This is a genomic window from Bacillus pumilus, assembly GCF_900186955.1.
GTDB lineage: Bacteria > Bacillota > Bacilli > Bacillales > Bacillaceae > Bacillus > Bacillus pumilus.
Window position 1 is genome coordinate 689109 of record NZ_LT906438.1, and the last position, 230686, is coordinate 919794.

General features: G+C 42.0%; 197 protein-coding genes, 16 tRNA genes, 3 rRNA genes, 1 pseudogene and 2 other annotated features (2 of these 219 only partly in view). Of the genes and pseudogenes, 150 read left to right on the forward strand and 67 right to left on the reverse strand.

The window, feature by feature from the left end; genetic code table 11:
* The 11 genes in view from CKW02_RS03435 to CKW02_RS03485 are tightly spaced (at most 27 nt apart) and all read left to right on the forward strand, a layout consistent with a single transcriptional unit that may run on beyond the window.
* A protein-coding gene (locus tag CKW02_RS03435; protein ID WP_003214044.1) for a thioesterase II family protein crosses the window boundary here: on the forward strand, positions 1-543 show its 3' portion. The gene continues 168 nt to the left of window position 1, outside the view; 543 of the gene's 711 nt are visible here — the last part of the coding sequence; its start codon lies off the left edge, out of view; the stop codon is at positions 541-543.
* Positions 540-1397 (forward strand): 3-hydroxyacyl-CoA dehydrogenase family protein, encoded by an 858-nt coding sequence (locus CKW02_RS03440; protein ID WP_003214220.1) that lies wholly within the window; start codon positions 540-542, stop codon positions 1395-1397. The genes CKW02_RS03435 and CKW02_RS03440 overlap by 4 nt, the downstream gene beginning before the upstream one ends.
* Positions 1398-1411: 14 nt before the next feature.
* Positions 1412-2467, forward strand: a complete 1056-nt coding sequence (locus tag CKW02_RS03445) for an HAD-IIIC family phosphatase (RefSeq protein ID WP_003213994.1) — start codon at positions 1412-1414, stop codon at positions 2465-2467.
* A 27-nt stretch (positions 2468-2494) separates the two neighbouring features.
* Positions 2495-2764 (forward strand): acyl carrier protein, encoded by a 270-nt coding sequence (locus CKW02_RS03450; RefSeq protein WP_003214412.1) that lies wholly within the window; start codon positions 2495-2497, stop codon positions 2762-2764.
* On the forward strand, positions 2751-3893 hold the full coding sequence (locus tag CKW02_RS03455; protein ID WP_003214249.1) for an acyl-CoA dehydrogenase family protein: 1143 nt from the start codon (positions 2751-2753) through the stop codon (positions 3891-3893). Before CKW02_RS03450 ends, CKW02_RS03455 begins: the two co-directional genes overlap by 14 nt.
* Positions 3894-3912: 19 nt before the next feature.
* Positions 3913-13002, forward strand: coding sequence for a hybrid non-ribosomal peptide synthetase/type I polyketide synthase (locus CKW02_RS03460; protein WP_034620200.1), 9090 nt, complete (start codon positions 3913-3915; stop codon positions 13000-13002).
* A 20-nt stretch (positions 13003-13022) separates the two neighbouring features.
* Complete coding sequence (locus CKW02_RS03465; protein ID WP_095117765.1) at positions 13023-15692, forward strand: non-ribosomal peptide synthetase; 2670 nt, start codon at positions 13023-13025, stop codon at positions 15690-15692.
* Positions 15685-20190 carry a type I polyketide synthase gene (locus CKW02_RS03470; protein ID WP_003213971.1) on the forward strand — a complete coding sequence of 1502 codons (4506 nt, stop codon included), beginning with the start codon at positions 15685-15687 and terminating at the stop codon, positions 20188-20190. The genes CKW02_RS03465 and CKW02_RS03470 overlap by 8 nt, the downstream gene beginning before the upstream one ends.
* 18 nt (positions 20191-20208) lie before the next feature.
* A complete protein-coding gene (locus CKW02_RS03475; protein WP_003214163.1) occupies positions 20209-24063 on the forward strand; it encodes a beta-ketoacyl synthase N-terminal-like domain-containing protein in 3855 nt (1284 codons plus the stop codon).
* Complete coding sequence (locus CKW02_RS03480) at positions 24056-30469, forward strand: type I polyketide synthase (RefSeq protein WP_003214255.1); 6414 nt, start codon at positions 24056-24058, stop codon at positions 30467-30469. The genes CKW02_RS03475 and CKW02_RS03480 overlap by 8 nt, the downstream gene beginning before the upstream one ends.
* The gene (locus tag CKW02_RS03485) at positions 30462-31469 is read left to right on the forward strand and encodes a phosphotransferase enzyme family protein (RefSeq protein WP_003214453.1); all 1008 of its coding nucleotides are present in this window, start codon (positions 30462-30464) and stop codon (positions 31467-31469) included. The genes CKW02_RS03480 and CKW02_RS03485 overlap by 8 nt, the downstream gene beginning before the upstream one ends.
* A 42-nt stretch (positions 31470-31511) precedes the next feature.
* Here the strand turns inward: CKW02_RS03485 and CKW02_RS03490 are convergent, their stop codons facing one another.
* The 3 genes from CKW02_RS03490 to putP form a co-directional block, all read right to left on the reverse strand.
* Positions 31512-32918 (reverse strand): alkaline phosphatase, encoded by a 1407-nt coding sequence (locus tag CKW02_RS03490; protein ID WP_003214312.1) that lies wholly within the window; start codon positions 32916-32918, stop codon positions 31512-31514.
* Between the two features lie 112 nt (positions 32919-33030).
* Positions 33031-33723 (reverse strand): MgtC/SapB family protein, encoded by a 693-nt coding sequence (locus CKW02_RS03495; protein WP_003214344.1) that lies wholly within the window; start codon positions 33721-33723, stop codon positions 33031-33033.
* A 168-nt stretch (positions 33724-33891) separates the two neighbouring features.
* The gene (putP, locus tag CKW02_RS03500) at positions 33892-35373 is read right to left on the reverse strand and encodes a sodium/proline symporter PutP (protein WP_003213984.1); all 1482 of its coding nucleotides are present in this window, start codon (positions 35371-35373) and stop codon (positions 33892-33894) included.
* Between the two features lie 423 nt (positions 35374-35796).
* On the opposite strand from putP, the gene gatC reads away from it, so the two are divergent.
* The 3 genes from gatC to gatB are packed head-to-tail and all read left to right on the forward strand — an operon-like array spanning position 35797 to position 39003.
* On the forward strand, positions 35797-36087 hold the full coding sequence (gatC, locus tag CKW02_RS03505) for an Asp-tRNA(Asn)/Glu-tRNA(Gln) amidotransferase subunit GatC (RefSeq protein ID WP_003213898.1): 291 nt from the start codon (positions 35797-35799) through the stop codon (positions 36085-36087).
* A 14-nt stretch (positions 36088-36101) separates the two neighbouring features.
* The gene (gene gatA, locus CKW02_RS03510) at positions 36102-37559 is read left to right on the forward strand and encodes an Asp-tRNA(Asn)/Glu-tRNA(Gln) amidotransferase subunit GatA (protein WP_003214455.1); all 1458 of its coding nucleotides are present in this window, start codon (positions 36102-36104) and stop codon (positions 37557-37559) included.
* Positions 37560-37572: 13 nt separating this feature from the next.
* Complete coding sequence (gene gatB, locus CKW02_RS03515; RefSeq protein ID WP_003214292.1) at positions 37573-39003, forward strand: Asp-tRNA(Asn)/Glu-tRNA(Gln) amidotransferase subunit GatB; 1431 nt, start codon at positions 37573-37575, stop codon at positions 39001-39003.
* A 188-nt stretch (positions 39004-39191) separates the two neighbouring features.
* On the opposite strand, the gene CKW02_RS03520 is transcribed toward gatB, so the two are convergent.
* Positions 39192-40037 (reverse strand): TetR/AcrR family transcriptional regulator, encoded by an 846-nt coding sequence (locus tag CKW02_RS03520; RefSeq protein WP_003214065.1) that lies wholly within the window; start codon positions 40035-40037, stop codon positions 39192-39194.
* 131 nt (positions 40038-40168) lie between these two features.
* On the opposite strand from CKW02_RS03520, the gene CKW02_RS03525 reads away from it, so the two are divergent.
* Positions 40169-43378 (forward strand): efflux RND transporter permease subunit, encoded by a 3210-nt coding sequence (locus CKW02_RS03525; protein WP_003213881.1) that lies wholly within the window; start codon positions 40169-40171, stop codon positions 43376-43378.
* A 31-nt stretch (positions 43379-43409) separates the two neighbouring features.
* On the opposite strand, the gene CKW02_RS03530 is transcribed toward CKW02_RS03525, so the two are convergent.
* Positions 43410-44363 carry a nucleoside hydrolase gene (locus CKW02_RS03530; RefSeq protein ID WP_003213902.1) on the reverse strand — a complete coding sequence of 318 codons (954 nt, stop codon included), beginning with the start codon at positions 44361-44363 and terminating at the stop codon, positions 43410-43412.
* Between the two features lie 181 nt (positions 44364-44544).
* On the opposite strand from CKW02_RS03530, the gene CKW02_RS03535 reads away from it, so the two are divergent.
* A complete protein-coding gene (locus tag CKW02_RS03535; RefSeq protein WP_003214384.1) occupies positions 44545-45453 on the forward strand; it encodes a diacylglycerol kinase in 909 nt (302 codons plus the stop codon).
* Between the two features lie 60 nt (positions 45454-45513).
* On the forward strand, positions 45514-46893 hold the full coding sequence (rlmD, locus tag CKW02_RS03540; RefSeq protein WP_034620238.1) for a 23S rRNA (uracil(1939)-C(5))-methyltransferase RlmD: 1380 nt from the start codon (positions 45514-45516) through the stop codon (positions 46891-46893).
* A gap of 165 nt (positions 46894-47058) precedes the next feature.
* Here rlmD (CKW02_RS03540) and CKW02_RS03545 read toward each other — a convergent pair whose 3' ends face one another.
* On the reverse strand, positions 47059-47631 hold the full coding sequence (locus CKW02_RS03545) for a hypothetical protein (protein WP_003214051.1): 573 nt from the start codon (positions 47629-47631) through the stop codon (positions 47059-47061).
* Positions 47632-48276: 645 nt separating this feature from the next.
* Here CKW02_RS03545 and CKW02_RS03555 point away from each other — a divergent pair.
* Together CKW02_RS03555 and CKW02_RS03560 are read left to right on the forward strand one after the other, a co-directional pair.
* A complete protein-coding gene (locus tag CKW02_RS03555) occupies positions 48277-49251 on the forward strand; it encodes a tRNA dihydrouridine synthase (RefSeq protein WP_003214152.1) in 975 nt (324 codons plus the stop codon).
* 109 nt (positions 49252-49360) lie between these two features.
* Positions 49361-50215, forward strand: coding sequence for an SMI1/KNR4 family protein (locus CKW02_RS03560; RefSeq protein ID WP_003213867.1), 855 nt, complete (start codon positions 49361-49363; stop codon positions 50213-50215).
* A gap of 54 nt (positions 50216-50269) precedes the next feature.
* Here CKW02_RS03560 and CKW02_RS03565 read toward each other — a convergent pair whose 3' ends face one another.
* The gene (locus CKW02_RS03565) at positions 50270-50641 is read right to left on the reverse strand and encodes a hypothetical protein (RefSeq protein WP_003214092.1); all 372 of its coding nucleotides are present in this window, start codon (positions 50639-50641) and stop codon (positions 50270-50272) included.
* 182 nt (positions 50642-50823) lie between these two features.
* Here CKW02_RS03565 and CKW02_RS03570 point away from each other — a divergent pair, with 182 nt between their 5' ends.
* A complete protein-coding gene (locus tag CKW02_RS03570) occupies positions 50824-51261 on the forward strand; it encodes an Rrf2 family transcriptional regulator (protein WP_003214239.1) in 438 nt (145 codons plus the stop codon).
* Between the two features lie 65 nt (positions 51262-51326).
* On the forward strand, positions 51327-52241 hold the full coding sequence (locus tag CKW02_RS03575; protein WP_003214233.1) for an NAD(P)/FAD-dependent oxidoreductase: 915 nt from the start codon (positions 51327-51329) through the stop codon (positions 52239-52241).
* Between the two features lie 10 nt (positions 52242-52251).
* Here the strand turns inward: CKW02_RS03575 and CKW02_RS03580 are convergent, their stop codons facing one another.
* Positions 52252-52452, reverse strand: coding sequence for a hypothetical protein (locus tag CKW02_RS03580; protein ID WP_003214492.1), 201 nt, complete (start codon positions 52450-52452; stop codon positions 52252-52254).
* Positions 52453-52565: 113 nt separating this feature from the next.
* Between CKW02_RS03580 and CKW02_RS03585 the strand changes: the two genes are divergently transcribed.
* Complete coding sequence (locus tag CKW02_RS03585) at positions 52566-53213, forward strand: DUF3885 domain-containing protein (protein WP_003214027.1); 648 nt, start codon at positions 52566-52568, stop codon at positions 53211-53213.
* A 32-nt stretch (positions 53214-53245) separates the two neighbouring features.
* On the opposite strand, the gene CKW02_RS03590 is transcribed toward CKW02_RS03585, so the two are convergent.
* On the reverse strand, positions 53246-54574 hold the full coding sequence (locus CKW02_RS03590; protein ID WP_003214205.1) for a 6-phospho-beta-glucosidase: 1329 nt from the start codon (positions 54572-54574) through the stop codon (positions 53246-53248).
* 199 nt (positions 54575-54773) lie between these two features.
* On the opposite strand from CKW02_RS03590, the gene CKW02_RS03595 reads away from it, so the two are divergent.
* Positions 54774-55505 carry a MurR/RpiR family transcriptional regulator gene (locus tag CKW02_RS03595; protein WP_003213997.1) on the forward strand — a complete coding sequence of 244 codons (732 nt, stop codon included), beginning with the start codon at positions 54774-54776 and terminating at the stop codon, positions 55503-55505.
* Positions 55506-55522: 17 nt separating this feature from the next.
* Here the strand turns inward: CKW02_RS03595 and CKW02_RS03600 are convergent, their stop codons facing one another.
* Positions 55523-56722 carry an MFS transporter gene (locus CKW02_RS03600; RefSeq protein ID WP_003214036.1) on the reverse strand — a complete coding sequence of 400 codons (1200 nt, stop codon included), beginning with the start codon at positions 56720-56722 and terminating at the stop codon, positions 55523-55525.
* Between the two features lie 145 nt (positions 56723-56867).
* Here CKW02_RS03600 and CKW02_RS03605 point away from each other — a divergent pair, with 145 nt between their 5' ends.
* Positions 56868-57347 (forward strand): aminoacyl-tRNA deacylase, encoded by a 480-nt coding sequence (locus tag CKW02_RS03605; RefSeq protein WP_003214204.1) that lies wholly within the window; start codon positions 56868-56870, stop codon positions 57345-57347.
* Positions 57348-57380: 33 nt separating this feature from the next.
* Here CKW02_RS03605 and CKW02_RS03610 read toward each other — a convergent pair whose 3' ends face one another.
* On the reverse strand, positions 57381-58289 hold the full coding sequence (locus CKW02_RS03610; protein WP_034620198.1) for a LysR family transcriptional regulator: 909 nt from the start codon (positions 58287-58289) through the stop codon (positions 57381-57383).
* Positions 58290-58392: 103 nt separating this feature from the next.
* Here CKW02_RS03610 and CKW02_RS03615 point away from each other — a divergent pair, with 103 nt between their 5' ends.
* Positions 58393-59592, forward strand: a complete 1200-nt coding sequence (locus CKW02_RS03615) for an MFS transporter (protein WP_003214222.1) — start codon at positions 58393-58395, stop codon at positions 59590-59592.
* A 64-nt stretch (positions 59593-59656) separates the two neighbouring features.
* Here the strand turns inward: CKW02_RS03615 and CKW02_RS03620 are convergent, their stop codons facing one another.
* Both CKW02_RS03620 and CKW02_RS03625 read right to left on the reverse strand, forming a co-directional pair.
* The gene (locus tag CKW02_RS03620; RefSeq protein ID WP_003214099.1) at positions 59657-60736 is read right to left on the reverse strand and encodes a DUF3900 domain-containing protein; all 1080 of its coding nucleotides are present in this window, start codon (positions 60734-60736) and stop codon (positions 59657-59659) included.
* 198 nt (positions 60737-60934) lie between these two features.
* On the reverse strand, positions 60935-61084 hold the full coding sequence (locus CKW02_RS03625; RefSeq protein WP_003213883.1) for a DUF1540 domain-containing protein: 150 nt from the start codon (positions 61082-61084) through the stop codon (positions 60935-60937).
* Between the two features lie 356 nt (positions 61085-61440).
* Between CKW02_RS03625 and rfbF the strand changes: the two genes are divergently transcribed.
* Genes rfbF through CKW02_RS03650 form a run of 5 tightly spaced genes read left to right on the forward strand, consistent with a single transcriptional unit; the run spans position 61441 to position 66222 of the window.
* On the forward strand, positions 61441-62205 hold the full coding sequence (rfbF, locus tag CKW02_RS03630; protein WP_003214374.1) for a glucose-1-phosphate cytidylyltransferase: 765 nt from the start codon (positions 61441-61443) through the stop codon (positions 62203-62205).
* A 4-nt stretch (positions 62206-62209) separates the two neighbouring features.
* Positions 62210-63181, forward strand: coding sequence for a GDP-mannose 4,6-dehydratase (locus CKW02_RS03635; protein WP_034620236.1), 972 nt, complete (start codon positions 62210-62212; stop codon positions 63179-63181).
* 12 nt (positions 63182-63193) lie between these two features.
* Positions 63194-64105 carry a putative nucleotide-diphospho-sugar transferase gene (locus CKW02_RS03640; RefSeq protein WP_003214380.1) on the forward strand — a complete coding sequence of 304 codons (912 nt, stop codon included), beginning with the start codon at positions 63194-63196 and terminating at the stop codon, positions 64103-64105.
* Positions 64102-65292: a glycosyltransferase family 2 protein gene (locus tag CKW02_RS03645; RefSeq protein WP_003213941.1), complete on the forward strand. Its 1191-nt coding sequence runs from the start codon at positions 64102-64104 to the stop codon at positions 65290-65292. The genes CKW02_RS03640 and CKW02_RS03645 overlap by 4 nt, the downstream gene beginning before the upstream one ends.
* On the forward strand, positions 65293-66222 hold the full coding sequence (locus CKW02_RS03650) for a putative nucleotide-diphospho-sugar transferase (RefSeq protein WP_003214097.1): 930 nt from the start codon (positions 65293-65295) through the stop codon (positions 66220-66222).
* A gap of 35 nt (positions 66223-66257) precedes the next feature.
* Here CKW02_RS03650 and CKW02_RS03655 read toward each other — a convergent pair whose 3' ends face one another.
* Together CKW02_RS03655 and pbp4 are read right to left on the reverse strand one after the other, a co-directional pair.
* Positions 66258-67496 (reverse strand): MFS transporter, encoded by a 1239-nt coding sequence (locus tag CKW02_RS03655; RefSeq protein ID WP_003214287.1) that lies wholly within the window; start codon positions 67494-67496, stop codon positions 66258-66260.
* 134 nt (positions 67497-67630) lie between these two features.
* A complete protein-coding gene (pbp4, locus tag CKW02_RS03660) occupies positions 67631-69670 on the reverse strand; it encodes a penicillin-binding protein PBP4(5) (protein WP_003214243.1) in 2040 nt (679 codons plus the stop codon).
* A gap of 573 nt (positions 69671-70243) precedes the next feature.
* Between pbp4 and CKW02_RS03665 the strand changes: the two genes are divergently transcribed.
* Positions 70244-71206, forward strand: a complete 963-nt coding sequence (locus CKW02_RS03665; RefSeq protein ID WP_003214399.1) for a helix-turn-helix transcriptional regulator — start codon at positions 70244-70246, stop codon at positions 71204-71206.
* A 74-nt stretch (positions 71207-71280) separates the two neighbouring features.
* Entirely contained in the window at positions 71281-71913 is a 633-nt protein-coding gene (locus CKW02_RS03670; protein ID WP_003213829.1) for a type 1 glutamine amidotransferase family protein, read from the forward strand.
* 131 nt (positions 71914-72044) lie between these two features.
* On the opposite strand, the gene CKW02_RS03675 is transcribed toward CKW02_RS03670, so the two are convergent.
* Positions 72045-72389 (reverse strand): hypothetical protein, encoded by a 345-nt coding sequence (locus tag CKW02_RS03675; protein WP_034620235.1) that lies wholly within the window; start codon positions 72387-72389, stop codon positions 72045-72047.
* 92 nt (positions 72390-72481) lie between these two features.
* Here CKW02_RS03675 and CKW02_RS03680 point away from each other — a divergent pair, with 92 nt between their 5' ends.
* Positions 72482-72709, forward strand: a complete 228-nt coding sequence (locus CKW02_RS03680; RefSeq protein WP_003214070.1) for a hypothetical protein — start codon at positions 72482-72484, stop codon at positions 72707-72709.
* On the opposite strand, the gene CKW02_RS03685 is transcribed toward CKW02_RS03680, so the two are convergent.
* Positions 72690-73169, reverse strand: coding sequence for an Hsp20/alpha crystallin family protein (locus CKW02_RS03685; RefSeq protein ID WP_003214269.1), 480 nt, complete (start codon positions 73167-73169; stop codon positions 72690-72692). The genes CKW02_RS03680 and CKW02_RS03685 overlap by 20 nt on opposite strands.
* A 65-nt stretch (positions 73170-73234) precedes the next feature.
* On the opposite strand from CKW02_RS03685, the gene CKW02_RS03690 reads away from it, so the two are divergent.
* On the forward strand, positions 73235-73492 hold the full coding sequence (locus CKW02_RS03690) for a hypothetical protein (protein WP_003213975.1): 258 nt from the start codon (positions 73235-73237) through the stop codon (positions 73490-73492).
* A 6-nt stretch (positions 73493-73498) separates the two neighbouring features.
* The gene (locus CKW02_RS03695) at positions 73499-73732 is read left to right on the forward strand and encodes a hypothetical protein (protein WP_003214167.1); all 234 of its coding nucleotides are present in this window, start codon (positions 73499-73501) and stop codon (positions 73730-73732) included.
* A gap of 37 nt (positions 73733-73769) precedes the next feature.
* Here the strand turns inward: CKW02_RS03695 and CKW02_RS03700 are convergent, their stop codons facing one another.
* On the reverse strand, positions 73770-75161 hold the full coding sequence (locus CKW02_RS03700; RefSeq protein ID WP_003214295.1) for a branched-chain amino acid transporter BcaP: 1392 nt from the start codon (positions 75159-75161) through the stop codon (positions 73770-73772).
* Between the two features lie 186 nt (positions 75162-75347).
* Positions 75348-76415, reverse strand: a complete 1068-nt coding sequence (locus CKW02_RS03705; protein ID WP_003214241.1) for a tetratricopeptide repeat-containing glycosyltransferase family 2 protein — start codon at positions 76413-76415, stop codon at positions 75348-75350.
* Between the two features lie 133 nt (positions 76416-76548).
* Here CKW02_RS03705 and CKW02_RS03710 point away from each other — a divergent pair, with 133 nt between their 5' ends.
* The 3 genes from CKW02_RS03710 (at position 76549) to CKW02_RS03720 (ending at position 80252) form a co-directional block, all read left to right on the forward strand.
* Complete coding sequence (locus CKW02_RS03710) at positions 76549-78432, forward strand: ABC-F family ATP-binding cassette domain-containing protein (protein ID WP_003214335.1); 1884 nt, start codon at positions 76549-76551, stop codon at positions 78430-78432.
* Between the two features lie 147 nt (positions 78433-78579).
* On the forward strand, positions 78580-79005 hold the full coding sequence (locus CKW02_RS03715; protein WP_003213966.1) for a MerR family transcriptional regulator: 426 nt from the start codon (positions 78580-78582) through the stop codon (positions 79003-79005).
* 56 nt (positions 79006-79061) lie between these two features.
* Positions 79062-80252: an MFS transporter gene (locus CKW02_RS03720; RefSeq protein ID WP_003214465.1), complete on the forward strand. Its 1191-nt coding sequence runs from the start codon at positions 79062-79064 to the stop codon at positions 80250-80252.
* 216 nt (positions 80253-80468) lie between these two features.
* Here CKW02_RS03720 and CKW02_RS03730 read toward each other — a convergent pair whose 3' ends face one another.
* Positions 80469-82022 (reverse strand): ABC-F family ATP-binding cassette domain-containing protein, encoded by a 1554-nt coding sequence (locus tag CKW02_RS03730; RefSeq protein ID WP_003214280.1) that lies wholly within the window; start codon positions 82020-82022, stop codon positions 80469-80471.
* Between the two features lie 152 nt (positions 82023-82174).
* On the opposite strand from CKW02_RS03730, the gene CKW02_RS03735 reads away from it, so the two are divergent.
* Positions 82175-83317: a DEAD/DEAH box helicase gene (locus CKW02_RS03735; RefSeq protein ID WP_003214170.1), complete on the forward strand. Its 1143-nt coding sequence runs from the start codon at positions 82175-82177 to the stop codon at positions 83315-83317.
* 35 nt (positions 83318-83352) lie between these two features.
* Here CKW02_RS03735 and CKW02_RS03740 read toward each other — a convergent pair whose 3' ends face one another.
* Both CKW02_RS03740 and CKW02_RS03745 read right to left on the reverse strand, forming a co-directional pair.
* On the reverse strand, positions 83353-84357 hold the full coding sequence (locus CKW02_RS03740; protein WP_003214060.1) for an NADP-dependent oxidoreductase: 1005 nt from the start codon (positions 84355-84357) through the stop codon (positions 83353-83355).
* A 108-nt stretch (positions 84358-84465) separates the two neighbouring features.
* Complete coding sequence (locus CKW02_RS03745) at positions 84466-84855, reverse strand: YfmB family protein (RefSeq protein ID WP_003214189.1); 390 nt, start codon at positions 84853-84855, stop codon at positions 84466-84468.
* 221 nt (positions 84856-85076) lie between these two features.
* Between CKW02_RS03745 and CKW02_RS03750 the strand changes: the two genes are divergently transcribed.
* The 12 genes from CKW02_RS03750 (at position 85077) to CKW02_RS03805 (ending at position 101452) form a co-directional block, all read left to right on the forward strand.
* Positions 85077-85424: a YflT domain-containing protein gene (locus CKW02_RS03750; protein WP_003214326.1), complete on the forward strand. Its 348-nt coding sequence runs from the start codon at positions 85077-85079 to the stop codon at positions 85422-85424.
* 950 nt (positions 85425-86374) lie between these two features.
* Positions 86375-87031: a class I SAM-dependent methyltransferase gene (locus CKW02_RS03755; protein WP_003214095.1), complete on the forward strand. Its 657-nt coding sequence runs from the start codon at positions 86375-86377 to the stop codon at positions 87029-87031.
* Between the two features lie 278 nt (positions 87032-87309).
* The gene (locus CKW02_RS03760) at positions 87310-88035 is read left to right on the forward strand and encodes a GTP cyclohydrolase II (protein WP_003213962.1); all 726 of its coding nucleotides are present in this window, start codon (positions 87310-87312) and stop codon (positions 88033-88035) included.
* A 33-nt stretch (positions 88036-88068) separates the two neighbouring features.
* The gene (locus tag CKW02_RS03765; RefSeq protein ID WP_003213871.1) at positions 88069-88872 is read left to right on the forward strand and encodes a formylglycine-generating enzyme family protein; all 804 of its coding nucleotides are present in this window, start codon (positions 88069-88071) and stop codon (positions 88870-88872) included.
* Between the two features lie 4 nt (positions 88873-88876).
* Complete coding sequence (locus CKW02_RS03770; RefSeq protein ID WP_003214289.1) at positions 88877-90634, forward strand: WD40 repeat domain-containing protein; 1758 nt, start codon at positions 88877-88879, stop codon at positions 90632-90634.
* 276 nt (positions 90635-90910) lie between these two features.
* On the forward strand, positions 90911-91996 hold the full coding sequence (gene ribD / locus CKW02_RS03775; RefSeq protein ID WP_003214330.1) for a bifunctional diaminohydroxyphosphoribosylaminopyrimidine deaminase/5-amino-6-(5-phosphoribosylamino)uracil reductase RibD: 1086 nt from the start codon (positions 90911-90913) through the stop codon (positions 91994-91996).
* Between the two features lie 111 nt (positions 91997-92107).
* The gene (locus tag CKW02_RS03780; RefSeq protein ID WP_080550310.1) at positions 92108-94729 is read left to right on the forward strand and encodes an exosporium glycoprotein BclB-related protein; all 2622 of its coding nucleotides are present in this window, start codon (positions 92108-92110) and stop codon (positions 94727-94729) included.
* Positions 94730-94871: 142 nt separating this feature from the next.
* Complete coding sequence (locus CKW02_RS03785) at positions 94872-96467, forward strand: sensor histidine kinase (RefSeq protein ID WP_034620196.1); 1596 nt, start codon at positions 94872-94874, stop codon at positions 96465-96467.
* 3 nt (positions 96468-96470) lie between these two features.
* Positions 96471-97169, forward strand: a complete 699-nt coding sequence (locus CKW02_RS03790; RefSeq protein ID WP_034620234.1) for a response regulator — start codon at positions 96471-96473, stop codon at positions 97167-97169.
* 161 nt (positions 97170-97330) lie between these two features.
* On the forward strand, positions 97331-98152 hold the full coding sequence (locus CKW02_RS03795) for a tripartite tricarboxylate transporter substrate-binding protein (protein WP_231953219.1): 822 nt from the start codon (positions 97331-97333) through the stop codon (positions 98150-98152).
* 191 nt (positions 98153-98343) lie between these two features.
* Complete coding sequence (locus CKW02_RS03800) at positions 98344-99642, forward strand: Mg(2+)/citrate complex secondary transporter CitM (protein WP_003214437.1); 1299 nt, start codon at positions 98344-98346, stop codon at positions 99640-99642.
* 178 nt (positions 99643-99820) lie between these two features.
* Positions 99821-101452 (forward strand): M14 family metallopeptidase, encoded by a 1632-nt coding sequence (locus tag CKW02_RS03805; RefSeq protein WP_003213930.1) that lies wholly within the window; start codon positions 99821-99823, stop codon positions 101450-101452.
* Positions 101453-101524: 72 nt separating this feature from the next.
* On the opposite strand, the gene CKW02_RS03810 is transcribed toward CKW02_RS03805, so the two are convergent.
* Positions 101525-102010 carry a phenolic acid decarboxylase gene (locus tag CKW02_RS03810; RefSeq protein WP_003214297.1) on the reverse strand — a complete coding sequence of 162 codons (486 nt, stop codon included), beginning with the start codon at positions 102008-102010 and terminating at the stop codon, positions 101525-101527.
* A 112-nt stretch (positions 102011-102122) separates the two neighbouring features.
* On the opposite strand from CKW02_RS03810, the gene CKW02_RS03815 reads away from it, so the two are divergent.
* On the forward strand, positions 102123-102680 hold the full coding sequence (locus CKW02_RS03815) for a PadR family transcriptional regulator (RefSeq protein ID WP_003214496.1): 558 nt from the start codon (positions 102123-102125) through the stop codon (positions 102678-102680).
* A gap of 104 nt (positions 102681-102784) precedes the next feature.
* Positions 102785-103891 carry a nitric oxide synthase oxygenase gene (locus CKW02_RS03820; RefSeq protein ID WP_003214389.1) on the forward strand — a complete coding sequence of 369 codons (1107 nt, stop codon included), beginning with the start codon at positions 102785-102787 and terminating at the stop codon, positions 103889-103891.
* 27 nt (positions 103892-103918) lie between these two features.
* Here CKW02_RS03820 and CKW02_RS03825 read toward each other — a convergent pair whose 3' ends face one another.
* Positions 103919-104191, reverse strand: coding sequence for an acylphosphatase (locus CKW02_RS03825; RefSeq protein WP_034620233.1), 273 nt, complete (start codon positions 104189-104191; stop codon positions 103919-103921).
* A gap of 122 nt (positions 104192-104313) precedes the next feature.
* On the opposite strand from CKW02_RS03825, the gene CKW02_RS03830 reads away from it, so the two are divergent.
* Entirely contained in the window at positions 104314-104964 is a 651-nt protein-coding gene (locus tag CKW02_RS03830; RefSeq protein ID WP_003214182.1) for an MOSC domain-containing protein, read from the forward strand.
* 42 nt (positions 104965-105006) lie between these two features.
* Here the strand turns inward: CKW02_RS03830 and CKW02_RS03835 are convergent, their stop codons facing one another.
* From CKW02_RS03835 to map, 3 genes are all read right to left on the reverse strand, one after another.
* On the reverse strand, positions 105007-105144 hold the full coding sequence (locus CKW02_RS03835; RefSeq protein WP_003214303.1) for a YflJ family protein: 138 nt from the start codon (positions 105142-105144) through the stop codon (positions 105007-105009).
* A gap of 134 nt (positions 105145-105278) precedes the next feature.
* Positions 105279-105440: a hypothetical protein gene (locus CKW02_RS20230; protein ID WP_003214360.1), complete on the reverse strand. Its 162-nt coding sequence runs from the start codon at positions 105438-105440 to the stop codon at positions 105279-105281.
* Positions 105441-105563: 123 nt separating this feature from the next.
* Positions 105564-106313 carry a type I methionyl aminopeptidase gene (gene map / locus CKW02_RS03845; RefSeq protein WP_003213886.1) on the reverse strand — a complete coding sequence of 250 codons (750 nt, stop codon included), beginning with the start codon at positions 106311-106313 and terminating at the stop codon, positions 105564-105566.
* A gap of 187 nt (positions 106314-106500) precedes the next feature.
* Here map and nagE point away from each other — a divergent pair, with 187 nt between their 5' ends.
* Positions 106501-107865, forward strand: coding sequence for an N-acetylglucosamine-specific PTS transporter subunit IIBC (gene nagE, locus CKW02_RS03850; protein ID WP_003213892.1), 1365 nt, complete (start codon positions 106501-106503; stop codon positions 107863-107865).
* An 18-nt stretch (positions 107866-107883) separates the two neighbouring features.
* Here the strand turns inward: nagE and CKW02_RS03855 are convergent, their stop codons facing one another.
* Positions 107884-108642 carry a DUF817 domain-containing protein gene (locus tag CKW02_RS03855; RefSeq protein ID WP_003214429.1) on the reverse strand — a complete coding sequence of 253 codons (759 nt, stop codon included), beginning with the start codon at positions 108640-108642 and terminating at the stop codon, positions 107884-107886.
* A 194-nt stretch (positions 108643-108836) separates the two neighbouring features.
* Between CKW02_RS03855 and CKW02_RS03860 the strand changes: the two genes are divergently transcribed.
* Positions 108837-109340 carry a DoxX family protein gene (locus tag CKW02_RS03860; protein WP_003214123.1) on the forward strand — a complete coding sequence of 168 codons (504 nt, stop codon included), beginning with the start codon at positions 108837-108839 and terminating at the stop codon, positions 109338-109340.
* 46 nt (positions 109341-109386) lie between these two features.
* On the opposite strand, the gene CKW02_RS03865 is transcribed toward CKW02_RS03860, so the two are convergent.
* Together CKW02_RS03865 and CKW02_RS03870 are read right to left on the reverse strand one after the other, a co-directional pair.
* Positions 109387-109974: a YjgB family protein gene (locus tag CKW02_RS03865; RefSeq protein ID WP_003214285.1), complete on the reverse strand. Its 588-nt coding sequence runs from the start codon at positions 109972-109974 to the stop codon at positions 109387-109389.
* Positions 109975-110074: 100 nt separating this feature from the next.
* Entirely contained in the window at positions 110075-112057 is a 1983-nt protein-coding gene (locus CKW02_RS03870; protein ID WP_003214451.1) for a lipoteichoic acid synthase, read from the reverse strand.
* Positions 112058-112635: 578 nt separating this feature from the next.
* On the opposite strand from CKW02_RS03870, the gene CKW02_RS03875 reads away from it, so the two are divergent.
* The 7 genes from CKW02_RS03875 to CKW02_RS03905 all read left to right on the forward strand — a co-directional run bounded on the left by CKW02_RS03875 (position 112636) and on the right by CKW02_RS03905 (position 121079).
* The gene (locus tag CKW02_RS03875; RefSeq protein WP_003213862.1) at positions 112636-114294 is read left to right on the forward strand and encodes a pyridoxal phosphate-dependent decarboxylase family protein; all 1659 of its coding nucleotides are present in this window, start codon (positions 112636-112638) and stop codon (positions 114292-114294) included.
* A 31-nt stretch (positions 114295-114325) separates the two neighbouring features.
* A complete protein-coding gene (locus CKW02_RS03880) occupies positions 114326-116050 on the forward strand; it encodes a methyl-accepting chemotaxis protein (RefSeq protein WP_003214104.1) in 1725 nt (574 codons plus the stop codon).
* Positions 116051-116128: 78 nt separating this feature from the next.
* Complete coding sequence (locus CKW02_RS03885; protein WP_003213911.1) at positions 116129-116515, forward strand: DnaJ family domain-containing protein; 387 nt, start codon at positions 116129-116131, stop codon at positions 116513-116515.
* Between the two features lie 163 nt (positions 116516-116678).
* Entirely contained in the window at positions 116679-118115 is a 1437-nt protein-coding gene (treP, locus tag CKW02_RS03890; RefSeq protein WP_003213824.1) for a PTS system trehalose-specific EIIBC component, read from the forward strand.
* A gap of 15 nt (positions 118116-118130) precedes the next feature.
* Positions 118131-119831 (forward strand): alpha,alpha-phosphotrehalase, encoded by a 1701-nt coding sequence (gene treC / locus CKW02_RS03895; RefSeq protein WP_003214327.1) that lies wholly within the window; start codon positions 118131-118133, stop codon positions 119829-119831.
* Between the two features lie 19 nt (positions 119832-119850).
* Entirely contained in the window at positions 119851-120579 is a 729-nt protein-coding gene (treR, locus tag CKW02_RS03900; RefSeq protein ID WP_003214290.1) for a trehalose operon repressor, read from the forward strand.
* Positions 120580-120698: 119 nt separating this feature from the next.
* On the forward strand, positions 120699-121079 hold the full coding sequence (locus tag CKW02_RS03905) for a hypothetical protein (protein ID WP_044139740.1): 381 nt from the start codon (positions 120699-120701) through the stop codon (positions 121077-121079).
* A gap of 250 nt (positions 121080-121329) precedes the next feature.
* Here the strand turns inward: CKW02_RS03905 and CKW02_RS03915 are convergent, their stop codons facing one another.
* Entirely contained in the window at positions 121330-125619 is a 4290-nt protein-coding gene (locus tag CKW02_RS03915) for a multifunctional 2',3'-cyclic-nucleotide 2'-phosphodiesterase/3'-nucleotidase/5'-nucleotidase (protein WP_003214062.1), read from the reverse strand.
* 254 nt (positions 125620-125873) lie between these two features.
* Between CKW02_RS03915 and CKW02_RS03920 the strand changes: the two genes are divergently transcribed.
* A complete protein-coding gene (locus tag CKW02_RS03920; RefSeq protein ID WP_003214211.1) occupies positions 125874-126392 on the forward strand; it encodes a type 1 glutamine amidotransferase domain-containing protein in 519 nt (172 codons plus the stop codon).
* Positions 126393-126506: 114 nt separating this feature from the next.
* On the opposite strand, the gene CKW02_RS03925 is transcribed toward CKW02_RS03920, so the two are convergent.
* Both CKW02_RS03925 and CKW02_RS03930 read right to left on the reverse strand, forming a co-directional pair.
* A complete protein-coding gene (locus tag CKW02_RS03925) occupies positions 126507-126722 on the reverse strand; it encodes a DUF1128 domain-containing protein (protein WP_003214000.1) in 216 nt (71 codons plus the stop codon).
* 77 nt (positions 126723-126799) lie between these two features.
* Positions 126800-128155 (reverse strand): alanine/glycine:cation symporter family protein, encoded by a 1356-nt coding sequence (locus CKW02_RS03930; RefSeq protein ID WP_003218008.1) that lies wholly within the window; start codon positions 128153-128155, stop codon positions 126800-126802.
* A 173-nt stretch (positions 128156-128328) separates the two neighbouring features.
* On the opposite strand from CKW02_RS03930, the gene CKW02_RS03935 reads away from it, so the two are divergent.
* The 3 genes from CKW02_RS03935 to CKW02_RS03945 are packed head-to-tail and all read left to right on the forward strand — an operon-like array spanning position 128329 to position 129989.
* Entirely contained in the window at positions 128329-128799 is a 471-nt protein-coding gene (locus tag CKW02_RS03935) for a low molecular weight protein-tyrosine-phosphatase (RefSeq protein WP_050944791.1), read from the forward strand.
* A 20-nt stretch (positions 128800-128819) separates the two neighbouring features.
* Positions 128820-129152, forward strand: coding sequence for a YtxH domain-containing protein (locus tag CKW02_RS03940; protein ID WP_003218013.1), 333 nt, complete (start codon positions 128820-128822; stop codon positions 129150-129152).
* Between the two features lie 18 nt (positions 129153-129170).
* Positions 129171-129989, forward strand: coding sequence for a YihY/virulence factor BrkB family protein (locus tag CKW02_RS03945; RefSeq protein WP_044139737.1), 819 nt, complete (start codon positions 129171-129173; stop codon positions 129987-129989).
* A gap of 308 nt (positions 129990-130297) precedes the next feature.
* Here the strand turns inward: CKW02_RS03945 and CKW02_RS03950 are convergent, their stop codons facing one another.
* Positions 130298-130696 (reverse strand): GNAT family N-acetyltransferase, encoded by a 399-nt coding sequence (locus CKW02_RS03950; protein WP_231953220.1) that lies wholly within the window; start codon positions 130694-130696, stop codon positions 130298-130300.
* Positions 130697-130712: 16 nt separating this feature from the next.
* The gene (locus CKW02_RS03955) at positions 130713-131876 is read right to left on the reverse strand and encodes an MFS transporter (RefSeq protein ID WP_003218010.1); all 1164 of its coding nucleotides are present in this window, start codon (positions 131874-131876) and stop codon (positions 130713-130715) included.
* 75 nt (positions 131877-131951) lie between these two features.
* Here CKW02_RS03955 and CKW02_RS03960 point away from each other — a divergent pair, with 75 nt between their 5' ends.
* The 3 genes from CKW02_RS03960 (at position 131952) to CKW02_RS03970 (ending at position 134311) form a co-directional block, all read left to right on the forward strand.
* Positions 131952-132329: an OsmC family protein gene (locus tag CKW02_RS03960; RefSeq protein ID WP_003218067.1), complete on the forward strand. Its 378-nt coding sequence runs from the start codon at positions 131952-131954 to the stop codon at positions 132327-132329.
* 64 nt (positions 132330-132393) lie between these two features.
* Positions 132394-133461 (forward strand): calcium/proton exchanger, encoded by a 1068-nt coding sequence (gene cax / locus CKW02_RS03965; protein ID WP_003218016.1) that lies wholly within the window; start codon positions 132394-132396, stop codon positions 133459-133461.
* Between the two features lie 67 nt (positions 133462-133528).
* The gene (locus tag CKW02_RS03970; protein WP_034620914.1) at positions 133529-134311 is read left to right on the forward strand and encodes a YfkD famly protein; all 783 of its coding nucleotides are present in this window, start codon (positions 133529-133531) and stop codon (positions 134309-134311) included.
* Positions 134312-134349: 38 nt separating this feature from the next.
* Here CKW02_RS03970 and CKW02_RS03975 read toward each other — a convergent pair whose 3' ends face one another.
* The 7 genes from CKW02_RS03975 to yfkAB form a co-directional block, all read right to left on the reverse strand.
* Positions 134350-134916 carry a stage II sporulation protein M gene (locus CKW02_RS03975; protein WP_003218027.1) on the reverse strand — a complete coding sequence of 189 codons (567 nt, stop codon included), beginning with the start codon at positions 134914-134916 and terminating at the stop codon, positions 134350-134352.
* Entirely contained in the window at positions 134909-135571 is a 663-nt protein-coding gene (locus CKW02_RS03980) for an ATP-binding cassette domain-containing protein (RefSeq protein WP_003218054.1), read from the reverse strand. Before CKW02_RS03980 ends, CKW02_RS03975 begins: the two co-directional genes overlap by 8 nt.
* A gap of 14 nt (positions 135572-135585) precedes the next feature.
* On the reverse strand, positions 135586-137142 hold the full coding sequence (locus CKW02_RS03985) for a hypothetical protein (RefSeq protein ID WP_003218047.1): 1557 nt from the start codon (positions 137140-137142) through the stop codon (positions 135586-135588).
* Positions 137143-137160: 18 nt separating this feature from the next.
* A complete protein-coding gene (locus tag CKW02_RS03990) occupies positions 137161-137874 on the reverse strand; it encodes a YIP1 family protein (RefSeq protein ID WP_080550351.1) in 714 nt (237 codons plus the stop codon).
* A 578-nt stretch (positions 137875-138452) separates the two neighbouring features.
* Positions 138453-139172 (reverse strand): YebC/PmpR family DNA-binding transcriptional regulator, encoded by a 720-nt coding sequence (locus CKW02_RS04000; protein WP_003218036.1) that lies wholly within the window; start codon positions 139170-139172, stop codon positions 138453-138455.
* A 260-nt stretch (positions 139173-139432) separates the two neighbouring features.
* The gene (locus tag CKW02_RS04005; protein ID WP_003218032.1) at positions 139433-140269 is read right to left on the reverse strand and encodes a mechanosensitive ion channel family protein; all 837 of its coding nucleotides are present in this window, start codon (positions 140267-140269) and stop codon (positions 139433-139435) included.
* Positions 140270-140276: 7 nt separating this feature from the next.
* Entirely contained in the window at positions 140277-141398 is a 1122-nt protein-coding gene (yfkAB, locus tag CKW02_RS04010; RefSeq protein ID WP_003218058.1) for a radical SAM/CxCxxxxC motif protein YfkAB, read from the reverse strand.
* Between the two features lie 146 nt (positions 141399-141544).
* Here yfkAB and CKW02_RS04015 point away from each other — a divergent pair, with 146 nt between their 5' ends.
* A complete protein-coding gene (locus CKW02_RS04015; protein ID WP_003218031.1) occupies positions 141545-141736 on the forward strand; it encodes an SE1561 family protein in 192 nt (63 codons plus the stop codon).
* Between the two features lie 101 nt (positions 141737-141837).
* Positions 141838-142629 (forward strand): delta-lactam-biosynthetic de-N-acetylase, encoded by a 792-nt coding sequence (gene pdaA, locus CKW02_RS04020; RefSeq protein WP_003218060.1) that lies wholly within the window; start codon positions 141838-141840, stop codon positions 142627-142629.
* A gap of 35 nt (positions 142630-142664) precedes the next feature.
* Here the strand turns inward: pdaA and CKW02_RS04025 are convergent, their stop codons facing one another.
* The 3 genes from CKW02_RS04025 to CKW02_RS04035 all read right to left on the reverse strand — a co-directional run bounded on the left by CKW02_RS04025 (position 142665) and on the right by CKW02_RS04035 (position 144794).
* The gene (locus tag CKW02_RS04025; RefSeq protein WP_003218062.1) at positions 142665-143156 is read right to left on the reverse strand and encodes a DUF2716 domain-containing protein; all 492 of its coding nucleotides are present in this window, start codon (positions 143154-143156) and stop codon (positions 142665-142667) included.
* Positions 143157-143189: 33 nt separating this feature from the next.
* The gene (corA, locus tag CKW02_RS04030) at positions 143190-144149 is read right to left on the reverse strand and encodes a magnesium/cobalt transporter CorA (protein ID WP_003218035.1); all 960 of its coding nucleotides are present in this window, start codon (positions 144147-144149) and stop codon (positions 143190-143192) included.
* A 132-nt stretch (positions 144150-144281) separates the two neighbouring features.
* Entirely contained in the window at positions 144282-144794 is a 513-nt protein-coding gene (locus tag CKW02_RS04035; RefSeq protein WP_003218040.1) for a hypothetical protein, read from the reverse strand.
* A gap of 435 nt (positions 144795-145229) precedes the next feature.
* On the opposite strand from CKW02_RS04035, the gene CKW02_RS04040 reads away from it, so the two are divergent.
* The 5 genes from CKW02_RS04040 to CKW02_RS04060 all read left to right on the forward strand — a co-directional run bounded on the left by CKW02_RS04040 (position 145230) and on the right by CKW02_RS04060 (position 150740).
* The gene (locus tag CKW02_RS04040) at positions 145230-146099 is read left to right on the forward strand and encodes a DNA-3-methyladenine glycosylase family protein (RefSeq protein ID WP_003218022.1); all 870 of its coding nucleotides are present in this window, start codon (positions 145230-145232) and stop codon (positions 146097-146099) included.
* 98 nt (positions 146100-146197) lie between these two features.
* On the forward strand, positions 146198-147583 hold the full coding sequence (rlmD, locus tag CKW02_RS04045) for a 23S rRNA (uracil(1939)-C(5))-methyltransferase RlmD (RefSeq protein ID WP_003218043.1): 1386 nt from the start codon (positions 146198-146200) through the stop codon (positions 147581-147583).
* A gap of 152 nt (positions 147584-147735) precedes the next feature.
* Complete coding sequence (locus CKW02_RS04050; RefSeq protein ID WP_034620919.1) at positions 147736-148302, forward strand: TetR/AcrR family transcriptional regulator; 567 nt, start codon at positions 147736-147738, stop codon at positions 148300-148302.
* A 58-nt stretch (positions 148303-148360) separates the two neighbouring features.
* Positions 148361-150220 carry an alpha/beta fold hydrolase gene (locus CKW02_RS04055; RefSeq protein WP_095117766.1) on the forward strand — a complete coding sequence of 620 codons (1860 nt, stop codon included), beginning with the start codon at positions 148361-148363 and terminating at the stop codon, positions 150218-150220.
* Positions 150221-150326: 106 nt separating this feature from the next.
* The gene (locus tag CKW02_RS04060) at positions 150327-150740 is read left to right on the forward strand and encodes a DUF6508 domain-containing protein (RefSeq protein ID WP_003218004.1); all 414 of its coding nucleotides are present in this window, start codon (positions 150327-150329) and stop codon (positions 150738-150740) included.
* Positions 150741-150769: 29 nt separating this feature from the next.
* Here CKW02_RS04060 and CKW02_RS04065 read toward each other — a convergent pair whose 3' ends face one another.
* Entirely contained in the window at positions 150770-151654 is an 885-nt protein-coding gene (locus CKW02_RS04065) for a LysR family transcriptional regulator (RefSeq protein WP_003218052.1), read from the reverse strand.
* 111 nt (positions 151655-151765) lie between these two features.
* On the opposite strand from CKW02_RS04065, the gene CKW02_RS04070 reads away from it, so the two are divergent.
* The 10 genes from CKW02_RS04070 to CKW02_RS04115 all read left to right on the forward strand — a co-directional run bounded on the left by CKW02_RS04070 (position 151766) and on the right by CKW02_RS04115 (position 162355).
* Entirely contained in the window at positions 151766-152155 is a 390-nt protein-coding gene (locus CKW02_RS04070) for a tautomerase family protein (protein WP_003218064.1), read from the forward strand.
* 26 nt (positions 152156-152181) lie between these two features.
* Entirely contained in the window at positions 152182-152505 is a 324-nt protein-coding gene (locus CKW02_RS04075; protein ID WP_003218056.1) for a carboxymuconolactone decarboxylase family protein, read from the forward strand.
* A gap of 138 nt (positions 152506-152643) precedes the next feature.
* Positions 152644-153471, forward strand: a complete 828-nt coding sequence (locus tag CKW02_RS04080; protein ID WP_003218038.1) for a MerR family transcriptional regulator — start codon at positions 152644-152646, stop codon at positions 153469-153471.
* Between the two features lie 26 nt (positions 153472-153497).
* Positions 153498-154685, forward strand: a complete 1188-nt coding sequence (locus CKW02_RS04085; protein WP_003218012.1) for an MFS transporter — start codon at positions 153498-153500, stop codon at positions 154683-154685.
* Positions 154686-154876: 191 nt separating this feature from the next.
* A complete protein-coding gene (locus CKW02_RS04090) occupies positions 154877-155707 on the forward strand; it encodes a DNA alkylation repair protein (protein ID WP_003218020.1) in 831 nt (276 codons plus the stop codon).
* Positions 155708-155945: 238 nt separating this feature from the next.
* The gene (locus tag CKW02_RS04095; protein ID WP_034620886.1) at positions 155946-157130 is read left to right on the forward strand and encodes a DUF1835 domain-containing protein; all 1185 of its coding nucleotides are present in this window, start codon (positions 155946-155948) and stop codon (positions 157128-157130) included.
* 74 nt (positions 157131-157204) lie between these two features.
* Positions 157205-157427 (forward strand) — a binding site (T-box leader).
* Positions 157428-157464: 37 nt separating this feature from the next.
* Positions 157465-157689 (forward strand) — a binding site (T-box leader).
* A 50-nt stretch (positions 157690-157739) separates the two neighbouring features.
* Complete coding sequence (gene thrS, locus CKW02_RS04100; protein WP_003217800.1) at positions 157740-159668, forward strand: threonine--tRNA ligase; 1929 nt, start codon at positions 157740-157742, stop codon at positions 159666-159668.
* A 177-nt stretch (positions 159669-159845) separates the two neighbouring features.
* The gene (locus CKW02_RS04105; RefSeq protein WP_003217822.1) at positions 159846-160415 is read left to right on the forward strand and encodes a hypothetical protein; all 570 of its coding nucleotides are present in this window, start codon (positions 159846-159848) and stop codon (positions 160413-160415) included.
* A 32-nt stretch (positions 160416-160447) separates the two neighbouring features.
* Complete coding sequence (locus CKW02_RS04110; RefSeq protein WP_003217831.1) at positions 160448-161728, forward strand: hypothetical protein; 1281 nt, start codon at positions 160448-160450, stop codon at positions 161726-161728.
* Positions 161729-162073: 345 nt separating this feature from the next.
* Positions 162074-162355 carry a hypothetical protein gene (locus tag CKW02_RS04115; RefSeq protein WP_003217864.1) on the forward strand — a complete coding sequence of 94 codons (282 nt, stop codon included), beginning with the start codon at positions 162074-162076 and terminating at the stop codon, positions 162353-162355.
* Positions 162356-162409: 54 nt separating this feature from the next.
* Here CKW02_RS04115 and CKW02_RS04120 read toward each other — a convergent pair whose 3' ends face one another.
* Positions 162410-163918, reverse strand: a complete 1509-nt coding sequence (locus tag CKW02_RS04120; protein WP_003217813.1) for an AcpB/EbpR/MafR family transcriptional regulator — start codon at positions 163916-163918, stop codon at positions 162410-162412.
* A 710-nt stretch (positions 163919-164628) separates the two neighbouring features.
* On the opposite strand from CKW02_RS04120, the gene CKW02_RS04125 reads away from it, so the two are divergent.
* From CKW02_RS04125 to CKW02_RS04135, 3 genes are read left to right on the forward strand one after another with little or no spacing between them, the layout of a single operon-like run.
* Positions 164629-170775 (forward strand): SpaA isopeptide-forming pilin-related protein, encoded by a 6147-nt coding sequence (locus CKW02_RS04125; protein ID WP_231953221.1) that lies wholly within the window; start codon positions 164629-164631, stop codon positions 170773-170775.
* Positions 170776-170796: 21 nt separating this feature from the next.
* Positions 170797-171399 (forward strand): class D sortase, encoded by a 603-nt coding sequence (locus CKW02_RS04130; RefSeq protein WP_034620889.1) that lies wholly within the window; start codon positions 170797-170799, stop codon positions 171397-171399.
* Positions 171392-171718 (forward strand): hypothetical protein, encoded by a 327-nt coding sequence (locus CKW02_RS04135; protein ID WP_003217869.1) that lies wholly within the window; start codon positions 171392-171394, stop codon positions 171716-171718. The genes CKW02_RS04130 and CKW02_RS04135 overlap by 8 nt, the downstream gene beginning before the upstream one ends.
* A 53-nt stretch (positions 171719-171771) precedes the next feature.
* On the opposite strand, the gene CKW02_RS04140 is transcribed toward CKW02_RS04135, so the two are convergent.
* The 3 genes from CKW02_RS04140 to CKW02_RS04155 all read right to left on the reverse strand — a co-directional run bounded on the left by CKW02_RS04140 (position 171772) and on the right by CKW02_RS04155 (position 173276).
* Positions 171772-172086: a DMT family transporter gene (locus tag CKW02_RS04140; protein ID WP_003217878.1), complete on the reverse strand. Its 315-nt coding sequence runs from the start codon at positions 172084-172086 to the stop codon at positions 171772-171774.
* Positions 172087-172431: a DMT family transporter gene (locus CKW02_RS04145; protein ID WP_003217798.1), complete on the reverse strand. Its 345-nt coding sequence runs from the start codon at positions 172429-172431 to the stop codon at positions 172087-172089. It abuts the gene before it with no gap.
* 266 nt (positions 172432-172697) lie between these two features.
* Entirely contained in the window at positions 172698-173276 is a 579-nt protein-coding gene (locus CKW02_RS04155; RefSeq protein WP_034620888.1) for a TetR/AcrR family transcriptional regulator, read from the reverse strand.
* 173 nt (positions 173277-173449) lie between these two features.
* Between CKW02_RS04155 and CKW02_RS04160 the strand changes: the two genes are divergently transcribed.
* The 7 genes from CKW02_RS04160 to CKW02_RS04190 all read left to right on the forward strand — a co-directional run bounded on the left by CKW02_RS04160 (position 173450) and on the right by CKW02_RS04190 (position 181088).
* Positions 173450-173998 carry a VanZ family protein gene (locus CKW02_RS04160; RefSeq protein WP_003217854.1) on the forward strand — a complete coding sequence of 183 codons (549 nt, stop codon included), beginning with the start codon at positions 173450-173452 and terminating at the stop codon, positions 173996-173998.
* Positions 173995-174459, forward strand: coding sequence for a DUF6884 domain-containing protein (locus CKW02_RS04165; protein ID WP_003217866.1), 465 nt, complete (start codon positions 173995-173997; stop codon positions 174457-174459). The genes CKW02_RS04160 and CKW02_RS04165 overlap by 4 nt, the downstream gene beginning before the upstream one ends.
* Positions 174460-174609: 150 nt before the next feature.
* Positions 174610-175239, forward strand: a complete 630-nt coding sequence (locus CKW02_RS04170; protein WP_003217853.1) for a rhamnogalacturonan acetylesterase — start codon at positions 174610-174612, stop codon at positions 175237-175239.
* Between the two features lie 154 nt (positions 175240-175393).
* Positions 175394-176437, forward strand: a complete 1044-nt coding sequence (locus CKW02_RS04175) for an NAD(P)/FAD-dependent oxidoreductase (protein ID WP_003217825.1) — start codon at positions 175394-175396, stop codon at positions 176435-176437.
* A gap of 271 nt (positions 176438-176708) precedes the next feature.
* Positions 176709-178292, forward strand: coding sequence for a helix-turn-helix domain-containing protein (locus CKW02_RS04180; protein ID WP_003217791.1), 1584 nt, complete (start codon positions 176709-176711; stop codon positions 178290-178292).
* 138 nt (positions 178293-178430) lie between these two features.
* Positions 178431-179360 (forward strand): ABC transporter substrate-binding protein, encoded by a 930-nt coding sequence (locus CKW02_RS04185; protein ID WP_003217859.1) that lies wholly within the window; start codon positions 178431-178433, stop codon positions 179358-179360.
* 12 nt (positions 179361-179372) lie between these two features.
* Positions 179373-181088 (forward strand): ABC transporter ATP-binding protein, encoded by a 1716-nt coding sequence (locus tag CKW02_RS04190; RefSeq protein ID WP_003217814.1) that lies wholly within the window; start codon positions 179373-179375, stop codon positions 181086-181088.
* Between the two features lie 79 nt (positions 181089-181167).
* Here the strand turns inward: CKW02_RS04190 and CKW02_RS04195 are convergent, their stop codons facing one another.
* Positions 181168-181494 carry a YnfA family protein gene (locus tag CKW02_RS04195; RefSeq protein ID WP_003217839.1) on the reverse strand — a complete coding sequence of 109 codons (327 nt, stop codon included), beginning with the start codon at positions 181492-181494 and terminating at the stop codon, positions 181168-181170.
* Between the two features lie 356 nt (positions 181495-181850).
* Here CKW02_RS04195 and CKW02_RS04200 point away from each other — a divergent pair, with 356 nt between their 5' ends.
* The 6 genes from CKW02_RS04200 to CKW02_RS04225 all read left to right on the forward strand — a co-directional run bounded on the left by CKW02_RS04200 (position 181851) and on the right by CKW02_RS04225 (position 185693).
* Complete coding sequence (locus tag CKW02_RS04200) at positions 181851-182417, forward strand: RNA polymerase sigma factor (RefSeq protein WP_003217788.1); 567 nt, start codon at positions 181851-181853, stop codon at positions 182415-182417.
* On the forward strand, positions 182414-183160 hold the full coding sequence (locus tag CKW02_RS04205; RefSeq protein WP_003217802.1) for an anti-sigma factor: 747 nt from the start codon (positions 182414-182416) through the stop codon (positions 183158-183160). The genes CKW02_RS04200 and CKW02_RS04205 overlap by 4 nt, the downstream gene beginning before the upstream one ends.
* Positions 183161-183255: 95 nt before the next feature.
* On the forward strand, positions 183256-183759 hold the full coding sequence (locus CKW02_RS04210) for a hypothetical protein (protein ID WP_003217827.1): 504 nt from the start codon (positions 183256-183258) through the stop codon (positions 183757-183759).
* 90 nt (positions 183760-183849) lie between these two features.
* Complete coding sequence (locus tag CKW02_RS04215) at positions 183850-184875, forward strand: zinc-binding alcohol dehydrogenase family protein (RefSeq protein ID WP_003217820.1); 1026 nt, start codon at positions 183850-183852, stop codon at positions 184873-184875.
* Positions 184872-185399 (forward strand): YfiT family bacillithiol transferase, encoded by a 528-nt coding sequence (locus CKW02_RS04220; protein ID WP_003217850.1) that lies wholly within the window; start codon positions 184872-184874, stop codon positions 185397-185399. Before CKW02_RS04215 ends, CKW02_RS04220 begins: the two co-directional genes overlap by 4 nt.
* Positions 185400-185411: 12 nt before the next feature.
* The gene (locus tag CKW02_RS04225) at positions 185412-185693 is read left to right on the forward strand and encodes a hypothetical protein (protein ID WP_003217872.1); all 282 of its coding nucleotides are present in this window, start codon (positions 185412-185414) and stop codon (positions 185691-185693) included.
* A 22-nt stretch (positions 185694-185715) separates the two neighbouring features.
* On the opposite strand, the gene CKW02_RS04230 is transcribed toward CKW02_RS04225, so the two are convergent.
* The gene (locus CKW02_RS04230) at positions 185716-186195 is read right to left on the reverse strand and encodes a MarR family transcriptional regulator (protein WP_003217817.1); all 480 of its coding nucleotides are present in this window, start codon (positions 186193-186195) and stop codon (positions 185716-185718) included.
* A 168-nt stretch (positions 186196-186363) separates the two neighbouring features.
* Between CKW02_RS04230 and mprF the strand changes: the two genes are divergently transcribed.
* The 3 genes from mprF (at position 186364) to CKW02_RS04245 (ending at position 190378) form a co-directional block, all read left to right on the forward strand.
* Positions 186364-188934 (forward strand): bifunctional lysylphosphatidylglycerol flippase/synthetase MprF, encoded by a 2571-nt coding sequence (gene mprF, locus CKW02_RS04235; RefSeq protein WP_003217829.1) that lies wholly within the window; start codon positions 186364-186366, stop codon positions 188932-188934.
* A 91-nt stretch (positions 188935-189025) separates the two neighbouring features.
* Positions 189026-189574 (forward strand): thioredoxin family protein, encoded by a 549-nt coding sequence (locus tag CKW02_RS04240; protein WP_003217810.1) that lies wholly within the window; start codon positions 189026-189028, stop codon positions 189572-189574.
* 336 nt (positions 189575-189910) lie between these two features.
* Positions 189911-190378, forward strand: a complete 468-nt coding sequence (locus tag CKW02_RS04245) for a thiol-disulfide oxidoreductase DCC family protein (protein ID WP_003217856.1) — start codon at positions 189911-189913, stop codon at positions 190376-190378.
* A 36-nt stretch (positions 190379-190414) separates the two neighbouring features.
* Here the strand turns inward: CKW02_RS04245 and CKW02_RS04250 are convergent, their stop codons facing one another.
* The gene (locus CKW02_RS04250) at positions 190415-191671 is read right to left on the reverse strand and encodes a transcriptional regulator (RefSeq protein ID WP_003217806.1); all 1257 of its coding nucleotides are present in this window, start codon (positions 191669-191671) and stop codon (positions 190415-190417) included.
* Positions 191672-191943: 272 nt separating this feature from the next.
* Here CKW02_RS04250 and CKW02_RS04255 point away from each other — a divergent pair, with 272 nt between their 5' ends.
* Positions 191944-192531, forward strand: coding sequence for a nitroreductase family protein (locus CKW02_RS04255; protein WP_003217860.1), 588 nt, complete (start codon positions 191944-191946; stop codon positions 192529-192531).
* 40 nt (positions 192532-192571) lie between these two features.
* Here the strand turns inward: CKW02_RS04255 and CKW02_RS04260 are convergent, their stop codons facing one another.
* The 3 genes from CKW02_RS04260 to CKW02_RS04270 all read right to left on the reverse strand — a co-directional run bounded on the left by CKW02_RS04260 (position 192572) and on the right by CKW02_RS04270 (position 193848).
* On the reverse strand, positions 192572-192727 hold the full coding sequence (locus CKW02_RS04260) for a YfhD family protein (protein ID WP_003217852.1): 156 nt from the start codon (positions 192725-192727) through the stop codon (positions 192572-192574).
* Between the two features lie 61 nt (positions 192728-192788).
* Positions 192789-192899: a YfhE family protein gene (locus CKW02_RS04265; RefSeq protein ID WP_017358836.1), complete on the reverse strand. Its 111-nt coding sequence runs from the start codon at positions 192897-192899 to the stop codon at positions 192789-192791.
* A 52-nt stretch (positions 192900-192951) separates the two neighbouring features.
* Complete coding sequence (locus CKW02_RS04270) at positions 192952-193848, reverse strand: TIGR01777 family oxidoreductase (protein WP_003217821.1); 897 nt, start codon at positions 193846-193848, stop codon at positions 192952-192954.
* 94 nt (positions 193849-193942) lie between these two features.
* Between CKW02_RS04270 and recX the strand changes: the two genes are divergently transcribed.
* Both recX and CKW02_RS04280 read left to right on the forward strand, forming a co-directional pair.
* Positions 193943-194734, forward strand: a complete 792-nt coding sequence (gene recX / locus CKW02_RS04275; protein ID WP_003217875.1) for a recombination regulator RecX — start codon at positions 193943-193945, stop codon at positions 194732-194734.
* A gap of 3 nt (positions 194735-194737) precedes the next feature.
* Positions 194738-195052 (forward strand): YfhH family protein, encoded by a 315-nt coding sequence (locus CKW02_RS04280; RefSeq protein ID WP_003217779.1) that lies wholly within the window; start codon positions 194738-194740, stop codon positions 195050-195052.
* A 165-nt stretch (positions 195053-195217) separates the two neighbouring features.
* Here CKW02_RS04280 and CKW02_RS04285 read toward each other — a convergent pair whose 3' ends face one another.
* The gene (locus tag CKW02_RS04285; RefSeq protein WP_003217811.1) at positions 195218-195391 is read right to left on the reverse strand and encodes a YpzG family protein; all 174 of its coding nucleotides are present in this window, start codon (positions 195389-195391) and stop codon (positions 195218-195220) included.
* A 25-nt stretch (positions 195392-195416) separates the two neighbouring features.
* The gene (locus tag CKW02_RS04290) at positions 195417-195566 is read right to left on the reverse strand and encodes a small, acid-soluble spore protein K (RefSeq protein WP_003217849.1); all 150 of its coding nucleotides are present in this window, start codon (positions 195564-195566) and stop codon (positions 195417-195419) included.
* A 116-nt stretch (positions 195567-195682) separates the two neighbouring features.
* Here CKW02_RS04290 and CKW02_RS04295 point away from each other — a divergent pair, with 116 nt between their 5' ends.
* From CKW02_RS04295 to CKW02_RS04305, 3 genes are all read left to right on the forward strand, one after another.
* Positions 195683-195955 carry a YfhJ family protein gene (locus tag CKW02_RS04295; RefSeq protein ID WP_003217809.1) on the forward strand — a complete coding sequence of 91 codons (273 nt, stop codon included), beginning with the start codon at positions 195683-195685 and terminating at the stop codon, positions 195953-195955.
* A 288-nt stretch (positions 195956-196243) separates the two neighbouring features.
* On the forward strand, positions 196244-197227 hold the full coding sequence (locus CKW02_RS04300; protein WP_003217835.1) for a glycosyltransferase family 2 protein: 984 nt from the start codon (positions 196244-196246) through the stop codon (positions 197225-197227).
* Between the two features lie 87 nt (positions 197228-197314).
* Positions 197315-199906 (forward strand): YfhO family protein, encoded by a 2592-nt coding sequence (locus tag CKW02_RS04305; protein ID WP_003217824.1) that lies wholly within the window; start codon positions 197315-197317, stop codon positions 199904-199906.
* A gap of 23 nt (positions 199907-199929) precedes the next feature.
* Here CKW02_RS04305 and CKW02_RS04310 read toward each other — a convergent pair whose 3' ends face one another.
* Positions 199930-201063, reverse strand: a complete 1134-nt coding sequence (locus CKW02_RS04310) for an FAD-dependent oxidoreductase (protein ID WP_003217845.1) — start codon at positions 201061-201063, stop codon at positions 199930-199932.
* 206 nt (positions 201064-201269) lie between these two features.
* Between CKW02_RS04310 and CKW02_RS04315 the strand changes: the two genes are divergently transcribed.
* Positions 201270-201737, forward strand: coding sequence for a DinB family protein (locus CKW02_RS04315; RefSeq protein WP_003217857.1), 468 nt, complete (start codon positions 201270-201272; stop codon positions 201735-201737).
* Positions 201738-201739: 2 nt separating this feature from the next.
* On the opposite strand, the gene CKW02_RS04320 is transcribed toward CKW02_RS04315, so the two are convergent.
* From CKW02_RS04320 to CKW02_RS04330, 3 genes are all read right to left on the reverse strand, one after another.
* The gene (locus CKW02_RS04320) at positions 201740-202162 is read right to left on the reverse strand and encodes a regulatory YrvL family protein (RefSeq protein ID WP_003217851.1); all 423 of its coding nucleotides are present in this window, start codon (positions 202160-202162) and stop codon (positions 201740-201742) included.
* A gap of 67 nt (positions 202163-202229) precedes the next feature.
* A complete protein-coding gene (locus CKW02_RS04325) occupies positions 202230-203393 on the reverse strand; it encodes an oxalate decarboxylase family bicupin (protein WP_003217837.1) in 1164 nt (387 codons plus the stop codon).
* A gap of 94 nt (positions 203394-203487) precedes the next feature.
* Positions 203488-203652 (reverse strand): YvrJ family protein, encoded by a 165-nt coding sequence (locus CKW02_RS04330; protein WP_003217819.1) that lies wholly within the window; start codon positions 203650-203652, stop codon positions 203488-203490.
* A 166-nt stretch (positions 203653-203818) separates the two neighbouring features.
* Between CKW02_RS04330 and CKW02_RS04335 the strand changes: the two genes are divergently transcribed.
* Entirely contained in the window at positions 203819-204421 is a 603-nt protein-coding gene (locus tag CKW02_RS04335) for a sigma-70 family RNA polymerase sigma factor (RefSeq protein ID WP_003217785.1), read from the forward strand.
* Complete coding sequence (rsoA, locus tag CKW02_RS04340; RefSeq protein ID WP_034620885.1) at positions 204369-204590, forward strand: sigma-O factor regulator RsoA; 222 nt, start codon at positions 204369-204371, stop codon at positions 204588-204590. Before CKW02_RS04335 ends, rsoA begins: the two co-directional genes overlap by 53 nt.
* Positions 204591-204617: 27 nt before the next feature.
* Here rsoA and CKW02_RS04345 read toward each other — a convergent pair whose 3' ends face one another.
* Positions 204618-205598, reverse strand: a complete 981-nt coding sequence (locus CKW02_RS04345) for a metal-dependent hydrolase (RefSeq protein WP_003217862.1) — start codon at positions 205596-205598, stop codon at positions 204618-204620.
* A gap of 191 nt (positions 205599-205789) precedes the next feature.
* Between CKW02_RS04345 and mutY the strand changes: the two genes are divergently transcribed.
* On the forward strand, positions 205790-206890 hold the full coding sequence (mutY, locus tag CKW02_RS04350; protein ID WP_003217833.1) for an A/G-specific adenine glycosylase: 1101 nt from the start codon (positions 205790-205792) through the stop codon (positions 206888-206890).
* Here the strand turns inward: mutY and CKW02_RS04355 are convergent.
* The gene (locus CKW02_RS04355) at positions 206877-207101 is read right to left on the reverse strand and encodes a hypothetical protein (RefSeq protein WP_003217808.1); all 225 of its coding nucleotides are present in this window, start codon (positions 207099-207101) and stop codon (positions 206877-206879) included. The genes mutY and CKW02_RS04355 overlap by 14 nt on opposite strands.
* An 81-nt stretch (positions 207102-207182) precedes the next feature.
* Between CKW02_RS04355 and fabL the strand changes: the two genes are divergently transcribed.
* The 10 genes and pseudogenes from fabL (at position 207183) to CKW02_RS04405 (ending at position 216724) form a co-directional block, all read left to right on the forward strand.
* Positions 207183-207935, forward strand: coding sequence for an enoyl-[acyl-carrier-protein] reductase FabL (fabL, locus tag CKW02_RS04360; RefSeq protein WP_003217873.1), 753 nt, complete (start codon positions 207183-207185; stop codon positions 207933-207935).
* A 74-nt stretch (positions 207936-208009) separates the two neighbouring features.
* Positions 208010-208156, forward strand: a pseudogene (locus tag CKW02_RS04365) (gamma-type small acid-soluble spore protein); the annotation flags it as partial.
* 173 nt (positions 208157-208329) lie between these two features.
* On the forward strand, positions 208330-208590 hold the full coding sequence (locus CKW02_RS04370; RefSeq protein WP_003217867.1) for a YgaB family protein: 261 nt from the start codon (positions 208330-208332) through the stop codon (positions 208588-208590).
* A 147-nt stretch (positions 208591-208737) separates the two neighbouring features.
* On the forward strand, positions 208738-209268 hold the full coding sequence (gene ntdP / locus CKW02_RS04375) for a nucleoside tri-diphosphate phosphatase (RefSeq protein WP_003217818.1): 531 nt from the start codon (positions 208738-208740) through the stop codon (positions 209266-209268).
* A gap of 95 nt (positions 209269-209363) precedes the next feature.
* A complete protein-coding gene (locus tag CKW02_RS04380) occupies positions 209364-211106 on the forward strand; it encodes an ABC transporter ATP-binding protein (RefSeq protein ID WP_095117771.1) in 1743 nt (580 codons plus the stop codon).
* Positions 211107-211218: 112 nt separating this feature from the next.
* Positions 211219-212241, forward strand: coding sequence for an ABC transporter ATP-binding protein (locus CKW02_RS04385; protein ID WP_003217858.1), 1023 nt, complete (start codon positions 211219-211221; stop codon positions 212239-212241).
* Entirely contained in the window at positions 212210-213187 is a 978-nt protein-coding gene (locus CKW02_RS04390; RefSeq protein ID WP_003217876.1) for an ABC transporter ATP-binding protein, read from the forward strand. The genes CKW02_RS04385 and CKW02_RS04390 overlap by 32 nt, the downstream gene beginning before the upstream one ends.
* Positions 213162-214748, forward strand: a complete 1587-nt coding sequence (locus tag CKW02_RS04395) for an ABC transporter substrate-binding protein (protein WP_003217879.1) — start codon at positions 213162-213164, stop codon at positions 214746-214748. The genes CKW02_RS04390 and CKW02_RS04395 overlap by 26 nt, the downstream gene beginning before the upstream one ends.
* A 60-nt stretch (positions 214749-214808) precedes the next feature.
* Positions 214809-215810: an ABC transporter permease gene (locus tag CKW02_RS04400; RefSeq protein WP_003217874.1), complete on the forward strand. Its 1002-nt coding sequence runs from the start codon at positions 214809-214811 to the stop codon at positions 215808-215810.
* A gap of 17 nt (positions 215811-215827) precedes the next feature.
* Positions 215828-216724, forward strand: coding sequence for an ABC transporter permease (locus CKW02_RS04405; protein WP_003217871.1), 897 nt, complete (start codon positions 215828-215830; stop codon positions 216722-216724).
* Positions 216725-216758: 34 nt separating this feature from the next.
* Here the strand turns inward: CKW02_RS04405 and CKW02_RS04410 are convergent, their stop codons facing one another.
* Positions 216759-217832: an FUSC family protein gene (locus tag CKW02_RS04410; protein ID WP_003217877.1), complete on the reverse strand. Its 1074-nt coding sequence runs from the start codon at positions 217830-217832 to the stop codon at positions 216759-216761.
* A gap of 246 nt (positions 217833-218078) precedes the next feature.
* The gene (locus CKW02_RS04415) at positions 218079-219374 is read right to left on the reverse strand and encodes a glutamate-1-semialdehyde 2,1-aminomutase (RefSeq protein WP_003217823.1); all 1296 of its coding nucleotides are present in this window, start codon (positions 219372-219374) and stop codon (positions 218079-218081) included.
* Positions 219375-219502: 128 nt separating this feature from the next.
* Between CKW02_RS04415 and bcp the strand changes: the two genes are divergently transcribed.
* Positions 219503-219970: a thioredoxin-dependent thiol peroxidase gene (bcp, locus tag CKW02_RS04420; protein WP_003217794.1), complete on the forward strand. Its 468-nt coding sequence runs from the start codon at positions 219503-219505 to the stop codon at positions 219968-219970.
* Positions 219971-220127: 157 nt separating this feature from the next.
* On the forward strand, positions 220128-220565 hold the full coding sequence (gene perR / locus CKW02_RS04425; protein WP_003217782.1) for a peroxide-responsive transcriptional repressor PerR: 438 nt from the start codon (positions 220128-220130) through the stop codon (positions 220563-220565).
* Between the two features lie 33 nt (positions 220566-220598).
* On the opposite strand, the gene CKW02_RS04430 is transcribed toward perR, so the two are convergent.
* On the reverse strand, positions 220599-220946 hold the full coding sequence (locus CKW02_RS04430; RefSeq protein ID WP_003217804.1) for a YgzB family protein: 348 nt from the start codon (positions 220944-220946) through the stop codon (positions 220599-220601).
* Positions 220947-221134: 188 nt separating this feature from the next.
* Here CKW02_RS04430 and CKW02_RS04435 point away from each other — a divergent pair, with 188 nt between their 5' ends.
* The 22 genes from CKW02_RS04435 to CKW02_RS04540 all read left to right on the forward strand — a co-directional run.
* Positions 221135-222013, forward strand: a complete 879-nt coding sequence (locus tag CKW02_RS04435) for a nucleotidyltransferase-like protein (RefSeq protein WP_003217861.1) — start codon at positions 221135-221137, stop codon at positions 222011-222013.
* A gap of 319 nt (positions 222014-222332) precedes the next feature.
* A 16S ribosomal RNA gene (locus CKW02_RS04440) occupies positions 222333-223881 on the forward strand.
* A 182-nt stretch (positions 223882-224063) separates the two neighbouring features.
* A 23S ribosomal RNA gene (locus CKW02_RS04445) occupies positions 224064-226994 on the forward strand.
* 109 nt (positions 226995-227103) lie between these two features.
* Positions 227104-227219 (forward strand): 5S ribosomal RNA (gene rrf / locus CKW02_RS04450).
* Together the 16S, 23S and 5S rRNA genes with 16 tRNA genes alongside form the textbook arrangement of a ribosomal RNA operon.
* A 9-nt stretch (positions 227220-227228) precedes the next feature.
* Positions 227229-227303: transfer RNA gene (locus tag CKW02_RS04455), tRNA-Asn, on the forward strand.
* A gap of 4 nt (positions 227304-227307) precedes the next feature.
* Positions 227308-227398, forward strand: a tRNA-Ser gene (locus CKW02_RS04460).
* 17 nt (positions 227399-227415) lie between these two features.
* Positions 227416-227490, forward strand: a tRNA-Glu gene (locus CKW02_RS04465).
* A 32-nt stretch (positions 227491-227522) separates the two neighbouring features.
* Positions 227523-227598, forward strand: a tRNA-Val gene (locus CKW02_RS04470).
* A gap of 15 nt (positions 227599-227613) precedes the next feature.
* Positions 227614-227690: transfer RNA gene (locus CKW02_RS04475), tRNA-Met, on the forward strand.
* 48 nt (positions 227691-227738) lie between these two features.
* Positions 227739-227815, forward strand: a tRNA-Asp gene (locus CKW02_RS04480).
* Between the two features lie 18 nt (positions 227816-227833).
* Positions 227834-227909: transfer RNA gene (locus CKW02_RS04485), tRNA-Phe, on the forward strand.
* A 6-nt stretch (positions 227910-227915) separates the two neighbouring features.
* A tRNA-Thr gene (locus CKW02_RS04490) sits at positions 227916-227988 on the forward strand.
* A 15-nt stretch (positions 227989-228003) separates the two neighbouring features.
* Positions 228004-228088: transfer RNA gene (locus CKW02_RS04495), tRNA-Tyr, on the forward strand.
* Between the two features lie 13 nt (positions 228089-228101).
* Positions 228102-228175 (forward strand) — tRNA-Trp (locus CKW02_RS04500).
* A gap of 30 nt (positions 228176-228205) precedes the next feature.
* A tRNA-His gene (locus CKW02_RS04505) sits at positions 228206-228281 on the forward strand.
* Between the two features lie 9 nt (positions 228282-228290).
* Positions 228291-228362: transfer RNA gene (locus CKW02_RS04510), tRNA-Gln, on the forward strand.
* 7 nt (positions 228363-228369) lie between these two features.
* Positions 228370-228444, forward strand: a tRNA-Gly gene (locus tag CKW02_RS04515).
* A gap of 5 nt (positions 228445-228449) precedes the next feature.
* Positions 228450-228520, forward strand: a tRNA-Cys gene (locus CKW02_RS04520).
* A gap of 13 nt (positions 228521-228533) precedes the next feature.
* Positions 228534-228622: transfer RNA gene (locus tag CKW02_RS04525), tRNA-Leu, on the forward strand.
* 36 nt (positions 228623-228658) lie between these two features.
* Positions 228659-228740, forward strand: a tRNA-Leu gene (locus CKW02_RS04530).
* A 325-nt stretch (positions 228741-229065) separates the two neighbouring features.
* On the forward strand, positions 229066-229860 hold the full coding sequence (locus CKW02_RS04535; RefSeq protein WP_003211736.1) for a phosphotransferase: 795 nt from the start codon (positions 229066-229068) through the stop codon (positions 229858-229860).
* A gap of 255 nt (positions 229861-230115) precedes the next feature.
* On the forward strand, positions 230116-230686 hold the 5' portion of the coding sequence (locus CKW02_RS04540; protein ID WP_003211528.1) for a hypothetical protein. The gene runs 134 nt beyond the window's last position; the window shows 571 of its 705 coding nt (coding positions 1-571); its start codon is at positions 230116-230118; its stop codon lies off the right edge, out of view.

Genomic DNA, 230686 nt, shown 5'->3' on the forward strand with positions numbered 1-230686 from the left:
TATGTACAGGCGTCCTCCTCCTTAAAAGAAGGAGAGCCCTATGCCATTTTCGGTCATAGTATGGGAGCCGTCCTTGCATATGAATTACAAAAAAGAATGAAAACAAGGTTAAACAGAGAGCCTGTTCATGTCTTTTATTCTGGGCGCTTCCCGCCACATATTCCAGAAAAGAAAGTCTATCATCAGCTGTCAGATTCCAAATTAAAAGAAGCGATCATTGAGATGGGAGGCGTTCCTGAGGAACTTGCTGATAACCATGCAGTGCTTGATTTCTTTCTGCCGATTTTAAGAGCAGACTTTCAGCTTTTGGAGACCTATTTGTGTGATGAAGTCGTTCCAGCTGCTTGTCCAATTTCTATTTTTTATGGTACACGTGATTTGCCTTCTGTGCTGTTCGATTTAGACGATTGGGATCAATATACAAGCGAAGATTGTGCGTTTTTCGAATTCGATGGAGATCACTTTTTTATTCATTCATTCACAAATGAAGTCGTTGAAAAAATCAATGTCATTTTAAAGCGAATTGGAGTGTTGGAGAAATGAACACGAAGCACGTAGGCGTGATTGGAGCAGGTGTCATGGGGGCTGATATGGCATTAGACCTTTCAGCAAATGGCTATCAAGTCACATTAGTTGATGTCACAGAAGAAAAGTTAAACGAAGCGCTAGAAAAAATTAAGAAGACCTATCAATTGGTTCAATTTGTGAGAAAGAAGAAAATCTCATTGTCTTTAGAAGATGTATTGTCTCAAATCCAGCTGTCAACTTCACTTGAAGGATTACATGACGCGCATATCGTCATTGAAAATGTGACGGAAGATTGGGAGATTAAAAAACCTATTTATGAAGAGCTACGAGATATTTGTGCGAAAGAAACCATCTATTTTGTAAACACAAGCTGTATCTCCATCACAAAGGTAGGGTCTCTTATGCACCACCCTGAGAATGTCATTGGGGCGCACTTTATGAACCCTGTTCCTCTTAAAGCGCTAGTTGAAGTTATTAGAGGTAAAGCAACTTCTGATGACACAGTGGAAACGGCAAAAGATTTCTTGAAATCGTTTGATAAAACACCAGTTGTGGTGCATGATTTTCCGGGATTTGTTTCCAATCGTGTGCTGATGCTGACAATCAACGAAGCGATTTGGGCGGTGCAAGATCAAGTCGCTACGCCAGCGGATGTCGATAAAATTTTCCGCGGAGGTTTCGGTCATAAAATGGGACCACTTGCGACAGGAGACTTAATTGGGCTTGATACGATTTTGAATTCATTGCTTGTTTTATACGAGAGCTACAAAGATCCGAAGTTCCGTCCATGTCCTCTGCTTGTCAAAATGGTTGATGCAGGCGAGTACGGCAAAAAATCAGGCAAGGGCTTTTTCCAATATGACATGTGAGAGGAGAATAACCAATGGCTAAGCAAATTAAGTGTGTTGTCTGGGATTTAGATCATACATTATGGGATGGAATTTTACTTGAGTCAGATGAAGTGACGTTAAAACCATCGATGAAGGAAGTACTAACAGAGTTAGATGAGCGCGGCATCCTTCTTTCTATAGCAAGCCGGAACGATGAAGCAGCCGTGAAGGAAAAGCTTTCTGCCTTTGGAATCGAACATTTCTTTCTCTATCCAGAGATTCATTGGAATGCCAAATCTAGTTCATTAAAGAGAATTAGCGAGCGCCTAAATATTCATAAAGATACCATTCTCTTTATTGATGATCAGCCATTTGAACGAGAAGAAGTGAAGGCTGTTCATCCAGAGATTACGTGCTGGGATGCAGTGGATTATCTGTCATTACTCACTGATGATCGGCTGCGTCCAGTCTTTATCACAGAAGATGCTAGACGACGCAGAAGAATGTACTTAGAAGCGGACAAAAGGCAGCAGGAAGAAGAGAAATATGAAGGGCCGCCTGAGAAATTCTTGGCGTCTTTACATATGAAATTCGTGATATCAGAAGCAGGAGAACAAGACCTCCAGCGTGCTGAAGAATTGACCGTCCGTACCAATCAATTAAATGCGAGCGGGAAAACCTACGATTATGAGGAGCTTGATTTCTTCCGTCAATCAGATTCTCACTTGCTGCTTGTCTGTGAACTTGAAGATAAATTCGGTTCCTATGGAAAAATTGGACTCTCATTAATAGAAGAAACAGGTGACACATGGCATGTCAAACTGCTGCTTATGTCTTGCCGCGTCATGTCTCGTGGTGTCGGGACCATCTTACTTACAACGATTTTGCAAGAAGCGAAAAAGCGAGGAAAGCGGCTTGTCGCTGACTTTAAACAAACCGACCGAAACCGCATGATGTACATCACATATAAGTTTGCCAATTTCAAAGAAATCGAGAAGGGGGAGAACGGCTATATCTTGTTTGAGAATGATTTAAGCATGATTCAGCCTTTCCCAGAATACGTAGATGTCAATATTGAATTAAATCAGAAAGACCCGGCCAAACAATAAAAAAGCGAAAAGCGAGGAGATTAAATCATGAACCTACACGAACAAGTAAGAGCCTATATCGAGCAAAACCTAGTGGTATTTGATGAGGAAATTGAGCTTGGAAATGATGATCATATTTTTGAACAAGGCTTTGTGAATTCTCTATTTGCGATGAAACTAGTGAACTATATCGAACATGACTTTCAATTCCAATTAGATAACGAAGACCTCGACATTGCTCATTTTAGTACCGTCAATCGCATTGTCGCCTTAATTGAGAGAAAACAACAGGGGGCGGCTCTTCATGAAAACAGCTGAACAAACGATCAATGCCATTGAAGAAATACGACAGTATTGCGATGAACATATCCGTCCGTTTGCCAATGAATTCGATGAGACGGAACATTTGCCAGAGTCGCTGATTCGAGATATGGCGAAACGAGGCTACTTGGCAGCAGGTATCCCGTCTTCCTATCAAGGGCTGGGGCTTGATCCAATCGCATATGGACAGTTTACGGAACAAGTGGGAAAAGCTTGCTGTAATGTCCGGACATTATTGACAGTGAATTCACTTGTAGGAGAAGCCATTCTTCGTTATGGAACAGAAGATCAAAAACAAGGCTGGCTCGTTGAATTAGCTAAAGGAGAAAAAATCGGTGCCTTTGCTTTGTCAGAGCCGAATATTGGTTCAGATGCCAATCATGTTGAAACAAGCTATCAAAAGGAAGGACAATCCTATGTATTAAATGGGAAGAAAAAGTGGATTTCCTTTGGAGCGATTGCCGATTTCTTTATTGTGATTGCAAGAGACGGTGAACAAGTCACAGCATTCCTTGTCGATCGAGATCAGCCGGGTGTAGAGATTGAGAGAATTACAGGAATGATGGCCAACCGAGCGTCATATTTAGCGGAAATCACCCTCGATCATGTCCAGGTGCATGAAGACTGTGTCTTAGGACCAGTTGGGGGCGGATTTAACCATGTGGTGTCACTCGCATTAGACCATGGAAGATACAGTGTCGCTTGGGCAGGGCTTGCCATTGCACAAGAAGCCGTTGATTCTCTTGTTACGTATTCACGTAAAAGAACACAATTTAATGAGAAATTGTACAAGCATCAAATGATCAAAGGCATGATCGGAGATGCGGTGACCCAGCTCCATGCAGCGAGAGCCTTATGCCTAAAGGCTGGGGAAATGAGAGAAGCGAATCATCCTGATGCAATCACAGAAACATCCATTGCAAAATATTTCACCTCTAAAATCGCTGTGGACATTACAAATACAAATGTCCAAATTCATGGCGGGAGTGGATTTAGCCGGGAAAACTCAGCTTCAAGACTATATCGTGAAGCGAAGGTGCTTGAAATTATTGAAGGAACTTCGCAAATTCAGCAACAGGTTATTGCTAACTATGGTTTACGCCATTATTTCGTGAAACATTCTTAGAGAGAAAGGAGATGATCCCATGGCTTTACAGCCGCAGAAGCTGGATAAACAGAACATTGAAAATATGTTAGCTATCACTACGATCCAAGAAGGACTGCTGTTTCATCATTTAATGGAACCGAACGGAACAGCTTATTTTGAACAACTGCTGATCGAAATAGACGGACCAATAGATCGAGACATTTTTGAACAATCATGGACGAATGTCACCAAACAGCATGAAATGCTTAGAACATTGTTCAGATGGCAGGAACTCGCAAAACCAGTACAAATTGTGCTGAAGGAGCATCAGCCAGACATTCGATATCGTGATTTCACGCAAGCGAAGGAGCCTCTTCATGTGCTGAAAGAAGAGGTGACGGCACAGAACCGAGAAGAACGCTTTGATCTGCATGAAGTCCCATTCCGCCTGACGTTATGTGAAGTGAATGATGAAGTCAGCTGGGTTCTCATTAGCTTCCATCACATTTTATTGGACGGCTGGAGCCTAGGGATTGTATTAAGCGATTGGATGAGTGCATATGAGCGCTTATCGAATGGGGACAAACCTCTTCTGGAACAAAGACCGTCCTACCAATCCTTTGTTAAATGGCAGCAGAAAAACCTTCAACAGACAGAAGCACAAGCCGCCTATTGGAAAAATGTTTTCAACGGATGGAGTTATGCAGAACTGCTTCCGAAGTCAAGCGGCGCATATGAACCTTCAGAAGTGTTTCATCAATATGAACATCAAGTGGATACTTCCATTGCGGAGAGCTTGAGCAAATTCACAAATCAATATGACGTGACGCTGGCATCTGTGATGTATACGCTGTGGGGAGTTTTACTATCTAAGTATGCGAACCAAGATGATATTGTCTTTGGGACAACAGTATCAGGGAGAAATGCGGATGTCCCTCATATTGAAAAGATGACTGGGCTGTTCATTAACACTTTACCGCTGCGAGTCTCATTCGAACAGGAGCGGCCAATTCTTGAACAGATGCAGGAGGTGAGCCGTGAGATCGCTGTAAGAAATGAATATGAACATACCCCACTATCTGACTTAAAAAAATATGCAGGAATGACTGCAGAGCAATCATTATTCGATTCAATCGTCGTCATTGAAAACTATCCACTAGATCAAATGCTCACGAAAAACGATCAGCCAATTCGTATTCGTGGATTTGAGATGACTGAGCAGACAGAATTCGATCTCACGCTTAGTGTTCAGGCGTTTGATGATCAGCTGCACTTTTCATTGGTGTATAACCCCGTCACCTTTTCAGCTGAGCAAATCGAAAATTGGTGTCAGCATTTTCTTCATCTCCTGTCTGATGCCTGTGCACATCCGCACAAATCTGCTGCTCAGCTCCAGCTGCTATCAGAAGAAGAGAAAGAAAAGCAGTTAGCGGTCTTTCAGCAATATGGCGGGGCAACACCTAGCCATGAGCCAACGGTGATTGACCTATTTGAAACACAAGTAGAGCGAACGCCAGCGGCAGTCGCAGTTGAGTTTGGCGATACGACGGTTACATATGAACAACTCAATAAGAGAGTGAACCAGCTCGCACATTATTTACAAAACAAAGGAGTCAAACAGGAGCAGCGTGTCGGCATTTTAGCAGAGCATTCCATTGAAATGGTGATAGCATGCTTATCGATCTTAAAAGCTGGCGGTGCTTACGTGCCGATTGATCCTGAATATCCGCAGGAACGAATAGAATATCTATTAGAAGACAGCGGAGTAGAATGGCTCTTAACTCATCCAATAAAAGGGCTCACCTACGCCTATCATGGAGAAAAAATCGATATCACGCAGCCGGATCTATACACCGGACCATCAGACAACTTGGCAGAAGCCATCACCTCAGACCAAACAGCCTACTGCATTTATACATCAGGAACGACCGGAAGACCAAAGGGTGTACTCATTCATCATCTTGGCTTAGCCAACTATATTGAATGGGCGAAGCAAGTATATGTTCGAGGAGAAACAAGGCATTTTGCTTTGTATACCTCACTGTCCTTTGACTTGACGGTTACTTCTATTTTCACGCCGCTCATTTCAGGAAATACCATCATGATTTATCACCATGAAAACCGGCAGCTACTTGTCGAAGACATCATAAACGACAACCGTGTACATGTGATGAAACTGACACCATCTCATTTACAGTTTATTAAGCATTTGTCTTTCCCAGACAGCCAAATGAAATGTTTCATTTTAGGCGGAGAACAGCTGGAAACATCTTTAGCGAAATCTATTCAGCAGTCCTTCCCGCAGCCAATTGAAATTGTGAATGAATATGGACCAACTGAAACGGTCGTTGGCTGCATGATTCATCGATATGACCAGGACCTTGATCAGGACGTGTATGTACCGATTGGAAAGCCTGCACAGCATACAGATATTCTTCTGTTTGACAGACATATGAATCTCATGCCGGAAGGAGCCGTCGGTGAATTATATATTGGCGGAAAAGGTGTCGCAAAAGGCTATTTGAATCGCCCAGAACTGACCGAAGAAAGGTTTGTCGATCACCCTTTCCAGCCAGGAGAAAAAATTTATAAAACAGGTGATGCAGCGCGCATTCTCCCTAATGGTCTCATTCAATTTTTAGGTCGAAATGATGATCAAGTGAAGCTGAGAGGCTACCGGATTGAAACTGGTGAGATTGAATTTTGGTTGAATGAACAGCCAGGAATCAAAGCAGCAGCTGTTGTTGTAAAGCCAGATGTTTCTGGTACACCATGTTTGGCCGCATATGTTGTCACGACAGCCATACTTGATCAAGCGGCAATAAAACAAGCGTTGGCTGATCAACTGCCGGATTATATGATCCCAACTCACTTTGTTCAATTAGACGATATGCCGCTGACTGCCAATGGCAAACTAGATAAACGAGCTTTACCTGCTTTAAAACAGGCGCAGCAAACGAAAAAACAGGCGGGCTCTGACTATCTTTCTGATACGGAGAAAGTCATTCAAGACATTTGGAAAAAGGTCCTCGGCTTAGATGAGGTAAGTGTTCATGACAAATTCTTTGACATTGGCGGGCATTCACTCAATTTGATCCACGTCAATCAACAGCTCGCTAAGCAATTGAATCAAAGCATTCCAATGGTCGAAATGTTCCGGCGTCCAACGATTAGAGAGCTTGCCGCATATTTAAGCGGCGATTCAGAGCAGGCAGCGGCAGGCGCGCAGCCTGTAAAACAAAAGACAAGAAAAGCCAATGAGCCGATTGCCATTATTGGAATGGCTGGTAAATTCCCAGGTGCGAAAAATGTTGAGGCATTTTGGCGAAATTTGAAGAATGGAGAAGAATCAATTTCCTTCTTTTCCGATGAAGAACTGCTTGAAGCTGGTATTGACCGCCAAACCTTCGAGCGATCCGATTATGTGAGGGCAAAGGGTGTCATTGATGGACCTGATTTATTTGATGCATCCTTCTTCGGCTATTCGCCAGGTCAGGCAGAAATGATGGATCCTCAAATACGTCTCCTGCATGAATACGCCTATAAGGCGCTGGAAGATGCGGGGTATGTACAAGAAGATTATACGGGGAAGGTCGGGTTGTTTACTGGGTCCACTTCGAACTTCCAATGGATTCAGCGTTTTGCCGCTTCCCTTGATAGCAGCATGTCAGAGCTGTTTGAAGTGGGTTCACTCAATGATACGTATACCGTCAGTACAAGAATTGCCCATAAATTGAATTTGAAAGGACCGGCGCTTACGCTGCAAACCGCTTGTTCAACTTCCTTGGTCGCCTTGCATTTGGCCTGTCAATCCATTGCAAATGGTGATTCAGATGTAGCTCTTGCGGGAGGTGTGTCGATCCTGCACCCAGTGAAATCAGGCTACGTTTATCAGCAGAACATGGTGAAATCAAGCGATGGCCACTGCCGCGCCTTTGATGATCAAGCAGATGGAACTGTTGGCGGAGATGGTGTTGGTCTTGTTGCTTTAAAAGCACTTAGTGAAGCCATAGAAGATGGTGACCATATTTATGCGGTTATTAAGGGCTCTGCCATCAACAATGATGGTGATCAAAAGGTTGGTTTCAATGCTCCGAGCGTCGAAGGACAGACACGTGTCATTCAGGATGCCCTGCATCAAGCAGATGTTTCACCAGATACGATTGAATATGTGGAAACACATGGAACTGGCACATCACTTGGTGATCCGATTGAAATAGAGGCGCTCACAAAGGCTTTCGACACAGAGAAAAAACAATTTTGCCGCATTGGGTCTGTGAAAACAAATATTGGACATTTAGATGCAGCGGCAGGAGCAGCTGGCTTGATCAAAGCTGTGCTTTCGCTTCAGCATCACACATTTGTACCTAGTCTTCACTTCAAAAAAGCCAATGAAAACATTGCATTTGAGCACAGTCCTTTCTTTGTAAACACTGAGCTGACCGACTGGAAGCAGCCAGCTTCCCATTTGCGGCGGGCGGGGGTGAGCTCATTTGGAATGGGTGGAACGAATGCACATGTCATCTTAGAAGAAGCACCACAAAGAGATCGTCAGCAAATGCCTCGTTCTGCTGAGCTGCTTGTTCTTTCAGCCAAGAGCAAAACGAGCTTGGAACGAATGAAAGACAAACTCACAAGCCAAATAGAAAACACGCCTTCTATCAATTTGGCAGACGCAGCTTATACGCTGCAAACAGGAAGACAATCCTTTGGTTTCCGTCAGGCATTTGTTGCGGCAAACAGAGAAGATGCTCTAAGAGTATTAACAGAAAAGCAAGGCAAGGGCATTGGAAAGCTCATGCATTCGCATGTGGAGAAGCAAAAGATTATTTTTATGTTTTCTGGACAAGGCAATCAATATCTCAATATGGGATTAGATTTGTACCGAGAAGAGCCTTATTTTAAGAAGCAAATGGATGCTTGTTTTCAAGCATATGAAGGAGCAACGGGACGAAGTCTTGCCCGTATTCTGTACCCATTAGCGGCTGAAACAGAAAAGGCACGTGAACAATTGGCAAGTACTCAATATGCACAGCCAGCCATTTTTGCCATTGAATATGCCTTATCCATGCTTTTCATTGAATGGGGCGTTCGTCCTGATGCAATGATCGGCTATAGCTTTGGCGAATTAACAGCAGCCGCCATATCAGGGCTATTCAGCTTAAAGGACGCAATGTCCATGGTCGCCTATCGTGCGAATGCGATGCAGTCGTCACCAGCCGGCGTCATGATGAGTGTTCCATTACCTGAGGCAGAGCTAAAACCGATGCTTCCAAAAGATATTTCTCTCGCAGTTGTCAATGATTCATCATGTATCGTGTCAGGTCTAGAAGAGGCGATAAGTGAATTTGAACAAGAGCTGAAAAGCAACAGATTGATGTGTATGCGATTAGGTGGAACCATTGCCGCCCACTCACATGTCATGAAGGAGGCAGCGGAGCAATTCGGAGAAAAATTAACGCATATGAAAGCCAAGTCGCTTCGTATTCCATTCATTTCGAATTTGTCAGGAGATTGGATGACAGATACGAGTGCGAAGGATATGTCTTATTGGAAAAGGCATATGACCGATACAGTTCGCTTTGCTGAAGGCATCACAAATATTTTACAAGAGGACAATATTCAATTAATTGAGATTGGCCCAGGACAAGATTTAAGCGTGATGGTCAACCGGTCGCTGAACGGCCTGAATCAGCATGTATGTCATGTGTTAAGACATGCAAAACAAGATGTGACGGATACTGAATTTTTACTTGGTCAAATGGGACGTCTATGGACAAACGGATTATCTATTGATTGGGACAGGTTCCATCTAAACCGTCAGCCGCGGAAAATGCCGCTGCCAACGTATGCGTTTGATCAAACCTCTTATTGGTATGATGCAGCAGATCGTGTGAAACAAGAAAAACCAAAGCAGTCTGGACGAAAGCAGCAAATGGATGAATGGTTCTATACCCCTCATTGGGAAGCGGATCTTTTACCTTGCGTGCCATCAGAAGATACATCTGGCGGAGCCTTGCTTTTGTTTGCAGATCCATCTGCTTTTGGAGAGAAGATTGCGGCTGAGCTCATGACGAAACGGAACGAGTCCGTAGTGGTTCGTAAAGGAAATAAATTTACGAAGCATGATGAAAAAATCTATACCATTCGGTCACATGAGCCATCTGATTATGAAAGGCTCATATCAAATCTGGCAGATGATGAAATCAACGTGTCAAAAGTTTGTCATCTATGGGGGCTTTCAGAACGACACTCATCTCACACGGAAGAAGAATGGGTGAAGCAAACGCAGCAAGATGCTTATTACTCCTTGCTTTATATCGGCCAGGCACTGAAAAAATATGTGTTGGACCAAAAGGTGTCAATTACAGTTCTTTCCTCATTGACGTATGCCGTTGGCGGTGAGCCTGTACTTTATCCTGAAAAAGCGATCCATCTAGGACCTGCGATGGTGATTTCACAGGAAACACCGAACTTACGTTACCGCATTCTTGATATTGATCGTCCAGTGGAAAATGGGGTTCAAGAAAAGAGATTGCTAAAGCAAATAAGCGATGAGCTAGACCGAGCGTATGGACAGCTTCTCACGGTCTATCGACGAAATAAGCGATATGTGAAAAAGTATGCGAATAGTTCAGTTCCTGAAACAGGAAAGGCTCATTTGGCTAAAAAAGATGGTGTATACATTTTAATTGGCGGACTTGGATTTATTGGATTGAATATCGCCCAGACTTTGGCCGAGCAAACGAAGGGAACATTGATCTTAACGAGCAGGTCTGGACTCCCTGATAGAAGCAAGTGGCAAGAATGGCTGTCTACGCATGATGATCAAGATCCAACAAAGAAAAAAATCCAAAGGGTAATGGCACTGGAAGAGACAGGCGCAGATATTCTCGTTCAGAAAGTAGACGTTCGTCACAAGGAAGATATCCAGCAATTGATCAACACAGTGGATGCGTCATATGGGCAGATCGATGGCGTGATCTATGCAGCTGGAGTGACAGGCGACCAATCTTTCCAGGTGATGGAGCAAACAGATGTCACATTTTCAGAGCCGCATTTTGAAGCGAAGATGAATGGTGTGCTTCATCTTGATGCCGCCTTAGAAGATCGATCCCTTGATTTCTGTTTTGTCCTGTCATCTTTGTCACCGATCTTGGGTGGACTCGGTTTTACAGCCTATACAGCTGTGAATCATTTCATCGATGCGTATGTGTATGAACGCAATCTACGTTCAGAAACACAGTGGTCTGTCATTAGTTTTGACGGCTGGGAATTTGAGCAGGGGAAGCAGCTTGATCTACCAATTGGAGATGATGTCACCGAAACGTTAATTACAGAAAAAGAAGGAAGAATGATCTTTGAACGATTGCTTTCACTAGATCAAGTGGAACAAATGGTTATTTCGACAACATCATTACATGATCGTATTCACCGATATGTAGACCGTTTATCCCTTGAGGAAGAGAGCGGCGGAGAGCATGAACAAGATGGAAACTTGTATTCTCGCCCAGCGCTTTCCACGAATTATGCGGCACCAGAAACGGAGCTGGAGAAGGCATTAAGTCAACATTGGCAAGCTTTCTTTAAGATTGATGAAATTGGCATAGATGATCATTTCTTTGAAATGGGTGGAGATTCTCTAAAGGCGATTACGTTCATTGGCATCATTCATCGTGCATTTAGTGTAGAGCTGACGCTGCCACAATTTTTCCAAATCCCTACGATGCGATTAATGGCAGCATATATCGATCAAGCAGATACTGCTGCTTATCATGCGATTGAAAAAGCCGAAGTGAAGGAGCATTATCCTCTGTCGTCTGCGCAAAAACGGTTGTATCTCATGCAGCAAATGGATGTAAATAGCACAGGATACAACGAGTTTAAAGCGGGACGAATCAAAGGGAAACTCGATATTAGCAGGCTGGAATGGGCATTTCAGCAGCTTATTAAGAGACACGAAAGTTTGCGGACAGCGTTTGTACTAGAGAATGGCGTCCCTTATCAAAAGATTGAAGAAGAGGTACCATTTGCAGTCACATTATTTGACCTCACTAACGGATCGACACAAGGATCTGAGGAAGTTCAAAAACAAGTGATTGAACAATTTTTGACTGCCTTTACGTTAAGTGAGGCTCCATTGATGAGAGTCGGCGTGATGAAGCTGGCAGAAGAGGAATTCGTACTTATGCTAGACATGCACCACATTATCTCAGACGGTCTTTCCCAAGATATTTTGGTCAATGACTTTATGCAATTATATGACGGTAGGACGCTTGAGCCTCTCGCTCTGCAATATAAAGATTTTTCAGAATGGCAAAATGACTTGCTTGCGTCGGAAGCACTGAAAGAATCGAGTGATTACTGGAAAAACCGGTTAGAGGGTGCCACGCTACTTGATCTGCCAACAGATTTCGATCGGCCGGAAGTGAGACAATTCCGCGGCGGACATTATACGTTCCGTATAGAAGAAGCGGAGCTGAACGCGTTTAAGCAGGTGATTTTAAAGGAAGACGCCACACTGTTTATGGGTTTGTTAAGTGTATATCAGATTTTGCTTCATAAATTAAGCGGACAATCAGATATCACGGTCGGGGTTCCGGTAGCAGGGAGAAAACAAGAGGAGCTGCAGCAAGTGATCGGTATTTTTGTCAATATGCTACCACTTCGTTTGTATCCTAAAGCAGAGCTGACGTACCAGCAATTCCTACAGGATGTGAAAGCACATGTCATCGATGATTTCGGACATCAAGACTATCAATATGAACAAATGGTTCAAGACCTCCAGTTAAGCCGGAGTGTCAGCCGGAATCTATTGTTTGATGCTGTGTTTGCCTTGCAAAATATGAATCAGCCAGAACTGAAGGTAGGCGGCTTAACCTTTAGTGATTATCCGTATGAGACAGGAACGTCACGCTTTGATTTACTCTGGATTGCGTATGAGCAGGAAGACGGTCTTTCTTCAACGATTGAATATAATACTGAGCTTTTCACAGAGGAAACCATCGAGCGGATTGCGGGCTTGCTGAAAGACATCATGCGAGCTGTTTCAGTAGATGCTGTAAGAATAGGGGAGATCGAACTGACTTCTTCATTCAAGCAATTAGATGACGTATCTCTTTTCGAATTAGATGACTTGAAAATATAAGTAAAGAGGTGAGTGGAAGAGTGATTGAACATGATGATTTTCAACTGAAAGCAGCGGCGAAGGAAAGGTTGAGGGAAAGAGCCTACTGGACATCGATCTTATCAGGTGTCCAGCTTGATGGCCGCATTCCTCATACGGTTTCACAAGCCAAGCCTGCTGCAATGAACCGATCGCTTCATTCGTCCTTCCCTGTGGCTATGAATCATTCGTTAAAGCAATTATGTGGAGATTCTGATTTGCGCCTGTTTATCGTGCTGACCACAGCTGCTTTTGGCTTGCTTCAACGTTATAGCGGAAAAACTGAGTTGATGGTGACTGTTCCTACAATGGAACAGTCTGCCAATCAATCAGCCATCAATCATATGCTGCCACTTAAGGCAGAGATTGAGCCTCATATGAGCTTTAGCGCAGGGCTAGAGGCAGTGAAACAATCGTTTCAGGAGGCAGTGCGTCATCAAAATTATCCTATTCATATTTTAATGGATGAGCTTTGGCGTTCAGTAGGAGAGGACAAGAAGTGTGTTAATCTGGCATGTGCATTTGAGCCATTGCATGGGCAAGCTGACAGAGAGCAGCTGCATGCGGATGTGCTTATTGTTTGGAAGAAAGAACAAGATCAACTTCATGCTGAAGTTCACTGGGATGCTTCCATTTATGATGACCACATGATGGAGCAGTTCTCCAATCATTTCATGGGATTCACAGAGGAATGTCTCAAAACGCCTGAGCAAACGATGAGCACACACTCATTTTTATCTGATATGGAGAAAAGTCAGCTGCTTGATTCGTTTCAAGGGGAGTCGCTCGCTTATCCAGTGGATCGTGATATTGTGTCGTTATTTCAACAACAAGTCCAATTGCATCCAGCACGAACGGCTGTTGTGTTTGGCACCACCTCCTATACATATGAAGAGGTTAATCATTTATCAGATCGCATTGCGCTTACACTATCTCAAAGTCAGATAACACGTGAGACTCCTGTTGGACTCAGAATGTATCGATCTGCTGAACTTGTCATTGCCATTCTTGGCATCTTAAAGGCTGGCTATGCTTATTTACCGATTGATGTCCATCTGCCGATTGAAAGAATTCGGTATATGCTCAAAAACAGCGGCGCTACAGCTATTGTCTCGGATGCAGAAGGACACGAAGGATTGGATGTCGAGGTTCATGTGATTCAAGACATGCTTCAAGAATCATCAATGAAAGAGAATCTGACTTGGTCTATCTCGCCTTTGGATATGGCGTATGTCCTGTATACATCAGGTACGACAGGGCATCCGAAAGGTGTCGTTATCGAACATCGTCATGTCATTAATTTGGTATATGGAATGAAAACGCGCTTTTTTGATCTGCTCCCTGATCCTTTGCAAGTAGGGATGCTGGCTTCACACATTTTTGATGCGTCTGTTCAAACATTGTTCCCAGCATTGCTCCTCGGGCATACGCTTCATATTGCCAAAGATGAAGTCCGTATGGATGGGCATGCGTTATGGTCGTTTTACCAAGAACATCACATCCAGCTGTCTGATGTGACCCCCTCTCATTTAAAGCTGATGAACAAGACAGCAGTGCAATCAAAAAAAGACCTGCCAGCGTTGAAGATGATGCTGGTGGGCGGAGAGGTGTTTACAAAAGAGCTGATGGATCAATTTTTACAGCATATATCAGGTGAAAAACCAATCATGATTAATGCGTATGGGCCGACTGAATGTACGGTTCAGTCATCATCCTTTCTGATTCCCCAAGACTGGGATGAGCAAGTCATTCCTATTGGGCAGCCGATGCCGAATGAGCATATTTTCATATGTGACGCGCAAGGAGAGCCAGTTCCGATTGGCGTCTTTGGAGAGTTATATATAGCAGGCGATGGTGTAGGTCGTGGGTACATCAATCACCCTGATCTGAGCAAGGAGAAATTTATCAAAAAACCAGAGCTGAGCAGCGGGGTGTTATACGGTACGGGAGACCTTGCAAGATGGCGGTTTGATGGATTACTAGAATTTGCCAAGAGAAACGACGGTCAAGTGAAAATTAGGGGATATCGAGTTGAGTTAGAGGAAATCCGCAGAGCGATTCTTGATGACCCGCATATGCAAGGATTGATTCAAGATGTCATTGTCATTCCTAAGGAAACGCAGGATCAGGACCAATACATTTGCGCATATATGATGGCAAAACAAGCGATAGATCAACGTGCGCTTCGTCAGTCTTTAAGTGAAAGATTACCAGGTTATATGGTGCCGAGGCATGTCATTCAAATAGAGCAATTTCCTTTGAATCTATCGGGGAAATTGGATATCCAAGCACTGCCGAATCCAGAAGATCAGCTGGCAGACAATCAAGAGCCAGTGACCATTCAAGCACATAATGAAACAGAGCAGAAACTTGTTCGCATTTTCGCCTCTATTTTACAAGTCCCTGCTTCGCAGATTCGTATAGATGAACCGTTTTTTGACTTAGGCGGGAACTCTTTTAATATCGTTGAGCTGTCCAATAAAGTGAAAGAGGAATTTCAGCAGGAGCTGACAGTAATGGAGCTGTTCCAATATACAACTGTTTCGCAAATAGCTGCTCAATTAAAAAACAAAGCATCAGGGCAAGGGAAACAGATCGAAGATGATGGAGAAAATGAAGCGGATGACTTAGAAAGTGCCGCTCAACTGTTAGGCGGGATGATAGATGAATAAGTTCACAGGATTAGAGGTTGCAGTGGTTGGGATGGCCTGCCGTTTTCCCGGAGCAAAGAATATTCATCACTTTTGGGACAACCTTGCAAATGGAAGAGAGTCCATTACGTTCTTTTCGAAGGAAGAGCTGCTTGAGGCAGGGGTTGAGAAAGAGGCATTAGATCATGAGCAATATGTACGTGCCAAAGGAGCAGTGGATCAGCATGATCATTTTGATGCAGATTTCTTTGGTTATTCACAGCGTGAAGCAGAAGTAATGGACCCGCAAATCCGCATGTTTCATGAGGTGGCATGGGAATCCCTTGAAGATGCAGGCTATAATCCTGAAACCTATCAGGAACCGATTGGTTTATTTGGAGCCGCTTCTGCTAATTTATATTGGCAAGCTGCTTCCATGCTGATGAGAACGAATCACTCATCTGAACAATTTGCGGCTGTTCAGTTAACAGATAAAGATTTCATGAACACAAAAGTATCCTACAAATTGAATTTGAAGGGGCCGAGCGTAGCTGTTGATACAGCTTGTTCTTCCTCTTTGACTGCCATTCATATGGCGGCGCGCGCCCTAATTACCGGGGAATGTAAAATGGCTCTCGCAGGCGGCGTCACCATTACGACCCCTCACAAAAAAGGATACATGTATCAAGAGGGGATGATCATGTCGCCGGATGGGCACTGCCGAGCTTTTGATGAACAGGCAGAAGGCACCGTTGGTGGTGAGGGCTGTGGTGTTGTTGTGCTCAAATCTTTAAAGCAGGCACTAAAAGATAAGGATCATATCTATGGCGTGATTAAAGGTTCAGCCTATAACAATGACGGCGGGCGGAAGGTTGGCTATACAGCACCAAGTATAGAAGGACAAAGCGAAGTGATTAAAAAGGCACTTAACATCAGTCGTGTAGAAGCTGAGAGTATTTCTTATATTGAAGCACATGGTACAGGTACAACTCTTGGAGATCCGGTTGAAATTGAGTCACTAAAGAAAGCCTTTCAAACGGATAAAAAACAGTTTTGTGCGATTGGGTCTGTGAAAACCAATATTGGTCATCTTGACTCAGCCGCAGGGGTTGCAGGTTTTATCAAGACAACGCTTAGTCTGTACCATCAGATGCTGCCGCCTAGCCTTCATTATAAAAAACCGAATCCTAAAATTGATTTTGAATCAAGTCCATTTTATGTCAATACAACACCCGTACCATGGATGAAAACAGAGCAGCCGCTGCGTGCCGGAGTTAGTTCGTTTGGAGTCGGTGGAACGAATGTACACCTGATCATGGAAGAGGCACCCGCCGCCGACAAACCGTCAGTAGAAAGAGATCATGAGCTAATGGTGATTTCTGCAAGGTCGAAGCAGGCGGTTCAAAAATCGGCTGAACAAATGACATCTTATTTAAAAGAACAAAAGCATGTCACACTATCCGAGGCTGCCTTTACACTGCAAGAGGGACGAAAGCATTTTCCTTATCGACAAGCTTTTCTTGCAGGTCCGGACCGCACATTCCAATCAGCCGGACAGCCGCAAAAGGCCTTTCAACAGCCTGCAATCGTCTGGATGTTTTCTGGACAAGGTGCTCAGTATGTGAATATGGGCAAGGATTTATATGAGAAAGACCCTGAATTTAAACAAACGCTTCAGAAATGTTTTGCCATCATTTTATCTTTATCAGGTGTTGAGATCGAGAACGTGTTATATCCAACAACCGAAGAAGAGTTCATAAAAGCAGAACAACTCATGCAGCAAACATCATATACACAAATCATCTTGTTTAGTTTTGAGTATGCGCTCGCATCGAAGCTGATGGGACTAGGCATACGCCCGCATTATTTCATTGGTCATAGTATTGGAGAAATCACGGCTGCCTGCGTGGCCGGTATCATCCACCTTGAAGATGCAATCCGTATCGTTTTAAAAAGAGGCAGTTTGATGCAAAAAATGCCTCGGGGTGAAATGGCCGGAGTGTCACTCCCTGCCAAAGAGATTGAACATGATCTTCCTGAAGGTGTCGAGCTCTCTGCGGTGAATAGCTCACAATTATCTGTTGTATCCGGTCCTTCAGAACGGTTACAGATTTATCTCGAACAAGCCGAAAAAAGAGGAGCTTCTGTCCAAACATTGAAAACCTCTCACGCCTTTCATACGAGTATGATGGCTGAAGCATCCGAACAGTTTAAGAACGTTCTCTCAGAGATCACCTATCAGCAGGGCGAGGTTCCGATCCTTTCGAATGTGACAGGAAGCTGGTTAACAAATGAGCAAGCCTCATCGCCTGATTACTGGGCATCTCATATTAGGCAGCCTGTTTTATTTAGTCAAGGATTAGAGACGTTACTTGGACTTGGTGAAGTGGTTTTCATTGAAGTGGGACCAGGTCATACGTTGACTCAATTTGTGAGACGACATGATGACTATGATGTGAACAAAGCAGCGGCTGTTTCATTGGTGAGACATCCAAAAGAACAAGCTGCTGATGATGAATATATGAAAAAGGCTATAGGGAAGCTGTGGAGTTTTGGAGTGGAACCGAACTGGAGCGCTGTCAGAAAAGAAAAGACCCCATATCGAGTGTCACTGCCAACATACCCATTTGAGCATCAAATATTCCCCTCTCCGCAGTTTAAAGCGGATCAGCTGATGAGCAATTTAGCACCATCAGAAATGGGGGAGACACTCTCCGCTGATTTTCAAGACTGGTTTTACATTCCGGTATGGGAGCGCTCTGCACCTGTACTAAAAGAGCAGCATCATCAAGGGAAGCGTATCTTGGTTTTTGAGAAAAATGGTCATATTGCCGCTTATTTGAAAGAGCGGCATGCAGAGGTTGCCAGCGTCTGTCAAAGTGATCATACGATCAAAGAAAATGACCAGTTGATGAAAGCTGACGTTCATATGCTGTCACACTTAGAGTGGGTGATGGCTGAACTGCAGCAATCTGAATTTATACCGGAAGAGATCATCTGGATGCATGATGAACTAACAGAAGATACAGGTGATCAGCCAAACTACTTATCTGTGCTCGATCTCGTCAGGCTGATCAGTCAGCATCATAACACAACCATCCGTCTTCACCTTGTGACAAACCAAGCGCATGATGTTATCGGGATGGAGAAGGTCAATCCTCTTCAAGCAACATGTACTGGATTAGCTCTGACCATTCCTCAAGAATATCAGCATATTGCGTGTCAGCACATTGATTTATGTCAGGAAACAAAGGCGGACTGGCCGCTATTTCTTTCATATGAGGTTGCAATGCACGATCAAGAGGCAGTCGTGGCGTATCGGGGGAACAGTAGGTGGGTTCGAAAAGCTTCAAGTACACCTTTAAGCAAAGAGGAATCGTCCACACAGCCTATCAGGACTCATGGTGTTTACCTCCTGACCGGCGGTATGGGAGGCATTGGTTTCACACTAGCTCAACATTTAGCAGAAACGTATCAAGCAAAACTTGTGTTCCTCAGCCGATCACAAATACGTGAACGCTCTGCATGGCATGAACTGCGTGATGCGGATGGGAAAGAAGCTGAAACCGTGAAAAAGCTGATGACTCTTGAAGAGTTAGGAGCTGATGTACTAACTGTACACGGTGATGTGTCAGATAAAGACGCCGTGCAGAAAGCGATCCAGCTGGCTCATACATCATTTGGTGATTTACATGGTGTCATCCATGCGGCAGGAGAGGCAGATGGGAAGATCATCCAAGCAAGAACAGCAGACGATGAAATTCGCATGTGTCAGGCAAAAATCAACGGGACCTATGTGCTGGATGAAGCACTCATGGATGAAACGCTCGACTTCTTTTTACTTTGTTCATCCCTAGTGTCCTTTCTTGGAGCGGCTGGACAAGTGGCTTATGCCGCTTCCAATGCTTTTATGGACAGCTTTGCTCATGAGAAGAGGCAGGAAGGAAAGCCAGTGATTTCTTTAAACTGGGATCGATGGGAAAAAGTCGGTATGGCACACAACTCAGCATTAGCGGCCAAAGTCAATGACATGATGACGCTCGAGGAGCAGGTGGGAATTTCACCAGATGAAGGAATCAAGGCCTTTCAGGAAGTGCTGCGTTTAGATTATCCGCAAATTCTTGTTTCTGTTCGAGATATGGGTGAGAGAATGAAACACCGATTAACACCTATGCAGCAGGAAGAAGAGTCGACTCAACAAATATCGCAGGTCATAGATGATCGTCTAGAAGCATCATTGTGTGATGTACTCAGCTCCTTTTTTCCTCATGAACCGGATGTGAATGAGAACTTCTTTGAAATGGGTGCGACATCCCTTGATTTACTGCAGATGAGCGGTCATATTAAATCAATTTATGGTATAGAGGTTCCAGTGGTCATGATGTATAGTCATCCAACGATTGCGTCATTGGCTGCAGAACTGAAGAAGATACATGGAGTGAAGGAAGAAAAGCAAGCTGTCACTGAGTCATCTAATCTCCGCAAACAGGCGATGGCAGATGGGAAGAACCGCCGTAAACAGAGATTAAAACGAAAATAGATGGGAGAAATGCAGCGTATGTCTGATCAAGAGCAATGGACCGAATCTGGACTTGAAATTGCAGTTGTAGGATTAGCAGGTACGTTTCCCGAGGCACCGAATGTGCAAGCGTTTTGGGAAAATGTATCGCAAGGGAAAGAATCCGTTACGTTTTTCACTGATGAAGAATTAAAGGCAGCGGGTGTAGATGAGACGCTGCTAAAACGTTCTGATTATGTCAAGGCAAAGCCATATTTACAGCATGCATCATCATTTGATGCAGACTTTTTTGGCTACTCTCCGCGAGAGGCATCTATTATGGACCCGCAAATTCGATTGATGCATGAATGCACATGGCATGCGCTAGAGGATGCAGGCTATGAGCCCGAGCAATACGAAGGATTAATTGGTCTTTATGCCGGCGCATCTAGCAATCTATCGTGGATGGGGCAGCATATGTCATCACTTGCAAAGAACGAAGATGTGTTTCAAATCATGCATCTCAATGACCCATCCTTTGCTTCTCGGATTGCCTATAAATTAAATCTAAAAGGTCCAAGCGTATCTGTGCAAACGGCTTGCTCTACATCGCTTGTTGCTATCCATATGGCCTGCCAAGGATTAATCGGCGGTGAATGTGACCTTGCGTTAGCAGGAGGTGTCACACTCCATCAGCCGCAAATCACAGGCTATCAATACCAAGAAGGAATGATTTATTCTCCTGATGGTCATTGCCGTCCGTTTGATGAAAAAGCAAAAGGAACCATTTTTGGTGAAGGTGCAGGCGTTGTTGCGCTAAAACGATTAAAAGATGCGATAGAAGACGGAGATTTTATTTATGCTGTCGTAAAAGGATCTGCAACGAACAATGATGGGAGCAATAAAGTCGGTTATACAGCCCCAAGTGTGAGTGGACAGGCAAGTGTCATTGAATCTGCGTTAGAAATGGCTGAGACAGAACCAGAGACGATTTCTTATATCGAAGCGCATGGAACGGGGACGCCTGTTGGAGATCCGATTGAGATTGAGGCGCTTACCCGTGCTTTTCAAACAGATCAACAAGGCTATTGCCGAATTGGATCAGTCAAAGCCAATATTGGGCATTTAGATGCCGCAAGCGGTGTAGCTGGTTTTATCAAAACAGTCATGATGCTACATCATCGTCAATTTGCCCCGATGCCGCACTTTGAGAAACCGAATCACCGCATTTCTTTTGATCAAACCCCATTTTATGTTGGGACAGACAAAGAGGAGTGGAAGACATCTCAATTGCCAAGGAGAGCGGGAGTCAGTGCCTTTGGTATAGGGGGAGCAAATGCTCATGTCATCTTAGAAGAGGCAAAGCCGAGAAAAGCAAACAGCAACGCCTCGTCCAAAGAATTAATCGTGCTGTCAGCTAGATCAACGCATGACATGAAGAACGTGACAAAAAACTTAAAGGAATATGTCTCCTCACATCCTGATCTCTCACTTGGTGAAGCAGCTTATACCTTACAAAGTGGAAGAAAGGCTTTCAAATATCGAAAAGCGTTTGTCTGTTCCACGCGGGAAGAGTTATTAGCGGAGCTGCAATTGCTGAATGAAGAGACAGCAGGCAGAGAAAGTCATTTTTATAAACGGATCAGCATGAAGCTGACGGGGTATCATGAGTCAGGTTTACGTGATTACATCAAGCTGTATGAGAAAGATTCTTCTTTCAAAATAGAAGTGGATCGAATCATAAGCCTCGTCCAATCCGCGGTACCTATCAAAAAAGATGAGCTGTTCCATCCTAAACAAAGCAGTCAATCAGAAGTGGCGATGCTGATCATGACATCGGCTTTTGCCAGCATGGTAAGATCACTCGGAATTGAACTAGATGGATGGGTTGGAGAAGGTAGCGGCGTCTGGACAGCTTTATATGCAGCAGGCGGCCTTGAGCTAAACGATGCGGCATCTATTGTGTACCAACTTCATGATACCGAGACGGTTAATCAAAGGCTGGCTTCCCTGCCTCAGAGGACACTCCAACAGCCTGTTTACTTGCAGCAAACTGGGAAGGAACTAACCACTTTCGATCCATCGTCTGTAAAGGGTCTTCTTACTATGGATCGGCCTGTAAAATCACCAATAGTTGAGCAAGAATCACCAGCTTTGATCATTGACCTTTCAACGAAACAAGGGGTTGTAGTTGAAAAGGGAGCAGAAAAAACAACCGAACCACTTGATGGAGACATGCTTCAAATCGCAGGTGTTCTTTGGGAAATGGGGGTCGGCTTAGCTTTCCCAATAACAGATGAGAAGAACAGACAGCGTATTCCGCTACCTGGGTACCCATTTCATAAAACTGATTTCTCTGCACAAACAAATACGATGGCAGCCATTGAACCACAAAAGCCGCAGAATGAACAGCGTGTCTTTGCTTCACTCGCTTCTTTACAAAAAGACATTCACGACATTGTGCAAACTCATTTTGGGTTTGATCAAATAGATGATGAATCGCCATTTTTCGAATTTGGTGCGACATCCCTTGATATTTCTCAGCTTGCAGCGAAAATATCTGAGCATGTGGACAAGCAAATTGACACTGTGCAATTGTATCGGTTTGCGACAGTGGCAAGTCTTGCTGAATATTTGTTTGAAGAACAGTCAGAACAGATTCAAACGCCTGCTTCTCGCCCAGTAAAAAACACGTCCCATGAGCAAACGGATATTGCGATTGTCGGAATGGCTGGAAGATTCCCGGGAGCTTCATCGCTAGAAGACTTTTGGCAGCGTCTTGTGAATGGCGAGGAAATGATTCACTTTTTCACAGAAGAAGAGCTCAAGAAAGCAGGGCTGGATGCGTCTGTCTACCAGCATCCGAATTTCATTGGAGCAAAAGGTCGTTTACAAGAAATCGAAGGCTTTGATGCAGACTTCTTCAACTATTCTGCTAGAGAGGCAGAGCTAATGGATCCGCAGTTCAGGCTTTTGCACGAATGTGCTTGGGAAGCGCTGGAGGATGCTGGCTGTGACCCTGATCGAATGGCAGGGAAAATTGGCGTTTATACAGGAACGAGTCCAAACCATGAGTGGCTGACGCGCTTTGCCCATCAAGAGGATCAATTCCAATCAAAGGTGAAAGGGCTCGATGTGCTAGAGCAGCTGCTGGAACAAGAACAAGCAGACTTTTGTCTTCTCTTTTCTTCCATTAGTGCATTGCTTGGGGGCTTAGGATTCTCTGCTTACTCAGCGGCTAACTTATATATGGATGCATTTGCAGCTAGACTTAATCAACATAGTCAAACCCCGTGGATGTGTGTGAACTGGGATGCGTGGAATTTCTGGGGTGAGCTAGAATCCACAATAGGTGAATCGATCAATGAGCTTGCGATTTTACCAGAAGAGGGTGCTGAGCTGTTCCAGTATGTTCTGTCTAGCCGGCAGAATCGACACATGCTCGTGTCTACAGGAAATCTTGATGAACGGATAGATCAATGGCTGTCACTAGAGCCTAAGACTGTAGCGGATGAGGATTCGTATGAAGTGTCTAAGCACGAAAGACCAGAGCTGGGCAATCCATATGTGGCGCCTCGAAATGAAACTGAAAAAGCGATCTGCCAAGTATGGCAGGATTTTATGGGCATGGAACAAGTGGGCATTCACGACAATTTCTTCGATCTCGGCGCAAGCTCACTGGATATTGTCCAAGTCACCAATCGGTTAAATCAAGCACTTCAAACAAATGAAGCGGTTGTGACGTTGTTTACGTACCCTTCTGTTGCAGAGCTTGCGAAATATATCCAGCCTTCTGAGGACTCGAAGGAAGAAGTGATGGAAGAAGAACTAGCCGTCGTCACTTCCGGTGATCGAAGAGCTCGTTTTAAACAGCAACGGAATAAAAGATTGAGAGGCGGAATCGAGAATGAATGATACAACGAATCACTATCATGGCGCAGAAATTGCTGTTATCGGTCTTGCAGGTCGTTTTCCAGGGGCCAAAAATGTAGATGAGTACTGGGAGAATCTGAAAAAGGGAAAAGAAACAATCTCCTTTTTTACAGAAGAAGAGTTACGGCGTGAAGGTACAGATGAAGCTTTATTAAAAAATCCCCGTTTTGTTAAAGCAAAAGGGATGCTAGATGATGTTGAATTATTTGATGCAGATTTCTTTGACTATACACCAAAGGAAGCGGCCATGATGGACCCGCAGTTTAGACTGTTTCATGAATGTGTGTGGACAGCGCTTGAAGACGCTGGGTACGATCCGTTTGAATATAAAGGGCAAATCGGTCTTTATACAGGTGCAGGGATCAATACAGAATGGGTCATGAGAGCACTTCAAGGGGCGGCTCAAGGTGAGGATTCGAAAACACTGGAAGCTGCCGTTCTGAATATGCGTGATTATTTAGCGACGATGATTTCATATAAATTAAATCTGAAGGGACCGAGTATGGTGGTGCAAACCGCCTGCTCGACCTCGATGGTGTCGATTCATTTAGCCGTTCAGGCTTTATTAAGCGGCGACTGTCATATGGCTGTTGCAGGTGGCGTGTCCATTCGTCTGCCGCAAAAATCGGGCTATCTGTATCAAGAAGGCATGATCCATTCATCTGACGGGCATTGCCGCGTCTTTGATAACAAAGCCGATGGAACCGTTTTTGGTGATGGTGCAGGAGCCGTTATTTTAAAAAATTTAGAAGATGCCATTGAAGACGGCGATCACATTTATGCTGTCATCAAAGGGTCATCTATTAATAATGATGGAAATAGAAAAGTAGGATATACAGCGCCGAGTACGAAAGGTCAAGTTTCAGCGATTAAGACAGCACTTCGAATGGCTGAGGTGGAACCTGAAACCATTTCGTACATTGAAGCACATGGAACCGGGACAACCCTCGGAGATCCGATCGAAATTGAAGCGCTCAAGCAAGCATTTGATACAGATAAAAAAGGCTTTTGCCGCATTGGCTCTGTCAAATCAAATGTTGGTCATCTGAATGATGCATCAGGTGTCGCGGGCTTTATTAAAACCGTTTTAAGCTTAAAGCATCAAGTGATTCCGCCGACCATTCATTTTGAAACACCAAATGAAAAAATTGAATTTACCAATTCGCCTTTCGTTGTAAACACAGACTTGACGCCATGGAGCACGCAAGAATCTCCTCGCCGAGCAGGTGTAAGCTCATTTGGGATAGGTGGAACAAATGCTCATGTCATTTTAGAAGAAGCACCTGCTACACGTGTTGCCGCTGATAGCCCTGAGGATAGTGAACTTCTTTTATTATCTGCCAAAACACCAGCAGCTCTTGAAAAAATGACGGATCGCCTTGCGGACTACTTACTTCAGCATCAGCAGCATGTTCGTCTAAGTGACGTTGCCTATACGCTGCAAACAGGGCGCCATCATTTCCCGCATAAACGTGTCATTCTTGGAAGTAACACGGCGGATATGTTACAGGCGCTGAATCAAAGGTCAAAAGAGGTGGTCAAGACGGCCAGCTCCCAAACATCGAGCCGTCCAGTCGTCTTTCTTTTCCCAGGCCAAGGATCTCAGTATGTAGACATGGGGCGTCAGCTTTATGACAAATATCCAGTCTTTAAAGAAGCGCTGGATCAATGCTTGAATCAATTCAAACAGCATGTCACAGTTGACCCATTTCGTCTTTTATTTTCAACAGAAGCAAGTGATGATCGTCAGCTGATCAATCAAACAGAATATACGCAGCCGCTTCTGTTTAGTGTGGAATACGCTTTGGCTAAATTGCTGATTCATTTTGGCGTCAAACCGCAGGCACTGATCGGTCACAGTATTGGAGAATATACGGCTGCTGCCGTATCTGGTTTACTATCTGTTGAAGATGCCGTAGATCTTGTGGCTTATCGCGGACAGCTCATTAGCCAGCTTCCAAAAGGCTCTATGCTGAGTGTTCCTTTGAGTGAACAGAACGTGCTGCCATATTTAACAGATGATCTTTCACTTGCAGCAGTAAATGGTCCTGAATTGTGCGTAGTGTCAGGTGAGACCGTAGCCATTGATGCACTTGCTGAGAAGCTGGAGGCTGCTGGACATGGGTGCAGGAAGCTTCACACCTCTCATGCCTTCCATTCTAAAATGATGGATGACATCCTGCCATCATTTAAAGAAAAGGTAGCCGAGTATCAATTGAATGCGCCGTCTATCCCGTATATTTCTAACGTCACAGGTACGTGGATTGACCATGAAGCAGTGCAAGACCCGGCATATTGGGCTAATCATTTGCGGCAAGCGGTTCGTTTCCGTGATGGAGCAGAGACGTTATTAACGGAGCTTGATCCTATTTTCGTTGAAGTCGGGCCGGGGAATACGTTAAGTGCCTTTATTCGCCAAGCTTCAAAGGAACATCATCAGCAGCCGATTCCATTGATGCGTCATCCAAAAGAAGAGGCAGCCGACGACCGCTACCTGCTGGGAAGATTGGGGGACATCTGGCTTCAAGGGGTGCCGGTAGACTGGACAAAATTGCGAAATCAGACATCAAATCAAAAAGTATCCTTGCCGACCTATCCGTTTGAACGACAACGATATTGGATTGAAAAGGTAGATACATCTGCATTATCTTCATCCTCAGGTGTGCAAATGGTTGTGCCAAAGGATAACAAGGAGCAGGAAATAGAAGAAAACAATCAAGTTCATGCCGCCGCATCGAATGACATTGAGGCAACGTTACAGCGGATGTGGAAAGACATTTTAGGAATTGAAAAGGTGGAAAGAGACGACCATTTCTTTGAGCTTGGCGGACATTCGTTAAATGCCACCGGTCTGATTTCTCAAATTCACAAAGAGTTTGGTGCAGAGCTAACGCTCACAGACATGTTTAACAATCCGACAATTGAAAAGCTCCAAGCATTCATCGAAAAGGCAGAGAAGCATCAATATTTCAAGATTGAACCAGTCGAAAAGAAAGACACATATCCATTATCTGCTGCTCAAAGACGGACATTCCTCATTCATCAGCGTATTGGTCAAGTGACCTCTTACAACATGCCGATGGCACTGAGATGTAAAGGGGAAATTGTCGTCGAGCGCTTTGAGCAGACCTTCAAGCAATTAATTGATCGTCATGAAACCTTGCGAACGACCTTTGAATTAAAAGATGGTGAACCAGTTCAGCGTGTCCATGATGACTTCCAATTTGCTGTTGAAATGACAGAGGCTGATGAAGAAGGATTAGAAGCACAAATCGATGAATTCATTCGTCCATTTGATTTAAAGGCTGCACCATTGATCCGTGTGCGTTTTGTGAAAATCGCAGCTCACGATCACCTCTTATTAGTCGATATGCATAATATTGTGGCGGATGGAGCGAGCATGAACATCTTTATTAAAGAATTTACTGAGCTCTATCGAGGGGAAACCTTGCCGGAACTCACTGTTCAATATAAAGATTATGCAGAATGGCAAGACAAATATTTCCGTAGCGAAATGTTTCAAAAGCAGCAGGATTATTGGAATCAGCAAATTGGCTCAAATGTGCCAACTTTGACAATGCCATATGATTTTGAACGGAAGGAACAATCCTTCTTAGGAAGAGCGATCAAATTCAATATTGAACCGCACATCGTTGAGAAAATTGAACAGCTTGCTGAACAGTATCAGCTGACAAATAACGTTATCTTGTTCCAGCTCTATGGGCTACTGCTCTCACGTTATGCAGATCAAGAGGAGCTGATTGTCGGTTCACTTGTGGCTGGACGGCGTCATGCAGATATCGAGCATACAATTGGCATGTTTACAAACTTCCTGCCAATTAAACTAGACATGGTACAAGAATCAACCTTTACAGAGCAACTGGCGCAGACAAAGCAAGTATTGCTGGATGCGTATGACCATCAAGAGTACCCATTTGACCAAATGGTTGAGCATCTGAATCCAAAAACAAGACCGCATCGCAATCCATTCTTTGATACAATGCTCATCTACCATAATGAGTACGATCCGAATATTAAAATCGAAGCCGATGGACTAACATTCGAAACACATGAGTTTGCAAAGGGAATTTCCAAACTCGATATGAAAATGGATGTTGTTAGAGAAGTAACGGGGGAGTTAAAGTGCGTCCTTCAATACAATCTTGCGCTGTTTAAACATGAGACAATGCAAGCGTTCGTCAAGCATTTCGAGCACTTGGTCGAACAGGCTGTTCAAGCACCTGTTCAACTGCTCAAGGATTTCGATGTGCTTACAGAGGAAGAAGAACAGGCAGCAAAGGAGAAAAGGGAGCGTGCAGAGGAAAAAGCACCGCTCGTACTTACAGTTAGCTCGACATTTACAGCAGATCCAATCGCACCTTACATTCAGTACTGGACCAAGCAGTTTGATGTGCAGCTTGATGTTCAATTTGCACCGTATGGGCAGGTATATCAGGAATTACTAAATGAGTGCAGCCTTATCTCACAGAAGAAAAACGGTGCGAACCTTCTGCTCATTCGTTTAGAGGATATCACAGGTCCAGCTCACCTCTCACTGGAAGAAAAGAAAAAACTGGCTGCAGAGCATGCTGAAGAACTTGCAAACGTTCTGAAATCAAAAACGAAACATAACTTATATTTTGTTGGGATTCTGCCGATAAGTGCTGCTCTTAAAGACACGCTGCAAGATGTGGAACGAGAGTGGATTGCTCAATTATCTGAGATAGACGGTGTTCAATTAATCGACTGCCGTCAGCTTGCGAAGCACTATCAGATAGATGACATCTTTGATGCAAAAGGAGAGCAAGCCGCACATCTCCCATTCACAGAAGTCTTTTGTGGAGCCATCGGTACAAAAGTCGCACGCGAGTTCATTGCATGGCAAGGTGCACCATTTAAGGTAGCGGCCATTGATTGTGATCACACGCTTTGGAGAGGTGTCGTTTCAGAAGACGGTATAGAAGGCATCGATATTACGCCAGAACATCAAATGCTTCAGCGCTTTTTAAAACAAAAGCAAAAAGAAGGTCTCTTGCTTGTCTTAAGCAGCAGGAATAATGAAGAAGATGTGTGGCGCGTGTTTGAAAACCACCCAGATATGATCTTGCAAAAAGACGATATTGTCGACTGGCGGATCAACTGGGAAAGTAAACCGGCACATCTCAAAGAGATGGCAGATTCACTGAATCTTTCATTATCTCAGTTTATTTTCTTAGACGATGATCCTGCTCAGTGCTTGCATATGAATGAAGAGCTGCCTGAAGTGATGACACTGCTACTACCTGCCAATGAAAAAGCGATCCCATTATTCGCTCAGCATGCTTGGGCATTTGACCGCTATGATGTCACAGAAGAAGATAGAGGGCGAACAACGAGCTACAAGGCTGAAAAAGCTCGTCAAAAAGAGAAAGCAGAATCGCCGTCAATGGAGCAATTTTTACAAGATTTGAATTTGAACATGAGTGTAACAGAGTGGGGAGAAAAGCACCTTGCCCGCGTGGCGCAAATGAGCAGTCGCATTAACCAATTCCGCTTAAATGATCAGCGCTTTGATGAACAGCAGCTGAGAGAGCGGATGGGAAATGAGCATGTTCAGGGCTGGATTATCGAGGTAGCGGATCGCTTCAGTCATGAAGGAATTGTAGGGGCGATCTTGGCTCATCATGCAGGCGACGACACCTTGATCATTGATGCATGGATGCTAAGCTGCCGTGCTCTAGGGAAAGGGATTGAGCAAAAATGTCTGACATGGCTCGCTGAATATAGCCGTCAGCACCAGCTTTCTTCTATTGAATTCACATTTGCATCGACTGGACGTAATGAGCTATTCAAGTCATTTATGAAAGAGCACCAGATGCAGGAGATGGAGGAGCAGCAAACATACCGGATACAAGTGGAAGAAATCGGTTCACTGAGCGATCACATTCAGATTGTCGACCACCTGTCACCTCGTCAGCACCTGGCTGAAGAAATAGAGGGTCAAAGGGTGGAGACAGCAAGTCATTCAGCTTCTGAAGGTTACACATGGGAAACGATTCAAACAGATCAAACGCTGCACAGCGGGTATGTAAAAGCCCTTAAGGTACATGATCAAGAAGGTCTGCGTTCATTATTAAAGACGGAACTAACGCAGGATCAGGGACTTTACGCACAGCCAACCAATGAACGCGAGGCATTGCTTCTTGAGATTTGGTGTGACATTCTTCATGTGGAAAAAGTAGGAATTGACAACGACTTTTTCGATTTAGGAGGAAATTCTTTACTTGCTGTCAAAATGGAAGTAGAGATTGAAAAGAAGGGTTGGTATGTTGATGATTTGAATTTTGCTGAAAAACACACCATTCGAGAATTAGCAAAATATATGAAGAGGGAGAATCAGCATGCATAAAGATGTAAAAGCCATATATGAAGAATCAAAAATTTTAGATGAGGCAACTCATTTATACGGAGTCCAGCGAAGTGACATCCACTTTATCGCAGATGCAGAAAACTATGTGTATGAACTTAAAAAAGACGGAGAGTCTTTCATTTTAAAAATTACCCATACCATCCGCAGATCACCTGATTATATTTTAGGTGAAATGGAATGGCTCCATCACTTAGCGAAGGGCGGACTTTCGGTTGCAAAACCAATTGCTTCATTAAATGGCCGTGATATCGAGCAAGTAGACGATGGGCAAGGCGGTTCATTTTTACTGCGGGTCTATGAAAAAGCACCAGGCCATAAAGTCGAAGAGGCAGACTGGAACGATGAATTATTTTATGCCCTTGGACAGTACACAGGCCGCATGCATAAACTGACAAAAAGCTATCAGCTGTCAGATCCGCGATATAAAAGACAAGAGTGGGATGAAGAGGAGCAGCTTAAATTGCGTAAGTATGTCCCAGCCGATCAGACGCTTGTATTCGAACAAGCGGATCGGTTGATGGAAAAGCTGGCAAAGCTTCCGAAAAATCAGGATACGTACGGATTGGTTCATGCGGATCTTCATCACGGAAACTTCCACTGGGATCAAGGCAAAATTACGACCTTTGATTTCGATGATATCGGGTACAACTGGTTTATGAATGACATTAGCATTTTGCTATACAATGTGTTGTGGTACCCAGTCATTCCATACGAAGACAAAGCAGCTTTTGCAGGAAACTTTATGAAGCAGTTCCTTAAAGGCTATCGTGAAGAGAATGAGCTTGGGGATGAGTGGCTTGCCTACATCCCTGACTTCCTTCGCTTACGTCACGTGCTAATCTATGGCTTGCTGCATCAAGCATTTGATTTGGCTACCATCGGAGAAGAAGAGAAGGCCATGCTCGCTAGCTTCCGCTCCGACATTGAGCAAGCAGCACCGATTACGACGTTTGACTTTACAAAGCTAAGTCAATCTTAAAATCAAAATCCCCGCCTATGTGATGAGGCGGGGATTGTTTTTTTATGGGCGATAGGTGGACGGTGATTCAATGATATGAAACAGGTTCTTTCCTTGCTTTGTATTATCGATCCAGCCTTGAAATGCTGCTTTACCAGGTCCATATGCATAGACAGGGACATCCTCACCTGTATGAGCAAAGGTTGTCCAGCCTGAGAAAGAACGCTGATCAAAGATGTGTTGAATGCTGAGTTGAATTGTACTGGCCTTCCCTGATTGTGCCGCTTTCTCCACCTGTGAGATTTCCTCATTTGTGAGCGAGAAATCAATATGGGTGTGAAGGACATCACGTACCGATTGTCCGCCTGCGATTTTCTTTGCCATATACACAGGTGTTTTCTTAGCAGCTAAAATAGGTGCTGGGTCCCATTTATAGCCAGTTTCACTTGTCATGCCGTCTGCACCAAACGAAAAGCCGCCAGTCGCATGATCTGCTGTGATGACAACGAGTGTTTCTTGATCCTTTTTAGCGAATTGAAGAGCCGCTTGGACTGCTTTCTCAAAATCCTCCATCTCACTCATTGCGCCGACCACATCATTTTCATGTCCAGCAGAATCAATGGTACTACCTTCAAGCAGCATGAAAAACCCATGCGAATTGTCTTGATTTAATTGGGCTAATGCTGACTGCGTCATGTCTTTTAAAGTAGGCACATGCTTTGGACGATCGATGGCTCGATCCAGTTCGTCCTCCTGGAATAAGCCGAGCATTTTCGAAGATGATTGGGAGGTTAAATCATCTTTTGACCTTAGTATGGAATAACCGCTCTTCTCAAATTCTTTCACAAGATCACGGTCTTTTCGGTCAAAATATTGCATGCCGCCACCTAGAAGGATATCAACTTTGTGCTCTCCGCCTATTTTCTCATCATAAAAGTGGTCTGCAATTTGTTCTTTGTTTTTTCGGGAGACGTTATGTGTGCCAAAAGCGGCAGGTGTAGCATCGGTGATGTCAGATGAGACAACAAAGGCTGTTTTCATTTGTGCTTCCTTTGCTGCTTCAACGACACTTCTAAGAGGTTCTTTTTCTTGGTTGACGGCGATGGCATCATTGTATGTCTTTTTTCCAGTCGCCATGGCCGTGGCTGCGGCAGCTGAGTCGGTAATATTATCTCGAGGATCATCTGGGTGTGTGGTCTGCATCCCGACTAAATACGGGTCCCAGACGGTTTGTGCTTTTGGAGAACCAAGCTTTTCCTGCTTGAATGTGCGGTAGGCTTTGATCACGGGCATCCCCATTCCATCGCCAACGATAAAAATAACATTTTTTGGTGTTTTCGTTTGTTTCTTGTCTGCTGCATTTGTTGAGACGGGAGTGACATAATGTGAGGTCAATAAAGCAGCGAATACGAGTACCGCTAGAATCCCACTCATAAGAAAAATACGTTTTTTACGATCCATAGAGCCCATGAAAAATCCCCTTTTATCATTTATTTCATAATTTGTATTTTATTTGAATGAGGGCAATGGTTCAACCCCTTTTCCCATAAAAAAAGGGATGAGACTTTTGCCTCATCACCTTTTATACCGTATCACACTTGACGCCAACGACGCCTTCTAGATCTTTAATATCAAAATACACATCAGTTGTATAGCGATCTTTATGCACGCGTACGCGTACTTCCATAATCGGATAGTTCTTTTCTGTTAAATCATCAATACGAACAGAATGAATGCGAATGTTGAGGGCTTTCATTTCTTTTAAAATATCCGTCATACGGTTTCGATCAGAAAGTGACATTCTGATGCGGATTTCTTTTTCCTGTAAGCGAATCGGTCCGATTCGCTGGAAGAGCCATGGTAGAAATTCGACACTAACCAGAATAAAGAAAAGACTGAGGAAGGCTTCTTTATAAAATCCTGCACCTGTTGCAACCCCAAGTCCTGCTGCTCCCCAGATCATCGCAGAAGTCGTAAGACCTGAGATGACATCATTGCTTTTTCGCAGAATCACACCTGCTCCAATAAAACCAACACCAGATATAATTTGCGCCGGTAACCTGAGTGGGTCCATTTGAAGCTTAGAGACTCGAGGGAAATTGTAGGCTGCATCAATGCTGATGATGGTTAACACGCAGGAGCTGACAGCAATGACAATACACGTTTTTAAGCCGAGTGGCTTTTTCTTCAGCTCGCGTTCAAGCCCAATAATCAAACCGATTAAGGTGGCCACGGCTAATTTTAAGACTGTATCCCATTCAATTGTCCAAAACATGCGTATCGCTCCTTCACTTCATGTACGTTTCACATCATGTATATGATCTTCTCACAGCCCATATGGCTGCACAACTCTTATTTTATTCAGAATCGGAAGAAAGAAAAGCTTTTTATTTAATTTAAAAAAGAGAGTCATCCGCATAAGGCAGACGACCCTTCATGTTCTTTATTTTGTTTCTTCTTCAAGATGATTTTCCATTTTGTTAAATAGCTGTTTTGATGCTTTTGACGGCTTACTTGTCAATAAGCTCACAATAATGGCAGCTAATCCACTTAACGTAAAGCCAGGAATCATTTCATAAATACCTGTTGCATGGTTAAGGCCTGTCGTGATCCATGTGAGAACCACAACCGCACCAACAATCATCCCAACAAGGGCACCATGATGATTCATTCGCTTCCAGTATAGGCAAAGTAAGATGACTGGACCGAATGAAGAACCAAATCCAGCCCACGCATAACCGACAAGGTCAAGAATGGTATCACTTGGATTAAGTGAAAGGCAAAGGGCAATTACAGCGACAACGAGTACAGACATACGGCCAATCATCACGAGCTCTTTATCAGATGCTTTTTTTCTAAAGAACGTTCTGTATAAATCCTCTGTCATCGCACTTGCCGTGACAAGCAGCTGAGACGAAATTGAACTCATAATCGCCGCTAAAATGGCAGAAAGTAAAAATCCAGTGATATATGGATGGAACAGCACCTTAGAAAAGACGATAAAGATCGTTTCAGGGTCAGCAAGGTTCATACCCGTTTCATGAACATAGGCAACACCGACTAAACCGACAGATAGTGAACCAATTACTGAAATAATCATCCAGCTCATTCCGATGCGGCGTGCTGGTTTTAAGTCTTTGACGGACGTAATCGCCATAAAGCGCACGATAATATGCGGTTGTCCAAAGTAACCTAGTCCCCAAGCGAGGAAGGATATAATGCCAATGACGCTCGTTCCTCTAAAAATATCAAGCAATTTAGGATCAATCTGTTGAATATCTTGGAATGTAGCAACAGGTCCGCCTAATTGTGTAAAGGCAACGATCGGCACGAGCACTAATGCTAAAAACATGATAGCTCCTTGGACAAAGTCCGTTAAGCTCACTGCTAGGAATCCACCAAACAATGTATACAAAATAACAATACTTGACGTCAAAATCAGTCCAAACATGTAGTGTGCACCAAATGCTGACTCAAATAAACGTCCGCCTGATACCATCCCAGACGATGTATACAGCGTAAAGAAAATTAAAATGATGACAGCTGATACAGCTTTTAATAAAGAAGATGATCCTTTGAATCGTTTATCAAAGAAATCAGGAATCGTAATGGCATCATCAGCAATTTCTGTATAAGAACGTAAACGGGGTGCAAGAATGAGATAGTTTAAGTAAGCACCGACGATGAGACCAATCGCAAGCCAGGTAGTCGATAAACCTGTTTTATACATTTCACCTGGTACACCCATCAGCATCCAGCCGCTCATATCCGCAGCACCTGCTGAAAGAGCTGTAACGAATGGACCAAGTCCGCGTCCACCAAGCATATAATCATTTAAATCATGTGTTTTCCTGAATGCATGCCAACCGATGGCAAGCATCCCGATAAAATAAATAGATAAGGAAATTGTAACTTCAATACTCATTTTGTGTTCTCACCTTTTTCGTATAAATTTGACATCACCTCAATCAAAATATCCAGAAGTGTCAGGGCTAGTTTTTTGATTGAATGCCCTTCTCACTGCTATGGTTACTTAACCTAACAGAGTATTCCCAAGTGATCAACCTTCTTAAACCTCCTCATTTTGAAGAAAAAATGGACAGATCGGTGATACGAATCAGTTTGTATGCGCTTACAAAAGTAAATAAAAGTAAAAATTTTCTGAAAATAAAGGGTGGTCTGCATGACTATTTTCTTTATCTGTTGGATCACTATGATGCTTCGAGAGAAAAGGGCTCTTGCTGCGCCTGTGTAAAGTTGCTTTAGAACAGTAAAATTTGATATGATAAAGTGTATATGACTTATGATCATGACCACGAACACGTATCATTTTTGGAGGTGAACCTGCATGTCTAGAATTTCAATAGAAGAAGTAAAGCACGTGGCGCATTTGGCACGGCTTGCAATTACAGAAGAAGAAGCTGAGATGTTTACAGAACAGCTTGATAGCATCATTTCATTTGCAGAGCAGTTAAACGAGGTAGATACGGAAAACGTTGAACCAACAACACACGTATTAAAAATGAAAAACGTCATGAGAGAAGATGTTCCGAATAAAGGTCTTTCCATTGAGGCAGTCATCAAAAACGCGCCTGATCATAAAGACGGCTATATTCGTGTGCCATCAATTTTGGACTAAAGGAGGCCTGAGGCATGTCACTGTTTGATCACAAAATTTCTGAATTAAAAGAGCTTTTACATAAAAAGGAACTGTCTGTTTCTGATTTAGTGGACGAGTCTTATAAACGAATCAATGAAGTAGACGGGAAAGTACAAGCATTCCTTGCATTAGACGAAGAGAAAGCTCGTGCGTATGCAAAGGAATTGGACGAGGCAGTTGGTGAAAAGGACGAGCTTGGTTTATTGTTCGGTATGCCAATCGGTGTGAAAGATAACATCGTCACAAAGGATTTACGTACAACAGCATCTAGTAAAATCCTGCAAAACTTTGATCCTATTTATGATGCAACGGTTGTCAATCGTTTAAGAGATGCGGAAGCAGTCACAATCGGTAAATTAAATATGGACGAATTTGCAATGGGATCTTCTACAGAGAACTCAGGCTACAAAGCAACGAAAAACCCTTGGAATTTAAACACTGTTCCAGGTGGATCAAGTGGTGGCTCAGCAGCTTCTGTTGCAGCAGGTGAAGTGCCATTCTCACTTGGATCAGATACGGGCGGTTCGATTCGCCAGCCGGCATCATTCTGCGGCGTTGTGGGTCTGAAGCCGACGTATGGCCGTGTATCTAGATACGGCTTAATCGCATTTGCTTCTTCATTAGATCAAATCGGGCCGATTACGCGTAACGTAGAGGACAATGCCTACGTTCTTCAAGCGATTGCTGGAGTCGATCAAATGGACGCAACGAGTGCAAATGTCGACGTCCCAGATTTTCTTTCTTCATTAACTGGCGACATCAAAGGCATGAAAATTGCAGTGCCAAAAGAATACCTTGGAGAAGGTGTTGGCGAGGAAGCAAAAGAGTCTGTTCTTCAAGCGTTAAAAGTATTAGAAGGACTTGGTGCCACATGGGAAGAAGTGTCTCTTCCGCATTCTAAATATGCGCTTGCGACTTACTACTTGCTGTCTTCTTCAGAAGCATCTGCAAATCTTGCGCGTTTTGACGGCATCCGCTATGGCTACCGTACAGATAATGCAGAAAACCTGATTGATTTATATAAAAATACTCGTTCTGAAGGCTTTGGAAACGAAGTGAAACGCCGCATCATGCTTGGCACATTCGCTCTTAGCTCAGGATATTATGATGCATACTATAAAAAGGCGCAAAAAGTCCGTACATTGATCAAAAAAGACTTCGAAGATGTTTTTGAAAAGTATGATGTCATTGTAGGGCCAACAACGCCAACTCCTGCATTTAACATTGGTGAAAAGACAAGCGATCCACTGACGATGTACGCGAACGATATTTTAACGATCCCTGTGAACCTTGCAGGCGTTCCAGGAATCAGTGTGCCTTGTGGATTTGCAAACGGTCTTCCGTTAGGACTGCAAATCATTGGTAAGCACTTTGATGAAGGAACGGTTTACCGCGTGGCTCACGCTTTCGAGCAAGCAACAGATCATCATAAAGCAAAACCTGAACTGTAAGGGGTGAATCAGAATGAACTTTGAAACGGTAATTGGACTTGAAGTCCACGTTGAGCTAAAAACACAATCAAAAATTTTCTCCAGCTCGCCGACACCTTTTGGTGCAGCTGCCAACACGCAAACAAGTGTCATCGACCTTGGATATCCTGGCGTACTGCCTGTATTGAACAAAGAAGCAGTGAACTTTGCAATGAAAGCAGCTATGGCGCTAAACTGCGAGATCGCAACAGATACAAAATTTGACCGTAAAAACTACTTCTATCCTGATAACCCAAAGGCGTATCAAATCTCTCAATTTGATAAACCGATCGGTGAAAACGGCTGGATTGAAATTGAAGTAGAAGGCAAAACGAAACGAATCGGTATTACGCGTCTCCATTTGGAAGAGGATGCAGGTAAACTGACACACACAGGCGACGGATATTCACTTGTTGACTTCAACCGTCAAGGCACACCGCTTGTTGAAATCGTATCTGAGCCAGACATTCGCACACCAGAAGAAGCGTATGCGTACTTAGAAAAACTAAAATCTATTATTCAATATACAGGCGTATCTGACTGTAAGATGGAAGAAGGCTCACTTCGCTGTGATGCCAATATTTCACTTCGTCCGATCGGCCGTGAAGAGTTTGGAACGAAAACAGAGCTCAAGAACTTGAACTCATTTGCTTTCGTACAAAAAGGTCTTGAATTCGAAGAGAAACGTCAAGAGCAAGTATTGCTTTCTGGCGGCTTGATCGAACAAGAAACTCGCCGCTATGACGAAGCGTCTAAAAAGACGATCCTCATGCGTGTCAAAGAGGGCTCAGATGATTACCGCTACTTCCCAGAACCAGATTTGGTGGAGCTGTACATTGATGACGAGTGGAAAGAACGCGTAAGAGCATCGATTCCAGAGCTTCCAGACGAGCGCCGCAAACGCTACATCGATGAGCTTGGCCTTCCTGCATATGATGCGATGGTGCTGACGCTGACAAAAGAAATGTCTGATTTCTTTGAAGCAACCATTTCAGAAGGTGCAGAAGCAAAGCAAGCTTCAAACTGGCTGATGGGTGAAGTATCTGCCTACTTAAATTCAGCTCAAAAAGAGCTGGAAGATACAAAGCTAACGCCGCAAGGCCTGGCTGGCATGATCAATCTCATCGAAAAAGGAACGATTTCTTCTAAGATTGCCAAAAAGGTATTCAAAGAGCTGATTGAAAATGGGGGAGACGCAGAAACAATCGTCAAAGAAAAAGGACTTGTCCAAATTTCTGACGAAGGTGCCCTGCTCAAACTTGTCACAGAAGCACTTGATAACAACCCGCAATCCATCGAAGACTTTAAAAACGGAAAAGACCGCGCGATTGGTTTCTTAGTCGGACAAATCATGAAAGCATCGAAGGGACAAGCAAACCCGCCGATGGTCAACAAGATTCTCCTAGAAGAAATCAAAAAACGCTAATGAACAATAGCAAAAACCGCCTCATGAGAAGAGGCGGTTTTTTTTGCTTGAAATGACAGGGTCTTATAATAGATTCAGACCACCGCCGTATATCAATTCGGAGATTCTTTTCTTATAATGAAGTATAAGCGAAAGTGCACATTCGAAGGGGGATAAAGGTGAACGAACCGGAAAAACAGCACGTAAAGTTATGAAAGAAACAGCTTCAATTGTTCGACTACTCTTATGACAGCAGGGTCCTCACACTTTTCTAAATTCGTCAGCATCCCTTGAATGACTGGCTTACGAGGCTCAGCTTTCGCCAGTTCTTCTTCAATGACTTCAATGGATACAAGGGTATCATCAGAAAGCAAATGCTCAAGCTTTAACAAACGAAGCTCCTCTTCTAGGGATGCAGCGCTCGGCGCTTCATCGTCCCAAATGGTTGGCTTTAAGATCGGTTTCGTCTGAGAACGAAGCATACCTTGAACCAAATCATCTAATCGTTCGAGTATAAAGGAAGAGAGCTCATCAAATGATAATTGCATCTGATCTTGTAAAAGCAGCACCTGCACATACGATTGGATGATTCCTTGAATCATGACTGACAGGTCAGTTATAAATGGTTCGATCTCCTGTCCATAAGTGGTCAAGATGGAAATTTGAATTTCATCATTCATTTGCTTTTTCACAGTTTTTGAATACTTTTTAATTTGCTGGTTTTCTGGAATAATGTTCTCGCTGAGGATCAAAATGATAAAATCCTTGTTCTCAGCAAAATGCTGAAACTGTTCAGCGATTTGCTTCTGGAAGATCTCTCTCGGTGCGAGATGCTGATTCTCTTTTCGAATCGTTTCAATAGTTTGCATAGAAGTGTCGATATAATATTCGAACGCTCGGTTGAAAAGCTGTTCTTTTGATTTGAAATGCAAATAAAACGCGCCTTTCGATATTCCGCACTCATCTGCTATTTCCTGAATGGTCGTAGAAGAAAAACCCTTTTTCGCAAACAACTGGATGCTTGCTTTAATGATTTTTTCTTTTTTTTCGTTCATGAAATAAGGCCCCTTCAGCTTTAGAATGTTACGTCAAACGCAAGAGAAATGGTTGACGGCATTGTATATCACCGTTTATTATGATATAGAATGACCAGTCAGTCAATACATAAAGGAAAATGGAGGACATAATGAATTCGATCATCAATTTTGTATTAAAGAATAAGTTCGCTGTATGGCTCATGACAATTATCGTAACAGTTGCTGGTCTATATGCTGGATTGAATATGAAACAAGAATCAATCCCGAATATCAACACTCCAGTCATTACGGTTTCTACAACGTATCCTGGCGCAACGCCGGACGAAGTATCAGATAAGGTGACCGATCCAATTGAGAAGTCTATTCAAAACCTAAACGGAGTCAATGTGGTCACATCCAATTCTTTTGAAAATGCTTCATCGATTCAAGTCGAGTACGATTATAACAAAGACATGGATGAAGCAAAAAAGGAAATTGAAGATGCGGTTAACAACATCAATTTTCCGGAAAATGCAGAAAAACCAAAAATCGCACGCTTTAGTATCAATGCGGTTCCAATATTAGCACTCAGTGTATCTGGTGATAAAGAATCATTAGAAAACCTGACGAAAAAAGTGGAAGGTGACCTTGTCCCTTCACTTGAAGGATTAGACGGTGTATCTTCCGTCGAAGCTTCTGGACAGCAAATCAAAGAAGTAGAATTTTCGTTTAAACAAAAAAAATTGAAAGAATACGGTTTAGATGAAGAAACCGTCCAAAACATGATCAAAGGCTCTGATGTGAATGTGCCATTAGGTTTATACACATTTGGCAACAAACAAAAATCAGTTGTCGTGGACGGCAATATTTTAAGCGTCAAAGATTTGAAAAACATGCGAATTCCTGTCACACCAAGTGCAAGCAGTGGAGCTGGAGCACCATCTAGCGGCGCTGAAAACCCAGGTGCGCAAGGTGCGGAGCAGCAGGCTGGAAATGCAAGTCAGCAGCAAGCAGCAGCCCAGCAGCAACCTAGTGGAAGTGCAGCGAGCGGTCAATCTGTAGAGCTGCCGACAATTAAGCTTTCTGAGATTGCGGATATTAAAGTCGTCAAGAATGCAGAATCGATCTCTAGAACAAATGGAAAAGACAGTATCGGTCTGCAAATTGTCAAAGGCTCTGATGCCAACACAGTAAGTGTAGCAGAAGCAGTCACAAAAGAACTTGAGAAGTTTAAGAAAGATAACAAAGGAATCAAAGTAAGTACCACATATGATCAAGCAGAACCGATTAAAGAGTCCGTTAGCACAATGCTGAATAAGGCTATCATCGGAGCGATTTTTGCGATCATTATCATTATGTTGTTCCTTCGAGATATCAAATCAACCTTAATTTCGGTCATCTCCATTCCGTTATCTCTGTTGATTGCTGTTTTAATATTAAATCAGCTGGATATCACACTAAATATCATGACACTTGGTGCCATGACCGTCGCCATTGGGCGTGTTGTTGATGACTCCATTGTTGTCATAGAAAACATATATCGACGAATGGCATTAAAGGATGAGCCATTAAAAGGAAAAGAACTCGTTAAAGAAGCCACAAAAGAAATGTTTATTCCAATCATGTCTTCGACGATCGTCACAATTGCGGTCTTCTTACCGCTAGCACTTGTGGGTGGAATGATTGGTGAACTATTCATCCCATTTGCATTAACGATTGTGTTTGCTTTAATGGCTTCACTCCTTGTCGCCATTACGATTGTTCCAATGATGGCACACAGTCTATTTAAAAAGAACCTGTACGGCACAGCGAAAAAGGTAAAAGAACATAAACCAAGCAAGCTTGCTGGCGGTTATAGACGTGTACTCAATTGGACATTGAACCACAAATGGATCACATCAGGAATTGCCATTCTTATGCTTGTCGGAAGCTTATTCTTAGCACCACTTGTCGGTGTCAGCTTCTTACCACAGGAAGCAGAGAAGACGGCGATGGTGACTTATACACCTGAACCTGGACAAACGAGAGAACAAGCTATCGATGAAACGAAAAAAGCAGAAGAATATTTGATCAAACGTGACCATGTCAATACTGTTCAATATTCACTAGGCTCTTCAAATGCCTTGACAGCAAGTGTAGGCGGCAATTCTAACGGTGCGTTATTCTTCGTACAATATGATGAAGACACGCCAAACTTTGATAAAGAAAAAGATAAAGTGGTCAAAGCCCTGCAAGACAAAACGTCTAAAGGGGAATGGAAATCACAAGACTTCTCATCTGCTGGCGCAAGCAATACAGTAACGTACTATGTCTACGGTGACAAAGTAAGCGATATTGAAGGCACAGTAAAAGATGTCGAGAACATCTTAAAAGATGAGAAAAACCTGAAAAATGTCAGCACAAGCTTATCTGAGAAATACGACGAATATACGTTTAATGCAGATCAAGAAAAACTGGCGAAACTGGGTCTAACTGCTTCACAAATCGCTCAAGCGATTGCTCCTCAAAATAGTGAAACAACACTGACGAAAGTAACTGAGGACGGCAAAGAACTTGATGTGAATCTTCAAACGGAAAAAGATGAATATAAGAGCAAAAAAGATTTAGAAAATAAAAAGATCACAACACCAACAGGGCAAGAAGTCCGAATTGGTGATGTCGTAAAAGTAAGAAATGGTACGACAGCGAATACGGTGACAAAACGTGATGGAAAAATCTACGCAGAAGTGTCTGGAGACATGACAACAGATGATGTCTCAAGTGTGACACAGGATGTTCAGAAAAAAGTCGACAAGCTTGATCTGAAATCTGGCGTAACGATTGACACAGGCGGCGTAAGTGCGGATATTGAGGAATCCTTTACACAGCTTGGGCTCGCAATGCTCGCAGCGATTGCCATTGTGTATCTCGTTCTCGTCATCACATTTGGCGGAGGTCTTGCACCATTTGCAATTCTCTTCTCGCTTCCATTTACAATTATTGGCGCGCTCGTTGGATTGTTTTTAGCAAAAGAAACCATCAGCTTAAACGCCATGATTGGATTGCTCATGCTGATCGGAATTGTTGTGACAAACGCGATCGTCTTAATTGACCGAGTCATTCATAAAGAGAAAGAAGGACTCTCAACAAGAGAGGCATTACTGGAAGCTGGTACAATAAGAGTACGTCCAATCTTAATGACGGCACTTGCGACAATTGGGGCACTTCTTCCATTAGCATTAGGATTTGAAGGCGGAAGCCAAATTGTTTCAAAAGGACTTGGCGTCACAGTCATTGGTGGTCTCGCAAGTTCAACATTGTTAACACTGGTTATCGTACCAATCGTATACGAAGTGTTAAGCAAATTTAAACGCAAAAAGAAATACGTAGAAGAAGATTGAGATGGGGCCCCGCTTTGATGGCGGGGCTTTTTTATGTTGAAATCTGACAAACAGCTCTTTTCATAAGCTCTTCAAATGCTTGGAAAAATGCGTCACGATCGACATGATCAATCACTTGAATTGATTTTCCATCTGTATGCTCTTCGGTACGTCCTTGCTTTGGCGTTTCGGTGTAAACGATCGCATTCATTTCCTTTGAACGAGTAAATGATGAGGAAGCAAGAGTGATCGTTGTCAGCACATCCCATAAGTAGTAAGTCGAGTTGGTTTCGTGATGAATGAGAGGCGGGCAAAAGGCGTAGCACTGCCCAATAAAATCTATTCCAATATGAGAACGAAGGGAAGCCCAGCGCTGACGAATATCAGGTGTAAGCGGAACTTGATTCGTGCTTTCAAGTGCGACCATATCAATAGGAAAGCGTTCCTTGAAGACAGTGCTAACAGCATAAGGGTCCCAAAATGCATTCCATTCTGCTGTCCCATCATGCTCGGGTTCCTCCACATTGCCTTTTTCAAGAAATGTACCGCCCATCCATACCAATTTTTCGATTTTATTAGAGATTGAAGGATCTTCTTCTAAGGCGCGTGCAAGGTCTGTGAGCGGACCTGTAAAGAGCAGCGTGACGGGTTCTGCAGACTTTTTAACAGTTTCGATTAAATGAAGATGTGCTGGAAGCTTGGACACGTTTGTATCAACAGTGCCTTTCTCGTTTAAGATAGGTAAGGCGTCTACATAAAAAGCATGCATGCGCCACTCTTTTGGAAAGGGATTGACGCCTCTAGCATTTGAAGCAGCGACTTCAATTTCATATGGGCTAAATCGATCAATGATTTTTTGAGACGCACTGAGAGCAGGCTCTAAATAACAATCAGCAGGAATCACAGACGTCCCAATCACTTTCAGATGTTCCATTTGAAGGAGAAGAAATAACGAGACGAGGTCATCAACACCGCCATCATGATTAAAATAGACAGGCTTTTTCATCGCAAACCATCCTTTACAGCGTTTTCTTTTATCTTATCAGAATGCTTTCTTGCTGAGGGAAATGTGGCAGGAGATTTGTCATATTAGGGTGTTGTTCTGTTGCCATTTTCAAATCTCATAGTATAATTAAAGGTTGTTAGTGGTGAAAATAGATTGCATAATGAATATAGGATGATGATGAATGAAACGTGCTCGAATTATATACAATCCGACATCTGGGCGTGAACTCTTCAAGAAGAATTTGCCGCAGGTTTTGCAAAAATTTGAACAAGCTGGCTATGAAACATCTTGTCATGCAACGACATGTGCAGGAGATGCGACACAAGCAGCTGAGAATGCCGCACAGAGAGACTTTGATTTAATTGTAGCAGCAGGTGGAGACGGCACGATCAATGAAGTCGTCAACGGACTAGCCCCGCTTGAAAAAAGACCAAAACTAGGAATTATTCCGGTTGGAACAACAAATGACTTCGCAAGAGCACTTGGAATTCCACGAGAAGGTGTTTTAAAAGCAACAGATGCCATTATAGATGGTGTAGCGAAGCCGCTTGATATCGGTAAAGTCAATGGCCATTATTTTATTAATATTGCAGGCGGCGGCCGGTTAACAGAGCTCACCTATGAAGTGCCTAGTAAGCTGAAGACAATGCTTGGACAGCTTGCTTATTATTTAAAAGGCATGGAGATGCTTCCTTCTATCCGCCCGACAGAAGTCGAAATTGAATATGACGGCAAATTGTTTCATGGAGAAATCATGCTGTTTCTTGTTTCACTCACAAACTCAGTAGGCGGCTTTGAAAAGCTAGCGCCAGATTCTGTTTTAGATGATGGAATGTTTGACCTGATTATTTTAAAGAAGGTCAATTTAGCAGAAGCCATTCGAGTAGTCAGCCTTGCACTGCGAGGCGAGCATATTCATGATAACAATGTCATCTACACAAAAGCGAATCGCGTGAAGGTAGATGTAAAAGATAAAATGCAATTAAATTTAGATGGCGAATTCGGCGGCATGCTGCCAGGTGAATTTGAAAACCTGTATCGTCATATTGAATTTATAGTGCCAAAAGCAACAGCTGAAAAAATAGGGTAGAGATTGAACTTGGTTCCTTATGGCACCAAGTTTTTCTTTGCAAATGAGGTGATAAAATTGGTGAAAATGAAACCGCCTGTTGAAAAGAATGAATACTACAATGTAACCTTCGAAGACTTAACGCACGAAGGTGCAGGTGTAGCGAAAATTGAAGGATTCCCTGTCTTTGTACCGAATGCACTGCCTGACGAACAAGGGAAAATCAAAGTCACACGTGTGAAAAAAGGATTTGCTTTTGGGCGACTCATGGAGCTGACAAAGGAAAGTCAGCACAGGCAAGATGCGCCATGTCCTATCTACAAGCAGTGCGGAGGCTGTCAAATTCAGCATATGAGCTATGAAGGCCAGCTGCTATTTAAGCAGAAACAAGTAAAGGACGTTTTAGAGCGGATCGGCAAGCTTGATATGAGCCGTGTAAAAGTTCATCCTGTACTCGGCATGGAAGACCCTTGGAATTACAGAAACAAAGCACAAGTTCCAATTGGCGAACGCGAAGGCGGACTAGTTGCAGGATTTTATCAGCAGCGTACCCATGAAATCATCGATATGGAAAAATGTTTGATCCAGCAGTCAGAAAATGACGAAGTGGTACAGGCAGTAAAAGACATATGCAATGCGTTTGGCATCAAAGCATATAACGAAGAGCGGCACAAAGGCTGGCTGCGTCATGTGATGGTTCGCTACGGCATTGCAACAGGTGAAATGATGGTTGTGTTTGTTACTAGAACGGCAGACTTTCCGCAAAAGCAGCAGGTGATTGAGCAGATTATAGCACGCTTCCCACACGTTCGGTCAATTGTGCAAAACGTGAATTCAAAGAAAACAAATGTCATTTTCGGAGACGAAACGACCGTTTTATGGGGTGAAGAATACATTTATGACACGATTGGCGACATCAAATTTGCTATTTCAGCCCGCTCGTTTTATCAAGTGAACCCAGCTCAAACAAAAGTGCTTTACGACAAAGCGCTTGAATATGCCGAGCTGCAAGGAGAAGAAATTGTTATTGATGCGTATTGCGGAATCGGGACGATCTCTTTATTTCTCGCACAAAAAGCAGGCAGAGTATATGGCGTAGAAATTGTGCCAGAAGCAATTGAAGACGCAAAACGCAACGCTGCCTTAAACGAGATCAACAACGTCGAATTCGCAGTCGGCGAAGCAGAAACCGTCATCCCAAACTGGTACAAAGAAGGCATCAAAGCAGATACCCTCGTCGTCGATCCACCAAGAAAAGGCTGTGACGAAGCACTGCTTGATACGATTTTAAAGATGAAACCAAAACGCGTTGTTTATGTGTCCTGTAATCCAGGGACGCTAGCTCGTGATTTGCGTATTCTTGAAGATGGTGGGTATGTGACGGAGGAAGTGCAGCCTGTGGATATGTTCCCGCATACGGCGCATGTGGAGTGTGTGGCAAGTCTTGTAATCAATCATTAATTGAGATATCCCGATCTCGTGAAAAATATCGATATCGGGATATTCTTATTTTTGCTTCCCCTCCGTTAGAATGAAAAATTCGCTTGAAATGCTATTAAAATAAAACTCTATAGACATATGAATATAGATAGAAAAAGCTATGAAATGAATAAAACCCCTTCTCCATTATTGGATAGGGGGTTCTTCTTCTATATTTTGATTCTTTTGATCAAGCGCAGAGGATATGATATCAAGTCCGATGTATAAAAAGCTAACAAAGAAAGATAAAATCAATACCCCATTTCCCCATATAGAAACTTCAATTATCTTCAAATTTAGTACATATTTAATCGTGAAGTAAATAAGAGCCCACGAAGCAAAAAATTCTAAAATATAAGTTATCCATTTTGGGACCTTCAACAAAAAAATGATTCCTTTTCCTATAAATAAAACTATAAATGACCAAAAAATCACGATGATGCTGACTAACAATGAAAAGGTAATCAAAGAGAAGAAAGAATCATAAGTGATGTATTCACCGAAAAGAAAATTCACTCCCAATGATACTAGATAAAGCATGACAGTTGGAAGGGCAATAACTAAACTTAGGGAAAAAAATATAAGCAAAATAAGAAGAACGGCAGCAATAGCGCCAGGGGCTTCATCTACAACGTTTTTCTTTCTTAAAAAAGTATAGAGTATGATAGACACTAAAAGGAGTATTAAAAAAGTCAATGAAATCACGTAAGAAAAAGACATGAAGACCCTCCATAAAAAAGCGCTATTAGAAAACTAATAGCACTTATTGATTATTTAAAGAAGATTAATAATGAATTTTGCCAAAGTTTTAGCAATATCTCTAGGCGCACCCATTTTAATAAAAGCTTTTATGAATTGTTTTTCCGTTTTCTGATCCAAGCAGCAGCTTTTAAGAAAATCACTTTTATCTATGCGATACACAAAAATTGTAACAAAAACCATACTAAGAATGAATTGTATCTTAGTACTGTATTTTATCAGTTTAACAATTTTTTCTGTGTTATTCGCTGCCGGTTGGTCACTTGATAAAATTATTACTTCTAACACTTATCATGTAACAGAAAAGGCAATTACAATTTAAAAAGCCCCTGCATAGGGCTTTTTTATTTGAATATCTTTTCATTAGTTTGCCGGATGCTGTACCTGCTGCCCGTCGCGTGACACGTTTCCCAGAAGTAGCTTTTGAACGGCGTTTACGTCTCCTCAAATTTTTGATATTTTATAAAGTGCTGATAGTATTTTGTTCATTTTATACTCCTTTTGCGTTGAATCCTTACAAAAGTATATAATGATAAAAATTGCTGAAAGACTTTATAGAAGGACATGCCCTTTAGGCGCTATGTCATGAGAGGAATTGGATGAAAGATGAGTAAAAATTTCTGGCGTGATTTACCGCGGCCATTTTTTATATTAGCACCAATGGAAGAAGTGACAGATGTTGTGTTTCGTCATGTTGTGAGTGAGGCGGCGAGACCGGATGTGTTTTTTACAGAGTTTACGAACAGTGAGAGCTACTGCCACCCTGATGGCATTCAAAGTGTGAAAGGCCGCTTAACGTTTACAGAGGATGAGCAGCCGATTGTTGCTCATATTTGGGGAGACAAGCCTGAGAACTTTAGACAGATGAGTATTGGAATGGCGGAATTGGGATTTCAGGGGCTTGATATTAATATGGGCTGTCCTGTCCCAAATGTCACACAAAATGGGAAGGGCAGTGGCTTGATTCTTCGTCCAGACGTTGCCGCAGAGCTGATTCAAGCGGCAAAAGCTGGGGGATTACCTGTCAGCGTGAAAACAAGACTTGGTTTTACTGAGGTCGATGAATGGCGCGGATGGCTTAGACACATTTTGGAGCAAGATATTGTGAATTTATCGATCCATCTTCGCACAAGAAAGGAAATGAGCCAGGTGGATGCGCATTGGGAACTCATTCCTGAGATTAAAAAACTTCGTGATGAAGTAGCACCTGATACTCTTTTAACAATCAATGGTGATATTCCAGATCGTCAAACAGGCTTAAAGCTCGCTGAACAGTATGGAGTAGACGGCGTGATGATTGGGCGCGGGATTTTCCATAACCCATTTGCTTTTGAAAAAGAGCCGAAGGATCATACAAGTGATGAACTGCTTGGTCTTTTAAGATTACATCTTGACCTTCATGATCAATACTCATCACTAGGTTTGCGTCCATTCAAGGCACTGCACCGTTTCTTTAAGATTTATGTAAAAGGATTCAGAGGAGCGAGTTTCTTAAGAAATCAATTAATGAACACATCATCAACAGATGAAGTGCGTGCCATGCTGGATGAATTTGAAGCGAGAAATCAAGAACAATCATGACCAACAAGAGGAGGGGGCGAACCCTTCTCTTTTTTTATTAAATAGGACTATTAAACTAGTTCTCTTAAATGGTAAAATGAGATAGAAATAACAATTGGAGGTATTTTATTTGAAACCATTTTGGAATAAAGACAGAGAAAGTGAAGAAACATTTAAGAAAATCAATGAGAAAGGCATCGCAAAAGCGGAAAAGAAGCTAGGCGTCATCCTGCCTGATACATATAAGAAACTGATTCTCGAACAAAATGGCGGGTATACACTGCATAACGCTTTTCCAACGGATCAGCCGAATGGATGGGCAGAGGATCATGTGTCATTTGATCATTTAAGAGGAATTGCCAAAGATGAAGGCATTATGGATAGTGATTATTTAATAGAAGAATGGGAATTGCCTGAGGGACTTGTGCTCATTTGTGGAGATGGTCATACGTGGATTGCATTGGATTACAGAGAAACAAAGGAACATCCGCCGGTTCATTACTTTGATCTAGAAGATGAGACGGATTTCAAATTAGCGGATTCGTTTGATGAATTGCTTGCGGGGCATTATACTGCAGAGGATAGTGAAGAAGATGGGATGTCAGATGAAGAGTGGCAGGCTGAATATGAAAAGCAGAATAAACCATTATCAAAAGAAGAAGTGAAAGATATCTTTTTAACCAAAGACCCTGAGCAGCTTTCAAAAATCGCGAATTTCCAAGTAGAACAAATTGATGATATCAAGTGGATTTTTTCTGAAGTAGAAACATATATGGACACCCTTCAGAACGAAGAAATGTTAACGACTGCTGGCTGGGCAATCAATACGATCTTTATAATGAATGATGAAATGATTAAGCAGCATGCTGATGTTGTCGAGCATGCACGTCGTTTTGCGAAACAATTGAGTCAATCAGAAATAGATGAGATGCATAACATTGCCATTAATATATCAATCGCATTTGAATTTGATTTAGAGGAATAAGTATTTATCATTTTTAAAATAGACCCCCTCACCAAAAAGGGGGTCACCATTTCCTTACTCCGCACTCTCCTCAACCTCACGGCTATCCTCTGTTTCACCTATATAAATAGGGCCGTTTGCGTGGTCGAGTCGGATTGGCCATTCGTATGGAACTTGCAGGCGTCTAGCAATGGCTCTCCAGAATTTTGTTGAATCCAATTCGAATTCTTGGAAGTCTTTTAATAAGTCTTTGTAAGACGAGCCATCAAATTGAATGAACATATCTTGAAGGCGCATGAACGCGACATGTCTCACTTCTAATGCTGCCGCAGCTTCCATTTCTTCTTCTGTTGCTTCTCCAATGATTGTTCCTGCGGGCGGAAGCATGTCGTATACGTTAAATTCCTCTTCTTCTTCATGTGCTGCATTGTGCTGTTGATCTGACATTTCTCTTCACTCCTTCTAGTTTTCATCAAAATTTGATTCGTGCTTACCTCTATTATCGGAAGGAAATGCGAAATGTGGAATGAAAAAAGAAGTAGATTCACAACACTTGCTTTTTCTTCTTGAATCTTTTATGATCAATTACAGATATAAAAGGTCTGTAATAGATAGAAAGGGATGTTCCTATGAAATATTCTAAAGCGACCAACTATGCACTGCATACGATGGTGTTTTTAACTCTTGCACCAAAGGGGAAAGCAATAGGCGTTGAGCCTCTCGCCAAGATGCAAGACCTTTCATCCACTTATTTATCCAAAATCTTAACAAAGCTTGTGAAGGCAGGATTGATTGAATCAACACCTGGCGCAAAAGGTGGCTACGCCATTATGAAACAGAAGGAAGACATTTCGTTTTTAGATGTGATTCAGGCTGTAGAAGGACAAACCAATTTATTTCGTTGTTCCTTAGAACATGATTCTTTCATGCCTCATGATGGCTGTTTGATTGAACAGGTCATGCAGGATGTTGAAACGAAAATGCAGGAAACGCTAAGTCAAAAGCGGTTAGTTGATATTGCAAGTCAAATAGAGCAGACAGAAAAAAATCCATTTTTCAACATGTGATTTTTTTGAACTAATTATAGATATTAAGAGTCTTTAAAGTCTGGAATAGAAAAGGAGAGATTGATATGTTATTAGATTGTGCCATTATCGGAGGCGGGCCAGCTGGATTAAGTGCAGCACTTGTTGTAGGACGAGGCAGAAAGCAGGTCATTGTATTTGATGATGAGCTGCCAAGAAATCGAGTGACGCAGGAATCACATGGATTTATTACAAACGATGGAATGACACCGTTTGAAATCAGACAAGCGGGAGAGGCAGACCTTCAAAACTACCCACATATCCAAATCAAACGAAGTAGAATTGTTGAGATACAAAACAATGATGACAACTTTACGTTACTGACACACGAGGGAGAAAGGTTCGAAGCGAAGAAAATCATATTGGCAACAGGACTAAAGGATATACTGCCAGAGATGAAGGGGATGCATGAAGTGTATGGAAAGACGTTGTTTAGCTGTCCTTTCTGCGATGGCTGGGAGCTAAAGGACAAGCCGCTTGCTCTCATTGCTGAGAATTCACGTGCCTTTCATATGGCTAAACTTCTTTCCAATTGGACAAAGGATTTGATCGTGTTTACGAATGGGAAGCAAGTGTTTGCTGAAGAGGAGAAGGCACTGCTATCAGCACATTCTATTCAAGTCATTGATGTACCAATTATGTCCATTCATCATGAGAATGGACAAATGCACTCTCTTCACCTTGCGAATGGGGAAACGGTGAATAGAGAAGGCGGATTTGTCGCAAGTGAATTCAAGCAGTCAGCTCCATTTGCTGAAAAACTAGGCTGTCAAATGACGAAAAATGGTGGTATTGAAACAGATATTCTTGGACGTACAACCGTCAGCGGTGTCTTTGCGAGCGGTGACAATTTAGGCGGGCCTGCTCAACTTGTTCTTGCAGCAGCTGCTGGTAGCCAAGCAGGAATGGGCGTCATCCATGAACTTGTGCAAGAAGAATTTCAACAAAAAACATCTCTATGAAAAGAGATGTTTAGCGATGAACGGTTTTCCGTTTTACTAAAATGTGAGCTGTCCATTCAAAAAGTGCGTAGATGACAAAGAAGATCAGGATCCAGCTGCTGGCATCGACCCATACATTAGTGATATGAATGATGTTCGCCTGATCAAGTCCAGTCTGTATCCACATGGTGATCAATGCTGTGAGGAACACCTGTAAAAACCATTTTTTCAATTGGTCACACCTCCATCTCTTTCTATCATATAAGAAATGACAGTTTATTTCCAATTGTTTTCCTGTATGTTTCAACGGTAAAATGAAATATAAAACGAGTGAAAGGAAAGCAAATGAGTGATCAAACAAATATGTTTCTAAAAAATCATTTTCCTCATCTTGTCCTCACGCCGCCTCTTTTTTATGGGTGGCCTATTGGGCTTCGGTTTGAAGTGGCAGATTGGTCATTAGGAAAAAAATCGATTGTATTAGAAAAAGCGGGAGATCGTGCTTTAGAGATTGTGAAATATGCTTTTGATCCAGAAGACGAGATGCTGCTTGTAACGGATGTGTATACAGAACATGAACATGAATTAACGAAGCGTAAGCTCTTGGTTTATCAAAAATATGTCAATCGGAAAATGCGTTACCGATTGCGTCATAAGCTTTTGACCTATGAACACCCAGAAATAGAAGAGAGCATGAAGTTAGAGCGGTTTACAATCAACTGCCGTCTGCGAGATATTCGGTTGCGCCCTTTGCTTCATGCGATGTGCCAAGAAGATTTTTTTACACCAAATCAGATTTTGAAGGGAAAACTGGGGTATGAAATCTATCTTATCAATCTCTCAAAACAGATGATTTTTCACTTATATGATGATCGAGGCTGTGATCTCATTGCGGCAGAGCCAGAGCGTTTAAGACCAGTCTATGAAGGCTTACAGCACTGGCTATTAGACTATGATCGCCCTAAGATGGACCGCCTGTTTGCAGCCAAATAAAAAACCGCACTTTTGACAAGTGCGGTTCTGTTTTATGCTTCTACTTTATTGAAGAACTGTGGTAAATATTCTTTGTGTGCTTCTAGCATTTCATCTAGGATGCTTTTTGCAATGGCATCTGATGGGACGAGCGGGTTGATCGTCATTGCGACAAGTGCTGTGTTGTAATCGCCTGTCACGGCTGCTTCAGCGGCAACACGTTCAAAGGATTTAATTTGAGAAATAAGTCCTTTGACTGCGACTGGCATTTCGCCAACAGCAATTGGTTTAGGGCCGTCTTTTGTGATGACACAGTTCAGTTCAACAGCAGAATCATTTGGAATGTCACTGATGGCACCATTGTTGATCGTGTTCACAGGCTGAATGTCATGCTTGTCGTTATAAATGGATGCAATCAAGTTACAAGCCGCATCACTGTAGTAGGCACCGCCTCGTTTTTCAAGCTGTGGTGGCTTGATATCAAGATCAGGGTCTTTGTACAGCTCGAACAAGTCATTTTCTAGTGCACGTACGACTTCTGCACGAGTGCCCTCATTCTCTGCTGCTTTCTTTTCTTCAGCCAGCATGTCACTTGTTTTGTAGTAGTAGCGGTGATATGGACATGGAATCACGCCAAGCCCTTTTAAGAAATCAGCATCCCACGGAATGGCATGAATGTTGTTCATCGACATCGTGGAGTTTGGATCTGCCATGTCTTCGATGACTTGATCCATGATACTTTTGCCATCTAAGAATACATTGAGTCCAAAGACCATATGGTTCAATCCAGCAAAGCTGACCTCGACTCTGCTTGCGTCGACATCAAGCCCTTTGGCAATTCCCATGCGAATGCCGATTGGCACGTTGCATAGTCCAACGACTTTGCGATGGTTTGAATAGCGAAGTACGGCTTCTGTAACCATACCCGCTGGATTTGTGAAGTTCACAAGCCATGCGTTTGGGCACAGTTCTTCAATATCTTTCACAATATCAAGAATGACTGGAATGGTGCGAAGCCCTTTGAATAGACCTCCTGGACCATTCGTTTCTTGACCAATGACATCATATTTTAAAGGAATGCGTTCATCCTTCATACGTGCTTCAAGAAGTCCGACACGGAATTGTGTTGTGACGAAATCAGCGTCCGCAAGCGCTTTCCGGCGATCTAATGTTAAATGAACATCGATTGGAAGTCCTGCTTTTTTGACCATTCGTTTTGCAAGATCTCCGACGATTTCAAGCTTTTCTTTTCCTGCTTCAATATCGACAAGCCAAAGCTCGCTAATCGGGAATTCATCGTACCGTTTAATAAATCCTTCTACAAGCTCTGGTGTATAGCTTGATCCTCCGCCAATTGTGACAACCTTTAATCCTTTTGCCATGTTCTGCACCTCCGAATAATGTAACGCGCAATGTTATAATAGAAAAAAGCCAATTCTTTTGTTTGTACATCTATAGCTTATCGTGAGAGCAGCTCGTGCGTAAATGACTTCAGCGTCTTTAGGCAAGGGTGCCCTATTTAGAGATTTGTTACATAAAAGAAACACATTGTGACATGCTGTTGGAGAAAGGGGAATTCAGATGTTTTCAAGTGAGGTCATTTCCAGCTTTAATGAACTAGAAAGCGCTTTATACCGATACATCATGGAAAACAGTGAAAAGGTCGTGTATATGAGAATTCGGGACTTAGCAGATGCTGCCCATATATCCACCTCGTCTGTCCTTCGCTTTTGCCGAAAAGTAAATTGTGAAGGCTTTTCAGAGTTTAAAGTGAAGCTCAAAATGTATTTAGAAGCAGAGCAGACACCAACTTTAAAAAGCACCCAGCACTTTCTATATGAATTTATTGAACGTACACTAAAAGGGGACTTTGAAGGGAAGATTAAAGAGGCAGCAAGACTCATTGCCGATGCAAAAAATGTGCTGTTTATTGGCACTGGCAGCTCTGGTATTTTGGCGCAGTATGGGGCAAGGTACTTTTCAAGTCTTGAGAAATTTTCATTTTACATCAATGATCCGTTTTTCCCGATGAATATGCAGTATTTAGACAATAGTGTCACCATTGTGCTGTCTGTATCAGGGGAGAACAGTATTACGATTGATCATATTTCGAAGTTAAAAAGAGAAGGAAGCAAAATCATTAGCATTACCAACAATCAGCACTGCACGATTTCGCGCATTTCAGATTTAAATATTGCCTATTACGTGACAGACGAACGGGTTCACCGAGCCAATATCACGACACAGACGCCAGTCGTGTATATTTTAGAAGCGATGGCCCGTGACATGTTCGCGATGTTAAAAGAAAAGTAAAAGAGCCGCTGCATGAATCAGCTGCTCTCTTTTTTCTGCTTCATAAAAGAAAGGATGGCAATACCAGAACAGACGAGCACAAACAGACCGCCTAGCAAATACACAGACCTCGCCCCATATGCATCCGCAATCAATCCAACAAAGAAAATAGATAAACCGACAGATACAGAAGAAAGGACGTAATGAGCCGAGTACACCTTTGATAAATCTTGGACAGGTGTTTCCGTTTGAAGAATGGTTTGCTGCGAAACATCACGAATTTGATAAGCAGGCCCCATCAAAATACAAAGCAGCAAAGCAAGCCAAGGCAGGCTGTTCAGTGAATAGACAATAGTCAGCACTGCATAAATGAATGACCCAGCTGCCATAAAAAGAAGAAGCTGCTTTTGAATAAATTGACTCATCCATGCAGCTAAGAGCCCGCCTATTATGGCACCTGTATAATAAGCGGCATTGATAAATCCCCACCAATCCTCACTTTCGTTTAAATCTTGTGTGACAAAGGCAAGCGTAATTGCCCCAATCCACACAGCGCCTGCTATATTTTCACACACATCCATAAAGGTCAGGGTGCGAATTGTTTTATTTGTCCAAATGATCGTCCAGCCATCCTTGAAACTGTTCATCTTATTTGCTTTTCGAACGGTGTCTTCTTGCTTAAGAAGAGGAAATAAAGGGATGAAAAATAAATAAGACAACACAATCATCAAACAAGTGATCCACATTAAATAAAAGGGACCAATGAACAGAACGAGCATTCCAGTAAACGAATAGCCGGCAATTTGAACCGTTTGTTGAAAAATGGAGGCTGTACTGTTCGCTTTCACAAGCTGATTTTCTGGCACAAGCATCGGCATGATGGCCTGCAATAAAGGGCTAATGAACCCGCCTGTGATGGAAATGAGAATGAGCGCACCAAACAGCCAAATCATATGCTGCTGAAAGAAATGAAATTGAGCTGTAAACACGATGAGCATCCCAAGACGTAAAAGCGGGACCCATTTCAACAGCCGGCCCGCTTGATAGTGATCTGCCAAAACAGGAGAGATGAGCCCAGCTAATAGCTGGCATAGCGTTCTTATTAACGGAAATAAAGCCGCATACGCAACAGATTGTGTATCTTGATAGATCACAAATGTGATCGTCATGACAAATAGAATATCACTTAGCATGAGAAGGCTTTTACTGCCTGTATAGTACCAAAACTTGTTTCCCATATCCAACCGGCTCCTTTTCAAAAACAAGTTCAGTATAGCATGGTGAAGAAGGACCCAGTGGCTTTTCATTGAAAAATACATCTTAAGGATGAGAGGATTGTGATAAGCTAAATGAAAGACATCGTAAGGAAAGGGGTTCAAATCAATGAAAGTACTGCCAGCACATGAATTCTTGAATCAGCACAGCATCCCATATGAGATCAAAACATTTTCTGCCGAAACAGAAAAGGGAGCAGCAAATGTAGCGGCAGCCCTTGGTTTTCGTGAAAGACAAATGATTAAAACATTGATTTTTGAAACAGGAGAAGGGGAGCAGCTGCTTGTGATGGTTGGCGCTGACCAGCATATTAAGTCAGGGAAACTAAAGAAAGCGGCCGGCTCCCGTAATATTAAAATGGCTTCACCGGAGAAGGTTCTTGAAGTGACGGGCTATCGAATTGGTTCGATTCCGCCGTTTTGCTGGCAGCCAGAAGGATTCCGCACCATCATCGAAGCTTCGCTATTAGAGGAAGAAGTATTAGGTGTTGGAGCAGGTGAATGGGGAAATGAAATACTGATCACACCAGAACAATTAGTGAAAGCCTCAAAGGCTGTACCGTATGACATCGTGCAGCCAGCAGAATAGAAAAAAGTGCCTGTTTCTCATGCAGGCACTTTTTTAATTTGCAGTAGGCTCCTTAAATGGACCGATATCTTTCATTTGCAGGAAGGCATCCACGGTTCTATTCTCTTCAAGATCATTCGCCCGTTTGCAGATCACAACAGGTCTGACGATTTCTATGCCTTCGATATATACACGCCCAATCTCTTTCCGCTTGAGACTGCCTTGAACCGCATCACGGGGAACAAGTGTGATCCCATAGCCAGCTTTAATCATTTGAATCGCTTCATGAACACCGCTGAATTGTAAATCAACAGTCGGTTTTTTAATTCCTTTCGAGGTGAACAGGGAAAAGAGCTTATCTCTAGTGGAGCTGCCTTCTTCACGCATTAAAAAGGGCTCCTGACTCAGGTGCTCTAGCGGAACGGTTTTTCCGTTCAACAGATGGTCTGCTGGCACAATAAAATCATAGCTTAAATTCGTCAAATGAGAGGTAACGATCTCCTCATGATGCAAATCTTCAATTACAGCGATGGCGACATCTGATTCATATTGAAGCAGGCTCTCTATCACTTGAGCGGAATTTCCGCTTTTTAATTCGATTTCTGTCTGTGGTGATGACGTTTTAAAAGCAGCCAGCCAATCAGGCAGTAAAAAGTTGAGTGGTACATAGGTAGAACCGATGCGGAGGCGCCCCTTCTTCCCGTTTTGTAATAGCGTGATCTGATATTCTGCTTCCTTTTCAGCCTCAAACACTTGCCGGGCATAAGGATACAGCATCTTTCCCATTTCTGTGAGCGCAATGCCCCGACCGTTTCGTTTAAAAAGGCGAAACCCGATCTCTCGTTCAATGCTTCTAAGCTGAGCCGTCACAGCTGGCTGTGTCAAAGATAGTGCGTCGGCAGTTTGTGTGACGCTTTTTGTCTCTGCGACCTTTGCAAAAATCCGAAGGGCATGTAAATTCAACTTCGCACCACCTATCAATTATTTTGATAAAACAATCAAAAACATTCATTAGATTTATTATAAGGCATCCCTTATCGTAAAGGTAGCGAAGGGGGAAGAAAAAATGGATCGTCGTCAAAAGCAAGTTGTGTCAATATCGCTCATCACAGCATTTGCACTTATTGGGGATTCAATGCTCTATATTGTTCTCCCGGTCTATTGGAAAGAGATTGGTTTATCATCCATTTGGGAGGTCGGGTTACTGCTGTCCATCAACCGATTCATTCGTATCCCGCTAGCACCTGTCGTATGGTGGCTCTATCGCTATATCCCAATGAAGACGGGTGTATTGATCGCGATTTTGATCGCGTCAGTGACCACGATATTATATGGGATGAGCGGCTTTTGGCTGCTGCTTATCTGCCGCTGCGCATGGGGTCTCGCTTGGACATTACTCCGAATGAGCGGGATGAGGGTTTTGGCTGAAATGGACGAAGGCTCACAAGGACATTTGACGGGGCTTTATAATGGGCTTTACCGGCTTGGCAGTTTATTTGGCATGTTATTTGGCGGAATCTTTGCTAGCTTGATCGGCTTCCAGTCCATGACGCTAGTCTTTGGTTTACTTACATTGATGGGATGCATTTTTTATGTATCGTTGGATGAAATTGAAAAGAGAGAAGGCACGCAGGTGTATCATGGCATCAAACAAAAGTGGTTTACACGAGATGTTGTAAAAGTACTGATAACAGGCATGCTGATCGCACTGATCATTCAAGGTTTATTCGCATCCACGCTGAGTCATGTCATTGAAGCAAAGATTGACCAGGATCAATTGACTCTGTTTGGCTTTGTCATCGGAGCTTCGGCTTTAAGCGGTGTGATTCAAGCAATTAGGTGGGGATGGGAACCATTTGTAGCACCGAGAACGGGCAAATGGTTTGATCGGCTTGTGATGAAGGAACGAATGCTATGCTGGATGTTTCTTTCATTTGGAGGGCTCAGTTTTCTTGGGGTCATGCTGAAGGTAAGCGGCTGGTTCCTATTGATGCTGCTTTTGATTCAGCTGCTGGCAACGATTGTAACAACGTTCACCGATACACTTGCCTTTCAAAAAGCCTCTGCTCAAACAGATAAGAACCGCTTTCTCGCCAGCTATTCTTTTGTTCAAGATATGGGGGCTGCTTTAGGGCCTTTGTGCGGGTATACATTGATTCAGTTTTTCGGAACAAACAGCGTCTTTTGGTTGATGCTCATCATAAGCTTAATGCTTGTCAGCATGTGGATAAGAGGCGGGCAGCATGTTTCTTCTAGTGCAGTGTAAAAAATAAAGCGTCATATAAAAAAACTGCCTCATGCAGCTGATCGCAGGAGGCAGTCATATTCTCTTATTCTAAGTCTGAATCGTAGGCTTTTTGCGTGAGCTGGCTGACAACCTCTTTTAATCCATTTGGTTTATGGAATTCTACAGGTGTGCTTCCTTTTTCGAAGACAATTTGGTCTGCTTCGACGAGCACGACATATCGATTGTTGACCTTCGCAATATGGATCGAGTGGCCAAAGTCCGCTAGAAGCCCTTTGATTTCTGTTTCACCTAGACGCATTTTCATTGTGATATCAGGGGTTTGTTCCACAATGTGAGAAGCTGCTAGTGTGACCTGTTCTGTATCGAGTGTTTCTCTAATTTCTCGTTTTTCACTCGCTTCCCATACTTCAAGATCCTCTTCGAACTGCTTTAATTCTTCACTTTCATCCTGTAATGTTTCAAATACTTGTTCCTGCACCATGTTCATGACCTGTGATTTCATGATTTCAGGCATAGATTCTCCGTATTCGACGAATTTCAGAAAGTCCTCAAAATAACGAGCATGTGAGGATTGGTGAATTTTCACTTCAGCTTCCTCTGTCATGCTCTCTTCTGGCATAAAAGGGTATTGAATTGATTTCATGTTTTTTGTTGTAATAGCCATTTCTACTTTTTTGATCAAGGTAGATGTATCAGCGATAGAAGCAACTTTCTGTTCAAAATCGCATTTCATAATAAAGACAAAGGAGTCATCGAAGTACTTTTTAGGAACGGCAGACGCAACTAAAAAAACGCCGCCTCTGACAGCACTTGTATCTAAATACGTGCGAACAAACTGTTCACTGCATTCATTAAATACTTCTTTTGTATCGGCAAATCTCGTCTGATGAAATAAATTGTAGTTTGGATTTGAATCGAGTTCATGACCGGGTTCGACAATGAACCGGCCAATTTTGGTTGGTACTTGTTCAGATTTAGGGTGTCTGTCCACTTTTCGTTTGACGATTTTTTTTAGCTCACCATCTAAAAAGTCCTTCAGCTCACTTTGTTCAAATTCCTCTTGATCTAATGTTTGATAATGCTTGAACCGTTTATTTGCTTGTTCATCTTTGCCTTCGATTTCTACGACAAAGAATGATAGAAAACGTATCGTAAAATCCATTGATTGGTCACCACTTTTTCTTCTTCGGATATGTTGAGTATAGAAAAAGGAGTGAAAATCGTCAACGAATGGAGAAATATCGTGTCATTATTTCCCGAGAAATGTTTAATGAAAAACACTTGATAATAATTATCATTCTTGATAGAATGATAAAAGAAAAGAAGGAACCTGCTAGTTCCTTCATCTCAGAAAAATCACTTATTTTGTTTCAAATGTTTCGCAATCAGTTTCAGCATTGCGAGTCACATCAGTCATTGTGTTTTTACCAATTTTAATGGTAGAAGCTGTACAGCTGTTATCCGCCCAAAAACGGCAAGAGTTCACTTCACAAAGTACGTTTTGTGCCATGGGAATTCACCTCCGTGATTCATATTGAGAATGAAGCAAGCTGCCACTTGAATTCATTCCATCTAGTAGTCTCTTGATAAAAAGAGGCTGTTTGTGCTGTTGATGCACATGTTTATCATACCATCTACCCTGATAATATACAATTTAAACTTTGAAAGAGCGAGAATACAAATCTCGCTCTTTTTTTATTTGTAAAAATAGTTAAATGCTAGGTGGCACCCTCTCTCATTTCGACATATAAATAGAGTAGATTCAAAACCTGATGTCGGACAAAGTATGAGGGTACATGCACTGATTTTTCGCATAAAGATAAGGTTTTCAATCAAAAATTTTTCATAGAGAGATGAGGGGAGAAGATGAAAGCAGTCATTCTCTGCGGAGGAAAGGGAACGAGAATGAGTGAGGTCACACAAGCGCTTCCTAAACCACTTGCTATGATCGGAGATCGGCCTATTCTATGGCATATTATGAAAATCTATCAGTATTACGGAGTAGATGAGTTTATCTTATTGCTTGGATATAAAGGAGAGAAGATCAAAGAGTATTTCCTGAACTACGACTGGCGGCATCACAGCATGAAGCTAGATATGGCGACAGGGGAGATGAAACTTTTAGGAAAGTCAGAGAACTGGAAAATCACTTTTTTAGATACAGGCGAGAATACGATGACAGGCGGACGGTTAAAGCAGGCACAGGACTTCATTGGGGATGAGACATTTATGATGACGTATGGTGATGGACTTGCCAATGTCAATATGTTTCATCTGCTGAAGCGTCATCAGGATCTTGGGGCAGCTGCGACTGTCACAGGAATTGAAAAGAAGTCACAGTACGGGACGTTGAAGGTATATAACGGGATGGCACAATCCTTCTCTGAGAAGACAGACAGTATCGGGATGATCAATGGAGGATTTTTTGTGTTGTCTCCAAAGGTATTTGACTATTTGACAGACGATGATCAATGCGTGTTTGAAGCGGAGCCTCTTCAAAATCTGGCGAATGATGGAGAGCTTGCGGTTTATGAGCACCACGGATTTTGGACAGCGATCGATACGTATAAGAACCTGAAGGAAATCAATGGCATGTGGACAAATGGAAAACAACCATGGAAGGTTTGGTGACGGCATGAGCGGATTTTGGAATGGGAAAAACGTATTTGTGACTGGATGTACAGGACTATTGGGAAGCTATCTCGTCAAGGAATTGATTGATCAAGGGGCAAACGTGACGGGACTTGTGCGTGATCAGGTGCCTCGATCGAATTTATATCAAGGCAGTCAATTTGAAAAGATGAATGTGGTGCAAGGTGCATTGGAGGATATGCAAACGATTGAACGTGCGTTAGGAGAATACGAAATTGATACTGTCTTCCATTTGGCGGCGCAGGCCATTGTTGGGGTCGCAAATAGACACCCTGTTTCTACATTTGAAGCCAATATTTTAGGGACATGGAATGTACTCGAGGCGTGCAGAAGACAGCCGCTGATCAAACGAGTCATCGTGGCATCAAGTGACAAAGCATACGGCGATCAGGAACAGCTTCCATACGATGAAGACATGCCGCTAAATGCGAAACATCCGTATGATGTATCAAAGAGCTGTGCAGATTTAATTTCTCACACGTATTACAACACATATGGTCTTCCAGTTTGTATTACGCGCTGCGGCAATTTATACGGGGGCGGGGATTTAAATTTCAACAGAATCATTCCGCAAACCATCCAGCTTGTGCTAGAAGGAGAAGCGCCGGAAATTAGAAGTGACGGGACATTTATTCGTGATTATTTCTACATTGAAGATGCGGTTAAGGCTTATTTGTTGCTAGCTGAGAAGATGGAGGAAAAAGGGCTCGCTGGAGAAGCCTTTAACTTTAGTAATGAAATTCAGCTGACGGTTCTTGAGCTCGTGGATAAGATTTTAAAGGCAATGGGCAGTGAACTGAAGCCTCGTATTTTAAACCAAGGAACGCATGAGATAAAGCATCAATATTTGTCGGCAGAAAAGGCGAGAAAGCTGCTTGATTGGAAGCCAGACTACTCGATTGATGAAGGTTTAGAGAAGACGATTGAATGGTACCGCGAATTCTTTCAAAAATAGAGGTGTAAGTAGATGAACAGCATATATTGTACGGTTCTATCAAGTGGAAGACTTTATCAAGCCATTGCGTTTTTCTTGTCATTGAAGCAAGTAGAAGATGATGCTGTCATCAAGACGTTATGTATGGATGATGCTGCATTTGATCTGCTTCATCAAATGAATTTTCCTCATGTTGATCTTGTTCATGTACGGGAGCTCGAAACGCCGGAGCTGCTGGAGAAAAAAGAGGAACGGGATGCCTCGGAATATTGCTGGACATTAAAACCGATGTGGATTGAGTGGTTATTTGAACAGGAGCAGGCAGAAGGAGTAACCTATCTTGATGCGGATTTATTTTTTTATGAGAGCCCGCAAGTGATTTTTCAACATCAGCCGGATGCCTCTGTTTTACTTTCGAGAGGGGATATTGTGATTCCGAGCTTCGATCCTGAGGAAGTGAAAATGCTTCAGAAGCTTTTAGGTCGCTATAACTCTGGCTTCCTGCATTTTAAAGGAGATAAAGCCGGACGAAAATGCCTCAGCTGGTGGAAGGAAGAATGCTTGAAGGAATGCAAAAATGCACCGGGAGAAGGCAAGTTTGGCGATCAAGGATATCTCGATCATATGCCGAAGCTGTTTGAAAAAGTGGAGGATATTCAAACAAAAGGCGTGAATATTGGTCATTGGAACTATGGGCAGCATTCCTATCGGGAAGAAAATGGACGGATTTTGCTGGAGGATGGGCATCCGCTCATTTGCTATCATTTCAGCGGCTTTCGCATCGTGAGCAAGGATGAGATGCAGCAAATTCATGAAAAAGGGAGAGATGATCTGCCGTTTTTCCAAGAAGCCTATCGAAACGTGCTGCGCCATGTGATTGAATCTGTTGAGCAGGTCGATCCGCTGTTTAACGGCTATGCCAAATTGGAGGAGGATGACGCATGAATGAGAAGCCAAAGGTAAGCGTCATTATTCCGAGCTATAATGCCAAGGAGCGTTTAGAAGGGAGTCTTTTTTCCTTAACGCTTCAGGATACGAATATTCCGTTTGAGGTCATTGTCGCCGATAATGGGTCAACGGACGGCACGATGGAAATGCTTGAGAACATTGAGGTGAATTTCCCGTTTAAAAAGGTGCGTATTCCTGTCAATCAAGGGATAGCCAAGGGGCGCAATCATGCCATTCGCGAGGCGGAGGGAGACCTGCTGATATTCCATGACAGCGATATGCTGGCAGAGCCGCAATTTATTCAAAAGCATGCGGAGGCACATGCTGATCATGAGGACCTTGTCATTTGTGGTGTATGCTGGAAGCGGATTTATCGTTATTTTTACGAAGCATTTGATCAGGATCATATCAATCGGTTGAAAAAGCAAGGCCTGTATAAGCGGAAAATGAATGATAAAACGCCTCTTTTATCAATGAAGGAAGTTGAAAATGGTGCATTTCTAGAGAAAAGCTTCGATTTGCAGTCTGAGTTTATTGATATCCTCAAAGACATTTTGCGCACGTACAACTATGATTTAGGCTCTTATGAGCTGCCGTGGCGATTTTTTATTACGAATAACTCCTCTGTCAAACGCAAGCATGTCATCGCGCTCGGGATGTTTGATGAACAGATCGTTCGGTACGGGTTTGAGGATTATGATTTAGGAATTCGTCTGCATCAGCTTGGTCTCTCCTTTGAATTGCGAGAGGATATCATGAGCGTGCATCAGGAGCATCCAAGTAATTTAACGTCATTTGATGACATCAAATATAACATTTTGTATATGTGCGAGAAGTACAACAATATTGATGCCATTGATGTCCATTTGGCTTTCTCTGGTCCATTTTCTCACACCATCACAAATGACATTGTAAAAGAAGTCCGGCAGCTGCGTGATAATCCGGTATTCGATGGTCTGCTCTCTTATTTTTTAGAGCTGCTTCATTTGATCACGGAGCGAAACGTAGGCGTCAAACGCGATAAAAAAGATCAGCTGACCGCTAGACATGTCCCTTTGAAAAAACTGTCCGAGGCAGCGCAGCTTGCGCGGCAGGAATATGGCTGCACAGTGGTTGTAGAAGCCATTCAAGGGCTGACAAAAGAGTTATTACGCGTTGATTTGTTTCAAGTGGATGTGTTGTAGATGGCGTCTTATCATTTTACAACCATTGTGTCGAATACACATGTTTTTAAGCTTTTGGCGCTGATTCATTCGCTTGAACAAACCGCTCATTCATTCAAGTTGTCTGTTCTATGTGCAGACCCTTTGGCTTACAAGGTGTTAAGTGAATTTCCTCATCCGCACGTTAAATATGAACAGCTTGAAGATATTGAAGATGAGACGCTGCGAGAGGCAAAGGATGATCGGACGTTCCATGAGTATTGCTGGACGTTAAAGCCCGTTTTTTTGCTCAAAATCCTTGAGTCCTCAGAAGCGGATTATCTCGCCCATTTGGATACGGATTTGTATTTTTATCATGATCCAGAGGCGATATTTGCAGAGAATCCACTCGCTCATTTATTTTTGACGGATCATATGAATTCCAAGCGGTTCTATCACTTTTATGAGTTATCTGGCCGCTTCAATACTGGATTTGTCGGCTGCCGCAACACAGACGTTGCCAAACGGGCGGTCACACAATGGAAGGAAAACTGTCTTGCACACTGTACAGTCGAAATGGATACAAAAAATAAGACGTATGGAGATCAGCGGTATGTTGAAAGATGGATCGATGATTTTGAAGGGGTCCATGTGGTGACATCTAAAGGAGCCAATGCCGCGATTTGGAATATTGAAAACTACAAGCTTTCAGTTGTGAAAGGGGAAATGTATCTCGACGAATGTCCACTCTTGTTCTATCATTTTTCTGCCTTTACGATCATTGATGAGAATACCTTTAATCTGAATTGGTATTACTATATGACAGAACAAAAGCTTGTGGATCATCTATATATTCCATATGCCGATTTGGTTCATCAAAAAATCAAACAGGTGCAAAAGGTCTTTCCGGAATTCCAGCAAGGGTTTATTGCAAAGAAGCATGTACCTGATACGCATTTTTATGAGATATGAAAAAACCGCTCAATCACTGAGCGGTTTTCTCCTTTTTATGATTCATTCCATTTGGAGATGGTTTGATCGCTAGGTAGTAAGAATGCAAGGATGCCTAATATCGGTAAAAAGGCGACTCCGATCATGGTAGGCGTTAAACCGAAGGCATCAATGAATGAGCCTAGAGCGACCGATCCGATTGCACCCATACCAAACGCAAGTCCAACCGTTAAACCAGACATTGTGCCAATTTTCCCGGGAAATAGTTCTTGAGCATAAACGACTGTGACAGAGAAGCTTGACGTCAGAATGACTCCAATCAGTCCAAGTAAAACATAGGCAAAAACAGGTCCGGCAAATGGCAGCAGCAAGGCAAGTGGAAAGGATGCCAATAAGGAAATTAAAATCACCGTTTTCTTGCCGAAGCGGTCTGCAAGCGGTCCGCCTAAAAATGTCCCAATTGCACCTAGAATGAGAAATAAGAAAATATAAGTCTGTGATTCTTTAATCGTCAATCCATATTGTTCAATCGCATAAAACGCATAGAAATTTGATATCGCATTCCCATACCAAGAGCGGGCAAAGATGAGAAAGACGATAATGCCAAGTGCTGTGAGTGCTGACTTACGGTGAAGTTCAGATCTTGCAGCTTTTGCTGGAGCTTTTTTCGCTTGAGCTCGAATGGTTTGAAGTCTTCCTGCGTACCATCTTGAAATATAAAGAAGGAAACCGACAGCCATCATTCCAACAATCGTAAACCAAGCCACGCCTGGCTGACCGAGAGGGACGAGCATTAAAGCAGCGATCAGCGGAGCAAAGGCTTGACCTGTATTTCCGCCTACTTGATAGATGGATTGTGCAAGTCCTCGTCTTGGACCAGCTGCCATGTTGGCAACGCGGGAACCCTCTGGATGAAAAATGGCAGAGCCGAGTCCGATAAAGACAACGCAAAGCAAGATGGTGGCAAAGGAAGGCGCAAACGCAAGCCCGAATATACCGACAGCACTAGAAAATAAAGCAACCGGGAGTGCATAAGGCATCGGCCTTTTATCTGTGTACCACCCAATAGCGGGCTGCATCACGGAGGAGACCATATTTAATGTAAAGGCAATCAGCCCTAATTGTGTAAAGGTCAGCCCCATTGAGCGTTCTAAAATAGGGAACATGGCAGGAATAACGGCTTGCAAAGTGTCATTGAGCATATGGCAAATGCCAATAATCAATAAAATGGGATAAACCGTTGATCCAGTGACAGAATTTTGAGGTTTATCCTTTGTACGAGCAGCAATAGCCAATGAGACTTCCTCCTTTCATTCAACTGTTTTCTATTTTGCATTCTTCTCATTTTATTCATAAGGTGAACTATAAAACAATAGCAAATTGTCATGATTTAGTAAAAAGAGACACAAGCGCTTGTGTCTCTAAATGGTTACTTATAAAAAGTTGCGATGACAGGCTTCATTTTTTGAATGACGAGTCCACTACCACCGCGATTTTTTACACCTTCAATCATGCCGACGAGGACGTAATCTTCTTTTTTAGGATTAAATGCAAGTAAAAATCCATTTTCAGAACCGTCTGTCGCTCCTTGTTTGCTCTTCAGCTCTGCCGTTCCTGTTTTAGCGGCAATATCAGCTCCTTCAATTTGTAAGGAGTGAGCTGTACCGTTTGGACTCGTCACGACCTGAGTGAGCGCGTCTTTCACTGTATTTGCCGAGTCTTCTTTGATGATTTGTTTTGGTGATGCTGTTTTCTCATCTTGAACGACTCGAGGGTAGACCAGCTTGCCTCCAGTTGCAAATGGAGAATAGGCATGTACTTGTTCAATCGGTGACATGAGTAATTCGCCTTGCCCATATGCCGAGTCAGCAAGTAAGATGTCCGATTGAATGCCGTCGTTCGATACTTGTGCTGGTTTCATTGTAAATGGCATGTGCAAATCTTCGCCAAACCCAAATAATTTCACTTTTTTCTCATAGGTATCTTTGCCAATTTCCAGTGCTTCCTGTCCGAAGTAAATATTATCTGAGTACACGAGGGCATCAACCATATTTACGTTTTCTTTATCGTGAACCCGTGTAATTCGATAATTGCCCCAAGATTGATCCTTTTGCCATTTCAGGCCATGAATGGTGCGTACTTTATTAGGCTTTGTGACACCTGTTTCCAGACCGATGGCTGCTGTAATGGTTTTGAATGTAGACCCTGGTGCATACCGGCTCGCATACCGGGCTTGGAATGGGAGATCTGGGTTTTCACTGTATGCCTGATATTGCTTAGGTGTGATCCCGTTTGTCATAAGATTGACATCATAGGAAGGGGTGCTGACAAGCGCTAATAGATCCCCTGATGATGGATTCATGATGGTGACGGCTCCTTTTTCACCTTTCAGCTGTTCATAGGCTTTTTTCTGTAAAGAAGCATCAATGGTCAGCTTCACTGTTTTTCCATCTTGTCGATCTGATTTTTGCAATGTTTCTTCAATGCCTGTTTCATCATGTACGATCAAAATGCTTCCGCCATCTTGTCCACGTAAGTTTTTGTCAAATGTGAATTCAAGGCCGGTTTTGCCGATGATTTGATCTGCTTTTAATGCCGGATTTCTTTTGATATCATCTGCATTTGCTTTTCCGACATAGCCGGTGAGATGGGCGGCGGCTTCGTTATAAGGATAGTAACGCATTTCCTTCGATTGATAGGTGACGCCTTTTATATCCTTTGGAATCGGTTTCTGTTCTAACATTGATTTGAGCGGGACAAACGTGTCGTCTGTGACCCATGCTTGTTTCAACTGATTGTCGATTAGTTCTTCATCTATATCAAATGCTTTGCTGATTTTTTTGATATTGTGTTCTTTTTCTTCCCCTGTGCCAAGCTTTCCAGGGATGATGCCAAGTGCGCTTCCGCCAGTTGTTTCTGCTAGGGTACGCCCTTTTCGGTCGACGATATTTCCACGGACAGCAGGGTCTGATTTGACTTTGATGGTATCTCCCTTCTCCATTTGCGGGAAGATGAGATTTGGCTTCCAGTCGACTTTCCATTTATCATCTTCTTCTGAGAGAACGCCCTTGTAAGATAGCTTGTGCAGCTTGCCAAATGACGTTTTCATTGTCACATCATAGGAAAATTGATACCCATTTCCTTTGTCCTGTTTTTCGACGTTGAGCTTTGATATGCTTAGGTCATAAGCACCAATTCCATTGAAGATATTGTCGTATTTGTCGGCTAGTTGTTTTTTTGAGAAGTCATTGGCTTTCAAAGACGCACTCGTTACCTCATCAGCCAGCTTTGTAAAGTCTTTCTTCTCCATTTGTTTTGTAAAGGATTGAGCCGCTTTTAAAGCTTCTTTTTCTTTTGAGAAAAGAGAATCTTTTAAGAAAAAGAAAGCAGCAGCAACTACGATGATACTAAGAATGGGAATCATGACTTTTTTCTGTTTCCAAAATGATTTTCGTTGATCCGTATACAATGAAAACACCTCAATTTTTGATTAGATCCTCTATATTTTACAGTGATTGGTCGTGATTTGTATAGTTTCTCATAGAAACCTAGCGAAATAGATAAGAAAAACGACCTGTGATTTGCCGTTTAGGATACCCAATTTTATTAAAAAAATCTAAATCCTCAATTGAGGAAAAAGGTGAAATCATTTATGGTCCAGACCTAGCCTTGTATTACTCACCTTAAAAAGACAAATTTTAAATTATTAAAAGATATGTAGCTAGATATCAGAAGATAATGCCCTACAGCGAGTTCTTAATTTACGGTTATGACGGGTGTAAGCCAATTAGAACGTGATCTTATCCGTATACGACAGCATGAAGGAATTAAACTGGTTAGGAAGTAAGAGAAGCTTATAGGTCGACTAAAGAAGTGTCGTGATGCAGTAAAGCTTAATAAAGAGAGGAATATGATTGTAAATTAAATGTGTGAAATGACAAATGTGTGTATAGTTTCAATATATAGAAAGCTGTCGGAAAGGAATAGTTGATGGATTGTACCGGAAATTGTATAAATAAATCTCATATAAAGGAGGTATTATATGCCTAAAGTTGACAACCTGTTAGCCATCCTATGGATGCTTCGCTCAGATAAAAAAATAACTGCAAAACAAATTTCAGAAAAGTTAGAGATGAATATAAGAACTGTTTATCGTTATATTGATACACTTTCAACGAGTGGTGTACCTATCATTTCAGAACCAGGACATAACGGTGGCTATCGTTTATTGAACAATTTTATAGAGGCTCCTCTATTTTTTGATTTTGAGGAGCAAATTTCACTATTTCACGCTGCTGTTTTTGCAGAAGATGCGGGATATTATGGAGGTGAAGCGCTCCAAAGAGCCCTCTCAAAACTTAGTAAACACTCAAATCAAGAGCAAGAAACAAAGGTAAACCAACATATAACTAGTCTTGAAGTAATAAGTCGAACCAGTTCAATCTCTTTGGAACCTTCTCTGAAAAAGTTGGAAAAGGCGATAGCAGCCGCGAACACGGTGAAAATTCTTTACCATAAAAGTGGAGAAAAGCAATTACATCATAGATGTGTCGATCCATACAGAATGATCTATTGGAATAATAAGTGGTATGTGATTGGATTTTGTCATCTTAGGAATGATATGCGCAGTTTTAGAGTAGATCGAATTGAAAGTCTAATGGTGACTGAAAATCAGTTTGACCAGCAAGAAAATTTTTCAGCACGTGACTTTTTTATAAACAGTCTCCTACCAACTTTAGAAGATAAGGAAGAGATTATTTCTTTGGTGATTCATGGGGATAAAAATGTATTGGCTGATATTTGCCAACATTGGTTTTTAGGACATTATTTACAAGAACGGAATTCACATCAAGCAGTTTTTCTTCTTCCAAAAGATATGATACATACATATGTACCTTATTTACTTTTACCTTACAATAAATCTATTAAAGTTGTTGAGCCAATCAGTCTTAAAAAAAGAATGATTGAAGTTTTGTCGGATTTAATAAAATTTTACCAAGTATGATAACTTCCCTGACGTTAACTGTCAGGGAAGTTATTTTATAATCGCTATATCAACTGTGATTGGAGCGTGATTGGATGCAAACAAAAAAAGCTTATCTATATGTATTTGATACGATGTCTGACTGGGAATATGGATATTTAATTGCTGAACTAAACTCAGGTAGATATTTCAAAAAAGATTTAGCACCTTTAAGAGTAATTACAGTAGGAGCTAATAAAGAAATAAAGACGACTATGGGAGGTTTGAGTATAAAACCAGATATTTCCCTTGAAGAATGTAACCTTGAGAACAAAGATCTTTTCATTTTACCAGGAGGTACGACTTGGGGTGAAGACATTCACCAACCTATCTTGGAAAGAATTGGCCAAGCTTTAGAACTGGGCACTATTGTTGCTGCAATTTGTGGTGCAACTGAGGGGCTCGCGAATAGGGGATACTTAAATACTAGAAGGCATACAAGTAATAACTTAGAATATACTAAAATGGTATGTCCTAACTATCAAGGAGAGAAGTTCTATGAGTTGGCACCTGCGGTATCTGATGCGAATTTAGTTACTGCATCAGGAATAGCCCCTTTAGAATTTGCAATGGAAGTGCTGAAAAAAATAGAAGTATTTACACCAGATACCTTACATTCTTGGTATAACCTGAATAAGACACATCAATCTGAATATTTCTTCCGGTTGATGAATTCAATAAATAAATGAAGTAACTGAAAAAGCTCCATTTCTCTATTTTGATTTGTAGAGAAGTGTAGCTTTTTATTTTGGACTTGCCTTATCATTTTCTATTTGCATGTTCCTGATGCTGCCCCGATTGTACTAAAAAGCCGAGCGCATTAAGAAGATGGCTTTGATCGAATCGAGACTGTCGGTGTTTTGGTTTCTTTTGGCTTCGGTGGTGATACTGTTTTTTTGATGTGCGTGTCCTTTGGCGTATAATAGGTTGCCCCAATATTGAGCCTGCCTTGAAGCTGGTCAATGGAAAGCTCACCGAACTCTAAATGGTAATCAATTTTCTCCACATGGAGAGATTCGATATGTATATGTGTATCCTCTGTGCCAGGGGAGGCTGGTGCGGACATTTTTTGCTCGAGAGCGGTGAGCCTTTTCTCCAGCTCGGTGACAGAGGGGGATGGACTGGATTCAGTTTTTTTAAAGAGTGATAGAATGAAATGTTTCAAGTAGACCACAACCTTTTCTTCTGCCTTGATCTAGTCTATGGAAAAGCTGTGAGATATATACTTATAGAGATGACAAGAAAGGGGAGAAGTACATGCTGCCTACTCATATACACATTGCCCATATGAAAACGAACTCGATAGGCACAGGATCATCCATGACGTTTGGTTCGACGATTGTTCGCAATCATTGCAGTACGATCAAAAGGAACAATGGCTTTGGGGAACAGAATGCTGATGGCGTGATCACGATCCTTCCGATTGAATCGATTAATGATCGTGATCAAATCGACGCCGTGAGTATCAATATTCGTCATCTATGATAATAGCAGTCGCTTTTCCTTCATCCTTTTGCAGCCTGATATAAAGCACACCGTCTTTAAAGGCCGCATTCATTTGTCCAAGAATCATTTCTGGAAGCCGGATTTTCTTTTCAAACGGACCATATTTCCCCTGCTTTTGGCGAAAATCCTGCTCATTAAAAAAGGAAAGACGCTGTCCTTTCACAACCAAATATTCACCATATGATAACACTTGTACATCTTCCTTTCGGTAGCCAGGTAAATAAATTAAGTACTGAATTTCTGTCGCGGTTTCCACCATGTCGATTGGTGGAAACGACGCGTCTGGGCCGCGCTGATCCTGCTGTGTGAACGTAAAGGGAGATGGACCATTTGCCATAAAGGGAGATCTTTGCTCATCATCGAAGATCATTTTCCAAAAATCATCCCCATGCATTTGCTGGGCAATATCCATCCACTGCTTAATTTTTTCGAAGTCCATGTGAAGACCTCCTGTTAACATACTTGATGGGTGCTTGCATATACCTATAAAAAGGAGGTTTATCTGTGGTTCAACCAACTCCGTATATCAATATTAATATTTTCATGTTAAAAATTAATTCCTTTGAAAATGCATCGGCGGTGAATGTCGGACAAAATTTGTTAGCAGAGTGGCAAAACTCAGATAAAAAAAATCAGGGGTACGGACAAAATTTTGGAGATGCCAGCGGTTTTGTCGGGACAAAAAGCCATGTAGATGATCGAGATCAAGTGGACTCACCTGCCTCTTTTTCACCAGCAGCTAAACCCATTCAAAGGAAGTGACGTGTGATGTTATTCTCACCCTCAGTCGTCAATGTCGGTGCTTTTAAAATCAATGCAATGGATCGGGGTGCATCACTGACGCTAGGTCCTTATCAGCAGATCGATTATTTTCTCTCAATGAAATTGAACCAAGGATTTGGAGAGGACAATGGAGATTGTTCACCGCTTGTCATTCCGATTTCAAGCGTGTTAGATCCAGATATGGTGGACTCAAATTCAGCCAAAAACAGCGTGATTTAAGCAAAAAAAAGAGACCGGGAATCCCCGTGTCTCTTTTCTATTTTGTTTCATTCAGATGGCTTTTTCGTCTTGCATAGGTGAAATAGACAACGACACCAATGGCCACCCAGATCAGGAAGGCTCTCCATGTCTCCCATTTCAGTGTAGCAGCCAATATCATACAAATGACCGCACTAATAATGGGAAGGTAAGGTACAAAAGGTACTTTAAAAGCTGTCTTCATATTCGGATGTTTTTTCCGTAGTACGATCACAGCGATAGAGATCACTGTAAAGGCTGCAAGTGTACCGATGCTGACTAAATTCGCTAGCGTAGATAAGTTAACGAATCCAACGATACATGCCGCAACAGCACCTGTGAGCCAAGTGTTGGCAACCGGTGTTTTCGATTTTGGATGAACGTTTGAAAAGATTTTCGGCATGAGTCCATCTCGGCTCATGGCAAAGGTTAAGCGAACTTGAGCATAAACAAGTGCAATTAACACTGTCGTAATCCCGATAATAGCACCTGCGGATATAATGCCCGCCACACTATTCAGGCCAACAACTTGAAGAGCAAATGCGACAGGGTCACTGACATTCAGCTTCGTATAGTGAACCATGCCTGTTAAGACGAATGAAACACCAATGTATAAAATCGTACAAACACCGAGCGCACCGATGATTCCGATTGGCATCGCCTTTTGAGGATTTTTGACTTCTTCAGACGCATTAGCGATTGCATCAAATCCAAGGTAAGCAAAAAAGACAGTCGCCGCTCCAGCAATCACGCCGTGAAAGCCCATCGGCATAAAAGGTGTCCAGTTTTCAGGTTTGACGTAAGCAAAGCCAGAAATGATAAAGAGAAGGACGATGGCAATTTTAATCAGCACAATGATGTTATTCAGCTTCGTACTTTCTTTGACGCCTCTTGAGACGATAAAGGTGATGAGCAAAATAATGAGTGCGCCTGGAAGGTTAAAGACGGCTCCATCAGCGGCTCCAGGTGCAGCTGATAATGCCTTCGGTATGTGCAGACCGAATCCACTGAGCAGTGATTGAAAATAGGACGACCATCCGCTTGCTACAGCAGAGAGCGCAATGACATATTCAAGCATGAGATCCCAGCCCATTAAGAAGGCGAGAAATTCCCCAAGTGTTGCGTAGGAATACGTATAGACGCTTCCTGACACAGGAATGGACGAGGAGAATTCAGCGTAGCAAAAAGCAGCAAGGGCGCATGCGATCGCAGCTAAAATAAAAGATATAATAATCGCAGGTCCCGCATCTTTCGCAGCAGCAACCCCCGTAATCACAAAGATCCCAGTCCCGACCACGCAGCCAATGCCAAGCAAGATTAAATCAAACGTATTTAACGATCGGCTGAGCCGCTTCGTTTGACTTTCAAGCATGAGCTGGTCGAGAGACTTTTTTCGAAATAAAGAACTCATGTTGACCTCCTAATGGATAAATCTTTTCGTAAGACGAGTGTTAGTATATGCTTAAATGATAATTTAGTCAATTGGTTGGAGAACGCTTTAAATCACTAAAGTATTAAACGCCACAATCGAATTTGTGCTTAAAAAGAGACATCCGCCAAGAGATGGAAGGCGGATGTGGCGATAGATAGTCTATGTCTATTTAGTAAATATTTTTTCATTATACAGCACACTTGGATGAGTGGGGTTATGGGCGGCGGAGGCAAGGTGATGTGTTTTGGCTTTCTCCAAATTGCCGAGCTGATAATAACAATAGCAAAGCTGAAGGTGAGGATACCACGTTTTATACTGTGTGAGTGTGAAGGCTGCTTCGTTTTCAGGAGCCTTCAGCGCCTGCTCATACCAAAAGATCGCTGCCTGATGTTTATTTTGAATTTTTAGATGATCCCCGATCCGGCAGCAAAATTCTGGCCGAGGCTGATCATATAAGAAAGAACGTAATAATGAGGATAAAGCCGCTTCCTCGAAACCTACCGCATAATAGCAGTCGGCTAAATATTGGCATGCGCGAATTTCATCCTCAATCCAGCACTGTTTTGTCGCTAAAAATTCATGATAAAAACGAATCGCTCTGACATGCTGCTTGTTATCTCTTAATTCATTGGCAAAGTAAAAGAGATCACGGGGTGTCATGTTCTCTCCCTTTGCCAGCATATCTTCATAAATTCGCAAGTTGCGCCCAGGCTCACCAGCGGTTGTTTTCTTACGCTTTTGGTGTGTGACGGCGATATCGGCTGGAAAGATGTTGCCATACACTTGAAGATACTCATGAACGGCTCCGTACCATTGAAAGTTTAAGGCACGCTTCACTAGGCGATTTCTTCTATATTTAAAATTCACCCGACCGTCTTCATCAAATCCCACATGATAAAACATCGAGACGGCATCTACCGAAGGATCGAGTGTCTCTTTGAGCTGAAGAAATTTTTGACGGTCTTCTTCTAGCAGAACATCGTCTGCATCAAGCCATAAAATATACTCTTTCGTTGCACGTGAGAAAGCGAAATTGCGGGCTTTGGCAAAATGCTGAACCCATTCGAAATCAAGTACCTGTGCTGAAAAGGAGTGAGCAATCTCCTTCGTACGATCTGTTGAACCTGTATCAACGATGATCATCTCATCGACAATGTCTTGAACAGAGGAGAGGCAGTCCGCTAACACCTCCTCTTCATTTTTCACGATCATACATAAGCTAATGGTTACCATCTTTAGATCACCTCTTCATAGTGTATCGAGCAGCAAAAGGAAACATTCTTTTCAGCAGCAGGTTTTTTAAAACTAGTTTTCTGCTACTGGCTGATTTAGAATAAAGGAAGAATCTATGTAAGGGCTGATAAAAATGAGTTTATTGAATGTTGAAGGATTATATAAAACCTATGGCGAGAAAACGCTGTTTGATCATATTTCTTTTCATATAGAACCAAAGGAACGCATCGGATTGATTGGACCAAACGGAACAGGAAAGTCAACGCTCCTAAAGGTCATTGCAGGACTTGAATCGTTTGAGGAGGGTGACATCACGAAGGCAGGGACACTTGATATCGAATTTCTTGAGCAGGACCCTGAAATGAACGGGGATGAAACGATTCTCGATTACATTTTTTCTGGAACAGCACCCATGATTCAAACGATGAAGGCATATGAACAGGCACTCGCTGATTTAGAGCATGATCCGCAAAATGAAGCAAAACAAGAGGCGCTCATGCGCATGCAAAATCGAATGGATCAGGAAGACGCATGGGATGCGAACCTGTCAGCCAAAACGATTTTGACAAAGCTTGGCGTCAAAGATGTGAGCCGTTCTGTTCATGCCTTATCAGGCGGACAGAAAAAGCGTGTCGCGATTGCTAAAAATTTAATTCAGCCTGCGGGATTGCTGATTTTAGATGAGCCAACCAACCATCTCGATAATGCAACGATTGAATGGCTCGAAGGATATTTGAGTCAATACAGCGGTGCTGTCATTCTGGTGACGCATGATCGTTATTTCCTCAACCGTGTGGCCAATCGAATTTATGAATTGAATCAAGGACAGCTTTATACGTATAAAGGAAATTATGAAGTCTTTTTAGAAAAAAGAGCGGAACGAGAAGCAGAGGCTCAGGTGAAAGAAACGAAGCGTCAAAACTTACTCAGACGCGAGCTTGCATGGCTGAGAAGAGGGGCAAAAGCAAGAACGACGAAGCAGAAAGCACGCATCGGCAGAGCCGAAGAGCTGATGGATCAAAAAGGGCCTGATGCGAAGGGAGAGCTGGATTTCGCCATCGGTTCCCATCGCCTAGGAAAACAAGTCATAGAGGCAGAAGACTTATCGATTTCATTTGCTGGCCAGATCCTTGTGGAGCGGTTTACAGACTTAGTCGTACCGGGCGACCGGATTGGGTTTATCGGACCGAATGGAGTCGGAAAAACGACGCTCCTCAACTGTCTAGCGGGTAAAATTGAACCGACTTCAGGACAATTGACGATTGGACAAACCGTTCGTATTGGCTATTACACGCAGGATCACAAGGAAATGGATGAAGAGCTGACGATCATTGAATACATCAAGGAAACAGCTGAAATCGTTAAGACATCTGATGGCGCCATAGTGACAGCAGAGCAAATGCTGGAGCGGTTCCTATTCCCAAGATCCATGCAACGGACGTTTATTCGCAAGCTGTCAGGGGGAGAACGCCGCAGATTGTATTTACTGAAAGTCTTAATGGAAGAACCGAATGTTCTCTTTTTAGATGAGCCGACGAACGATCTTGATACGGAGACCCTCAGCATTTTAGAGGATTATTTAGAACAGTTTCCTGGCGTTGTCATGACCGTATCGCATGATCGTTATTTCTTAGACCGAGTAGTTCATCGTCTGCTTGTCTTTGAAGGAAATGGCCGCATTTCACACTACCAAGGTGCTTACAGCGATTACATGGAGCAAGAAAAAGAGGCGAAGCGGACAGAGACAAAGCCTGCTGAGAAACAAGTAGAAGCGGCGCCTAAAAAGAGAAAAAAACTTTCTTATAAAGACCAGCTTGAATGGGACGGAATTGAAGACCGGATTCAGGCATTAGAGGAAAAACATCAGCAGCTTGAAGCCAGCATTGCAGAAGCAGGCAGTGATTTTGGGAAAATTCAAGAGCTGATGGACGAACAAAAAGCCGTTGCTGAAGAACTAGAACAAGCAATGGACCGCTGGACAGAACTGTCGATCATGATTGAGGAATTAGAGGGTTAATCCTAATATGAAACCTGTAGAACATTCTACAGGTTTTTTTGCTTTACATCAAAACATGAGAGAATCAAGAACTTAAACATTTACGTTTACGTTAAGGTTATAAAGGTGTATAATAAATCATGAATTGATGAGCAGGAGGCACTGGCAATGGAATGGATGAAAATTGATCAAGTGGCGAAAAGAAGCGGGCTGACGAAACGGACGATTCGTTTCTATGAAGAGATTGGTTTATTATCAGCACCAAAGCGGACAGAGGGCGGTGTCAGGCTGTACTCAGAGGACGACATGGAAGAACTAGAAAAAGTAATGCAGGCAAAAGAGGTACTCGGCTTTTCTTTACAAGAGCTTCAATCGTTTATGGAAATAGGAAAGCAGTTAGAGCTGAATAAAGAAGGCTACTTGCTGTCGCTTGATCCGAAGGAACGATTAGAGAAGCTGTTAGATATGGATGCGCAGCTGACTGTGCAGCATCAATTGATTACAAAAAAGCTTGAAACGATTCAATCCTTTAAAAAGGATCTTGAAACGATGAAAGATAAAGCGGCTCATGCAATTGAGCAATTACAAAAATAAACACCTCTGTGTGTTTATTTTATTTTGTCAACATTTGAAGGAAAGGTTCTGATGGAATGAAGGAAGAAGAAGTGTTAAAACAGCGTACAAGTCTGCTTAGACAGCCAAAGGCCGTCTGGGCTGTTGCCTTTGCATGTGTGATTTCATTTATGGGGATAGGACTTGTGGACCCGATTTTGCCGGCCATTGCATCACAATTAGATGCATCTCCAAGTCAGGTCTCTCTTTTATTTACGAGCTACTTACTTGTGACCGGCTTTGTGATGTTTTTTACCGGCTTTCTCTCTAGCCGGATTGGTGCGAAATGGACGTTATTAATCGGACTTATTTTTATTATTGTCTTTTCTGCTTTAGGCGGTACCTCTTCAACGATTAACGAATTAATCGGCTTTAGAGGCGGATGGGGCATTGGGAATGCCTTATTCATTTCAACGGCTCTCTCTGTCATTGTCGGCGTGTCTGTTGGAGGAAGTGCGAAGGCCATTATTTTATACGAGGCTGCACTAGGTCTTGGGATTTCGGTTGGACCGCTGCTTGGCGGAGAGCTTGGGACGATCTCTTGGCGCGGACCATTCTTTGGCGTTGCGGTATTAATGCTTGTTGCTCTTTTAGCCATTACGTTTATGCTTCCACCGATGCAAAAACCTCAGAAAAAGGTGAAATTATTCGAGGCTGTCGGGGCGTTAAAATATAAAGGGCTTTTAACGATGGCATCTGCCGCTTTCTTATACAATTTTGGTTTCTTTGTGCTTTTAGCATATTCGCCATTTGTGCTTCATCTGGATGAGCATGGTCTTGGTTATGTCTTTTTTGGATGGGGACTATTTTTAGCTGTGACATCCGTCTTCTCAGCGCCGGTCATTCATCGCAAGCTTGGGACATTGACTTCTCTTGTGGTTCTGTTTGCTTCGTTTGCTGTGATTTTATTCGGTATTGGGATCTGGACTTCACATGTAGTCGTCGTCATCTGCGGAATTGTCATTGCTGGGGGTATTCTTGGCATGATCAATACTGTGCTCACGACCGCTGTGATGGGATCAGCACCGGTTGAGCGTTCCATTGCTTCATCCTCTTACAGTGCTGTACGATTTATTGGGGGCGCGATTGCTCCTTGGATTGCTGGCGTACTTGCTGAATCTTATACAGCAAGCACCCCTTACTATGTTGGGGCGGCTGTCGTTCTGTTAGGCATGATCATCCTGCTGATTGGTCGTAAGCATCTCATCAATATTCAAGCAGGTCATTAAATAGAAAAAGCCTTATATCTGCATCAGATATAAGGCTCAGCGTGTAGACAAACCCTAGCATTCTTTGTCAGGACTGCGTTCCGGTGCTCACGAATGTTCAATTCGCTCCACTCCGGTACTCGTCCTTCCTAGACTTCAAAGGTTTTCTATCATGCTGAAAAGAAGACAAAGGGCTAAAATAAAGATCATTTTAGCCCTTTGTCAACAATCTGAAGCCTATAATACTTTGGTCGTCCAAGATTCGCAATTCCAAGTTTCAGTGGCTACATCTTGATAAAATTCAGGTTCGTGAGAGATCAATAAGACACTCCCTTTGTATTCTTTTAATGCACGTTTTAGTTCTTCTTTTGCATCGACATCCAAGTGATTGGTCGGCTCATCGAGAACAAGTAAGTTGGTTTCTTCATTGATCAGCTTACAAAGACGGACCTTAGCTTTTTCTCCTCCGCTTAAAACAGACACGCGGCTTTCAATATGCTTTGTCGTTAATCCGCATTTTGCAAGAGCGGCTCTCACTTCATATTGCGTGTAAGAAGGGAAAGTGCCCCATACTTCTTCAATACAGGTGTTGCTGTTTTGCTCTTTTACTTCTTGCTCAAAATAGCCTATTTGCAGGAATTCTCCGCGTTCCACCTCACCCGAAATTGGCGAGATTTCTCCAAGGAGACTTCGCAGCAATGTCGTTTTTCCGATCCCGTTAGCGCCGTATAACGCAATTTTTTGCCCGCGTTCCATTTTCAGATTTAATGGACGAGAGAGCGGTTCATCATAACCAATGACCAAATCTTTTGTTTCAAAAATCAATTTCCCAGAAGTCCGTGCCGTCTTAAAGTGGAATTCAGGCTTTGGCTTTTCTGCTGCGAGTTCAATCATATCCATTTTATCCAGTTTCTTCTGACGGGACATGGCCATATTTCTTGTGCTGACACGTGCTTTGTTTCTTGCAACAAAGTCCTTTAATTCAGCGACTTCCTGCTGCTGCCTTTTATAAGCTGCTTCAAGCTGCTGCTTTTTGACTTCATACACTTGTTTAAATTGATCATAATCACCAACATAGCGCGTGAGCTCTTGATTTTCAACATGATAGATCAAGTTAATGACGCTGTTTAAAAACGGAATATCATGTGAAATGAGGATAAACGCATTTTCATATTCCTGTAAATAGCGCTTCAGCCACTCAATATGCTGCTCATCTAAATAGTTGGTCGGCTCATCGAGAAGGAGAATTTCTGGCTTCTCTAACAGCAATTTCGCAAGCAATACTTTTGTACGCTGCCCGCCGCTCAGCTCCGTCACATCACGGTCTAGCCCGAGATCCGTTAACCCAAGACCTCTGGCTATTTCTTCAACCTTGGAATCAATGATATAGAAATCATTGTTTGTGAGCGCATCTTGAATAACGCCCACTTCCTCTAACAGCTTTTCCAGCTCATCAGGATCGGCTTCACCCATTTTGCCGTAAATGTCATTCATCGCTGCTTCCATGGAAAATAAATAGTGGAATGCATCCTGAAGGACTTCGCGGATTGTTCTGCCCTTTTCTAGCACAGTGTGCTGATCAAGGTAGCCAACACGGACATTTTTTGCCCATTCGACTTTTCCTGCATCTGGCTCCAGCTTACCAGTAATAATATTCATAAACGTTGACTTTCCTTCACCGTTGGCGCCAATTAAGCCGACATGCTCGCCTTTTAATAAACGGAAGGAGACTTCGTGAAAAATGGCTCTGTCGCCAAAGCCATGGCTTAAATCTTTAACAGATAATATCATTTTTTACACCTCAAATAGATTCAAAACGGCTAGTGCCTCTCATGATTATATCGAACTGTCCGGCTCGATAAAAGCATCAAAAGAAAAATTGCGTTTCAAAGCTGATTTTGAGATACTAAAGGATAGATTGAATGAGGATAAAGGAGATCGACATGATAGAAAATTGGGCATTTTTGAAAGAAGCAAAGCCATTTATACAAGAGAACTTCCAAGCGGCTGGCTTTGAAAAACCAACAGCTATACAAGAAAAAACAGCAGAATGGATTACGGAGAAGCGTGATGTGATTGCAGAATCGCCTACGGGAACGGGGAAGACACTGGCGTATGTGTTGCCGCTTTTAAATAAAATCGATGTGAATATCAAGCACCCGCAAGTCTTAATCTTGGCACCTTCAAGAGAGCTTGTGATGCAAATTTTTGATGTCGTGCAAGAGTTCAAACAAGGATCAGACATCAAAGCGATCTCCTTGATTGGTGGAGCGAACATCAAAAAGCAGCAGGAAAAACTAAAGAAACACCCGAATATCGTCGTAGCGACACCAGGCCGCGTCCAAGAATTAATCAAAATCAAGAAACTGAAAATGCATGAAGTCAAAACAATCGTGCTAGATGAAGCAGATCAGCTTCTTGTGCCAGAGCATATGAAAACGATCCAAGCGATCATTAAATCAACATTAAAAGAAAGACAAATTCTTTGTTTTTCTGCAACCCTGAAAGACGAAACGGTTCAACTGATTAAAGAAATGACAACAGAACCAGAAGTATTGAAAATTGCCAGAAGCGAGGAAGAAGCGCAGAAAGTAGGACACTATTATCTGTTATGTGACCAGCGTGACAAAGTGAAACTACTGCAAAAGCTATCACGGCTTGAGGACATGCAGGCGCTCGTTTTTGTGCGTGATATTACGAATTTAAGCATTTATGCAGAGAAATTAGCATATCACCATGTCGACCTCGGTGTTCTTCATAGTGAAGCGAAAAAAGCAGAGCGTGCTATCATCTTAAAGGAATTTGAACAGCGTGAATTCCCGCTTCTTCTTGCAACGGATATCGCAGCAAGAGGCATCGATATTGACGATCTGCCGTATGTGATCCATGCCGACCTGCCAAACGAAGAAGGCTATATCCACCGTTCAGGCAGAACCGGTCGCGCAGGAAAAGAAGGGGCTGTCATCAGTCTTGTCACACCTCAAGAGCAATCAATGCTGAAAAAAATGGCGAAAAAGCTGAATCTTTCGCTTCAGGAAATTGTTTATAAGCAAGGCCAGCTGCATCTTGCGCCAAAGCAAGCATAGAAAAAGGACCCTTCCACATGGAGGGTCCTTTCTTTTTATGAAATTTTGACAAGCTGTTTTCCGACATTTTCCCCTTTGAATAGTCCGAGGAATGCATCAGGAATGTTGTCAAAGCCTTCAATGATTGTTTCTTTGTAAGTCAGTTTGTCTTCTTTTACCCATTGTGCGAGATCTCTTGCTGCTTCTTCAAAACGATCTGAATAGTTGGCAACAATGAAGCCTTGCATCAATGCGCTTGTTTTAATGAGTTTTGTTTGCACACGCGGTCCGATGTCCTCGCTTGCGCTAATATTATAAGACGAAATCGCGCCGCACACTGGAATACGTGCGAAGCGGTTCAAATGATTCATCACAGCATCAGATATTTCGCCGCCTACATTGTCAAAATACACATCGACGCCGTTAGGGCATGCCTTTGCAATAGCATCATCTAAGTCATTTGTTGTTTTATAATTAATCGTTTCATCAAAACCCAGTTCTTTTAAATAAGCCAGCTTATCATCAGATCCCGCAATCCCAACGACGTGAGCGCCTTTGATCTTAGCAATTTGCCCAACAACGGAACCAACAGCACCTGCGGCCCCAGAAATGACAACGGTCTCGCCTTCTTTTGGCTGACCAATCGCAAGAAGACCGAAATAAGCGGTTTGTCCTGGCATGCCTAAAATGCCTAAATAATAGGACAATGGCGCAATGGATGGATCAATTTTAGTCAGAGATTCAGCTTTGGCTGTAGAATATTCTTGCCAGCCAAGGAATCCAAGAACAAAATCACCTTTTTCAAATTGAGACGATTTAGACTCGACAACTTCTCCGACAACACCGCCCTGAATCACTTCATTTAGCTTGAATGGAGGTGTATAGGATTTTGTATCCTGCATTCGTCCTCTCATATAAGGATCTACAGAAACATATTTCGTTTGAATCAAGACTTCACCATCTTGCGGCACAGGTATATCGACTGTTTCAAAATGAAAAACATCTTTTGTAGGTAATCCTTGTGGACGTTTGGCTAATTGAATTTGCTTTTGTTGACTCATGTCAAATCCTCCCTTTCACTTGCAACCTAGATTTACATTAACATGATGCTTCTTTTCATTCAAAACATACGGTCTATTTCAAACACATACAAAAAAGCAGCCGTCATCTCAGAGATGAGGACTACTTTTTTGGAAGTCAACAGAGAGGAGCGGTGGCAGACAGCCAAACAGCTGATACACGTCCGCATCACGTTCTTTTAATAAATATTCGTTCGCATTTTGCATGGAGGCTTTCATCATATCGCGCGTCACAAAAGGAAAAAGGATATTCAAGTATGAGGACAACAGGTCTTGTGGATCTTGTTCAATTGACTCGATATCTCCAATGTTAATAATGATGGAAAAGAGATAATCAATGGAGATGCGAAAGTGCTGTTCAGCAAACAATGTAAGCGGCTTTGCTTTTGCTTCTTCAGGATTCCACTTTTGAAAAAGCTGTTTCACCAAATCACTGACAACCCAAGCATTAAACTGCTGCTCCGCTGAAAAGTAATACATCAGCTCTACCTCATTTCTAGCCTCCAGTACAAGAATTGTACACCAAAATAGCAGGGATGAACATAATATTTCTGAAAATTTAGTCATTTTTACAGGGTTTTTGTCAAAAATAAGTCAATAGGCATGGCTAGTACACAATGTAAAATGGATGTGCTCAAGGAAGGTTTAATGATAAAAGTGACGGGTAAAAGATTCGTAAGACGCTAAAGGAGGAATATAAAATGAAACCTGTTGTAAGAGAGTATTCAAATGATGAAACACTTCAAAGAGATGTAGAGCAATTAAAATCACTCGGTGTTGCAAGAGAGGACATTTATGTTCTGTCCCATGACGATGATCGTACAGAGCGTATTGCTGGAAACGCAGATGCCAATACGATAGGTCCAAGAGAAGTTGGACTGAAACATGCTGTTGGGAACATCTTTAGTAAAAAGGGCGATGAGCTCCGAAATAAAATCCATGAAATTGGTTTCTCTAAAGAAGAAGCTGAAACATTTGAAGAACATTTAGACGAAGGGAAAGTCCTTCTCTTTGTGACAGACCATGAAAAAGTGAAAACTTGGGCATAATCGCCAACTGAAAAAAGTCTCTTACTTTCGTAAGGGGCTTTTTTTCATGCCTTCATCTCTGAAGGAGAGGATGCATCTTTTTTACTATATTAAGAAAAAACAGCAGATTGGAATAAACAGTAAATCATCTAATTGAAAATGCAGATATACCAAAGAAAATGATAGGAAATGAGAAAGGAATAGTCAAAATATCACAAAAATCTATTCGGGAAATAATTATTGTATCTTTCAATTTTGTTTCAAAATGTAATGGGAATCTTGTGTAATTTAGTAGATAAATTTCTTAGTTCTATTGGTTTATGTTGTGTTTTTATGTAGAAATAAGTGTTTTGAGGTCAAAAAACCACGAAAAATACCTGTATTTTCAATTAGAAAATTCATTTTAATGTTTAGGAAATAATTTGTTGACAAAATAATCTAAAAACAATATATTTGGCTTATTCCAGTTGTTATGGAAGTAGTTGTTAAATTTCTGATGGGTTTATTCTAGGCACACTCTAGTGATAGGTGGTGGCATAAAACCAAGGTAAAAGCACTCGGAAAATTCCTACTAAAACACAAGAAAATGGTTTTTTACATGAAGAAGAAATGATAGTCGATTTAAACAGTAGATGATCTTTCTAATATGATCACTTTGCAAGAGATAATTAAAAGACGTCGTATTCCTGCACAATAGAGAAAGCGTTTTCAAGAAAGGCAGTGAGTTGATCGAACGGTGAAGGAGGTGAACTCATATGAAAAAAAGAGAGAACAAGCTGAGGCGCTGCAGCTGTCAAATGGCTGCATATGAGGATGCATGCTGAAAAAGAAGAGTGAACATGTGGGATGCTTCTCTCCTTTTTCAGAAAATAGATTTCCTAAAAAATCCATCTTTCATTTTAACATAAGGTGTTTGGCTTGAAAATGACCTTTGCCCGGAAAGTCGATTTTAAATAGAAGGAGGTCCTGTGATGAAAAAGGCTTTATACCATGAAGACAGTGGGTTGTATCTAGAAAAAATGCGAATGGCATTTCAAGAACATTATGAGAAAAGAACAGATATGTGGTCTACTGATCCATCTTTAACAGATGCAGCCGTGGTGTCACTAAAGGCATGGCGTTCAAGGGAAAAGAATGCACTTGCTTCTGTGCTGGATATCGGGTGCGGGAACGGCCGGGCACTTGAACATTTAAGCGGGCTTTCCGCATATGTCGGCATCGACCTGTATGAGCATGAGGAGTGGGTAGGATTACAGAAAAGAGAAACGGTTCCTGTCCATTTTGTTCATCAAGATTTTATGTCCTGGTCGATGGGCCAGGGTCGAGGGATGCAGTTTGATTTAATTTTAGATCATGGCTGCTTTCATCACCAGCACCCTGATGATCATGAGCGTTATTTAAAACAGGTTTCCTCTTTGCTTCATGAAGGCGGCGTCTTCTCACTTGTTGTATGGGGAGAAGAGTGGAGAACAGGATTAATCGGAGAGGATGGCCGTTTCCACTTTTCGTTTTCAGACTCTCAGCTTGGAGAAAGAATTTGTTCATCAGGTCTGGAGCTTGTATCGATTACACCATTAAAAGCAAAAGCCGGCATTAGCCAGCATCATGTCATTGCCGTCAAAATCTAGTACAAAGGTGAACACTCAAACGTAGCAGAGGTGTTCATTCTAAGAAACAGCCTGTGCGCAACATGTAAGGGAAAGGCGTTATGAACCAAGAATTCTGCTCCTTTGTACTGGAAAAGACCTAGATTGACATATCGCTAGAATAGGTGGAATCAAGGTCTGAAGGATAAGAGGAAACGCACACCCATGTTCTTTTAAGCCATGAGTGCAGGCACATATTCATCACCATCACTGCGCTACCTGAGTCGATTTGGGTGCAGCGATGAATAGGGGGGAGACAAATGAACAAGTTTGTAGATGAATTACAATCAATGATTCATCATTTTACCTTTCAAGAAAAAAACTATTTGCTCGTGGGGCCAGTGAACCTTCCGATCTCCATTCAACATGAAGAAGTGCCATTTAAATGGTATGCCTTCGCACCTGTTGAAGGGGAGACAAAACCAACGATCGAATCTATTGTCCAAATGAGTACCGCGCAGCAAACCTTTTCCTCTTGTCTCTTATTTGGCGACTTTGAAAATGAGGTGCCGCCGCTTGTGCGAATTCATAGTGTCTGCCAAACAGGGGATGTGTTTGGGTCACTAAAATGTGACTGCGGTCCACAGCTTGCGTTATCGCTGAAGAAAATCACCGATTACGGAAAAGGCATGCTCGTCTATATGGCCAATCAAGAAGGGCGGTCAATTGGGCTGATGGCGAAAGCATTGACGTATAAATTACAGGAAATGCAGATGGATACGTTTGAAGCCAACCGTCTGATTGGCTGCGGCGATGATGATCGGCATTACGAGGAGGCAGCGGCTGTTCTGCACTATTTAAACAAAGGGAAACCAATGCATCTCCTAACGAACAATCCAGATAAAGTCGATTCCATTGCTGCTTACGGTCTTCCTGTTTTACGGTTTGATCATACGGTCGAAGCCTCTCTCTATAATGAAGCCTATTTAAAAGCAAAAGCAGCCTCAGGGCATATGGTCGATGAGAAAAAATTAATTAATCAGTAGATGAGTTTACTTTAAAGAAGGCGGGAGAAAAGCGTGAAACCTGAAATCAATTGGATTCAAATCCCAAGCGGCTATGCAACAATCGGAAGTAATGAAGAAGATATGAAAAAGGCATCAGAATTCTGGAAGGACAAGCTTCTCAATCCAACTTACGGACGTGAGAAAAAATTTCAAAAATGGCTGTACAAAGAATTTCCATCCTATCAGCCGTATATCAATGAATTTTTCATTTCAGATACGGTCGTCACCAATGAATGGTATCAAAGCTATTGTGATGAAACAGGCCAGTCGTACCCGGAGAGCTTAACGAATCAAGAGCTTGGCGGAGGGAAAGATCATCCGGCTTGGGGAATGGAGATCGAGGAAGCCTTCTCATTCTGTCAGTGGCTGAGCGGGAAACTTGGGATTGACGTGTCGATTCCTACTGAAGAAGAATGGGAATATGCTGCCCGGGGTAACACGAGAAATCAATACCCATGGGGAGATGAGTTTGATCCTTCTTTCTGTAATACGTACGAATCAAATATCGAAAAAACGACGCCTGTCCGCCATTACGAAAAGGGCAGATCCTTATTCGGTCTTTATGATATGGGGGGCAACGTCGAGGAATGGGTCAACACTAAATATCATGTATACGAAGGTGGCATAGAGGTCGTAGATGATTTAACAGAAACGCTTGGCAATGATTACTACATTTTAAAAGGCGGCTCCTTTGCTAGAGGCGGAGATTTATGCAGAGTCGCCAGAAGACATGGGAAGCACACAGATCCCGTTTTCCGATTTACTGGTTTTCGTGTAGTGACTCGTCAAAAACAACATATAAAGGTGGGAGTGTAAAACCATGCATAGAGGACCAATTACATCTGTTTTATCAACTCAGCAGGATCAAATTGTTTACACTGGCGGTTATGACCGCTGTATTTATCAGTGGAACCGGGCGACAGGAGAAGGAACGTTTATTGGAAGTCACGAGCACATCATTAACTCTTTATCTCTTTCTGAAAACGGAAAATATTTAGCGAGTGCATCGTCAGACTACACCATTAAATTGTTTGATACAGGTACTCATACTCAAATTCGCACCCTGTTTGGTCATGCGGATGATGTAGAAGCCGTTGCTTTTGCGAAGCAGGATACGTTGCTTGTATCGGTGTCTAGAGATAGAAGATGCTTAGTCTGGGATATCGAAACAGGAGCCATCCTAAGAGAATTTCATGGACATAGCAAGGATGTATTAGCTGTATGGATACATGGCGATAAAGCTTATACAACAGGTGATGATGGCTATGTTCTTGTGTGGCTGTATGATACAGGAGAAATTGTAGGGGAGATCGGTCCGTTTGATTATGAGCTGGACACAATCAGCGGCAGCAATCAAAAAGAAGTGTTCGCACTTGGCAGAGACGATGGCACCGTTATTATTTATGATGCGGTGACTTTACAGGAGAAAAAAATCATCAAAGCTCATTTACAGGGCGTCAAGCGTGTGAACTTTTCTCCAAGCGGCAATTACTTGCTGACAGCAGGCTATGACCATTTAATTAAGCTGTGGAATTACGAAACAGGGGATTTGGTTGATACTCTTCTCCCTCATAAATATCAGTGGGAGCGCTCGCTTGTCTGGACGGAGGATGAGAAATCCATCCTAGGAGCCAGCTTTGGAAAAACGTATTGTGAATGGTCTATTGAAAAGGGGAAAGTGGTATCAGATGAGATCGAAATGGCGACACCATCTATTAATGATATTGCACTGACTGATGCGGGAGATATCATCACAGCATCAGATGACGGAAAATTCAGAAAGAATGGGATTGAAATCGCTAAATCGACAGGCGTTTTAACAAATGGAGTGGCTGTCGCACGAGATGGAAGCTATTATGCTTGGGGAGATCATGCAAGTCAGGTGCATATTGTTCATGAATCATTACAGCAAATGGTTTCGTTTGATCTCAATACAGGGCCGGTCAACAGTGTGTATTTCCACGAGGAGGATCGGCAATTTTATATTGGAACTTACGGCGGCTATGTACATGTCATTTCGACAGAGCATTTAAAGGAAGTTGGCCGTTCCAAAGCACACGATTGTGCTGTGAAAGCACTAAAAGTAGAAGGAGATCATATCATCACAGCCGCAGTAGAAGGAACCATCTGTCTTTTAGATAAGAAGAGCTTGTCTTTAAAAGCGAAATATATCGGGGCGACAGAGCTATTAAATGATGTATTCATTGATAGCAAAAGAGATCGTATTGCCATTGTCAGCCGTGACAAGAATGTGAGATTGTTTGATTTGCATACAGGAAGAATTTTAGACCAGCATAATGAACACCAGTATTCGATTAAATCGGTCTCTGTCACAGACTCTGGCTATATTGTGAGCGGAGATTATTGGGGCTATATCGTAGTATGGAATCCAGAGCTCGGGGTCAATACCGGCCCAATTAGAATTGCCAAGAATGGAATTAGTGCCATCAGACAATTAGGCAATGATGTATACGCAAGCTCGTATGATGGTGGGATTTATCATATTCGAGAAGATGGCACGTATACCGAAGTACTGCGCTTATTTGAACAATTTCCAAAAGAAGTAATCTCTCATTAAGAAAAAGAATGTAAGCGGGGGATTCTCATGATAAGTGTTTGCAAGGAACATATGAAAAAAGGTCTGACTGTACTCAATTGTCCGCATGTGCTCCTCATTAATAAATATGAATGTCGCAAATGCTGTTTTTGTAAACAACGAGCATCATATAAACTTTTTTATTCCTTGCCTTACTATGATCGTTCTGAAAAGAAACGGATGGAAAAAATATGAGAATAGAACTCCTTCATTTCCTGAAGGAGTTCTTTCCCTTGAAAGAGAAGAAAGGAGACTTACATGAAAGACGATGTGTTTTATATGAAACTGGCGATTGCCAACGCAAAGGCAATGAAAGGGCAAACCTCCCCAAACCCGCTTGTCGGTGCAGTCATTGTGCAGCAAGGTGAAATTGTTGGAATGGGTGCTCACATGAAGGCGGGCGAACCTCATGCTGAAATTCATGCACTGCACATGGCAGGAGAAAAGGCAGAAGGAGCTCATCTGTATGTAACGCTCGAACCTTGTTCGCATCATGGGAAAACGGGTCCTTGCACAGAAGCGATTATCAAAAGTGGTGTGAAACGAGTAGTCATTGCGACGCAAGATCCGAATCCGCTTGTAGCAGGGAAAGGGATTACCGTGTTGAAACAAGCAGGGATCGAAGTAGATGAAGGAATATGTAAACAGGAGGCGGATCGCTTAAATGTGCCTTTTTTCCATTTCATTCAATCAGACCTTCCCTACGTCATCTTAAAATCAGCCATTTCATTAGATGGGAAAATTGCCACAGCTCAACTTGAAAGCAAATGGATCACAGGAACAGAAGCGAGGCAAGAAGTGCAGCAATTGCGCCAAGAAGCAGATGCTGTGATAACAGGTGTCGAAACGATTATTCAAGATGATGCAGGTCTTATTGTGAAAGATTCAATAGCGTCTCAGCCGATTCGCGTCATTTTAGATTCTACATTAAGGATTCCGCTTCATGCGAAATGTTTAACAGATCGTAGAGCGGAAACCATTATTTGTACCTCGCACATGTATGATCAGAAAAAGTATGAACAACTCATAGAAAAAGGGCATCACGTCTATGTCACAAGCGGAGAGCAGCGGACAGATATTCATGACGTGTTAAGAATGCTGAAGGAACGTTCTGTTATGTCAGTTCTTGTTGAAGCAGGAGGGAATGTGAGTGCTTCCTTTTTAGAAGCATCACTTGTCAATGAAGCCGTCATTTATATGGCACCTTTATTAATCGGTGGAAAACAGGCACCTACTTTTTTTGAAGGAGCTGGGGTGAAAAAACTAAAAGAGGCGATCCGTCCAGCAGATGTTGAATATAGTATGGTAGGAAAAGATATCAAAATGACAATGAAATTTCAATAAATATAAGGCCTTGTGCTTCGAGTGCAAGGTCTTTTCAATATTTCTCATAAAAATAAAAATGTACATACACCTTTCCAAGGAACGATGAATACGATGGATGGGGGTGATTCTATGAGAAGATGTAGACAATGCGGAAAGACATATCCAACTCATTCGACAGACCACTACCAAAAAGGAAGCTGGTATGATGCGTATAAGGATGATGGCTGGGAATGTGATAGTTGTAAGAAAGGAAAGTCAGGAAAACCAGTGAAAAATCCTTGCTGCGGGAAAGATCCATGTGTGTGTGTCATTCAAGGTCCGCCAGGAGGAAGAGGAAGAAGAGGCCCAGCAGGTCCGGCAGGTGCAGTGGGTCCAGCGGGTCCAGCAGGTCCAATCGGGCCAACAGGTGTAGGGTTAACGGGCATCGTAGCATTTGATCCAGCGGTAGCGCCGACGTATCCAGTAGGTCAAGTGGTGACGTATGATGGCAGTACGTATGTGGTCAATACAGCACCGCCAACAGGTACGCCGGATACGTCGCCAGATTATACGCTTTTAGCTGCTGCAGGCGCGACTGGTGAGACGGGTGCTACCGGGACAGGTGCAACCGGCGCCACGGGAGCAACCGGCGTCACAGGAGCGACAGGAGAAATTGGTCCAACCGGAGCCACCGGTACAGGAGTAACAGGTGCCACAGGAGCAACCGGAGCGACCGGCGTCACAGGAGCGACAGGAGAAATTGGTCCAACCGGAGCCACCGGTACAGGAGTAACAGGTGCCACAGGAGCAACCGGAGCAACCGGCGTCACAGGAGCGACAGGAGAAATTGGTCCAACCGGAGTCACCGGCACGGGTGCAACAGGAGCAACAGGGGCAACCGGAGCAACCGGCGCCACAGGAGCGACAGGAGAAATTGGCCCAACCGGCGCCACCGGCACGGGTGCAACAGGAGCCACCGGAGCGACCGGCGTCACAGGAGCGACAGGAGAAATTGGTCCAACCGGAGCCACCGGCATTACGGGAGCGACAGGGTTAATAGGAGCAACCGGAGAGACTGGCGCCACAGGAGCAACTGGTGCAACCGGCATTACGGGAGCAACAGGCGTAACTGGGGATACAGGTGTAACAGGAGCGACCGGTGCAACCGGCGTCACCGGAGAAACAGGTATTACGGGAGCGACAGGGTTAACAGGAACAACCGGAGCGACTGGCGCTACGGGAGCCACCGGCGTCACCGGAGAAACAGGTATTACGGGAGCGACAGGGTTAACAGGAGCCACCGGAGAGACTGGCGCCACAGGAGCAACAGGCGTAACTGGGGATACAGGTGTAACAGGAGCGACCGGAGTCACCGGTATTACGGGAGCGACAGGGTTAACAGGAGCCACCGGAGAGACTGGCGCCACAGGAGCAACAGGCGTAACTGGGGATACAGGTGTAACAGGAGTGACCGGTGCAACCGGCATTACAGGAGCAACAGGCGTAACTGGGGATACAGGTGCAACAGGAGTGACCGGTGCAACCGGCATTACGGGAGCAACCGGCGTAACTGGGGATACAGGTGCAACAGGAGTGACCGGTGCAACCGGCATTACGGGAGCAACCGGCGTAACTGGGGATACAGGTGTAACAGGAGCAACCGGTGCAACCGGCATTACGGGAGCAACCGGCGTAACTGGGGATACAGGTGCAACAGGAGTGACCGGTGCAACCGGCATTACGGGAGCAACCGGCGTAACTGGGGATACAGGTGTAACAGGAGCAACCGGTGCAACCGGCATTACGGGAGCAACCGGCGTCACCGGAGAAACAGGTATTACAGGAGCGACAGGGTTAACAGGAGCAACCGGAGTGACTGGCGCCACAGGAGCAACAGGCGTAACTGGGAATACAGGAGCAACCGGAGTGACTGGCGCCACAGGAGCAACCGGCGTAACTGGGGATACAGGTGTAACAGGAGTGACCGGTGCAACCGGCATTACAGGAGCAACCGGCGTAACTGGGGATACAGGTGTAACAGGAGTGACCGGTGCAACCGGCATTACAGGAGCAACCGGCGTAACTGGGGATACAGGTGTAACAGGAGCGACCGGAGCCACCGGCGTCACCGGAGAAACAGGTATTACGGGAGCGACAGGGTTAACAGGAGCAACCGGAGCGACTGGCGCTACGGGAGCAACAGGGTTAACAGGAGCAACCGGAGTGACTGGCGCCACGGGTGCAACAGGCGTCACCGGATCAAGTGCTATTATTCCATTTGCGTCTGGAGATCCTGTTATCTTGACAACAATTGCAGGCGGACTTGTTGGAACATCTAGCTTAGTCGGATTTGGCAACTCAGCAACAGGTGTCAGTATTGTAGGCGGAATCATTGATTTAACAGGCGCTGCAGGCACCTTACTGAACATGGCGTTCTCAGTTCCGAGAGCTGGAACGATCACGTCATTTGCCGGCTATTTCAGTACAACAGCAGCTCTTTCTTTGATCGGCACGAGTATTACCGTAACGGCTAGTCTATTCGCTTCACCGACACCAAATAACAGTTTCACACAAGTAGCGAGTGTCACATTAGCCCCAGCTTTAACCGGAGTTTTAACACTGGGTGCTATTGCAAACGGTATTGCGACTGGTCTGAATGTACCAGTCACACCACAAACAAGACTGCTCGTTGTCTTCTCTGCAACAGCTACAGGTCTATCGTTATTGAATACCGTAGCAGGCTATGCGAGTGCTGGTTTATCAATCACGTAATGAACACAATGGGATGACTCAATCATGAGTCGTCCTTTTTTGTTTTGAATGAATTTTCTCTTACCTTAGTGAGAAAAAATGATATGATTTTCTTAGAGTCTAGTTGATGAATTTAGTTGGATTAGGGGTTGTGGCGGTGAGGATGGGCAAAAGGAAAGTCACTTTACAAACGAAAATTTTGGGATTAATAATCGGGCTTTTGCTTGTTGTCATTACGTTATTGACCATTTGTTTTGGTTTTTTGCAGACCTCAGAAAGGCAGCGGCAAGCAGAACAGCTGGCGGTGCAAACCGCTAGAACAATCTCATATATGCCGCCCATTAAAACATCGGTGGCCACATCTGCATCGAAAAATGAAGAACAGGTAGTACTTGAGCAAATGAAGGATCAAGTTAGAGCACATGCCATCTTCATTACCAATCAAAAAGGGAAGATCCTTTTTCATACGAACCATGAGAATGTAGGAAAAACCATCAGTGTATTTAGAGGAAGAAGTACCCTGCTTTTTGGGGGAACCTCCATATCATCGGGTGATTCTAATGGTGAAACCGTTGTCAGAGGCAGTGCCCCGATTATGAAAGAAACAGGCAAGCATGAAGAAATTATTGGCACAGTCACCGTCGAATTTTTAAAAAAGGAAATCGATCAAGCGACAGCCCATCAACTATTCAAGCTTAGCTATATTGCTCTTCTTGTGCTCTTGCCTGGTATATTCGGAGCGATCTTTTTAACAAGAAGTATTCGTAAAGATACATTAGGTCTTGAACCGCATGAAATTGCTTCATTATTTCGAGAAAGAGAAGCGATGCTGCTTGCGATAAAAGAAGGGATTATTGCATTTGACCGCAAAGGCGCGATTACGATGATGAATACATCTGCTGAACACATGCTGCGCGTTTCATCCGAGCTGCGGCTTCATATTGATCAAGTCTTGCCAAAAGCCAATCTCCTTGTCTATTTAAAGGAAGAGACAATTGAACCGAACATAGAAACCGTTGTCAATGATAAAACCTATGTCTTAAATGTGAAAAAAGTGGTGCAGGACAACCATGTCTTTGGAGGGATTGTGAGCTTCAGGGAGAAAACAGAGCTGACGAAGCTGCTGGATACATTAACAGAGGTCAGCCAATATTCAGAAGACCTGAGAGCGCAAACACACGAATTTTCAAATAAGCTGTACGCCATTTTAGGTTTGCTTGAGCTGAAGCAAGTGGATGAAGCCATTGACTTAATAAAGGAAGAATATACGCTGCAAAACCGTCAGCACGATTTACTGATGAAGCAAATACGATCTCCTAAAATACAAGCCATCCTACTTGGCAAGCTAGGGAAAGCCTCTGAGAAGAAGGTACATTTCCACATCGATGAAAATAGTTCATTGGAGCCGCTACCAGCACATTTAAGTCTATCTCACTTTATTACCATCATCGGCAATCTCGTAGACAATGCGTTTGAGGCTGTATTGAATAAGGAGAAAAGAGAAGTAAGCTTGTTCATCACAGATATTGGATTTGATATTATCATAGAGGTGTCTGATTCAGGGGATGGTGTCAATGAAGGAGCCATTTCACAACTTTTCACAAGAGGACATTCATCAAAGGGAGAAGGACGAGGCTATGGACTCGCCAATGTCAAAGAAGTATTGGACGAACTTGGGGGCTGGATTGAAATAACGAACCAAAAAGAAGGCGGTGCCATCTTCACTGCATACATACCGAAAGGCACAAAGGGGGAATAAATGGTGATGAAGGTACTCATTGCGGAGGATGATTTTCGAATCGCAGCCATTCATGCATCTTATATACAACAAATAGAGGGATTTCAAGTCGCCGGAAAGGCAAAGAGTGCAAAGGATATGTGGGAGGCGCTTCAAAAGGAACAAGTCGACCTCATCTTGCTTGATGTGTATATGCCCGATGAGCTCGGCACAAACCTGTTGCCGCTTTTAAGAGAACGCTATCCAGAAATAGATGTGATTATTATCACAGCGGCAACGGAAACGACACTTTTAAGAGATGCCCTTCAATACGGAGTGGTTCATTATTTAATCAAACCAGTGACCGCACAAAAGTTTGCGCAAGTTTTAACTGAATATAAAGAGAAGAAAGACATCATCAATTCCAAGGATGAAGTCAATCAAACGATGATTGATTTGTTTTTTGGACAGATGCAGGAAGAGCCAAAGGAACAGGATGACAGAGACCTGCCTACAGGCATCAATTCGCTGACTTTGGACAAGGTGAAAACATTGATGGCATCAGAGAATAGTGGAATTACAGCAGAAGAACTAGGAGAAAAGATGGGGGCATCACGTACAACAGCGAGACGGTATGTTGAGTATCTCGTGACAACAGGAGAATGCCGGGCAGAGCTTGCGTACGGAATCATTGGCAGACCAGAGCGAAAATATTATCCTGCCAAAAAGCAAGCGGAGTCTTAAAAGATGAAAAAAGCAATATGCCTTGTCGTGATCATAATATGTCTTTGTATGACGCTCACCTTTAATGAAAAAAGGGAGGTGACTCTTTCCTGCAGCACAGCCCATTATATATCGTGGTGTCTGGTGTCCCTGACGGCGGATTTGACCAAACAGCTCAAGTGATGAAATCAGTGCTCGAGAAGGAAAAGCTGGTGAAGCGGCCGGTGAATATCCTTTATCAAAGAGGCGGAACGGTGGATAAAGGATGGACATATATGCTGGAGCGAGATACCAACTATATTAGTTTGAATTCAAGTTTATTGTTAAGCCGTAATTTGCTTGGCAGCAGTAACATGACAATGAATGATGTCACGCCACTTGCGATTCTTGCAGAAGAGTGGCAGGTCGTCGCAGTCCCAGTGGATTCTCCCTTTTCAAATGGGAAGGAGCTATTAAACACACTAAAGAAGAAACCGGATTCCTTAAAAATTGGATTTGCCCCGGACTTCGGAAATGATGATCAAATCTCATTCGCACGAGCGGCAGAAATGGCAGGAATTGATCCATACCGCATTCAATTTTTGAAGTTTGACAGTGCAGATGATTTATTTCAGGCGCTCATTGACCATGAGGTGGATGCAGCAACAACAACGATTACAGAGGTTCGTCATGATTATGAAAAGAAGAGGCTAAAACTCATAGCGACCACAACCAATCAGCGTTTAGAGGGATTTGAAGATGTGCCTACTTGGAAAGAGCAAGGCATCCCGCTCATCTTTTCTCATTGGCGTGGTGTCATGGGACCCAAGCAAATGAATCAGCACGAGATTCGTGAATGGGATCAGCTTCTTCAAAAAATGACACAGACTAAGTCCTGGAAAAAACAATTAAAGCAAAAGGGCTGGACAAGTCGTTATATGAACAGCAAAGAGGCAAAGATCTTTATGGAAGAGCAATTAAGGCGATATGAGCAGTTTATTCAAGGAGAACAAGCGGTCGAGTGAGACCGCTTTTTTTCATGGAATCCATCAAAACCAAGGTTTGAACAAAATGAACAAAAAGCATTTATCGACCGAAAAAGAATTAAAATTCATAATATTTACTTCAATTCAGGCGTCAGATATCATGACAGAAAGGGTTGGAAATGGGATACCAACATTTAATGAAAGCGTATACAACATAAGGGGTGAACGAAATGTTAGCGATCTTAGGATTTCTTATGATGATTGTATTTATGGTTTTAATTATGACGAAACGTATGTCTGTTTTAACGGCATTGGTATTAACACCGATTGCATTTGCTCTTATTGCAGGTTTTCATTTTACAGAAATTTCAGACATGATTGTCAAAGGTGTACAGCAAGTCGCACCGACGGCGGTCATGATCATGTTTGCGATTTTGTACTTTGGCATTATGATTGATGCGGGTTTATTTGATCCGATGGTGGCGAAAATTTTAAAAATCGTCAAAGGCGATCCATTAAAAATTGTCGTCGGAACAGCTGTCCTGACCATGCTTGTTGCACTTGATGGTGACGGAACCACAACGTACATGATTACAACAACAGCGATGCTTCCGTTATTTACGCTGCTTGGCATCCGTCCGATTATTTTAGCGGGAATTGCCGGAGTTGGCATGGGGATTATGAATACGATTCCATGGGGAGGAGCCACACCTAGAGCGGCGAGTGCACTTGGCGTTGATCCATCACTTTTATTTGGCCCGATGATTCCAGTCATTGGCGCAGGGGTTTTGAGCATGATTGTGGTGGCATACTTTCTTGGGAAGTCTGAAAGAAAACGTCTTGGTGTCATTGAGCTCGAACAGCCGATTCATGCAAATGAAATGGCAGCGGCACTGCAGGACGACATCAAGCGGCCGAAACTTTGGTGGTTTAACCTGACGCTTACGTTGTTATTGGTGCTCCTTCTTGTCTCAGGAAAAGTCAGCTTAACGGTCCTATTTGTTCTTGCATTCTGTGTGGCGATTATCGTGAACTATCCGAACCTTGAACAGCAGCGTGAGCGGATTGCGGCTCATTCAACCAACGTCTTAGCTATTGCTTCGATGATATTTGCGGCAGGTGTTTTTACAGGCATCTTAACTGGGACGAAAATGGTCGATGAAATGGCAATTTCAATTGTATCTGCCATTCCAGAGCAGCTTGGCGGCTTCATTCCAGTCATTGTGGCGTTAACGAGCGGAATCTTTACGTTCTTTATGCCGAATGATGCATACTTTTATGGGGTCCTGCCGATCCTATCAGAAACAGCGGCAGCATACGGTGTTGATAAAATTGAAATCGCGAGAGCCTCTATTATTGGCCAGCCGATTCATATGTTAAGCCCACTTGTTCCATCCACTCATTTACTTGTTGGACTTGTTGGGGTATCACTGGATCAGCATCAGAAGTTTGGCATGAAATGGGCTGTGCTTGCAGTCGTTGCCATGACGGTCATGTCGGTACTCATTGGGGCCATTTCCATTTGGTAAATAAAAGAGTGTCTGCTACGTGAGCAGGCACTTTTTTAGGTCATATTGCCGAGCAGGCTCAATTCATTTGCCCTATACAAAAACACTCTTGTTCCTCCAAAAGATATATTTTTGAAAAATACTGACACTTTTACTGTTTTTTTCTTTATAATGCAAATCAACGAAGGGAGAGGATAGCATGTCCAACCGAAAAGGCACGATTCTTTTTGCTGCTGTATGCCTCATAGCAGGAAGTTTGTCGATGGTGAGCCCAGCTTCAGCTCATGCAGATACCCCTTATTATGGAAAAAGTTTTGAACAGCCAGCCTCAGTGAAGAAGCTATACCCTGAGCCTGACGAGACGTTCGATACCCCCGCATTTCAGAAAAAAGGAGAAGCCTTCACCACACAAGAAGAGCTTCAACAATTCTTACGTGATATTGTCCGCAAAAGTCCTTACGCTACGCAGAAGCAGATTGGAACATCCATTGAAGGACGGTCCATTCCAGCCCTCTACTTTACAAAGGATCGTCATATTTCTCCACTTTCAAAAAAGCCAACGATCTGGCTTCAAGCACAAATACACGGAAATGAACCAGCCTCCGGTGAATCGGCTCTCGTCATCGCAAAACGATTAGCTGGTGAAGAAGGAGAGCGTATACTCAATCATGTCAATATCATCATTGTCCCGAGAATCAATCCTGATGGTGCTTATGCGTTTGACCGCAGGCTTGCAAACGGAATGGATGGAAACCGTGATCATATGACATTAGAATCTCCAGAGCTCACAGCCCTGCATCAAGAATTTAATCGGTATACACCAGAAGTAGTCATTGATGCCCATGAATACGATGTAGGACAAAAACAGTTTGATGATATCGGATCAGCGGGTGCCCTCAAATATCACGATTTACTGATCTTATCAGGGAAGAACTTGAATATTCCAGAAAGCATCCGGCTCACGTCAAATGAATTATACGTGAACGGCGTCCGTGAAACGCTAACAAATCAAGGATTTTCAAATGATTTATATTATACAAGCACAAGAGGAAAGGATGGAAAGATCGATCTCTATGAAGGTGGAACGGATGCACGAATTGGTCGAAATGCTCTGGCGCTCTCCCCAGCGCTATCCTTTCTTGTAGAAAGCAGAGGGATTGGAATTGGAAGAGAGGACTTTACCCGCCGCGTCGCAGCACAAGTCACCACTCATGAAAAAATCATTGAAACAACGGTGAAACATGCAAAGCAGGTGAAGCAGCATATGGTGACGGAGCGTTTGAAGCTGGTGAAAAAAGGTCTCCAATCGAATGATGACGATCAAGTGGTCATTCAAGATGATTTCAAAGCGCCGGTGGATGATTCGCTTGAAATGGTAGATATTGAAAAAGGACAGACCATCAATGTCCCTGTACGCTTTCACAGTGCGAGCGATGCTACTCCTGTCATGTCGAGAGAGCGACCGACAGCTTATCTTGTTTTACCTGGACATGAAGGGGTAGAACGGAAGCTTCAAACCTTAGGGTTAAAAAGTGTCACATTGCCTGCCAGTGTAAAAGTAACGGTACAAGCCTATCAAGTAACAAAACGAGATGAAAAGAGCAAAACAGATATTCAGCTTGAAACAGAACTCGTCCAAAAGAAACGTCAGCTGCCAAAAGGGACAAAGGTATATTTCGCGGCGCAGCCGCAAACGAATTTGTTGTCACTTGCCCTTGAGCCAGAATCAAAAGACAGCTACATGTCCTCTGGATTTATTGCTTCAAAAGTAGGCGATGAACTGCCAGTATACCGGTTCTTGCTATCTAAAAGGACGTTGGGCATTAAATAAAAAAGGGCTAAAATCAACATCATTTTAGCCCTTTGTCTACAATCTAGAAGCGGCACAGTGCGTGCTGCTTTTTTATTTTCGTCCTGCTCTTATTTCATCAGTCAAGCCTTCATATGGTGCTTCGGCGATAATGGTTTCGTCATTTACACCTGCATGATGGATATACGTAATGTCCGCAAATTCTGGAACAACATATTTCGGATATGTTTCGTACTTTTCACGAGATTCTTTCATGAGATCGATGTAGTCATTTTGATAGCAAACTGTGATATCTGGACGTTCATGGACCCATTTTGGGAAGAAGATGACGCCATGCATGCGTTTTTCTTCAGGCATAAAGTTCAGAGAGACGTCTGTCCCAGTTGGTTCTGTCCAAGAAACTTTGTAAACGCCTTTTGTTAGCTTCACAATATTCACTTCTTGATCACGAACCCAGCGGCCTCCAACCATTCCGCTATGAATGCGGTAATCAATGGTGTGATCGTTTTTAATGTAAATCTCATATTCCCAGCCATTTTCATACGTATAAATCATATGAATTCCAACGAATTGATCCATGTTTATTCCTTCTTTCATTAGAATGATGTTGTTTCAAACATGTCGTGATTTACATGTTTATTTTAAAGCCTGTGGTATACTATTGTCAAAGAATAAACGTTGGAGGCACATCATGAGAGTTTTGAAATATGCCATTCTTGGTTTACTAGATCAGTGTGAGCTGACTGGATACGATATCACCAAACATTTCAAGGATTCCCTTGGACAGTTTTGGAGTGCGAAGCATAGCCAAATTTACCCTGAGCTAAAACGGCTCACAGAAGAAGGGTTTATTGAATTTGATGTTCGTATACAAGGAAAGAAGCTGGAGAAGAAGGTTTATCAAATCACAGAGGCAGGGCAAGCAGCATTGCATCAGTGGTTAAGGACAAAAGACCCGATCCCAGAAACAACAAAGGATGAATTCATGCTCAAAACATTTTTCATCTCCTCCATGGACAAAAAAGAAGCAGCTGATCTGTTTACACATCAACTGCTAGAGCGCACGAAGAAAGTCGACATGCTAAAGCAGAAGCTGCATGCGTTAACAGAGGAAGATCCTGGGGCTGAATCGCTTCATTCAGCGCAATTTGGGCATTACTTAGTGCTGACAAGGGCAATTGAAAGAGAAAAAGGCTATGTCCGCTGGCTCGAGCAAACCCTTAAACGGATTGATTCATCCTCGCTCTAAGGACAATGGTCGGATGATATGATAAAAAATGGTTTGAAACTAGTGAATTTATAAATAGAAACCGCTACAATGGATATATTCGTATTAAAGTGAGGCGAGTATGTTTGAGTAATCAAGAAGCGTTGTGGAATGAAGCAGAAGCTTTTATTTCTGTATGCTATGAAGAATTGGGCAAGTCAAATGAAGAGAAAGCAGCACGTCTGCATGAAATAAAACAAGAAATTAACTCTAAAGGGATGTATACTCACACACAAGAGGAATTGGCGCATGGGGCGAAAATGGCGTGGCGCAACAGCAACCGCTGCATTGGCCGTTTATTTTGGTCAACCCTGCATGTTCACGACTGCCGTCATGTGAAGACAGAAGAAGAGGTGAAAGAGGCACTCTTTCATCATATTGAGTATGCGACCAATGATGGGAAAATCAAACCATCCATTACGATCTTTCCTCCAGAAAATCATGCGCAAAAGGAAGTCGTCATTTATAATCATCAGCTCGTTCGTTATGCAGGCTATGAGACGGAGTACGGCATCATCGGCGACGAGGCTTCTCTTGAATTAACAAAGTTGTGTGAAGCCCATGGCTGGAAAGGGGAAGGCACGCATTTTGATATCCTGCCTCTCATGTTTCAGCTAAAGGATCAACCGCCAGTTTTGTATGAGCTTCCGAAAGAAATCGTCCAAGAAGTCGAGATTACCCATCCTGAATATGAAGGATTTCGTGATTTAGGACTGAAATGGTACGCCGTTCCGATTATTGCTGATATGAAATTGGAGATTGGTGGTATTCATTACAATGCAGCGCCGTTCAATGGTTGGTATATGGGCACAGAAATTGGCGCACGTAATCTAGCCGATGAAAATCGCTATAATATGCTGAAAAAAGTCGCTTCGATTTTAGAACTGGACACGGCAAAGAATGCGTCGCTTTGGAAGGACAAAGCCATTGTTGAGTTGAATGTGGCGGTTCTTCATTCTTACAGAGAAGCAGGGGTGACCATTGTTGATCACCATACAGCAGCACATCAATTCAAACAGTTCGAAAAGCAGGAAGAAAAGGCTGACCGTAAGCTGACTGGGGACTGGACTTGGCTGATTCCACCGGTATCACCAGCTGCTACCCACATCTTCCACAAGCATTACGACAATACCATTGTGAAGCCGAATTATTTTTATCAGGAAAAGCCCTATCATGGAACAGAAAAAGCCTAGCGAAAGCTAGGTTTTTTTATGAAAACTTCATCCCTTGATGCGAAAATCCTGATAATGAGCGAACTCAGTGAGCGGCTCCATCTGCATATCTGTGACCTTTGAAAAAGGGCTTCCTTTCCGGACAGTCTTTAAGAAATTAAGCACTTCCTGCTGCTCACCCTCTACCTTTAACTCGACATGTCCTTCATCTGTGTTGCGTACCCAGCCTTTCATCCCGCGATTGACGGCTTCTCCTTGTACAAAATAGCGAAAACCGACTCCCTGCACCCGTCCTGTGACAATGGCATAATAATGAATCAATGTCATCTCTCCTTTTTTCTCATCGTACCATAGCATGTAACTGACCTTCACGCATCGACTATGATTTCATTGTCTAACGATGTAAAATAATAGCCATGAGACAATCAAAGGAGATGGTCATCGTGGGACAGAAGAGATACGACATAGTAGGAATTCAAGTAGGACAACCCATCACGACCTATGCAAACGGAAAAGAAATCAAAACAGCCATCAACAAAAAGCGAATTCATGAGCCTGTCTATTTGAGTAAGGTCAATTTTGAGGGAGATGGTCAAGGTGATTTGGTTCATCATGGAGGATATGATAAAGCCGTCTGCGTCTTTCCATACGATCATTATGCTTATTTTGAGCAGTTTTTAGGGGTTCCGTTACAGGAAGCTGCCTTCGGTGAGAATGTGACCGTGCACCAACTAGTTGAAACAGAAGTGCGGATTGGCGATGTATTTCAGCTTGGAGAAGCACTTGTTGAAGTGAGCCAGCCAAGACAGCCGTGTGTGAAACTATCTTTTAAGCATGGCAACATGAAGCTTGTAAAGGAAGTACAGCAAACGGGGTATACCGGCTTTTATTTACGGGTGCTGAAAGAAGGCTTAGTGCCTGCTGATGCTTCTCTTGTATTAGTAGAAAAAGCACCTCATCACATTACAGTCCATGAAGTGAACGAGGTCAAATATCGTCAAACAAGTCCAGAGAGGCTAAAAGCCGTTCTTGAAGTAGATGCCTTAGCAGATGTCGTGAGGAAGTCTTTAGAAAAACGAATTCAGCCCATTTAAAAAAAGCCGTACATCAGCATAAGATGTACGGCTTTTAAGCGCTTATGAGCTAGGTTTCTTTTGCTCAAGAAGATTTGCAAGGAAATATGTTTTTAAGCTTTGAAGCTTTCTTCCTTCATGCTTGGTCACACCAAGCTTCTTTAATTCTTCGACATACCAGCCTTTGCTACCATAATGCATGATAGAAAACTCCTTTCAATTGAAACTGCCTGCATTGTAACATCTCAAAAAAGGACGTGAAAAGTGTGCAGGTATGAATAAATGAAAACTGATTCTATCTTCCTATGATCCATGTATATGCTGGAAATGATCATTTATGAATTTGGCGGGTTGAGGGTAACGATGATCATGCCGACCGTCATAATCATGATGACAATACCAAGATAAGTCATCATGGATTGTTTTTTCTTAATACCTACAACCGTTAAGATAATACTTTCAATCAAAAAGATAACGCCGATGATGATGAACCACATATCAAATAAGACCCCTTTCGCATATCTTTGCCTATTTTACCACAGGCATTTTTGTTTAGTCGTGACAGATTCGTGAAAGGGAAACGAAAAGATCCCCTCCAATGAAGAAGGGGATTAGCTGGCTTATAGCTTCGTTAATATAATCGGTTCGTCTTTTGTGATGACAATGGTATGTTCAATCTGTGCGACAAGGCTTTTGTCTGGTGTTTTAAAGGTCCAGCCGTCATCAGCCTGATAAATCGATTCAGCATTTGTTGAAATAAAAGGTTCGAAGGCGATCACGGTGCCATTCTTAAACAAAGCATTATCGAATGGATCATAATAGTTCAAAATATGGTTAGGTGCTTCATGCAGATTTTTCCCAATACCATGTCCTGTCAGATTTTTAATGACAGTAAATCCTTGTTCTTTTGCTGTATTGTAGACCGCACGGCCAATTTGGTTTTGTCTTTTGCCGGCTTTTGCATGCTTTAATCCTTCAAGGAATGCATCCTCTGCACACTGGCATAATGCTTCAAGACGAGCATCACCTGTACCTAATACGAATGAAATACCGGTATCGGAATAATAGCCGTCCAGCTCTGCTGAGATATCAATATTGATGAGGTCGCCCTCTTGTAAAATGGTTTTTTCACTTGGAATACCGTGAGCAACTTCATCGTTCACGCTGATACAAGTCGTCCCAGGGAAGTCATATTCCTTTTCGGGTGCTGAATTCGCCCCATGTTCTTCTAATATTTTTTTCCCAATCAAATCTAGTTCTTTTGTAGACATGCCTGGTTTCGCTTGGCTTTTCATTTCTTCTCTTGCCAAAGCGACAATTCGGCCGACTTTTTTTAAGGCTTCTAACTCATGATCATGTTTGACAATCACTGTTCATTCCCGCTTTCTATAACTTCATTCTATTCAATAGCTTACCACATTTTACGCAAAAAGAGTAAAGAGCGGAATTCAAATGAATGTGGACAAATTGGTATAGATAACTAGATGTGCATATGATATATTTTTTATGAGCATCATGGACGTTTAGTCATGATGATGACAAAGGGGGAGAAGGCAAATGGTGTTTCAGTTTTTTCAAAAGCTAGGCAAATCTTTTATGCTTCCAATCGCTGTACTTCCAGCAGCAGGGATTATTTTGGCTATTGGGCGGGAGGATGTATTCGATATCCCGTTTATTCATGCGGCTGGAAATGCCATTTTTGCAAACTTGGCTTTAATTTTTGCAATGGGGATAGCGATCGGCATTGCAAAGGATGGTAACGGGGCAGCGGCATTATCAGGTGCGATCTCTTATTTTATTTTATCAGCTGGTACAACGTCGATTAATTCAACGAACAATATGGGGGTATTGGGCGGTATTTTATGCGGGCTATTGGCAGGTTATGTGTACAATCGCTTCAAGGATACGAAGCTGCCCGAATACTTAGGTTTCTTTAGCGGAAGACGGCTTGTGCCAATTATGACCGCACTTTTCACCATTTTATTAGCAGCCGTTTTCGGATTTGTATGGCCTCCGATTCAAAGCGGGATCAATGGATTAGGGGAATGGATTTTAAGTCTTGGTGCAACGGGTGCAGGGCTGTTTGGTTTCTTTAACCGCTTGCTCATTCCATTAGGGCTTCATCATGTGCTGAATAACTTATTTTGGTTTCAATTCGGGGAATTCAGCGGGGCAACAGGAGATCTAGCGCGATTCTTTAAAGGAGATCCAAGCGCGGGTGTCTTTATGACTGGTTTCTTCCCAGTGATGATGTTCGGTCTGCCAGCGGCATGTCTAGCCATGATTGTGACCGCAAAGCCTGAAAAGCGAAAAGCAACGGCTGGCTTGATGATTGGGATGGCGCTTACGTCATTTATTACAGGGATCACTGAACCAATTGAATTTTCATTTATGTTTTTATCTCCACTCTTATATGGTGTCCATGCTGTACTAACGGGTCTTTCGCTCTTTATTGTGAACATTCTCGGGATTCATAGCGGCTTCGCTTTTTCAGCAGGAGCGATTGATTACGTTTTAAGCTTTGGCATTGCACAAAAACCATTCATGCTGCTTGGGGTTGGGGTGCTTTATGGCATTGTGTACTTTGTCGTTTTCTATTTCCTCATTAAACTGTTAAAGCTCAAAACACCGGGCAGAGAAGATGAAGACATTGAAGATATTGCAGCCGATGATACGAAGACGGCAGGTGCGAGTATGCTTTTAGAGGGACTTGGCGGTAAAAACAATATCACCGCCATTGATCATTGTGCCACCCGCCTGCGTTTAACAGTAGAAGATACACATTTATTAAATGAAGGCACATTGAAAAAAGCAGGTGCCAAAGGGGTACTGACTTCAGGGAAAACCTCCGTACAAATCATCATTGGAACGAATGTGGAATTTGTCGCAGATGATCTCCGCAAGGAAGTCGATCGAGATTAAAAAAAGCGTTCAGCCAGGTCAAATGGGCTGAACGTTTTTTTGTTTGCGCTGTTCGATGACGAGCACAATACTGATCACAACAAGTAAAAACCAAGAACTGATTTTCCCAAGATGTACGAGAGACCAAGCGTGCTGTTGATTTGGATATTGCCATGCCCCTAAAAAGGTGGTGACATTTTCGGCAATCCAAATGAAGAAACCAATCAGCAAGAAAGAGATGACAAGCGGCATTCGAAAGGTAGAAGAGCCAACCTGAAACGAGACGGACGTTTTTCGAAATATGACAACAAGCAGTAATGTCAGCCACCATCTGAGATCATAGAGCCAGTGATGCGTAAAAAAATTGAGATAAATACACAAGCTAATCCCAATTGAAAGAAACGGATGGGGCCATGAACTGACCTGCACGTGAAGCCGGGACAGTGCCTGATAAATATAGCTTGCTACACTCGCATACATAAATCCGCTATAGAGTGGAACCCCAAAGACCTTCGTATAAGCCTCTTCAGGATAGGACCAAGAACCCATATGAACTTTATACATTTCTAAACCAATACCTATTATGTGAAATAGACAGATCACCTTCAATTCATTCAATGTCTCCAGCCGAAGCGTCAGCATGAGCATCTGGGCAAGAAGGCAAAGTAGTAGAATGAAATCATACCGGTGTAGAAAAGGAATCGTCACTATCTTTGATAGGGCAAGCGCCGCAAAGATCATGACGGGGAATAGACACGACATCGCCTGTAAGTAAGCAAACTGGAATAATGTTTTCATACAAAATAAAACCTCTTTTCATTGTCTGAAATGACTAAGACGGATTTAGCAAGGGAAAAGTTACCTGAACTATATATTCATGAACAATTTGTGAATACGTATGTGAAAAAGATCACAAACTAGTTTTAACGTAGTATAATAAGATCATAAATAAAATGTGAAAAAATTCACATAAATTAAAGGGAGGCATCATCATGTTTACAAAATTCTTACAAACGAATGTATGGGCAGCGGTTATCCTTTTGGCAGCAAGACTTTATATCGGTTGGACTTGGCTCACATCTGGTATAGGAAAACTAACAGGCGGATTCGATGCATCAGGATATTTACAATTTGCGATAGCTGAACCTGTTGTCAAAGATGGAAACCTCGTGTATCCGTTCTATGTATGGTTTTTAGAAAATGTCGCTTTGCCGAATGCTGGACTATTCAGTGCCATGGTCATGTGGGGAGAAATTTTAGTAGGTCTAGGATTAATTGTTGGATTATTCACAACAACTGCAGCCTTTTTCGGAAGCATGATGAATGTCTCTTTCTTACTAGCTGGTACCGTCTCTGTCAACCCGCTTCTTCTGCTCATTGCCATCGTCATCATGGCTGCGAAAGGAAATGCAGGCAAATTTGGACTTGATTATGTCGCAGGTCCAGTCTTGAAACGTACAATGAAAAGAAAGCCGCATTTAGAAGTGGCTTCATAATAAAGAAAAAGCATCCTTAGCTTCTGCTCAAGGATGCTTTTTTTATTTAGGAATCAGCTTTCACCAGATTAATATGCAGGACGATGAGCTTCTGCTGATTTATATCTGGGTCATGGCCGACGATAAATTCCAGCTCATAATCTCCAGTACGATACACGTATTTTTTCTCTTTTGTCTGTGGAATGGTGCTGACCGAATCTGCTTGTCCAAGTTGTTTCTTTAATAGGGAAGGGGTCATTCCGCCGATATTCGTTTCTTTTTCTACATTTGTACCGAAATAACGGATTTCGTCAATTTTGCCTTTTGCATCATAATGAAAAGCAAATCCCGGATTCCCCATTTCAGCATGATACAAATCAAAGCTGCTTTGACCTGTTTCTGGATATGGATTTCCTAGTTTATGATGGACATCCATCTTTGTTTGAACTCCAATTTTAAGACCTTTTGCATAATACGGCATTTGTCCTTTATGTGCCAGCTCATAAATGTTGTTTAGTGCGGTTTTCGGACCTTGAGGAACGGATTGTTCGACTGCTGTTTTGGTCATGGCGTGTGCTGAGACTGCAGGACTGAATCCAATGAGGGCGGACGTAGCGAGTGAAGCAGTCATGACAAAAGCGGTTGTTTTCTTCATTTTAAAATCCCTCCTTCTTCTTTCTATACCCGGTGCAATAGGGGTCAAACGTAAAAAGAACCAGCTGATCATGGATCGGCTGGTTCTTAAAATGAGAAAGCTATTTTGATGAAGTGCCGGATTTATCTTTGGCGGAAGAGGAATCTTCTTCATCCTGTACTTTCTTTGTATAGTCATATTGATTTCGGTCAATCGGTGTAAAGCCTTTAGGCTTGTAGAAACGGAGTAAATCTTCGGTGACGATCTTATCAGATGTCTCAAGCATCTTTTTCACCGTTTCATTTTCTTGTGATGCCTTATCAGTCGGCTCGATTTTCTCGCCTGTTTTGTTGCTGTAATAGTTATTGCCTACTTTTGTGTAATCCTTAGAGACGAAGTCACCATTTCTAAATGGCACAAGCTCTTTGAAGTTCTTCGATAAGATATCAGAACCAGACATTAAATAGTTCTTCGTATCATCACCAAGCAGGTGCAGAAGGGTTGGTGCGACATCGACTTCACCAGAGTATTTATGAATCTGTCCGCCTTTTACGCCTGGTACATGAATAAAGAGCGGTACGCGCATGAGTTGCGCATTTTCATAATCTCCGATTTTTTGTCCTGTCACTTTTTCCATCGCTTCATTGTGGTTTTCAGAAATGCCGTAATGGTCTCCGTACATAATGACGACTGTATTGTCATAGAGTCCAGACTTTTTCAGGTCGTTGAAGAACTGTTCAATCGCTTCATCTAAATAATGAGCCGATTGGAAATAGTTATTGACGACAGAGTCTCCGAAGTCACCAGGTTCGAAATCGGTATCCCCTTCATCCATTCCAAATGGGAAATGGTTCGATAACGTAATGAATTTCGAATAAAACGGCTGCTTCAAGTTTTCAAGCATTGGCATAGATTCTTTGAAGAATGGTTTGTCTTTCAGCCCATAGTTCTTCGTATCTTGCTCGTTCATATCGTAATACTCAGAATCGTAAAACCTGTCATATCCAAACGACTTAAACATTTCATTACGGTTCCAGAAGGTTTTCGTATTGCCGTGGAATTCTGCTGACGTGTATTGATCCTTCTTCAGAATGCCAGGAAGTGCCTGATACGTGTTTTGCGCTTTGTTAATAAAAACAGAGCCTTGTGATAATGGGAATAGCCCAGTATCCATCATAAATTCAGCATCAGACGTCTTTCCTTGTCCTGTTTGATGGAAGAAGTTATCAAAGTAAAACGTTTTGTTGTCGTGTGCCAATGAATTAAGGAATGGCGTTACTTCTTTTCCGTTTACTTTGTAATCAATGACAAAGTTTTGCAGAGATTCAAGAGAAATCGTAATCACGTTCATGCCTTTTGCTTTCCCGTAATAAGCCGGGTTAGGATCAGCGCTGTTCGCTTTTAAATAGTTCTCTACATCTGTGACGTCATTTGAATTTGCCAGAGCACGCTGGCTGTTTGACTTCACATTTTGAATGGCATCAAACACAGTAAAGTTATAAGCACCTAAATATTTCACTAAATAATTGCGGTCAAATGCTCTTGATAAAAGCTCTGGACGATCAATCTCTGCAGCGACTAAATTCATCACAAAGATTATCACAGAGGACACAAGGACGAGTCTAAACGATTTTGACTTTTGAACAGGTACAGTAGCTGTACTTGTTTGCTGCTTCTTTTTCATACGGACTGCGAGTACGATCAAAATGATGGTATCCATAAAGTAAAACATATCAGTCCAACGCATGAGTGAAAATGCACTATCACCTAATTGTCCGCCATTCGTTCCTGCCTGCATCACGGTAGGCAGCGTGATAAAGTCATTGAAGAATCGATAGTACACGATGTTTGCGTATAGTAAAAAAGACATGAAAAAATGAATCACAATGATAGCGGCAGGCTGCCATTTTTTCTTGAACAATAAAGCAAAGCCAAGAAAGAACAAGCTGGAGCTAATAGGATTCACGAAAAGCAAAATATGCTGAAGCACATTTGATATACCAAGTTTAAATTCAATTAAATACGCTGAATACGTTTTGAGCCACAGTAAGATGACTGCAATAACAAAGAAGCCGAGGCCTCGTTTTTGAATAAATGTTTTCATAAAAACACTCCTTTTCTCCGATACACGGAAGAGGCGGAACGAAAGAAAACGAACCATTAGAATATACCATGAAATGATCAAATAGAAAAGTGATAACCGGCGAAGAGTGTCTAGCAGCCTGTCCGAGCAATAAAAAGGAAGAAAACGAAAATATTCACTCTTCGAAAAACTTTTTGTCAAATTCACCCTATTATTGACAGAAAATTCAGCTATTTCCCAGTTGTTATATCAATAAAACAGGTAAAAAGGCACGAGTCTAAAGAATTAATTTGGTTTCTACAATGATGATTTAGAGAGTATTTCCAGTGTTTCTTAATGTTTATGCAGGTTAAGTAAAAAAAATGAGAAGAAGAATGGAGAAAGGGTATGGATGAAATTTCCTGATATAAGATATATTGATATATTTTTTATTTCATCAACAAAATGGTTTCGATGTGTTTTGTAAGGGTTTTATTTGTTTTGATGAATGAACAAATTATCTAAATATACTTAAGTGGACATTTCGAGACTATAAACTTTTGAATTGGGGTCGATATAGACTTTGACAGGAAATCTTCCATTGAAAGGATTGATAGTATATGACTGTACGAGCAAACAACCTCGTTCAGAACTGGTTTCCGAGTGAGGACGGAAATGCAGCAGAGCGTAAAGAACTCATCAAATTGATGGAGCAGATTGTTTCAGGGGTCGATCACCTGAAAGATCCGAACCGTGCACACCTAAAGGGTGAAAAGAATCGCGAGGAGGATTTTTACCAAAAGCTCACTGAAACAAGTCAAATTCCGTTGAACGGCCAACAAGCGGAACTTGTGAATGAAGAATTACTGAAGCTTTTACATAACCATCCTTACCACACAAAGTATTTCTTCACGAACATTTTGCCGATGGCAAGTACACCAGGAATTCTAGGCATGCTGACGGCGATGCTGGTAAATGGAAACAACCTATGGGATGTGTATGGACCAGCAGGAGCGGAGGCTGAGGTCAGAGTGGTCTCAATGATGTCTAAGCTCATCGGATATGATCCAAGTGTGAGCGGGGGATATACAACATGGGGAGGTCAAGGAGCCATTTTCTCAGGACTGCGTTTAGCGATTGCAAAAGTTGCGCCGGAGTCACTGCGAAAAGGTGTTCCACAAAACCTTTATGCGTTTTGTTCTGATGCGGCACATTACAGCTTATTTAAGTCAATGGAAGCAACAGGACTTGGCACAGACAACTTGATCAGAATTAAAACGAATAAAGATCATTCGATGGATATGGAAGATTTGCGTTGTCAAATGGAACGTGTTGCACAAAATGGCGGAATTCCCGTTTATATTGTCGCAACAACCGGAACAACAGATGCCATTGCAATTGATGATGTAAAAGGGGTACGTGAAACAGCAGAAGCCATTGCTGAGGAGTATGGTCTAAAGGTGCCGCATATTCATGCGGATTCAGCGCTCGGCGGATTCTTTGCTTTCTTTAATGAGTATGATCTAGCTGAAAACCCGCTGCAATTCTCAGACGGTGTTCTTCGTATGCTAAAAGAAATCAAAGCGAAATTCCAGCATCTTTCTCTTGCTGACACGATGTGCTTTGACTTTCAAAAGCTCGGCCAAACACCTTACACATCTAGTTTATTCTTAGTGAAAAACGCGGCAGACCTAAAGCGTTTAGATCTGGAAGAACAAGAGACACCATACGTTGGTCATAGAGGCTACGGCGAATACCATACAGGTTATACGCTGGAATGCTCAAGAATGGGAAGCTCGATCAGTATGCTGAGTGTGCTGTTAACGTTTGGAGTTGAAGGCTACCAGCGCTTGCTCGGTCAATTCTTAGAGGTGAACCTTGCCTTCAGAGAAGCACTCAGTCAAGAAATTCCGCAAGCAGAAGTCGTAAATGATGACAACGTCGGAATGGCTACATTATTTAGAATTTACCTAGACGGCTCACCACGCTTTCAAGAAGAAATTTCAGGCGAAGCGACGGCAATGGAAATTGAGCGGAACAATGAATTGAACAAAATGCTGTTTGAAAAGCTTGGAGAGAAACGAGACGAAATGTTCTTTGGTGATACAACGAAGTTCTTACTTGTAAATGCAAAAGAAGGACAAGAATTCTATCTAAGTGTTAGTAAGTTTTTTGTCATCTCACCTTATACGTTACCAGAGCATATCCCTCATATCGTATCTTATTTAAAAGATGTAATTGCATCTGTTTGTGGACAATTTGAACATGTACATGCTTAAATCAAATCTGAGAGTGGAGATGTAGGAAAAAATGGCGAAACAAAGGAAATTTGGAGGACTCACGATATCCTCTAAAATCATGTCAGTCGTTGTCGTAACATTACTCGCAACCGTTGCACTATTCGTTCTAACATTTTATCTAGTCAGCCAGGATTTATCATCCCAGTTATTAAAGCAATTTGATTATCGATTAACAACAGATGTTGATACAGCGAAGAAAGAGATCGATAATCTGGATGGGAACGTCCTTGGTATTAGTGGGAAAGATGATCCCCTTTATGTGGAGGTCAAAAAGAAATTCACAGAGCTTCAAGAAGATCATACGCTTGAGAACTTATACGTGCTATCTAATAAAGGCGGCAAAGAAAGAATTATTATATTAACCGGGGAAGAAAATGATTTTGATCAAGATTATGTATTTTCAGATGAGATGAAACAAGCTCTTTCTGAAGATAAAATAGTCAAAAGTGATATTTACAAAGATTCATTTGGAACACATAAATCAGTCTTTTTACCAATTAAAGATTCAGGCGGTGAGCTGACGGGTATTTTAGGAATTGATTTAGATGCGTCAGTTGTGCCAGAAACAACGAAGAAGCTGACGATCTATATCACAGTGGCCTCTGCCATTGTGCTCATCGGTGGATTACTCTTCTCATTCTTTATGGGAAGAAGAATTGCGAAACCAGCACGTTCCTTGATGGAATCAGCGAACCGAATTGCTGACGGTGATTTAACTGGTATGGTAGAGGTTGAAAGTAAAGACGAGATCGGCCAGCTTGCCGCATCCTTCCAAAAGATGCAGGGGCGGATCAAAGAGCTTATTTCGAAAATCTCACACTCATCTAGTGAAGTGTCTAAAATGTCATCACAGCTTCGTACGGTGACGACCGAATCGAGTCAAAGTGCGCAGCAAGTATCAGAAGCTATGACGAATATGAGTGAAGGAATCAATGATTCTGTCGCAAATATTACGGATTGTACGACATCCGTTGCTGAGATCGATACTCAAATCGAAGGCGTCACAAAAGAAGTCGATGAAATGAAATCTGTTTCATCTGACGTACAAGAGCAGTCAGAATCTGGTCAAAAATTAGTGAACCATGTGCTTGATCATCTGAATATGCTACATGATAAGATGACCAACTCAAAGCAGGCAGCAGAAGAATTACAATCTCATTCAACGGAGATTGAAAGTGTCATCTCGATCATTACGGACATTTCAGCCCAAACGAATCTGCTTGCACTGAATGCTTCAATTGAAGCGGCACGTGTTGGAGAAGAAGGAAAAGGCTTTGCTGTTGTGGCAGATGAGGTGCGCAAGTTAGCTGAGCAATCAGCGGATGCGGCTAAAACCGTTTCAGACCTTGTCATCGGCACACAGGAAAACAGTCAGCGCGTTCTTGAAAGCGTAGAGGAAAGCAGTAAAGCAGTGGAAGAAGGACGTGAGCAAATGAAAGGCACGTCACAGAACTTTACTGGTATTTACGACGGAGTGTCTCAATTTGCAAGCAGAACGAACAATTTGCTTCAATCCATTAAGCAGGTAGAACGAGCATATCAAACGATTTCTACATCGATTGAACAAATTTCGGTTGTGTCAGAAGAACATGCAGCCAGCTCTCAAGAAGTAGCGGCAGCAACAGAACAGCAAAGTGCTGGCATGCAGCAAATTTCAAGTGCGATTGAACAGCTCTCTGATATGTCAGAGGACTTAGCACATATGGTTTCTACTTTCAAAATCGACAATAAATAACGAGAAAGCTGACTCTTGTGAGAGAGTCAGCTTTTTTGCTATGATAAATCAAATCGTTTCAGACGAAAGGAGAACGCCATGGATTTTGCGCAGAGATTATCAGAAGAACGGATCAAAAAAGCGATGGATCATGGGGCTTTTGAAGGATTATCTGGCTTTGGCAAACCTCTGCCTAAAGATGACGCTGCTCATGTACCTGAAGAATTAAAAATGGGCTACCGGATGATGAAAAATGCTGGCTTTGCTGGGGAAGAAACAGCACTGAAAAAAGAACTCATGACCGTCAAAGAGCTGCTTCACTCCAGTATAGACGGAGAGGAAAGAAAAAAGCTTTCTCTCATATGTGAAGAAAAACAAAAACGACTGGATGAACTCACATCTAAGCGCCAAACTTTTGCCCGTCCAGCCTCCTCCTTTTATAAAAACAGGGTCTACGAAAAATTAACGGAGCATAAAAAAAGATGATGACACGCTGCCTCTCCTGAGCACATTGAGGGGGCTTTTTTATGAAAGCGCTACATTTTGTTATTGACTACATGTATATACAAATATAAAATAATAATCAAACATGTATATACAAGTTTTTTGGTTCTTTTTTCTTATAAAAAACGATCTCGGAGGGGATAGCATGGCTGATTACCAGGCAGCAGCAGATCAGATTGTGAAAGCCATCGGCGGCAAAGAAAATATTGATCAAGCGACACATTGTGTGACAAGGCTGCGCTTTGTGCTGAAGGATGAAGGAAAGGTTGATGAGAAAGCACTTGAACAAATAGAAGAAGTGAAGGGATCTTTCTCAGCGAACGGTCAATACCAAGTGGTGATCGGCCAAGGGGTCGTCAATCGGGTATATGCCGAAATGGTGAAACAGACGGGGATTGGGGAAGCCACAAAAGAGGATGTGAAGCGTGCCTCTGATCAAAAATTAAATCCATTACAGCGTGCTGTGAAAACGCTTGCGGATATCTTTATTCCGATTCTTCCTGCCATCGTCACCGCCGGTTTATTAATGGGGATTAATAATATTTTAACAGCTCCTGATATTTTCTTTGATCAAAAATCGATAGTAGATGTGTATCCGGCATGGGCTGATTTAGCGAATATGATCAACTTGATTGCAGGCACTGCCTTCACATTCCTGCCCGCATTAATCGGCTGGTCAGCCGTGAAGCGGTTTGGAGGAAATCCGCTTTTAGGGATGGTTCTTGGGCTGATGCTCGTACACCCAGATTTATTAAATGCATGGGGTTATGGAGCGGCTGAAAAGTCCGGTGAGATTCCTGTCTGGAATTTGTTTGGACTTGAAGTGCAAAAGGTAGGCTATCAAGGACAGGTTCTTCCGATACTCGTCGCCTCGTATTTACTAGCGAAGCTCGAATTGTTTATCACAAAACGGACACCTGAAAGCATTCAGCTATTAGTGGTTGCTCCGATTACGTTATTAGTTATTGGCTTTTTATCCTTTATCGTCATTGGACCTATTACATTTGCAATCGGCAACGTGTTAACATCTGGACTTGTCGCTGTATTCCAGCAGTTCGCAGCACTAGGTGGTCTATTATACGGCGGTTTGTATGCGGCGTTAGTCATTACTGGAATGCATCATACGTTCCTTGCTGTTGATATTCAATTGATTAATTCAAAACTGCATGGCACGTTTCTATGGCCAATGCTCGCACTGTCTAATATTGCACAAGGATCAGCCGCACTTGCGATGATGTTTGTTTTGAAAGATGAAAAGCAAAAAGGTCTCTCACTCACATCAAGTATTTCTGCTTACTTAGGAATTACAGAGCCAGCAATGTTTGGCGTCAACTTGCGCTACCGATTCCCATTTATTTTCGCACTCATTAGCTCTGGTTTAGCCGGTATGTTTATCGCCTCTCAAGGGGTGCTGGCAAGCTCAGTTGGTGTTGGGGGCATTCCAGGAATCTTCTCTATTATCCCGAAATATTGGGGCGCATTTGCGATAGGGATGGTCATTGTCCTCATCGTCCCATTCATCGGAACCCTTTTGTATGCAAAGTTGAAAAAGAAGAAAGATGTATCACAAGAACTTAACTAGTGGTGGTGAAGGAAATTGAAACAACAAACAAACGAACCGTGGTGGAAAAAAGCGGTGGTCTACCAAATTTATCCGAAGAGCTTTTTAGATACAACGGGCTCTGGTACAGGCGATATCAATGGTGTGACAAAAAAGCTCGATTATATCAAACAGCTTGGGGCGGACTGTATTTGGCTCACGCCAATGTATGAGTCCCCTCAGCATGACAACGGCTATGATATTAGTGATTATACAAAAATCCATGACATGTACGGCACAATGGCGGATTTTGAACACATGCTGAAAGAAGCCCATGATCGAGGTATACGAGTCATCATGGATTTAGCCGTCAATCATACATCCATTTTCCATAAGTGGTTTCAAGCATCACGCGAGTCAAAGAATAATCCTTATCGAGATTATTATATTTGGAAGGAGCCCAAGGCGGACGGATCACCGCCGAATGATTGGCAGTCAAAATTTGGCGGTCCGGCATGGGAGCTAGATGAAGAAACAGGAGAGTATTATCTTCATTTATACGATGTCACCCAAGCGGATCTCAATTGGGAAAAGGATGAGGTGCGCAGGCAAGTATATGACATCATGCATTTTTGGTTTGAAAAAGGAATTGATGGATTCAGGCTGGATGTCATCAACAACATCTCAAAGGATCAACGCTTCTTAGATGACGCCGGGCAGTCTGTGCAAGGAGACGGCCGAATGTATTATACGGATGGTCCAAGAATTCATGAGTTTCTGCACGAAATGAACCAAGAGGTTTTTTCGAAATATGACAGCATGACAGTTGGAGAAATGTCTTCAACGAATATTGCAGACTGCATTCGGTATACAAGACCGGATCGGCAGGAGCTGGATATGACGTTTAATTTCCATCATTTAAAGGTCGATTATCCAAACGGAGAAAAATGGGCTCTCGCACCGTTTGATTTTCAGGAATTGAAGTCGATTCTGTCTGAGTGGCAGACGAAAATGCATGAGGGCGGCGGCTGGAATGCTCTTTTCTGGTGCAATCATGATCAGCCGCGTATCGTCTCAAGATACGGTGATGATGAAACATACCATCAGCAATCAGCGAAGATGCTGGCGACCACCATTCATCTCATGCAAGGGACTCCATATATTTATCAAGGTGAAGAGATTGGCATGAAGAATCCTCAGTTTGAGGACATCTCATCTTACCGTGATATCGAATCACTCAATATGTATGAAGCCATGCTTGAAAAAGGGAAATCAAAGGAAGAAGCGCTCGCCATCTTACAGATCAAGTCAAGAGATAATGCGAGAACACCGATGCAGTGGACCTCAGAAAAGAACGCAGGTTTTTCAAAAGGGACACCTTGGATTGAACCAGCCAATAACGACATTTCGGTCGAAACTTCGTTAAAGGACCAGTCGTCTATTTTCTATCATTATCAAGCCCTTTGCAGGCTGCGTAAAGAACTTGATGTGATCACATATGGAAGCTTCACTTTACTCTTAGCAGAAGATCCAAAGATTTTTGCTTATGTGAGAGAAAGCGGTGAGGAGAAGCTTCTTGTGATCAATCACTTTTATGCAGGAGAGACGGACTTTACGCTTCCTGATGAGCTTATGCAGGCTGTAGATGAGATGGAGGGGCAAGTGCTGTTATCCAATTATGAGGATGCACCGGCAGATATGAAGGGATTTACGTTGCGTCCATATGAGTCAATCGTTTATCATTTAACCAAACGCTAGAAAATGGGGCGGAGGGAAAATGAAAGAGAATAAGTTTCGAGTGATTTATGATCAGCTCGCAAAACGAATTGAACAAGGTGAATGGCAAGATAAAGGCATTTTGCCATCAGAGCATGAGCTGTCCTTGATGTATGACACATCCCGTGAGACGGTAAGAAAGGCATTAAATATCCTTGTGCAAAATGGCTATATCCAAAAAATCCGCGGCAAAGGCTCTGTCTTGCTGAATCGAGAGAAAATGCAATTCCCAGTCTCGGGTCTTGTCAGCTTTAAAGAACTTTCCCAAACGCTTGGCCGAAAGACCGTTACGACGGTTCACGAATTTGGTTTAATCAAACCGGATCAGTATATTCAGTCTCAGCTGAAAATTAATGAGCAGGAGGATGTCTGGGAAGTCATTCGATCTCGTAATATTAGCGGAGAAGAAGTGATTTTAGACAAGGATTACTTTTTGCAAAAGCATGTGTCGGTCTTGTCGAAGGACATATGCGAAGGATCCATCTACGAGTATATTGAAGGAGAGCTCGGTGTATCAATCAGCTATGCCCAAAAGGAATTTGTGGTAGAGCCATGTACAGAAGAGGACGCCAAGTATCTTGATTTGAACGGGTTTGACCATGTCGTCGTTGTGAAGAATTACGTGTTCTTAGAAGATACAAGTTTATTTCAATACACAGAAAGCCGTCACCGATTAGACCGCTTCAGATTCGTCGATTTTGCAAGAAGAGAAAAAGTGGACAGAGCATAGGCTCTGTCCTTTTCAGGTTTTGGGAGAAGTAGACGACGAATAGATCACCATTTTCAGGAGGAAAGATGATGAGATTAAATAGACTACTAAAATGAAGAGACTTAGAAATATTCAGCGTGATGAAAGATCATCAGATTTTATGTTATGTCATCATTGAAGATACGCGAAAACCGTTTACGGCAGAAGACAGAAAGCTAGAGCCATTATGTTATATGGATGAAGAAGATATACAAGCGATTTTGAATGTTTTTCATATTTCCATTATCAATGATGAAAAATTAAGTGAAGAGGATTTAACGATGGTAAAAGGTTTTTTTGCTGATTTAGTAAATAATACGGACTTAACGAATTTTATTACGAGAGATTATGTTTTAAAGGATTTATATGATGTCGATGATGAAAATGACATGATGTTCTTTAATAGGATGCTTCGGCATATAGGGTCAGATGATGTAAAAGAATTCGACGACCGCAATTGGATCTATTTATCTCAAGATTGATGTCTTATTCCAAGAAAAGAGGACAGAGCATAGGCTCTGTCCTTCAGCATGTAGGCAAACCCTTGCATTCGGTGTCAGTCCTGCGTGCTGGTGCTCACGAATGTCAAATTCGCTCCGCGCCAGTACTCGTCCTTCCTAGACTTCAAAGGTTTTCTATCAAGCTGAAAAGAAGACAAAGGGCTAAAATCAAGATCATTTTAGCCCTTTGTCAACAATCTGGAGGACAGAGCATAGGCTCTGTCCTTTTCCTTTAGGATGATACATTTTTTCTTGTACGCTTGCGCTGGTAGTAATATAGGATACCGCCAGCAGCGAGCATGAGCACGCCAATCAATACAGCTGTATACATCATTGTGGCAGTATTCGGCAATGTGCCGCCAGGAAGGCCTGTTCCATCTTGGTTTGGATCTGTACCTGTCCCTCCGCCTGGTGCTGTTGTTCCGCCGTCTCCGCCAGTTTGATCTGGCGTTGTTCCAGCTGCCCCGCTTTGGTTAAGGACCGTGTATTCGCTGAAGTGCTCAGTTTGACCTGATACGACTCCGTTTTCAAATGATCCATTACTAGTTTTGGTGTAACGATTTTTCTTGCGATCCACATAATATACACTAGGTTTTTTCGCCTTTTGAGGTTCGTCTAGTGTAAAGGATAGTGTGACCGGGTCTTTAAAGGTCGAAACCTTTTTCTTGTCTTGTTTGATTTGGAAATCATACGTATCCGTTAATGCGTTTTTCACTTTATCCGTCTTTGTCATCCATATATCTGCGCTTGTCTCGGACAAATTCGAGAGCGGTAATGCGAGCCCCACTTTGTCATGATAGATGGTGACGTTTGGATCTTGCTCTCTTTTTTTCAGCTCGGCTACTTGTGCTTTTGATAGAGACAATTGAACGTTTTTCGCTTTGCTTGCTTTGTCTAGATAGAGCAATGCTTTGTTTGTATGCTGTACATACGTTTGGAATTTATTGTCATCTTGAATGTCATAAGCGCCTTTTCCTTTCACGCGAGGAAGGAATACTTCTTTCACCCTGTGATCGATAACAGGCGAAATTTGACCGTCTGCCTTTTCAATTTGCTCTTTGAAAATTTCATAGTCGACATACCCTAAGTCTTCGCCGTGAGAGGCTTCTGTAAAGACGCTGTAGCCGTCGCCACCTGTGCCAACAAATGCGTTTGTGGCTACGCGGTATGTTTTCTCATCATCAATGTCTGTCAGTTGACCTTTTTGATCTTTCAGTTTCACATCAATTAGTCTGCTGCCAGCTGGTTTACTGAGCGTAAACGTATATTCAATGCCAGCTACATGAGGGAATGCGCCACCGCCTTCCTCAATGCCTGACAGCCCTTGTTCGAGAGCTTTCTTAATTTGACTGCCTTTTAAATCTGCGACATAAAGTGTATTTCCAAAAGGCATCACCGTTAAAATATCACCTAAAGTGATATCACCTTTTTGGATGCTTCCACGAATACCGCCGCCGTTTGTGATGGCAAGGTCAGCTCCAGCAGATTCTTGCGCTTTCTGCAGCATGCCGTCAGCAATAAAGTTCCCAAGGTTCGTTTCCTTCGCACGGACATGCTCACGTTGACCGTCTAAAAGGACATCTGTATGGCCGACTTTTTCTGTTTTTAAATCTTGAATATCTGCTTTGTATCCATCAAGGATCGCTTTTGCCTCTGCATCTTCTTTGACAGAGTCATCGATCGGAATCAGGTCAAAAGAAGATTCTTTTGGCTGGATGACACCTTTTTTGTCAAAGGCTACGTCTACTTTTCCTAAAAATTGTCCGTAATCTTTCACTTGAGCGACAATCGTAGGTTCTTTTTTATTGATGACCTTTAATTTTTCTACAAGTGTGTGCGTGTGACCGCCAATGATTAAATCAATCCCATCGACTTTTTGAGCGAGCTCAAGATCACGGTTGTAGCCAATGTGTGTTAACGCTATGATTTTATTGATTTTTTCTTCTGTTTGAATGGTGTTGACTGTTTCTTTTGCTTTCTTGTACGCATCTTTAAATTGAATGTTAGGACCGCTGCTGGATGTAATGGCTGTGTCTTCAGTCGTTAAACCGAATACGGCCACCTTTTCACCGTTTACATCGAGCAGGATGTAAGGGTAAATCCCGGCTTCTTTTTTCTCACCAGCTTTAAATAAGGCTGGTTTTTTCATTAAGTCACTCAATTGTTTTTCCTTCGAGACATCCACGTTTGATGACACGACCGGGAATCGAGGCTTTTCAAATTGATGACGGTTTTTCGGATCGACATCTGATGCATCACCTGTCAGGAATTGACGGAGTACAGAAGGACCTTTGTCAAATTCATGATTACCAAACGTCATGGCATCGTATTTCATTAAGTTCATCAATTTCAGATCGGCAAGTCCTTGCCACTTTGTGAAGTACAGGTCACCAGAGAAGACATCTCCAGCGTCTAATAGAATATTGTTCTTGTTTTCAGCACGGACTTCTTTGATCTTTGTTGCGCGTCTTGCCGCACCATCAAGGTGTGCGTGTGTATCGTTCGTATGCATCACTGTTAAATTCCAGTTGTCTGATGTAGGCGGTTCTGTTGTGCCATCGTCTTTAAAGGCTAGCTTGTACACACCAAGACCTTCTGTACTTGCGTTACGAATAAAGTCTACGCTGCTTGATTCTTTAGCAAACGGTTTGGCTAAAAGAGAAGATTCAAAAGTGACTGTTGCGCCTTTGATCGGTGCAATAGACCAGTTTTGATCTGCACTTGGGTTGATCGTTTTTTGTTCGATAATATAATCCATCAGTACTTGACGGTTCTCATCTGCTGAGGCAAGCACTACTTTATCTTGCGTCAGGTGAGGGAAGCCCCCGCCGCCAGAAGCACGATAGTTATTTGTTACGACTAAAAATTCTTGATTGTCAGAGACGGGTTTCCCGTTGTAAGACAGGTTTTTGATGCGGTTGGCATTGGCGTTGAGAAGTGTGCCTGTTGTGCTGTATTTAGCAGGCTGCGTCACATCGACTTGATATGTCACGCCATCAATTACATCAAAGTTATACGAGCGGTATTCCTCGTTTAAAATCGGCTGTTCTTTTGCATCGTTCGGTTTGATCTGATTAAACTGACCGGCAGACATTTCTAACCAGTCTTTCACTTCACTGCCTTTCAGTTTCACAATCTGCACAGTGTTATCGTAAAGGTAGAGATCGCCGATATTCTTAATCGCTAAATCTCCTTTTGCGATATTTGTATAATAGTTTACACCGTTTCGGCCGCCGGCTTTAAACGGAGCACCTGCAGATAAAATCGGTAAATTTTTATACGATGTGTCCTTCATTTTTTCTTGTGCATACCATTTTTGGGCATCTGTCACAATTTGAATCGAAGGGTCATCCATCACTTGAGCAAAAAAGCTATTAATGTCTGCTTCTGTTTTGCCAACAGGCTTTCTCACGTAATCAAGTGTGTTTTGATGCGTTGTTTGAATGGCGTCTTTTACGGTACTGTTTTGAGATGATACTCCGGCAACAGATTCGATCTTGCCTGTTCCGTCTGTGACCTTCCAGTTGCTGCCGTCAGGCTCTAGTGTTAAATCAATGACCCCGAGGTAGCTGCCCCAGTTTTTTGACATGACGACTGGGATGCCATTGATGGTTCCTTTTGAGACATTGAATTTGTCGACGCCGTTATATTCAGCGCTTGGGAATGTGCCATGCTGGTGGCCTGATACAATGGCATCGATGCCTTTTGTTTTCGTGGCAAGGTCAAAGATCATATTTTCTGATCCTTTAGGTGAAGCGGTTTTTTCAATTCCTGTATGAGCAAGAGCGACAATGACATCTGCGCCTTTCTCTTTCATTTCAGGAATGGTTTCGTTGGCAGATTCGACGATGTCCTGCACTTGGACTTGTCCATCTAAATGCTTCTTATCCCACGTCATAATTTGTGGTGGAACGAATCCTATGTAACCAACTTTCACAGTTTGTGAGGCTCCGTTTGCATCTTTAAAGATTTTATCTTGGATCACATAAGGTGTAAAACGGTGTTCTCCATTTAGCTTTTTGACGTTCGCATTGACAATAGGGAAGTTTGCGCCCGCAATGGTACCGTCAAGGAAGGATAATCCGTAGTTAAATTCATGATTGCCAAGTGTTCCTGCATCGTATTTTAGTTTGTTGAGTGTATGAATAATAGGGTGAACCTTTGTTTGATTGATGATGCTGTCTTTCTCATGTTTGTAAACGTATTCTCCAAGAGGGGTTCCTTGAATCAAGTCTCCGTTATCCACAAGGAGTGTATTTGGGTTTTGTGATCGGTGCTTGTCAATGAGCTCGGCTGTTTTTGCCAAACCAAATTCATTTGTTTCTTTGTCGCTGTAATAATCATAATTCATCATGTTCGCATGAACATCGGTTGTGGCTAAGATGCTGACCTTTACGGCTTTGCCGTTTTCTGTTTCTGCATGAGTAGGTACTGCTGGGAGAATGAGACTAATCATCATAATGGAAGTGAGCAGAATAGACAGGTTTTTCCTTCGTTTAGACCTATGTGCTTGCTTCTTCACCTGATCTCCGCCTTTCTAATTTTTTTGACCACAATACCTATTGTAGAAATGTTTCGTTAACTTTTGTAGTTATTTTTTGCAGATTATTGTAAAGATAACATAAATCATACGAATTACCTTGTTGAGGGAATGTGAATGAGTCGAAATACTTATTTTTATCATAAGGGGTTTTCTGATAGGGATAGGATGTTTGATTTCAACATGCCCGGGTATAGTGTGTAGTGTAAACGATAATCAAGCAGGAGGGTTTCTACATGGGTAAGAAAATTGCAGTTGTATTAACAGATTACTTTGAGGATGTTGAATTCACCGAGCCTGCAAAAGCCTTTAAAGATGCAGGTCATGAGATCACAGTCATTGAAAATGAAAAAGGAAAAACAGTGAAAGGGAAGCAAGGAGAGGCAGAAGTGAGAGTGGATGCGTCTATTGACAACGTGAAGCCTGAAGACTTCGATGCACTTCTCATTCCTGGCGGTTTCTCACCAGATATTCTGCGTGCAGATGATCGTTACGTCCAATTCACTAAAGCATTTATGGATGAGAAAAAACCAGTATTTGCGATCTGTCACGGACCGCAATTGCTCATTACAGCGAAGGCGCTTGAAGGAAGAGGCGCGACTGGGTATACATCCATCAAAGTCGATATGGAAAACGCAGGCGCTAAATTTAAAGACGAAGAGGTCGTCGTTTGTCAGGATCAGCTTGTGACAAGCCGTACACCTGATGACATTCCAGCCTTTAACCGTGAATCATTAAAACTGCTTGAGAAATAAACCGCAGTTGTAAAAGGATATAAAAAAGCCAGCATCTTGCGGGGTGCTGGCTTTTTGTGTGCATGATGTAAGAAAACTGCGTGTAGACCATAAAAACAGTTTCCTTTTGCACCATTATTTTCTTAAGTTTTTTAGCTCGCTTGCGATGGCTTGCATTTCACTTGGGCTGAATGAAGATTTTTTCATCACCATTTGGTGAAGAAATTCGATATCTTCGTACTTGTCTGGACTGAAGTCTTCTGCTTTGATGACTCCAATGTTCAGCATATTTAACTTTTGCGAAATGTCTTCAATCAGCTGATTGACTTCAGCCGCTTTTTGCTCTGACAAGGGCGGCACGTCCTTTCCTGCATATGTGTCGAATAATATATCTATTTTAACAGAAATGCAAAAGAATAAAAGGGCTATTAAGATGACACAGAGATGTTTTTCTCCTTTTTCTCCTGCTTCATCTTATCAATGATTCGTTTGGATTCAAATACGACAACCCCTGATAAACCGATGAGTCCGATTAAGTTTGGAATGGCCATCAGCCCATTGAGCATATCTGCCACACCCCAGACGAAATCATTCTTGAAGATGGCACCGAAAAAGACAGCGATGACAAACACAACACGATAATACATCACATAAGAGTCTTTCGCCAAATAAGTAAAGCATTTTTCGCCATAATATGACCAGCCAATAATGGTGGAATAAGCGAACAAAAGTAAGCCGATGGCCACAATGGTTGAACCGATTGGACCGAGGAAATGAGCAAAGGATAACGAGGTGAGTGCATCACTTTTTTCTGTGACATACATATCTGCCATGACGATCGTAATACCTGTGATGGAGCAAACAATCATCGTATCAATGAATACTTGCGTCATCGACACAAGCGCTTGACGAGCGGGCATATCCGTTTTTGCTGCGGCCGCAGCGATTGGAGCAGACCCGAGACCTGCTTCATTGGAAAAGACCCCTCTCGCCACACCCCAGCGAATCACCGTACCGATAGCACCGCCTGCAACCGCTTGACCAGTAAATGCGTCTGAAAAAATGAGCCCGACTGCGCCTGGGACAAGGTCGGCATTCATGACAAGAATGATCAGTCCGCAAATGACGTAGAATAATGCCATGACTGGTACAAATATAGACGTCACCCGGCCAATGCTTTTAATTCCGCCTAAAATCACAAGGGCAGTAAAAACAGTAATGATGATGCCTGTGACCCATGTTGGGACTTGAAAGGTTGAATTCATGACACCAGAAATCGAATTTGACTGTACGAGATTCCCAATCCCAAAGGCAGCCGTGGCGCCAAAAATAGCAAACAGCACCCCAAGCCATTTTTGCTTCAAGCCATGCTCCAAATAATACATCGGCCCGCCAGACATTTCGCCTTTTTCATTTTTTACACGATATTTCACGGCAAGAACAGCTTCAGCATATTTTGTCGCCATGCCAAAGAATGCAGCAAACCACATCCAAAACACGGCGCCTGGTCCGCCGGCAATGACAGCAGAGGCGACCCCTACAATATTTCCCGTTCCAACCGTTGCAGCAAGAGCTGTCATTAATGCTTGGAAGTGAGAAATATCACCTTCTGATGTCTTGTCTTGCTTTGAAAATGCAAGCTTGAGTGAATAGGGAAGCAGCCTAATCTGAATAAAAAGCACTCGAAAGGTCAGGTAAATCCCTGTTCCCACGATCAAAAGCAAGAGTGGCGGTCCCCATAATACGTCATTGATATTGCTGACAATCTGTTCAACCCATCCCATATGTATCCCCCTTTATTTGTGCAATTCTCCTAAAGTGTATCCTTTTTTTGTATAATGTGTCAATGCCGATGAGAGTTTTTCTTGCAAAGTTTCCAAAAGAAAAAGGGCTTGATATGATAGAGAAAAGGTTTTCGAAAAGAACTCTTAGGGAAAAGATAGGAGGAGAATGAAGGATGATTCATGTGTTATTCGTGTGTCTTGGCAATATTTGCAGGTCACCGATGGCAGAGGCCATATTTAGAAAAAAAGTAGAAGATGAGGGGCTTAGCGAGCACTTTGTGATTGATTCAGCAGGTATTGGCGGCTGGCATCAAGGCAGTCCTCCGCATGAAGGAACGCGAAAGCTGCTTGATGAAAAAGGCATCAGCTATGAAGGAATGTCCGCAAGACAAATCATGGATGAGGACATCACAACATATGACTATATCATTGCGATGGATGCTGAAAATGTAGGGGCACTTCGCAGTATAGCCGGCTATGGGAAACATCACTTTATTGGCCGTCTTCTTGATTTTGTAGAAGACGACGATCGAGATGATGTGCCAGATCCTTATTACACTGGGAACTTTGAGGAAGTCCATGAATTAATTGAAACAGGAATTGACCGTTTTTTGACGTATGTAAAGAAAGAGAACCACCTTTAACTGAAAGGAGATCAGACGAGATGGAAGAAAAAAATCAAATCGTGCTCCGAGGAGCTCTCTTAGGTGCAGCTTGCGGCGCATTGCTGACTTTATTTCATCGGCCAACAAGAATTGCACTCAAAGAAAAATGGAATGACTGCCAGCAAAAGCTTGATGAGTACCGTGAGGAGCCAGGCAGAATATCGGCTTGCATGAAAGAAAAGATGGAAGAAACGAAGCAGCTGATGCGAACAGTCTCAGATGATTTGTCATTTTTAAATGAACAGGTCAATCAGTTAAAGGAAACAACCCCAAGGGTATTAGAAATTATTGAAGAAACAAAGGATCACTTTCAATCGAAACAGACAGATTGATCATTGGAGATGAGGCGTATGGGTTTTATTAAAGCGTTAATTGAACGCTTTTTGTTGCATGAAGGACCGGCAAAATCTGCTGAGCTTGCCTATTTCTTTTTGCTTTCATTATTTCCGTTTCTCATCTTCGTGCTGACGCTGGTCGGGTATTTGCCGCTGACGTCAAAGGATGTCCTAAGCGTCATTTCTGGCTATGCGCCAGAAGGAGCGCTTTCGATGATTGAATCCATTGCCGAACAGACGCTGAATAATCGAAACGGCGGGTTATTGTCGTTCGGGATTATTGCCGCCCTTTGGTCAGCATCTAACGGCATTAATGCCGTCGTCAGAGCATTTAACCATGCTTACGAAGTTGAGGAGAATCGTTCCTTCATTCTCGTACGTTTAACATCGATCATCTTAACGATCGCGATGGTTTTGACCATTATATTTGCCCTGATGCTACCTGTCTTTGGCAAAGAACTCGGTTTATTTGTCGCTAAATTAGTTGGGCAGTCAGACGCCTTTCTCACCGTATGGACTGCAATGAGATGGATCATTAGCCCGCTGATTTTATTGATTGTTTTTACATCCTTATACTATTTTGCTCCAAACATTAGGCTGAAATTAAAATTTGTTCTGCCAGGTGCCATTTTTGCATCGATTGGATGGATTTTGGTCAGCATGCTATTTTCATTTTACGTAGGCGAGTTTGCCAACTACAGTGCGATGTACGGAAGCATTGGGGGAATCATTATTTTAATGATCTGGTTTTATTTAACCGGCATCATGATTATCCTTGGCGGTGAGCTCAATGCGCTTTTACATAAGCGTAAAATCGTACCAGGCAAACTATAAAGAAATCCGGGCATCCTAAAGAAGAACGATCAAGTTCAAACTGAATGGATGGGGGAAATCACATATGTCCAAACAATCGAAAAAAGGCGGAAGCAATACGAAACAAAACAAAGGCCATCAGCCTAAGCACAAAACAAGCGGCAGTGCGAACGGGCAAAATGGATATCACTAAATGAAAAAAACTCCTCTGCATGTGTGCAGGGGAGTTTTTCATTCACAATCGTATATATCGTTTAAGGATAAAAGCGGCATCAGGCTTTGACTCATAGTGAGGATCTAGCTCGAATCCGGCATTCATTGCTACAGGTTCACTTCGAACATGACCTACGGGACAAAAAATCATCAACTTTTGAAGAAAATGTTTCTGTCATATATTTCACGATCGTTGTCACAATGCCTCGACCTTGCACGTCTTGACGAATCCAATAACCGATATTGCCTATTTTCTGATTAAACGTCAGGCGGAACACCCCGATCAATTGGTCATTCAGCTTAATGCCAGCTTCCAACCCTTTTTGTTCATTGTAGATGGTTTGAGTCGATTGAATAAACGTTTTGACATCCTCTATGCTTTTGCAGTGATGAACCCACGGTAGCCATTCCCCTAAATGAGCCTGATTCTCTTGAATAAGCTCCAATAATGTGTCCGCATCATCTAATTGTAGAGATGCTAAAGTCAATTCATTCGTGACGTCGTATGAAAACAAAGATCGACCCTCCATTTTAATGACTTTCCACCACTGCCGCCGTTCGCCCAAATCGAACGCAGAAAAATACGAATAATATCACGATGCTGACAAGGTAAAGTAAATTCATTCCTTCAAACGTTTGCACAAAGATTCCACCGAGAACAGGCCCTAGAATACTTCCCGCACTAAATGCCATTCCGCACATCAAATTTCCAGCAGGAAGCAGATGCTTTGGCAATAAGTCGGTCATATAACTGATGCCAAGTGAGAAGGTAGAGCCTACAGCCATTCCGGCAATAAAGAAACAAATCGCAACAGCTAAAACCGATTGAATGAAAATCCCTGCTAGTAGAAAAAAGAAAGACCCAACGAGAGTCACACATAAAATGATGCGGCGCCTGCCAAACCGGTCGCTGAGCATCCCGAGAGGCAGCTGAAAGACAATACTTCCAATGGCAAACGCAGGTAAAATAAACGCCACTGCATCCACTGTCACCCCGCTTCTGAGTGCATACACAGGGAAGTTGCTATTGAGTGTCGTTTCTAAAAAGCCATAGCAAAACGGCATCATAAAGGCGACCCAGCCAAATTGAAAGGCTTTCTTAAAGCGCTTCAAACTGTTTGTCTGCTCTGACGTCTGCACTTCGCCCGTATCTGGATATGTATTTTTCAAAACAAAAACAAGCAGCCAAATACATAAGCTAACAGCACCGGAAACAATGAAAGGTAAAGATGGATTGATTTCGATGAGTGGTGTTAAAAAAGGTCCAGCGGCAAAACCAAGTCCAAAGGATAACCCATACAATGAAATGTTTCGCCCGCGATTTCTCGATGACGACGCATAGGTCACCCACGTCTGTGTAGAGAAATGCAGCATATGATCACCAATCCCGATCATGAGCCGCAGGAAGAACCAGACAACATAAGATTCAAAAAACACAAAGCTGAACAAGCTTAAAAAGACAGCAGCGCCTCCAATGACAATTAACGGCTTAAATCCAAACCGGCGAAGCGGCGCTTCCATAAAGGGAGATGCTAGCAGCACGCCGAGATATAAGCCTGTGGCATGCAGTCCGTTTAACGTAGGAGAAGTCCCGGCATGTTCAAAAATAATCGAAATGACAGGCAATAACGCTCCCTGCGAAAAACCAGATACAGATACAAGTAAAATTAAAATCATAAAGTGAATTCTCGACATAAGAAGCTCCTTACAAGTTCATATTTTCATCGTACAATGGAACCATAGCGGTTTCAATAGAAAGGTGGAAAAGGAATGAAACTGATATACGAATCAGGCCGGTGGATCGCGGGAATAGATGAAAGGGAGCTGTATATATCAGCAAATGAAGAAACGGGGTACAGACCATCTCAATTATTCACTTCAGCTATTACTGGCTGTTTTGGAGAAATGCTCATTCATGTATGCCGGAAAAAGCGAATATCCTGGGAAGGGCTGACGATTACACCTGAAACGACAAGAGCAGGCGCTGTAAACAAAATCTCCCGTATTCATTTACATATTTTATTTGAAGGCGTCCGTACATCTGCTGAACAAATAGAGAAAGTCATTACACTGGCATTGAAGCATTGCGCGATGGTGCAGTCCGTGAAAGGAAGTATTGAAATCACCTTCTCACACGAGAAAATCTAAATGTATATGAAGCCGGCACTCACGAAAGAATAACAGTCAGACATATGTAAAGGAGAATGGCTGTATGAATCGTTTGTTTCTTGTGATTGTCGCAATTGGTGTGCCGCTATCGGTGATTGGCAGTTTTCTTCATTTTCCGCAAGTCATCATGTTTGCTGTGTATTGTATCGCCATTATTGGCCTTGCTAGTTTTATGGGAAGAGCCACAGAAAGTCTAGCTATCATAGCGGGCCCAAGAATTGGTGGGCTTTTAAATGCCACATTTGGAAATGCGGTGGAGTTAATTATTTCGTTTTTTGCATTAAAGCAAGGACTGACAGCCATCGTCCTTGCATCGTTAACTGGCTCAGTGATCGGAAACTTACTGCTTGTGGCGGGGCTGTCTTTTTTCGTTGGCGGTTTAAAATATAAGCGCCAAGTGTTCAATGTCCACGATGCAAGGCACAACTCGGGCTTGCTCATGTTTGCCATTATTGTGGCGTTTGTCATTCCAGAAGTGTTTTCGGTGGAGATGGCAGAGGATAAGCAATTTGTTTTAAGTATTGGCATTAGCATTGTGATGATTTTGCTTTATGTTGCAGCACTCTATTTCAAACTGGTGAGCCACCGTGGAGTCTATGTTGCCAAGCAGGAGACCTTGGATGGGGATGCGGAGACGGAAGAAGAAATACCTGAATGGTCTGGTAAGTTTGCCACTTTGATTTTGCTGCTTGCAACGATGGCCGTTGCGTACATTTCAGAGCGCCTCGTCCATACATTTGATACAGTGGGAGAACAATTTGGCTGGAGTGAGCTCTTTATCGGAGTCATTATTGTGGCCATCGTCGGCAATGCGGCAGAACATGCCTCTGCTGTCATCATGGCGTATAAAAACAAAATGGATGTTGCAGTGGAAATAGCTTTTGGTTCCACACTTCAGGTTGCGATGATGGTGGCACCAATCCTTGTCATTAGCTCGCTTTTTTTCAATACGCAGATGCCGCTCATTTTCTCCTTACCAGAGCTCATTGCGATGGCATCCGCTGTGTTACTCACAGTCATTTTGTCAAATGACGGAGATACCAATTGGTTTGAAGGCGCCACATTACTTGCTGCCTATTTCATTATGGCGATTGGATTTTTCCTTTTATAATCTTTTGTGGATAAGGGACGTCTTTGCGGAAAATACTATGGAAAAATGAATGAGAAAGAGTGATGATATGAAAAAGATGCCCCGCATCATGTTTGTTGTTCTCTTATCCTTAAGTTTTCTATACAGCTTTCCAGCGGAGGCGGCGAAGCCATTTAAGGTGCCATCGTCTGTCGCCAGTATTTCTAAGGAGAATACGTATCCGAATGCGTCACAGGATCAGCCATTGCTCCAGCCGAGCGAGCTGACAGCCGAATTGTTTAAAACAACGAATGTGCCGATTGAGAATACCCATTTGATCAAAATGCTGAATGAATCCAGCATTTCAGGGACGCCATTAGCTGTTGGTTACCGCGCGACCATTTTCCTTGGAAGATGGGCACTGAGCTATGATTCAAACGAAACGGTCGCCAACTGGGAATACAAAAAAGTGAATACGAATCATATTGATAACAGAGGCGGCAACAAAACAGCCATTGGCAAATACGTTCAAAAGCAGCAAGTGAAAGTAAGCGGCGGGCTCACAGCAAAAGTGCCAAGCCCAGAAGATGTGAAAACATTGATGATGCAAAAAGCCATTCAAAAAACCAAGCTGCCCCTCGCTTTTGACACCGTGATTGGCGCAGGAACAAAACGAGATCAGTCATACCACGTCTCTCCGAAAAAAGCAGCATCGCTTCATGCCTATGCACCAGCGATTAACGAAAAAGGAAAGGTGACATACGGAGAAGTGTACCTTGTGCTTAAAGGAAATAAACGCAAACTCGTCGTGAAAAACGTGACTTCACAAGGAATCGGCGCTTGGATTCCTGTTCAGGATCACTTGACGTTTGGGTTTCAAGGGATGAATTAACATAGTAAAACCCCCTCTTTCACTATAGAAGAGGGGGTTTAATTTGTCGTAAAGTTATGAATGTCAGGCGTGATATAAAACTCTATGATGGCCGAGAAAAATAATAGTATAGTTACTAGCACAAGCCCTGTACAAGTAATTTTACATATATTTTTAAAATTTATTTTCTTCTTTTTATCAAACAATAAAAGGATGGCCTCTTTCAGAAGGATAAAACCAATACCACCAGAAATCATAATAGCCATCAATTCGCTTATACCATGAGGTAAGATGAGAAGTAATGATTGTAAAGGATGCATTAAATACGGAATCGAAATTTTAAAAGCTCCACCAATCATTAATCCATTGATAAACAATATGTATACACTAGATAAACCAAAAGTGACCATTCCAACGATCATCATGATACATATAGATAAATTTTGAAAGAAATAATCAAAAAAATGACGTTGATCATTTATTCTAACAATATCCTCTGAATAATCTCCGTTTGTCATATAAAATCCCATGACCATTCCAATTGTTATGAAGAAAATAGAAGGTAAAATAAGCACTTTTAAAGCATGGTAAAAATCTTTTAAGTAACTCTTAATTGCTTTACTCATCAGTAAACAGCTCTTTTAAATTTTCTGTCGTCACGTTTGTTAATTGCTGATTCCGAAGAAGATATGTAGAGTGACTGAGATCTTCAACAAAATCTAAAGTATGTGATGAAAAAAGCACACTTCCAAATTGAAGAAATTCTTTTAACTTCTGAACTAATTTAATACAACTAGATGGATCTAGCCCATTAAAGGGTTCATCTAAAATAAGTAATCGAGGTTTTAATAAAAGAGCAAGTGAAATAGCTAATTTCATTTTCATTCCTTTAGAATAGTCTCTAATTAATTTGTTGGACAGGTAGTCAAGTTCAAAGAATGAAAGCATAGTATTGATTTCTGTTGAGTCTAATTTTTTGTTGTAGAGTCTAGAAACAAAATTGATATACTCGGATGCAGTTAAGTATTCATATACAAGAGAATCATCAGGTACAAAGAAAAGGTGACTTGAATAATGACGATCCTTAGGTTGCTTATCTAAAAAGCGGATAACGCCATCATCAGTTAATCGTATGCCACAAATGATCTCAAATAGAGTCGTTTTTCCTGCGCCGTTTTTTCCTATAATACCAACAGAATCATGTGGCTTAACATGAAGAGACAAATCATGGAGAATAGATTTGTTGTTAATTTGGACATGAATATTTTCTAACTTTAACATTTTACTTCCCCTTTTTACTTACTTAAATTAAGAAATTGTATCTTAAGACTAGAGATTTTCAAAATAATAAAAATAAATATCAAATAAATCAATGTAGAGATAATAAAAGCAAGGTAATGCTGTTTATCAAATATGATGATCATCAGTCCTTCAAGCAAAAAACAAAATAGAATTAGCAAATTCGCAGTCATTTTTGCTTTGCTTGAAGGAAGATTACTTACAAAATTTCTTTTAAATTCTGGATAACTAATGCTTGATAAGAAATAAATACAATTGAATAAGATCATTTGTGTTATTGCCATAACACAAATGAAAATAAAGAAAGGGAAAGACATTTGAAATATGATTGCAGCTATTGTAAAAAGGATAATGAACAGCGTGATATTAATTGAACTAGAGAGAATAATGTGACTTCGTACGATGAATTTGGGATGAATCCCAGTCAATTTCAGAAGTTGAAAACGTGCACCATGAAAATCGATGCTTGCGAGAAAGCAATATGTATCTGATAACATTTTAACAATGGCAGCTGACAGAATGATAAAAACTAAACTCTCATTAGCATTCATAAATGTTGGTATTCTATAATAAAGCAAATATAAAATAAGTATGATAGAAAATAGCGAGCTAAATAAAGGCAAGTATGTCATAATAATTTCTTGTTTTCTTTGTCTTTTGATGTAAGCAATCATTAACTGGATGAGAGACAGCTCCTTTCTTTCATGAAAGGAAAGGTGAGAAATCATTGTTTTAACCTTTCTTTTTTTTGAATTTTCACCAATGAAATGTGCTCTTACCCCATTAGAAAAAGAAGTTCGAATCAATAACATAACGATGATTAATAATGAAATTTGTAAAAAAATGATGAATTTATTTTGGAAAATTGTTGGTAAAATCGCAAAAGGCATTTGGGATATCCAGTTGAAAAACCAATTAAGCATTGAATGAGATTGGAAATCTATTTTGTTGGATAAAAAAATAACAGCTAATATAGACAAAACAAAAATTCTCAGAATTGAAAAAAACAATTGGTATGCTGTCGCAATATAACGGTACCCAATGACAGATAAGTAGAAAACCGCAAATTTCATTATATAAAGAAAGCATACAGAGTTAAGTGTAAATACAATGCCTAAAAAAACCGAACCTATTTGTGAATAATGATATAAAAAAAGTGTTGGAATAAGAATTGAAGAGATTAAAACCTCTTTCAAAAATGTGGTTTCAAAATATTTTGCTAGTAACAACTCGTGAAAAGAAAGTGGTGATACAATTAATAATTTCAGGTCATTTTTTGTAGATGTTTTATAAACAGTATTTGTAATGGATTGCTGAATTCCTGTTAATAAAAAAGTAATGATGAAAAAAGTTGATATGTAAAAGATCTCGTTATGTGAAAATAAATGATTGGTATATAATTGAGTCATTATAGTGGTAAAAACTGCGCTGAATAAAAGAATGACGGATAGAGCGACATAAACAAATAAGTCATTCTTTATTTTTAATTTTGGAAGTCGATAGTAAAAAAAAGATTTTTGTCTAAAATAAATATATGTTAGTACATTTCTCATTAGAAAAATGATTCTCCTTTATCTAAAAATATGAGTTATATCACTTCCGAAAAATATAATACATACCTCAATGATTACGAAAATTATCGCAATAGCAATTAATTTTTTTATTTTCATGTTGATTAGTACATGAAAGCCACATATTAACAACATATATCTCCAGATATTAAAGGGATTTATGATAAAGATGGCAAGGGCTGTTAGAAAATGATCGTACTGAGATATATTGGTGTTATCTAAAAATGGAAAGAATAAAAGGCTGATGGCAAAAAAGATTTTTGGCATTTGACTAAATCCATAAATTGAAATGGTCGTTTTGAAACTGATTTCTCTATCTAACATAAAAGTATTTAATAACAAATAGATGGTAAAAGAAGTAATGAAAAAAGTCATTAATGAAAAAAAACTCATACCTAAAGCTATTAAATATAACCACTTGCTTTCCACATGTTCAAAGCGTTCAAAAATGACTTGAATATAAAGTAAGGGTATTAAAGCAGAAAATAATAATGGAAGAGCTATGTTAGGTTTTTTATTAAGAGAGTACATCAATTCTAATGGCTGATAAAAAATCTTGAAAAATCTCATAACGTAAGAACAACCTTTCATTAAAAGAGGAGAGAATCCTCTCCTCTTTGTTAAATCTCGTATACTACCAGTGTATTGCCTGTTGTGTTCCCCACTTTGCGACAGCACCTCTAATAAGTGGGTAAGCAATTGCTCCCCAGCCATACGTAGCACCAGCAAGTCCTATTATCGTTAGAATTCCTAAACCATTATTTACAGCATTAACTATTTCCGTTGCTGTTGCAATAGTTAAAAAAAATTTCGTGGCTATTTCAAATATCAACGTCTACACCCCCTTTCATGACTTTTTGTCCTTTTTGTTTCTTACCTCACTTCTATAAAAGTCAATAACATTAAATAATAACCAAGCAAGGAAAAGGAAATAGATAATTTTTGTAAAGTGAGAGAAGTTGTTAAAGATAAGCCCCATAGTAATAAATGGTATGATCATAAATCCAAAATACTGTTTCCACCATATTTTAAAAATAATAACACCACCTAACTTTTATATATAAAATTATGTATTATTTCTCGTAATCACTATAATACAACTAGACAAAGGAGTAGTAAACCTTTTTTGTTAAATTTTACACAAAAATATAATATTTAACTTTACTCTATTAAGATACGTTTTTCCTAATTTGAATATAAAGTTTTGCTTTCAAAAGATATGATGAGTTTTAAATAAAAAAGCCATAACATAAGTTTATTTAAATAAACTTATGTTATGGCAAAATTTCCTTTTATTCCCCTAAATCCACATTATGATAAACCTGCTGCACGTCTTCAAGCTCTTCTAATACATCGATCAGCTTTTCAAATTGTGCTTTCGATTCATCATCTAATGTCACTTCATTTTGAGGAAGCATTGTGATTTCAGCGACAGTAAATTCTTCGACGCCGGCTTGTTTGAATGCTTCTTGTACTTGATGGAATTGATCTGGTTCAGCGTATACAATCACTGTTTCATCTTCTTCCATGATGTCACGTACATCAACGTCTGCTTCCATTAAAAGCTCAAGCGTTTCTTCTTCACTTTTTCCTTCGACACCGATGACAGCTGTTTGGTCAAACATGTAGGCAACAGAACCGCTTACGCCCATGTTTCCACCGTTTTTCCCAAATGCCGCACGAACATCTGACGCTGTACGGTTCACGTTATTGGTGAGGGCATCAACGATCACCATTGATCCGTTTGGACCAAATCCTTCGTAGCGCAGCTCATCGAAATTCTCTTCCGCACCGCCTTTGGCTTTTTCAATGGCACGGTCCACGATGTGTTTTGGGACACTATATGTTTTTGCACGTTCTAGGACAAAACGAAGTGCTTGGTTTGATTCTGGGTTTGGCTCACCTTGTTTGGCAGCCACATAGATTTCACGCCCGAATTTTGCGTAAATACGACTTGTACTGGCATCCTTTGATGCTTTCTTTTCTTTAATGTTGTTCCACTTACGACCCATCTTATTCACTCTCTTTCACTTAGAAAATACACAGTATGAGGGTCCCCATGCTGCATGAAATCATTCTGCTTTCTATTATACATGAATTAGTCAAGAGGATAGAAGTTAGAGGGGCTGAATTAAAGCGAATTCTTAACGGATATGTCCAAGCTGTTCAAGCGTTTCATGTTTTTCGAGAGCCCGAGTCAGCTCGGCGCACCTAATAAATAAAGAAATAATAAGAGCCGATGATATAAAAAATAACCCCATCATAAATGAGGTTATTTTGCAGGCTGGGGATAAACGAGATCTTCAAGCAATTTGACATCATGCTGATGAAGTTGTTTGATCATTTCTTTTCGGACAGCGAGGGCGGCATCGAAGTATTTTTCGTCTTCGACCATTCCTTTCACTGTGATCTCAATCCCGCGGTTCAGCTTGTTCAGACCCATAATGCCATGGACTTGAAACGGTTCAATGGCATGCTGGAATTCATCTTTTTTAAGAAAATCATGATGCATTTGATTTAAATTGTCACAGGCCGTTTCGAGTGCTTGAAAGGCGGTGTCTGGGTTTTGATTCGCACTAATTAATACAGACTCCGTAATCCGCATGTAGTGCATGTTATAGTTTTGAATTTGCCGGATGTCTCCGTTAGAAATGGTTAACAGCTTGCCGCTCCATTCTCTAATTTGCAAAGAACGGAGACCAATTTCTTCAATCGTTCCATTAAAGAGGTTATTCACTGTCACATAATCCCCTTTATGAATCTGACGTTCATAGATCAGGAAGATGCCTGCTAAAATATCGCGAATCAGCGTCTGGGCGCCAAAACCGATGACGATCCCAGCAACACCGGCACCTGCAAGAATTTTTCCGAAATCATGAAAGAAGAGAGAAATGACATAGAATACAAAGCAAATTGAAGCTGTGTACTTCGTCACAGATTTGACCAAGCTCTCGATCGTTTTCTTCTTCTTATCTTCAATAAACTCCGTTCGTTTAAAGAAAATCTGAAGGGCTTTGTTGATGATAAAGACGGCAAGCCAAAGAACAAGTCCAACAATTAGAATTTCAATGTATTTGTTCTTGACCACTGTCAGAAATGTATCGTCCATCTATCGGTTACCCCCTGGCTGTACGAGAAGTAAAATCAACATCTTGATAATAGCTGTTTTTCACAAGAACATTCGGACCGAGGCATTGTACGCTTGGACAATGACAATTCAGCTCTTTTGCTAATTTTGTGTCCATCCAGCGAGTATAAGCTGATTGCAATGTATCGGTCGCAATATTTCCAAGCGGCGGTGTATCACCAAAGTCTGTCACAATAATATTCCCATCAAAAATATTCACATTCAACCGTGAGCGTCCGTCAGGGTCATTTCGTACCGTGACATGCTTCTCCTGGCGTAATCGTTTGAGGAGGCGCTGGTCTTCTTCATCTGTACTGCAAGAATAAAATGGCAGGGTGCCAAACAGCATCCATGTGTCTTGATCACGAATATCAAGCAGCTGATGAATCGCATCACGCATTTGCGGAAGCGTCAATGATTCAAGGGCGCTGGCAAAATCACTTGGGTACATCGGGTGAACTTCGTGGCGCTGGCATTTCATTTCCACGACAATTTGCCGGTGGATGTGTTCAATATATGGAAGTGTGCGTTTATTAAGCATGGTTTCAGCAGATACGGTAACACCTGCTTTGACAAGTGCCCGGCTATTTTCAATCATGCGGTTAAATAATTTCTCGCGCTGCTCAAAGGTTGGTTTTCTGTCCATCATCGCAAAACCGACCATTGCAAACTCTTCGATAGTTCCCCAGTTATGTGAGATGTGAAGAACATCTAAGTATGGAATAATTTCTTCATATCGCGCCAAATCAAGTGTTAAGTTTGAATTGATCTGTGTACGGACGCCGCGTTCATGGGCATACTTTAATAAAGGGACGACATATTCCCGCACAGATTTGAGAGAAAGCATCGGCTCTCCGCCTGTAATACTGATTGAGCGCAGAAGCGGAACTTCATCTAAACGGCGAAGCAGTAAATCAAGCGGCAGTGCATTCGGGTCTTTTGGCTGCAAAGTATAGCCGACCGCGCAGTGCTCACATCTCATGTTACACAACGTCGTAGTTGTAAATTCAATATTTGTCAGCTTCATCTCTCCGTAATCCTGCACATCAAGATAGGCTTCCCAAGGGTCATATGCAGGTGTAATCGGACGAAGTGCTGTTTTTTGGTTCATGGTATCTATCTCCTTTTCATTCGGGCAAACGTGGACCCGCCAACAGTTAATTTTAAGCCCCATCACCGTTATACGCAAGTGGGGTTTCATTGATTTACAAGGGAAAAAAAGATAAGCTAGAAACAAATGCTAAAGGGAGTGTATCTATGGGCAAGGCAGCAGACAGCAAAGAGCAGCAGGTTGATTATTTAAAGAACCGATTAGATATGTTTATGAATGTGATTGATTCATTAGATCCAGAATCAACAGATGTTGAGGATATAGACAGACTGATCCAGATGATTGACGACCTAGAAGCAAAATATGAACGGTTTAAAACCGATTGGAAGGAAGAATAGCTCGCACAGTGCGGGCTTTTTTCTTTAAATTGGCAGGTGAATCAGTGTATGAGTCTCGGTCTTATTCTGCACAATAGAAGAAAAACCGGGAAGTGACGTAAATGAAAAAATACATGCTCATCTGTTTATGTGCGCTTTTTGTATCCATGCCTCTCTCAGAAGCGGAAGCCGTGTCTAATCAGCCCGTCCATTGGGGATTTGCGAAAAGCAAAGAACACAAGCCAGCGGATGCGGGTAAAGAACTGAACGCCCTTTTAAAAAAGTATGATGCCTTCTATTTAGGAAGCACGAAAAAGAAAGAGATTTATTTTACCTTCGACAATGGCTATGAAAATGGGTACACGCCGAAGATCTTAGATGTGCTGAAAAAACATCAAGTGCCAGCCACCTTTTTTGTGACAGGTCACTTTGTCAAGGACCAGCCTGAGCTCGTTAAACGTATGGCGGAGGAAGGTCATATCATTGGCAACCACTCCTATCACCATCCAGATTTAACAACAAAGAGTACGAAAGAAATCAAAGAAGAGCTGGGGCGCGTCAATGAAGCCGTGTACAAAATCACTGGGAAACAAGACAACCTCTATCTTCGTCCGCCGCGCGGTGTATTCAGTGAAAGAGTGCTGAAGGAAACAAAAGAGCTCGGTTACCAAACCGTTTTCTGGTCAGTGGCGTTTGTGGACTGGCATATTCATCATCAAAAAGGAAAACAGTATGCTTACGATCAAATGATGAAGCAGGCGCACCCAGGTGCCATTTACTTACTTCATACCGTCTCAAGAGACAATGCCGAGGCATTGGATGATGCCATCACGTCACTGAAAAAACAAGGTTATTCCTTTAAAAGCCTAGACGATCTCATGCTTGAAAAAGTATGGCATCTGCCTCAGCTATAGAAAAAAAGCTTGCAGAAGACCTGCGAGCTTTTTCTTTATCCTTCTCTTATTTTACGCTGAAACAAAATCGGATGATGACGAGTGAAAGAGTCAATCAAGCCCTCACCGAAAATCGTGATACTTTGCTCCCAAGGGTGTCCTAGCAAGCCCCAATGCATCTCTTTTGATAAAAAGAAATAATAATCCCCGTTCGGTAGCACAGGCACTGCCCAATCTCCGAATTCATCTTTTTCAAATGAGCCGTATGGTGTGATCCAGTAGCATTCGTGCTGCCAATCAAGTGCCAGCATATACTCGTCTGTTCTGATAAGCTCCTGAAAAACAAGTAATGCTTTCTCTTCAAGGTCTTCATCTGCATGAAGAAGGGAAGAGTCCTCAAAATAAGCAGAAATATCATATGTAATGAAAGGAGAAGGTACGCGAAATGAGGGAAAACGAGAGAGGCTCGGATTAAATTTGAAATCTCGATAGAGCGTCTCCCATACGAGCTTTAGTTCTTGATGAGACAAAGGAATCCAGTTTTTCATTCTAACCGCCTCCTCAGTCATTCACTCTACACATTATTTGAATATGCGGAACCATCCTTTATGCTTAAACCACAAAAGCATACCCGAGACGAGCAGACCCATGAAAATCAGTACGCCAAAATAGCCATACTTCCAGTGTAATTCAGGCATGTTATCAAAGTTCATTCCGTACACTCCAACAATAAAGGTCAATGGAATAAAGATGGTCGATACAATGGTCAGCGTCATCATGATTGCATTCATTCGGTTAGAATTCAGCGTCTGATAGCTGTCTCGTAAATCGGCTGTCATATCACGGTTTGATTCGACAATCTCTGTTAATTTCAGAAGGTGGTCATAGATATCATTGAAATAGGCTTGTCTATTTTTATCGTTTTTCATCATATTAATATTCACGATACGATATAAAAGGTCTCTCATCGGAATAATTGTCCTTCTTAGCTTTAACAAGTCTGACCGAATTCCGAATACTTCGTTCATTAAAGTACCGTACGTTTTATGACCTTCTTCATCTTCGATCTCATTTAACCTGTCTTCAATTTGATAAATAATCGGGAAATAATCATCAACCAGATCATCAATCAGCATGTAGGCAAGATGCTCAGGTCCACTATTTCGCGCGTGTTCAGATGCTTTTAGCTTTCGCATCACACGATCAATGTATGGTGCTTCCTTTAAATGAAAGGTGACAATAAAACTTTCCCCAACAAACAGGTCCACTTCCTCTGAACGAAGTGTTTTTTGATTGAGAGCATGAAGAACGAAAAATAAATACTCTTCATAAAAATCAAGCTTAGGCCGCTGTAAATAATGGAAGCAATCTTCAATTGAAAGCGGATGAAACTGAAAGAATTCCTTCAGCAGTGCTGCTTCCTTTTCCGTTGGCGCATGAAAGTCAATCCAATACCAGGCGATATCGGGGCTTGAAAGCTGATGCAATGTTGCATGTTCAATCAAGTCTCCGTTCTTTGTCACTGCAAGTTTTTTCAGCATATACACCCCTCCAGACTTGCATTATATCATGAAGCAACGCCAGTGAACTTATACATACTCTCCATAAAAAAGCCGATCTCATCACTGAGATCGGTCCATTGTGCGTGTATGATTGATGGATAAAACCGAGAATTAAGGACGACGGAACGTAACAAATTTATCTTGACGGTCAAACCAGCCTCTGAACGCCCAGTTATCCCAGCCGCCATCGCCGTTGTTTTTAAAGGTACCACTTTCAAATACCCAAATACCGTAAACAACGTTACCAAGATTAGCAGTTGCAAAAGTTTTCACGCCGTTAAAGCGGTCTTCATAATTTTGGCTTAGGTTAAAGACCATGACATTATATCTGCCACCAGCAGCATAGAATGTGCTTTCCATCACGCCTTTAACGAACCCAGGACGGTTTGCATTTGCGTTTACTGCGTTAACAATCGCATTGGCAATCCCAAGAACATCGAAGTTGACGTTAACATTAGGACTAGCTGTCGTTCCAGCTTTTCCTTCAGCAGCTTTGTTTAATACAGTTTGCTGTAGTGTAGTAGAGACGGGTGCTGACGTTTTTTTCTCAGCAGCGTCAGCAAATACTGGCAGAGTCGAAGAAACAGCAGTGGCAAGGGCAATAGAAAGAATGGTTTTTTTCATTGGTCGGATCTCCTTTGTTTTAAAATGTTTGGGTCTTCCTTTTCGTAAAAAGTGAAACTAGGTGAAGCCGGTTATCAATGAGGTAAAATATGTTCCTGCAAGATAAAACAAATGATTGCCTAATCAGCTAATTCCTTTGTCACCTCCTTGATATGTCATAATTATACAAATTTTTTCAGGATAGAAGATATCACCCAGAGGTTCTATTTCTAATTTAAGGAAAATGATCCTAAAATATTGGAGGATCATGTCGAATATTAGCTGAATTCGACCAAAAACTTTCATCAGACCAAAAGGAGAATGACCACAAATAAGGAAGATATAACTGATAAATTCTTGTACTCTTTATATTCAAAAGTATTTAATATAGAGAATCATTCAAGCAAAATGAAACAATTGCATCTGCGCGTGTTTGCAGAAAGGAAGAGGGAAAACATGTGGGAAAAACAGCTGGTGGTTGAACCGCCATATCACTTCGATCAAGTGCTGAGACGCTTATCAAATGATCCATTAAAAGCAGTCGATTTGAATAAAAGAGAAATCAAAGTACCAATCAGATTAGAACAAACACCATACGTTGTCGTCGTTCAAGCCACGGGAACAAAAGAAGCGCCCACGTTTCGGGTGAAAGGAAATGGTCCTGAGGAACCTCTCATATGCGAGATGAAGCGGATATTTGGCATGGAGCATCAATTAGACGCTGTGCATGAGCATTTTTCTCAAACAAATCTAGCGCCCGTTTTTGAGCGTCATAAGGGAACACCGCTCATGCTGGATTTTCACTTATATCATTGCTTGATGAAATGCATCATTCATCAGCAGCTCAATCTGGCGTTTGCTTTTGAACTCACGAAACGGTTTGTTCATACGTACGGCGAGCAAATAGAGGGGGTTTGGTTTGATCCTTTACCAGAAGCCATCGCTTCACTTGAAACAGAGGATTTGAGAAAGCTCCAATTTAGTCAGAGGAAAGCGGAATATGTCATCGATGTCTCAAAGCGAATTGTGAGCGGCTCTCTTTCTTTAGAAGAATTACATGATTTAACTGATCTGGAGGTGGAAGAACGTCTGCTTCCGATTAGAGGGATTGGACCTTGGACAGTTCAAAATGTGCTCATGAATGGACTTGGAAGACCGAATCTCTTTCCGATGGCAGATATCGGGATTCAAAACGCCATCAAACGGCACTTTGACCTGCCTGCAAAGCCGACAAAAGAAGAGATGGTAGCATTAAGCAAGGATTGGACTCCTTATTTAAGTTACGCTTCTTTATATTTATGGAGAAGCATTGAGACAGATAAATGAAAGGGATTTTCTCTCTTTGTCCAAGTCATGGTATACTAATGAGATGGAATAAAATGAAGACAACCTATCAAGGGTTCAGATAGAACGGAGAGAATGAAGTGAAGGAAAAACAGCAAGGTGCCCTTTTGCAAAAGGGACAGCAGTTTCCGCTTACCATTAAACGCCTTGGCATTAATGGTGAAGGGGTCGGTTATTTTAAAAAGCAAGTGGTCTTTGTCCCAGGTGCGCTTCCAGGCGAAGAAGTGGTTGTGGAAGCAACGAATGTCCAAGCAAAATATGCAGAAGGTACGGTTAGAAAAGTTAGAAAGCGCTCCGAGCATCGAGTGAAACCGCCATGCCCAGTTTACGAAGAGTGCGGCGGATGTCAGCTTCAGCATTTGGCGTACGAGCAGCAGCTAAAGGAAAAACGAGATATTGTCATTCAATCAATGGAACGCCATACGAAGATATCAGTTGAAAAGTTAGATATTCGACCAACGATCGGTATGGAAGATCCTTGGCACTACCGGAATAAAAGTCAGTTCCAAGTAGGGCGTTCTCATAGCGGCGACATCATTGCGGGGCTATACGGACTGAACTCTCATAAGCTTGTACCGATCAAGGAATGCATCGTGCAGCATCCGAAAACGAACAAAACAACGGGCGTTGTCCGCAAAATTTTAGAGAAATTCGGTGTATCGGTCTACAATGAACGGACAAGAAAAGGCGACGTGCGGTCGATTGTTGTTCGAGTTGGCTTTGAAACAGGTGAAGTACAAGTTGTTCTTGTCACATCAAAACCTGAATTTCCAAAGAAAAAAGAAATTGCCGAAGCCATTCAAAAACGTCTGCCAGAAGTGACGTCCATTATGCACAACATCAATGGTGAAAAAACGTCGGTCATCTTTGGTCATAAGACATCTCACCTAGCTGGCAACATGGTCATTCAAGAATTTTTAGGAGACGTCTCCTTTGAACTGAGTGCACGTGCTTTCTTCCAATTGAATCCGAAGCAAACGCTAAAGCTTTACGACGAAGCAAAAAAAGCGGCAAAACTGACTGGCAAAGAAAAAATTGTCGATGCGTATTGCGGCGTTGGAACGATTGGGATGTGGCTTTCAGATGGCGCCAAAGAAGTACGAGGAATGGATGTCATCAAAGAATCAATTGATGATGCCAAGAAAAATGCCAAAAAACACGGCATGAAAAACGCGACCTATGTAACCGGAACAGCCGAACACTGGCTGCCAAAATGGGTCAAAGAAGGCTTCCGTCCTGACGTCATCGTCGTGGACCCGCCAAGAACAGGCTGCGAGCGCACCTTCTTAGACACCGTCAAACAAGTCAAACCAAAACGCCTTGTCTACGTCTCTTGCAACCCATCAACACTAGCAAAAGACCTAGAATACATTTCAAAAGACTACAAAATTGAATACATGCAGCCGGTTGATATGTTCCCGCATACGGCGCATGTAGAGACTGTTGTATCGCTCGTGAAAAAATAGACTTTAATCAAGGCTCGAAAATCAATATTAGATTTTCGAGCTTTTTTTGTTTTGCGGGCATTTCTTTCATCAGACTTTTTCTAAATGAACATAAATACTTGCAATGTGTAAATTAGTACTATATAGTTCTAATTATGAAAAAAGTAAAATTAATGAATCAAAAACGTGTGCTTGAAGTAGCTGCAACTTTATTTTTAGAAAAAGGATTTGCTTATACAAGCATGGATGAATTAGTACGTGTAAGCAAAGTGTCAAAGTCTAATGTGTATTATCACTTTTCTAATAAGGAGGAATTATTAGAAGGGGTCGTTGATTATTGGATTGACATGTATCAATCTGCAATTGATGACGTACTATCTCAGAACCAATTTTTAGTTGAAGAACGTATCCAACTATTTTTAAAGCAATTATCACAAGGAGTTCAATCGAGAGACTATAAAGGAAGCTGTCCATTTATTACTCTTTATATTCAAAGTCCTACACAGGCCACACAAATAAAAGAAAAAATAGGTCTGTTTTTTACAGGATTACAAAAGAAAGTTTCTCTATTACTGAAACAAGGAGTAGAGAATGGAGAATTCAGAAAGACGATTCATATTGATGAGGTTGCATCACTATTTATTACCAATCTTGAAGGCGCGTTATTTATTTCAGAAACATTGAAGGATGCAACTGTCATTACGAAAACAGCCGATCATATGTTTAACTTGCTTCGATAAAGAAGCTTTTTTTTCAAACTAAATTAGTACTGATTAGTACTAAAAGGGAGATGTTTATATGAGAACAGTATTATTAATTGGTGGAACGGGCTTTATTGGAAAGGAGTTAGTAAAAGAATTAGCCAAAGAGGATGTGAACATTCTTCTTTTAGTGAGGTCGAAAAGTAAAGCAACACGCATTTTTCAAGAAAGAGGTATTTTAAAAGAGGCAGTGATGCACTTTGTTGAAGGTGATTTGACGAAAGTCGATTTGGGTCTAAGTGCTGAAGATAAGGAGAAGGTGTTGAAAACGGATGTGATCATTCACGCAGGAGGACCCATGGATATTCAAGCGACAAGTAAAAAGGCAGCTTCCGTCTTTTTAAATGGCGCCAAACATATGAGTGACTTAGCTAAAAGTATTCATCAATTGAAGGGCTTGCAGCAATTTATTCATGTTGTCGGTTATATGGGTCCTTTTGATGATCAAAATAGCAAGATTGAAATTGATGTGTTTAAAGAAGGAAATCATTATTTGGAAATAAAAAATCCATATGAGAGAACAAAATTTTTAGCAGATCTTTATATTCGTCAACAGGCATCAGCAGTAGGTTATCCGCTTTCTGTCATTAATCCGCCGACTGTCGTCGGTAGTAGTCAAACGGGGAGTACAGAGCAGATAGCAGGATTAGGTTTGCTTGTGAAGAGTATGCGAAGAGGGCTCATGCCGGTGATTCCTGGAGGTAAGGACTATAGGTTACCACTTATTTCAAACGATGAGTTTGCGAGGTTTATTGTGCAGGTTTTCAAACTGGAGCAACCGGCTATTCAAACATATACGCTTGTTGAAGACAAGCAGCGCGATCAGAATATTGGTGAATTATTGAGTGTGATGTCAGAAAGTATGAATATGAGGGCACCAAAAATCTCTGTCCCAATGCCACTGATGAAAGCTATGATGAATAGTGGCGTAAGTAAACTCACAAACATTCCTTCTGATGGACTGAACTTTATGACAAAACGAACATTTTCAAATGTTGCAGCGAAAAAAATAATGGGAGAAGATTGGTTTCGGAAGACGAGTGTCATGAAATTTTTCCCTGCTGTAGTAGCTGATCTGGATTATCGAATGATGAATCAAAACGTTAAGGATGATCATTTATTTAAACGAACACTATGTGATAACACGACCCTTTACCAATTAAAAGGAGAGGGTAAACCGTTTATTTTATTACATGGTTTATTGAGCGATGGAGAGGATTTATTCCCTTTAGCACAAGAGCTTCATAAAAAAACGGGTCAACCTGTATGGATCTTGGATCTTCCGGGTTTGGGACGTTCTCCTTTTAAACGAGAGAAACATCTTCTAGATATGTATTTGAATGTAGTGCAAAAGGTATTGGAGAAAGCGACGAATGGTGCACATTTAATCGGCCATTCATTCGGTGCGTATATCCTTCTGGAAGCATTGGTAAAAGGGTACATCGATAAGAAGTATTCAATCACTTTACTTCAACCGCCTGTTGAGAAGAATCATGCTGCATCGCGAAATGTTCCTCAATTTATGAACAAATGGACATTGAAATGGGCATCGACTAATATGATAGGGCGTTATGTATTAAAGGGTGGTTTGTTTGAAAATACGGAGAGCATCCCTGAACATTATATTGAAAAAGTCAGAAATAGTTTTACGTCTCCTAGAATATTAAATACGACGATTCAGCTTAACAGCTTACTACAGAAAATCGATCAAGATGATTTCAATGAGGTCACAAAGGATCGTCTTCATATTATTTGGGGGGATTATGACAAAGGCTATTCTGCCCCGTCACATCTTGGTCAGGTTGATTTTGTTCCATATGGTCATCATTTCCCACTTAGCCATCCGAGTGAAACGGCAGCATTGGTCATAAAGCAGATGAGGGTATGGGATAAATAAAAGGTTTGAGGTAGTCCAGCGTGGCTAAAAAATTTTAATAGTAGATTACTTGATGAAATCGTGAGAAACAAAGTGAACCATATCAATGAAATAGAGGAGGATGAGAATGAGCCAATTCGATATTCTAACAAAATACATACCGATGCTTCAGGAAGATCCTATTGGAGAATGGGTCATCGATCGAGAAAATGATGGTACACCTGAACATCCGATTCAGATGCCCTTTGTGAATTATTCCGAAACGGTCCGTCACTTGATTGCAGATATTTATACCTTTGCAGAACAACACGAAGAGATGGAGCTTATTCGCTACAGAGAAATCCTGAAAGAAAATGGGATTGAATCGGGAATGAATGATATGGAGAATGTGGACATTTCAAATTTAAATGCGCAGTGTGTGCTTGCTCTTATGATGGAGGTTGTGAGAGCCGAACGATTTAGCGAGGGTGCCATACTCAATTTCTTTAAAAGCGGAGCCATCTTAAAATGGCTTGAAAGATTGAAAAACCTAGATGTATAAAATCTAGGTTTTTTGTTTCTGAAACGAGATCACGAGAATGTGAATTGCTCCGCTTCTTGACGAAATAGATCAAGCAGCAGCTGCTTGGTCTTTTCCAGAGAGAGATGGGGTTCCTTATGAGTTAAGATTCCTATCGAGATAAAAGGGTCCTCCATTTCAATTGGAATTTGCACAAACTCGTCTGACAATGGGATAGAGGAAAGGACGACTCCGACAGAGGGGAATTCCTTTAGAAATGATGGAATTGCTGAAATCTGGCTGATGGTATAAGTGAACGGCTCCACATTAATTCTTGAGAGTTCCTTTTGTAACTTCATGTGATATAAACAGCTTTCCCCGCCTATGATCAAAGGCTGTTCATAAAGGTCCTTGATGAATGAAATCGTTCCAACTTGATCTGCCTGCTGTTTTGCGATAATAAAAGACATTTCCTCCTTGTACAACTCCTCAAACGGAAGTGTATTCATCACTGGTTCCCCTGCAATGGCAAAATCAATCTCACCCTTGAGCAGAAGCTTGTAAAGAAAGTCTGTATTACCGATGATAAAGTGGCATGTGATATTCGGTTTATGTCTCCTGAATATTTGAAGGACGGAAGGAAGAATAGTGGCAGCAATTGGTTCTATGACGCCTATATTCAAGGTTCCGATTTCTTCTTTTTGGAGTTTTTGTGATTGTTCTAATACAAAGCGCCAATGGAGTATCAACTGATCAATCTCTTTGGCAAACAATTGTCCTGAAGGGGTTAATTCAGCCTCCCATCCTCTTACAAACAATTGAAATCCTAACTCCTTTTCTAATCGTTTGATCTGATTCGTTATGGTCGACTGTGCATAATTCAATTTTTGAGCGGCTTTTGAGAATGTTCCTTCCTGAATCACGGCTTGAAATGCTTTTAACTCTTTTAAGTCCATTTCTAATAATCTCCATTCGATATATGAATATAATTTTATATATTATTCAATTATATAAAATAAGTATTGGGATGTAAAATGAAGTGAAATAGAAAAAAGGAGATGATAATCATGCCATTTGTAAAAGTCAGTTATATGGAAAAGGCGTACGATCAAGAAAGCTTAGCTTCTGTTAGCCAAACGATCATGAAGGCTCTGATGAAAGAATTTCAAGTTCCTAAAAAAGACTACTTTCAGGTGTTCAGTTCACATAAGAAAGACGAATTTTTTTATGATCCCCATTATCTTCTTCGTCATGAGAGGGATCATCGCCTTTTATATATCCAAATTACATGTGGTTCAGGAAGAACCGAGGAACAGAAGCAGTCTTTATATAAGGAAATAGCTGACCAGTTGTATTGCCAGCTCAATATACGTAAAGAAAATGTATTCATTATGCTGATTGAGACAGGCTTGGAGAATTGGTCCTTTGGAGAAGGGCTTGCGCAGATGATCAAGTAACGGAACGAATGAAAGGGGAAATAGCTATGCATCAACCAATCAAGCCAACTGTAAAATACACTCTCGGAGATTTTGCTCCAGCATTTGTTGAGTATTCAGAAAAAGTTCTCTATGGAGATTTGTGGAGGAGAGAGGAACTTTCTCTAAGAGATCGCAGTCTGATTACAGTCTCAGCCTTAGTAAGTGCGGGCAGCCTGAATCAGCTGGAATATCATTTACATCTTGCCAAAGAAAATGGTGTAACGAAGAACGAGTTGATTGAACTCATCACCCATCTTAGTTTTTATATCGGATGGCCTAAAGCAGCTTCAGCACTAGAAGCGGCTAAACATATTTTGGAGGACGAATAAAGTTCATCAAACAACGAGCCCTATTTGAGATAGGGCTTTTTATATGCGGTAAATTTTATTTTAAATTCTTCTGTTGACCTTCCCCTTAACTGAAAGGTTTATACTTTGATCAGATCAACAAAACGGAGGAGATGCAGGATGTTCAAGATCGGCGATTTTTCTATGTTAAGTAAAGTGCCTGTTAAAACCTTAAGATATTATGACCAAATTGATTTATTAAAGCCTAAGCAGATTGATCAAGATTCAGGATACCGTTATTACTCAGCTGAACAGCTGCTTGAGGTCAACCGAATTTTTCTGTACAAGGAATTGGGCTTTACGTTAAAGCAAATGGCTCAGCTTCTTCGTGAAGATATCTCAGTAGAGCAGATTCAGGGCATGTTTCTGCTGAAAGAAAGTGAAATTCAGCAATTGATCGAGAGAGAACAACAGAAATTGGCGCGTATTAAGGAGCGGATGCACCTCATCAAACGAGAGGGATGTGTTGAAAAAGAACAGGAGGTCATCATCAAATCCGTTGAAAGCAAACGCATCCTGTCTTTCCAATCTAACGGAACGGTTGATGAGATCCCCTCATTTTTTCAGACGTTTCATCATTTATTACTTAAACATCAACAAGAATCAATTTCGGGACCACAAGTGGTGCTATGGAGGGAATCAGTCGAAAAGGAAAGTGAGTTTGAATTTGAGGTCGGGTATTCCATCAAAGCGTTAAAAGGCAATCTTCCTCAAGGAATCACGATACGAACGTTACCTGCTGAAGAAACTATGGCGACATTATTATTTCATTCACATTCTCCATCCGCCCAAACAGCTTGTATTGACCTGGCGACATGGATCGAAAATAATGGATACCGCGTGAAAGAAGACCAGCCAGGCCGAGAGATTTATTACCCATTGTCTGAAAATGAAGAAGGCAGACTCATTGAAATTCAAATTCCTATTATAGATGAAATCAAATCGTAAGCATTGTCCAAAGGAGAAACGTCACGATGAAAAATAAAACCGTTGTCTATTTACTTGCATTAGCAGCCTTTTTAATCGGAACAATCGAATATATCATTACAGGCATTATCCAGATGGTCGCAGATGATCTACATGTCACGACGTCTGCCGCTGGATTATTGGTCACGTCTTTAGCGCTCTCAGCAGCCATCGGCGCACCGATTGTCATTGCACTGACCATCAATATAGACCGCAAAAAAATACTGTCATGGATGTTAATTATTTTTATTTTAAGTAATGTCATCACAAGTGTCAGCCATTCGTTTGAAATGGTGATGATGACAAGGATTTTACAAGGAATCAGTGGGGGGACGGCTATTGTGGTGGCAATGGCTGTTGCGACTCGTCTTGTAGAACGTGAAAAAAGAGGAACAGCTATTGGTATCATTTTAATGGGACTCAGCAGCTCCTTGGTTTTAGGCGTTCCAATCGGGACATTTCTAAGCAGTATGATCGGATGGAAAGCATTATTCGCAGCCATTGGATTGATCACGCTTATTCCGCTGATTGTTGTGTATAGGCGAATCCCCTCTATGAAAGAACAAGAACCGGTGACGCTTCGTATGCAGTTATCGATTTTAAAAGACAAGCGAATATTACTGGCGGTGGCAGTGACGCTATTCTATGTAGGTGGATATTCCACGTTGTTTACCTATTTAACGCCCTTTCTGCAAGCATCAGCAAATCTTAGCATCACAGAAATCAGTGGCATTTTGTTACTAGCAGGAATATGCAGCTTTTTGGGCTCCAGCCTTGGAGGGATGGCGGCAGATAAAAAAGGCCCAATATTCACGATTTTCTCAGGAATCATTTTGCAAATCATCATGCTCTTGCTGCTATCATTTGTCACAGATAATCTCGTGCTCATGGTGGCTGTCATCATGATATGGATGATCGCTACATGGAGCACATCACCAGCTCAGCAGCTATATCTTGTCACACTTGTACCAAAATCTCCTGATATCGCATTAAGTGTCAATACATCATTTATTCAATTCGGATTTGCCTTAGGCTCTGGTGTAGGAGGGATTGTGCTAAGCGAAACATCTATATTAAACCTAAGCTGGATCAGTGCTGGCACGGTTTTTCTCGCTCTACTCATGACCATTCTAATGGTAGCGTTTGACCGATTTTCTCAGCGCAAGAGTTTGAAGGTGATCGAGCAAGGAAGCTAACTTACATTCAATGTTGTATGAAAGGAACTACTTATTTCGGGTAGTTCCTTTTTGATTTGAAGAATGCACCAGTGAAGTTGTTTATTTGCTACAATAGGAGTCAATATCCAAAGATTGAAAGCATCAACAAATTCCTTTTAAAAACAATGAATATCAAACAAAAGAACCACTAGACAAGGAGAGAATACAGAATGCCAATAAGTGAGGAAATGATCAATCGAAAAGGCGCTCGAAAGGGGACTGATATCCCTCATGACGTCTTGACCCTTTTGAATCAGGGAGAGATCGAAAGTGTGAATTTAACTGAATGGCTGGCTGTCAATCATATGACGCTAATACAGCATGTTTTGCCGTCCGTTGGTTTAGAGCATCGTTTAGACGATGTATCATCTGAGATCACTAAACAAAAAGCTGAATCAGGAATGAAAGCCATTCGGCTCATTGGTCAATTGTTAGATGACGTGCTACATGAAGAGAATGAAGAAAAACAAGCGGAAGTGCTGCTGGCATTTGCTCACCACATATCTGATAGCGTTCGCTGTTGGGCTGCTTATATGAACAAACAGAGTTTATCAACACTGGAAGAGAAACTTGCGTACATTCAGCCATTTGCAGCTGATCATCATTTTGGTGTTCGAGAAATTGCATGGATGTCAGTGAGAGAAAGTCTAAGTCTTCAGCTCGATCAAAGTATAGAGCATTTAACAGAATGGGCAAAAAGCGAGGATGAAAATATTCGCCGGTTCTCTGTAGAGTCGCTCCGTCCGAGAGGGGTATGGACAAAGCATATTGAGTTATTAAAACAAGAGCCAGAGAGGGCACTGCCTATTCTAAATTTACTCAAATCCGATCCATCCATATATGTTCAAGATTCTGTAGGAAACTGGCTCAATGACGCAAGTAAAACACAACCAAATTGGGTAACAAACCTGTGCGACCAGTGGTCAAAGAATTCTGACACAAAAGCAACTAGCAGAATTGTTAAGAAAGCCAAGAGAACGATTGTGAAGGGGAATTTGTGAATAAGAATTTGAACTAAATGAAGGGGGATTCTATCAATCATTCAGAGAGAAAGTTTTAAAGCGAGCTCAGTAAACAGATTGCCCCATTTCATGGGATATAGTCTCTTCAATTCTGCATTCTATATATATCTTAACCTCTCATTGTCATACTTTTGAATGAAATTGACTCAATAGAATTGACGCAAGAACCCTGAATAGGTGAAGATGAAATAAACTGTAAGATAAAGGGAGGCGAATGATGATACATATCGTATTTGGAGCAGCAGCTGCCGGTAGTTTAAAACAAGCATTGCGCGAAATGAAGCAAGACCAAGTAAATGATATCATCGCCTTTGATGACATTTATTCGATTGGACCTCATCTGCATTTACATGAACAAGAAGGACAGGAGAAACGTATAGAGTGGCTTCGTCACGTGATGTCAAATGAATATGGCTATTTTGATGACATGATCACCAATCAGCATAGAATGTTTCAGCAAATAAAAGATATAAAAGATGGTACGAGTATCCTCATCTGGACAGGCAATAATGCCCATGAGCAAATTGGTTTGCGATATGCCATCTATTTATTAAAAGAGAAAAATATTGAATTGTCTCTCATCAATACAACGACTGCATTTGATCAGCTGTTCAATACAAATACAAGACGAATGGATATTCGACATGCCGGGGAAATCACAACTGAAAAATTGAAGGTTTTGTACAGATGTAAAGAGCATATTCATGCAGTGTCAAAAGAAGAAAGAGAGAATTTACAAAACGAATGGCTATCATTTGCTAAAGAAAACCATACCCTGAGGATATGGCAAAAAGGACAAACGATCAGTGTACCAGAAGATGAATTTGATGCTTATTTAGTGAAAATGGCTAAGCGGCTTCATCAGTCAGATCCCGAAGAGGAGTACATCAAAACTCCACGTTTAATTGGGGAAGTCCTCGGTCATTTAGAACAGTATATCGGTGATGATTTTATTGAGCATCGACTCAAGACATTAATTGATCAAGGAATTTTTGACATGATAGGAAGGCGCACTTCCATGCGTTATTACTCAATTAAATTGACAGACTTCGGTCAGCACTTTAAAAAATGGGTGTGCTGTCGAGAATTTGAGGATCATCCTTTTGTGAAAATTGAAGGAGATTACGGTGGTGAACCTTTTCATTGTGGGCATTGTCAATGTCATTTAGAAAGAGACGATGTACCAATAAGCGATACCCTTTTCTCGAAGATTTGGAATTGGGCTATACAGTATGGCCGCTGGTTTGACGAAGAGACAGATGATTTGCTGCCAAATGGCGCAGACATGGAAAAGAAATTCAATCAAGGAGGAGAGCGTATCACTGAAGAAGTGAAACGAGCCCTATCTCCCGCGTTTAAAATTGAATACAGCCCAAGTAAATACACGCAACATATCATTTAAAGAATGAAATTCAATTGCACTGCAAAAAATAAAGCTTTACATGATCCATCACCTTCATGTAAGATATGGAGAAATTAAAAGCGAAGAAAAGGACATGAGCCATTTTTACTGGTTACCAGAGAGGGAAGTCACGCTGAAATCTTCCTAACACAGAAAAGTGTCTTACCACCTTTGAGCTGTATTGGGGAAATCATAGTATCCAATATCGTCTACGCCACGTTACGGCACCAGAGCCATAAAGCGAATACGCGTTATGGGAATTTGGGTGGAACCACGGATCACACATTCGTCCCTTTATGAGGGATGGGTGTGTTTTTTTGTTCACTCAACTATCATCATTGCTTTGAAAAGGACATGAGCCACTTTTATCGGTTACCAGAGAGGGAAGTCACGCTGAAATCTTCCTAACGCAGAAAAGTTGTCTTACCACCTTTGAGCTGTATTGGGGAAAATTGAAGTATCCAATACCGACTACGCCACGTTACGGCACCAGAGCCATAAAGCGAATACGCGTTATGGGAATTTGGGTGGAACCACGGATTACACATTCGTCCCTTTATGAGGGATGGGTGTGTTTTTTTATTTCAAAAAATGAAAGGTGTGTCAGTCATGAGAGAAAAAATGGTGAAGATTCAATTTCCAGATGGAAAGATAAAGGAGTTCTCTGCAGGTACGACTGTCGCAGATATTGCCTCCTATATTAGCCCAAGCTTAAGGAAGAAAGCAGTGGCAGGAAAGATCAATGAACAAATGGTCGATGTCAGTCATCAGCTGGAAAGTGATGCTCGGCTGTCTATTGTCACACTCGATTCAAAAGAAGGCCTTGAAGTGCTGCGCCATTCATCTGCACACGTATTAGCCCAAGCTGTGAAAAGGTTATACGACAATGTCACACTTGGAATCGGGCCTGTTATCGAAAATGGATTTTACTATGACATGAAGCTGAATCAAACATTAAGTGTAGAGGATTTGGCTGCTATTGAAAAAGAAATGGAAAATATCATAAACGAGAATCATCATATCCAAAGAAAGGAGATTTCCTACGAAGAAGCTGAATCGATGTTTGCGCATGATCCATATAAGCTGGATATTTTAAAACGTCTCCCATCTGAAGAAGCCATCACAGTGTATCAGCAAGGTGAATTTATCGACTTATGCCGCGGGCCTCATTTACCTTCTACTGGGTTCGTAAAGTCATTTAAGCTAACACGTGTTGCAGGGGCTTATTGGCGGGGTGATAGTCATCAAGATGTATTGCAGCGAGTGTATGGTGTCGCATTTCAACATCCAAAACAACTAGCTAATTATCTTCATTTCATAGAAGAAGCAAGCAAACGTGATCACCGGAAATTAGGGAAACAATTATCTCTGTTCATGTTTTCGGAAGAAGCGCCAGGTATGCCGTTTTATTTACCAAAAGGTCAGATTGTGAGAAATGAATTAATGGCCTTTTCAAGAGAAGTGCGAAACAAAGCGCAATATGAAGAAGTGAGCACACCGTTTATGATGAACCAAGAGCTATGGGAAAAGTCAGGTCACTGGGATCATTATCATGAAAATATGTATTTCTCAGAAGTAGATCATACAAGCTTTGCTTTAAAACCGATGAATTGTCCAGGGCATATGCTCATGTTTAAAAATAACTTATATTCATACAGAGACCTTCCGATCAGAATGGCTGAGTTCGGTCAGGTGCATCGTCATGAATTTAGCGGAGCATTAAATGGATTGTTCAGGGTCAGAACTTTTTGCCAAGATGATGCCCATATTTTTTTGAGAGAAGATCAAATTGAAGCTGAAATCAAACGGATTTTCCAATTAGTTGATCATGTGTATCGGACATTTGGGTTTGAGTACTCTGTGGAACTATCCACTCGTCCAGAAAAAGCGTTAGGGGATGATGCCATTTGGGATATCTCTGAATCAGCGCTAAAGAATGTGCTTGATCGGCTAAAGGTCGATTACCAGCTAAATGAAGGAGATGGGGCATTTTATGGACCGAAGATCGATTTTCATATAAAAGATGCCTTGCAGCGGAGCCATCAGTGCGCCACAATTCAGCTAGATTTTCAAATGCCTGAGAAATTTGATTTAACATATATCAATGAAAAGAATGAAAAGGTACGACCAGTTGTCATTCACAGTGCCATTTTTGGTTCTCTAGATCGTTTCTTTGGGATTCTCATCGAGCATTTTGCAGGTGCCTTCCCGTTATGGCTGGCACCAGTGCAAGTACAAATCATTCCTGTCACAACGGTTCACCTTGATCATTGCCTCGAGGTGCAGCAGCAATTAAGAAAGATCGGAATCAGAGTCACAATCGATGAACGGGATGAAAAGCTCGGCTATAAAATGAGAGAAGCACAAATGCAAAAAATCCCATATATCGCTGTCATTGGTGATACAGAAATGCAAGACAAATCGCTAAATATTAGACAGCATGGAGAAAAAGCTTCGAAGCAGCTGTTTATCGAGGACTTTAAACATTTGGCAGTTCAGCAAATACAAAACAGAACGGTTGCCCAAGAATTGGTGTGATGCTTGTCGTTGTCGTCATCTAAAATAAGAAGGATTAGACGAATATTGAATTAAACGTCTAATCTTTTTTTCATTTATGGAAAAGTAGAAAGGGGAAATATTGAAACATTTATTCGATAAAAACGTAATACAGATAGAGCGTTTATCAAAACCATTTGAAACGGAGAGGAGTTTTGTATGGAACAAGCCGCACTCAAAAAGATGAGAACAAAACAATTAACCGCATGTAATTTAATAGCTGGCATCATGATCGTGACGTTTTCAATCTTTTTTCAAACCTTACATATTCAATTAACTCATTTGTTTTTTTGTCTAGGACTTGTCATGCTCGTTCAAAGCATCTTAGGATTCCTTAAAAAAAAATCAACAAAATCTTTCATTCCCATTTTTGAGCAGGTAGCTATTTATGAAAAAGAGAAATTAGGGAAAGAGTGGGAAAAAGAACAGAGAACAGAAAATATTTCGAGAGTAGTATTGAGTGGTCTGATGTTTCTACAGTCATTTAGTTTCCAAGATGTAACGAACCCATTCTTTGAAATACAACCTGCATTTCTATTTTTCTTATTGGCTATGTTTCTCGTAATTATGAATGTAAGCATGCTTTTCCGTTTTAGAAAAATTGATCGATCTATTGAAGAACATGAATTACAAGGTTACACAAAGGAATCAAATATGATGGGATTGGCTTTAGGCCTTTTGTCAGCTATCATCATATTCGGCTTTATTGTCATTTTCATCCTTCCATAAGATGAATCACTTAACATATTGAGGTGAAACAAATGAATGAAACTCTACAGCATCTGATAGATGATACAAGAAAGAAGTTTGGCTTAGATCATTATCGTTTAAAAAACTACGAGTATTATCGAAATGTCAATATGTTCAATGAGACAATTTATAAATTGTGTATGGAGTGGTTTCCTCCACACGAAACTGAACCTGTGGACGATGATTTAAACCCGGATGGCACAGCCGTGATAGAAGTGAATTTGAATACGGGAAAGATTGAGAGTGCTGTTTTTGTCATGGGTAAGACATATGCAAAGGAGGGTGTGCAGTTTGATAGCGCCCAGCCAAATGACGTCATCAAATGGATTGAACAAGAAACAGAGTTGATTTATGGAGAGCATTTTCACTTGCAAAAGGAGGAAAAAGGGGAGCTTACTTTTGAAGAAAAAATTGCTGGTGTACCAGTGACCCCTTCGGGCATGATTGAGGTGAAATGGGATGAACATGGACAGCTCATTTACTTTGTTCATCACGGCCCATTTGTTGCTAAAAAAAAGCACAGGGCTGAAAAATATACGCTTCTCATTGAGATGATTGAAAGCTTAGCCCAGCAGCAAGTGCAAAGAATCGAATGGCCTTCCTTTGATCAGAATAAAATCCGTCCAATTTATGCGTTAGAAGAAGTGTATGTAAAGAATGATGGGACCGGAATCCTCCCGTTTGAAGGTACGATTCAGGAACATCAATGTTTCAATATCAACCAAATCATAAAATGGGATGAATCCATAACTGAACCTTTTGTAAGAAAGGAATTGAATATTCAGGAAGGCATCTCAACTGATCAAGCCTTTTCACTTGAACCTTCACCAGATACAATGCCAATTTCAGAAGAAGAAAAGGATAAGTGTTTGAAAGCAGTTCAAAACTTATTGAGAAAGGAATATCCTAACGACACCGGAAAATGGGTCTGCATTTCACTTCACCGTGATCATGGTTACATTCATGCAACAGTAAAAGCAAATAGACAAGACAGAAGCATGTTTACAGGTAAAATCATGATATTCATTGATGCCTATACATTTGAAGCCGTCAATTACATAGATAGACAAGAAATATTTAAGATGTGTGGGATGTTGGATGAACTCCAATCTCCTGGTAAAATCACCATTTCAAAGCAAGAAGCCTTCGAAAAATTAAAAGATCGTTTAGAGCTGATCCCCATTTATGTATATGACTTTACGGAAAAGCAGTATGTTTTATGCGGAAAACTGGATTGTCATGATGGAGTGGATGCAGCGAGTGGGGAAGTCATTCCATTACAGGATATTTGAATCGGCACTTTACGCTTTTGAAAGAACAGTGAGGAGCTGTTCTTTTTTGTCTCATTGCACCAATTTTTTGAAGAAATTTGGAATTTTGTAGCAGGAAGTTGTCGTTTCATCACGAAAGAAACAGATAAGAATATGATCATAGGTCCATCGGTTGGAATATTAGTAGACATCATACATATGAAACACTCATGACAGTAAAGTTGATCTACAATGCTTTTTGAAAAAAATGAAATCGTGTCTCTAGTAGTATACGACATTTGATGGGCTGACATCATAGGATGACTTTGAACATGTTTGATTTAGGTAAGCTTGAAGCCATGATAGAAGAAAGTGAGGATATCTACCTTGAGTACATTGGAAGTGTTTCGTCAGTTTTTGGTTGACCATTATCCTGCGTTACAAGATGAACTTTGGCTAAAAGATGTTGATACCCTTCGAATCTCTCCTATTCTTCATCCTTTTCTGAAAAGCAAGCTGCCAGAGGGGATCGAAAAATTCACTTGTGTCCTATTCACGCAGCAGACAGATCAAACCGCTGCACCGCTCAAAGTATACCTTCTATTAGATGAATATGAGCAATCACTTTATGCCATTGATTTGATGAATGAACAAATAGTGCTTCATTAATACAGAAGCAAAAAGCTGCTTGAGAGCCCCTCAGCAGCTTTTTTTTGATGAACATTAGCCTGTCAGATCAACCAATCTTGAGTGCAAGTTGTCCAATTCTTTCTTTGTTGGAAAAGAGCTAATCAGCAGCGTAGACCGCCCGAATTGAATCGGAAGCTCAGTATCAGTCACAATCATATCAATCCCAAGCTGATCCATCGTGACATCATTTAATGTATTCTCTGGACTTGTGAAAATGTGAATGAGAGGAGGCACGCTTAATTTAATTAAATCAGCAATAAACAAGCTATGATAATAGCCTAATGTTGAAATAACAAAAATGTTCAGCGCGTTTCTCCGTTCCATCTCCAAATGAACAAGTCCTCTCCAGGAAGACGTAATCATACGAATCAATTCACGTTCATTTTTCACAAAAGAACCGAGGATATCGTCTGTTTTTAGCTCTTGGATGATATGAGTAATCCTCGAATAGAAGTAAGGAAACTGTTTTTTCACCTCTGATAAATAGCTCGATTTCTTTTTGAAAAGGAACCCATCTCTCACGGTAATTTCATTGGAATACACATAATATTGGAGAAGAATGAGTGTCATCACCTTGCGATTCGCTATTTCTTGATGAAAAATCGACTCCAATTGGTTGATAAATGAATGAATGGCATCATAAAGTCGTGGGGTATGTGACTGAAAGAACGTCAATTTTTCTTCGACAGTTTCAATTGATTTAAAGTGTCCAATAGCTGGTTCAATCAATAGCAAAAAGACAAATTCATGATGATCCAGCGTCACATCAAATACGTCTTTGGTCATTCGGCAAATATGCTCTTCCCATGTTTGGATTTGATCATAGATCCCTTTGGCTACAGAAGTTTGTTTTTCCTCTTTCATTGAGTACGTATATTTACGGCTTATTGTGAAATTTTTCCTCATTCGGTGAATGGAAACGGCAAACCATAGGCAGTATTTATCTATCGCCACATCTGGCACATTGACTTCTAGCACCTGAAATAGCTCCTGTAATAAATCAACTGCATCTTGCTTTTGAATATCATCGAATGGCCAAAGCCGGCTTCCATACACTTCAAACAAAAATTCAACAAAGAATTGACGAATCTCCTTCTCATTTCCATGGAACTGCATACTATCTGGGCGCAATTCAATGTCATAAGAGATAAGAATGGAATTGATTTTATGAATGGTGTTGTACAATGTGGATCTACTGATATTAAGCGTGTCCATCCATTCATAGAAGGACCTGTTTTGTTCGAAAAAAATGCCATCAATCAATCGAATTTCAATCGTATCTTTTAAAATTTCCTTGATATAGTAGTCCACTCGTATCGTCTGTGTATAACAAATGGAGATGCCTTGTCTTGGCTTTATGTGGATTAACGGCTCACCGTTCTCTGTTTTGAACGATTTCATTTGTTCTAAATCGCTTTGGATGGCACGAACCGAACCGATATGTTCATTCGATATCTCTTGAAGGCTCCACCACTTATTTTTAGATACAAGCAGTTTTAAAATGTTTATCCATCTCTTTGATTTATTATCAATGAGCTCCATCAAACAACTAACTCCTTCCCTTGGCTTGCCTCTATATTATGAAGTTCACTTAAAGAACATTTGATTCTCAAAATAGGCATGAAATGATTGTAATGTTTAGGCTAAATCGTTTTGTCTTCACTTTTCATGATAAAAGAGAAAAAAATTAGACGAAAACAAATGTTATGCCCTGATTCTCCATATTTTTCATTTATAAAGTGGTAAGTAAGCCATGAATCCTATAAAAATGGATCATTTTAGATATTTTGTTTATTTTTTTGCTGTTGAAACGGTAAATGTAAGAATAAAACGCAGCAACTTTTTGATTACCATATGAAAGGGAGTAGAAAGGAATGCGATTTATATAATGCTGAACTGTCTCACCTTACATACGATATGATACATGCTTGTTTCATATGAACGAACCATATGTGAGTACATGCTTATATATGCATGTACACATTATTTATTGTTCATTCCAGTATAAATAGAAAAATTCACATTTATTCTTTTCACGATCCTCTCACTATTCCTCATTTCTATAGACCCCTATCCAGTTATTATATCCACTACTCATGATTCCCTTTCAAGCTCATGATTGATCAACTCATTTTATTCATAGGGTCTTAAGGGGCAAATTTTTAGAAAATATTTGATCAGAAGCGGAGTGATTGATCTGACAGTATACAAATGATTTTTTTAGCATGGTTGAAAATTAATTTTAGAAAAGGGTGGATGTATTGAAAAGAATATTGTCATTGGCTCTCATCGCGGTGTTAGTCATACAGTCTAGTATATTAGGAATCTTGCCTTTAGCAGGGGCACAAGCAAAAGAAAGCCAAGAAAACATTTATGGAGATATTGAGTTTGCTGATAGCGAAGGAAACAAGTTATCAAACATGGAAGATCAGCAAGTCAGAAAGGCAATTGTCCATTGGTCGATAAAAGGAATCGATCTAAAAAAACAATATCCGTATGTTCTCACTCTTCCTTCAGCCATACAGGTAGAGAAGGAACAGAAGGAACCCATTACTGTGGGTGACATACTTGTTGGTGAGTATACCGTTTCAAAACAAAATGAAGTGACGGTCATATTTAAAGAAGATGTTGAACTTGATCCAAATTTAGAAGGATCAATAAACATAGATGTCACCAGTATAGCTGAGCCAAAAGAGAAAACAAAGCAAAACGAGCGTGAAGAAAGCCTTCCAAAAGATGACTCAACCTCATCTGAAAAAGACGATAAGAATCAAGAAGCCGCTCAAACGAAACAAAGCGATGAAGATGAATTACTAAAAAACAAAGTGAACGTATCTAAGCGTGTAGGGCTGCAAAGTGTTTCAAAACAAATGCTGATACAAGAAAATCTCCTCACTGATGCGAAATTAATATTTGAAGATCAGGAAGGAAATTCAGTTGATAAGCCTGACATCAACTCGCTTATTTCCATTAACTATGAGTGGGCGATCCCAAATGGTCATAGCTATAATGGCGGGGATGAATTCCATTTCAAGGTTCCAGAGGAATTAGTGATTTATGAAAAAATCGATCGTCTCGAGATGAAATTTAATCAGGTAACCATTGGTTATTTTTCTGTAGATGAGAGCGGAAATGCCTCCATCGAATTCACTGACTTTATCAAACAATATTCAAATATCCATGGAACACTTCAAGTGTGGACGCAATTAGATCAAAAAACAGTCATTACTGAAGAAAAAGAAGTGGTCATTACCCCGATTGAAGGCAAAGATACGATATCGATCCCGATTCAATACATTCCAAATGGTCCAAACGTCTCTAAAAAGGGAGAACCAAATCGATCTTACAATGCTGAAACCATTCAATGGACAGTCGATTTTAATATGGACTTAGACGATGTGAAACAAGCGAGACTTTTAGATCCGATTCAAGAAGGTCAAGCGTTAAAGAAAGATTCAATCAAGCTTTATCGTGTTGATACAAAGCTAAATGGTGAAACATCGCTTGGTCAGCTGCTTGACGAAAACCACTACACAATTGGCCAAACAGCAGATGGTCAAGATTTCACGATTGAATTTAAAGATGACGTGCATCTAGCTTACCGTTTAATGTATGAAACGGACATTACGAATCAAGATCAGTCTGCGTTTCGTAATAAAGCGTCCCTTGTCTCTGCTGATAAAGTGATTAGTTCAGCAGAAGGAACAGTGAATGTGACAAGAGGCAGTCCTTTAAATAAAAAAGCCGCCCACTACGATCCAGTCACACAAACAATTACGTGGGAAATTCGTTACAACTATAACGAAAAAAAGATTGCTGAAAAGGATGCTTTGTTAGAAGACTTCTTTAATGGCACACAGGCGCTGATTTCTGATTCAATTCAAGTCAAGGAAGTCACAATTGATCAGGATGGCAAAGAATCAGGAACAAAAGCGTTTGGAAATTATGTGGTTCAACCTCAAAAAAAGGATGAACAAAACGGGTTTACCTTGCAATTCAATCAAGATATTCAATCGGCTTATCTCATCACATATCAAACAAAAGCAACCGAGCGGATTTTCGAAGCTGAAGAGATTATCAATACTGTAACAGCTGGCAAAGAGAGCAAACAAGGGAAGCAAAGAATTGATCAACAAATTCTAACGAAAAATCATGGAACACCGAATTACAAGAACAAGACCATTCCATGGCGTATCACCTTCAACAAAGATCAACAAACCATGAACAACGTGATATTAAAAGATACGTTTACAAACGAAGGATTGACGCTGCAAAAAGATAGTTTAAAAGTGACAACAGGTAATACAGTGCTTGAAGAAGGCACAGATTATCAAATCGTTGAACATGCAAATGGATTTGATATTCAATTTATGAAAGAAATCAAGACAGAACATACCGTCACATATACAACGTCTTTTGATTATGAAAAAAGAGCAGATAAAGATCAAAAGAACCTGCGTAATCATGTAAAGCTTGAATGGGTAAATGAAGATGGCAAGGATTTGACGAAGGAAAATCAATCTGTCTTCACGCCTGACACATACACGCAGTCAAATGGGTTCAAGAACGGAACATATGATGCAAAGAAAAAAGAGATCACATGGAATATCGGTGTGAACTATAACTTGAAACATTTAGAAGAGGCGAAAATCGAGGATTTCATTCAAGGAAATCAGCGTTTGCTTAAAGATTCAATCACCGTCTACTCGCTTGATTTACAAGGCGGGGAAAATGGAGCGGAAGAAAAAGAGGTATTAGCGAAAGAACATTATGACATCAAATTCCTTGAAAATGAAAAAGGAGAATCAGGCTTCGAAGTCATTTTCAAACATGCCATTGATTCCCCATACAAAATCACGTATCAAACAAGTGTTGAAGGAATGGATTTAGTACAGAAAACCTACGAAAATAAAGCGACCCTTTTTGATGGAAAGACGAAAGAATCAGACGTGAATGCTGTGGTGTCCATTCCAAATGGAGGGAAATACACGAGCAAATCAGGAAATCAACAAGGGAAAGTCATTGATTGGAAACTGAATATCAACTTTGGTCAATCAACAGTCCAAGATGCGACGATTATAGACCATCCGAGCAGTAACCAAGCGATAATAGAAAACTCATTTCATCTCTATTCGACGACAATAGATGAAAAGGGGCAAGTGACCAAAAAGGAAGAGCTGGAAAAAGGGAAGGACTATGAACTAGACCTTGAATTCGATCCAGATTCTTTTCAAATCAAATTTAAAGAAGAAATCACGAGACCATATATTTTAGAATACCAATCTCTCATTTTAGATAAGGTGGGAAGTACACTTCAAAACGAAGTAACGTTTAGAGGTGAAAATGTAAAAGAAATCAAAAAGGAATCCGAAGCCTCAATTGTGGTCAAACGCACCGCTGGTATGGGAGATGGCACAGGAGCGATTGGCGCTTTAACCATTAAAAAGGTAGATGCGAGTAGTGGAAAAGCGCTAAAAGGAGCAAGCTTTTCTCTGACTGATGCTGCGAGCGGTATCGTCATTGGAACAAAGACAACAGATGAAGAAGGAGCTCTTCGATTTGATCGTCTTCTATATGGTGACTATATCGTGACAGAAGAGAAAGCACCTGATGGTTATATTAAGACGAAGGAACCAATCAATGTAACGATTGATCAGCCCTACGAATCAGGAGATCAAGCGAAAACAGGAAATAGCATGACGGTGCAAAACCAAGAAATCCGCCAGCATGTCCAGTTAACGAAAAAAGACAAAGAGACGGGTGCGGTATTAGAGAATGCAGAATTTGAACTGAAAAATGAATCTGGAGATACCGTCCAAACCCATTTGAAAACGGACGATAAAGGAGAAATCCTTTTCAAACATCTTGAGCCAGGTTCCTATTATTTTGTTGAGACAAACGCACCGAAAGGCTATCAATTAAATCAGCAAAAATGGCCGTTCACAATCAAAGAAAATCAAACAGAAACAACGATTGTCACTGCAGTAAATGACATCATCAAAGGCTCTGCTGAATTGAGCAAAATAGGTGAAGGCGGAGAGAGACTAGAAGGTGCACAGTTCAAGCTCTTAGATCAAGACGGGCATGAGCTAAATGGTTCGCTTGTTACAGGAGAAAATGGCAAGATCACGATAAACGAACTAAGACCGGGTACGTATCAGCTCATTGAAACAAAAGCACCTGATGGTTATGTATTAGATGAAACACCAATCAAATTTGAAGTACCACTCGATCCAACAGAACCAGTCATCATTTCACAAAAGAACCTATATGAAACAAGTGCATTAGAAGTGATGAAAGAAGGGGAAGATGGTAAGAAGCTTCAAGGTGTTCGATTTGAAATCACGGATCAAAATGACGAAGTTGTACGTAAAGATTTGACAACAGATAAAGATGGGAAGCTTTTGGTCGATAACCTCAAACCGGGCAAATATCAGCTTGTCGAGACAGAGAGTATTGATGGTTATCAAAAGAAAAATAAACCTTATCCGTTTACCATCGAAATCGCACAAAAAACACCGGCAGAGATCAAAGTGATCAATGATCTCAAAACTGGAGCTGTCCAGCTCACGAAGCTTGGTGAAAAGAATGAAGCGCTTGAAGGAGCAGAATTCAAGCTTGTAGATGCAAATGGAAAAGAGATGAAAACAGGTCTCGTCACTGATCAGAACGGGGAAATCATCGTCAACGATCTTAAACCTGGAACCTATCAGTTTGTTGAAACGAAGGCTCCATTCGGTCATGAGCTTGACGAAACACCTGTCACTTTTGCTATTCCATTTAACCCTGAGAAGCTGGTCAGTGTGACAAAAGAAAATAGCCGTACAACAGGTGGAGTGCTGTTACACAAAAAAGGCGAAGAGGGGAAATCATTAGAAGGGGTTGTCTTTGATCTATCTGATGCCAAAGGAAAGATAGTGGCAGGAGGAGAAGGGATTACAACCAATCAGGATGGAAAAATCACCTTCACAGGTCTAAAACCTGGAACCTATCAATTTGTTGAAAGAAAGAGTCTTGAAGGCTATGAATTGAGTGCGAAACCACTTGTCTTTGAAGTTGAATTAGGTCAAAAAGAATGGATTCAAGTGGAGGCGATCAATCAGCTCAAGAAAGGTTCTGTAGAACTCACAAAAATAGGGGAAGAAAAGGAAAGATTGAAAGGCGCAGAATTTACACTTTTCAATGACGATGGTAAAGAATTGATGTCAGGTTTAACAACCAACGAAAAAGGCATCATCACTGTCCACGATTTGAAACCAGGTGCTTATCAATTGGTTGAAACGAAGGCTCCTTTTGGACATAAACTTGATGCAGAACCAGTAGACTTTCAGATTGATTTCAATCCAAATCAACTGGTGAAAGTGACAAAAGAAAATGTTCGGATGACTAGTGCTGTGCAGCTTCAGAAAAAAGGAGAAGATGGTCAGTTGCTCAATGGAGTGACCTTCGATCTGCTTGATGAGCACGATCAACGTATAAAGAAAGACTTAAAGACAGACCAAAACGGTCAACTAACAGTCGATCAACTGAAGCCAGGAACCTATCAATTTGTCGAAACAGCGAGCATTGCCGGCTATGAATTGGATCAGACACCTGTCTCATTTAAGATTCGTTTAGGTCAAGACAAACCAGCCAAAGTAGAAATGATTAACAAGCTGACGCCGGGAGCAGTGGAACTGACCAAAGTGGATGATGAGGGACATACGCTGGAAAATGCAGAGTTTGCTCTTCTAAGTAAAGAAGGGAAAACGTTGAAGAAATCACTTGTAACCGATCAAAAAGGAAAGCTTCTCATCAACGATCTAAAACCGGGAGAATATCAATTCGTTGAAACGAAAGCACCTCATGGCTATCAATTGGATAAACAGCCGATCCTGTTCACAATTGAGAAAAATCAGCAGAAGCCGCTTCAATTAACAGCGAAGAATCACTTGATCTTAGGAAGTCTGCGTATCATAAAGGTAGACCAGCAGACAGATAGAACTTTAAAAGGTGCTGCCTTTGACATTCGTACAAAAACCGGGAAAACCATAAAATCTGTGACAACAGGAAAAGACGGAGAAGCCATTGTTAAAGGGCTTAAACCTGGTGAATATACACTCACAGAGACGAAAGCTCCAAATGGTTATGTAGCTTTAAAGAAACCACTCGCTTTTACAATTCAAATGGGCGAAGTGGAGATCAAGACATTGATTGTGAAAAATGCTCCAGTGAAGAATGAAGAGGACCACACGAATCCTCCAGCCTCACCTAAAGGGGATCAACATCCACCTCATGACTCAAACGGTGAGCTGCCAAAGACTGGAGAAGAATGGCTGCGTTACTTGATGTATGCAGGGATTTTACTAGCAGCTTCTGGAACTGTTCTTCTTGTTGTCAGAAGAAGAACCATTCAGTAAAAGGAAGGAACGAGTGTATTGATGAAAAAAAGAACCTTATTAGGCAGCTTTTTGGTGGTCACGGGGCTGATACTCACCTCCGTTCCTTTTCTATATGAGTGGCGGACTTCTCAGGAGACAGCAGCAATGGAACAGGCATTAAAGATGATTGAAGAAAATGAAAGTGATGCCCTTTCTTCAATTCCACATTTAACTGTGTCAGAAGAAGACCTGCGAGATGTGATGGAGCTAGAGATCCCGTCAATTGATTTAAACGAAAAAGTGCTTCCTGTTACATCAAAAGAAAATTTAGGTATAGCACTGACTCAAATTAAATCTCATCAAATGCCAGGTGAAGGGAATTTCACGATTGCAGGGCATAGAGGATATAGAGGCGACCGGCTTTTCAGGCAGCTGCCAGAGGTGCCGAAGGGAGAAAAAGTCGTCTTACATCATCAAGCGGAAACATATGAATATAAAATTGTCAGCTCAGCTACGATTGAACCGACGGATGTTGATGTACTAAAGGATCGCGGGAAAAATGAACTGACATTGATCACTTGTACTCTTGATGGTCAGAAACGATTTGTCTTAAAAGGAATACGAATCAATGCTTCAAAGGGTGAGCAACCGTCGGATGTATAACACCAACATAATAGATGATGGATACGATGGAAAAGCAACGCTCACGATCGACATGTTACACCAATTGTTATCAGAGCATTATCCAACATTAAAAAACGAACGTTGGGATGTTGATGTAGATACAATTCGGACTTCGCCTATTCTTCATCCTATATTAAAAAGAAAGCTTCCAATTGGTATCGAAAAATTCACCTGTGTGTTGTTTACGCAGCAGACACCAGCTTTTGGAGAACCTTTGATAGTGTACTTTTTATTAGATGAGAAAGGCGAATCGATTTACGCAATGGATCTCTTGCTCGAGCAGCATGATCCACATTAAACGAGAACTAAAAAAGGAAGGGGCTTTGACTCCCTTCCTTTTTTGTCATTCAATTACGCAAATAACTTCAGCCCAACGACGCCAATCACAATCAGCAGCAAGCTGAGTATACGAATCATGTTTTTCGGCTCTTTAAATAGAATCATATTAAACAAGACAGAGCCCGCCGTTCCAAGTCCAATCCAGACCGTATAGGCAACGGATACTTGAACGGAAGAGAACGAAGCGTATAAAAACAAAAAGGATAACGCAAATCCGCCGACAAATAAAATACCTGTCGTGATTTGCTTTTTCTTACTAAACATATTGAGGCCAATGGTTCCGCCGATTTCGCAGGCAGAGGCTAATAGTACAAAAAACCAGCCCATTTATACCGCTTCTCCTTTCTGCTCATGTGCATCTCCATCAGACACTTTCAGTCCAATAATGCCGAGAATTAAAATGCCCATAAATAAGAGCTTTTCTAATGAAAACGAACCGCCGAACAGCGCGTAATCCATCAAAGACGTACCAATCGTTCCAACTCCGGCAAACACGGCGTACACGGTCCCTGTCGGCAGCTTCTCGCAGGCTTTCATTAAAAAATAAAAATCAACCGGGATCAAGCAAATAATGATCGCCCACTCCCACACCGCATCAGCTCTATTTAAACCAAACACCCAAAGTAATTCGAATAAACAAGTGAGTGCGACATACATCCAGCTTTTTTTCATCGTATTTCCTCCTAAAACTGACGATTCGTCATTTTGAAACCAAAAAAGAGCGTACAGCAAGTGCTGTACTCAGATTGTCGACAAAGGGCTAAAATGAACTTTATTTTAGCCCTTTGTCTTCTTTTCAGCGTGATAGAAAACCTTTGCAGTCTAGGAAGGACGAGTACTGGCGCGGAGCGAATTTGACATTCGTGAGCACCAGCACGCAGGACTGACACCGAATGCGAGGGTTTGTCTACACGCCGTACAGCAAGTGCTGTACTAAGTTAAGGTGTCTCTATGCCAAGTGCGTAAAGAAGAAATTGTTTCACTTCTCGCTTTTGAATCAGAACCTCTTCTGTATCTGTTTCTGTAAATAAGTACATTTGCTCAGCAGACGATTCAAGTAAACCAATAATGAATTTGGCTGCATATTGACAGTTCAAATTCGCACGGACCCTTTTGTCCTGCTTTGCTTTTTCTAAAAAAGCAGCGACCCATTTGTAAATCGGCTCATAAATATCTTCCCATTCCTTTAAATGCTCCGTGGCAGCTAAACCTGAGTAGGTTAGAGCAAGGACGTCACGATATTGTCTTGTAAAAGAGAAGATGAATTCAACAAGCGCATCTGCTTGATCGAGGACATCCGCATGCTGAGTCAGTTCCTTTTCAATAGCGGGAACCATCTGCGAGATCAAATGTTCTGCGATAGCAGGCATGACAGACAGCTTTGAAGGAAAATATAAATAGTACGTTCCTTGCGCCACTCCTGCTGCTTTCACAATATCCGAAATGGTCGTTTTTTCAATTCCTTTTTCTTTAAACGCATCAATGGCAGCAAGCATAATCTTTTCTCGTTTCGACACATCATCACCGACCTTAAATGACTGAATGTCAGTCAGTTTAGCGGAAAACTGACGATTTGTCAATATGGGTGTCTCGTCATTGAATAGGAGAATAAGTGATGAATAGATGCGGGCAGGCCTGAATAAGCTGTAAATATGGTCAAGCATCATGTGAGAAAGGGGCAGCTCTCCGTATGACATTCAGTGCGATGTTTTCTATTGCTTATTTTCTCTTGCTCGTCCCGCTCTATCTATATATGAGATACAGACAGGCGAAAAAGCAAAAACGATTTATCTATTTACGCACAGAAATCGTTCTTGCCTGTCTGTTTATGTATACGAATGTTTTATTGTATTTGACGGTCTTTCCTAATCGTTTTTCCGCACCAAGGGATCAGGTGAGTGTCAACCTCATGCCTTTGCAGTCCATTTATCAAAATCTCCATGCCTATCATCACGGCTATCCCAATCTTGTTTTTTTAAATTTGGCAGGGAACATTTTGTTATTTGTGCCACTTGGTTTTTTTCTCTATCAAGCATTCCGAACCATGCGCTGGCAAAAGGCGATTCTTGCTGGCTTTTTCTTGTCAACCATGATTGAAGTGCTTCAATGGGTTTTCTCGCAATCTGGTATGATTACAAGAAGCAGCGATATTGATGATATTCTCTTAAATACACTCGGCACAGCGCTAGGTTGTATGTTGTATCGGATATATCGACGAAGGAAGGAGAAAATCAAGTGAAGCGAGTATGTATCATTCCATGTGGGGCAAAGAAAATTTGGGACGTCCATCCAGAGGCGGGGAGCCAGCCAGCGAACCTCGTTTATTTAAGTCCGCTGCATCAGCATACGAAAAGCTATGCCCAAACGTTCTTTTCAGACTGGCTGATCATATCAGCGAAGCATGGATTCTTAAAAGCAGATGAAATCATTCATGAAAATTATGATGTGGCTTTTGGTACACCGCATGCTGATCAGATAACACGTGAAGCACTAAGGCAGCAATTTCATGAAAAACATCTCACTGCATATGATGAACTAGTGATACTAGGTGGAAAGAAATATCGAAAGGTGATCGATCCTTTATTACTTCCTCATCAGACAGCGATTTATCCGCTAGCTCCATATAAAGGAATTGGCTACATGATTCAGGCGTTAAAGCAAGCCGTTGAGACAAAAGTAGAACTTCCGCCGAATATTTAACGCATTCACATCTACCGGTAAGCAGGGGTTTGATCATTAAAAAGAGAATGAATGAAGTAGCGATGCTGATTGTTTCATATCTTTTCAGCAGCCACTAGGATGTCCGCATCGCTTATAAGAGTGGCTATATGAACAAGGGGGCGTATGAACATGACAACCATCTATTTAGCTGGTGATTCAACCGTTGCATCTTACCCGGATCGTCCTGTTCAAGGAGGATGGGGAGAGTTTTTACATCGCTATACAGCGCAAGGCGTGAGCGTCGACAACCGCGCAATCGGTGGAAGAAGCTCAAAAACATTCATTGAAGAAGGACGGCTTGATAAAATATTGGCTGACATTCAGCCTGGGGACTGGCTGCTTACACAAATGGGGCACAATGATGCTTCAACGGAGAAGCCCGAACGGCATACAGATCCTTTCACGACGTATAAAAGCTATTTGTCTCAATATATTCACGGAGCAAGAGCGAAAGGCGCTACACCGCTTTTATTAACGCCAGTCGGCCGCTTTCATGAAAAAGACGGAGAATATATCAATGATTTCCCTGATTACTGTGCCGCTATGAAAGAACTAGCTGATGAAGAAGAAGTCCTTCTTGTTGATTTAAATACGGCAAGCCTTCAATTTTATCAAATTTCCGGCATAGAGAAAACCACTTCTTACTTTATGCTGTCAACAGGCGTAGAGGATCGCACGCACTTTACAAAAGAAGGAGCAGATGCGATTGCAAGACTTGTTTCGCTTGAATTAAAAGACCTTGGATTAACGATTGTGTGATGGATGACAGGACGAGAAAGAGCTCGTCCTGTTCTTTTTTTTGCAGAAAGCTATTGATTCCCTTCACCAGAGTAGACTACAATAGGTACATATGATAATGAGAATCAATATCACTTATAAATAGATCAATCGATGAAAAACTGGAGGGACTCAAATGACAGAGCAGCTTGAATTGTTTGACGTCACCATTATTGGTGGCGGTCCAGCAGGAATGTACACCGCCTTTTATAGTGGGATGCGGGATTTAAAGACGAAGGTACTGGAGTATAACGAAAGCCTTGGTGGGAAAATCCTACTGTATCCAGAGAAAGTCATTTGGGATGTAGGTGGATTAGTGCCAACAAGAGGAGAGCAATTAATTAAACAGCTTGAACAGCAAGCCAAAACATTTGAACCTGTCATTGCATTAAATCAAAAAATAACAGACTTTCATCGCTTAGAAGATGGAAATATATTGATTACGTCCGAAAATGGTGATCACCATTTAACCAAAACCTTGATTTTGGCAATGGGGCACGGTATTCCAGTTCAAAGAAAGCTGGAGGTTGAAAATGCAGATCGCTATGAAGTAACAAACCTTTATTATACGGTTCAGGAGCTCAAAACCTTCGCTGGAAAAAGAGTCGTCATCTCTGGGGGCGGCGATTCTGCGGTGGATTGGGCAAATGCCCTTGTGCCAATTGCGAAAAGTGTCACTGTTATACACCGCAGAGATATGTTTGGTGGACATGAAAAAAACGTGGCGAATATGAAAGCATCAAGTGCACGTATTTTAACCCCACATGAATTAACTGACCTACATGGTAACGGAAAAGAAATCGAAGCTGTCACTGTTCAGCATTTAGAAACAGGTGAAAAAGAACGTATTGAAACAGACGCAGTCATTGTCAACCACGGCATGAAAGGCGATTTAAGTGTTCTTGCAGAATGGGGATTAAAGCAAGGTGAATGGGGACTCATTGAAGTGAATGAGCAGATGGAGACCAATTTACCAGGTGTGTATGCAGTAGGTGATTTATGTACACATAAAAGCAAGGTCCGCTTGATTGCAGGAACGTTTGTAGATGGTGTGAACGCACTAAATAGTGCGAAATTATATATCGAACCAGATGCGGAGAAAGTGGCGTATGTATCTTCTCATAATGAACGTTTTAAGGAAAAAAACAAAGAATTGCTAGCAGCCGGTGCGGATCGCTAAAAAAACAAAACAAGAAGGGTGGTGCCGCAACGGCATCACCTCAGATTGTTGACAAAGGGCTAAAATGATTTTTATTTTAGCCCTTTGTCTTCTTTTCAGCGTGAATTGAAAACCCTTGAAGTCTAGGAAGTTTGAGCACTGGAGCGGAGCGAATTCAACATTCGTGAGCACCAGCGCGCAGATCTGACAACGAATGCGAGGGTTTGTCTACACGCTGGGGTGGTGCCGCAACGGCATCACCTTTTTTATCGCTGAAAGGAGGTATCCGTAGATGAACGCACAAATGGAAACGATGTTACATATGAAAAAGAAAATTCAGATGTGTCTAAAAGCAAAACAAACGAACAGATGGCAGACAAAATCTCCAAGCGTTTTAACAGCTGATGGTACCGTTGTCATTCAGCTAGAAGGAATGGAGTACGAGCTTGACGGTGGGGATAGCCTGTTTATACGATCTCACATCCCTGTTGTCATCCGTTCTTTATCTAATCAGCAAGTCACAGTCTTTGCTGTTTCATTTGAACAATACATGCTCACAAATGATGCTGATGATGAATTAATTTATAAAATCAATTATGATACCCTGCCTGATAACGGGCAAGTGGTGATGGGCTCACCGGTATTATTTCATCATATTAAACGTTTAAGTGATCCCTCTTATTCAGAAAGTAGCCAAGTGAAGCTACTAAAGCTAGTACTGCAAATATTCCAGCAACAAAATGAAAAAACAATTCATGCTGATCATTATTCAATTCAAATGATTCTTCAATACATTGCAGAGCATTACCAACAAGAACTGACCCGTAAGGACTTAGCACATAAAATGGGCTTTAATGAAAGCTATTTCTCTACTTTTTTTAAGAAAAGCGTTGGAATGAGTGTCACAGATTATATTGCACAAATTCGAATAGATGAAGCAAAAAAGCTATTGTTCAAAACCGATGAACAGGTTCAGGCGATTGCACAAAGAGTAGGCTATACTGATAGCCTCTATTTCAGCAGAAAATTTCGTCAAAAAACGGGCAGATCGCCTAGTCAGTATCGACTGAGTCGCCAACCAAAACGAATTGCCGCTTTTCAGTTTGTAGGCTCTTTGCTTGCGCTTGGAGTGAAACCAATTTGCATGGAAGAAGATATTGCTCTTTATTCAGATCTGCTTCAAGGTCAACTCAGTGATGTCTTCGTCATTCATGAACATACACCTGACGACGTTTTGAAGGACATGAACTTAGACCTCATTTTAATGCCTGATTATTTCTATACAAACATAGAATGGATGAAACGTATGGAAAAATTCGCTCCTGTGCTTGTTTTTCCATATAGTCGCCTGAGTCCTGTAGAGGAGGTACTTTGTTTAGGTAGCCTCATCGGAAGGAGCGAAGAAGCAAAGCAATGGGTGGAGCGTTATGAGAAGCAAGCACAGAAGGAAAGAGCACGCTTGACGCCATTTTTAAAAGAAAAGGAAACGGTTGCTTTATATGAGATAAGGGGACATGACAAGGTGTATATGTGGTCTTTTCATGCGAGAGGAGCAATCAACCTATATAAAACGTTGGGGTTGATGCCCCCTGAAGCCATTCAAGAGGAGGTGCTGAAACCTGATAAACATGTTGTGATTCCGCTTGAGCGTTTAGCAGATTATGCAGCAGATCATATGTTTTTTATTGTGGCTGTTCGGCATGGATGGTACAGACATATGGACAAACGTATGAAGGAAAGTGATGTCCTGCGTAATTTACCCGCAGTGCAAAATGATACATTTTACCTGTTAAAACTAGAAGAATTTAGATTTGGTGAAGGGGAACGGGCGATAGAAATCATGAAACGATTCTCTCAATTTTTAATAAAAGAATAAGAGTTTCTAACAATTGTCCATAAACAAGTTATGACGATTATCCATAGACCGATAGAAAAGCGGTTGATAGAATACGAGAGACAAATAAATGATAATGGTTCTCAGTTATTCATCATGATATGGAGGAGAAAAGCAGTTATGAAAAAACAAGTCATATTTCTTAGTTTAATGGCTTTAGTGTTGTTATTTGCACTAGCAGCCTGCGGTCAAAAGGAAGAAAGTAAAAAAGCCGAAGAAAAAACAAAAACGGTTGACACAGTGAAAGGCAAGGTCGAGATTCCAGCAAATCCAAAGCGTATTCTCGTAGATGGCTATTTGGGTAGTGCTGTTGCACTAGGGGTAAAACCGGTTGGTGCCACAACACAAGATTTAAAAAACATACATCTCAAAGGCAAAGTGGATGGTGTGGCAGACATTAGTGATGAACGCTCCGCCGAAAAGGTGGCAAGCTTAAAACCAGACCTCATCATTTCAGCTGTAGACGATGAAAAGGTACTTGACGTCTACAGAAAGATTGCCCCAACGATTGTTTATCCGTTCGGTGTATTTAAAGATTCACAAGAAGAGATCACTACATTAGCCGGCATCTTGAATAAAGAAGAAGAAGGAAAAGCGTTTTTGAAAAAATTTGATCAACGTATAGAAGCTGCTAGAAAGAAAGTGAAAACAGTCATCAAAGAAGGCGAAACAGTGTCAATCTTGGGTGCATTTAAAAATGATGTCTATGTGTATGGGAATGGTATCTATCGAGGTGGACAAGCACTTTACGAACAATTGCAGCTTCAGCCGCCAAAAGAGGTTGCAGACACTATTCTAAATGGAAAGTCAGGATTTGAACATATTTCATATGAAGTGCTACCAAAGTATGCAGGTGATTATATATTTGTTGATGAAGCCAACGGAGGTACGTTCGATAAGAACAATTCAATATGGAAAAGCTTAAAAGCAGTGAAAAAGAATCAAGTACATGACTTGGATATTACGTATTTCTGGCCATTCGATCCAATAGCTATCGCCAATCAAGCAGAAAAATACGTAGAGATATTGACTGACTTATCTCAGAAGTAGGGGGGCTGTTTTTTGTTAAAACGATTTTTCTCCTATTACAAGCCATATATGGGGCTGTTTATATTAGATTTTTCCTGTGCCGTCATAGCGGCACTACTTGAATTATCATTTCCACTCGCGATCAGTATGGTTGTAGATGACCTTCTCCCAAACAGAAACTGGGAAATGATTCTCATTTGGAGTGGAATTTTACTGGCAGTCTATGTTGTCAGCTCAGCAATGAATTATGTGGTGACATATTTTGGACATAAGCTAGGTATCAATATTGAAACAGATATGAGAAGTCAGCTATTCACCCACGTACAAAAAATGTCTTTTCGATTCTTTGATCAAAAGAAAACAGGAAAGCTTGTTTCACGCATGACAAACGATTTAATGGATATTGGTGAAATCGCTCACCACGGTCCTGAAGATTTATTTATTGCAATGATGACTCTTACAGGTGCATTTGCCCTGATGCTATCAATTAATTGGCAGCTTGCCATCCTCACGTTTCTCATTGTCCCATTCTTAATAGGGCTATCGGTTTATTTTACGAAGAAAATGTCGATTGCCTTTGATCACATGTTTTCAAGTATTGGTCAATTCCATGCAAGGGTAGAGAATAATGTGAGCGGAATTCGAGTAGTGAAGGCATTTGGGAATGAAACGCATGAGGTTGATCGCTTTATTGAACACAATGAACAGTTTAAACAAACGAAATTAACCACATACAAAATGATGGCATTACACGCTTCGATTAGTCATCTGCTTATGAAGGGCGTCACCATCTTTGGACTTGTATGCGGGACATGGTTTGTGATGCAAAAGAATATGACCTATGGTGAATTCATTTCATTCGTCCTGCTGTCTGGAATCTTTTTAGGACCTATTCAACAAATTAATTCAGTCATTGAGACGTATCCAAAGGGAGTCGCAGGCTTTAAGAGATTTGTTTCGCTCTTAGATCAAGCCCCAGACGAAAAGGACGTCCCTGATGCGATTCATGTCGATGGGCTAAAAGGTGAAATCACATTTCATGATGTCAGCTTTGGTTATGAGAAGGACAGTTTGATCCTTGAGCATATTAATCTGAAGATCAAACAAGGGGAAACGGTTGCCATAGTAGGTCCTTCCGGTGCTGGTAAATCCACGCTATGCAGTTTATTACCAAGGTTTTATGAATGGCAATATGGAACCATTACGATAGACGGCATTGATAGTAGACAGATGAAGCTGTCTTCACTGCGTCAACAAATTGGAATAGTCCAACAAGACGTCTATTTATTTAATGGGAGCATTCGAGAGAACATTCTTTATGGAAAGCTTGATGCAACTGAGGATGAAATATGGCAGGCAGTTTCAAAAGCAGAGCTAAAAGAACTCGTCGAATCCCTACCCGAAGGTCTTGAGACAATGATTGGTGAAAGAGGCGTTAAGCTGTCAGGTGGACAAAAACAGCGTGTATCAATCGCTCGTATTTTCCTGAAAAATCCACCTATTTTAATATTGGATGAAGCGACCTCATCACTAGATACTGAAACAGAGGCTTCGATCCAACGATCACTAGAAGAGCTTTCAGAAGGTAGAACGACGCTAGTCATTGCGCATCGCCTTGCAACTATTCAACATGCAGATCGAATTGTTGTTGTGACAAAAGGTGGCATTGCAGAGCAAGGGAATCACAAAACATTACTAACGCAAAATGGCTTATATAAGCGCCTTTATGAAACACAATTCGGGGCATAAAAAGTCCATTAGGAGAAATGTGAAAGCCGGCAAATGAGCGCCGGCTTTTTTCTCATGACATGTATTGCAATCTTTTTCTCTAGTTTCTAGGGGCAAAGAGCATCATACTCACACCTATTAAACAAATAAGAGCGCCTACCCAATCGTACAAATCAGGCGTTTTTCGATCGACCCACCAGCCCCAAAACACAGCAAGAACCACAAACACACCGCCATAGGCCGCATAAACCCGTCCGAAAGTCGGGAACTGCTGGAAGGTAGGGATGACCCCATAAGCGACGAGGATGAGACTGCCGGCGATTCCATAGCTGACAGGTCTGGCTTCGCGCAGCCAAAGCCACACAAGATAGCCGCCGCCAATTTCTGCTATTCCTGCTAATAAAAAAAGAATGATCGTCAACATCATGTAAGGACACTCCAATTCATTTCGTTATCTTCTATTATGACATGTTGAAAAAATGCGTTCTACTTCATTTACATTGTGAGGGACATGAGAGTTTGCTAAAATCAACGGAACAGAGAATGGAAACACATGGATTCTTGACTTTTCAGATAGAAGTGATCCAAATGGCCTTGCTTTTCGTACAGTAAGTACATTCTCATGAGGAGCACACTTCCTTTTTCGGCGCTCTTTTTTTCTCCTTGAAAAAAGAGTAAAGTACAAAGTAGGCTTATTTCAGCAAATCGAGTGATAAGCAATACGTGAAGGATTTCATGATGAATGCAGCATGCTCTTTCTCATGAAAAAGGAAGGAGATGACCATGGATACACTGAAAGATTCTGAGCTGTATCACAAGATCAAATTTGATCGTCACAAGCCTTCGCTTGAAGTGCTGTATGATCGCTATGAACGTGTGTTATATTCGTTTATTTATAAAATGACTGGAAGTCGTGAGCTTGCGGAGGAAGTGCTGCAAGAAGTCTTTATCAAGCTCTGGCGCGGGATAGGAGAATATCATGCGGATAAAGGCAAATTCTCCTCGTGGTTATTCATGATGTCACGCAACACAGCCATCGATCTCCTAAGAAAGCACCGGAACGAAACGGCACTAGAAGATGAGCATATTGAATATTTAGCCGATCATCAAGAAGATGTATCAAAGGAAGTCGAATGGAACGAGGAAAGACAAATCATACGTGAAGCAGTATCTACATTGTCAAAAGAACAGCAAACCATCATAGAAGATGTCTATTTTAAAGGAATGACACAAAAAAGCATTGCTGAAAAACTAGGCATCCCCATTGGAACGGTGAAGGGAAGAGTTCGATTGTCATTGAAGCACTTACGGGCGAGACTGTCTCGCGGAGGAAAGGAGGAAGAGGCATGACTCAGTGTAAACATCAAGTGATTGATTATTTCAACGGGCATGTACAAGGAGAAGAAAAAGCACAATTTGAAGAGCACCTCAAGAACTGCTCAGCTTGCAAAGAAGAGCTTGAAGAATTGACATCGCTCATGTCTGACATTCCATTTCTAGCAGGTGACCAAACACCTCCGGCAGGGATGAAAGACCGTATTTTATCCCAGGTGTTTGAAGAAGAGACGGTCGAAGAAAAGAATAGCCATAGGAAAGAGCTCAAGGCAGCACGTGAACCAAACGAGATGAAACCACTGCAAAAGAAACGTAACCAATGGCTATTGCCACTTGTTGCCGCACTGCTTCTTATTTCAGCAGCTGGAAACGTGTATTTCTTATCGAATGGAAAAGAACAGGCGGAAGAACCTGTCAGGGTTGTAGCGACAAAATCACTGGCATCAGCCGCATCACCAAAAACAACGGGTGCTTTTTCAGTGATTGAGCATAACGGCAAAAAAGAGCTGGTGGTGAGTGCAGACGGATTAAAGGATCAGCTTGACTCATCTGCTGTTTATCAAGTATGGCTTATTAAAGGCGATCAGCCGGTGCCAGCCGGTGCCTTTCAAACAGATAACAAAGGAGAAGGAACCGTCACTTATGCGTTATCAGAAAAAGAAGCGAGTGAATCATGGGATACCGTGGCAGTCACCCTTGAACCAAAAAAGGATAACAAGCTGCCGCAAGGACCTGTCGTACTAAGCGCTGCATTTTAAATGTGATTCAGGAAGGGTGCCTTTGGGCATCCTTTTTTGATAGGCAAAGGGAACTTTTTGGCAAATCAGACGTAGTACTTATGGAGGTGAAACAGATGAAACCATACATAGAAAAAGAACTATTTCTCTTATCAGTGAGACACGCATGTATTGCCATTTATTTTCTTGTCATCCCATTTTTGATCCCATTCTTTTATCGCCCATCGCTTTTATTCATTACGCTCATTGCACTTTTTATCACTCATAACTTAGCGGAAAGTATCATTTGGTTTTATAAATCGAGAAAGATCAGAAAGCATCAGTCTGGGGATCTATCGAAACGAGGACATGTCTTGACCCAGATCGTGCAAAGGCTTGAACAGCTGATGATGATCAGTTTTGTGGTGTTTTTTATAAACGAATGGATACAGGGGATAGCAGATATGTCCAACCTCTTCTTCATTACTTTTTTCTTCATCATTGTTTTCCTGCAACACATCCAGTTTTATTACGTTCAGCTATTCTTTAAATCTAAAAGCTGGTTCTTTTATGTTCCTTCATGGCAAAGAGCTCGCCCTTCTTATATAGCGAGGGAGAAAAAGGCTTTGAATAGATCCTAAATCTGCAATCACTCGTTTAATCTATCCATAAACATCAGAAAATTATGATAAAATGTGGAAAAGAAGCATGGTGAAAGGGAGTGCGAGCGAGTGAAAGCTGTTGGACTATTGGAGTACTTACCGATTGAGCATGAGCAAAGCTTGATGGATCAGGAAGTAGAAAAGCCTAAAGCAACGGGCAGGGATTTACTGGTGAAAGTAGAAGCTGTGTCAGTGAATCCAGTTGATACGAAGGTGAGATCACCGAAGGATCAGAAGGAAGAAAAACTGAAAATTCTTGGCTACGATGCAAGCGGTACGGTTGTTGAAGTTGGCGAAGCGTGTACAGTATTTCAGCCTGGTGATCACGTGTACTATGCGGGAGATATCACGCGTCAAGGTTCAAATAGTGAGTATCAGCTTGTGGATGAACGGATTGTGGCAAAAAAGCCTGTTAATCTCTCCTTTGCAGAAGCAGCCGCGATGCCTCTGACGACGATTACGGCATATGAAGCGTTATTTGACCGAATGCATATGAAGCGAAATGCAGAAGGGGCAACACTGCTCATCATCGGCGGTGCAGGCGGAGTAGGTTCTATTGCCATCCAACTAGCCAAATTAGCAAATGCCACTGTAATCGCCACCGCATCAAGACCTGAAACAAAAGAGTGGTGTCTGTCATTAGGTGCTGATCATATCATTGATCATCATGAGCCGCTTCTCGCGCAGCTCCACGAAAAAGGAATAGGCGAAGTGGATTTCATTTTATGCCTAAATGATACAGACGGACACTTCAAAGGCATGGCAGAAGCCATCAAACCGCAAGGCACGATCTGTACCATTGTCGAGAATCAGCACAACTTAGACATTCAATTACTCAAAAATAAAAGTGCTGCATTTGTATGGGAGTTCATGTTCACACGCCCTATGTACAAAACAGCGGACATGATCAAACAGCATGAGCTTTTAACAGAGGCGGCTGAGTTATTTGAACAGGGGAGATTAACGCATACGTTAACAAAGGTTCTCAGTCCGATCAATGCTGCTAACTTGAAGCAGGCACATCAAACCCTTGAACAAGGAAAGATGATTGGTAAGTTTGTACTAGAAGGATTTGAGAAAGGGGAGAGGGTATGACGTCATTACAATATCCGATTGGCTTATATGAACCGGTTGAAAATAAAACAAAGGAACAGCTAGAGTCATGGATTGATCAGTTGGGTGCGATTCCACAAGAATATGAAACAGTCACCAATCAATTGACAGATGCTCAGCTGGATACACCCTATCGGCCTGGAGGATGGACCGTCCGTCAGCTCATTCATCACGTAGCAGACAGCCATCTGAATGCATACTTACGATTCAAGCTTGCGCTCACAGAAGAAATACCGCACATCCGTCCATATGATCAGGCGGGATTCGCCGAGCTTCCAGATAGCAAAGCGCCCATCAGCCTATCACTGCCCTTAATCAGCAGTCTGCATCGCAGATGGGTTACATTACTTCGAGGGATGTCAGAGGAAGACTTCACTGCATCTTATTATCACCCAGCCGATCAACAAACGGTGTCCTTATATGATGCAACAGGTATGTACGTCTGGCACTCAAAGCATCATCTTGCCCATATCACGGAATTAATCAAAAGAAATCAATGGAATTAAAGGAGTCATGACATGTCTGGTAGAAGAATTGTCGGCGCCATGTTTATTTGTATGGCGGCATTGTTTTATATAGCAAAATATGTGCTTTTTGAGATACGCTATAGTAATAGCTTAGGCTCAGAAAGAACGATTGAGGAACTTGAACAGATACTGCCTGGCGGTACGTGGATCAGTATCTTTTTTCTTATCATCGGTTTAGGTTATATTTTATGGGACGACAGGGAAGTCATTCGTAAAAATCTCTTCACCCCAGATCGACAAGTAGAAGAACTAAAAAAGACGGATCTCAAGTGACCGTCTTTTTTCCTTTTCATGTTTAGCCGCGTTCAGGACGCAGTGCTTTTTCTAAAATAGCCAGCCCTTCGTTGACTTTTTCTTTTTCCTCGTCATTGAGCCGTTGCAGGGAGTTTTTGATTTTTTCGTGTCCTTTTTGATAAATGCTTCTAAAAATATTTTTCGCTTCCTCTGTTAGTTCGACGACAATGATTCTACGGTCACGCTCAGAGTGTTTTCGTTCAACAAAATGAGACTGTTCTAACCGGTCAAGCAGGCCTGTCATATTGGACAAAGAAGCGCCCATTTTTTCAGCGATTTCGGATACCTTGAGAGAGCCATGGTTATTGAGTAGCATGAGTACCTTCATTTGAGGCATACTCATATCAAGCTTCATCCATTCTGACACATCTCCAAGACCTGCAGCTGTGAGTACTTTCATATAGAGCACCCATGTCTTTTTTTCCTCTGGAGATAGAATCTCTTCTTTTAATACGGTGGTGTCATGAATATTATATTCCACGCTCGTTCACTTCCTTTAAGCGGCTCTTTTCTCTATATTACTGATTTTTACTTCTAATTGAAAGGTTCGACAAGCTTTTGAATGTTAAACTGCATGAATCAAGTGGTATTTGTTGTATAATAATGGTCAGTCGAAATAAATGAAGCAACTTAGAAAGTTGGGAAAATCATGTGGAACAAAAAAACGGGTATGACGATCTTAAAAATGCTTTTTCCGATCGTGATTATCCTTGTCTTAATTTTCGTCGCCAAGAAGGAACTGAGCGGTCTTTCCATTAAAAAAACGTTTTATATCATTGACAGCTTGAATCGGATGGACTTGTTTATTCTTGTTTTTCTTGGACTTGTCGCAGTGTTATCGATGTCCTTATATGATTTTATTTTACGAAAAAGCCTGAATATGCCCATCAGCGGCTGGAAAACGATTCGCATTTCTTGGATTGCGAACTCTTTTAACAGTGTCCTTGGGTTCGGCGGTCTATCAGGAGCAGGGCTTAGAACACTTCTATACAAGGAGTACATAACCGATACGAAAAAACTGCTCAAAGGCATTGCCCTTTTGACTTCCTCGGTTCTTTTGGGCTTATCTATTTTCAGTGATCTGATCTTGGTGAGGGTGCTTCCTGTTGAAAGTATTATTAGCCAAGAGCCGTGGCTATGGGCCTTTGTGATCATCTTTGCTTGTATTGTGCCTATTTACATCATTATGGCGTCCGTACGAAAAAGCTCGATTGAGAGCGGTGAAAGCGGACTGAAGCATCCGATTTACGCTTATATCGGAGCATCGTTTTTAGAATGGCTGGCAGCTGGTCTCGTCATGTACATGGCTGTCGTCTCTATGGGGATGAATGTCGATGTCCGGATTGTATTAGGCGTATTTGCGATTGCGTCAATCGGCGGTTTAATCAGTATGGTTCCGGGCGGATTTGGTTCATTTGACCTCATCTTTTTACTGAGCATGCAGTACATTGGGTTTGATAAAGAGATGGTGCTGACGGCGCTCGTTTTGTACCGCTTCGTGTACTCGATCTTCCCGTTTATCCTTGGGCTTTGTCTAGCTGCTTACGATTTAACGGGAACGACGCTTAGACGTCTTGAAGGCAATCCGAGAATGGCACCTGCCGTAGAAACAACAAACGTCTTAATTGTGTTGCACCGTGCTTTATTAATCCGTTTACTGTACGGATCAGTATCAATTTTAACTTTCGGAAGCGGCTTGCTCATCATGGCGTCTGTTGTGCTCCCTGTCGATCGATTAGGCGTGATTACGAGCATTCCACGCTTTCTATTATCAGGATTTAATGGTCTTTCTTTAATGTTCGGCATCATCCTGATGATTTTGTCCATTGAAGTGTATAAACGAACAAAAAGATCGTATGTGCTGACGATGATCGCCCTAGCAGGCGGCTTTGTGTTTACTTTGTTAAAAGGATTTAACCTGAGTCTCATCTTTATTCTGCCAGTCATCATGGCTGTATTTTTCTCTCTTCGAAATCAATTTGTGAAGCAGCAGGCTCCTTATTCCTTGTATCAGTTTGTGGCGGCTGCCGCTGGTTATTTACTCGTGCTGTTTAACTATAATGTCATCGGCAACTTTATTTGGACAAAAATTGGACATTTCTTGAGTAGGGATTACCTCGTGCATAATGAACGGCATATCACAATGACAAGCATGATTGCTCTCATCGGTGTACCACTTTTCTTTTTCATTAGTAAATTGATTTTTAATAAAAAAGCATTCTCGATTGGAGAAAAAGCAGATGAGGAAAAATTAAAAACGTTTTTAGAGGAAAAGGGCGGAAATGCCCTCAGTCATCTTGGCTTTTTAGGCGACAAAAAACTATTTTTCTCAAGTGATGGAGAGGCGATGCTTCAATTTGGACGCATTGGCCGCTGCGTCATTGTGCTTGGAGATCCATCTGGACGTAAAGCATCCTATCCACTTGTACTTGAAGAGTTTCTACAGCAGACAGAAAAAGCAGGCTATCGCGTTGCTTTTTATCAAGTAGAACGGGAAGGGATGGCGCTCTACCATGACTTAGGCTTTCACTTCTTTAAGCTTGGAGAAGAAGCCATGGTCGATTTAGAAACGTTCTCTCTTTCCGGTAAGAAAAAATCAAATTTACGGGCTGTGGCCAATAAGTTTGAACGAGAAGGCTATACGTTTGAAATGCTGGAACCGCCTTTTTCAGATGAGCTCATCTCAACCTTAAAACAGATTTCTGACAGCTGGCTCGGAAAGAAAAATGAAAAAGGGTTTTCGCTCGGCTATTTTCAAGAAGATTATCTTCAAAAAGCACCGATTGCGATTCTGAAGGATGAACAAGGGGAAATCATTTCTTTTGTATCACTAATGCCGATGTATCAAGAAGGGGAGATTTCCATCGACCTAATGCGTCATATGCATGATGCACCGAACGGGATGATGGATGCGCTGTTTATCCACCTTTTTCAATGGGCGAAAGAAAAAGGCTACAAATTCTTTAACATGGGAATGGCGCCTTTATCGAATGTAGGAACATTTCATCAATCCTTCCTCACGGAGCGTTTGGCGAGTGTTATTTTCAACAACGTCAGATTTATGTACAGCTTCAGCGGATTACGGTCGTTTAAACAGAAATATAAACCTGAATGGCGCGGAAAATACTTAGCGTATAAAAAGAATACATCATTACCTGTCACAATGGTGCTTGTCACCAAGCTGATAGGGATGGACCCAAATCGCAACCGGCGTCCATAGATCAAAAGCCTTTACCTTTCACTAGGTGAAGGTTTTTTTAGACAAAAGAATAGCAAAAGTGGTAAAGTTGAAGAGTAAGGGGGATGTAAATATGACATTAAATGAATGGTTTAAAAAGGGATTAACTGAACGTACATATGTACACAACATGGAGAAAAACCGAGAAAATCTACTCACGGTGTACAACCAGTACGCAATTCATCAAAAAGAAAAAGAGCTGCTTCAAAAGCTGCAAAAGAAAAAGCTCAGAGCGCTTGTCATCACAGCGGATTGGTGCGGAGATGCGATGGTCAATGTACCAATTTTCATGCGTATTGCAAGTGAAGCACTCATTGATGCGCGCTATTTCATTCGGGACGAGCATCTAGATCTGATGGATCAGTATTTAACGAACGGGACCGCAAGATCGATTCCGATTATCGTGATCATTGATCAGGATGGGAATGAAGTAGGTAAATGGGGACCACGCTCAACAGAAGCACAGCGATTTGTTGATGAGAAAAAACCCGACAAGGATGCCCCTGATTTTGAGGAAGCTTTTCAAGTATTTGCGAAAGAAGCCGCACATCACTATACGACAGATCGTTACTTATGGAAAGATATTGAGAAAGAAATAGTAGAAGTTTTGGAAAAAATATAAACCAAAAGACTACTTCGCCGCAACGGGAAGTAGTCTTTTTTTATCTTGTTTTTGCGTCTCACCTACAAAACACCGCATAAAGATGTAGAAAAACCGCAGAATTCTACAAAAAACCGCAGAAAACCGCAACGCATCACGATTTTCCCAACCATTTTTAGTTGAAAAACCTCATATGTGCCATGAAAACCTTAATTTTGCCCTTATCTAAAGGCTCATATAACGCACGTTGGTTTGCTTTTTCCCAATACAAGAGGCCCAGCAACTATAGTAATCTAGTTGTAATCTCCTTTGAACGAACTAAAAAACAAATGACGGAAAAGGGCTGGCGATCAATCTATGAAAAAAATCATTTATCTCGATCAAGAAAAAAAGAAGCTCGCTGAATCGAAAAAAAGAGAACAGCGTTCCATCAAATCACTTAGGCTGCTTGTGTTTTATGACGGGCAAAGTCCTTCATGTGCAAAAGCGATGGACTTGTTGAAAGCTCTCGATTGGAAGAACCGTATTCATTTTGAATCCTTTAGACACTCGCAGCTGCTCAAACTGAACAAAATAAGTGAAGAAAAGGCTGAAAAGCGAATCGTGTCAATTTCCTTAGCCAAAAACCAAAAAAACTCAGGGATCTATACATGGCTGAAAATTGCTTGCAATATCCCTGCATTATGGGGAACGATCCCATTCATCGTGCTCAGCATTTGGTTAGGTTTTGGTCAGCATGCGTACGATTACTTTGCGAGAAAACGGTATGTTCATTCAGTCAAACAAGTCACCCGTCCTGATACAGATCAACAGAAGACCATTTAATGAATAGGAAAAGCATGACCTTCGATCGGCAGAAGGTCATGCTTTTTTGTAATAGGGTACATATGATGCAAGATGATGAAGCAGCGTTCTCGTGTAGGACATATAGGTACGTTCGTCAAGCTCAGAACCCGCATAGGAAAGCAAGGTTCTAAGAGCAAACAAGTACTCACTGTGCAGCTCATTTTGTTTAAAGTAAGGAAGAGCTGCTTCGATCAAATAGGTTTTCAAATCAAGAGGGTTTTCCTCAATCATCAATTTAAAGATTTTGATCATATATAAACAGTTTGGCTGAATACGAGGCTGTTTTAACAGCTCATGTATGTAGGGAAGGGCCTTTTTGCGGTCGTATTCAGCATATAAGGTCGCGATTTCATACAGAGTTTCACAGTAACGGTCTTCTATCTGTTCTTGATTAAAGTAATTGAGTGAATCTAGTAAATAAGGCACAGCTGAAGAAAAATCGCCTTCCCGTTTTAAGAGCACCCCGTAATAAAAATAAGCGGTCATTTTAATATAGGCATCAGGATAAAGGGACGTGTGCAAAATCACTTCTTTTAAATATTTCTTCGCCGTTTGAAAGGCTTTTAGTTCCAGTGAGATCACGCCATGAATGAGTGTGCAGTGAATGATCCGCTTGAAATTGTTCTTTTGTCTATATAAATCCATGGCTTGATGGGTTGCTTCAAGCGCATCGCCAAGAAGTCCCATGTTTCCAAGTGCTTTTGCATAGTGATAATACAGGTCACTTTGTTCAACAGACGCGTAAGAAAAGCAGCTCTCAAGTTTCTTTATCCCTTCTTCAAGCTGACCATTTGTAATGAGATGAATGCCATCTAGATATTCAAATATTTCTTTTTCCGTTTCAATAAAGGTTTTTTCAAACTTTTTAAGCACGCGGTGTGTTTTTAAGGCAAGTGGCTGCTTGTCCGATAATAAATAAAATTGAAATAGGGACAAATGATACTGAATGCCTAAATCTAGCGAAAAGAACTGTTCTTCGTGCTGAATGATCATTTCTGCATTTTGTTCAGCTTGATCGAGTGCATAGAAATACATATTCATTTGAAACTCATCTAAGAGTGACAGCAGGTGACGCGCCTTTTGTGACAGCGTTTCTTGACTGATGCCAAGTCGTTCAAGCAGTAAATTGATCGTATCTTGATTGGCCTCCTTTGAGCCATTTTCGATTTTACTTAAATGAGAGACAGAACAAATTCCTTCTGCCAATTCAGATTGGGTCATATTTTGTTTATACCGGTAGAGCTTGATGATTTGCCCGATATTGATTTTCATTCCATCCAGAAGCCTCCCTTCCAATCATGGTTTGAAAGCCTTTTGACAAAATAACCGCATTAGACAAAATGGGAATAACTAAACCTATTTCATCATCTTGGGTTTTTTATCAAAATTTGTTTAAAACGTAATATGATTGTAACATTACTTGAAAAACTCAAACAACTTTTTAGCAGAAGGGATGGGAAACATCATTTGCAACTGCTCGCAATGATGTTTATAATGTGAATGAGAATCAATTTCAATTAAGATTGATTGAAAGGATGACACATATGCCAGAAATCAAACAACAAACAGAAGCGTTAACGGTACGAGACGCTGTCAGATATAGACGATCCATTCGAAAATTTAAAGAAACGCCGGTGACCATTGAGCAGCTTCAGCCGTTATTAGAGGATGCGGTCTATGCACCGAATCATAAAATTACGGAGCCTTGGCGCTTTCTATATGCGGTGACGGAGGAAGCGAAAGCGACATTTATTGATCGCTTCATTGCGTTCTTCAAGCGCAACAATCCAGATGCAAAGGAAGAAAAGATCAATCAATATAGAGATTACTTTTCAAAAGTCCCAGCCCTTTTACTTGTGGTGTTAAAGGAAGACGAGAACCCAGTGGTAAGAAATGATGATTTTGCCGCTGTGAGCGCGCTCATTCAAAACTTCCAGCTGCTTGCTTGGGATCAAGGAATCGGTATGGTCTGGAAGAGCGGCCGCATCTTATACGACAAAGGCTTTCAACAGGACATGGGCCTAAAGGAAAACGAGCGGTTTGCTGCCATCCTTCATATTGGTTATCCAGAAGAGGTGCCTGAGGAAAAATCACGTCAGAAAGCATCAAGTCTTCTTACTGAAATTCAATAAAAGAAGAAAAGCAGACCGCAAAAGGGTCTGCTTTTTTTACTTATTGTTTTTTGGCGCGCTGATCGGCTGCTTTCATACGTGCCATTGCTTTTACGTCATTCGGATCTGCAAGTTCTTTGGAAAATTCAACATATTCGCCATCCGACTCTTGTGCTGCAAGTTCGTGATTGGCTTTTTGGTGTTGGTCTTTTTTCAAAGCCTTTCCCTCCTTTACAAGATCACTTTAGTTATGTGCTTGTTGGAGTGGAATATCCATCTTATTTGTTTCTTTTTTCTGCTGCTCTTTCCGCTTTTTTGAATTCCTGCTGATACAGGACTTCCTGGGTTTTCTTCAGCTTTGAAGTTGGCTGGTGTTCTTTTTTCTTCATCAAAATCGCCCCCTCATCTCATTTCTAATAGGATGGGTGTTTTTGACAAAAATTATTCCTTTGAATGCAAAATCGCTTCTTTTAATTCAGGATGCAAAAAGTCATAAGAAGAAAGCAATGCCTTCTTCGGCAGCGCACGCTGACCTTCTAAAACAAGTAATGACATTTCGCCAAGTGCCGTTCGAATGACAAAGGATGGGACCTTCAGCCAGTGAGGGCGGTGAAGGGCAGACGCTATCGTTTGTCCAAGCTGCTTCATTTGAACAGGATTCGGTGATGTGACATTGAGTGGACCTGAGATGTCGTCATTGTGTATTGCATAAGCAATGAGATGTGCTACATCTTCGACATGAACCCATGAAACCCATTGCGAGCCGGAGCCAATCGTTCCGCCGGCAAATAGTTTATATGGCAGTGTCATCAGTGGCAAGGTACCTTTTTCTCCTAACACGACGCCGAAGCGTGTGTAGACGGTACGAATGCCGAGTGCTTCAATCTTTTGCCCCTCAGCTTCCCAACGCTTTGATGTATGACTTAAGAAATCAGTATCCGCAGGAGGTGATTCCTCTGTAAAATCTCCTGTTTGAGACGTGCCATAAATTCCGACAGCACTTGCTTGAATGAGCACAGATGGTTTCGATTCCTGCGCTTCTATAATGCGCCTTACTTCTTGTGTGGATTGAATACGGCTAGAGAGGATGCCTTCTTTTGCCTTGTCTGTCCAGCGGGTGAAAATGGATTTTCCAGCAAGGTTAATCCAGACATCAATCGCAGGAAGTTCATGCTCAGGTGCAGCACCTTCTGTCAGCCACTGCACATAGTGTAAATGATTTTGTTCGGATTCCTTTGGATTTCTTGTTAAAATATATAGATGATGTCCTTCAGCAGCGAGCACTTTCGTGACGTGCCGGCCGATAAAACCGGTTCCTCCGGTGATGGCGATATTCAATTGACATCTCTCCTCTCATATACATACCTATATCTTTCACGATTTTGAATCAGAAGAAACATCCTGACTGTTTTAAAAAAGGAGTGATCACAGGATGCCCTATATTACAAAAATCTCCGCTCAGAAAAACAATACAGAGCGGGTGAACATTTTTCTAGATGAAAAATACGCCTTTAGCGTTGATCTAGATGTGCTCGTCCAGCACGATTTGAAAAAAGGGAAAGAGCTGGACGAAGCAGATATCATCGACATTCAATTCGGTGATGCTGTGAAAAAAGGATTTCAGCAGGCCGTCGATTATTTATCCTACCGAATGAGATCGGTGAAAGAAGTAACCGATTATTTGACGAAAAAAGAAATCCCGGCACCTGCTATTAGTGAAATTATACACAAATTAAAGCATTACAAGTATGTAAATGATCTTGAATTTGCGGAAGCCTATGTCAGCACCCACCGTAAAACGAATAGCAAAGGGCCGTCCGTCCTGAAAAAAGAGCTAAAGCTCAAAGGGATAGATGATGACAACATTGAACAAACACTATCGCAATATCCTGATGACTTACAGCTGGAGGAAGCTGTGAAGCAGGTTGAGAAGCTTGTGAGAAAAGAAAAAAATCGTTCCGCAAAAGAGATCGAGCAGCGCATCAAGCTGCAGCTGCAGCGAAAGGGATTTTCGTTTGGGATCATTGATAAAGCCCTTCAAGAAGCCTATGATGGACAAGAAGAGGAAAAGGAAGAAGAAGCCCTCCTCTATATGCTGGAGAAGGCAAAACGCAAGGTAGGATATGACGGGTCATTTGAAAAAAAGATGAAGGTGAAGCAATTTTTATTCAGAAAAGGCTTCGATCTCGATACAATTGATCACGTTTTAGACAAAGGGGAATGACAGATGGACAAACGTTATAGTGAGATGACGGAATACGAATTGAAGCAAGAGATTGCCTCTCTTTCTGAAAAAGCACGAAAGGCTGAGCAGCTTGGCATTGTGAATGAATATGCCGTCTTAGAACGGAAAATCGATATGGCCAAAGCCTACTTATTAGATCCAGCCTTGATTCAAACCAAAACGACTTATCAAATCAAAGATACAGACGAAGCGTTTTTTGTGGAATATTTAAATGGTGTATTTGCGTGGGGACACAGAGTATCAGCTCCAAATAAGGAAGATGCACTGCCAATTTCAATGCTTACGCAAAAGGACTGATCCAGTGTGTAGGCAAACCATCGCATTCAGCGCTAGTCCTGCGTGCCGGTGCTCACGAATGTCAAATTCGCTCCGCTACGGTACTCGTCCTTCCTAGGGCTGCAAAGGTTTTCTATCACGCTGAAAAGAAGACAAAGGACTGATCCTAGAGATCAGTCCTTTTCTTTACTTCGAACGTTGTTTACGGACGTTGTTCTGAAGTACGATGTCGTGCTGCGTTTGCTGCGTTTCTCCGTTGACCTGAGAGGCAGAATGCTTTGCATTCGCCCATGGTTGAGGGTAAGCGGTTGTCCTTAATTGAACAAAGTCTTCCATATACGATTTCCCATTTGAACTCATATCTCAAGCACTCCCTTTGGAAAAATTAGCGTTTCCCTGATGCCCTCATTCGTTCCTGTGGACGTGTATTCGTCTCACCATTCGGCCTTTTAGACGCATAAGCATCTGTGGCGCCTGGCTCGCCTTCAAATTTGTGATTCACTTGATTTGGAAAGCCTTTTGCTTTATTACGCATCTCGATTCCCTCCAAACAATACAAATCATTTGCGTCTTTTGAAGACGTAAGGGTAGTATATGAAAAAAGAGGTTTTTTTAAAAAGGCACTTTCTGCTAGATGAAGGAGGAACATGCATGGAACAATACTTTGAGCGACTAACAGAACAACTCATGGAAAAAAACAATATGCTGACATATGATGAAGCACGTACATGGGTAGAGCTGCTTTGGAGTGATTTTGAAACGACCTATGCAAAGGCTGGCCACAAGTATAAAGGACAGGAAACAACTGAACGGATTGTCCAAGAGTGGATTGAGAGCTACGGTGCGCAGCTGCATTTATTCCAAAATAAACAATCGAAGGCAAACGAGCATCTACAAGAGCAGAATAAAGGGCTGCTTCATTAAAAGAAGTGCCCTCATCTTTTTCAAGAAATAGGAAAATATATAAATGAGTAAACAATTTTATGATACAATACCCAGTCTGTGATCGAAATTACAGGCTTTTTACAATGGTTAAACTTAAAATTACATTAAATTCATCTTACTGAAAATCACTGGAAATAAAACTTTGATATAATGGAACGATTAAAGAGACATGTAATTTATGGATAATAAAAAAGGGTTTCGTTTCCTGACAAAAAAGGAATAATGAACATATCAGACTATGTGAAAAAAGTGAAGAGAAGGTGCGATATGGAACGAGAATTGCTCTCTGTTATAATTCCTTCTTACAATGAAGGTGAAAACATCAGACGAATCTTTGAGGCACTCGAGGAAGAGTTTCGCGATTTTCATTATGACTTTGAAATCATCTTTGTGAATGATGGAAGCAAAGACAACACACTTCAATATATGAGAGAGCTCTCTCGCAAAAGTGCAAAGGTCAAATACATTTCCTTCTCACGTAACTTTGGGAAGGAAGCCGCTATTCTGGCAGGACTTGAATATGCGAAGGGAGTAGCTGCGATCATCATGGACGCCGACTTGCAGCACCCAACGTATTTGATTCAGGACTTCGTCAGAGGATATGAAGAAGGCTACCATCAAGTCATTGCCAAACGGAACCGTAAAGGAGACAGCAAGCTTCGCTCTTACTTATCATCCATGTACTATAAAGTGATGAACAAGGTAGTCGAAGTGGACTTGCGTGATGGCGTCGGAGATTTCCGTTTAATTTCGCGCCAAGCAATTGATGCATTACTTCAGTTGAAAGAAGGAAATCGTTTTTCAAAAGGGCTTTTTTGCTGGATTGGGTTTGAAGAAAAGGTCATCTATTATGAAAATGTAGAAAGACAGCATGGTGATACAAAATGGTCACTAAAGAAGTTGTTTAACTATGGCATAGATGGCGTCATTTCCTTTAACAACCGCCCGCTGCGTATTTGTTTTTATACTGGCATACTGATCTTATTCCTTTCTTTGATTTACATCGTTGCCACCTTTATTCAAATCGTCAGAACGGGCGTGATGGTACCTGGTTATTTCACTTTAATATCGGCTGTGCTTTTCCTCGGAGGTGTCCAGCTTTTGAGTCTAGGTGTGATTGGAGAATATATTGGCCGCATTTATTATGAAACGAAAAAGAGGCCACATTATTTGATCCAAGAATCAAATGTCATGCAGCAAGAGACAAGCTCTAAGGAACAAGACCGAGTGTTAACACAGTTATTTAAATAACGTGGAGTCAAATAACCGGCAAGCACGTATCGCTTGCTGGGTTGTTTTGTTTCAAAGAACAATGGATCTTTTGTGGAAAGGATTTAGATGATGAAACGTAGATGGATAATCATTGGAATGTGCATCATTCTCGCATTATTAGGCCACTCCTTTTTCTTATATGAATATACGCAAGGCCGGTACATGACAGGAGATGGGGATGGCATCTCGCAAATGCTCCCATTTAAAAAGCTGCTTTACGACGAATATGTCAAAGGGAATTTCTTTTATTCCTATCAATTCGGTCTAGGCGGCGGTACATACACGCAATTAGGGTATTATTTCACAACGTCGACGGTCTTTATGGTGACAGTCGCTGTCGTCTGGCTGATGAATGCGCTCCATCTCATACAGTCAACGGACATTCATTTCTGGGCAAATGCCGTGATTTGGCTGAGTGTAATCAAGCTGACGCTTATTCTTTTCATCGCTTACCGTGTGCTTCTTTCAATGGTTCAAAATAGATTGGGTGCACTGACAGGTGCCGCAATCTATGGATTATCTATTGTATATTTCCGGCATCAAACGTTTTGGGAATTTTTCACCGACAGCATGATGTGGCTCCCGCTGCTTGTACTTGGGGTTGAGCGGATATTCAAAACGGGTAAGCCCGCTTGGTTTATTGCGAGTTGCAGTTTGATGCTGATCAACAACTTTTACTTTGCTTACATTCACTTTATCTTTTTAGCGATATATCTTGTCTTCAGATATATGATCAAGCTGCGAAGTGAGGAGCGTGGGTGGAAGGTGTTTTGGACGCTTGCGATCTCTACACTGCTATCCTTTGGGATCAGTGCCGCCTTTTTTATCCCGTCTGTTTATGGCTTTCTTAACAATATAAGACCGCCGTATGAACAGGCCATTCCTTGGTTCGAACTGCATGATCATCTGCTGTTTACGAGCAGGGTGTATTTATTACCCGTGATTTTTCTGATTTGTCTGTTTCTCGTACCGCTTTACCGGAACAGATGGTTTTTCATGTTCACATCCATGAGTATGTTGCTCATTGTTTTTCACTTTAGCCCAAAGATGGCGAGTGTGTTTAATGGTTTTTCAGCACCACAGTACAGATTTGAATACATTCTTGCCTTTACAGTTGGAGCGGTCGTTGCCATCACGATCAAGCATTTCTCACAAATCGAGTGGAAGTGGAAAAAGCGTGCGGTCTTAGGCGCTTGGATCGTGTTCCTACTCGCAGTCGCCCTTTCAGAACGAGCAAAGGGAAACATGGATGTCGTTGTGTTTACAGGTATAGGACTGCTTGTGATCAGCTTGTTCTTCCTATGGATGCATGCCGAAAAACGTCATCACCTTCGTCTCTTTTCAGCTGTGCTTATTGCCATCAGCTTACTGACAGCAGGCGTGTATCAGCAGGGATACTTATCTGAAAGAAGCAATATTAAGAGCGTATCAGATACGTATCTGAATAGTGAGGCATATGCTGGACATGAACAAATGAAGCTCATTCGGCAAATTCAAAGCCGCTCAAAAGATCCGCTCGCCCGGATTGATTGGATGAATGGCGTGCGAAACAATACCCCATTATTTGAAGGCTTCCAAGGCATGAGTGTGTATTCAAGTATATTGAATCAGCATTTGCTCAATTTCTATTGGAATGACCTGCAAATCGATATGGGACGGGAAAGTGTCAGCCGGTATGCAACAATGGGGGACAGGGCGAATTTATACAGCCTGACCTACGGAAAGTATTATATGAGAAACAGCATGATGCCTTACTCACCACCAGCTTATTTTAAGCCAATCTTGAAAAGTGAGCATTATGAGGTATATGAAAATACTCGGTCACTGCCATTTGCAAGAACAACGAGCACCGTTTATTCAGAACAATCCTTAAAGGATGCCTCAGCACTTGATAAAGAGCATGCGATGCTGCAAGGCGTCATTTTAGACAAAAAAGGAAACGCTGAAATTGAGCACGCAGCAGATCGACTCAAAGATACGAATATTCATACGGAACAAGCTGTATACGAACATGGCGTGCTTGATGTATACGGAGAAATGGGCGGTCTGAATATCACACTGCCAGATGACATCGCTCGCGCTGGGGATGTGTATGTGAGCTTTTATGTGAAGCGGACCGACCGTAACGAAGGATTTCAGTTATCCGTTGACGACTATGTCACATCAAGAAAAAGCAATACATCCATCTACAAAACAGGTGTCAATGAAGTGACGATTCGGGTCCCAGCGGAAAAGATCCTCTCCATTCGAGTACCAAAAGGGACATACGAGCTCAATCAACTGAAGCTGTATCAAGAGCCTTACCGCGTCCTAGAGAAAGCATATGAAAAAGAAAAACAGGATGATGGCAACCAGCAGGTAAAGCTCGAAAACAACCGCTTTACTATTTCATATGATAACAAACGCAGTGATGACTACATGATTCTGCCCGTTCCATATGAAAAAGGCTGGGAGCTCACGGTAAATGGACACAAAACCGATATCGAAAAAGCCAACTACACTTTTATTGGGTTTCCAATAGAAAAAGGTGAGAACGAGATTGTGCTAACCTACTATCCACCTTATATCAGAATTCTCGCATTGATTTCACTCGTCAGTTTGATTTGTGCGATCCTCTATGCACGGAGACAACATAAGAAACACCACTTTTCATCATAAGTGGTGTTTTTTTGTCTTTCATCTCATACGTAAGTTTCTTCATCCCATTCAATCGTATATTCGTTCATTTTTTTATCAATATCGTTTTGAATACTTATGTGCTGAAATAGCGCGTTCAATTCTTCTGTCCTCTTTCTTCGATCCTTTTCATAATAATAGAACGCATCTCGATCATCATGATCCCTTAGCATCTTTGCTATGACCATGGCATCTTCTAGACTATACGATGCTCCTTGACCAACAAAAGGATTTGCTGTATGTACAGCATCACCTATAAGAACAACTCGTCCTTTTGACCACACAGGAAGACCCTTTATTTCATAGATACTTCTTGGAAAGAACATGTCTGTATGATCGATGATGTCAGATAGGTGTTTAGGAATGTTCCAATGTTCCATTTGTTTATATAATAACTGTCGAATGGTTTCTTTATTGGCTTTCTCAAAATGTTTTGTAGGTAACTTCTCAGGACACTGAGAGAAAGCTTGCCATAAAATATTCATTTTATTTGTTGGATGCGCTTTTCCAAAAATGAATTGAAAGTTTCCGTCATTGTAAAAATAACTTGTTGCCTCATCCAATACAAAATCCTTCACAAACGATACTCCTTGCAGTCCCCAAAAACCGCTATAATCTAATTTAGCATTAAACGCAATAGCCTCTCTTGTTTTCGAAAAAGTTCCATCTGCTCCTATTATGATATCACCTGTTATCTCAGTTTCATCTTCAAAAAGAACCTGTACGGAATGAGGCAGCTGTTTGATCGAGGTTAACTTTTTGTTGTATTTCACTTCTATTCCTTGACGGTGAACTTCTTTTAAAAGTGATTTGATGATTTGGTCTCTCATGACGTTCAGTAAAGGGGCATCATAATATTTTTCACTATAATTGTGAAAGATCGCTTCTACTTCATTTTCACTGTTTATTTGCTGGATCTTCTTTATCACTGTTGCATTTGCTATCACTTCATTTTTACACCCGATTTCATCCAAAATCTTTACCCCATTCGGAGACAGTAAAAAACCTGCTCCTGTTTCTAATTCTTCATCTGACCTGCTTTCATAAATCGTACTTTCCATCCCAGCCTTTTTTAAAAATAAAGAAGTAGCCAATCCTGCTACACCACTGCCGATAATGATCACATTTTCAGATTTCATTATTTCCCCTCCTCTTTTATAAACAGACCAGTCGGTTTATTTTAGTGCAAAAAAATAAGCTTTTTCATATAGGACAGCGTATCACAATTCCCCCTTTTCATTTGGTAATTAAAGTATATGATAATATGTTATAAATGATTTCGCAAGAATGAAACTAACCAATTTCTGATCAACTTCTTTTAAAAACATGAAGGGGATAACAAAACATGAACAAAGACACCGTGATAAAACACTACGAACACACCCTTGAATGGGTACTGTCACTAGCGGATGTAACAGACGAAGAATGGCGCCGCGCCATTGCTGATGGAAAGTGGAGCATTGCTGAGATCATCGCACATTTTGTTCCGTGGGATGAATTTATTTTACATGATCGCCTAAAGGAATTTTGGAACGATCGGGCGTTATGTAAGGCACCTGATGTGCATGAAATGAATCGAAAGTCAGCCGAAAGGGCAAGACACGAAAAGAGAAGCGAGACGATTGGGCGATTTATTGCTGTCAGAACAGAATTGCTTCAAGAAATGAAGAAAATCGAAGCATCTCGCTGGACTACACCCTTTCTGATCGGTCAAACCGAGCTGACGTTATCAAGTTATTTTCCAGGCTTAATTAAGCATGATCTCCATCATATGGAGCAGGTTAAACAAGCGCTCTCAACAGAAAGACGATAGCCTCACGATGCTTCTTTCTCAAATGGAAACGTCGCATAATCAAACAAAAAATGAAATAGCCAAAGACTAAGCGCAAAGAGAATTTCTTCAGAAGTAGTCAGCAAAATGCCGTCAACCAATTCGTCTGATAAATAGACAGCACCCCAAATAAACAAAAGGTGAAGTAAGATGGCATAGAAAACGATGGATCGTTTTTTGGACCGGCATTTTCGAACAAACCGTATGAGCACGTGTTCCAGATGTTCAAAAGAGATCCCGAGTACAACATAGATGCCCATAAACAGTAGCAGCGATAAAATCGATTGATAAAAAGCACCCGTCAAATGAAAGAACAGCACACAAAACAACAAAAATATGTAACAGATAGCTGATAGCGCCATCAGCCATTTCAACCCTTGCCAAAAAGCGTGAACAGATTGCTGCATGGGTAAACAACACTCCTTTTCATGAAGATACCTGCAAAAAGGACAGCCTTTTTGCAGGAAGGTGGAATTAATCCTCTTTTTTAGGCGCAGCGATGACAGGGTGTTTTTCAGTGTCAAGCAATTTCAAGAAGTCTTCGCCTTGATCTAAATGATCAAGAACAAGCTGTTTCGGTGTGACCGCAAGCCACTGATTGAGTGAGATATCTGCATAATGATCACTCTTAAAGATTTCTAAGAAATAAAGCGGTTCGTCGCCTGTATTTTCTACATAATGCCCCATCGCAAATGGCACATATCCAACGTCTCCGGCCTGATAGTTGAAGGTTCTCGCATGTCCATCAGAGGCAAATACAGTCATTCGTGCCTTTCCAGAAATGAAATATTGCCATTCATCCGTATTTGGATGCCAGTGCAGCTCACGAATGGCGCCTGGATCGACTTTCACAAGAGCAGACGCAATCGTTTTAGACGCTTTGAAATTGGTAGAGTCCGCAATCCACACTTGTCCACCGCTTGACGTAATCGGCTCTTGTTTTAACAGCTCATATTTAAAGGAATTCGGGACTTCTCCTTGCTCTGTTTTCACTTTGTCACACTCAAGGGAACCAGGAATTCCTTTTTGGAAAATATACTTCTCTTTCTCTGGCAGTTTCTCAAATTGCTCCTTTGTCATTCCAAAGTTTTGGAGCACAACTTCCTCTGGCGTATGGGCAAGCCAATCAGTCACTTGGAACGTACTATTTTCAGAGAAGGAACCATCATCAAACACAAGCAAGAATTCAGCTCCCGGTTCAAGTGCTTGAATAGAGTGCGGTAAGCCTGAAGGGAAGTACCACAAATCACCCTCGGTCACATCCTCTGTAAAATTGCGCCCCTCTGCATCAACTGATGTAATTCGGGCGTCCCCATAAATCATGTACGCCCATTCTGCTTCCTTATGCCAGTGCAACTCGCGAATTGCACCAGGCTTTAGCCGCATGTTCACAGAGGCAAGACTTTTAGAAATGGGCAGTTCACGTACTGTGACTTCTCTGGCGTAACCGCCTTTTTCTAAACGGTTGTGCGTATCAGAAAAAGAATATTTCAAGTTGGGAACCGTTCCATGATCGGTTTCTGGTGGCGTGAGCATATCTGGGTTTTGTCTGTCTCGCTCGAGATTACGTGGAATTTTGACCGTTGCTCCTTTTTCTCCTCGAATCGGCTGTGGTACACCATTTTGCTTTTCACTCATGATAAAATCCCCTTTCAACATCGTATTGTGTGAGGTGACAAAAGGCCTTTCATTTCGCCCTCGTTTTCATAAGGTGAAACGAATCAAGCAGATGTCAATCTGATTCATCATTTTTTTGAACAGCGACCAATCGTTGGATGAGCTTGCTTAATTCATCAAACTTTCGTTCAAAACGTGTCAGCAAGTAAACTGTCAAAATGGCAGGAAAGCCAGCCTGACCGAGCTGCTTCAGCCATTCCTCCGAAAAAAAGGTCTCCATTTGTCTCACCTCCCAGCGGATGCTCGTCTTCTCTATAAGTGGTATGAAAGAAGAAATAGGAAATCAAAGGGGGAGAAAATGAATCATTAGACCCGTTTCACAAAGTTTACTTTTTTTAACTTTTGTCCACTTAATGCAAGTAGAGAGAACAAAGGGGAGGATGCACATGGATTATCGGCTGTTATTGAAAGCAAAATGGAATGAAATCGTTGATCACCCGCTCATTCAGCAATTTTTAAGCAACCCTAAAAACCAGCAGCTGCTCCGGCAAGTCATGGAAGAGCCAAACGAAGAAAATGCGAAAAAACTAGATTCCGAGTTCAAGCAGTTTTATCAGAAAATCCGCATCATCAAGTATATTTCCACAATGATCCGCATCTTTTCAGTCGACTTTGACAAACGAGTGAAAAAAAAGCAGCAACGTTTTCCACTCATACTCGATCATCCTGATACGCAAGAAGTGAAAGACCCTGTTCAAACAGATACGTATGAAGCCGTGCTCTTCAACCAGCAAGACCTAGGGGAGCACTTGCAAGATCAAACATTGTACAAGGCTTACCAGCAGCTCACAGACAAACAAAAAATGGTCTTAACCCATATTTATGTTGAAGGTCAAACAATGAAAGAAATAGCCGACCGGCTAGGCGAAACGAGACAAAACATCTCAAACATCCACAAAAAAGCGCTCAACAAAATAAAAGAAGAAACAGGGGGAGATGTCCGTGAACGAAGAAAAAATGACCAATGGGGAAATGGAAGAACTCATTGAAACCTTCACACCCATGATCAAAAAGAAACTACAAAACACGGCATATCAAGAAAGAGAAGACCTCGAACAAGAACTCTACATCAAACTCATCGAAAAAGTAGACTGGCTGATTTACCAAGAGGGACCTGGCTTTTGGGAGTTTATTGTGGAATATATGACGAAGTTGTAAGAGTTTTAAGCACAAAAAAAGACTCGCTCACACAGAGCCGAGTCTTAATTTTTTTTGCAGTTTTTCTTCACTGAAAATCCAGCCGGTATAGGAATTTTTGATTTGGTGGTCCATGTCGATATGGCAGATCGCAACAAAAGGATAATGACCTTTGCTGCGGTAGCGCAAATCAATGAACCGCACCTCATAATGATCCTTGTATTTATCTACCTCCCACCGGTAGACAGGGGAGAAGGAGAGAAAGGCTGAAATATTTTCGTCTTGCTTGGCAATTTTCATAATCTCTGTATCAGGGACCGGCACACGGTTAAAGGTGTCTAAAATGACAACCTCTCCATTCATACTGCGCCCAACATGGAAAGAGGATTTACATTTCACGGCAATGCGCCATTGTCTGAACTTCATTGTAGGCGAAATAATAATGTCTTCAATTTCATCGAATTGTGCACGCAGCTGATGTTTAATCTGAAGCTGCATGATCACCCTGACGATATAATAACAGAAAATCACAGCATACAGCGTAATGAACGTATAGCCGGGATGCCCGCCAATCGCCCAAACGACAATGGCGACAAGGTGTGTAAAAAAGATAAACGGATCAAACGTGTTAATAATCCCAAGCGCTACCCACTTCTTTGAAAATGGACGAATGGCCTGCGTGCCGTATGCATTGAATATATCGACAAACACATGAAGGACAACGGCTAATAGTGTCCATAACCAAAGGTGAAGTAAATTCGCCCCCGGCACAAATGGGAAAAGCACAGCCGGAATCAGCAATGACCAGAACAGTACAGCCGGAATGGAATGTGTAAATCCTCGGTGATTTCTTATATAAACCGCATTATTTTTTAGTTTTAGCACAGTATCAATGTCTGGTGCTTGGGAGCCGGCGATGGTCGCGATCATCACGGCGTGTGCCATGTGTGGATCTGCGCTGACGGCTGGATCTAAAAGTGCAAGTCCCCCAAGAGAAATGCCCATTACTACATGAGTACCAGTATCCAATTGATTACCTCCTAGTTGTCATGCTTAGGAACAATCATACAAAGTATACGCCTTCTTTCAAGACTATGTGCAAAAGCACTTTTGCTTTGTTCTGATTTAATGTAACATGTTAACGTATCTACAAACAGTATACAACAAATAAGGTTCTTTTCAGAATGTTAGCCCTTGGTTCAATAAGAAGGAGTATAGATATGAAAGACATTCAAGAAAAGCTGGACCGCAAAGATATTGCGGGCTTTCAGCATGATTTAATTAATTGGTATGAAAAAGAACAACGAACACTGCCATGGCGTGAAAATCAAGATCCATACCGCGTCTGGGTATCAGAAGTGATGCTTCAGCAAACGAGAGTGGATACGGTCATTCCTTACTTCAACCGGTTTATGGAGCAATTCCCGACGGTGAAAGATCTCGCTTTAGCTGATGAAGAAAAAGTCATGAAAGCATGGGAAGGTCTTGGCTACTACTCAAGAGTGCGTAATTTACAGGCAGCTGTGAAAGAAGTATATGAATCCTACGGGGGCATTGTCCCTGATACGAAAGAGCAATTTTCAAAGCTCAAAGGTGTAGGCCCATATACGAGCGGCGCAGTGCTGAGTATCGCCTATAACAAGCCATACCCTGCGGTAGACGGCAACGTTATGAGGGTTATTTCCCGTATTTTGTCCATATGGGATGATATTGCAAAACCAAAAACGAGAAACACTTTCGAATTTGCTGTCGATCAGCTCATTTCCCGGGAAAAGCCGTCTGAATTCAATCAAGGGCTGATGGAGTTAGGTGCGCTCATTTGCACCCCAACATCCCCTGCATGTCTCATTTGCCCTGTAAACATGCATTGCTCGGCACTCGAAGAAGGCGTTCAGCATGAGCTCCCAGTGAAAAGCAAAAAGAAAAAACCGACTGCAAAATCAATGGCAGCAGCGGTGTTATTTGATGACGCAGGCAACCTTTATATTCATAAGCGGCCAAGTACAGGCCTGCTTGCTAATTTATGGGAATTCCCTAATTTGGAAACCATAAAGGGAAGAAAAACGGAAAAAGAGCAGCTAATGGATTTCTTAAAAGAGGAGGCAGGTGTACAAGCAGAGCTTGGTGACTTAGAAGGCACCATTCAGCATGTATTTACCCACCTCATCTGGAATATTTCTGTTTTCTTTGGACGTGTGACATCTGTATCTGATGACACGATGCTGAAAAAAGTGACAACAGAAGAATTTAAGGCATATGCTTTGCCAGTCTCACACCAAAAAATTTGGAAGATGGCACTTGAAGAGCCTAGTCGTATTTAACCGTTGTACCGTGGGTATAATCAGCTTCATTTCGGTGCAGACCCCCGCGGTCTTCGATTTCTGAAATGATTTCTCGATACTTAGATTGCCCTTCTTCGTTTAAATAAGGTAAAATTTGTTGGAAAGCATGATGAAAGTAAGCAAGCTCAGTATCTTTCCATTGATCCTTGGACATCATGCCAAGCTGGCTTAAATCGCGTCCGACATACATGAATGTAACCTCCTAATAGGAACTTTCCTATTAGTGTGAAGCGAATGGACGAAAACTATTCAAATCAGGAGATGAACCATAATGAGTCAACGTAAATGTGCATTAATTACAGGCAGTAGTAGAGGTGTAGGGAAAGAAGTAGCCCTTCGTTTAGCTGAAAAAGGATATGACATTGTCATTAACTATGCGAGAAGCAAAAAAGCCGCACTTGAAACAGCGGAAGAAATTGAAGCGATGGGTGTGAAAACATTGGTTGTCAAAGCCAATGTAGGTCAGCCAGAGAAAATCAAAGATATGTTTCAGCAAATCGACGAAACCTTTGGCCGTTTAGATATATTTGTGAACAATGCGGCATCAGGCGTTCAGCGTCCAATCATGGACCTTGAAGAAAATCATTGGGACTGGACGATGAATATCAATGCGAAAGCTTTGTTATTCTGCGGACAAGAAGCGGCGAAATTAATGGAGAAAAACGGCGGCGGACATATCGTCAGCATTAGCTCACTAGGCTCCATCCGCTACCTTGAAAATTACACAGTAGTCGGCGTATCAAAAGCAGCATTAGAAGCGTTGACGCGTTATCTATCTGTTGAGCTGTCACAAAAAAATATCGTCGTGAATGCCGTATCTGGCGGCGCGATCGATACAGATGCACTTAAGCACTTCCCGAACCGAGAAGAGCTTTTAGAAGACGCCAAGAAAAATACACCAGCTGGCCGAATGGTGGAAATTAAAGACATGGTCGACAGCGTCGAATTCCTTGTATCAGGCAAAGCAGACATGATTAGAGGACAAACCATCATTGTAGATGGCGGACGTTCTTTGCTTGTTTAAAAAATCATGAATAGGAAGTACACCTTCTGCACAAATTAATGTGCGTGGAGGTGATAACGATGGATAAACAACAAAACAAAACAAACGCACAACAAGTGAAAAAACAAAACCAAGCTTCTGCTCAAGGTCAATATGGTACTGAATTTGCTAGCGAGACTGACGCACAGCAAGTAAAAAAATACAACCAAAAAGCTGAGCAAAACAAACAACAAAACAGCTAATCACTGAAACAGAGGGAAGCACTTCATCTACGAATGAAGTGCTTTTCTTTTTGCCTCTCCCACCATCCGACAAAACCTGTAAAGCCTCTACATAAACAGTCAAAGGATTTCTGCAATCTTTCAAGAAATGGTATACAGACAAAAAGTGGATGGGAATAAAAGGGAGGAGTTAGATGTCTGATTTCGATCAGCTTGTAAAAGAACAAATGCAGCTCATGGATCAACTACTCAATGTACAGGGAGAACTCGATCTATGCTTAGAAACAGAAAAACAATTGCTGCAAGATGAAAAAAAAGAAGAGTGGACCAGGATTCATGATCAAATCAAACAGAAACGTAAGGAACTGCAAAAAATCCAAACCTTGTTTACAAAACAGACAGAAGAGGTCATCAATTCATATAAGCAGATGGAAAAGAGTTCAACCGTGATGTAAAACAGTGTGCCGTTCAATTGGGTTGAATGGCTTTTTCATTTCATTTTTTAATGATGTAACGGTATAATATGATAGAGACATGTTTAGTTGGGAAATTAGGTCTTTGGACTGTTAGGTTTGTTTGTTATAGAAAGTAGGGGAGAAAATATGGGCTATCCCAAGGAAGGAGAAAGCATCCAAATTCAAAGCTATAAACACAATGGCTTGATCCACAGGATTTGGAATGAAACCACCATTCTGAAAGCAACGGAATTGTGTATCATTGGTGCAAACGACCGGACAATGGTGACTGAATCCGACGGCCGTACTTGGATGACGAGAGAACCGGCTATTTGCTATTTCCATGCAAAACAATGGTTTAATGTGATTGGGATGCTTAGAGATGATGGGGTATATTATTACTGCAACATCAGCTCTCCTTTTGCAACAGATGAAGAAGCAATTAAGTATATTGATTACGACTTAGATGTCAAAGTCTTTCCAGACATGACGTATAATATTTTGGATGAGGATGAATATGCAGATCATAAGAGGCAGATGAATTATCCAAAGGAAATTGATAGTATCTTAAGAGAGCATCTGAATACATTATTGCATTGGATTCACCAGCGGAAAGGTCCGTTTGCTCCTGAATTTGTGGATATGTGGTATGAACGTTTTTTACATTATACAAAATAAGCAAGAGCATCAAAAAACCTGTTTGGCTTTTTAGGCTAACAGGTTTTTGATTGCGTACGGATAAGAGGCACTGATAGATTGGGAAGGAGATTTACATGGGGGTCATTAAACGTTACATGGCTTTTGTAACACCGTATAAGAAACAGATTGCATTGACAATGGTCATCGGGATGATCAAGTTCTCGATTCCCTTAACATTGCCTCTGCTTTTAAAGTATGTCATTGATGATGTCATTCAAGGCTCGGGGTCGGCTGAAGAAAAGACATCATCTCTACTGATCATGATGGGAATCATGCTCGTCTTATTTTTAGTGATGAGGCCGCCTGTTGAATACTATAGACAATACTATGCGCAGTGGACAGGCAGTAAGGTATTGTTTGATATTCGAGAAAAGCTGTTTTCGCATATTCAAAAGCTCAGCCTTCGTTATTATGCCAACACGAGAACAGGAGAAATCATTTCTAGAGTCATCAACGATGTGGAGCAGACAAAAGAGTTTGTCATCACAGGTCTTATGAACATTTGGCTAGATTTGATGACCGTGCTGATCGTGATCGCCATTATGTGTACACTGGACATCAAGCTCACCATCGTGTCTGTCATTATTTTTCCGTTATATGCGTTTGCAGTGAAGTATTTTTACGGACGGCTCCGCAAGCTGACAAAAGAGCGGTCACAGGCGCTGGCTGAAGTGCAAGGGCATCTTCATGAGCGGGTACAAGGAATGCCAGTCATTCGGAGCTTTGCCATTGAAGAATATGAACAAGAGAATTTTCATGATGAAAACAAAAATTTCTTAAACAAAGCGATCAATCATACGAATTGGAACGCCAAAACATTTGCCGTCGTCAATACTATCACTGATATTGCACCGCTATTGATCATTGCATTTGCTGGCTACACCGTCATTAATGGATCACTTTCGATCGGGACTATGATTGCCTTTGTCGGTTATATTGACCGGATGTACAACCCGATTCGCCGCCTCATAAACTCATCCACGACTCTAACTCAGTCAGTAGCGTCAATGGATCGTATCTTTGAATTTATTGATGAGCCATACGAGGTAACAGATCGGCCGAATGCGAAAGAAGCCGATCATTTAAAAGGAGAGGTCGAATTTAAAAATGTGTCGTTTCGTTATGAACACACGCAGGAAGAGATTCTCCGCAATATCTCCTTGAAAGTAGAAAAAGGACAAACGGTTGCGCTTGTAGGAATGAGCGGTGGAGGGAAGTCGACTCTCGTCAGCTTAATTCCAAGGTTTTATGATGTGACAAACGGGTCACTTGAAATTGACGGCATTGATATAAAAGAGTACAGAGCAAGAAGCCTTCGAAATCAAGTCGGAATGGTGCTGCAGGATACATTCTTATTCAGTGACACGATTAAAGAAAATATTGCGGTTGGAGACCCAGAAGCCTCTTTTGAAAAAATCGTTTCGGCTGCAAAAGCGGCAAATGCCCATGACTTTATTATGTCTCTTCCTGAAGGATATGACACGAAGGTAGGAGAACGGGGCGTGAAGCTGTCAGGCGGTCAAAAACAGCGGATTTCCATTGCAAGGGTCTTTCTTAAAAATCCCCCATTGTTGATTTTAGATGAAGCAACGTCTGCACTAGATTTAGAAAGTGAACATTACATTCAAGAAGCGATGCAAAAGCTAGCAAAGGACCGCACAACCTTTATTGTCGCGCACCGCTTATCAACAATTACACATGCTGACCTTATTGTCGTCATGGAACAAGGCGAGATTGTGGAAAAAGGAACACACGAAGAATTAATGAACAGAGACAGCCACTATCGCCATCTATTTACCATTCAAACATTAAATTAGTAGAAGCCTATCCGATTCTAGCGGATAGGCTTTTTTATGCTTGTCAAAAACATGACATATTTCCCAGCTTGTCTCAATACAATTTTAAAAAGTATGACGGGGTGGTGAATATGTGAAAGAACAAGACGTGCTGCTAGATGTCAAACAGCTGTCCATTGCATTCCAGCAAAAAAAGCAAAAAGTACCCATCGTCCATCACATATCGTTCTCGATTCAAAAAGGAGAAACCTTAGGAATTGTTGGCGAATCTGGCTGCGGGAAAAGTATCACATCTATGTCATTAATGGGACTGAACCAGCAAACAGACACAACGGGAGAGATCCAATTCGAAGGGCTAAACCTGCTGTCGCTTTCAGAAAAACAGTGGCGAGAAATAAGAGGAAATGATATTTCGATGATTTTCCAAGAACCAATGACCTCTCTAAACCCATTAATGACCATCGGCAAACAAATGACGGAAGCCCTTTTCACACATCAAGCAATCGGTCAAAAAGAAGCAAAAGCGAAGGCGGTTGATCTGCTTCAGACAGTTGGATTGAAGCAAGCCGAATCGTTGCTTAAAAAATACCCGCATGAATTATCAGGTGGCATGCGCCAGCGTGTGATGATTGCGATGGCGATGCTTTGTCACCCAAAGCTCATGATCGCAGATGAACCAACAACTGCACTTGATGTGACCATCCAAGCGCAAATCCTTCGCCTGCTCAAAAAGCTGAATGAAGAGATGGACACCGCGATCTTATTTATTACCCATGATCTAGGTGTCGTGCGGCAAATATGCCAGCGAGTCATGATTATGTATGCCGGTCGAATCGTAGAAGAAGGAACCGTTGACCGTATTTTTCAAAAACCTCTGCATCCCTACACAAAAGGTCTTTTCGCCTCAGTCCCATCGTTTAAAGAGAAAAAAGAAAAGCTCATCTCTATTGCAGGCCATGTACCGAAGCCTGGGACCATTCGATCCGGCTGTCAATTTGCCGCGCGCTGCCCTTATCAAATGGCGCAATGTCTTGAAGAAGATCCAGTTTTACAATCCATTGAACAGGATCACCGCGTGGCATGTTTTCTAATGGAAGGAGGAGAAGACACTGAGTCACCCACTCTTGCAAGTGAATCAACTGACAAAACGGTATGAAACAGCCGCTTTTTTTTCTAAACACAAACATTCGACTCTGGCTTTAAATCAAGTGTCCTTTCACGTGAAGGAGGGGGAAACGCTTGGCATTGTTGGTGAATCAGGCTGCGGGAAATCAACACTTGGCAAAAGCTTAATGAGATTGACTGAACCGACGTCAGGCTCTATTCAACTGAAAGGGCAAGAGGTCACTCTTTTGAAAGAAAGAGAGATGCGTTCTTTAAGAAAAGACATTCAAATGATTTTTCAAGATCCATACGCTTCATTAAATCCACGAATGAAAATCAAAGATATTTTAGAGGAACCGCTCATTGTCCATCGACATGGAACGAAAGCAGAAAGACGGAAGCGGGTAAAAGAGATGCTACATATTGTCGGATTTGATCCATCCTACGGAGAACGTTATGCGCACCAATTCAGCGGCGGACAAAGGCAGCGTATTGGTATCGCTAGAGCACTCATTACCCATCCAAGTCTTGTCATTGCCGATGAACCCGTTTCAGCTTTAGATGTATCCGTTCAAGCCCAAATTTTGAATTTGATGCTTGAATTGCAAAAGACACTTTCTCTAACGTATCTATTTATTTCTCACGATCTTGGTGTTGTCAGATATATGAGCGACCGAATCGCAGTCATGTATGCAGGCCGCATTGTCGAGATGGGGCCTGCCGAAGACGTATTTCACAGCCCGCTTCATCCTTATACATCGCTGCTTCTGAAATCCATTCCACATATGGATCACGTGCTAGAGACGCAAGATGTGTCGGCAGAAGAGTCTGCCATGACACCAAGCGGCGGCTGTCCTTTCTACAAAAGGTGTCCAAAAAGGTGGGAGAAATGCTTAAAAGCAGTACCTACTTTGTATGAGGAGGAAGCGGGGCACGCGGCGGCGTGTTACTTATATCAAAAGGAGGAACACAATGAAGAAGACATGGTTGTTCAGTAGTTTCATTTTTGTGCTGGCACTTGCACTGTTTTTAGGGGGATGCTCGTCCGCTCCGTCATCAGAAGAGAAGGCAACAAAAGACACCCTCGTATTTGGCAGAGGAGGAGACTCCACTTCACTTGATCCAATCACAACAACAGAAGGCGAAACCTTCAAGGTCACAGAGAATATGTTTGAAAAGCTGCTGAATTACGGTGAGAAAGACACGACCATCCATCCAGGTCTCGCAACAGACTGGGATGTTGCAAAGGACGGAAAATCGTACACATTCTACTTAAGAGAAGGTGTGAAATTTCACGATGGCACAGACTTTAACGCAGAAGCGGTGAAATTCAACTTTGACCGCTGGATGAATGGCGATGCAGAAAAATTCCCTTACTACGGCATGTTTGGCGGTTATAAAAAAGATAAAGGCCATGTGATTAAGGACATCATCGTCAAAGGTGAGCATGAAGTTGAATTTCAGCTAAAGCGCCCGCAGGCGACATTCCTTAAAAATATTGCCATGTCACCGTTTGGCATCGCGAGTCCTGCAGCTGTTGAAAAAAGCGGCGATTCCTTTCGCGAAAATCCAGTAGGAACAGGACCATTCAAATTTAAAGAGTGGAAACAAAACGACCGTATCGTGTTAGAAAAGAACGAAGATTACTGGCAGAAGGATAAACCAAAACTGAATCAAATCATCTTCCGCTCGATCCCAGAAAACTCGGCTCGCTTAAATGCATTGAAAACAGGCGAGATCGATTTGATGGATGGCGTGAATCCGTCAGATTTAGATGGCATTAAAACGGTTCAAGCACTCCAGCTCATTGAAAGACCATCAATGAATGTAGGTTATATCGGACTGACCGTCACAAGAAAGCCGCTCGATAACAAGCTCGTTCGTCAAGCGCTCAATTACGCGGTCGATAAAGAATCCATTATTAAGTCATTTTATGGAGGACTTGCCGAGCCAGCAAAAAACCCTCTTCCTCCAGCTTTAGAAGGCTACAATGACGACATTGATCCATATCCGTATGATCCTGAAAAAGCGAAGGAACTTTTAAAAGAAGCGGGCTTTCCTGACGGCTTTCGCATCAAGCTTTGGGCGATGCCTGTACCGCGTCCGTATATGCCAGATGGGATGAAGGTAGCAGAAGTCATTCAATCAAACTTTGAAAAGGTCGGCGTCAAAGCAGAAATTGTGACATATGACTGGGCGACCTATTTAGATAAGGCAAGTAAAGGGGAAGCTGATGTGTTCTTATTAGGCTGGACAGGGGACAATGGCGATCCTGATAATTTCATCTACACCCTTTTGGACAAAGACAGCATTGGCGGCAACAACTATACATTCTTCGAAAACGATAAAATGCACGACATCCTCATTGAAGCGCAAACAGACACAGATCAAAAGAAACGAAATGAGCTATATAAAAAAGCACAAGAAATCATTCATGATGAAGCACCTTGGATTCCATTGGTGCATTCCATCCCAATGCTTGCAGCATCTAGTGATTTAAAAGGCTACCAGCCGCATCCAACTGGTTCAGAAGCTTTGACTGACGTGTATTTCGAATAAGCAAATAAGGGAGATCTTGTATCTCCCTTATTCAAACAAAGAAAAGGCGGTGAAAGCTGTTTGTTTGCTTATTGTATGAAGCGGGCAGGAATGCTCATCCCAGTATTGATCGGAATGACATTAGTCGTGTTTTCAATTATACGATTTATTCCAGGGAACCCAGCACAGGTCATCTTAGGACAGCGGGCAACGAAAGAAGCAGTAGAACAGTTAACCATCCAGCTCGGATTAAACCAGCCTTGGTATGTTCAATACGGACATTACATGCTGGGCCTTTTAAAAGGGGATTTAGGGACTTCGATACGAACAGGAGCGGCTATTGCCCAGGAAATGAAGCCATACTTATTTGCGACGTTAGAATTGACCTTTTTTGCCATGGTGCTGGCGATTGTTGTGGGGGTAAATGCTGGAATCATCAGTGCTTGGTTTAAACATTCTTTCTTTGATTATGTCGCGATGTTTATTGCACTCATTGGAGTGTCCATGCCGATTTTCTGGTTAGGCTTAATGGGGCAGTGGCTGTTCTCGATTGAATTAGGTATTTTACCGACAACGGGACGTGAAAACGTCAGAAATCCAGTGGAATCAATCACCTATATTCATACGCTGGACACACTTTTGCAAGGCCGGTTTGATCAATTCACTGACAGCATCAAGCATTTGATCTTACCGAGTACAGCACTTGCTACAATCCCTGCTGCGATTATTGCAAGGATAACAAGGGCAAGTATGCTGGAAGTGCTTCATTCAGACTTTATTCGAACAGCAAAAGCAAAAGGAGTACGTTCATTTTTCATCATTTATCAGCATGGGTTGAAAAATGCGCTTATTCCGATCTTAACGATTATTGGTCTTCAGACAGGCCTCTTGCTAGGCGGGGCCATTTTAACAGAGACCATTTTTGCATGGCCGGGCATTGGGCGGTATATATATGACGCCATCAGCTATCGTGATTACCCAGTCATTCAAACAGGCATTCTCGTCGTTGCGCTCATATTTGTCCTGATCAATTTCATTGTGGACATCTTGTATGCGGTCATTGATCCAAGGATTAAATATTAGGGAGGGAGAGTGATAACATGGAAGCGCAAAAAGAGCTTGAACCACCTCAACGAAAAGAAGAGCGCTCTCAATCATTGATTCTTGAATCGATGAAGCTGTTCTTTCAGCACAAGCTGGCGGTCATTGGCAGTGTGATTGTCTTTTTATTTCTCATTTTAGCGATATTTGCACCGCTCATTGCTCCTTTTGGAATCAATGAACAATCTCTCGGTCAGCGATTTAGTGCACCATCAGCTGCGCACTGGTTTGGTACAGATGATTTCGGCAGAGATATATTTTCAAGAGTTGTGCATGGCGCGCGGATTTCCTTATGGGTTGGTTTCTTCTCGGTTCTCGGGTCTGTCATTTTAGGCACACTGCTTGGATTGATTGCAGGCTATGGCGGAAGAGTGCTAGATGCTGTGATCTCGAGAGTGTTTGATATTTTACTCGCTTTTCCTAGTATTCTACTGGCGATTGCGATCGTCTCTATCTTAGGCCCCTCCTTACAAAATGCCCTTATTGCCATTGCGATTATTAATGTCCCTACCTTTGGACGGCTCGTTCGTTCAAAAGTGCTGAGTATTAAACAAGAAGAATACGTGCTAGCAGCAAAGGCGGTTGGGATGTCACACCGCCGCATCGTACTGCGTCACATTCTGCCAAACAGTATGGTGCCGGTCATCGTACAAGCGACGCTTGCGATCGGAACAGCGATTATCGAAGCAGCGGCTTTAGGCTTTTTAGGATTGGGTGCACAGGCACCAAGCCCAGAGTGGGGGAAAATGCTTGCCGATGCAAGACCTTATCTCGTTCAAGCCCCTTGGACATTAATTTTCCCAGGTGTAGCGATCATGCTGACAGTTTTGGGCTTTAACCTGATGGGAGATGGATTAAGAGACACACTGGATCCTAAAATGAAGAAAATAAAATAAGACCGATTCTTGGAATCGGTCTGGTCTTTTCTATTTATGCTTCTTTTTCATCTGTCTCAATTTCACTGTCTTTTGGGTGATACGTCTGGAAGCTTGTAATCAATGTATCTAAATGCTCTAGTTCATCACGGTATTCGATGATGCTGGACATGACATTCAGCATATTGTAATCGAGCAAGTCGTTTTCTTGGTTTTGCTGATGCTGGATAAATGATTTCGTTAACGTTTCAAGGCGAAGAGAGCATTCATTTTGAAATTCATCGTCCTGCGGCTTCATTTTACCGACGAATTTCATCAAGGTGCGCTCATGCCAATACAGTAAGTAATCAATTTCATCTGTTAAGCTTTCCTTGAAATGCTCTGGCATCAAATGAATTTCATTTTCTAATTTATGAAGCTTTTTCAGCAAGTACAGGGCACGATTCGATGTCATAATGGCCTGTCTGAACAAAACGAGCTTTCTTGATTTTACATAGGTGGTTTTCTTTAAATAGCTTCGTTCCTCTTTGTATAACAAGTAAATGTGATCTAATTTGATCATGCGTTCTTTTATTTGATCGATGTCATCCTTTAAAATGGAATGATCAGTAGACTGTCTGGAGCTCAGACGGATCCATTTTAAAATCTCCTCCGTATTTTCCATAATGTGATGAACAAGCTTTGTTTCATACTTTGGCGGCAGGAAGATTAAATTCACTAAAAATGAAGAAAGAACTCCTAACACCACAGTAGCTGTTCGAATTAAGGCAAAGGAAAGGAAATGATCCCCTGCACTTTCTAAAATCGCAATGACGGTTACAAGTGCAATTGGAATCGTGTGTTCAATCTTCAGCTTTAAATTAATGGCGATGACCATGACGGCGGTTAAACCGATAATGACTGGTCCAGTGCCAAAAAGCAGACCGAACGTAATGGCAAGTGTTGCTCCAATAATATTGGCTTGCACTTGATCAACAATCGTTAAAAAAGATCGATAAATAGATGGCTGGATAGCAAATACAGCTGCAATTCCCGCGAAGACGGGCGTTGGCAACCCAAGCCATGTTGCCAGGTAAAGCGCGAGTACAATGGCAATACCGGTTTTTAAAATACGGGCTCCAAGTTTCATTGGTTTTGTCCCTGCATTCCTTTCTTTTAGATAATAGATGATCACTCGTCATTTATTATAAATATTTTGATGAACAACTAAGTAATATACAGCGGTCTTCCGAAATATTCAAGTGATTTTTGAAAGTTCATGAAAACATCAAAAGAAGGTATTGAGAAGAAATGTAACAGATTCACACGCTTTTGACAAACAAGAGCTGATAAATAAAAAAACAGGCGCATTTTTTTACGCCTGTTTTTGACCCTATTATGATTGTTTCAACTGTTCAAACGCATGATCTACTGCTTGCAGCGTCTCGGAAATATCTTTTTCAGTATGTGCGATCGTTAAGAACCAAGCTTCATATTTAGAAGGAGCGAGGTTAATCCCTTGCGAAAGCATTAATTTAAAGAAGCGGGCGAACATTTCGCCATCCGTATTTTCAGCCTGTTCATAGTTCACAATGGTTTCTTTTGTGAAATAGACAGTGAGAGCCCCTTTTAAGCGGTTCACTGTAATATCTACTTGATGTTTTTTTGCATGGGCTAAAATGCCTTCTTCTAGCATCGCGCCAAGCTGATCAAGATGCTCGTAAACACCATCTTGTTTTAACACTTCCAAGCAGGCAATACCAGAAAGAATGGATGCAGGATTTCCTGCCATCGTGCCAGCTTGATAGGCTGGTCCAAGAGGAGCGACTTGCTCCATAATTTCTTTTTTACCGCCATAAGCACCGATCGGAAGTCCGCCGCCAATGATTTTTCCTAATGCAGTGAGGTCAGGTTTTACTTGAAGCAAGTCCTGTGCGCCTCCGTACATAAAGCGGAAAGCTGTAATCACTTCATCATAGATCACAAGTGCGCCCTTTTCATGAGTGAGGTCATTGACCTGCTGCAGGAAACCGTCCATAGGCTCCACGATGCCGAAGTTCCCGACAATCGGTTCGACAAGGACAGCTGCGACTTCATCGCCCCATCGATTCAATGCTTCTTTGTAGCTGTCAATATCATTAAATGGAACGGTAATCACTTCATTGGCGATGCTCTTTGGAACGCCTGCTGAATCAGGGGTTCCTAAAGTGGATGGACCAGAGCCAGCTGCCACAAGTACAAGATCAGAGTGACCGTGATAGCATCCGGCAAACTTAATGATCTTTGTTCTGCCTGTATATGCACGTGCGACACGAATCGTTGTCATCACCGCTTCAGTACCTGAATTGACAAAGCGAACCTTGTCTAAAGCAGGCATGGCTTCCTTCAGCATTTTAGCAAAAGTGACTTCATGCTTCGTTGGCGTTCCGTAAAGGACACCTGATTCAGCCGCTTTTGTAATCGCTTTTGTAATATGAGGGTGGGCATGTCCTGTAATAATTGGGCCGTATGCTGCTAGATAATCGATATAGCGATTTCCGTCAACATCCCAAAAATAAGCGCCTTCTCCTTTTTCCATAGCCACGGGTGAACCGCCGCCTACTGCCTTATATGAACGAGACGGGCTGTTGACACCTCCAACAATATGCTCCAGCGCCTCTTGATGTAATTTTTCTGATTCTGTGAATTTCATAAATAGCCTCCTATCTCAACGTATCACGTCGTCTATCATTATTTTAACATGCCGATGCAAGCGTCCTTAGTTGAATATCCTCTCAAAATTGGATAGGCTATTAAAAAATAGGTTGGAGGGATTGTGTCATGACAATCGAAGTAGGCCAGCAAGTACCTGAAATCGAATTAACCGGTGACAACGGGGAGAAAGTAAAGCTTTCTGACTTTAAAGGAAAACATATTGTCCTTTATTTCTATCCAAAAGATATGACACCCGGCTGTACAACAGAAGCATGTGATTTCCGCGATCGCCATCAAAGCTTTGCAGAATTAGATGCTGTCATTATCGGCGTAAGCCCAGACAGTCAGGATAAGCATCAGAAGTTTAAAGAAAAACATGATTTACCGTTCTTACTTCTTGTAGACGATGAACAGAAATTGTCCGAAGCCTTTGGAGTATGGAAGCTGAAAAAGAACTTTGGCAAAGAATACATGGGCATCGAACGTTCAACGTTTCTTATTAATAAAGAAGGAACGCTTGTGAAAGAGTGGAGAAAAGTTAAGGTGAAAGACCACGTAGAAGAAGCGCTTGAGGAACTAAAATCTCACGCTTAATATCATCACAGGATAGGACCGGCAGACATGTCGGTCTTTTTTGTGAAGAAGAATAGGTAAAAAAGAGGATTGTAATTGACAAAGATTCGGCTCTGGGGGTACACTATTTATAAAGATTACAATATAAGAATATTTTTGAAGAGAGGTGCATGATGAAATGGCTGCTCACGAACTAAAAGACGCTTTAGATGCTTTAAAAGAAACCGGTGTTCGAATTACTCCGCAGCGCCATGCCATCTTGGAGTTTCTCGTAAATTCTATGACTCACCCAACCGCGGACGATATATATAAAGCACTTGAAGGGAAATTTCCAAATATGAGTGTCGCAACGGTTTACAACAATTTACGAGTCTTCCGGGAATCTGGATTAGTAAAGGAATTAACGTACGGTGATTCCTCAAGCCGATTTGATTTTGCGACATCTGACCATTACCATGCGATTTGTGAAAACTGCGGAAAAATAGTGGACTTTCATTATCCTGGCCTTGATGAAGTTGAACAGCTTGCATCCCATGTGACGGGCTTTACAGTCAGTCATCATCGCTTGGAGATCTATGGGACTTGTCAAGAATGTGCGAAAAAAGAAAATCATTAATGAAAAAGCTGACCGGTTAAATGGTCAGCTTTTTTATGACTTTTTTCGATTGTAGGATTCATCAAACTCTTTGCCTTCTAATGCTGGATCGAGTGTAAGCGGCTCTCTGCAATGCATGCACATGTCCACCCGCCCAAGCACTTTTGTTTCCTTCTCACAGCCTGGACATACGACACGGACTGCCTTCGTAGAAAGCATACCGATCCAAAAGTAAACCACTGTACTCAATCCGATCGATAAGACGCCGAGCAGCATAAAGAAAGTCGACAGCCAAATCGATTCCTTGAAGAACACACCGATATACATGATCAGAAAGCCAACAAAAACCAAACTAAGTGCAAATGTTCTGATTTTATTAATCTTACTGGAGTATTTCGCCATCCCTAGCCCCCTTGTCTCCAATATAGCACATTTTACCTTTCTGTTTGAATTAGTTATAGAGTTTTGTGAATAAATTGCTTATAATAATTCAATGATCTTTTTTCTTGAATTGAAGGAATTTTGATTCTATGAGGAGAAATACATAGCATTAGAGAAGAACTTTACACCCGAGTATTGGAGGAATCACTATGGAAAATCTTCTCCGTCCTATTTATCAAGAGAGAGCAAGTCACCCAGACACATTGGCTGTGATTATAGTAGAAAGAAGACACAAAGTATCTTCTGAGACGGATAACTTTGATGCAGCACTTCTAGTCATTGTAAAAGAAGCGGAAGAGCCGTTATTTATCAAGCACTATGAATCCGATCACCAAACAGCTTCTTTAAATGTTGTCACAGATGAGCAGTTGAAGGAATGGATCACCCTTGGCACGAACCGCCGAATCATTGATTGGATTTTGAATGGGAAAGTCCTATTTGATCGAAATGAATATATTTTCAACTTAATTGATGACCTGAGTACATTCCCATTTTCAAACCGCAAACTTAAAATCGGTTTAGAATACGGCAAGCTTATTCGCAGATATATAGAAGGAAAAGCATTTTTTGAGTCAAATCAATTCCTTGATGCATATAATTCAATTGTGCATGCTCTGCATCATTTGGCACGTATTGAAGTGATCGATAAAGGTTTCCACCCAGAAGTGACAGTTTGGAATCAGGTGCGTCATATGGAACCGGAAGTATATAAACTTTATTCAGAACTCATTGAAAGCCACGAAAGCCTTCATAAACGTTTGGAACTTTTATTTTTAGCAAATGACTTTTTGATCCATTCAAAAGCAGAAATTGGCGCCGCTCATTTGCGTCATGTCATGGAACAGCAAGATATATGGCTTTTTGGAGAGCTTCTCGCGCATCCTGACCTCAAGTATTTCACGCCTGACCTTAGCGTCATGATTGATTTCTTTGTGGAAAAAGGAATTGTTCAGGTGGAGCCGATTGAGACAAAGGGGCAAAAAATCTATCATCGAGGATATTTTGTGAAAAAAGATATTGACGCCTGAATATTATGATGGTATATTATTATACGTCGCTAACGAGCAAACAAGTTGCTTTTGGAAGAAAAGCTGACAAAAAGAAATTCTAAAAAACACTTGACGCACACGGCGTCGAAATGTTATATTGAGAAAGTCGCCTCTGAGAGACGGCGAAGATGATCTTTGAAAACTAAACAAGACAAAACGTACCTGTTAATTCGAGTTTTTATAAAAAAATCCTATGAAACATCATAGGTAGTCAGTCAAACGCTGACGAGGCAGGAAATGATCACATGCTAAGTTCGCTACATCGTGTAGCAACGCATGTGTGATATGCATCCTGCATACCTCGGAGAGTTTGATCCTGGCTCAGGACGAACGCTGGCGGCGTGCCTAATACATGCAAGTCGAGCGGACAGAAGGGAGCTTGCTCCCGGATGTTAGCGGCGGACGGGTGAGTAACACGTGGGTAACCTGCCTGTAAGACTGGGATAACTCCGGGAAACCGGAGCTAATACCGGATAGTTCCTTGAACCGCATGGTTCAAGGATGAAAGACGGTTTCGGCTGTCACTTACAGATGGACCCGCGGCGCATTAGCTAGTTGGTGGGGTAATGGCTCACCAAGGCGACGATGCGTAGCCGACCTGAGAGGGTGATCGGCCACACTGGGACTGAGACACGGCCCAGACTCCTACGGGAGGCAGCAGTAGGGAATCTTCCGCAATGGACGAAAGTCTGACGGAGCAACGCCGCGTGAGTGATGAAGGTTTTCGGATCGTAAAGCTCTGTTGTTAGGGAAGAACAAGTGCGAGAGTAACTGCTCGCACCTTGACGGTACCTAACCAGAAAGCCACGGCTAACTACGTGCCAGCAGCCGCGGTAATACGTAGGTGGCAAGCGTTGTCCGGAATTATTGGGCGTAAAGGGCTCGCAGGCGGTTTCTTAAGTCTGATGTGAAAGCCCCCGGCTCAACCGGGGAGGGTCATTGGAAACTGGGAAACTTGAGTGCAGAAGAGGAGAGTGGAATTCCACGTGTAGCGGTGAAATGCGTAGAGATGTGGAGGAACACCAGTGGCGAAGGCGACTCTCTGGTCTGTAACTGACGCTGAGGAGCGAAAGCGTGGGGAGCGAACAGGATTAGATACCCTGGTAGTCCACGCCGTAAACGATGAGTGCTAAGTGTTAGGGGGTTTCCGCCCCTTAGTGCTGCAGCTAACGCATTAAGCACTCCGCCTGGGGAGTACGGTCGCAAGACTGAAACTCAAAGGAATTGACGGGGGCCCGCACAAGCGGTGGAGCATGTGGTTTAATTCGAAGCAACGCGAAGAACCTTACCAGGTCTTGACATCCTCTGACAACCCTAGAGATAGGGCTTTCCCTTCGGGGACAGAGTGACAGGTGGTGCATGGTTGTCGTCAGCTCGTGTCGTGAGATGTTGGGTTAAGTCCCGCAACGAGCGCAACCCTTGATCTTAGTTGCCAGCATTTAGTTGGGCACTCTAAGGTGACTGCCGGTGACAAACCGGAGGAAGGTGGGGATGACGTCAAATCATCATGCCCCTTATGACCTGGGCTACACACGTGCTACAATGGACAGAACAAAGGGCTGCGAGACCGCAAGGTTTAGCCAATCCCATAAATCTGTTCTCAGTTCGGATCGCAGTCTGCAACTCGACTGCGTGAAGCTGGAATCGCTAGTAATCGCGGATCAGCATGCCGCGGTGAATACGTTCCCGGGCCTTGTACACACCGCCCGTCACACCACGAGAGTTTGCAACACCCGAAGTCGGTGAGGTAACCTTTATGGAGCCAGCCGCCGAAGGTGGGGCAGATGATTGGGGTGAAGTCGTAACAAGGTAGCCGTATCGGAAGGTGCGGCTGGATCACCTCCTTTCTAAGGATATATGGAGCAGTGTGCGTTTTCGTCTTGTTTAGTTTTGAAGGATCATTCCTTCAAGACATGTCTCTAGCGAGACAGGATTGTTCTTTGAAAACTAGATAACAATAAGTAATACATTCACATTGAATGCAATGCAAAGTTCATCACACATAGTGATTCTTTCTAAAGTAAGAAATGGTTAAGTTAGAAAGGGCGCACGGTGGATGCCTTGGCACTAGGAGCCGATGAAGGACGGGACGAACACCGATATGCTTCGGGGAGCTGTAAGCAAGCTTTGATCCGGAGATTTCCGAATGGGGAAACCCACTGCTCGTAATGGAGTAGTATCCATACTTGAATACATAGAGTATGAGAAGGCATACCCGGGGAACTGAAACATCTAAGTACCCGGAGGAAGAGAAAGCAAATGCGATTCCCTGAGTAGCGGCGAGCGAAACGGGAACAGCCCAAACCAAGAGGCTTGCCTCTTGGGGTTGTAGGACACTCTATACGGAGTTACAAAGGAACGATATAAGCGAAGAGGTCTGGAAAGGCCCGCCAAAGAAGGTAACAGCCCTGTAACTGAAATGTTGTTCTCTCCAGAGTGGATCCTGAGTACGGCGGAACACGTGAAATTCCGTCGGAATCCGGGAGGACCATCTCCCAAGGCTAAATACTCCCTAGTGACCGATAGTGAACCAGTACCGTGAGGGAAAGGTGAAAAGCACCCCGGAAGGGGAGTGAAATAGATCCTGAAACCGTGTGCCTACAAGTAGTCAGAGCCCGTTAAAGGGTGATGGCGTGCCTTTTGTAGAATGAACCGGCGAGTTACGATCCCGTGCAAGGTTAAGCAGAAGATGCGGAGCCGCAGCGAAAGCGAGTCTGAATAGGGCGCATGAGTACGTGGTCGTAGACCCGAAACCAGGTGATCTACCCATGTCCAGGGTGAAGTTCAGGTAACACTGAATGGAGGCCCGAACCCACGCACGTTGAAAAGTGCGGGGATGAGGTGTGGGTAGGGGTGAAATGCCAATCGAACCTGGAGATAGCTGGTTCTCTCCGAAATAGCTTTAGGGCTAGCCTCAAGGTAAGAGTCTCGGAGGTAGAGCACTGATTGGACTAGGGGCCCCTACCGGGTTACCGAATTCAGTCAAACTCCGAATGCCGATGACTTATCCTTGGGAGTCAGACTGCGAGTGATAAGATCCGTAGTCGAAAGGGAAACAGCCCAGACCGCCAGCTAAGGTCCCAAAGTATACGTTAAGTGGAAAAGGATGTGGAGTTGCTTAGACAACCAGGATGTTGGCTTAGAAGCAGCCACCATTTAAAGAGTGCGTAATAGCTCACTGGTCGAGTGACTCTGCGCCGAAAATGTACCGGGGCTAAACGTATCACCGAAGCTGCGGACTGTTCTTACGAACAGTGGTAGGAGAGCGTTCTAAGTGCTGTGAAGTCAGACCGGAAGGACTGGTGGAGCGCTTAGAAGTGAGAATGCCGGTATGAGTAGCGAAAGACGGGTGAGAATCCCGTCCACCGAATGCCTAAGGTTTCCTGAGGAAGGCTCGTCCGCTCAGGGTTAGTCGGGACCTAAGCCGAGGCCGAAAGGCGTAGGCGATGGACAACAGGTTGATATTCCTGTACCACCTCCTCACCATTTGAGCAATGGGGGGACGCAGGAGGATAGGGTAAGCGCGGTATTGGATATCCGCGTCCAAGCAGTTAGGCTGGGAAATAGGCAAATCCGTTTCCCGTGAAGGCTGAGCTGTGATGGCGAGCGAAATTTAGTAGCGAAGTTCCTGATTCCACACTGCCAAGAAAAGCCTCTAGCGAGGTGAGAGGTGCCCGTACCGCAAACCGACACAGGTAGGCGAGGAGAGAATCCTAAGGTGATCGAGAGAACTCTCGTTAAGGAACTCGGCAAAATGACCCCGTAACTTCGGGAGAAGGGGTGCTTCTTAGGGTGTTAAAGCCCCGAGAAGCCGCAGTGAATAGGCCCAGGCGACTGTTTAGCAAAAACACAGGTCTCTGCGAAGCCGTAAGGCGAAGTATAGGGGCTGACGCCTGCCCGGTGCTGGAAGGTTAAGAGGAGCGCTTAGCGTAAGCGAAGGTGCGAATTGAAGCCCCAGTAAACGGCGGCCGTAACTATAACGGTCCTAAGGTAGCGAAATTCCTTGTCGGGTAAGTTCCGACCCGCACGAAAGGCGCAACGATCTGGGCACTGTCTCAACGAGAGACTCGGTGAAATTATAGTACCTGTGAAGATGCAGGTTACCCGCGACAGGACGGAAAGACCCCGTGGAGCTTTACTGCAGCCTGATATTGAATGTTGGTACAGCTTGTACAGGATAGGTAGGAGCCTTGGAAACCGGAGCGCTAGCTTCGGTGGAGGCATCGGTGGGATACTACCCTGGCTGTATTGACCTTCTAACCCGCTGCCCTTATCGGGCAGGGAGACAGTGTCAGGTGGGCAGTTTGACTGGGGCGGTCGCCTCCTAAAATGTAACGGAGGCGCCCAAAGGTTCCCTCAGAATGGTTGGAAATCATTCGCAGAGTGTAAAGGCACAAGGGAGCTTGACTGCGAGACCTACAAGTCGAGCAGGGACGAAAGTCGGGCTTAGTGATCCGGTGGTTCCGCATGGAAGGGCCATCGCTCAACGGATAAAAGCTACCCCGGGGATAACAGGCTTATCTCCCCCAAGAGTCCACATCGACGGGGAGGTTTGGCACCTCGATGTCGGCTCATCGCATCCTGGGGCTGTAGTCGGTCCCAAGGGTTGGGCTGTTCGCCCATTAAAGCGGTACGCGAGCTGGGTTCAGAACGTCGTGAGACAGTTCGGTCCCTATCCGTCGCGGGCGCAGGAAATTTGAGAGGAGCTGTCCTTAGTACGAGAGGACCGGGATGGACGCACCGCTGGTGTACCAGTTGTTCTGCCAAGGGCATCGCTGGGTAGCTATGTGCGGACGGGATAAGTGCTGAAAGCATCTAAGCATGAAGCCCCCCTCAAGATGAGATTTCCCATTCCGCAAGGAAGTAAGATCCCTGAAAGATGATCAGGTTGATAGGTCTGAGGTGGAAGCGTGGTGACACGTGGAGCTGACAGATACTAATAGATCGAGGACTTAACCTATATTCTAATGTGAAGCTTGAACATTGTTATCTAGTTTTGAGAGAACATTTTTTAAATATCTCTTGATTTATTTTCAATACATAGTATAATATCTTTTGTCACTAAATTGTCTGGTGATGATGGCGAAGAGGTCACACCCGTTCCCATACCGAACACGGAAGTTAAGCTCTTCAGCGCCGATGGTAGTTGGGGGTCTCCCCCTGTGAGAGTAGGACATCGCCAGGCTTTCTTCATTCCGCAGTAGCTCAGTGGTAGAGCTATCGGCTGTTAACCGATCGGTCGTAGGTTCGAATCCTACCTGCGGAGCCAATTTGGAGAGCTGTCCGAGTGGCCGAAGGAGCACGATTGGAAATCGTGTAGGCGGTAACCCCGTCTCAAGGGTTCGAATCCCTTGCTCTCCGCCACAATTTACATAATAAAGGGCCCGTTGGTCAAGCGGTTAAGACACCGCCCTTTCACGGCGGTAACACGGGTTCGAATCCCGTACGGGTCACCATTTTATAGAATATACACCAGTGTTTTTTATTCGGAGGATTAGCTCAGCTGGGAGAGCATCTGCCTTACAAGCAGAGGGTCGGCGGTTCGAGCCCGTCATCCTCCACCATATCTTTTATATCATCGCGGGGTGGAGCAGTTCGGTAGCTCGTCGGGCTCATAACCCGAAGGTCGCAGGTTCAAATCCTGCCCCCGCAACCAAATTATTTTATACACCAATGGGGAGTGCTCATTGAGTGCAACCAAAATGGTCCGGTAGTTCAGTTGGTTAGAATGCCTGCCTGTCACGCAGGAGGTCGCGGGTTCGAGTCCCGTCCGGACCGCCATTTTTAAAATAAATATTTGGCTCGGTAGCTCAGTTGGTAGAGCAACGGACTGAAAATCCGTGTGTCGGCGGTTCGATTCCGTCCCGAGCCACCACTATTTGCCGGTGTAGCTCAATTGGTAGAGCAACTGACTTGTAATCAGTAGGTTGGGGGTTCAAGTCCTCTTGCCGGCACTGTTTTTCAAATGTGGAGGGGTAGCGAAGTGGCTAAACGCGGCGGACTGTAAATCCGCTCCCTCCGGGTTCGGCGGTTCGAATCCGCCCCCCTCCACCATTTTTATTTTCATAGGGGCATAGTTTAAAGGTAGAACAGAGGTCTCCAAAACCTCCGGTGTGGGTTCGATTCCTACTGCCCCTGCCAATTTTCTTAATATGATTCATAACATCTATGGCGGTTGTGGCGAAGTGGTTAACGCACCAGATTGTGGCTCTGGCACTCGTGGGTTCGATTCCCATCAATCGCCCCATTTTATTATTGGGCTATAGCCAAGCGGTAAGGCAACGGACTTTGACTCCGTCATGCGTTGGTTCGAATCCAGCTAGCCCAGTTGATTTGCGGAAGTAGTTCAGTGGTAGAACACCACCTTGCCAAGGTGGGGGTCGCGGGTTCGAATCCCGTCTTCCGCTCCAATAATGGCGGCATAGCCAAGTGGTAAGGCAGAGGTCTGCAAAACCTTTATCCCCGGTTCAAATCCGGGTGTCGCCTTTTTGAAAAGACTGCCGGGGTGGTGGAATTGGCAGACACACAGGACTTAAAATCCTGCGGTAGGTGACTACCGTGCCGGTTCAAGTCCGGCCCTCGGCACCATGTTTTTTATCATAAGTTGCGCTCTTTAATGATCATGCCGGTGTGGCGGAATTGGCAGACGCGCACGACTCAAAATCGTGTTCCTCACGGAGTGCCGGTTCGACCCCGGCCACCGGTATCTATTAATAATTTCATGATCGGTTTTTACCGTCAACCTAACGTTTCACCCTTGTGGTGAAACGTTTTTTTGTGGTTTAAATGAGTTATTTAGATAAAAATAGAAACCTATTAGAAAATAATGTGCATGTACTTCTTTTAGCAGAATAATCTTTAGGTGATTTGCAACATTTGATAAGATACATTTAACCATGTAAGGAAACAAAATGGGGTAGCGCATTCACATAAAACAGTGAAATACTTTTGTGTAACTAAATGAATATTTGTGGGTACATACACATCTTTAGCTAACATCATCATTGTGACCCAATTTGAGGGGAGAATTTATGAAAAAACAAAATGATCATGAAGAGTTATTGACAGGTGGCAATGTCTCGAACGTATATCGTTCTGGAGATACGGTTCGTCGAGAAGTAAAGTCAGACAATATCAATATACAAAAGCTGCTAAAGCATTTAGAAAAAAAGAATTTCTCCTATGCTCCAAAGTTTTTAGGGGTTGATGAAAAAGGTAGAGAGATATTGTCCTTCATTGAAGGCGTAGCCGGTCATGATCCCTTAAAAGAATACATGTGCTCTCACCATGCCTTAAAAGAAATAGCGAGAATGCTTAGACTGTATCATGATGCTGTTCGTGATTTTCCCATTTCAGACGATTGGGAACGAATGGACAATACGCCTAACAACATAGAGGTTGTGTGCCATAATGATTTTGCTATGTACAATATCATTTTCAATAATGAAAAACCAGTAGGAATCATTGATTTTGATGTAGCTGCTCCTGGTCCAAGGCTGTGGGATATCGCATATACTCTGTATACTTGTGTACCTCTCAGTAGGTTTTTTCGCACAGAAACAGGAGAGATCGTGAACTGCCATTCATCAGAACATGCAAACCAGATAAAGCATAGAGTGAAACTGTTTTTTGAATCTTATGGGGAGAAAATAGCAGAAGATTATGTGGATATGGTGCTGCTGCGTTTAAAAGGGTTATGTCAGTACATGAAACGAAAAGCGAGTGAAGGTGATATAGCTTTTCAAAAAATGATTCATGAGGGGCACCTTGAACATTATCAAAAAGACATTCAATTCATTCATGAACACCGAAAAGAATGGATTTGAGGATGCCAAGGGCCTTCTAAAAGTCAAAGACCAATTAGGTGTTTATACCACTCTTATCACGCTTAAATAAGGAGGAGACATTTCCAGAAGCTGAAGGCGTATATTATGTTAAAGATAGTTGGGAGAACTACGATAAAATCAAAAAAGTGATTCAAAGGCGTTATTTAGAATGGGTGAATCAGTGTTAAGGAATCAGATTTACGATTCAAAGATAAATGAGAAATAGAAAGAATGTAAAAAGGTGGAGTTGTTAACTTGCAAATGAAGACGATATTACAGACCATCATTGAAGACGAGGGATCCCATGATTTTCCGCTTTTTAGACAGTACTGTGTGAAGAAAGAACAGGGTCTGCGTAAAGATGCGTTAAAGGTTCTTCGGTTTTTTGTTGAAGAAATGAAGGAGAACGAATTTGCAGCACGGCGTTCATTTGTTGCTTGGCTGTTTGAAAAGATTGAACGGTTTGAGGATGGTCATCATTTGCTTGTGTATCCATTGATCATTGGGGTGATTCAGCCTGTTCTGCAAGAGTGGGAGAAGGTTGATCCTATGGATGTGAGACCGTATCGCTGGCAGGGCTTGTTTGTGCATCAGGGAGAAGGGCTGCCCTATTTATTGAAGGCACTAGAGCTTGGAGGTAGCAAGGAGCAGCGTGTCATTGTACAAATTTGCGAAACCTATTTATCGGCTTTGTGGTATTCGTTTCATCATATACATGAAGATCTTTATTTAAGCACCTATGAGAAAGATCAAGAGCGAATTCAAGGCATTGAAGATGTCATGATGCTGATCGAAGATAAAAGGATTCGTACCAATGTTGAAAAAC

Coding starts and splice junctions, on each gene's coding strand:
- CKW02_RS04320 (WP_003217851.1), bottom strand. CDS start 202,162: ATGCAGCAATCTGTTCACGCTTTTTGGCAAGGGTTGAAATGGCTGATG.
- CKW02_RS04060 (WP_003218004.1), top strand. CDS start 150,327: ATGAGCCAATTCGATATTCTAACAAAATACATACCGATGCTTCAGGAA.
- recX (WP_003217875.1), top strand. CDS start 193,943: ATGCCCTATATTACAAAAATCTCCGCTCAGAAAAACAATACAGAGCGG.
- CKW02_RS04315 (WP_003217857.1), top strand. CDS start 201,270: ATGAACAAAGACACCGTGATAAAACACTACGAACACACCCTTGAATGG.
- CKW02_RS04335 (WP_003217785.1), top strand. CDS start 203,819: ATGGATTATCGGCTGTTATTGAAAGCAAAATGGAATGAAATCGTTGAT.
- CKW02_RS04435 (WP_003217861.1), top strand. CDS start 221,135: ATGGAAAATCTTCTCCGTCCTATTTATCAAGAGAGAGCAAGTCACCCA.
- CKW02_RS03685 (WP_003214269.1), bottom strand. CDS start 73,169: ATGGACTTCGAAAAAATTAAGCAGTGGATGGATATTGCCCAGCAAATG.
- CKW02_RS04085 (WP_003218012.1), top strand. CDS start 153,498: ATGAAAAATAAAACCGTTGTCTATTTACTTGCATTAGCAGCCTTTTTA.
- CKW02_RS04175 (WP_003217825.1), top strand. CDS start 175,394: ATGACAGAGCAGCTTGAATTGTTTGACGTCACCATTATTGGTGGCGGT.
- CKW02_RS04195 (WP_003217839.1), bottom strand. CDS start 181,494: ATGATGTTGACGATCATTCTTTTTTTATTAGCAGGAATAGCAGAAATT.
- gatB (WP_003214292.1), top strand. CDS start 37,573: ATGAACTTTGAAACGGTAATTGGACTTGAAGTCCACGTTGAGCTAAAA.
- CKW02_RS04090 (WP_003218020.1), top strand. CDS start 154,877: ATGCCAATAAGTGAGGAAATGATCAATCGAAAAGGCGCTCGAAAGGGG.
- nagE (WP_003213892.1), top strand. CDS start 106,501: ATGGTGTTTCAGTTTTTTCAAAAGCTAGGCAAATCTTTTATGCTTCCA.
- CKW02_RS03535 (WP_003214384.1), top strand. CDS start 44,545: ATGAAACGTGCTCGAATTATATACAATCCGACATCTGGGCGTGAACTC.
- CKW02_RS04065 (WP_003218052.1), bottom strand. CDS start 151,654: ATGGACTTAAAAGAGTTAAAAGCATTTCAAGCCGTGATTCAGGAAGGA.
- CKW02_RS04405 (WP_003217871.1), top strand. CDS start 215,828: ATGGAAGCGCAAAAAGAGCTTGAACCACCTCAACGAAAAGAAGAGCGC.
- CKW02_RS03760 (WP_003213962.1), top strand. CDS start 87,310: ATGAACAAGTTTGTAGATGAATTACAATCAATGATTCATCATTTTACC.
- CKW02_RS04220 (WP_003217850.1), top strand. CDS start 184,872: ATGACGTCATTACAATATCCGATTGGCTTATATGAACCGGTTGAAAAT.
- CKW02_RS03680 (WP_003214070.1), top strand. CDS start 72,482: ATGCTGCCTACTCATATACACATTGCCCATATGAAAACGAACTCGATA.
- thrS (WP_003217800.1), top strand. CDS start 157,740: ATGAGAGAAAAAATGGTGAAGATTCAATTTCCAGATGGAAAGATAAAG.
- CKW02_RS04305 (WP_003217824.1), top strand. CDS start 197,315: ATGATGAAACGTAGATGGATAATCATTGGAATGTGCATCATTCTCGCA.
- CKW02_RS04290 (WP_003217849.1), bottom strand. CDS start 195,566: ATGCGTAATAAAGCAAAAGGCTTTCCAAATCAAGTGAATCACAAATTT.
- CKW02_RS03805 (WP_003213930.1), top strand. CDS start 99,821: ATGTCCAACCGAAAAGGCACGATTCTTTTTGCTGCTGTATGCCTCATA.
- CKW02_RS03650 (WP_003214097.1), top strand. CDS start 65,293: ATGGCGTCTTATCATTTTACAACCATTGTGTCGAATACACATGTTTTT.
- CKW02_RS03625 (WP_003213883.1), bottom strand. CDS start 61,084: ATGGCACAAAACGTACTTTGTGAAGTGAACTCTTGCCGTTTTTGGGCG.
- CKW02_RS04535 (WP_003211736.1), top strand. CDS start 229,066: ATGAAAAAACAAAATGATCATGAAGAGTTATTGACAGGTGGCAATGTC.
- CKW02_RS04095 (WP_034620886.1), top strand. CDS start 155,946: ATGATACATATCGTATTTGGAGCAGCAGCTGCCGGTAGTTTAAAACAA.
- CKW02_RS03590 (WP_003214205.1), bottom strand. CDS start 54,574: ATGGCAAAAGGATTAAAGGTTGTCACAATTGGCGGAGGATCAAGCTAT.
- CKW02_RS20230 (WP_003214360.1), bottom strand. CDS start 105,440: ATGTGGTTCATCATCATCGGCGTTATCTTTTTGATTGAAAGTATTATC.
- CKW02_RS03815 (WP_003214496.1), top strand. CDS start 102,123: ATGAGAGTTTTGAAATATGCCATTCTTGGTTTACTAGATCAGTGTGAG.
- CKW02_RS03955 (WP_003218010.1), bottom strand. CDS start 131,876: ATGTCGAGAATTCACTTTATGATTTTAATTTTACTTGTATCTGTATCT.
- CKW02_RS04370 (WP_003217867.1), top strand. CDS start 208,330: ATGTCTGATTTCGATCAGCTTGTAAAAGAACAAATGCAGCTCATGGAT.
- CKW02_RS03810 (WP_003214297.1), bottom strand. CDS start 102,010: ATGGATCAATTCGTTGGAATTCATATGATTTATACGTATGAAAATGGC.
- CKW02_RS03665 (WP_003214399.1), top strand. CDS start 70,244: ATGCCTAAAGTTGACAACCTGTTAGCCATCCTATGGATGCTTCGCTCA.
- CKW02_RS04145 (WP_003217798.1), bottom strand. CDS start 172,431: ATGAAAAAAAGCTGGATGTATGTCGCACTCACTTGTTTATTCGAATTA.
- CKW02_RS04140 (WP_003217878.1), bottom strand. CDS start 172,086: ATGGGCTGGTTTTTTGTACTATTAGCCTCTGCCTGCGAAATCGGCGGA.
- CKW02_RS03985 (WP_003218047.1), bottom strand. CDS start 137,142: ATGAGAAATGTACTAACATATATTTATTTTAGACAAAAATCTTTTTTT.
- CKW02_RS03960 (WP_003218067.1), top strand. CDS start 131,952: ATGAAACTGATATACGAATCAGGCCGGTGGATCGCGGGAATAGATGAA.
- CKW02_RS03470 (WP_003213971.1), top strand. CDS start 15,685: ATGAATAAGTTCACAGGATTAGAGGTTGCAGTGGTTGGGATGGCCTGC.
- CKW02_RS04160 (WP_003217854.1), top strand. CDS start 173,450: ATGACATTCAGTGCGATGTTTTCTATTGCTTATTTTCTCTTGCTCGTC.
- CKW02_RS03700 (WP_003214295.1), bottom strand. CDS start 75,161: ATGAGTTCTTTATTTCGAAAAAAGTCTCTCGACCAGCTCATGCTTGAA.
- CKW02_RS04295 (WP_003217809.1), top strand. CDS start 195,683: ATGGAACAATACTTTGAGCGACTAACAGAACAACTCATGGAAAAAAAC.
- CKW02_RS04180 (WP_003217791.1), top strand. CDS start 176,709: ATGAACGCACAAATGGAAACGATGTTACATATGAAAAAGAAAATTCAG.
- CKW02_RS03780 (WP_080550310.1), top strand. CDS start 92,108: ATGAGAAGATGTAGACAATGCGGAAAGACATATCCAACTCATTCGACA.
- CKW02_RS03460 (WP_034620200.1), top strand. CDS start 3,913: ATGGCTTTACAGCCGCAGAAGCTGGATAAACAGAACATTGAAAATATG.
- CKW02_RS04240 (WP_003217810.1), top strand. CDS start 189,026: ATGACATTAAATGAATGGTTTAAAAAGGGATTAACTGAACGTACATAT.
- rsoA (WP_034620885.1), top strand. CDS start 204,369: ATGTCCGTGAACGAAGAAAAAATGACCAATGGGGAAATGGAAGAACTC.
- CKW02_RS03530 (WP_003213902.1), bottom strand. CDS start 44,363: ATGAAAAAGCCTGTCTATTTTAATCATGATGGCGGTGTTGATGACCTC.
- perR (WP_003217782.1), top strand. CDS start 220,128: ATGGCTGCTCACGAACTAAAAGACGCTTTAGATGCTTTAAAAGAAACC.
- CKW02_RS03970 (WP_034620914.1), top strand. CDS start 133,529: ATGAAAAAGATGCCCCGCATCATGTTTGTTGTTCTCTTATCCTTAAGT.
- mprF (WP_003217829.1), top strand. CDS start 186,364: ATGTGGAACAAAAAAACGGGTATGACGATCTTAAAAATGCTTTTTCCG.
- CKW02_RS04310 (WP_003217845.1), bottom strand. CDS start 201,063: ATGAAATCTGAAAATGTGATCATTATCGGCAGTGGTGTAGCAGGATTG.
- CKW02_RS04040 (WP_003218022.1), top strand. CDS start 145,230: ATGTGGGAAAAACAGCTGGTGGTTGAACCGCCATATCACTTCGATCAA.
- CKW02_RS03865 (WP_003214285.1), bottom strand. CDS start 109,974: ATGAAGAAAACAACCGCTTTTGTCATGACTGCTTCACTCGCTACGTCC.
- gatC (WP_003213898.1), top strand. CDS start 35,797: ATGTCTAGAATTTCAATAGAAGAAGTAAAGCACGTGGCGCATTTGGCA.
- CKW02_RS03495 (WP_003214344.1), bottom strand. CDS start 33,723: ATGTTTTGGACAATTGAATGGGATACAGTCTTAAAATTAGCCGTGGCC.
- CKW02_RS03980 (WP_003218054.1), bottom strand. CDS start 135,571: ATGTTAAAGTTAGAAAATATTCATGTCCAAATTAACAACAAATCTATT.
- CKW02_RS04120 (WP_003217813.1), bottom strand. CDS start 163,918: ATGGAGCTCATTGATAATAAATCAAAGAGATGGATAAACATTTTAAAA.
- CKW02_RS04330 (WP_003217819.1), bottom strand. CDS start 203,652: ATGGAGACCTTTTTTTCGGAGGAATGGCTGAAGCAGCTCGGTCAGGCT.
- CKW02_RS04410 (WP_003217877.1), bottom strand. CDS start 217,832: ATGAAACTTGGAGCCCGTATTTTAAAAACCGGTATTGCCATTGTACTC.
- CKW02_RS03715 (WP_003213966.1), top strand. CDS start 78,580: ATGGAATGGATGAAAATTGATCAAGTGGCGAAAAGAAGCGGGCTGACG.
- CKW02_RS03620 (WP_003214099.1), bottom strand. CDS start 60,736: ATGGATTTTACGATACGTTTTCTATCATTCTTTGTCGTAGAAATCGAA.
- CKW02_RS04135 (WP_003217869.1), top strand. CDS start 171,392: ATGTATAACACCAACATAATAGATGATGGATACGATGGAAAAGCAACG.
- CKW02_RS03595 (WP_003213997.1), top strand. CDS start 54,774: ATGTTTTCAAGTGAGGTCATTTCCAGCTTTAATGAACTAGAAAGCGCT.
- CKW02_RS04355 (WP_003217808.1), bottom strand. CDS start 207,101: ATGTATGTCGGACGCGATTTAAGCCAGCTTGGCATGATGTCCAAGGAT.
- CKW02_RS04250 (WP_003217806.1), bottom strand. CDS start 191,671: ATGAAAATCAATATCGGGCAAATCATCAAGCTCTACCGGTATAAACAA.
- CKW02_RS04005 (WP_003218032.1), bottom strand. CDS start 140,269: ATGGACGATACATTTCTGACAGTGGTCAAGAACAAATACATTGAAATT.
- CKW02_RS04380 (WP_095117771.1), top strand. CDS start 209,364: ATGGGGGTCATTAAACGTTACATGGCTTTTGTAACACCGTATAAGAAA.
- CKW02_RS03920 (WP_003214211.1), top strand. CDS start 125,874: ATGGGTAAGAAAATTGCAGTTGTATTAACAGATTACTTTGAGGATGTT.
- bcp (WP_003217794.1), top strand. CDS start 219,503: ATGACAATCGAAGTAGGCCAGCAAGTACCTGAAATCGAATTAACCGGT.
- ribD (WP_003214330.1), top strand. CDS start 90,911: ATGAAAGACGATGTGTTTTATATGAAACTGGCGATTGCCAACGCAAAG.
- CKW02_RS03705 (WP_003214241.1), bottom strand. CDS start 76,415: ATGGTAACCATTAGCTTATGTATGATCGTGAAAAATGAAGAGGAGGTG.
- CKW02_RS03490 (WP_003214312.1), bottom strand. CDS start 32,918: ATGGGCTCTATGGATCGTAAAAAACGTATTTTTCTTATGAGTGGGATT.
- CKW02_RS03440 (WP_003214220.1), top strand. CDS start 540: ATGAACACGAAGCACGTAGGCGTGATTGGAGCAGGTGTCATGGGGGCT.
- CKW02_RS03525 (WP_003213881.1), top strand. CDS start 40,169: ATGAATTCGATCATCAATTTTGTATTAAAGAATAAGTTCGCTGTATGG.
- cax (WP_003218016.1), top strand. CDS start 132,394: ATGAATCGTTTGTTTCTTGTGATTGTCGCAATTGGTGTGCCGCTATCG.
- CKW02_RS03520 (WP_003214065.1), bottom strand. CDS start 40,037: ATGAACGAAAAAAAAGAAAAAATCATTAAAGCAAGCATCCAGTTGTTT.
- CKW02_RS03930 (WP_003218008.1), bottom strand. CDS start 128,155: ATGGGATGGGTTGAACAGATTGTCAGCAATATCAATGACGTATTATGG.
- CKW02_RS04000 (WP_003218036.1), bottom strand. CDS start 139,172: ATGGGTCGTAAGTGGAACAACATTAAAGAAAAGAAAGCATCAAAGGAT.
- CKW02_RS04430 (WP_003217804.1), bottom strand. CDS start 220,946: ATGGCGAAATACTCCAGTAAGATTAATAAAATCAGAACATTTGCACTT.
- CKW02_RS04080 (WP_003218038.1), top strand. CDS start 152,644: ATGTTCAAGATCGGCGATTTTTCTATGTTAAGTAAAGTGCCTGTTAAA.
- CKW02_RS03750 (WP_003214326.1), top strand. CDS start 85,077: ATGAAACCTGTTGTAAGAGAGTATTCAAATGATGAAACACTTCAAAGA.
- CKW02_RS04110 (WP_003217831.1), top strand. CDS start 160,448: ATGAATGAAACTCTACAGCATCTGATAGATGATACAAGAAAGAAGTTT.
- CKW02_RS03720 (WP_003214465.1), top strand. CDS start 79,062: ATGAAGGAAGAAGAAGTGTTAAAACAGCGTACAAGTCTGCTTAGACAG.
- CKW02_RS04280 (WP_003217779.1), top strand. CDS start 194,738: ATGGACAAACGTTATAGTGAGATGACGGAATACGAATTGAAGCAAGAG.
- CKW02_RS03875 (WP_003213862.1), top strand. CDS start 112,636: ATGACTGTACGAGCAAACAACCTCGTTCAGAACTGGTTTCCGAGTGAG.
- CKW02_RS04205 (WP_003217802.1), top strand. CDS start 182,414: ATGACTCAGTGTAAACATCAAGTGATTGATTATTTCAACGGGCATGTA.
- mutY (WP_003217833.1), top strand. CDS start 205,790: ATGAAAGACATTCAAGAAAAGCTGGACCGCAAAGATATTGCGGGCTTT.
- CKW02_RS03640 (WP_003214380.1), top strand. CDS start 63,194: ATGAACAGCATATATTGTACGGTTCTATCAAGTGGAAGACTTTATCAA.
- CKW02_RS04325 (WP_003217837.1), bottom strand. CDS start 203,393: ATGAGTGAAAAGCAAAATGGTGTACCACAGCCGATTCGAGGAGAAAAA.
- CKW02_RS04285 (WP_003217811.1), bottom strand. CDS start 195,391: ATGAGTTCAAATGGGAAATCGTATATGGAAGACTTTGTTCAATTAAGG.
- fabL (WP_003217873.1), top strand. CDS start 207,183: ATGAGTCAACGTAAATGTGCATTAATTACAGGCAGTAGTAGAGGTGTA.
- gatA (WP_003214455.1), top strand. CDS start 36,102: ATGTCACTGTTTGATCACAAAATTTCTGAATTAAAAGAGCTTTTACAT.
- CKW02_RS04415 (WP_003217823.1), bottom strand. CDS start 219,374: ATGAAATTCACAGAATCAGAAAAATTACATCAAGAGGCGCTGGAGCAT.
- CKW02_RS03800 (WP_003214437.1), top strand. CDS start 98,344: ATGTTAGCGATCTTAGGATTTCTTATGATGATTGTATTTATGGTTTTA.
- CKW02_RS03475 (WP_003214163.1), top strand. CDS start 20,209: ATGTCTGATCAAGAGCAATGGACCGAATCTGGACTTGAAATTGCAGTT.
- CKW02_RS04170 (WP_003217853.1), top strand. CDS start 174,610: ATGACAACCATCTATTTAGCTGGTGATTCAACCGTTGCATCTTACCCG.
- CKW02_RS03755 (WP_003214095.1), top strand. CDS start 86,375: ATGAAAAAGGCTTTATACCATGAAGACAGTGGGTTGTATCTAGAAAAA.
- CKW02_RS04035 (WP_003218040.1), bottom strand. CDS start 144,794: ATGAAAAAAACCATTCTTTCTATTGCCCTTGCCACTGCTGTTTCTTCG.
- CKW02_RS03585 (WP_003214027.1), top strand. CDS start 52,566: ATGAGTGATCAAACAAATATGTTTCTAAAAAATCATTTTCCTCATCTT.
- CKW02_RS03635 (WP_034620236.1), top strand. CDS start 62,210: ATGAGCGGATTTTGGAATGGGAAAAACGTATTTGTGACTGGATGTACA.
- CKW02_RS03670 (WP_003213829.1), top strand. CDS start 71,281: ATGCAAACAAAAAAAGCTTATCTATATGTATTTGATACGATGTCTGAC.
- CKW02_RS03555 (WP_003214152.1), top strand. CDS start 48,277: ATGAGTAAAAATTTCTGGCGTGATTTACCGCGGCCATTTTTTATATTA.
- CKW02_RS03770 (WP_003214289.1), top strand. CDS start 88,877: ATGCATAGAGGACCAATTACATCTGTTTTATCAACTCAGCAGGATCAA.
- CKW02_RS03885 (WP_003213911.1), top strand. CDS start 116,129: ATGGATTTTGCGCAGAGATTATCAGAAGAACGGATCAAAAAAGCGATG.
- CKW02_RS04130 (WP_034620889.1), top strand. CDS start 170,797: ATGAAAAAAAGAACCTTATTAGGCAGCTTTTTGGTGGTCACGGGGCTG.
- CKW02_RS03485 (WP_003214453.1), top strand. CDS start 30,462: ATGCATAAAGATGTAAAAGCCATATATGAAGAATCAAAAATTTTAGAT.
- CKW02_RS03605 (WP_003214204.1), top strand. CDS start 56,868: ATGAAAGTACTGCCAGCACATGAATTCTTGAATCAGCACAGCATCCCA.
- CKW02_RS03480 (WP_003214255.1), top strand. CDS start 24,056: ATGAATGATACAACGAATCACTATCATGGCGCAGAAATTGCTGTTATC.
- CKW02_RS03695 (WP_003214167.1), top strand. CDS start 73,499: ATGTTATTCTCACCCTCAGTCGTCAATGTCGGTGCTTTTAAAATCAAT.
- CKW02_RS03450 (WP_003214412.1), top strand. CDS start 2,495: ATGAACCTACACGAACAAGTAAGAGCCTATATCGAGCAAAACCTAGTG.
- CKW02_RS04185 (WP_003217859.1), top strand. CDS start 178,431: ATGAAAAAACAAGTCATATTTCTTAGTTTAATGGCTTTAGTGTTGTTA.
- CKW02_RS03860 (WP_003214123.1), top strand. CDS start 108,837: ATGTTTACAAAATTCTTACAAACGAATGTATGGGCAGCGGTTATCCTT.
- putP (WP_003213984.1), bottom strand. CDS start 35,373: ATGAGTATTGAAGTTACAATTTCCTTATCTATTTATTTTATCGGGATG.
- CKW02_RS03855 (WP_003214429.1), bottom strand. CDS start 108,642: ATGAAAACATTATTCCAGTTTGCTTACTTACAGGCGATGTCGTGTCTA.
- CKW02_RS03445 (WP_003213994.1), top strand. CDS start 1,412: ATGGCTAAGCAAATTAAGTGTGTTGTCTGGGATTTAGATCATACATTA.
- CKW02_RS03600 (WP_003214036.1), bottom strand. CDS start 56,722: ATGGGAAACAAGTTTTGGTACTATACAGGCAGTAAAAGCCTTCTCATG.
- CKW02_RS04015 (WP_003218031.1), top strand. CDS start 141,545: ATGGGCAAGGCAGCAGACAGCAAAGAGCAGCAGGTTGATTATTTAAAG.
- CKW02_RS03545 (WP_003214051.1), bottom strand. CDS start 47,631: ATGTCTTTTTCTTACGTGATTTCATTGACTTTTTTAATACTCCTTTTA.
- CKW02_RS03795 (WP_231953219.1), top strand. CDS start 97,331: ATGAAATCAGTGCTCGAGAAGGAAAAGCTGGTGAAGCGGCCGGTGAAT.
- ntdP (WP_003217818.1), top strand. CDS start 208,738: ATGGGCTATCCCAAGGAAGGAGAAAGCATCCAAATTCAAAGCTATAAA.
- CKW02_RS04265 (WP_017358836.1), bottom strand. CDS start 192,899: ATGAAGAAAAAAGAACACCAGCCAACTTCAAAGCTGAAGAAAACCCAG.
- CKW02_RS03745 (WP_003214189.1), bottom strand. CDS start 84,855: ATGTATTACTTTTCAGCGGAGCAGCAGTTTAATGCTTGGGTTGTCAGT.
- CKW02_RS04055 (WP_095117766.1), top strand. CDS start 148,361: ATGAGAACAGTATTATTAATTGGTGGAACGGGCTTTATTGGAAAGGAG.
- CKW02_RS03940 (WP_003218013.1), top strand. CDS start 128,820: ATGGAAGAAAAAAATCAAATCGTGCTCCGAGGAGCTCTCTTAGGTGCA.
- CKW02_RS03740 (WP_003214060.1), bottom strand. CDS start 84,357: ATGAGTCAACAAAAGCAAATTCAATTAGCCAAACGTCCACAAGGATTA.
- yfkAB (WP_003218058.1), bottom strand. CDS start 141,398: ATGAACCAAAAAACAGCACTTCGTCCGATTACACCTGCATATGACCCT.
- CKW02_RS03735 (WP_003214170.1), top strand. CDS start 82,175: ATGATAGAAAATTGGGCATTTTTGAAAGAAGCAAAGCCATTTATACAA.
- CKW02_RS03835 (WP_003214303.1), bottom strand. CDS start 105,144: ATGCATTATGGTAGCAAAGGCTGGTATGTCGAAGAATTAAAGAAGCTT.
- CKW02_RS03455 (WP_003214249.1), top strand. CDS start 2,751: ATGAAAACAGCTGAACAAACGATCAATGCCATTGAAGAAATACGACAG.
- CKW02_RS03570 (WP_003214239.1), top strand. CDS start 50,824: ATGAAATATTCTAAAGCGACCAACTATGCACTGCATACGATGGTGTTT.
- CKW02_RS03575 (WP_003214233.1), top strand. CDS start 51,327: ATGTTATTAGATTGTGCCATTATCGGAGGCGGGCCAGCTGGATTAAGT.
- CKW02_RS04070 (WP_003218064.1), top strand. CDS start 151,766: ATGCCATTTGTAAAAGTCAGTTATATGGAAAAGGCGTACGATCAAGAA.
- rfbF (WP_003214374.1), top strand. CDS start 61,441: ATGAAAGCAGTCATTCTCTGCGGAGGAAAGGGAACGAGAATGAGTGAG.
- CKW02_RS03615 (WP_003214222.1), top strand. CDS start 58,393: ATGGATCGTCGTCAAAAGCAAGTTGTGTCAATATCGCTCATCACAGCA.
- CKW02_RS03975 (WP_003218027.1), bottom strand. CDS start 134,916: ATGAGTAAAGCAATTAAGAGTTACTTAAAAGATTTTTACCATGCTTTA.
- CKW02_RS04245 (WP_003217856.1), top strand. CDS start 189,911: ATGAAAAAAATCATTTATCTCGATCAAGAAAAAAAGAAGCTCGCTGAA.
- CKW02_RS03935 (WP_050944791.1), top strand. CDS start 128,329: ATGATTCATGTGTTATTCGTGTGTCTTGGCAATATTTGCAGGTCACCG.
- CKW02_RS03870 (WP_003214451.1), bottom strand. CDS start 112,057: ATGAAAACATTTATTCAAAAACGAGGCCTCGGCTTCTTTGTTATTGCA.
- CKW02_RS03710 (WP_003214335.1), top strand. CDS start 76,549: ATGAGTTTATTGAATGTTGAAGGATTATATAAAACCTATGGCGAGAAA.
- CKW02_RS04210 (WP_003217827.1), top strand. CDS start 183,256: ATGAAACCATACATAGAAAAAGAACTATTTCTCTTATCAGTGAGACAC.
- CKW02_RS04200 (WP_003217788.1), top strand. CDS start 181,851: ATGGATACACTGAAAGATTCTGAGCTGTATCACAAGATCAAATTTGAT.
- CKW02_RS03990 (WP_080550351.1), bottom strand. CDS start 137,874: ATGGCTGGGGAGCAATTGCTTACCCACTTATTAGAGGTGCTGTCGCAA.
- CKW02_RS04025 (WP_003218062.1), bottom strand. CDS start 143,156: ATGAAAAACTGGATTCCTTTGTCTCATCAAGAACTAAAGCTCGTATGG.
- corA (WP_003218035.1), bottom strand. CDS start 144,149: ATGCTGAAAAAACTTGCAGTGACAAAGAACGGAGACTTGATTGAACAT.
- treP (WP_003213824.1), top strand. CDS start 116,679: ATGGCTGATTACCAGGCAGCAGCAGATCAGATTGTGAAAGCCATCGGC.
- CKW02_RS04105 (WP_003217822.1), top strand. CDS start 159,846: ATGGAACAAGCCGCACTCAAAAAGATGAGAACAAAACAATTAACCGCA.
- CKW02_RS03785 (WP_034620196.1), top strand. CDS start 94,872: ATGGGCAAAAGGAAAGTCACTTTACAAACGAAAATTTTGGGATTAATA.
- CKW02_RS03880 (WP_003214104.1), top strand. CDS start 114,326: ATGGCGAAACAAAGGAAATTTGGAGGACTCACGATATCCTCTAAAATC.
- CKW02_RS04300 (WP_003217835.1), top strand. CDS start 196,244: ATGGAACGAGAATTGCTCTCTGTTATAATTCCTTCTTACAATGAAGGT.
- CKW02_RS03730 (WP_003214280.1), bottom strand. CDS start 82,022: ATGATATTATCTGTTAAAGATTTAAGCCATGGCTTTGGCGACAGAGCC.
- CKW02_RS04255 (WP_003217860.1), top strand. CDS start 191,944: ATGCCAGAAATCAAACAACAAACAGAAGCGTTAACGGTACGAGACGCT.
- CKW02_RS04395 (WP_003217879.1), top strand. CDS start 213,162: ATGAAGAAGACATGGTTGTTCAGTAGTTTCATTTTTGTGCTGGCACTT.
- treR (WP_003214290.1), top strand. CDS start 119,851: ATGAAAGAGAATAAGTTTCGAGTGATTTATGATCAGCTCGCAAAACGA.
- CKW02_RS03945 (WP_044139737.1), top strand. CDS start 129,171: ATGGGTTTTATTAAAGCGTTAATTGAACGCTTTTTGTTGCATGAAGGA.
- CKW02_RS03565 (WP_003214092.1), bottom strand. CDS start 50,641: ATGTCAGATCAACAGCACAATGCAGCACATGAAGAAGAAGAGGAATTT.
- CKW02_RS04225 (WP_003217872.1), top strand. CDS start 185,412: ATGTCTGGTAGAAGAATTGTCGGCGCCATGTTTATTTGTATGGCGGCA.
- CKW02_RS03905 (WP_044139740.1), top strand. CDS start 120,699: ATGAAAGATCATCAGATTTTATGTTATGTCATCATTGAAGATACGCGA.
- CKW02_RS03645 (WP_003213941.1), top strand. CDS start 64,102: ATGAATGAGAAGCCAAAGGTAAGCGTCATTATTCCGAGCTATAATGCC.
- CKW02_RS04075 (WP_003218056.1), top strand. CDS start 152,182: ATGCATCAACCAATCAAGCCAACTGTAAAATACACTCTCGGAGATTTT.
- pdaA (WP_003218060.1), top strand. CDS start 141,838: ATGAAAAAATACATGCTCATCTGTTTATGTGCGCTTTTTGTATCCATG.
- CKW02_RS04050 (WP_034620919.1), top strand. CDS start 147,736: ATGAATCAAAAACGTGTGCTTGAAGTAGCTGCAACTTTATTTTTAGAA.